The organism is Allobosea sp. 05T439, from assembly GCF_056396005.1.
In genome coordinates this window covers 111,299-316,672 of record NZ_JBFTKP010000005.1, presented here as the reverse complement: position 1 = coordinate 316,672, position 205,374 = coordinate 111,299, and the positions used below count along the sequence as shown (strand labels likewise).

Genomic DNA, 205,374 nt, shown 5'->3' with positions numbered 1-205,374 from the left:
CCGGCTGCTCTCTTTCGACCCTTGGAGCTCGGCTCGAACACGCGCCGTCGTGCGGGCGCTGCCATGAAGAACGCTTCCCATAATGCATCCTCCTCCTGACGACTCAGGATCGATGATGCACCATCAGATTTCGGGACTACACATCTAGAGCGCCTCGCCTCTGAGCAGGCGCGGCGGGTCCCCTGCCAGTCCCGCCGCCTCGCGGATGAAGAAGCGCTTCAGCCCTGGCATCCGATCGACCAGCCCGAGCCCGAAATCGCGAGCCAGGCGGAATGGCGTTACGTCATTTGAAAACAGCCGATTGAGCCCGTCCGTCACCGCGCCCATCGCAACCGTGTCGAAACGCCGGGCGCTTTCATAACCTTCGAGAACGTCGGCGCTGCCTGGATCGAGCCCAAGCCGCGCGGCATCGACGATGGCCTCAGCCAGGGCCGCGACATCCTTCAGCCCGAGATTGAGCCCCTGGCCGGCAATCGGATGGATCAGGTGAGCGGCGTCACCAAGCAGCGCCAGCCTGTCGCCGACGAAGCGACGCGCCACGCCAAAGCCGAGCGGCATCGCCGTGACCTTGCTCTCCAGTGCAAGCTCCCCAAGCTCCAGTCCGAAGCGCCGCTCGATCTCGTCGAGCATATCGGCCTCGTCGAGCGAGAGCAGCGCCGCGACATTCTCCTCGCGCTCCGTCCAGACGATCGAAGAGCGGTGGCCGAGCCTGCCGCCGTCGCTGAGCGGGAGGATCGCAAAGGGCCCGGATGGCAGGAAATGTTCGACGGCCCGCCCGTCATGCGGCCGCTCATGGCTCAGCGTCGCAACCAGCCCGGACTGGTGGTAGGACCAGCCGACCCAACCGATGCCGGCGCGTTCGCGGAGCCGCGACCGCGCGCCATCCGCAGCCACGAGCAGCAACGCCCCAATGCGCTCGCCGCCCGCATAGGTGATCTCGATGGTATCGTCCTGCGCATCGAAACCGCGAACGCCTTCCGGCCGCATCTCGACATTCGCTTCACGGCAGGCGCTCAACAGCGCCGTCATCAGCGCCATGTTCTCGACCATATGGGCGAAGGATTGTCCGGGCTCGATCTCGCCGTCAAAGGTCAGGAAGACCGGACGCACCACGTCTGGATTGCGGCTGTCGGTCACCACCATTTCGGTCATCGCGGCAGAACTGCCTGCAACGGCCTCCCAGACGCCCAGCACCTCCAGCATGTTGCGTGCAGCCGCCGCCACGGCGTAGGCGCGGTTGTCCTGACGCGGCGGTGCCGCAAGCGCCGGGTCCGCCAGGACGATTGCATAAGCCTCGCCGAGCGCCCGTTTCAGCGCCAGCGCCAGCGAAAGCCCGGCGATGCCGCCACCCGCGATCACGATCCGCCTTCCGGAATGGCCGGTCTGCTGCCCCATCGTCCTGCTCCTGCGCCTCATGCCGACCACGCCTGGACCAGCGCTTGACGACGCCCGGTGCGTCGGTGCTGATGCGGAGGATACGGCGGAACCGTCTTCGGCTCAGCCGGCCCGCCCGTCAATCCGCCCGCCAGTCGAGCCTGAAGAACCATGTCCCAGATCAGCGACTCCCTGATGTCGATCCTCGACCTCGAGCGGCTCGAGCGCAATCTGTTCCGCGGTCGCAGCCCCAAGATCGGCTGGCAGCGGGTCTTCGGCGGGCAGGTCATCGGGCAGGCCCTCTACGCCGCCTGCCAGACAGTGGAAGGCCGCCAGCCGCACTCGCTGCACGCCTACTTCCTGCTGCCGGGCGACCCCGAGACTCCGATCATTTACGAGGTCGAAAGGCTCCGCGACGGCCGCTCGTTTACGACGCGGCGCGTGCTGGCGATCCAGCATGGCGAGGCGATCTTCTCGATGTCCGCCTCGTTCCAGGCTGAAGAACCCGGCTATGAGCATCAGATGCCGATGCCGGACGTGCCGATGCCGGAGGAACTGCCGAACCGGGAGGAGATGCAGCGCAGCGTGCTGCCGCATATGCCCGAAGCCGTGCGCGCCTATTACCAGCGCGAGCGGCCGATCGAGATTCGGCCCGTCGAGCTCCAGCGCTACGTCACAGGCGAGAAGATGGAGCCGAAGTTCAATGTCTGGATCCGCTCGATGCAGCCTTTGCCCGACGATCCGGCGGTTCATCAAAGCGTGCTTGCCTATGCTTCGGATCTGATGCTGCTCGATTCGAGCCTCATCGCGCATGGCAAGACCGTGTTCGACAAGCAGATCCAGGGCGCGAGCCTCGATCATGCGCTCTGGTTTCATCGCCCCTTCCGCGCCGATGACTGGCTGCTCTATGCTCAGGACAGCCCCTCGACCTCGGGCGCGCGCGGGTTCTCCCGCGGCCTTGTTTTCGATCGCCATGGCAAGCTCGTCGCGTCCGTGGCGCAGGAAGGCCTGATCCGGCCGCGTCCGGACCGCGAATGAGCGCTTTCTAAGCAGAAGCACAGCAACCAAGCATTTGCCTGTTTATTAGGCAATCACCCCGCACCGAGTGGTGCGACGGGGCGTTTTTCCTTGCGTCATCCCCTCATGATCCCCCTCCGGCAGTTGGCACGGGCCTTGAATTGACCGGCCGTGACGTGTGTCGGGCTCCCGGCGCGCGCGGAGCGCAACGCGATCGCCGGGGCTGACATCCGGGCGGCGGAAACGGGGAAACCCAAGCATGAAAATCGTGATGGCTGTCATCAAGCCGTTCAAGCTGGAGGAGGTGCGCGACGGGCTCACCGCCATCGGCGTGCATGGCCTGACCGTGACCGAGGTGAAGGGATATGGCCGGCAGAAGGGCCATACCGAGATTTATCGCGGTGCCGAATATGCCGTGAGCTTCCTGCCGAAGATCAAGATCGAAGTCGCCGTCTCGGACGAACTCGTCGGCAAGGTGATCGAGGCGATCACCGCCGCAGCCCGTACCGGCCAGATCGGCGACGGCAAGATCTTCGTATCGTCGATCGAGAAGGCCGTCCGCATCCGCACAGGCGAGACCGACGGCGACGCCCTCTGATCCTCTCGATCCTTCAGTCCAGGAGTTTCAACCGATGAATTTCAAGACCCCATTGCGGGCCGGGCTGGTCGGAGCGGTGCTCGCCGCGACCACGGCGGTCGCGCTGGCCCAGACAGCGGCGGCTCCCGCCGCGCCGGTGCCGAACAAGGGCGATACCGCCTTCATGATGAGCTCGACCGTGCTCGTGCTGCTGATGACGATTCCCGGCCTCGCCCTGTTCTATGGCGGCCTGGTGCGCAGCAAGAACATGCTCTCGGTGCTGACCCAGGTCTTCGCCATCGTCTGCATGGTCAGCCTGCTCTGGGTGATCTACGGCTACTCCCTCGCCTTCACCCACGGCGGCGGCCTGAACGATTTCGTCGGCGGCTTCTCGAAAGCCTTCCTGCGCGGCGTCGACGGCAACTCGGTCGCGGCGACCTTCTCGAACGGCGTCGTCATCCCCGAATACGTCTACATCTGCTTTCAGATGACCTTCGCCTGCATCACGCCGGCCCTGATCGTTGGCGCCTTCGCCGAGCGCATCAAGTTCTCGGCGCTGATGCTGTTCACCGCCCTCTGGGTGACCTTCATCTATTTCCCGATGGCCCATATGGTCTGGTACTGGGGCGGTCCCGATGCCGTCGGCAATGCGGCCAAGGCTGTCGCTGAGGCGGGCCCCGATGCCAAGGCGGCCGCAACCGCGGCGCTCGACGCGGTCAACGCCGATGCCGGCATGCTCTTCAAATGGGGTGCGCTCGACTTCGCCGGCGGCACCGTCGTCCACATCAACGCGGGCATCGCCGGCCTCGTCGGCTGCATGCTGCTCGGCAAGCGCGTCGGCTACGGTAAGGAATTGATGGCCCCGCACTCGCTGACCATGACGCTGATCGGCGCAGCCCTGCTCTGGGTCGGCTGGTTCGGCTTCAATGCCGGCTCGAATCTCGAGGCCAACGGCACCGCCGCGCTTGCCATGATGAACACCTTCGTCGCCACGGCGGCAGCCGCGCTCGGCTGGCTCTTCGTCGAATGGGCGGCCAAGGGCAAACCCTCGCTGCTCGGTATGGTCTCGGGCGCGGTTGCCGGTCTCGTCGCCGTCACGCCGGCCGCTGGCTTCGCAGGCCCGATGGGCTCGATCGTGCTCGGCCTCGTCGCTGGCGCCGTCTGCTTCGTCTTCTGCTCCACCGTCAAGAATGCGCTCGGCTACGACGATTCGCTCGACGTGTTCGGCATCCACTGCGTCGGCGGCATCATCGGCGCCCTGGCCACCGGCATCCTGGTCAATCAGGCGCTCGGCGGCGGCGGCATCCCGGACTATGTCTCCAAGCCGGGCGAGCTCGTCACCGCGGCCTATGAATTCGGGCCGGCATTCGTGGCTCAGGCCAAGGCCGTTCTGTTCACGCTCGTCTTCAGCGGCGTCGGCTCACTGATCCTCTACAAGATCGTCGACGTCGTCGTCGGTCTGCGCGTCACCACGGATCAGGAGCGCGAAGGCCTCGACATCGCCGAGCACGGCGAGCGCGCCTACAGCATGTAAGCGTCTCCGGCCGCTTCACGTGAAACAGGCCTCGGCGGTCTCCCGCCGGGGCCTTTCTCACGGTAACTCCGCCCGCAGAAGCAGGCCGATCGATCCGCCGGCGAGGCGCTCCCCTTCAAGGTTAAGCGGGTCTTAACCTGACCTTCATACCCTGATCGCTGGAGGCCGGTATGATGCGGCCTGTAGTCCTGTGGAAGGCGGCCCGGCCGGCATGCGAACAATCCGACGCTCCTCATCCCTGATCGATCGCCTGCCCGATCCCGCGCGGGAATTCCTGTCGCGACGGACGTCGGAGATGGTCGGGCTCGGGCTGCTGGCGCTGACAGCGGCCATCGCACTCGCGCTTGCGACCTGGGCCGCTGAAGACCCCAGCCTCAACAACGCCACCGGCGGCGCCGTCAACAACCTGCTCGGGCGCCCGGGTGCGATGATCGCCGATCTGACCATGCAGATGATCGGGCTCGGCGTCATCGCCATGCTCTTCCCGCCGCTGATCTGGGCGCTGCGCCTGATGCGCTTCCACCTGTTCGATCGCGGCGCGCTCAAGCTCGGTCTCTGGGTTGTCGGTATCGTCGCGACGGCGGCCGTCGCGAGCGCCCTTCCGGCGACGCCGCGCTGGCCCTTGCCCACCGGGATGGGCGGCGTGATCGGCGACGGCCTGCTGTTTGGGACGCGCAATCTCGTCGGCATCGCAGGCAGCGCCCTCGGCGGCCTTGTCGCTTTTCTCTATGCCGGTATAGCAATTCTCGCCGTGACCGCCGCCGCGGGCTTCGGCTTCGTCACCGACGAAGATCCGGTCAATGACAGCGACGACGAAGACGAGTCCTGGGCCGAGACCGAGGAGCGTCGCGACGACGAGCCCGGTTTCGCCGTCATCCTTGTCGGCTGGCTTGCCCATGGCGCAATGGCGCTCAAGGGCGCGATCCTGCGTCGCCTGCCGCACCCGCCGGAACCGGCCGTCAGCGCCACTGGCTCCGCTGGCAACCAGCCCGTCAGCCGCGTACGCCGCGAACCGCAGTTCAACGAAGCTGCGGCCCGCGCTGCCCCTCCAGTCTTCGCCCCCGAGCCGTTGCCCAGCCCGCGTCCGGCCAGTCGCGTMGTCGACTTTCCCGATGGCGATATCGACGATGATGATGAACCGCAGGACCTGCGCGATCTCAATGCTCCGCGCGTCACCGCCCGGCCCGCTGCTCCCAAGCCTGGCAAGCGTCTGTCGCGCGAGGCCCAGCCGTCCCTGCTCGATCGCGATCATTTCGAGCTGCCGCCGCTGACCTATCTTGCCGAACCGAAGAAGGTCCCCTCGACAGCCATCTCGACGGATGCGCTGGAGCAGAATGCGACCCTGCTCGAAGGGGTGCTCGAGGACTTTGGCGTGCGCGGCGAGATCAGCCAGGTTCGCCCGGGCCCTGTCGTGACGCTCTACGAGCTCGAGCCGGCGCCGGGGACCAAGTCGTCGCGGGTGATCTCGCTGGCCGACGACATCGCGCGCTCGATGAGCGCGATCTCGGCGCGTGTCGCCGTTGTCCAGGGCAAGAACGCGATCGGCATCGAACTGCCCAATGCCAAGCGCGAGACCGTCTTCCTGCGCGAGCTGCTCGCCAGCCAGGATTTCGAATCGACCAAGCACAAGCTGGCGCTYTGCCTCGGCAAGACCATCGGCGGCGAGCCGGTGATCGCCGATCTTGCCCGCATGCCGCATCTGCTCGTCGCCGGCACCACCGGCTCGGGCAAGTCGGTCGCGATCAACACCATGATCCTGTCGATCCTCTACCGGCTSAMSCCCGMRCAGTGCCGGCTGATCATGGTCGAYCCCAAGATGCTCGAGCTCTCCGTCTATGACGGCATCCCGCATCTGCTCACCCCCGTCGTCACCGACCCGAAGAAGGCGGTGGTCGCGCTGAAATGGGCGGTGCGCGAGATGGAGGAGCGCTACAAGAAGATGTCGARGCTCGGYGTGCGCAACATCGACGGCTTCAATGTCCGGGTCGGCGAGGCGCTGGCTGCCGGCGAGATCATCACRCGCACCGTGCAGACCGGCTTCGACAAGCATTCCGGCGAGGCGATCTACGAAGAAGAGGTGATGGATCTGGGGCCCCTGCCCTATATCGTCGTCATCGTCGACGAGATGGCCGACCTGATGATGGTCGCCGGCAAGGAAATCGAGGGCACGATCCAGCGCCTGGCGCAGATGGCGCGCGCCGCCGGCATCCATGTCGTGCTGGCGACCCAGCGGCCCTCGGTCGACGTCATCACCGGCACGATCAARGCCAATTTCCCGACCCGCATCTCGTTCCAGGTCACCTCGAAGATCGACAGCCGCACCATTCTCGGCGAGATGGGCGCCGAGCAGCTGCTCGGCCAGGGCGACATGCTCTACATGGCCGGYGGCGGCCGCATCACCCGCGTGCACGGGCCGTTCGTCTCGGATGCCGAGGTCGAGAAGGTCGTGGCGCATCTGAAGACGCAAGGCCGGCCGGACTATCTCGACGCGGTCACGCGGTCGCGGTCGTGCTGCGCGACAAGAAGGCCTCGACCTCGTATATCCAGCGCCGCCTGCAGATCGGCTACAACCGCGCCGCCTCGATCATGGAGCGCATGGAGAACGAGGGCATCGTCGGCCCCGCCAACCACGCCGGCAAGCGAGAGATCCTCGTCGAGGCCAGCCGCGCCAGGGAAGACGAGGATTGAGCGGACGGCAGAGAGACGGCAGGTCCTCAAATTGCCACGCTGAAGTGCAACTCATACGGTGGTTGATGCGTTTACCTGAGGCGGCGGGCCATTTCGCCCGCCTCCAGTCATTGCCCGCATCAGGCAATGACGCGAACATCCAGGCCGATATGGCCCCAGCATCGGAGCAGCTTTGCTCATGACACGCGTTTCGCCAATGCAGGCTTCGCTCGGCGCCTTTGTCGCGCTTGGGCTCGCCATTGCGTCTGGCCCGCTCGCGGCCCAGCCGCTTGATCTTCAGGCCAAACCCGCAGCGCCGGCCGCAAAGCCGGCAGCTCCCCGCGCGATCCCGCTGCCGCCCATGCGACCGCCGGGGCTTGGCCTGCCGCGGACCGCGGAGGCAACCTCCGCTCCGGTCATCACCACGGTCGCCGCCGAACAGCCCCGTCCGGCTGCCGTCCCGGTCAAGTCGACCACCAGCAAGCATTCAGCCCCGCTCACACAGCAGGAAGCTGTCGAGCGTCTCAATGCCTATTTCAATGGCTTTGCGACCTTGCAGGGCGACTTCATCCAGTTCGCCTCTGACGGCCGCCGCTTCGAAGGCAAGCTCTATATCCAGCGCCCAGGCAAGATGCGCTTCGAGTATCGGCCGCCCGTGACCATGGAAGTCATCGCCGACGGCACCTCGGTGGCGATCCGCGACAAGAAGCTCGCGACCCAGGATCTCTACTCGATCGGCCAGACGCCACTGAAGTTCCTGGTCAAGGAGCGCATGGACCTTGCCCGAGATTCGACCATCACCAAGGTCAGCACCAAGGGCGACATCCTGTCGGTCAGCGTCGAGGATCGTTCGACCCTTGGCGGCACGTCGAAGATCACCCTGAACTACGACATGGCGGCCAATGAACTCAGGCAGTGGGTGGTCATCGATCCCCAGGGCTACGAGACATCGGTCTCGCTCTACAACCTCGATACGCAGCGGCGTCCCGATCCGAAGAATTTCGTGATCAACTACGAGCGCATGCTCTGAGCACGCGCTGAAGGGGCCGCCCTCCAAGCGATTTCGAGCGCCGGGCTTGCTTGCGAGACGAGGCGGCGGCTGCAACGCCGTCAGGCTTCGGAGCGGCTTGCTTTTTCCGCTGCCAAGACCCAGTTTCCGGCTCCCTTTCGATCCGGAACCACTGCGTGAATCTGACCGTTACGAGCTGGAACATCAATTCGGTGCGCCTGCGCATCGGCATGGTGACGGAATTCCTGACCACCACCGCGCCGGACGTACTGTGCCTGCAGGAGACCAAGACTCCTGACGAGCAGTTTCCCGCCAAGGCCTTCGAGAAGATCGGCTATGTCCATCAGGCCTTCATCGGCCAGAAGGGCTATAACGGCGTCGCGATCGTCTCACGCCTGCCCTTCAGCGAGAAGGACGCCATGGCGATGTGCGGACGCAATGATGCCCGCCATATGACGGTCGTACTCGACAAGGGAGCTGGCGCTGCCGCGGGCGTCGCCATCCATAATTTCTACATTCCGGCCGGAGGCGACATCCCGGATCCGAACCTGAACGACAAGTTCGCCCACAAGCTCGCCTTTCTCGACGAACTCGGCGCCTGGGGAATCGCCAAACGACCAACCGACCGGCCAAGCATCCTGCTCGGCGACCTCAATATCGCGCCCTATGAGCACGATGTCTGGAGCCATAAGCAGCTTCTCGACGTGGTCAGCCATACACCCATCGAAACCACGACGCTCGAAACGCTGCGCACCGAGCTTGGCTGGAGCGATGCCGCGCGCACGCTGCGGCCCGAACCCGAGAAGCTCTATAGCTGGTGGAGTTACCGTGCCGCCGACTGGGCTGCCTCGAACAAGGGTCGCCGGCTCGACCATATCTGGCTCTCTGACGGATTGAAGCCGACCCTGCGCGACGTCACCTTCCTGCGTGAAGCACGCGGTTGGGAGCGGCCCTCGGACCACGTTCCCGTCACGGTGACATTGGAGCTCTGATCGAGCGCTCTAGCTTCGATCGATCGCGATCAGCGCATCGCGAACCTGTGACAATTCGCCCATGAAGCCATGCAGCCTCTCTCCGATCGCAGCCGCGATCGCCTGAGCCGATTGCGGGGATTCGCCGAGCACCCGGCGCATCACGCTGCGCGAGAGCTTCATCAGTTGCGTGGGCTCGCGCGCAACGGCCGTCACCGGCCGCTTGATCGAGGCGAACAGCGCCAGCTCCCCGATCAACCCGCCTGGACCCACCACCTCGTCGGCGGGTTGGCCGTCATCCCGGCTCATGAGCGCAATCGCACCCGAGACGACGAGATAGGCACCATCCGAACCGTCGTTGCGGCGGAAGAGCACATCACCGGCGCGCAGGATGCGGTTCTCGGCGGCAAAGGCCACGAGCCGCAAGGCGTCATGGTCCATGAGACCCAGCAGCGGCTGTTTGGCCAGGAATGCGATGTCGTCGTTAAGCGCCATGGAATCTCAAGGATTCAGGCGATAGCCGCCCGCATCCGTCACCAATAGTCGCGCATTGGCCGGATCGGGCTCGATCTTCTGGCGCAGACGATAGATATGGGTCTCCAGCGTGTGGGTGGTGACCTGTGAATTATAGCCCCAGACCTCCTGAAGCAGGATCTCGCGGGCAATCGGCTTGCGGCCGGCACGATAGAGAAAGCGCAGGATCGCGGTCTCTTTCTCGGTGAGCTTGGTCTTCGAGCCCTTCTCGCTGACAAGCAGCTTCGATCCTGGGTGAAAGGTATAGGGGCCGACCTGGAAGACGGCATCCTCGCTCGCTTCGTACTGCCGCAAATGGGCGCGGATACGCGCCAGCAGCACCGCGAACTTGAACGGCTTCACCACATAATCATTGGCGCCGGCTTCCAGTCCGAGCACGGTATCGGCGTCCGAGCCCTGCCCGGTCAGCATGATCACCGGGCTCTTGAAGCCGTTGCGGCGCATCACCTTCACCGCCTCGCGACCATCCATGTCGGGAAGCCCGACATCCATGACGGCGAGATCGACCCGTTCGGCCTGAACGGCCTTCACGCCGGCGGATGCCGTCGCAGCCGTCGAGATCCGGAACTCGTCATAAAGCGCGAGCTGCTCCGCGAGCGCGTCACGCAACGTCTGGTCGTCGTCAACCAGAAGAATATGATGGACGGCGGGCATGGCAATCATTTGAACGGTTTGCGATTCCGGCACCATGAGCCCGCTGAATCGCGACTGCAAGTCAGGTGGGGTGGAATATCCGTGAGAAAATGTGATCAAGCCGGCGGTGCCGGTCCAGGCGAGGTGCGGCGCGGCCTAACCCGGTTGCAAATCGTCCGCTCCGTGCATGATCGCCGCAAGGGTTTTCTGATCGCTGGCGGCGCCTGTTTTCCCTGTGCCCTTGGCCGCTCCGGCATCATTGTCGCCAAGCGGGAAGGCGATGGCGGCACTCCCCGCGCCACATTGCCGCTGCGGCGCATCTTCTATCGCGCCGACCGCTTGCCCCGCCCCCAGACCAGCTTGCCGTTGCGCAGGATCGCACCTCGCGATGCCTGGTGCGACGATAGGAGCGACCGGCGCTACAATCGACTGATCGACCGCCCGCCCGGCGAAGCCGAGGAGCGTCTTACACGCGAGGACCATCTCTACGACGTCATCGTCGAAATGGGCTGGAACGACGCCCCGGTGATTCGCGGCCGCGGAAGTGCGATTTTCTGGCACCTGGCCCGGCCTGGCTTCACTCCGACGGCGGGTTGCGTCGCTGTCGAGCGGCATGTTTTTGAGAAGCTGCTGCCGCGCCTCGCCCGGCGCTGCGTCATGGAAATCCGGTAGGATCCGCATTCAGCGCGATCAGTAGGCCTTGGGGTCGACTCGGCACTACCGCCGGGTCGACCCGCTGCCGGCGTGCAAACAGGGAGCTCCCTACGCCCTGGCCCCAAAGATCGCGCTACCGACACGAACATGGGTAGCACCGAGCTGGATCGCGGCCTCGTAGTCGGCGCTCATTCCCATCGAGAGTCCGCCAATCCCGTTGCGCAGAGCGATCTTGGCCAGCAGCGCGAAATGCGGCGAGGGCGGCTCCTCGGCTGGCGGAATGCACATCAACCCCTCGATCACTAAACCGTGATGCGTGCGGCAGAGCGCGATGAACGCGTCGGCCTCGCCCGGATTGATGCCTCCCTTCTGCGGTTCCTCGCCAGTATTCACCTGCACGAAGAGTTTCGGTGCCCGGCCGGCCCTCGCGATCTCGCGGGCAAGTTCCTTCGCCAGGCCCTCCCGGTCGAGCGTATGGATCGCATCGAACAGGGCGACCGCGTCCCGTGCCTTGTTCGACTGCAGCGGGCCGATCATGTGCAGTTCGACATCGGGAAAGCGCTCGCGCAGGCCCGGCCATTTCGCCTTGGCCTCCTGGACGTAGTTCTCGCCGAAGACGCGCTGTCCTGCTTCCAGGGCAGGAAGGATCGCCTCCTCCGGCATGGTCTTCGAAACGGCGATCAGCGTCACATCTGCTGGGCGGCGCTCGAAATCACGCGCGGCGCGTGCAATCGCCGCTTGCGTGGCGGCCAGCCGCGTAACCGTATCGTTCATCGTGAAACCCTTCCATCTCGCGCGCAACGTTGACCGCGTGCGTGCAATGGTGTCCTAGAACATGATGTGGAAAAGCCGGAACCGGTTTTCCGCCCGAATCCCGCTCTAACTGCGGAAACGGCCTTCTGTTTCCTCTGAAAGCGCCCAGCGATTTCCTAGGGAGCGGCCGGCAGGCTCCGCTTATCCAAGAATTGCCCGCGCATCATGGCCGTCGAACGTTACAATCCCAAGGAATCCGAGCCGAAATGGCGTCAGGTCTGGAATGAGCGCAAGCTCTTCGAGACACGCAATGACGATACGCGCCCGAGCTACTACGTGCTCGAGATGTTCCCCTATCCGTCGGGGCGCATCCATATGGGCCATGTTCGCAACTATGCGATGGGCGACGTCGTTGCGCGCTACAAGCGAGCCAAGGGCTTTTCCGTTCTCCACCCGATGGGCTGGGATGCGTTCGGCCTGCCGGCCGAGAACGCTGCCAAGGCCAACAAGATCCATCCGCGCGAATGGACCTACGCCAACATCGCGACGATGCGCACGCAGCTCCAGTCGATGGGGCTGTCGCTGGATTGGAGCCGCGAACTCGCTACCTGCGACCCGAGCTATTATCGCCACCAGCAGAAGATGTTCCTGGACTTCCTCAAGTCCGGGCTGGTCGATCGCAAGACCGCCAAGGTCAACTGGGATCCAGTCGACGAGACCGTGCTCGCCAATGAGCAGGTCATCGACGGCCGTGGCTGGCGCTCCGGCGCTCTCGTCGAGATTCGCGAGCTGACCCAGTGGTTCTTCAAGATCACCGATTACGGTCAGGAGCTGCATGACGCCCTGGAAGGGCTGACGCGCTGGCCGGAGAAGGTGCGGCTGATGCAGAAGAACTGGATCGGCCGCTCGGAAGGGCTGCTGATTCGTTTCGCACTCGAATCGAATGCCTTCGGCCAATCCGACTTGGAGATCTATACGACACGCCCGGACACGCTGTTCGGCGCGAAGTTCATGGCGATCGCGCCCGATCACCCGCTGGCCAAGGCCGCCGCAGCCAGGAACCCGGAACTGCAGGCCTTCATCGAGGAGTGCAAGCGCACCGGCACGGCGCAGGAAGCGATCGACAAGGCCGAGAAGCTCGGCTTCGATACCGGCCTGCGCGCGGTCCATCCCTTTGATCCATCATGGACTTTGCCGGTCTATGTCGCGAACTTCATCCTCATGGAATACGGCACCGGTGCCATTTTCGGCTGCCCGGCCCATGACCAGCGCGACCTCGACTTCGTCAACAAATACGGGCTCGGCAACACCCCGGTCGTCTGCCCCGAGGGTGTCGACCCCGAAAGCTTCGTCATCACGGACACGGCCTATGTCGAGGATGGCCGCATGATCAATTCGCGTTTCCTGGATGGCATGACCATTCCGGAAGCGAAAGAAGAGGTGGCCCGCCGGCTGGAGAGCGAGACACGCGGCAATCAGCCCGTTGGCACGCGCAAGGTGAATTTCCGTCTGCGCGATTGGGGCATCTCGCGCCAGCGCTACTGGGGCTGCCCGATCCCGATCATCCACTGTGCCGATTGCGGTACCGTGCCGGTCCCGGATGCCGACCTGCCGGTCAAGCTGCCGGATGACGTCTCCTTCGAGAAGCCCGGCAACCCGCTCGACCATCATCCGAGCTGGAAGCATGTCGCCTGCCCCAATTGCGGCAAGCCGGCCCGTCGTGAAACCGACACGATGGATACCTTCGTCGATTCCTCGTGGTATTTTGCCCGTTTCACCGATCCCTGGCGCACCGAGAGCCCGACCGATCGCAAGGTCGTCGACCGCTTCCTTCCCGTTGACCAGTATATCGGCGGCGTCGAGCATGCGATCCTGCACCTGCTCTATTCGCGCTTCTTCACCCGCGCGATGAAGGCAACCGGCCATGCCGGGTTGGACGAGCCTTTTGCTGGCCTCTTCACCCAGGGCATGGTGGTCCATGAGACCTACCGAGCCGAGGATGGAACCTGGGTCGAGCCCGGCGATGTCCGTATCGAGGCCAATGGCAGCGAGCGTCGTGGCTTCCATGTCGAGACCGGGGCGCCAATCGAGATCGGCTCCATCGAGAAGATGTCGAAGTCGAAGAAGAATGTGGTCGACCCCGACGACATCATCGCCTCCTACGGCGCCGACACCGCCCGCTGGTTCATGCTTTCGGACTCGCCACCGGATCGCGATGTGATCTGGACGGACGAAGGCGTTCAGGGCGCAGCCCGCTTCGTGCAGCGCCTATGGCGGCTGATCGGCGAGATCGCCGAGCGGACCGGCAATTCAGCGGGTGCTGCCGCGGAATTCGGTGAGGCGGCCCTCACCTTGCGCAAGGCCAGCCATCGTGCCCTGCACGCCGTCGGCGCCGATATCGAGCGCCTCGGCTTCAACCGGTGCGTCGCTCATATCTACACGCTGACAAACGCCATCGCGAAGGCGCTCGACGGAGCTGCCGAGGATCCCGCGCTTGCCAGCGATATGGCGTTTGCGCTGCACGAGGCGGCCGCCATCGTCACGCAGCTTGTCGCGCCGATGATGCCGCATCTTGCCGAGGAGTGCTGGCACGCGCTCGGCCAACCCGGCCTCGTTGGCGAAGCCTCCTGGCCGGTGGCTGACGCCGAACTGCTCCGTGACGACAGCGTCACGCTGCCGGTCCAGATCAACGGCAAGAAGCGCGCAGAGGTGACCGTGCCGGCCGATGCGGATACGGTCTCCGTCGAAGCCATCGTTCGGTCATCCCAGGCCGTCATCAAAGCCCTGGACGATCGCCCGATCCGGAAGATCATCGTGGTGCCGGGGAGAATTGTGAATGTCGTCGTCTGATTCGCACCGCTGCCGACCTGGTMGCGGTGTGCCTACCCGCCGCCTCATGCTGGCCGCCGCACTCGGCGCCGCCGCGCTTGCTGGTGGGTGCCTGCGCCCGCTCTATGCCGAGAATACCACCAGCACCGTCGGCGGCAGCGTCAAGGCGGCGCTCAGGAATATCGAGGTCCCCGAGATCAAGGGCCTGGTCGGGCATTACCTGCGGAACGAACTCGTCTTCGAACTCGACGGCGGCGGAGCCGGAGAGGCCACTGGTCCGAAGCGCCTGAAGCTCCAGGCCTCGATCCGGGAATCGATCGAAGTMGTCACCGTCGACTACGTCAGTGGCCGCGCCGACTCCGCCGTTCTCGTCGCGACAGCCACCTGGTCGCTCGTCCGGGAAGGTACAGGAGAGGTCGTATCCTCCGGCACGACCATAACGCGCGCGCCCTATGAACGCTCCCAGCAGCGTTTTTCCACGGTCCGCGCAGCACGAGATGCCCAGATTCGAGCCGGCAAGTCGCTGGCAACCCTGATCCAAGGGCAGATCGCCGCCGATCTCGTCGGCGGCTGAGCCGGACGACAGGCAATGGTCGCCATCAAGGCGCATGAGGCCGACCGGGCCCTGACCAAGCTGGACCCGGCCTGGCGCCTCATCCTGATCTATGGACCCGATTCCGGCCTTGTCTCCGAGCGGGCGACAGCGCTCGCACGCGCCAGCGTCGACGATATCAACGATGCCTTCCAGCTCATTCGCATGGATGGCGATGATGTCGCTGCCGATCCCCTCAAGCTGGTAGACGAAGCCAATACGATCGGCCTGTTCGGCGGCCGGCGTGCCATTCGCGTGTCACCGACATCGAAGCTGCTGCTCGCGGCGGTCGAGCCGCTGCTGTCAACGCCATCGCAGGACGCGATCGTCATCGTCGAAGCGGGTGATCTCCAACGCACCAATCCCCTGCGCCAGGCCTGTGAGAAGGCACGAACGGCCCTCGCCGTGCCCTGCTACGGCGATGCGGCGCGCGATCTTGGTAGTATCATCGATGAAATGGTCCGGGCTGCCGGCAAATCGATCGACCGCACCACGCGCGAACAGCTGTCCGGGCTATTGGGCGGCGATCGCCAGACATCGCGCCGCGAGATCGAAAAGCTTCTGCTCTATGTTGGCGCAGATCCAGCCGTCACCGAAGCGCATATCGAGGCGGTCGTCGGCGATACGGCACAACGCGAGCAGGCTGCGCTCGTCGATGCGGTCTTCGCCGGCCGTCTGGCCGTGCTCGATCTGGCGCTCGCGAAGCTGTCGAGCGAAGGCCTCGATTCCGGGGTGATGCTTGGCGGCTTGCTACGCCACGCCCTGACGCTGCTGAAAGCCCGTCAGAGCGTCGATGGCGGCCGCAGCGCCCGGGACGCGGTCTCCAGCATGCGGCTGCCCTTTCCCCGCATGGCGGCCGCTGAAGCGGCGTTGAACGTATGGTCCGTGCAGAAGCTCACCGAAGCGGTCGGCATTCTGGGAACCGCAACTCTTGCGGTCAGGCGCGATGGCGAACTCGCCCGTCCAACCGCTGCACGCACCCTTTGGACCCTCGCCCGGCTGGCACAGAGCGGCGGGCGCGGTTCCTAGCGAGTAAGCGCAAGGGGCCTGATCAGGCTTTCAGGCGCCGACACAGGGCATCGAGCTGATCGAGCGTCTTGTAGCCGATCTTCATGTCGCCTCCGCCGCTCGGACGGTGCTGGATCGACACTGATAGCCCGAGAACCTCCTCGAGCGCCTTTTCCAACGCGCGGGTGTCCGGATCCTTGTCGAGTTTCGGCTTGCCAGGGGAGCTCCTGCTCTCACCCCGCGCCTCTTCCTGCACCAACCGTTCGATGTCGCGGACGCTGAGGCCCTCATCGACGATCTTGCGCGCCATCAGCTCAGGATCCGCGACCGAGAGCAGCGCGCGCGCGTGGCCCGCCGAAACGGCGCCCTCAGCCACCATCCGCCGGACAGGCTCCGGCAGTTTTGAAAGGCGCAGCGTATTCGCGACATGGCTTCGGCTCTTGCCGATGACGCGGGCCAGATCGTTCTGGGTATAGCTGAATTCGGCAATCAGGCGCTCGTACCCGGCGGCCTCTTCGATCGCGTTCAGGTCGCTGCGCTGGACGTTCTCGACGATGGCGATTTCCAGCGCCTCGCGGTCGTCAGCCTCGACCTGGATGACGGGAACCTCATGCAGGCCGGCGCGCTGCGCGGCACGCCAACGCCGTTCGCCGGCGATGATCTCATAGGCGTMGGCCATGCCCTTGAGCGGGCGCACGATGATCGGCTGCAGGATCCCGCGCTCGCGCACGGAAGCCGTCAGATCCTCGAGCTCGTCATCCGCGAAACTGCGCCGCGGATTCCGCGCGCTCGGCCGCAGGAACTCGACTGGAACCCGACGCTGGCCTCTGGCACGCTCGAGCGCTCCGATCTCGTCGCCGACATCTCCAATCAGAGCGGCGAGACCCCGGCCAAGACGTGAACGTCCCTGTTCCTCGGCCATAATTCAACCTCTTGATACTAAATACGAAATGAGTTCAGGCAGCGGCGCGCAGCGCACGCTCCCGCCTGATGACTTCGGATGCCAGCCGCAAATAGGCCTGCGAGCCGGCACAGCGGAGATCGTAGAGCAGGGCGGGCTTGCCGTAGGACGGGGCTTCCGAAACCCGGACATTGCGCGGGATCACGGTCTCATAGACCTTGTCGCCCAAAAACTCGCGAACGTCGGCCATGACCTGACCGGAGAGATTGTTGCGCGGGTCGAACATGGTCAGGACCACGCCCTGAATGATCAGGCGCGGATTGAGCCCATTGCGAACCTGCTCGACCGTCTTGAGCAGCTGGCTGAGGCCCTCCAGCGCGAAGAACTCGCATTGCAGCGGCACAAGCACGGCGTCGGCTGCCGTCATCGCATTGATGGTGATCAGGCTGAGCGAAGGCGGGCAGTCGATCAGAATATAGGTCAGGTCCGCACAGCGCTGATCGTCGGAAATTTCGTCGATCGCCTTCTTGAGGCGCTGGGTGCGATCCTTGGCACTGGCGATCTCGAGCTCGACACCAAGCAGATCGAGCGTCGACGGCGCGATGAACAAACCAGGTACAGCGGTTTCCTGCAGCGCCTGACCAAGGCCGATATCGCCGCAGAGCACATCATAGGTCGAGGATTGCCGGCTCTTCCGGTCAACGCCGAGCCCGGTCGAGGCATTCCCCTGCGGATCGAGATCGACGATCATCACCTTCTCACCGATCGCGGCGAGCGCCGTGCCGAGATTGATGGCCGTCGTCGTCTTGCCGACGCCGCCCTTCTGATTGGCGAGCACCAGCACACGTGGCCGGCGGGGGGGAAGGGTAATGGGAGTCAGATCGGTCATGTATCAGCCCGCTGCTCGGCCTCGCGAATCAACAGAATGCGAGCTGCCGGATCTGTCACGGAGACAACTGTCGAGGCCTGAATCTTCCAATATTTAGACGCTTCGGTCAATTCAGCATCTAGATATTGTCCCTTGGGAAAGAGCCCAAGTGTCCCGGTTCTCAACAACTCCTTGCACCATCCTAGCAGAATCGGGAGCGGTGCGAGCGCCCGGGCCGTCACGACGTCGACTTTTTCTGTGAACTCCCCAACGATATCCTCGATCCGCGAGGCATGAACCGTCACAGGCGCACCGGTCACCCGGGCCGCGTGGCGCAAAAAGGCGCATTTGCGCGCATTGCTCTCGACCAGATGGATTCGGCCTTGCCCCTGTTCGGCAAGACAGATCCCGATCACAAGTCCGGGAAATCCACCGCCTGAGCCGAGATCGAGCCAGGTTCTGGCGTCAGGCGCCAATGCGAAGAGCTGGAGCGAATCAGCGACGTGCCGCGTCCAGACATCCGAAAGCGTCGTCGAAGAGACCAGGTTCTTCGCATTTTGCCACTTGACCAGCTCTGCGACCAGCAGCGCGAGCCGCTCCTGTGTTTCACGTGAAACAGGAGTCAAGCGCAGAGCGCGGGCGCGGTCATCATTGTCAACAGCCACGACTCAGGCCGCCGTTTGCGTCGCGCGCTTGCGATCCCGCCGCGCATGGGCCGCCAGTAAGGTCAGTGCAGCAGGAGTCATGCCTTCGATCCGTGATGCTTGCGCGAGATTGGCCGGGCGCTGCTGCGACAGCTTCGCTCTCAATTCATTCGAGAGCCCGGAAATACCATCAAGGTCGAGATCGGCCGGGACCTCCAGAGCTTGGTCACGCTGATAGGCCCCGATCTCGGCAGCCTGTCGGTCGAGATAGACAGCATAAGTCGCATCCGCAGTAACGCGCGACGCAACGGAGGCCGGGTGGGCGTTGAGCTCCGGCCAAATCGCTGCCAGCTGCTCGAAGCTGATGTCTGGATAAGAGAGGAGTTGATAAACGCTCCGACGCACGCCATCGCGGTTCAATTGCAGGCCGACCTGGTCGGCCTGTTGCGGTGTCAGCCGGAGGTTCTTCAATTGCACCCGCAAACCGTCGATTTGCGCGGCCTTGGCCTGAAACCGGCGTTCACGCTCGCCTCCGACCAAGCCGAGCTCGATACCCAACGGGGTCAGCCGCTCGTCGGCGTTATCGACACGCAATGACAGCCGGAACTCTGCACGCGACGTGAACATCCGATATGGCTCTGTCACCCCACGCGTCACGAGGTCATCAACCAGTACGCCGATATAGGAGGTCGTCCGATCCATCGCGATCGGCTCTGCACCACCGGCACGCCGCGCCGCATTGAGGCCCGCAAAGAGCCCCTGGGCAGCCGCCTCCTCATAACCGGTCGTTCCGTTGATCTGGCCCGCGAGAAACAGACCGGCGATCGCGCGCGTTTCGAGCGAGTTCTTCAAGGCGCGCGGATCGACGAAATCATACTCGATCGCATAGCCAGGACGCAGCATGGCTGCATCTTCAAGCCCAGGAATCGTCTTCAGCAAGCCGAGCTGCACATCTTCCGGCAAGGAGGTCGAGATACCGTTGGGATAGACGGTGGGATCATCGAGCCCCTCCGGCTCCAGAAAGATCTGGTGGCCGTCGCGATCCCCGAACCGGCCGACCTTATCCTCGATCGATGGGCAGTAGCGTGGTCCTCGGCCCTCGATCTGGCCCGAAAACATCGGCGCCCGATGGAGGTTGGCGCGGATCAGTTCGTGCGAAGCCAGCGTAGTGCGGGTAATGCCGCAGGAAATCTGAGGCGTCGTGATCGCATCGGTCAGCGCGGAGAACGGCTCCGGCGGCTCGTCGCCGGCTTGCATCTCCAGCGTGGACCAGGCGATCGTGCGCCCATCCAGCCGTGGTGGCGTACCCGTCTTGAGGCGACCAAGCGGAAGCGCGTGACGCTCCAGCGTGGCCGATAGACCAAGCGACGGGGCTTCCCCAACGCGTCCTGCCGGAATTGTCTTCTCGCCGATATGGATCAATCCACGCAGAAAGGTACCAGTCGTCAGGACAACCGTTCCGCAAGCGAATCGACGCCCGTCGGACAGAATGACGCCTTGAACCGCGCCATTCACTATATCGAGGTCAAAGGCCTCACCGACCACGATCTCGAGATGCTCAAGCTCGGCGAGCAAATCCTGAACCGCACTCCGATAGAGTTTCCGGTCTGCCTGCGCGCGCGGGCCGCGAACGGCCGGGCCCTTGCGGCGGTTCAGCATCCGGAACTGGATGCCAGCACGGTCAGCTGCGCGGGCCATGATACCGTCGAGCGCATCGATCTCACGCACCAGATGGCCCTTGCCCAATCCGCCGATCGCAGGATTGCAGGACATCACACCAATCGTCTCGCGCTGATGGGTCAACAGCGCCGTGCGCGCGCCAAGACGCGCAGCAGCGGCCGCCGCCTCGGCGCCGGCATGGCCGCCACCTACGACGATGACGTCATAGCGATCTGTGGCAATGGAATGGGACATGCGCATGTCGCTAGCCAACCCCGTGCCGAGGGTCAAGATTCTTGTGATCTCTCAGCTGAAGGTTTCACGTGAAACGCCGCGCAGCGGGTTCTCTACTTTCCGATGCAGAAGCCTGCAAACAGCCGGTCCAGCACATCCTCGACGTCGATCCGCCCCACGAGCCGTTCGAGCGCGCGCACGGCGATCCTGATGTCTTCAGCCAGCAGCTCGACCTGTCCGTGCCCGGAACCCGCTGCCCGCTGCAGAGCCGCCACCGCGTCCGTAACCGCTACGCGCTGTCGCTCGCGGGTCAGCAATGCGGGCTCTGGATTGGTCAGCGCACCGAGCCGCTCCGAAACGCTCCTCAACAGCGTATCGAGTCCGACACCGCTTTGCACGGAGACCGCCAGTTCACCGGCGCCAACTTGCCCGGGCAAGTCGCACTTGGTGGCAACCATCAGATCCTGCGGTTCAACGGACGCTCGGTTCGGAGACGAATCGACTGCACGAAGTCTCAGCACCAGATCCGCCTTCTCGGCCAGAGCCGTCGCCCGGCGGACACCCTCTGCCTCGATCGGATCGACACTCTCGCGCAAACCCGCCGTATCGATCAACGTCACCGGGAAACCGGCGAGATCAAGCCGGACCTCAATCATGTCGCGGGTCGTACCAGGTTGCGGCGAGACGATCGCCACGTCGCGGCGGGCGAGGGCGTTCAGCAGACTCGACTTTCCCGCATTGGGCGGTCCCGCCAGCACGACGACAAATCCCTCACGAACGCGCTCGCCCATCCGAAACGATCCAAGGGCATCGCGCAGGCTCGTCAGCACGTCCGTGACGGACACAATGGCGTTCTCCACAAGCGCTCCGGAAACATCGCCTTCATCCGAGAAATCGATCTCGGCCTCCAACAGCGACATGGCGCCGATCAACTGATCTCGCCACAGCCCGGCCGCATGACCAAGCGCTCCCTCCATCTGCCGGAGCGCCTGTCGACGCTGCCATTCCGTCTCCGAATCGATCAGGTCAGCCAGGCCCTCGACCGCTGCAAGATCCAGCTTTCCMGCCTCAAAGGCCCGCCGGGTGAATTCGCCGGCCTCCGCCAATCGAAGCCCTGGTAGCCCGGTCAATGCCGAGAGCAGGGCCGCCATCACCGCACGCGAACCATGGACATGGAACTCGGCGACATCCTCGCCGGTGAAGCTCGMTGGTCCCGGGAAGAACAGGACCAGAGCCGAATCGATCACCTCGTGGGAGACGGGGTGGCGCAGGTGTCGAAGCACCGCATGCCGCGGGTTGGGGATAACGCCCGAAATTGTTTCGAGGACGAATCGAACTTGCGGCCCGGACACCCGCAGGACAGCCACCCCGGCGCGGCCATTGGCCGACGATAGCGCCACAATCGTTGGGTAATCCTGTCCGGTCGTCATAGGCAGCACATCTTTCCGTTGCGACGCTGATCCGCCTGGGAGATCCGTCGATGAATCGTCTCGGGGCCGCCGCCAGCCCCTATCTCCTGCAGCACAAGGACAACCCCGTCCATTGGTGGGAATGGAGCGAGGAAGCCTTTGCCGAGGCAAAGTCAAGCGGTCGCCCGGTCCTGCTCTCGGTCGGCTATGCCGCCTGCCACTGGTGCCATGTCATGGCCCATGAGAGCTTTGAGGACTTGGCAACCGCGGCGCTGATGAACGCGCGCTTCGTCAACATCAAGGTCGACCGGGAGGAGCGACCCGATATCGATCAGGTCTACATGAACGCGCTGCACAGCCTGGGCGAACAGGGGGGCTGGCCGCTGACCATGTTCCTCACCGCCGACCGTCAGCCATTCTGGGGCGGCACCTATTTTCCGCCAACGGCGCGCTATGGACGGCCCTCCTTCAGCCAGGTGCTGCAGCAGATCGCGGCCGTCCACGCAAAAGAGCCCGAGCGGGTCGCGCGCAATGCCGCCGCGATCAAGGCTGCACTCGAGCAGAGTGAGGCTGCAGCAAGCCCGGAAGCCCGATACAAACCTGACCTCGACCAGATCGCCAGCGAGATCGCCCAATCCTTCGATCCGCAGCATGGCGGGCTGCGCGGCGCACCAAAATTCCCCAATCCTGGCCTGATCGAGCTGCTCTGGCGTCACGGCAGCCGCACTGGGAACGCGACCACACTCCTGCCGGCGACCCGCACCCTGGAACGCATGGCGCGTGGCGGCATTCACGATCACCTCGGCGGCGGCTTCGCCCGATACTCGGTCGACGAGCGCTGGCTCGTGCCGCATTTCGAGAAGATGCTTTATGACAATGCCCAGCTACTCGGGCTCTATGCGCTCGAGGCGAAGCGCAGCGGCAATCCACTGGCGCACAGCGCGGCCCAGGGCATCGTCACCTGGCTTGAGCGGGACATGCTGCTACAGGAGGGCGCTTTCGCCTCCAGCCTCGATGCCGATTCCGAGGGGGTCGAAGGCAAATTCTATGTCTGGACTGCATCGGAGCTGGCCAGCCATCTCACGCCAGCCGACGCAGAACTCTTCGCCCGGCACTATGACGTCACCGCCCATGGCAACTGGGAAGGCGTCACAATCCTCAACCGGCTCGACACGCCCGATCCGGATCCGGCATTCGAGCAGCAATTGGCCAACATCCGGCGGGATCTCCTGGCGTTGCGCGCTCGCCGGGTTCCTCCGGCCCGCGACGACAAAATCCTGGCCGACTGGAATGGGCTGATGATCGCGGCGCTCGTGCGAGCCTCCGGTCTACTCGCGGAGCCCGCCTGGCTGGCCCTTGCTCGGCGAGCCTACCATTTCGTCGCCGAATCAATGAAGCATGGCGACGGCCTCGCTCACTCCTACCGCGCGGGCCGGTTGATCACCCCGGGCTTTGCCCTCGATCACGCGGCGATGATCGAAGCGGCCCTGGCACTCCACGACGCCACATCGGAACGGCATTTCCTTGACCACGCCCTGCGCTGGTCCGCCCATCTCTGGCGGTACTACCGCCACGTCGATACGAGTCTACTTGGTATGACTCAACGCGATAGCGCCGTTCTTCCGGTCGTACCGAGGCCGACTCACGACGACGCAGTCCCGAACGCTAATGGCGTGCATGCAGGGAACCTGCTTCGTCTGGCGGCCAAGAGCGGAGCCCCGACCGATAGGGCCCAGGCCGAACGGTTTCTCGCAGCAGCATTGGCCGCTGCCGAGCGCGCGCCGGTCGCCCATGGCTCCGTACTCAATGCTTATCATCTGGCGCGGCACGGCATCGAGATCATCCTGGCTGGACCCGAACGCGAACGTCTTCGCGCGGCTGCGCTGGCATTGCCCTACACGACGACGATGATCGTCGACTGCCCCGATCCCAGCGCGCTACCATCGGACCACCCAGCCGCTTCCATGGCGCGTCTTGCAGGCAGCGGTGTCGCCTTCATCTGTTTCGCCGGGCGTTGCCTGCCTCCCGTAACGGATCCGAATCAATTGCAGGATGCCGTTTCTGCTGGCCGGTGACCCCGGATCCAAACAAGAAAGGCGGGTCGGCATGACTGCCGATCCGCCTCGCTGAAAGTATTGGATCTCCGACGCTGCAGCTTCGTGCGGCGTCGCGATTCCCGATCCGATCAGGTGTTCATCGAGTCGAAGAACTCGGAGTTCTGCTTGGTCTGCCGCAGCTTGTCGATCAGGAACTCGATCGCATCCTGCGGTCCCATTGGATTCAGGATGCGGCGCAGCACATAGGTCTTCTGCAGCACATCCTTCGGCGTGATCAGCTCTTCCTTGCGGGTGCCCGACTTCAGGATGTCGATCGCCGGGAAGATGCGCTTGTCGGCCACCTTGCGGTCAAGCACGATTTCCGAGTTACCGGTGCCCTTGAACTCTTCGAAGATGACTTCGTCCATGCGGCTGCCGGTATCGATCAACGCAGTCGCGACGATGGTCAGCGAGCCGCCTTCCTCGATATTGCGGGCCGCGCCGAAGAAGCGCTTCGGCCGCTGCAGCGCGTTGGCATCGACACCACCGGTCAGCACCTTGCCGGAAGAGGGGACCACGGTGTTGTAGGCACGGCCGAGGCGCGTAATCGAGTCGAGCAGGATCACGACATCGCGGCCATGCTCCACCAGGCGCTTGGCCTTCTCGATGACCATCTCCGCGACCTGGACGTGGCGCGTGGCCGGCTCGTCGAAGGTCGAGGACACAACCTCACCCTTCACCGAACGCTGCATGTCGGTGACTTCCTCGGGCCGCTCGTCGATCAGCAGCACGATCAGATAGCACTCGGGATGATTGTTGGTGATCGACTGCGCGATGTTCTGCAGCAGAACCGTCTTACCGGTGCGCGGCGGCGCCACGATCAGGGCGCGCTGGCCTTTGCCGATCGGAGCGACGATGTCGATGACGCGGGGCGAGAAGTCCTTCTTGGTCGGATCCTGAACTTCCAGCCGCAGACGCTCGTCCGGATACAGCGGCGTCAGGTTGTCGAAATGGATCTTGTGCCGGATCTTCTCCGGGTCCTCAAAATTGATCGTGTTGACCTTGAGCAGCGCAAAATAGCGCTCGCCATCCTTGGGTCCACGGATTGGCCCTTCAACCGTATCACCCGTGCGCAGGCCGAACTTGCGGATCTGCGACGGCGAAACGTAGATGTCGTCGGGACCCGGCAGATAGTTCGAGTCGGAGGAGCGCAGGAAGCCGAACCCGTCCTGCAGCACCTCGACCACGCCCTCGCCGAGAATCTCGGTTTCCTTGGCGGCCAACTGCTTGAGGATGGCGAACATCAGCTCCTGCTTGCGCATCGTGCTGGCGTTCTCGACCTCCATGCCTTCGGCGAAGGCAAGAAGCTCGGTCGGCGATTTGACCTTGAGTTCGTGAAGCTTGATTTCCCGCATGGGGCACCCGGATCGTAAACGCCCCCACACGAATGGCGGAGGTCAGGGACTCAGTGGAGGGCTCGACAGGGCCTGGAAGGACCAGTGCGCAGGGGATGCGCACCATGAGCGTCTGCACCGGCAGCCAGCTCACGAACCATCGACAACAGGGAGGACGCAAAAAGTCGCGTTGCGCTTGATAGCTGGTTTCCCGTGGACTCTCAAGCCGGAAACGTCGGCGTCGCTCAGAACGGTTTGACGACGACCAGGATCACGATTCCGACCATCAGCAGTGCCGGCACTTCGTTGATGATCCGGTAATAGCGCGCCGACTTGTCGTTGCGATCTTCGGCAAAGGCCCTGACCCGTCCGACCAGGATGCCATGGATGGCGGAGAGGATGACCACGAGCAGAATCTTGCCGTGCAGCCAGCCACCCTTGAAGCCATAGATCGCCCAGGCGAGGTACAGACCCAGCACCCAGGTCACGATCATCGCCGGATTGATGATGCCCTTGAGGAGCCGGCGTTCCATGATCTTGAAGGTTTCGGACTGCACCGAGCCGGTCTGCGCCTCCGCGTGATAAACCATCAGCCTGGGCAAATAGAGCATGCCGGCCATCCAGGAGATGACCGCCATCACGTGAAAAGCCTTGATCCAGTCGATCAGCATCACTGCATCCTCATCATGACCTGACGGCCGCAATCAAGCGTTCGACATGAGCGATCGGCGTATCCGGCAGGATGCCATGCCCGAGATTGAAGACGAAGGGACCGGCGCCGAAGGAGGTACGGATCGCGGCGACCTCCCGTTCCAGCTCGGTACCACCTGCCCGGAGAAGTTGCGGGTCAAGGTGACCCTGGATCGGCGCCAGCGACTGGATCTGCGTCCGCGCAAATTCGCGATCGATGTCCGTCTCGAGCCCGACAGCATCAACCCCGGTCGCTTTGACATAGCTCGGAATCAGGCGGCCGGCCCCCCGGGGAAAGCCGATGACCTTTGCCTTGGGATGACGCGCCCGCACTCCGTCGACGATCCGCTTGGTCGGCGCAATGCACCAACGCATGAAATCATCTTCGCCAAGCGAGCCAGCCCAGCTGTCGAAAATCTGCACCGCATCGACGCCGCCATCGAGCTGAGCGTTGAGATGAGCGATGGACGCCATCACGATCCGGTCGATCAGCCGGGCGAACAGCTCCGGGTCTCGTGTGAAGAGTTCCTTCGCGGGACCCTGATCCGGCGTGCCCCGCCCAGCCACCATGTAGGTCGCGACCGTCCAAGGCGCCCCGCAGAAGCCGATGAAGGCGGTGTTGCCTGGCAGGGCAGCCTTGACCTTGCCAACCGTTTCGTAGACCGGCGCCAGCACGTCCTGGTCGATCTCCTCGTKGATCTCGCCTAGCCTCTTCGCATCGCCCACGGGCTCCAACCGCGGACCTTCGCCCTGGACGAACCAGAGCTTCTGGCCAAGCGCATGCGGCACGACGAGGATGTCGCAGAACAGGATCGCTGCATCGAAACCGAAACGGCGGATTGGCTGAAGGGTCACTTCGGTAGCAAAGGCCGGATTGTAGCAGAGCTCGAGAAAGCCACCTGCCTTGGCCCGGACCTCGCGGTACTCCGGCAGATAGCGTCCGGCCTGGCGCATCAGCCAGATCGGCGGCCTTGCCATCACCTCGCCCGAAAGGCTCCGCAGGAAAACCGGATCTTCGTTCGCCATGCCCACTCCGGTCAGCCGTTCAGGTCTGAATCTTAAAAGAATCTTAGAGAGATATTCTTTTGTTTTGACTCTTGGTCAGGGGCAAATAGCCCGGCCCAACTTTGTCCACAACCGGTCCACAGGGCGAGCCGATGTCGCAGGGTGGAATCGCCCGGGGGGTGGGGCGTCTTAACTGATTAGTAAGAAATCAGAATCGCGGCCGGGGCTGCCGATCGTTAAAATGATTCACGTGAAACATCGCTCCACGTGTCCCCAGGGGCCAGCCTGTTGATGGAAAGAGGGAGTTATACAGTCGCGGTCCCGCGCTCCGCTCGGATGTACGGTTGTCCACAGCAGTCCCCATGACCAGCGTGACCCCTCATCGCGGTCAGCGCTGGGGGTCCCGGTCCAGGACGACAATTTGCATTGCCGATATGGCGCGCTAGAGGTTGCAACTTCGTTAAGCCCCGGGAGCCCACGTGGCGCGCAACTATTTTCATTTGCATCTGGTGTCCGATGCCACCGGCGAGACCCTGATTGCGGTCAGCCGGGCCGCCGCCGCCCAATATGAATCGGTCTCGGCCATCGAGCATGTCTATCCGCTGGTCCGCTCCGAGGCGCAGCTTGCCCGGGTCCTGGCGGAGATCGAATCCTCGCCCGGGGTCGTGCTCTACACGCTCGTCGAAGCGGAATGGGCCGAGCGGCTCGAGAAATTCTGCCAGGAGCTCGGCTGCCCCTGTCTGTCGGTGCTGAACCCGGTGCTGTCCCTGTTCCAGTCCTATCTCGGCCAGGCGGGGTCGCCGCGGCCGGGCGCGCAGCATGTCCTCAACGCCGAATATTTCCGCCGCATCGACGCGATGAACTACACGCTGATGCATGATGACGGGCAGCTTGGAGGCGATCTGGAAAGCGCGGATATCATCCTCGTCGGCATCAGCCGAACCTCGAAGACACCGACCAGCATCTATCTCGCCAATCGCGGTATCAAGACCGCCAACGTACCGCTGGTCCCCCATGTGCCTTTGCCGGTCGAACTTGAACGGCTGAGAAAGCCGTTGATCGTCGGGCTGGTCGCCAGCGCTGAGCGCATCGTCCAGATTCGACAGAACCGGTTGCTCTCGATGAAGGCGGATGATGAGACGCCCTATGTCGACCCTACAGCCGTGGCCGACGAGATCGCGCAGTCGCGCAAGCTTTGCGCCCGCAGGGGTTGGCCGGTGATCGATGTCACCCGGCGCTCGATCGAGGAGACGGCGGCAGCGATCCTCGACCTGCTGCGCGACCATCGCATGAAGTTCATCGCGACATGACGAAGAGGCCCTCTCTCTGGCGTGCAGCGGCGCCGCTGCTGCTTGCTTCCGGCAGTACGACCCGGGCTGGGATGCTGCGCGCAGCCGGGATCCCGGTGGACACCCTGAAGCCCGACATCGACGAGCGAGCCGCCGAGGCGCCGCTCCTCGCACAGGGTGTCGAAGGCGAGGCGATCGCGACCGCGCTTGCCTGCGCGAAGGCGCTGCATGTCTCCGTGATGAAGCCCGGCCGCTTCGTGCTCGGCGCCGACCAGACGTTGACCTGCGAGGGCCAGATCTTTCACAAGCCCGAGAATCTCCCTGGCGCCGCCGCGCAGATCGCGACATTGGCTGGGCGCACGCATGAGCTTCATTCCGCCTTTGTGCTGGCGCGCGACGGCGAGATCCTGGCTGAAGGCGGGCAGACCGCACGACTGACGATGCGGCGGCTCGAGCTCGATTTCATCGCGACCTATGTCGAACTTGCTGGCCCGGCGATCCTGACCAGCGTTGGCGGCTACCAGCTCGAGGGCCTTGGTTCCCAGCTCTTCGCTGCCGTCGAGGGCGACCATTTCACCATTCTCGGCCTCCCGCTCCTTGCCGTACTCGAGGCCCTGCGCGAGCAGGGCGCTCTCGTCGATTGATCCGGACATCTGAATTCCATGACCCGTCGCTGTTTCGTCATCGGTCACCCGATCGCCCATTCACGCTCGCCGCTCATTCACGGCAGCTGGATCGCCGAGCATGGGCTCGATGGATCCTATGAACGCATCGATGTCGCACCGGCTGCACTCTCGTCGTTCATGGCCCGGGTGCGGAGCGGCGAATTCGTGGGCGGCAACGTCACAGTTCCCCACAAGGAGGCGTCGCTGCTGCTGGTCGATGAACTCAGCCCCGTCGCCCGCGCGATGGGTGCGGTGAATACGATCTGGCGTGACGATGGTCGCCTGTTCGGCGACAACACCGATGCTGCCGGCTTCCTCGCCCATCTCGACGCCAGCGTTCCCGGCTGGAGCGAGCGGGTCGCAACGGCTCTCATTCTTGGCTCGGGCGGCGCGGCGCGGGCGATCGGTTTTGGACTGAAGGCGCGCGGCCTCGAGCGGATCATCCTCGTCAACCGCAGCGCGGACCGAGCCATGGAACTTGCCCGGGCACTTGGAGCTCCGGTCGAGGCGCGAGACTGGTCAAGGCGTCATGAGCTGGTCGAATCGGCCGATCTGATCGTCAACACGACGGCGCTTGGGATGAACGGCAAGCCGCCGCTCGATCTCGATCTCACCAGGCTCCGCCCCGGCACGATCGTTGACGACATCGTGTACGTGCCGTTGCGGACGCCCCTGCTCGAAGAGGCGGAACGTCGCGGCGGTGTTCCGGTCGATGGCCTCGGCATGCTGCTGCATCAGGCCGCCCCCGGTTTCGCGCGCTGGTTCGGTGTGACCCCGAAGGTCACGCCGGCGCTGCGGGCCCGGCTCGAAGCCGATATCCTGGGCGCCTGATTCGCTGGGTGCCGCATGACCTTCATCCTGGGACTGACCGGCTCGATCGGCATGGGAAAGTCGACCACCTCGGAGATGTTCCGGGCCCACGGCGTGCCTGTCCATGATGCCGATGCCACCGTCCATGCGCTCTACCGGGGCAGGGCGGTCGCACCGATCGCGGCAGCCTTTCCGGAGACTGTAGTAAATGGGGCCGTGGATCGTGCCCGACTCTCCTCGATGGTTGTGGGCAAGCCCGAAGCCCTGCGCGCGCTGGAGGCGATCATTCATCCTCTGGTGCGGGAGGAGGAGATCGCTTTCATCAAGAACTGCATTGCAGCGGGGAGCGATATCGGGGTCCTCGATGTGCCGCTCCTGCTTGAGGTTGGAGGAGGGTATCGCTGTGACGCCGTCGTCGTGATCACGGCATCAGCCGAAGTGCAGCGCGCCCGCGTTTTGGCGCGTCCGGAGATGACGGCGGAGAAGCTGGACGCGATCCTTGCGCGCCAGATGCCGGATGCCGAGAAGCGCCGGCACGCTCACTTCCTTGTGGACACCTCGCATGGCTTGCTGGTGGCACAGAGGCAGGTCCGCTCTATCCTCCAGGCATTGGCCGGCCGTCCTGGCCGGAGCCGGCAAGAAAAGGCGTCCAGGCATGCGTGAGATCGTTCTCGATACCGAGACGACCGGCGTCGAAGCCAATGGCGGCGATCGCGTCGTTGAAATCGGCTGCGTCGAACTGGTCAATCACTGCCCATCCGGCCGTACCTTCCATCAATACATCAACCCCGAGCGGGCGATGGCGGAAGGCGCCTTCAAGGTCCACGGACTGTCCGATGCCTTCCTGGCGGACAAGCCCGTCTTCGCGGCCATTGCCGAGGAGTTTGCAGCCTTCATCGATGGCGCGCGGCTCGTCATCCACAACGCGTCCTTCGACGTCGGCTTCCTGAACATGGAGATGAAGCGTGTCGGCCGTGGCCCGATCGATCCATCGCTGGTCGTCGATACGCTGGCGATGGCGCGACGCAAGCATCCCGGAGCCTCGAACAGTCTCGATGCGCTCTGCCAGCGCTACGGCATCGACAATACGAGGCGCACCCAGCACGGCGCGCTGCTCGATTCGGAGATTCTCGCCGAGGTCTATATCGAGCTGATCGGCGGCAAACAGGCCGATCTCGGACTTGGCGTGGTCAGCGCTTCCGGTCCCGGCAACGGTCTCGCCGATCTTTCCGAGCGGCCGCAGCGCCAGCGCCCGCTCGCCCCCTGCCTCGACGAGGCGGCAATGGCCGCTCATGAGAGCTTCATCCTGACCCTGAAGACACCGCTCTGGAGCGGCTATCTCGGTCTGGCCAAGGAAAGCTGAGCCGCTTGTGGCGGCTCAGCTTCGGGTCGGTCAGCCGCGGCTACGATCGGCGCGCCGGGACATCATGTTGAGACCCTCGATCAGCGCCGAGAAGGCCATGGCGGCGTAGATGTAGCCCTTCGGGATATGGGCGCCGAAACCCTCGCCGATCAGCGTGGCGCCGATCATCAGCAGGAAGCCGAGGGCCAGCATCACGATCGTCGGGTTCTTTTCGATGAACTTCGCCAGCGGGTCGGCGGCCAGCAGCATCACCAGCACGGCGACGATCACCGCAATCATCATCACCGGGACATGCTCGGTCATGCCGACGGCCGTGATGATGCTGTCGATCGAGAAGACCAGATCGAGCAGCAGGATCTGGAAGATCGCAGCGCCGAAGGTCACGGTTGCCGCACGGCCGCCGTCGAACACATCGGGCCCGTGATTGACGTCGACCTTGTGATGGATTTCGGTCGTCGCCTTCCAGACCAGAAAAAGGCCGCCGGCGATCAGGATGAAATCGCGCCAGGAGAAGGCCTTGCCGAAGAGCGAGACGATCGGCTCCGTCAATTGCACGATGAAGGCGACGGTACCGAGCAGCGCGAGCCGCATGAACAGGGCAAGCCCGATGCCGATCTTGCGGCCGAGCGAACGTTGCTCCTCAGGCAGCTTGTTGGTCAGGATCGAGATGAAGATCAGATTGTCGATGCCGAGGACAACCTCCATGGCGATCAGTGCCCCGAGAGCCGCCCATACGGCGGGGTCGGCAGCAAGCGTCATCAGATGGTCCATCGGGTCTCCACATAACAAAATGCGGACGCCGGATTGGCGCCCGCTTCAATGAATGTGGGAGATGGAGTTTGCCTTGCCGATGCGCAAGGCGTTGCGAAATGCGCGCGATTATTGATTGAAATGCAAGAAAGGGCCCGCGAGGGCCCTTTCGATATCGTCGGCTTGCGGAGGCGGCAGGCTCGCTCAGGCGTTAGGCGCCTGCGGCTGCTGGGCCTGAAGCTCCTGCATGCGCTGTTGATACAGCATCGCGAAATCGATCTGCGGAACATAGAAAGGCGGGAAGCCGCCGGTCTGGACCGCGTCCGCGATGATCTGGCGGGCGAACGGGAACAGCAGCCGCGCGCAGTCGATCACCAGAACGGGGTGAATATGCTCCTGCGGGATGTTCAGCAGCCGGAACACGCCAGCATAGCTGAGATCGAACGCAAACAGCGTCTCGTTGTTCAGGACGGCCTTGCCCTCGAGCTGGAGCACGGTCTCGTAATCGGTCTCCGACAGCGCGGTGGTCGAGACGTTGACCTGCAGGGACATCTGCGGGCCCTGCTCGTTCTGCTGGCCGAGGGCGCGGGGCGCCTTCGGATTCTCGAAGGAGAAGTCCTTGGTGTACTGGATCAGGGCATTCATGCTCGGCTGAGCGTTCGCCTCGCTCGCGCCGTTGCCGTTGGGGATGTCGTTGGCCATCGGTCCCATCATCGTCTGGCAGGCTTTAATCGGGAAATCCCACGCCTTGCCGGCGCCCGGGACTGCGCACCGCTCCCCGGTGCAATGCTTGCGTCGGCTATCATGGAGCTTCCTCAGGCACAAGAAGCCGCCTTCACAAGCTCGGGGGTGGATGTTACGAGCCTTGATCACCATATCGCATGCGGCGGCCGGCCGACCGCCGCCGTTGATGCGAGGCGGTCACTGGGGTTCCGGATCAGCGTTCGATGCAAAATTCCTTCGACATGACGACTTTGGTCTTCCTGGCTCTGGCCGTTTTCGTCGCCTGGAAGCTTCGCTCCGTGCTTGGCCAGAAGACCGGCAGCGAGCAGCCGCCAAAGGATCCCTTCGCGCGGCGTGAGACGCCGCCGATGCGACCTGATCAGGCCGGCGCTCCCGAGGCCAAGCGCGACAATGTCATTCGCCTGCCGGGCGCAGCCAATGATCCCGCTGCGACAGCCGTTCCTGCGGCCGAGCGCTGGAAGGACATTGCGCCTGCGGATTCGCCGATCCTTGCCGGCATCGAGGCCATCGTTCGCCAGGAGCAGGATTTCGACCCGAAGGGTTTCCTGCAGGGTGCGAAATCCGCTTACGAGACCATCGTCACCGCCTTCGCCCGCGGCGACCGCAAGGTCCTGAAGGGCCTCCTCGCCAAGGAAGTCTATGATGGCTTCGAGCAGGCGATTACCGACCGCGAGAAGCGCGGCGAGAAGGCGGAATCCTCCTTCGTCTCGATCGACAAGGCCGAGATCACCGCCGTCGACGTCAAGGGCAAGACCGCTCAGGTGACGATCGCATTCGTTTCGCAGCTGATCAGTGTTGTCCGTGATGCACAGGGCGTCGTGGTCGACGGCAGCGCCGAGGCGGTTTCGGAGGTCAACGATATCTGGACCTTCTCGCGTCAGCTCGGCAGCCGCGACCCGAATTGGCTTTTGGTCGCGACCGAAGCCGGCGCGTGACCCGTGGCCTCGGGCGCATTGCGCTGGTGGCCGCCATGTTGTCCGCTGCAATGACACAAGCGCCCGCCGGTCCGAGCTTGCCGCCCGGCGCCCGCGCAGAGGTCATCTCTCCCGGCGCAATAGCGGGATGGCCGGATGACGATCACCGCATTGCGCTGACGATTTTCGCAGCTGGCTGCGCTGCCAACCCCCCGCTTCGGCAAGGCGCCCCGATCCCCCCTGCGCTCACCGCTGTCTGCGCCGAAGCCGGCAGGCTGACGGCTCGCGGGCCGGTCGATCGGACGGCGGCGCGTCGCTTCTTCGAGGAGCGTTTCAGTTTCTGGCGCATCCGGCCGAGCGGCGCCGAGGGCGGCTTCATGACCGGCTATTTCGAGCCGGAGTTCGAAGGCTCGCTCACCCCCTCCGTCCAGTTCCCAACGCCGCTCTATGCCCGCCCTGCCGATCTGGTGACGCGCCTTGCAGGCGACGCTTGGCCAGGGCTGGAACCTGCCTTGTCCGCCGCCCGCCGCACTCCCCGGGGCCTAGAGCCCTATCCCGATCGGACGGCGATCGAGAGTGGCGCACTCGACGGGCAGGGCCTGGAAATCGCCTGGCTGCGCGATCCGGTCGACCGCTTCGTGTTGCAGGTGCAGGGCTCCGGCCGGGTTCGGTTGCAGGACGGCAGGGTCGTCCGGCTGGTCTATTCCGGCCGCAACGGCCACGCCTATACCTCACTCGGCCGGGTGCTCAGCGAGCGCGAGAACATCCCGCCGGCCGAGATGACTATGGACAAGCTGGTCGCTCGGTTGAAGGCCGATGCCGGTTTTGCCCGGGACCTGATCCGCCTGAACCGCTCCTTCGTCTTCTTCGCCCGCAAGGACGACTTGCCGGCCGAGTCGGGGCCGATCGGTGGTGCGGGTTTGCCCCTGACGCCGCTGCGTAGCATCGCCGTCGACCGCGCCATCTGGCCCTACGGACTGCCGGCCTGGATCGATGCGACAATTCCCACCGGCAGCGGCGACATGGAGCGGCTGTCGCGCTTGATGATTGCGCAGGATACGGGATCCGCCATCGTCGGACCGTCGCGGGTCGACCTGTTCGTCGGTTCCGGCCAGGCGGCGGGTCATCGCGCCGGGCTGGTCCGCCATTCCTTTGACTTCACGGTGCTCTGGCCGCGGGCGGAGGCGCGCTGAGGAATGCGCCGCCGTCGCGAGAAGACCCTGTCGGAGGCCGAGATTGCCCTGTGGCGGCAGGTTGCACGTTCGGTGACGCCACTGCGGGGGCGCGCCGCACCGCCGCCTGAGGAGCCTGCAGCGGCCCCGGCGCCACCTCCAACTGAGGCTGCCGCCCCTGTTCTGGTGGTTGCCGTCAAACCGGCCAGGATCACCCCGCCGCCGCTGGCGCCGCTCGAGCGCCGCCTGCGCACCCAGTTGCGTCGCGGAACCCAATCCGTCGAGGCGGTGATCGACCTGCACGGCCTGCGGCAGGATGCCGCTCATGCGGCGCTATGTGCCTTTCTGCGCCGCGAGCAGGCGCGCGGCACCAGGCTGGCGCTGGTCGTGACGGGCAAGGGCGCCGCGGGCGATGCGATTTTCGGCGAAGAGCGTGGCGTCCTGCGCCGCAGCGTGCCGCACTGGCTGCGGCTACCTGATCTGCGCCCTTTCGTCGTCGGCTTCGAGGAGGCCGAGCAGCGCCATGGCGGCGCCGGCGCGCTCTATATCCGTCTGCGCCGGCACCGTGAGAGCGGCGCGTGACACCCTTTGGCCAGCGCGTTCGGGAGCTGCGCGCAGCTCGCGGCGTGACGCTGGCCGGAATGGCCGCGGCGCTGGGCGTCACGCCGGCCTATCTCTCGGCCCTTGAGCATGGCAAGCGCGGCCAGCCGACCTTTGCGCTGATCCAGGGCGTGATCCATTTGCTCGGCGTGATCTGGGACGAGGCTGACGAACTCGTTCGTCTCGCCGAGCTCTCCCACCCCCGCATCACGGTCGATACTGCGGGACTGGCACCGGAGGCGACGCTGGTCGCCAACCGGCTTGCCCTTGAGATCGCCGAACTCGGCCCCGACGAACTCGCCGCGCTGCGCGCCGTGCTTGACCAGGCCAGTCGCCGGCGCGGCCGTGCTTGACCGCATCGGGTCCTGATGCGAAACGCCCATCATTCGTCCCATCCTCGCCAACCCACGGAACTCCTTCATGAAAAATGCCCGTTATGATGTCCTGGCGCTCGGCAACGCCATCGTCGATGTCATCGCTCGCGCGGAAGAGGATTTTCTGGTCGCGCATGAGCTGACCAAGGGCGCGATGATGCTGATCGACGAGCCCCGTGCCGAGACGCTCTACGCGGCGATGGGCCCGGCCAAGGTCATCTCGGGTGGTTCCGCCGCCAACACCATCGCGGGCCTTGCCTCCTTTGGCGGCAAGGGCGCCTTCATCGGCAAGGTGAAGCAGGACGAGCTCGGCAAGCTCTACCGGCATGACCTGACCTCGCAGGGCGTCAGCTTCGATACGGCTTTCGCGGCCGATGGTCCGGCGACCGCCCGTTCCTTCATCTTCGTCACGCCTGATGGCGAGCGCACGATGAACACCTATCTCGGCGCCTGCCAGGGCCTCACTGTCGCGGATGTCGACAAGGATACGGTCCAGAACGCCGACATCATCTATCTCGAGGGCTATCTCTGGGATCCGCCGGCGGCCAAGGAAGCCTTCCGCAAGGCCTCGGAGTTTGCCCATGCAGCTGGCGGCCGTGTCGCGATCACCCTGTCGGATTCCTTCTGCGTGGATCGTTATCGCGACGAGTTCCTCGGGCTGATCCGCAACCGGCTGGTCGATATCGTCTTCGCCAATGAGCACGAGCTGAAGAGCCTCTACCAGACCGGCGATTTCGACAGCGCGCTCGCTGCGTTGCGCGCGGAGAATATCATTGCGGCGGTGACGCGCTCGGAGAAGGGCGCTCTGGCGGTGACGCCTGACGGCATCGTCGCCGAACCGGTCTTCCCGGTGGAGCGCATCGTCGATTCAACCGGCGCGGGCGACCTCTTCGCCGCGGGCTTCCTCTTCGGCCTGACCTCGGGCCGCGAGGTGCGGGACTCGCTGCGGCTCGGCGCGCTGGCCGCCGCCGAGATCATCAGCCATGTCGGTGCAAGGCCGGATGTGAACCTGAAGGTGCTGGCGGGCGATAACGGCTTGCTGTGACCTGATCGGGTTTCAGGTTCGGCGTGTCATGGTCGGGCGGGTCTCGATCATGGCACGCCTTTTCACGAGCCGCGTCGCAAGACGCGGCGGCCCGGCAGTGCAGCCGCGCACGACGATTCAGTACAGCGTCGCCTTCACGCGCTCCGGCAGCGCCTTGTCATAGGCAGCACCGTCAAAGGTCTCGATCGCCTCGTTCCGCGCAGTGATGTCACGCAGGATCTGTCCGGCGCTTGGCAACTCACGCCTGTCGGCATGTTTGGCCGGGTTCCAAAGGTCGGCCCGGACCACGGCGCGCGAGCACTGGAAGTAGACTTGTTCCACATCGACCACGATCACGCAGGCCGGCAGCTTTCCCGCCATCTCGAAGCGCGCGCAGAGCTCGGGGTCGGTCGAAAGCGTCGCTGTGCCGTTCACCCGCAGGGTTTCGCTGTATCCGGGGACCAGGAAGAGCATTCCGATTCTCGGATCGAACAGAATATTTCTTAATGAATCCAGACGGTTATTGCCTTTTCTGTCTGGAATCAGGAGCGTTTTCGCGTCCCGGACCGTGACAAAGCCCGGCAGATCCCCGCGCGGCGAACAATCCAGGCCCTCCGGACCGTTGGTCGCGAGCACCATGAAGGGCGAGGCGGCGATCAGCGCAGCATAGTTCTCGTCGACATGGTCGATCTCCTTGGCGACCGAGGCGGGCGCGACGGGGTTCGGATACCGGGCGGCGAGCGTCTCGAGCGAAGTGATGCTGTGGTCGGTCATGCCGATCTCCAAGAACCAATAAGTCTAGACTATTGGGAGACAGGCGTGAGCGCCAGCCCCTTCGCACCGCAAAAAAGAAAACGCCCCGCATCGTGAGATGCGGGGCGCCTGTGGTCTGGCGATGAAGCCGGAGCTTACTCGCTGGCGGGCTGCTTCTCGCGGGCCTTCTCGGCGTCGCGGGCAGCCTTGAGCTTCTCGGTCAGATCCTCGCCCGTCTCCTGGTCGACGACCTTCATCGAGAGGCGGATCTTGCCCCGCTCATCCTGGCCGAGGAACTTGACCTTGACCTTGTCGCCTTCCTTGACGACGTCCGAGACCTTCTGGACACGCTGGGCGGCCAGTTCGGAAATGTGAACGAGGCCGTCCTTGGCGCCGAAGAAGTTCACGAAGGCGCCGAACTCCATGATCTTCACCACGGTGCCGTCATAGATCATGCCCGGCTCGGCTTCCGAGACGATCGACTTGATCCACTTGATCGCGGCTTCGATCGACTTGCCGTCGGCCGAGGCGATCTTGATGGTGCCGTCGTCCTCGATGTTCACCTTGGCGCCGGTCTTCTCGACGATCTCGCGGATGACCTTGCCGCCCGAACCGATGACTTCGCGGATCTTGTCGACCGGGATCTTCATCGTCTCGATGCGCGGGGCATATTCGCCGAGCTGGGCGCGCGAGGTGGAGAGCGCCTTGGACATCTCGCCGAGGATGTGGTCACGACCGCCCTTGGCCTGGCCAAGCGCGACCTGCATGATCTCCTCGGTGATGCCGGCGATCTTGATGTCCATCTGCAGCGAGGTGATGCCCGCAGCGGTACCGGCCACTTTGAAGTCCATGTCGCCGAGATGATCCTCGTCGCCGAGGATGTCGGAGAGCACCGCGAAGCGCTCACCTTCCAGGATCAGGCCCATGGCGATGCCCGCAACCGGAGCCTTCAGCGGCACGCCGGCATCCATCAGCGCCAGCGAGGTGCCGCAGACGGTGGCCATCGAGGAGGAGCCGTTCGACTCGGTGATCTCCGAGACGACGCGGATCGTGTAGGGGAACTMGCCCTTGGCCGGCAGCATCGGACGGATCGCGCGCCAGGCGAGCTTGCCATGGCCGATCTCGCGGCGGCCGGGCGAACCCATCCGGCCGGTCTCGCCGACGGAGTAGGGAGGGAAGTTGTAGTGCAGCAGGAAGGTTTCCTTGTAGGTGCCTTCCAGCGAGTCGATGAACTGCTCGTCGTCGCCGGTGCCGAGCGTGGTCACGACCAGCGCCTGGGTTTCGCCGCGGGTGAACAGCGACGAGCCGTGGGTGCGCGGCAGGATGCCAGCTTCCGCCACGATCTTGCGGACCGTCTTGACGTCGCGACCGTCGATGCGGATGCCGTCGTCGAGGATGTTCCAGCGCACGATCTTGGCCTGGGCTTCCTTGAACTGGCCGGCGACCTGTTCCTTGGTGAAGGTCTTCACGCCATCCGGCTCGGCCGAGACCAGCGCCTCGACGACCTTCGCCTTGACGGCGTCGACAGCCTTATAGCGCTCGGCCTTGGCGGTGATCTTGTAGGCGACGCGGAGCTCGGCTTCGCCAACCTTGAGCACGGCGTCGAGGATCGCCGACTGGTCGGCCGGCTGGTAGTCGCGCGGCTCCTTGGCGGCCTTTTCAGCCAGACGGATGATGGCGTCGATCACCGGCTGGAAATGCTTGTGGCCGAACATCACGGCGCCGAGCATGATCTCTTCGGAGAGTTCCTTGGCTTCCGACTCGACCATCAGGACGGCGTCCTGGGTACCGGCGACGACGAGGTCGAGGCCCGATTCCTTGATCTCGTCGACCAGCGGGTTGAGCTTGTAGGCACCGTCGAAATAACCGACGCGGGCGGCGCCGACCGGGCCCATGAAGGGCACGCCGGACAGGGTCAGTGCGGCCGAAGCTGCGACCATCGCAACGATGTCGGGGTCGTTCTCCAGGTCATGCTGGAGCACGGTGCAGACCACCTGGGTGTCGTTCTTGTAGCCGTCGGCGAAAAGCGGGCGGATCGGCCGGTCGATCAGGCGGGAGACCAGGGTCTCCTTCTCGCTCGGGCGGCCTTCGCGCTTGAAGTAGCCGCCCGGGATGCGGCCGGCCGCGAAGGTCTTTTCCTGGTAGTTCACGGTCAGCGGGAAGAAGTCGAAGCCCGGCTTCGGCTCCTTGGCCGAGACGACGGTGGCGAGCACGACGGTCTCACCATAGGTGGCGAGCACGGCGCCGTCGGCCTGGCGGGCGACCTTGCCGGTTTCGAGCACGAGCTTGCGCCCGCCCCAGATCAGCTCTTCGGTTTGGATGTCGAACATGGTTCTCTTTCGGATCGGATGTGGCACACGTCCGGACGTCTCAAGCCCATGGGCAAGACGGCGGAAAGCTCGGGAGACGGTGAGCATTGCGCCCGAGCGCTCGGCGATCCTGCCATGGACGTCGGGGCGTCCGGCGGAGGCCTGCGGCTAAGCCACCCATGCGGCCGCCGCGTTGGAGTCAGGGCGCCGCACCATTGCGGCCAGACCCTGGAGTAGGAGCATCATGTCGCCCGAAAGATGGTTCCCACCTTTCGGCATCATGCTCTGGAAAAACCGCCCGGAACCGATCGGTGCCGGGCGGGAAGCTCTTGCGATCGATCAGCGGCGGATGCCGAGCTTCTCGATCAGCGTCCTGTAGCGCGCTTCGCTCTTGCCCTTGAGATAGTCGAGCAACGAACGGCGCTGCGAAACCAGCTTCAGCAGGCCGCGACGCGAATGGTTGTCCTTGACATGCGACTTGAAGTGACCGGTCAGGTTGTTGATGCGCTCCGTCAGGATCGCGACCTGGACCTCCGGCGAACCGGTGTCATTCGGCTTGGTGGCATGTTCCTTCACGAGCGCGGTCTTGCGCTCCGGCGTAATCGACATCGTGTGATCCTTCAGTTGAATGTTGATCTGGCGGGCCAGGCCGGGATGTCGTCCAGCAAGGTCCGGAACCCGCAATCCACCTCATCACGGAGGAGATGCGCAGCCAGCCGCAAGGCCGGTTGGCGCGGGATATACACGAATCTGGGTAAAACGCTAGCGCGGCGACGAGGCAGGCCGGGGCAGACCGTGGTCGTAGCGCCTCTGCGCTTCCTCGACCTCGCCGATATGGGTCTCGGCCCAGCGCGTCAATCCGTGCACGGTTGCTGCAAGCGTGCGGCCGAGTTCGGTCAGCGAATACTCGACAGTTACGGGCACGGTGGGGAACGCCTCGCGGCTGATCAACCCATCGCGCTCCAGGCTCCGCAATGTCTGCGACAGCATCTTCTGCGAGATGTTGTCGATGCGTCGGCGCAGCTCGTTGAAGCGCAACGTCCCCTCTCCGAGCAGAATCAGGATCAGCACCGCCCATTTATCGCCGATGCGGTCGAGGACCTGGCGGGTCGGGCATTGGGCGTTGAAGGCGTCCGGGCGTTGCAGCATCGTGGTTTCCCTCAGGTGACCATGTCGCGTGAAAGTGCCTTCTTTACGAGGCTCCACGCTGCCTCCATCTAGTATCGCACAGGATGTTGGTTCCTGAAAGATACTAGCCAAAGGCAGATCTCATGAAAATCGCTCTCATCGGCGCTACCGGCTTCATCGGCTCGCGCCTGCTGGCCGAGCTGTCCGCCCGCGAACACGCGGTTTCGGCGATCACCCGCAACCCCGGAAAGGTCGCAGCGGCGACTGGTGTGACGCCGTTGAAAGGCGACGTCTTCGATCGCGACGGGCTGGCCAGCGTGCTCGCTGGCCATGACGCGGTGATCAGTGCCGTGCATTTCACCGCGAGCGACCCGGCGGTTCTGCTGGCCGCCGTCAAGCAATCCGGCGTGAAGCGCTATCTCGTCGTCGGTGGCGCGGGCAGTCTCGAGGTCGCGCCAGGCAAGCAGCTGTTCGACACGCCGGAGTTCCCGGCGATCTATCTGGCAGAGGCGAAGAAGGGCGGCGCCTTCCTCGAGCTGCTCAAGGGTGAGAGCCAACTGGACTGGACGTTCCTGTCACCCTCGGCGCTGATCCAGCCCGGCCAGCGCACCGGCAAGTTCCGCCTCGGCAGGGATCAGCTTCTGGTCGATGCGCAGGGCAAGAGCGCGATTTCGGCCGAGGACTACGCGATCGCATTGGTCGACGAACTGGAGAAGCCTGCCCACTCGCGCCAGCGCTTCACGGTCGGTTACTGAACCATCGCGAGCAATTCAGGCTTTCTGGTAGTGGCGGCGGCCTGCATCTCGGCCGCCGCCTGGCTCCGGCATGATGCCGGACCCGGCTAGGCCGGAGTTGTTCGATGCCGCCTCGGCGGGCTTCAGGGCGGGCTTCAGGGCGGGCTATGAAAGCCCGTCGCAGTTCAGCTGGAAGTACAAGTCGCCTGTTCGGAGCACCGCCCCTGCGTGACGCTGCACGCTTGCGCGCCACGCAGTTCAGTCTCGTCCCGGCCTGAAGCATCGGCCCGAAAAGTGGATTGCGGCTTTCGGAAAGGCCGACGCAAACCCAGGGGGTTGAATCATGGGATTGGATACGGGATCCGACCGCATGGATTAGAGATTGAAGACCCGGTGCGGCACCAGCTCGCCATTGCTGATCGAGCCAGTGGCGATGAGCACGCCGCCGCTGGTCGCATAGACAGCCTCGGCTTCGATCGGCGCATCGCGACCGCGCAATAGTGCGCTCTGGCCACGCTTCAGCCGCAGGGCCGCATCGCGATGGACCACGATCTCCGGAATGAGCTCAAGCGCTGCTGCGACCGGCCGGAGTGCGCCCTCGGCCTCTTCCTGGCTGCTGCGCAACGTCTCGACGGTCGTCGCCTCGGTCACCGTGAAGGGGCCGACGCGGGTGCGCCTGAGATGGGCGACATGCCCGAGGCAGCCGAGCGCAACGCCGAGATCGCGGGCGATGGCGCGTACATAGGTGCCCTTGCCACATTCGGCCTCGAACGTCGTCGTCGCGCCGTCATGGCTGACGATCGACAGCGCATCGATCTCGACCGGGCGGGGCTGCAGCACCACCTCTTCGCCATCCCGGGCGAGGTCATAGGCGCGCTCGCCGGCGATCTTGATGGCTGAGTATTTGGGGGGCGTTTGCAGGATCGTGCCCGTGAAGCGCGGCAGCAGGGCCGCGATGGCGTATTCCTGCGGGCGTAGCTCCGAGGTCGCAATCACACGGCCTTCGGTATCGTCGGTCTCGGTCTGCGAGCCCCAGGCGACGGTAAACTGATAGGCCTTCCGGCCATCCATGACGAAGGGGACTGTCTTGGTCGCCTCGCCCAGCGCGATCGGCAGCAGGCCTGAAGCGAGGGGGTCGAGCGTGCCGGCATGGCCGGCCTTCTTGGCGCTGAAGGCGCGCTTCACCACGCTGACCGCATGGGTCGAGGTCATGCCGACGGGCTTGTCGAGCACCACCCAACCATGCACGTCGCGCTTCTTCGGGCGGGGCTGCTGCGCGTGCGGAGGCGCCACTGTCTCGCTATTCGTCGTCATGATGGTCGTCTTGGTCGATCTTCAGGGGCTGGCGCAGCGTGTCGCGGCGCACCGAATCGGAATCGAGCAGCGCATCGATGCGTTCGGCCTCCGAGAAGCTCTCATCCTGGCGGAAGCGGATATCGGGCGCGTATTTCAGGTTCACCCGATGGGCGATCTCGCCCCGGATATAGCGCTTGTGGCCATCGAGCGCCTTCAGGACCGGCGCGATGTCATTGCCGCCGAGCGGCATGATGTAGGCCGTCGCGAGCTTGAGATCGGGCGAGAGGCGCACCTCCGGCACGGTGATGACATGCTTCGCCAGCACGTCGTCGTGAATGTCGCCGCGGGCGAGCATCTCGGCCAGTGCGTGACGGATGAGTTCGCCGACGCGCAATTGTCGCTGCGAGGGGCCGCTGGGTTTTGCTGGTCTTGCCATGGTTCTCGATCTCCGGACTCGGACCGGATGAGCGTGGATCGTAGAAACGTCATGGCCGGGCTTGGCCCGGCCATGACGTCAAGGTTCTGCGAAGGAGCGGGCGCTCGTGATCGTCAGGCGGTCGGGACAAGCCCGGCCGCGACGGATCACAGCGTCCGCTTGATCTCCTCGACGCGATAGCACTCGATCACGTCGCCAGCGCGCATGTCCTGATAATTCTCGAAGGACATGCCGCATTCCTGGCCGGCAACCACTTCCTTGGCGTCGTCCTTGAAGCGCTTGAGCTGCGAGAGCTTGCCCTCGTGGACCACGACATTGTCGCGGATCAGGCGGACATTGGCGCCGCGTTCGATCGTGCCGTCGGTGACGCGGCAGCCGGCGATCTTGCCGACCTTCGAGACGTTGAAGATCTCGAGGATCTGGGCATTGCCGAGCATCGTCTCGCGCAGGGTCGGAGCCAGCAGGCCCGACATCGCCGCCTTCACGTCATCCACGAGGTTGTAGATGATGTTGTAGTAGCGGATTTCGACGCCGGCCCGTTCGGCCGCCTCGCGCGCTTCCTTGTGGGCACGCACGTTGAAGCCGATCACAGCCGCGCCGGAAGCCTGGGCGAGCGTGATATCGGATTCGGTGATGCCGCCGACACCCGACTGCAGCACGCGTGCGCGCACCTCGTCGTTGCCGACCTTCTCGAGCGTGCCGACGATGGCCTCGACCGAACCCTGCACGTCGCCCTTGACGACGAGCGGGAATTCCTTGCGGCCAGCGCCTTCCTTGAGGTCGCGCATCATCTCCGCGAGCGAGCGGCCCGCTGCCGATCCACCGCCACGAGCTGCGATCCGGTCGCGCTTCTGACGCTCACGGTAATCGGTGACCTCGCGGGCACGCGCTTCGGATTCGACAACCGCGACGCGGTCGCCGGCCTCAGGCGTGCCGTTGAATCCGAGAACCTCGACCGGCAGCGACGGGGGCGCCTCCTTGATCTGGGCACCGGTGTCGCCGATCAGGGCGCGCACCCGGCCCCATTCCGAGCCCGCCACGACGATGTCGCCGGTGCGCAGCGTGCCGCGCTGGACGAGCACGGTCGCGACCGGGCCGCGGCCGCGATCGAGCTTCGCCTCGATCACGGTGCCTTCGGCAGCGCGATCGGGATTGGCCTTGAGATCGAGCAGTTCTGCCTGCAGGGAGATAGCCTCGAGAAGCTTGTCGAGGTTCTGGCCGGTCTTGGCCGAAACCTCGATTTCCAGCGTCTCGCCGCCCAGCGTCTCGACCTGGATCTCGTATTGCAGCAGCTCGGACCGCACGCGGTCCGGGTTGGCGTCGGGCTTGTCGATCTTGTTGATCGCCACGATCAGCGGGACCTTGGCCGCCTTGGCGTGGTTGATGGCCTCGACCGTCTGCGGCATCACGCCGTCGTCGGCTGCCACCACGAGAACGACGATATCCGTCACCTTGGCACCACGGGCACGCATCGCCGTGAAGGCGGCGTGGCCCGGGGTATCGATGAAGGTCACCTTCGAGCCGGTCGGCGTCGTCACCTGATAGGCGCCGATATGCTGGGTGATGCCACCGGCCTCGCCGGTCACGACATGGGTCTGGCGGATCGCATCGAGCAGCGAGGTCTTGCCGTGGTCGACATGGCCCATGATGGTCACGACCGGGGGACGCTGGATCAGCATCTCATCGGTGTCGGRCGTATCGAACAGGCCTTCTTCGACGTCGGATTCGGCGACGCGCTTGACGGTGTGGCCCATTTCCTCGGCCACGAGCTGAGCAGTGTCGGCGTCGATCACGTCGGTGATCTTGTGCATCGCGCCCTGCTTCATCAGCAGGCGGATGACGTCGACGCCACGCTCGGTCATGCGGTTGGCGAGTTCCTGGATGGTGATCGTCTCGGGGATGATCACCTCGCGCATCACGCGTTCCTTGGCGACGTCCGAGGCACGGTGCCCGGTCATGCGCTGGACGCGACGGCGGAAGGCTGCAACCGACCGTGTCCGCTCGTCATCACCGCCGGTAGCGGTCGAGAGCGTCAGGCGGCCACGCGGCTTCTCACCGGCCTTGGGCGTCTTCGGGGCGGGAGTCGGCGCGCCGCGATTGGCAGCGCCGGGAGCGCCGCCGGGGCGACGGAACGCGGGCCTGGCCTCACCATCATCGGGGCGGCTGCGCGGGGCGCCGGCCGAAGGGGCCTGACGGGCCGGGCGGACGACGGCCGGCTCTGCGGGAGCGCTCGGATCACCGGCACGGGGGGGACGCGGTGCGTCGACCCGGGCAGGACGCGAGTCGAGCCGCGGCGGACGTGCACCGACGTCGCGCATCTGCGGACGTGCGCCACCGAACTCGCGCGGACCGGATGCGGGCCGTGCGGCGGGAGCATAGGTTGAAGGCTGGGACGGCTGCGCCTGCTGCTGCGGCGGAGCGGATGGAGCCGGGGCCGAGACCTGCTCACGCGGCTGCTGGGGGGCTGCCGGACGGGCGGCCTGGGCATCATCGCGCTGACGAGCGGCGACTTCGGCGCGACGCTTCTGCTCGTCTTCTTGACGACGGCGCTCTTCTTCCTCGCGCTGGCGAGCAAGAGCTGCCTCGCGCTCGGCCCGTTCGCGTTCTGCAACAAGCGCACGCTGGCGGGCTTCCTCTTCGGCCTGACGGCGCTCGTCGAGCTCACGGGCTCGCGAGTCGGACAGGGCGCGCTGACGCGCATCCTTCTCGTCGTCCGAGAGGGTGCGCAGCAGCATGCCGCCTGGCTTCGGAGCTGCGGGAGCCGGCTGGGGTACGACCGGACGCGGGGCAGCGGGCTGCACCGCGGGCTGCGGCGCACGAGCCACCGGCGCTTCCTTGACTTCGGGCCCACCGACGCGGCGCTTGACCTCGACGACGACCTGCTTCGAGCGCCCATGCGAGAAGCTTTGCCGAACCGTGCTCTGCTCGATCGGCCGCTTCAGCGTTAGGGTCTTCGGAGGGCTGACCGTCAAAGTCTTGTCGCCCGGGTTTTTGGTATCGCTCATTCCGCTTTCGGTCCTGCCGGTTCGGTCGTGTGTTCGTCTGTCTCGTCGAAATCCGTCGGGCTTTCCGGGCCCAACGCACCGGCATCGCCCATCCGGTAACGGACGAGCCGACGCCAGCGGGAGAGGAAACCCTCGGCCGCCGGTCCCGGAGCAAGGGCCGCATGTATCACATGTGACCGCCCCAACGCCAATTCCAAATCAGCCGCCGCGAATTCCGCGACGACAGGTGTGTTTCGGACCTTCAGCCCATCCTCGGCTCGCGCTGCCGCAACCCGCTTGAGAGCCTGTCCTATCTTGCGTCGGCCATCCTCGGCGCCATCGCTGGCTTCGATCACCGCGGCGAGACGCCCCGATCCGATAGAAGCCTCGACCTTGGCAAAGCCGGACGAAACCAGTCCCGCCTTGTTGGCCATGGCCAGCGCCTGGACTGCATCGCGATGCATCAAGCCATCGATCATAGCCGCAAGATCAGGCGGTATCATGACCTTGGTCTTGAGCGAGCGCTCGAAGGCCTTGCGCTTGATCGCCTCGGCGACCGTGGCCGCGCTGAGGCTCGTCCAGACGCCGCGGCCCGGAAGCTTGCGGCGCAAATCCGGCGTGAGAACCCCGTCGGGGCTGACCACGAACCGGATCAGATCCTCCGGCGCCTTGACCATGCGGGTCACGACGCAGCTGCGCTCAGGGCCGTCCTTGTGCGCGGGCCGCGCCGATTCCGGCCTTTTCATCACGCGCGCCTGACTCAGGCCTCGGCCGCTTCGCTGTCGGCCTCGGGCTCCTCAGCGGGAGCTTCGACCCAGCCCGCCTTGATGCGCGCGGCCATGATGATGGCCTCTGCATCCTGGCGCGACAGGTCGAACCCGTCGAGATAGCCGGAATGGCGTGTGCTCTCGCCATCCTTGCGTTCGGTCCAGCCGACGAGATCGTCAGTCGCGCAGCCCGCCAGATCCTCGACGGACTTCACATCGTTCTCGCCGAGCGCGACCATCATCGATGTGGTGATGCCCTCGACTTCGCGCAATGCGTCCTCGACACCCAGAGCACGACGCTTGTCGTCGAGCTCGGCTTCGACCGTCGCTAGGTATTCCTGAGCGCGCGACTGGATCTCGCCCGCCGTTTCCTCGTCGAAGCCTTCGATCGTGGCCAGTTCGGCGAGGTCGACGTAAGCGACCTCCTCGACCGAACGGAAGCCTTCCGAGGCCAGCAGCTGGCCGACGGTCTCGTCGACATTCAGCGCGTTCATGAAGGTCTCGGTGCGCTGCAGGAATTCCTTCTGGCGGCGCTCCGATTCCTCGGCCTCGGTCAGGATGTCGATATCCCAGCCGGTCAGCTGCGAGGCGAGGCGAACATTCTGACCGCGGCGGCCGATGGCGAGCGAGAGCTGCTCGTCGGGAACCACGACCTCGATCTTGTCGGCCTCTTCGTCGAGCACGACCTTCGCGACTTCAGCCGGCTGCAGTGCATTGACGACAAATGTCGCGACATCCGGCGACCACGGAATGATGTCGATCTTCTCGCCCTGCAGCTCGCCGACGACGGCCTGCACGCGCGAGCCCCTCATGCCGACGCAGGCGCCGACGGGATCGATCGAGGAATCGCGGCTKATCACGGCGATCTTGGCACGCGAGCCTGGGTCGCGGGCGACAGCCTTCACCTCGACGATGCCGTCATAGATCTCCGGCACTTCCTGGCCGAACAGCTTGGCCATGAACTGCGGATGCGTGCGCGACAGGAAGATCTGCGGGCCACGCGGCTCGCGGCGCACGTCGTAGACATAGGCGCGTGCGCGGTCGCCGACCTTGAAGGTCTCGCGCGGGATCATCTCGTCGCGACGGATGATGGCTTCACCGCGGCCGAGATCGACGAAGACATTGCCGTACTCGACGCGCTTCACTGCGCCGTTGACGATCTCGCCGATGCGATCCTTGTACTCGTCATACTGGCGATCGCGCTCGGCCTCGCGCACCTTCTGCACGATGACCTGCTTGGCCGATTGAGCGGCGATGCGGCCGAAATCGAAGGGCGGCAGCGGATCGGAGATGACGTCGCCGACCTGGGCTGCCGGATTGTGGCGCTTGGCTTCGGCGAGCGTGATCTCGGTCGAGGTGTTCTCGACCTGCTCAACGACCTGCAGGTGGCGCGCCAGGCGAAGTTCGCCCGACTTGGTGTTGATCTCGGCATGAACGTCGGTCTCGGCGCCGTAGCGCGAGCGAGCGGCCTTGGCGATGGCGTCCTGCATCGCGTCGACGACGATCTGCCGATCGATCGATTTCTCGCGGGCGACGGCATCCGCGATCTGCAGCAGTTCGAGCCTGTTGGCGCTAACAGCCATGACGCTCACTCCTCTTCGTTGTCGTTCTGCGGAGCCGGCTTGGGCTGTGTGCCCGGGCGCGGTCCCAGTGATTTGCCCCTGCCCTTCTTCGGGCTGGCGATCTCGTCCGCCGGCGGCATCTCGGGCGGCAGGCCAGACTTGCCCCGCCGCAGTGATTCGGTGACCAGGGCGTCGGTCAGAACAAGCCGCGCTTCGCCAATGGCGTTCATCGGAATCGCGACGTCGCGCTCTTCCTCGGTCTTCGCATCGTCGCGCGAGAGCAGGGCCGTATCGCCCTCGACGCCGCGCAGGATGCCGCGGAAGCGCTTGCGGCCGCCGACCAGCTCGTGCGTGTCGATCTTGGCAAGGTGACCGGACCAGCGCGCAAAATCGCTCGGGCGCACCAGCGGCCGGTCGATCCCCGGCGACGACACCTCGAGATGATACGCGGCCTGGATGGGATCGTCGACGTCGAGCGCCGGCGAAACCGCCTGGCTCACCGCCTCGCAACCCTCGACGGTCATCGTGCCGTCCGGGAGTTCGGCCATGATCTGCACGGTGCAACCGTTCTGGCCGGAGACGCGCACGCGCACCAGCCTGTAGCCGAGATCGATGATCGCCGGCTCGATGATGGCAGCGACACGCGCGGCCACACCGCTTTCGGTCACTACGCGCCTGTCCTGATCTGCTGCTGTCGGCTCGTTCATGTTCGGACTGCCTGCCTTCGCTCCGGCAGGGCTTGCGGCCAACAAAAAAGAGCGGGCCGGCCGGCCCGCTCTTGATCATCGGCTTACACCGAAACCAGAGCTGTTGCGTCGCTATTTAGTCCGCAACGGCCGGGCATGCAAGATCAAAGCTGCCCTGGCAGGGAGCAGGGTGTCGAAAGGAACGCCATGTAACGGCAATGGTGCTTCCATTCCGCGCCCGGCTTTATGCAATTGCGCTAACCGGCTGGTCATTCTTCTCGTCTAGCGTCGGCCAATGGTGCGTAAAGAGGTTGCGTAATGAGTTCGGTCAGCGCGCTGTTGCGTGATCTTGAAGCGACGATGTCGCGAGGCTCGGGCGATGAGCGCGTCCAGATCCTGATGCGTCTGACCGATCTCTTCGTCAGCACGGCCGCGACGATGGGCGATGACCAGATCAGCGTCTTCGACGTGGTGATCGGCAGGCTTGCCCGCGCCATTGAAACCCGCGCGCGGGTCGAATTGTCCGAGCGGCTGTCCATCGTGCCGAATGCGCCAGGCGGCGTGGTGCGCCAGCTTGCGCTCGACGAGATCGCGGTTGCGCGGCCGGTTCTGGTGGGCTCACCCGTGCTGTCCGATCAGGATCTGGTTGCGATCTCCGCCGCAAAGGGGCGCGACCATATGCTCGCGATCACCGAGCGTCCGTATCTCGCCGAGCCGGTGACTGATTTCCTGATCCTGCGGGGCGGTCGTGTCGTGACCCACGCGGTTGCGGCCAACCAATCCGCCCGCTTCTCGCGGCATGGCATGGGCGTGCTGGTGATGCGTGCGGTCCAGGATGACGGCTTGCAGGCGACGCTGGGAACCCGGAGCGACATCCCGGCAGAGCTGGTCGAGCAATTGACGTTGGCTGCGAAGAATTCGGCGCGTCGCAGGCTCGCTGCGACGTTCGAGCCGGCAATGGGCGGAGCCGTCGACCGCGCGGTGGAGCGCAGCGCCGATGCGGTCGCCGCACAAGACCAGCTTCAGGACGATCTCGGCAAGTTCAGCGCTGCGCTGGCCGATATCAAGGCCTTCCATGATGAGGGCAGACTCGACGAGGCCAAGGTCGCCGAGCTCGCCGCTTCGGGCGCAATCGAACACGCCATCTGCGGCGTCGCCATCCTGGCGAGGCTCGGCCTGCAGGCGACGGAGCAGATCATCCTCGGCCCGGATCGCGACGCGGTGCTGCTCGTCGGCCGGGGGCTTGGCTGGTCCTGGGAGACTACTCGCGCCCTGATCACCCTGCGCAAGGGCGATGGCAAATCGGCACCTGCGGTCGAGCGGGCCCGCCAGAACTTCCGCAACCTGACGCCGGTGACGGCGCAGCGGGTGCTCGGCTTCCTCAGGATGCGCGACGGCGTGCAGTGAGATAGCTCGGTACGCGCCCGGCAGCGATGGCCTTGGCCTCGTAACGCGTGCGGATCCAGCCCGGATAGGGTTGGCGCCAGTCGTCGGCGCGCTCATCGGCCCAGTCGAAATCCGGTGAGTGCAGCAGCCGCGACAAGGTCCAGCCGACATAGTCGTCGATATCGCTGGCGAAGCGGAAACGCCCACCCTTCCTCAGCGCCCGCGCGAACAGGGCGAGCGTCCGCTCCGAGACGAAACGGCGCTTGCGTTGCCTGCGCTTCGGCCAGGGATCGGGATAGAGCAGGTCGATCGCATCGAGGCCGCCTTCCGGCAGGCGCGGCAGCATCAGCGCGGCATCGCCATCCCAGAGCCGGACGTTGGTGAGGCCTTCCCGCTCGATCACCGCCAGGAACTTCGCCATGCCATTGACGAAGGGCTCGCAGCCGATGAAGCCGATCTCCGGACTCTCTCGCATGCGGGAGAGCAGATGCTCGCCGCCGCCAAAGCCGATCTCCAGCCGCACCGCCTCGACCGGCTTGGGAAACAATGCCTTCAGATCCAGGATCGCGCCTTCGGGCAGGCGCAGCCGTGGCAGGGTGCCCTCGATCAGCACGCTCTGACCTTCGCGTAGAGGCTTGCCCTTGCGCCGGCCGAAGAAGGCTCGTTCGAGATCTCTCTCCAGGTCTCGTTCTTCGCTCATGATCCCAAAACCCCGTCGTCACCGGCGAAAGCAAAAGGCCGGAGCGAGATCGCTCCGGCCTCTCCGGGATCCGGTAGACCGAACCCCGTCATAACATCCGCGCTGGATCAGGCTACGGCCTTCTTCAGCGTGTCGATCAGGTCGGTCTTCTCCCAGGAGAAGCTGCCGTCGCGACCGGCCTTCCGGCCGAAATGGCCATAGGAGGCAGACTTCGCGTAGATCGGCTTGTTGAGGTTGAGATGGGTCCGGATGCCGCGCGGGCTGAGATCCATCACCTCGCCCAGAGCCTTTTCGAGCTTGGCCTCGTCGACCTTGCCAGTGCCATGCAGGTCGACATAGATCGAGAGCGGCTTGGCAACGCCGATGGCGTAGGAGAGCTGGATCGTGCAGCGCTCGGCGAGCTTGGCGGCAACCACGTTCTTGGCGAGGTAGCGCGCAGCATAGGCAGCCGAACGATCGACCTTGGTCGGGTCCTTGCCGGAGAACGCGCCGCCGCCATGCGGGGCAGCGCCGCCATAGGTGTCGACGATGATCTTGCGGCCGGTCAGGCCGGCATCGCCATCAGGACCGCCGATCACGAACTTGCCGGTCGGATTGACGTGCCAGACGGTGTCCTTCGAGATCCAGCCCTCAGGCAGCGTCTCGCGGATATGCGGCTCGACGATCTTGCGGACATCCGCAGAGCTCAGCGAGTCGTCGAGATGCTGGGTCGAGAGCACGATCTGCGTGACGCCGACCGGCTTGCCGTTCTCGTATTTGACGGTGACCTGGCTCTTGGCATCGGGGCCGAGCTTGGCGGCCGGTCCTTCACCCGCATGGCGGGCCTTGGCCAGGACTTCGAGGATCTTGTGGGCGTAGTAGATCGGCGCCGGCATCAGCTCGGGCGTCTCGCGGCAGGCGTAGCCGAACATGATGCCCTGATCGCCCGCGCCTTCTTCCTTGTTGCCGGCGGCGTCGACGCCCTGGGCAATGTCGGCCGATTGCGAGTGCAGCAGCACGTCGATCTTGCACTTCTTCCAGTGGAAGCCGTCCTGCTCGTAGCCGATCGCGCGGATCGCCTTGCGGGCCGCCGACTTGACCTTGCTCTTCAGCGCCTTCTCGTCGAGCGAGGTGCGGACCTCACCGGCGATGACGACGCGGTTCGTCGTGGCCAGGGTCTCGCAAGCGACGCGCACCTGGGCCGGATCCATCCCTGCCTTGACGGCCTCCTTGAAGAACAGATCGACGACCTCGTCGGAAATCCGGTCGCAAACCTTGTCAGGATGACCTTCGGAAACGGACTCGCTGGTGAAGAGATAGTTCTGGCGTGACACGGACGAAGGATCCTTCATGCACGGACAAGCTGGTGGCCGCCAGCACGGACCCTGCCGGTGCGGGGCGCAGCGTTCTTGCAGCGAACGTGTTCGCCGTCAAGCGCTCAAATCCGTTTATCGGGAGAAACGTTCGTCAAGACGAACGCCGAGACGCTTCAATCAGGGCTTTTCAGCGTGTTCCTCGGCAATGGCCTCAACCAGATCGATAACCCGGCGTCGAACCTGCCCATTTTTAATGCGCACGAAGGCCTTGGTGAGTTGCACGCCTTCGCTGGTCGCCAGGAAATCCGAAATATAGGTCGTGGAGGCGGCGTCCGAGAAGCCTCCCGACGGCATGTCGCCGGACGGGGCGCCCTCGAAGAAAAAGGAGACCGGCACATCCAGCATCTTGGCGATTTGCTGCAAGCGGCTGGCGCTGATGCGGTTTGCGCCCTTCTCGTATTTCTGAACCTGCTGGAAGGTCAGCCCAAGTGCTTCACCAAGCTTTTCCTGGCTGACGCCGGCAAGCATGCGGCGCATCCGGACGCGGCTGCCAACATGGCGATCGATCGGATTGGGGATTTTCTTCAGCATGGATCGACGGGCCTCGGATCAGGGGCATTCTGCCGAAGCCGCAATCCGGCAGTGTCCTATGGTCAAACACAATACACTAGTTTCAACTAAATTGCTTCTTAAACGACATCTTCTGCGCTGGGAATAGTTCCAGTTGGAATTATTTTGAAAGTCGCAACCGCGAGATGAGCAAGAATATTACAACAAGGCCTGCAAAAATGACATCCCCGAGCTGCGCGTAAGGCGTAACAGAGGCGTGACTGGGCAGGGCCGAGTCGAGCACCCCCTCGCTCCCCAGCGGCAGGCTGCCGGTGATCCGGCCATAGGCGTCGATCACGGCGGATATGCCGGTATTGGCGACGCGCACCAGGGGCAATCCCTGCTCGACGGCCCGCAACCGGGCCTGGGCGAGATGCTGGTAAGGACCGCTCGTCTGACCGAACCAGCCGTCATTCGTGAGATTGAGCATGAAGCCGGGTCTGGGGCCCTGCGGCATCACCTCGCCGGGAAACACGGCCTCATAGCAGATCAGCGATGCGACCGGCGGCAAGCCGCGCACGGTGAGCGGTGTCCGGCGTGCGCCGGCCGTGAAACCGCCGGGAACGGCGACGAATTCGGACAGTCCGACACTGCGGATCAGCGTCTCGAGGAACGCGGGCAAGTACTCCCCGAACGGCACGAGATGGACCTTGTCATAGCTCGCGACGATCACGCCCTGATCGTCGACAACCTGGACCGAATTGAAGATCGGCGGCCGACTTTCGCCCGGCAGCGTTTCGCCGGCGCGGGCTGCGCCGGTGATCAAGGTTGTGTTCGGCGGCAGCAGGGCCGCGATCCGCGACAGCGCGCCCGGGGTTCGTCCGAGCAGGAAAGGGAAGGCCGATTCCGGCCAGATCAGATGGGTGACGTCCTGGACGCCCAGAGTCGTGGGACTTGTCGCCCGGTCGCTGAGCGCAAGATAGCGGTTGAGGATCGCTTCGCCGTTGCGCGGATTGAACTTGGCGTCCTGCGGCAGATTGGGCTGCATCAGGCGAAGTTTCACGCCGGGGACGGTGGGCGATGGCGCGGCGGGAATGCGCCAAGCACCAAAGCCGAGCAGCCCGCACAGGACCGCGAGCGCCAGAACTGGCGCCTGCCAGCGCTCCGGGCCCGGCTTGCCGGTGCCGAGCATCGCCGGCGCTGCGCCGAGCGCGACCGCCACCAAGGTCAGGCCGTAAAGGCCGGCGACTGAGGCGAACTGCGCAATCCATGGTTGACCGGCCAGCATCATGCCGTAGACGTTCCAGGGAAAGCCCGTCAGCACATGCCCGCGCAGCCACTCGCTCAAGGCGAGCGCGACAGCAAGGATGAGGATGCGGCCGCCGCCATGTGGCCAGACCAGGCGGGCGGCACCGAAGGCCAGGGCGGGAAAGACGGCGAGGAAGGCGGGCAGGGCAATGACGCCGAGCGGCATGGCCCAGGCGAATTTGTCGGCCTCGACAAGAAAGGCAGCACCAAGCCACCACAGTCCTGCGAGAAAGAAGCCAAAACCCCACCACCAGCCGGCAGCCATGGCGGCGCGGAAGCGCGCCCCGCGACTTGTGCCGACTGCGCCGTCGATCAGCCAGACCGCAATGGTCATCGGCACGACGATCAGTGGCCAGAGATCGAGGGGCGGCAGGGCGAGGGCGCCGCTGGCGCCGGCGACGAGCGCGATCAGGCGCTTCGGCCAGCCCCAGGCGAGGATGACCCTGTCGGCCAGGGCGGCAAGGCGCATCAGCCGGGATCCGTCGTCGCAGGAGCCTCGGAGACGGTGGGAACATTCCGATGGATGCGCAGCCGCTTGATGCGGCGCGGGTCGGCGTCGAGAATCTCGAAGGCCAGCCCCTCGGGCCCCTGGATCAGCTCGCCCCGTGCCGGGACGTGCCCGGCGAGCGTGACGATGAGCCCGCCGAGCGTGTCGACGTCCTCGGCGACGTCAGTCTCGGAAAGGTCGATCCCGGTTGCGTCCTTCAGGTCTTCGAGTGTCGCGCGGGCATCGGCGGTGAAACGGTTCTCGCCAGCCACCGCGATCGTCGGCGCGGTGTCGAGATCATGCTCGTCCTCGATATCGCCGACCACGATCTCGACCAGGTCCTCGATCGAGACCAGGCCATCGGTGCCGCCATATTCATCGATGACGAGGGCGATATGTGTGCGGGTGGCCTGCATCCTGACCAGCAGATCGACGGCAGGCATCGACGGCGGCACATAGAGCACGGGCCGCAGGATCTTGGCCGAAGCCAGAGTGACGGAAAGATCGATCGCGCCGAGATTGGGGCCGGCCGTTCCGGGCTGCGCGCCGCGGCGACCGGGTTTGGCCCGGGCTGCGATGAAATCGAGAAAATCGCGGATATGGACCATGCCGCGGGGGTCATCGAGCGTCTCGCCATAGACCGGGAGGCGCGAATGGCCGGCGGTGCGGAACAGGGCCAGCAATTCGCCGAGTGTTGCCTCGGACTGGACCGCGATGATGTCGGCGCGCGGGACCATGACATCGGCGATGCGGCGCTCGCGCAGGCTCAGAACATTGGAGAGCATGGCCCGCTCCTGCGGGCTCAGATCGGCGAGCTGCCCGCTCCCCTGGGCGAGCGCTTCGGTGATGTCCTCGCGAATCGTTGCCCCGTTCCGCAGGCCCAGCCGGTCGAGGAAATGGCTCAGCCATTGTGCCAGGCCGCGACTGGGAGGTTCACTTGGGGAGGGTCTACTGTCGTCGCTCATGGTACGGGGTGATCTGCCTTGGTCTGTGCCGCTGGAGCGGCTTCTGGTTCGGTGCCGGCATAGGGATTGGCGATGCCGAGGCTCGCGAGCGCGGCGATCTCGAGCCCTTCCATCCGCGTCGCTTCGGCTTCGGTCTCGTGATCCTCGCCCAGCACGTGCAGGAGGCCGTGGATGACGAGATGGCTGAGATGGTCGCCCATGCTCTTGCCTTCGCTCTCGGCTTCGCGCGCAACGGTTTCATAGGCCAGCACGATATCGCCGAGGACGGGGCTCGAGCCTATGCGCTCCGGCGTGGCGGCTGGAAAGGAGAGCACATTCGTCGCCTTGTCGAAGCCACGCCAGTCGCGATTGACGATGCGGATGCGCTTGTCGTCGGTGAAGAGAAGGCTCAGCTCTGCTTCGGCCAGCGGCTTGATGGCGGCGACGGTGAGCGCCGCTTCCGTTGCCCGGGCGACGCGCTCGCGCAGATCCGCGAGCTCGCGCCAGCGGCGCGACTGCAGGCGGATGTCGATCGCGAGGCTTTGCGTTCGCGGCGCTGCGCGCCGCGAACGAGGTCGATCGTTCATCGCGGCCTCTCCCGCGACAATGTGCGCCGCAGACCCTCGCTGTGGTCTTCAGGCGCCGCCTCGGCGACGACGGACCGGGCACGCTCCTCGCGCTCATCCCGCTCTCGGCGGGAAGCATCCTCGTAAGCCATCACGATGCGGCGCACGAGATCGTGCCGGACCACGTCGCCTTCCTCGAAGCGGGCATGGCCGACGCCCTCCACATCGGCCAAGAGCCTCACGGCCTCGACCAATCCCGAGCGCTGTCCCGACGGCAGATCGATCTGGCTCGGATCGCCCGTGATGATCATGCGCGAGCCCTCGCCGAGCCGGGTGAGGAACATCTTCATCTGCACGGAGGTCGCATTCTGAGCCTCGTCGAGCAGCACGACCGCATTGGTCAGGGTCCGTCCGCGCATGAAAGCGAGCGGAGCGATCTCGATCATGCCGGTCTGCAGGGCGCGCTCGACATGCCGCGCCTCCATGAAGTCGTTCAGCGCGTCATAGATCGGGCGCAGATAGGGATCGACCTTCTCGCGCATGTCGCCGGGCAGGAAGCCGAGGCGTTCGCCAGCCTCGACGGCCGGACGTGACAGCACCATGCGCTCGACCACGCCCTGCTCGATCAGCGAGACGGCATGCCCGACCGCGAGCCAGGTCTTGCCGGTGCCGGCCGGCCCCTCCGCGAGCACGAGCTCGTGGCGCTTGAGCTGGCGCAGATATGCATCCTGCGCCGCATTCCGGGCCCGCACCGGCCCACGCTTGCGGGTGACGATCGCCTCGAACGAGGCCTTGCCGGTATTTTCCGCCGGGAACAGCGAACGCTGGATGTTGCTTTCCTCGATGGCTCCGTCGACCTCGCCGAGATTGAGCGGAGCGCCCGCCTTGGCGCGGGTATAGAGCGTCTTCAGCACGCGCCCGGCCTGCTCGGCCGTCTCGCGCGGGCCCTTGACGGTGACATGGTTGCCGTTCGGGCTGATCACGACACCGAGCCGGCGCTCAAGATGAGCCAGATTCTGGTCGTATTGACCGAAGACCAGACTGGCCAGCCGGTTATCCTCGAAGGACAACACGACTTCCGTGGCGGGGACCCCGTCGCGTGTCAGGCTCTCGACACGTGGCGATGCGCCCTCGCGGCGCGGCTCTCGATCGGATCTCGGGGTCACCTGGTCAGTCTGTGCCAATAGAGTCGTCTCCCTGGCGCGCGTGCCCGGCCGAACAGGGGCGTGAGGCCGGGTAGTCCTTCGGCATATCCGGACGCGTCGATCTCATCCTGATGACAGGCATTGAGAGCTGGCTCGAAAGCTGGACCTGGTGATCTGGCGGTCACGCGGCGAGCCCCTCTGGCCCGGCCTCGCGGCCGAACAGCGAATTGGAGCCAGCCCGTTCGATCAGCACCTTCACCATGTCGCCAATCTGATTCGCCTTGGTGTCGATCTGCACAGCCTGAAGGTATGGCGATTTCCCTGCAAGCTGTCCGGGGTGACGTCCGGCACGTTCCAACAGGACATCGACGGTGCGGCCGACCATGGCGTGGTTGAAGGCCTGCCGGTGATGCTCGACGCGCTCCTGCAGGCGCTGCAGCCGTTCGCTCATCTCTTCCGGGGCGATCTGGTGCTCCAGCTCGGCCGCGGGCGTGCCCGGACGGGGCGAGTATTTGAAGGTGTAGCTCGAAGCGAAGCCGATATCCTCGACCAGCCGCAGCGTCTCGGAGAAATCCGCCTCGGTCTCGCCGGGGAAGCCGACGATGAAGTCGGAGGACAACGCGATATCGGGCCGCGCCTTGCGCACGCGCTCGATCAACAGGCGATACTCGTCCGCCGTGTGCTTGCGATTCATGGCTGCCAGGATGCGGTCCGAGCCCGCCTGCACCGGCAGGTGCAGGAACGGCATGACCTGCGGCAGGTCGCGATGGGCGGCGATCAAATCGTCGTCCATGTCGCGCGGGTGGCTCGTCGTATAGCGAATGCGGGCAATGCCAGCGATCTCGGCGACGCGGTGCATCAGCCGCGCCAGGCCCCAGATCTGCCCGTCGGGGCCTTCGCCATGATAGGCATTGACGTTCTGGCCGATCAGCGTGACGTCGCGCACGCCGGCATCCGCCAGTCGCTCGATCTCACTGACGAGTGCCGTGACCGGCCGCGAGAATTCGGCGCCCCGCGTATAGGGGACGACGCAGAAGGCGCAGAACTTGTCGCAGCCTTCCTGGATGGTGACGAAAGCCGAGATGCCGCGGCCCCGGATGGCCGCAGGTTTCGGCGCTGGCAGAAAGCCAAACTTGTCGTCGATCGGCAGGTCCGTGTCGACGACGCGCTTGCGCTTCGCCTCCGCCAGCAGCTCCGGCAGCCGGTGATAGGCTTGCGGGCCGACGACGAGGTCCACGGCAGGCTGCCGGCGCTGGATTTCCGCGCCTTCAGCCTGGGCAACGCAGCCGGCGACGACGATTCTCGTCTCCTGGCCGGCCGCGTTCTGGCCGTTCTTCAGGTCGCGCAGCTTGCCGAGCTCGGTATAGACCTTCTGCACCGCGCGGTCGCGGATATGACAGGTGTTGAGCAGGATGAGGTCCGCGCCTTCCGGCGCCGCCGTCTCCTCGTAGCCTTGCGCGGCAAGGATGTCGGCCATGCGCTGCCCGTCATAGACGTTCATCTGGCAGCCGAAGGACTTGATGTGGACTTTCTTCATCGTTTCGGATCGGGTCTCCAAACCGTCTCCTTACTCTGGATCGCGCGCCGTGAAAATGACCTCGCGCTATGCGTCCTTCACAAAGCAACATCCGCGCCAATACGCGCAATGACCTTCACGAGACCGGCCGTCCTGTCACCGCCTCGCGACGAGCGCGGCGGATCGCCTGCTCCGCCCGCCGGGTCGCGACCTTCCGCGAGGTCTCGTGGCCCATGCGGATCGGCTCGCCCCATGCGAGCTCAACGTCGATCGCACCGGAGTTGAGCATCGCTTTAAGATGGGGTGCGAGCTCCGTATCGCCATACCACGCCAGCGACGAACGCTCGACGCGTCCGCCCGCCATCCCGTGAAAGCCGGTATAGGTGATCGAGAGCGGATAGACGGTGATGTCGCCGTTATTGTCATTGCGGCCGAGCGCTTCGTGAACGGCGCCGAGCAGGGAAGACCGCAGCGGCAATGTTCTCGTGCCGTCGCCCGTGGTGCCTTCGGCAAAGAGCACCACGGCCTGCCCGTCGGAAATTCGCTTGCCCATCTCGGCGGTGATGCCGGCGGTTGCGGTCTTGCGCGTTCGGTCGATGAACAGCGTGCGCTGCACTGCGGCCAGGAAGCCGATCACCGGCCAGGTCGCAACCTCGGCCTTGGCAACAAAGGAAAGCGGCTGCGCGGCGCCGATCACCGGAATGTCGAGCCAGGAGACATGGTTAGCGACGATCAGTCCGCCTGCGCCCTTCGGCGGCGGGGTGCCGCGGACATGACGCCGGACACCGAGGCAGGTGCAGGCCAGCCGATGAAACCACAGCGGCACGGTCCAGCCATGGCGTGGCCCAAGGCGCAATGCGACGAGCTGCACCGGGACAAGCGCGGCAGTGCCGAGACCGAGCAGGACGAGCCGCAGGATCGCGCCGGGGCGTAGACCATTCATGCGGGGCGTGGCTCCCGTCGCGCGGATCGCGAAAGTGTGAAGGACAGAAATCCGGTGCGCTTCATGGACGACGTGGCTGCCGCTGTCACGCGAGATCGAGCCGCATGGTGACGGCGGTGGCACGCGTGCCGTCGGCCTTGGGATAGTAGCCCTTGCGCCGCCCGACCTCGCGAAAGCCGAAATGCCGGTAGAGCCGGTCGGCAGCGGCGTTGCCGTCTTCCACCTCGAGATAGACATGGGCGACGCCCATGCCAGCGAGTTGGCTGAGATGGGCCGAGAGCAATGCACGACCAAGTCCGCTGCCGCGTTGGCGGGGCGAGACGACGATGCTCAGGATCTCGGCCTCGTCCACGGCCCGTCGAGACATCACGAAGCCGGCGGGGTTAGGCTCGTTGCCGGCGAACACGCCGTCGGCGACGACGGCGCTGTCCACCAGAAGCCCCGCGCATTCTCCGGGCTCCCAGCCGCGGGCGAAGCCGCCGAGATGATGAAGTGCCGCAACATGGCGTGCATGCCGCACGTCGAGGCGCGCTGTTCGCGCCGGCGCAGCGTGAGGGTGCAGAAGTTTACGCAGCCAATCCATGCCGCTTGATCGCATGTTCCCGGGAGCCGGCAAAACGTCGAAATGGACGCCGTCAGCGCCGCGGCAAGCGGGCGCGATCCTGCGGTGTCGTCTCCGGCTCCTTGAGGTAGAGCGGGCGCGGCGGCGCGGTGGCAGGATCGGCGAGAAGGCCTAGTCGTGCGACCCAGGTCACATCCGGAGCCTTGGCATCGTCGATGACCAGTGCATCGAGCCCGATCGCCCAGGCCTCATTCGCAACGGCGAGCGCCGAGGAGCCGACAAGGCTGACCGGACCGGCACCGATCGCGCGCGCAGCATCCCGATAATTGACCTGCCGAATCGAAACGAGCTGCTTGCCCTGCGAGCTCAGCGCCTGGAACCAGACCTGGCCATGCTTGGCGTCCAGCGCGGCGGCGACGACGCGGCCCGACTCCCTGCCAATGAGGGGCGCGGCGGTTGCCGCCAGCGTCGTCACGCCGACGGCGGGGATTCCCGCAGCCAGCGCGATGGCGCGTGCGGCACTGATTCCGACGCGCAGGCCGGTGTAGCTGCCCGGCCCGATGGTCACGGCGACGCGGTCTAGCGAGGCGAACCCGCCGTCGACGGTGTTCATCACCCGTTCGATCAGCGGCATCAACGCCTCGGCATGTCCGCGATCCATCGCAATCTGTTCGCGTGCGAGGGGCGTGGTTTCGCCCATGTCGAGGACACAGGCGGAACAGGCGCCAAGCGCGGTGTCGATGGCGAGAATGCGCATCAGGTCACGATCCTGAGGAATGCAGAACGGCGTTCGGACAAGATCATGCCCAGGCGAATAATATCAGACGGCCTCGACTTCGCGCACATCCGGAAGGAAGTGGCGCAGCAGATTCTGGATGCCGTGCTTCAGCGTCGCAGTCGAGGACGGGCAGCCCGAGCAGGATCCCTTCATCGCGAGATAGACGACGCCATCCTTGAACCCGCGGAAGGTGATGTCTCCGCCATCGCCGGCGACCGCAGGGCGGATGCGTGTCTCCAGCAGATCCTTGATCGTCTCGACGGTGGCGGCGTCCTCCGGCGCGAAGAATTCGCCTTCGTCGGTGACATCGGCCTTCGAGCCGTCCGAGAGGACCGGCGCGCCCGACATGAAGTGCTCCATGATGGCACCGAGGATCGCGGGCTTGAGATGCGGCCATTCGCCGCCCGACTTGGTGACCGTGATGAAGTCGGAACCGAGGAAGACGCCGGAGACGCCGGTGACGGCGAAGAGACGCAAGGCCAGCGGCGAACGGTCGGCCTGCTCGGCGTCGCGCAGCTCGAGGGTGCCGTCCGGCATGACGGTGCGCCCGGGCAGGAATTTCAATGTCGCCGGGTTCGGCGTGGCTTCAGTCTGGATGAACATGGTGGCCTCCGGTGCCGGCGGGTCAAGGCCGCCGTTCCTGAGCCCGATATAGGCGCGTTGCTGGAATCATTCCAGCGCCAACCCGGCCTTGCGGGTCAGGCCAGCGCGTCGATCTCCTCGTCCTCGAGATGGCCGGGCACGATTGCGACCGGGATCGGGAAGGTGCCGGCCGATTTGCCGGCAAGAGCGCTGACCAGTGGGCCTGGACCGTCGCGCCCGGTGCCGGCGGCGAGCACCAGCAGCGAGATGTCCTCGTCGGCCTCGATCAGTTTGACGAGTTCGTCCGACTTCACGCCGGTGCGGACAACCTTCTCGGGCTCGAGCCCGGCGAGCGCGCGCACGGTTGCCGCCGCATCGTCCAGTAGCCGTTCGGCTTCCGCTTCCGCCTCGGCCTGCATCACCTCACCGACACCGAGCCAGGTCTCGTGCTCGGGCGGAGTGATGACGCCGAGCAGCACGATCGAGGCGCCGATACGCGCGCACCGCCGCGCGGCGAAGCGCACGGCCTTGGCGCATTCTTCGCTATCGTCGACCACCGCGAGGAATTTCGGGCGATGGCCCGTTTCATAGGACCGCCGTCGCGTCACCATCGATTCAAACCTGCCGCCGCTTCGGGAGAGCCCATGGTGGCCTGCGCCGCAACGTCAGCGCAAGCCCACCTGCGTCACCGGCCGCGGACGAAGCCGACCACGTCCTTGACGTCGCGCATGATCGGAGCGGCAATCTCTGCTGCGCGCTCGGCGCCTTGCCCGAGAATACCATCGATATGGGAGGGATCAGCGAGCAGGTGGCGCATCTCGCCAGCGATCGGCGCCAGCTTCGTCACGGCGAGATCGACGAGCGCGGCCTTGAAGGCCGAGAACTGTCCGCCGCCAAACTGTCCGAGCACCTTTGCCCTGCTTTCGCCGCTCAGGCCGGCATAGATGCCGACGAGATTTTCGGCCTCGGGCCGGCCCTCAAGGCCCTTCTCCTCGGATGGCAAGGCCTCGGGATCGGTCTTCGCCTTACGCACCTTCTGCGCGATGGTTTCGGCGTCATCGGTCAGATTGATTCGGGAATAGTCGGATGCGTCCGACTTGGACATCTTCTTGGTGCCGTCGCGCAGGCTCATCACACGCGGCGCCGGGCCCTGGATCATCGGCTCGGGCAGCGGGAAGAAGCCGAGCTCGCCGGTGCCGAGGCCGCGAGCGGCGATCTGCTCGGCGAAGTCATTGTTGAACTTCTGCGCGATATCGCGCGCCAGTTCGAGATGCTGCTTCTGGTCCTCGCCGACCGGCACATGTGTTGCCTTGTAGAGCAGGATGTCGGCCGCCATCAGATTCGGATAGGCGTAGAGTCCGACCGAGGCGTTCTCGCGGTCCTTGCCGGCCTTTTCCTTGAACTGGGTCATGCGATTGAGCCATCCGAGGCGGGCAACGCAGTTGAACACCCAGGCAAGTTCGGCGTGCTGCGCGACCTGGCTCTGGTTGAAGATGATGCTCTTCTTCGGGTCGACGCCGGCGGCGAGATAGGCCGCTGTGACCTCGCGGATGGCACGCGTCAGCTCGGCAGGGTCCTGCCAGACGGTGATAGCGTGCATGTCGACCACGCAATACACGCAGTCATAGCTCTCCTGCATCGCGACCCAGTTCGTGAGCGCGCCGAGATAATTGCCGAGGTGAAGCGTCGAGGTCGGCTGCATGCCGGAAAAGACGCGTTGGGGAAATTCGGCCATCAGGCGCTCCATTGTCGCGAGCGGGTATCAGGAACGCGGCGTTCTGGCGGAAGCGCGGGCAAGGCGCAAGTGCGGGAGGCCGAAAGCGCCGAAGAGGGCGCCAGCAAGGCCATAGGCCGCGAGGCCGCCGAGACAGAGCGCGGCCAGGGACGCAATCCGCAACAGCAGGGGCTCGCCCGGGGCGAGCGAGGTCGTCAGCGCCGGCAGAAGCAGGAGGAGCGCGCCCAGCATGATGGCGCTGGCGCCCAGTATGGCGATGATCGGCCGCAGGCTTGCAAGGCTCGGCCGCCACAGGCCCTGGCGCCGCAGATGGAGCGACAGCAGAACGGCCTGGGCAACAAAGGCGAGGCTTGCTGCGAGGGCGGCGACGGTCGCGGCATCCTTGCCGGGCGCAGCGCCATAGCCGGAGAAAACGGCCACCAGGACGGCGGCTAGTCCAGCAAGCAGCGGGATACGTGGCATGCGCCGGACGAAATAGACCTGACCGAAGACCTTTGCCATCACCGCGAAGGGAAGACCGAGCGCGAAAGCTGCCAGGGCTCCTGCTGTGCGCACCCGATCTTCAGGGCCGAAACGGCCATGCTCGAACAGCACCGATACGATCGGCTCGGCCAGCGCGGCCAACGCGACGGCCGCCGGCACGGCAAGCGCCAATCCGAGCGCCAGCGCACGACCGAGCATGGCATCGTCCCGCGCACTCTCATGGCTCGCCATTTCGGAAAGCACGACGGTGCCCATCGCGACGCCGACGAAGCCGAGCGGCAGCTGGAAGATGCGGTCGGCGTAATAGAGCGCCGCGACCGCTCCGCCTTCTGTCGAGGCGATCTGCATCGCAACCAGCAGGACGAGTTGTGCGCTCGATGCCGCGAGCAGGGTCGCGCCGCCGGTGCGCATGAGGCGGCTCATGTCAGGCGACCAGCGCAGACTGAGGCGCGGCAGCCCGATCCTGTGCAATCGAAGCAGGATCAGGCCGAGATGGGCGAACCCGGTCAGGCTGACGAAGATGGCGAGCAGACTGGCGCTCACCATGGCCTCTGCGCCCCGCGAGAGCTGGACCAGCAGCACGCCGAGCAGGATGGCGTTCATCAATGCCGGCGCGAGAGCCGCCGTCGTGAACCGGCGCTCGGCGTTGAGCAGCGCAGCCAGCAACGCGGCGAGCGTCGTCAGCAGCAGGAAAGGCAGCATCAACCGGGTAAAATGGCTGGCCAGCGCAAGCGTTTCGGGCTCGTTCGCAAAGCCGCCGGCCAGCCCCAGCACCAGCCAGGGCGTGAACATTTCGCCGAATGCGATCAGCACCAGCAGCAGCAGACCGAGATGCGCCGTGGCTTCTCCGGCGAAGCCACGAGCCGCCGCTTCGCCGCGCGAAGCCTTGATGTCGAGATAGAGCGGTACGAAGGGCGCATTCAGTCCGCCTTCGCCGAGCACGCGCCGGACCAGATTGGGCAGGCGCAGGGCTGCCAGGAAGGCATCCGCGACCGGGCCGGCACCGAGCAGGCGCGCGATCAGCACATCTCTGGCGAAGCCGAGCAGGCGCGACAGCACCGTGGCAGCGCCGACCACCGCCGAATCGCGCGCAAGGCGCGACCCGGTAGGACTCGGCTCCGCCGGTGGCTGCATCACAGGATGAACCGGCTCAGATCCGCATTTTTGGCGAGGTCGCCGATCCGCACTTCGACATAGGGCGCGTCGATCGTGACGGTTTCGCCCGAGCGGTCTGTGGCCGTGAATGAAATCTCGTCGAGAATCCGTTCGATCACGGTCTGGAGCCGCCGCGCGCCAATATTCTCGACGGTGGAGTTTACCGCGACGGCGATGCGGGCAATGGCGTCGATCGCGTCCGGGGTGAAGTCGACCGTGACCTCCTCGGTCGCCATCAGTGCGACCGTCTGCTTGATCAGGCTCGCCTCGGTCTCGGTCAGGATGCGCTTGAAATCCTCGACATCGAGCGGCTGCAATTCGACGCGGATCGGCAGGCGTCCCTGCAACTCGGGCAGCAGGTCGGACGGGCGCGACACATGGAAGGCCCCCGACGCGATGAACAGGACGTGGTCGCTCTTCACCGGCCCGTGCTTGGTGGCAACCGTGGTGCCCTCGATCAGCGGCAGCAGGTCACGCTGTACGCCCTCACGCGAGACGTCTGCGCCGCCTCGGCCCTCGCGCGCGCAGATCTTGTCGATCTCGTCGAGGAAGACGATGCCGTTATTCTCGACCTCGCGGATGGCATCCTGGACGATCGCGTCCTGGTCGATCAGCTTGTCGCTCTCCTCGGCGATCAGCGGGCCATAGGCATCCTTGACGAGGATGCGCCGCGGCTTGCCCTTCTGGCCGAAAGCCTTGCCGAACATGTCGCCGAGCGAGATCGCGCCGATCGAGGCACCGGGCATGCCGGGCAATTCGAACATCGGGGTCGAGCTCGCGCCAGAGGCGATCTCGACCTCGATCTCCTTTTCGTCGAGTTCGTTTGCGCGCAGCTTGCGACGGAAGGAATCGCGCGTCGCCGGGCTGGCCGTCGACCCCACCAGCGCGTCGAGCACGCGCTCCTCGGCTGCAAGATGTGCCTTGGCCTGGACATCCTTGCGCCGGGCCTCGCGGACGAGGCTGATGCCGATCTCGAGGAGATCGCGAATGATCGATTCGACGTCGCGACCGACATAGCCGACCTCGGTGAACTTGGTCGCCTCGACCTTGAGGAAGGGCGCATTGGCGAGGCGCGCCAGCCGGCGCGCGATCTCGGTCTTGCCGCAGCCGGTCGGCCCGATCATCAGGATGTTCTTGGGAGCGACCTCTTCGCGCAGCGGCCCTTCGAGCTGCTGACGGCGCCAGCGGTTGCGCAGCGCGATGGCGACGGCACGCTTGGCATCCTTCTGGCCGACGATGAAGCGGTCGAGCTCGGAGACGATCTCACGGGGGGAAAAAGAGGTCATGGATACTTCCGATTGGGCGTCAGCGGACATCAGGCGATGTCGAGGCTCTCGATGACGAGGCTGTGGTTGGTGTAGACGCAGATGTCGCCGGCGATCTTCATCGCCTTGCGCACGATCGTCTCGGCGTCGGGCTCGACATCGACCAGCGCGCGCGCCGCTGCCAGGGCGAAGTTGCCGCCGGAGCCGATGGCCATCACCGAGCCATGTTCGCCCGCTTCCGGCTCCAGCACGTCGCCCGTGCCGGAGATCAGCAGGCTGACCTCCCTGTCGGCGACCAGCAGCATTGCTTCCAGCCGGCGCAGATAGCGGTCGGTGCGCCAATCCTTGGCGAGCTCGACGCAGGCGCGCAGCAATTGCGTCGGGTATTGCTCGAGCTTGGTCTCCAGCCGTTCGAACAGGGTGAAGGCATCGGCTGTTGCGCCCGCGAAGCCGGCGATCACCGCACCCTTGGCGAGGCGGCGCACCTTCTTGGCGTTACCCTTCATGATGGTCGGGCCGAGCGAGACCTGCCCGTCGCCGCCGATCACCACGCGCCCGCCCTTGCGCACCATCAGGATGGTGGTGGCGTGCATCACGGGGGCCTTGTTGTCGTTATCCATCAGAGCGTCTTCCAGTGTTTCCGGCCGTTCGCCAGATGTAGGGCTTTTCAGGCGCTGCACAATCGGCCGGGTGGCGTGAGCGTCAACGCGCTGCTAGAGCATGTCCCGCAAAAGTGGGATGCACTTTTGCGACGAGAACATGCTTCAGCAGCCACTTTGGCGCGAATTCTTGTCGCTCGGCTGATTTCAGTCGAGCGGAAAGCGCGCTAAAGCACCGGCCAGCAAGGTCACAAGGGCTTTTCAAATGCGTTCGGGCGAAGTGAAGCGCCGCACCAATGAAACCGATATCTCGGTCAAGCTCTCGCTCGACGGCACGGGCAAGGCCGAGATCGCGACAGGCGTCGGCTTCTTCGACCATATGCTCGATCTCTTTGCCCGCCATTCGCTGATCGATCTTGCGGTCACGGTGAAAGGCGACACCCATATCGATGATCACCACTCGGTCGAGGATGCGGGCATCGCGCTCGGCGAGGCGGTAAAGCAGGCGCTCGGCGACAAGAAGGGCATCCGCCGCTACGCCKACGTGCATCTGCCGATGGACGAGACGCTGACCCGCGTCGCCGTCGACGTCTCCGGCCGGCCCTTTCTGGTGTTCCGCACGAGCTTCAAGGCCGAGAAGATCGGCACGTTCGATACCGAGTTGGTGCGCGAGTTCTTCCAGGCCTTCGCGATCAATGCGGGCCTGACCCTGCATGTCGAGACACTCTACGGCGACAATGCCCATCATATCGCCGAGAGCTGCTTCAAGGGGTTGGCGCGGGCGTTGCGTCACGCGCTCGAGGTCGATCCGCGCGAAGGCGGCCGCGTGCCGTCCACCAAGGGCGCGCTATAAGGGGCCATGACATGGCGTTCTATACGGTCCTGATTCCGCCGCCCGGTTCCGGCAGCGAGCGCGACGATATCGAGCAGGCGCGGCTCCTGCCCGAGACATTCTCCTGGGCAGCCTTCCTCTTCACGGGCTTCTGGCTGCTGGCGAAGCGGCTCTGGCTGGCGACGCTCGTCTTCGCGCTGGTCTGGGCTGCCGTGTATTACGCGCAGAGCGATCTCGGGCTCGCGAGCGGTGCGGCGCTGCTGGCGCAATTCGTCATCGGGCTCTTCCTCGGGCTCGAAGGCCGGAACCTGATCGCGCGCAAGCTGCTGCGGAAAGGCTGGCGGCTTGCCGATGTGATCGAGGCTCCCGATCTCGCGAGCGCCGAACGACGCTATTTCGAGCGGGCTCTCGAAAGCCGGCCCGCGCCGGCTCCGCGCGAAGCCGCGCCGGTTCCTGCGCGTTTCCAGTCTTCAAGCGCAGTCCCGGTGATCGGACTCTTTCCTGAGGCGCAAGGCCGATGACCCAGTCCGTCGCCATCATCGATTACGGATCCGGCAATCTGCACTCTGCCGCCAAGGCCTTTGAGCGTGCGGCGGCCGAGTCCGGCATTGCCTCCACTATTCGCGTCACCAGTGATCCGGCGGTCGTGCGTGCGGCCGATCGCATCGTCCTGCCGGGCGTCGGCGCTTTCGCCGATTGTCGCCGCGGGCTCGATGCTGTCTCCGGCATGGTCGAGGTTCTGGAGGACGTCGTCCGCGGCAAGCAGCGCCCCTTTCTCGGCATCTGCGTCGGTATGCAGCTCCTCGCAAGCCGTGGGCTCGAATACACGGTGACGGACGGCCTCGGCTGGATTCCGGGCGATGTCGCCCTGATCAGGCCGACCGACGAGAGCCTCAAGATCCCGCATATGGGCTGGAACAATCTGCATGCGCAGGACGAGCATCCGTTGCTCGCCGGCATCGAGACCGGTCCGGGCGGCCTGCATGCCTATTTCGTGCATTCCTACGCGCTGACGCCGKAGCGGGCCGAGGATGTGCTGGCGCTGACCGAGTATGGCGGGCCCGTCACCGCCATGGTGGTGCGCGGCAACATCGCCGGCACGCAGTTCCACCCCGAGAAAAGCCAGAAGCTCGGACTGAAGCTGATTGCCAATTTCTTGGGATGGACACCGTGATTCTGTTCCCCGCCATCGATCTCAAGGACGGTCGCTGCGTTCGCCTGAAGCAAGGCGACATGGCCCAGGCGACCGTCTTCAATGATGATCCGGCTGCGCAAGCCGCGGAATTCGAGGCGCAGGGTTTCGAATGGCTCCATGTCGTCGATCTCGACGGCGCCTTTGCCGGTAAGCCGATGAATGCTGCAGCTGTCGAGGCCATCCTCGGCCGGGTCGCGTTTCCGGTGCAGCTCGGCGGCGGCATTCGCGACATCGCGACCGTCGAGGGCTGGCTCACCAAGGGCGTGCGCCGCGTCATCATCGGCACGGCCGCGGTGCGGGATCCGGCTTTCGTGCGCGAAGCGGCGAAGGCCTTTCCGGGCCAGGTCGCCGTCGGCATCGATGCGCGCGACGGCTTCGTCGCGGTCGAAGGCTGGGCCGAAACCTCTTCGCTTGCCGCGGTTGATCTTGGCCGCCGCTTCGAGGACGCGGGCGTCGCGGCGATCATCTACACCGACATCGCGCGCGACGGCATGCTCCAGGGCATCAACTGGGACGGCACGATCGCGCTCGCCGGGGCGCTGAGCATTCCGGTGATCGCGTCGGGCGGGCTCGCCTCGATGGCCGATATCGAGCGCCTCTGTGCCCCCGACGCCGCTATCCTGGAAGGCGCGATCACGGGCCGCGCGCTCTATGATGGGCGCATCGATCCGGCCGCAGCGCTGGCGCGGATCGCTCAGGCGGACAAGGGGAAGGCGGCATGAGCCTGAAGACCCGCATCATTCCCTGCCTCGACGTCAAGGACGGCCGTGTCGTCAAGGGCGTGAAATTCGTCGATCTCGTCGATGCCGGTGATCCGGTCGAGGCCGCCAAGGCCTATGACGCAGCCGGCGCGGACGAACTCTGCTTCCTCGACATCACGGCGAGCCATGAGGATCGCGGCATCCTGTTCGATGTGGTGACGCGCACCGCAGAGGCCTGCTTCATGCCGCTCACCGTGGGCGGCGGCGTCCGCACGGTCGACGATATCCGCAAGCTGCTCTTGGCCKGGGCCGACAAGGTCGCGATCATGACGGCGGCCGTGCAGCGGCGTGCCTTCGTCAAGGAAGCGGMGGAAAAGTTCGGCGATCAGTGCATCGTCGTCGCGATCGACGCCAAGAAGGTGGCGCCGGAGCGCTGGGAGATCTTCACCCATGGCGGCCGCAATGCGACCGGGCTCGATGCCGTCGCCTATGCCCGCGAGGTGGTCTCGCTCGGCGCCGGCGAGCTGCTGCTGACCTCGATGGACCGCGACGGCACCGGGGCAGGCTTCGATCTTGACCTGACCAGCCGGATTGCCGATGCGGTTTCCGTGCCCGTCATCGCGTCCGGCGGTGTCGGCACGCTCGACCATCTCGTCGACGGCGTGCGGGAGGGCCATGCCAGTGCCGTGCTGGCGGCCTCGATCTTCCACTTCGGGACTTTCACCATCCCCCAGGCCAAAGCCCATATGGCGGCGGCAGGGCTGGCGATGCGGCTGGATTGAGCGATGAGCGGCTTTACACTGTCCGATCTCGAAAAGATCGTCGCCGAGCGGGGAAGGGCCTCCCCCGAAGAGTCCTGGACCGCCAAGCTCCTGGCTGGCGGGCCGGAGCGCGCCGCCAAGAAGCTCGGCGAAGAGGCTGTCGAAACCGTGATTGCAGCTGTGCAAGGCGACAAGCAGGCTTTGATCGCCGAAAGTGCCGATTTGCTCTATCATCTGTTGGTCGTGCTTTCGTCGCGCGATGTTGCATTGCAAGATGTGTTGAGCCAGCTTGAGGCCCGTACCGCCCGGTCCGGTCTGGCTGAGAAGGCGGCGAGGAAACCCTGAGCCATGTTGCCGAAGGCCGGATCCGGCTTTCGAAAAGGCGGCGTGCTCAGAGTCCAGTCGAGGATATCCGAGCCTTGAATCTCGAAGTCTGGAATGCGGATCGCGGCAGCATGGACCAACGTCTGATCCCGGCCGCGGCCGATCCCGATCTGGTTTCACCCTATCGGACCTTCACGCGGGACGAGTGGGCGCATCTGCGCGCCGATACGCCGCTGACGCTCTCGGTCGACGACCTGACCAAGCTGCAATCGATCAATGATCCGATCTCGCTGGACGAGATCGTCGCGATCTACCTGCCGCTGTCGCGGCTGCTGTCGCTCTACGTTGCGGCCACGCAAGGCCTGTTCAAGGCGACGCAGCGTTTTCTGCTGGCAGAAGCCGAGGTCAAGGTTCCCTATATCATCGGCGTCGCCGGCTCGGTCGCAGTCGGCAAGTCGACCACGGCACGCGTATTGAAGGCGCTGCTCTCGCGCTGGCCGAATACGCCCAAGGTCGAACTCGTCACCACGGACGGCTTCCTGCTGCCCAATGCCGAACTCGAGCGGCGCGGGTTGATGCAGCGCAAGGGCTTTCCGGAAAGCTATGACAGTTCCGCGATCCTGCGTTTCCTCTCCGATGTGAAAGCCGGCAGGCCTGCGGTCTTGGCGCCGGTCTATTCGCATCTTGTCTACGATGTCGTTCCTGGTGAGCAGGTCACTGTCGAGCGGCCGGATATTCTGATCCTCGAAGGCCTCAACGTTCTGCAGCCGAGCCGGATGCCGAAGGACGGCAAGGTCATCCCCTTCGTCTCCGACTATTTCGATTTCTCGGTCTATCTCGACGCGCATGAGGACGATCTGCACCGCTGGTACGTCAACCGCTTCATGACGTTGCGCCAGACCGCCTTCCGCGATCCTCGCTCCTTCTTCCGCAAATATGCCGAGATCGGTGAGGAGGAGGCCCTGTCGATCGCCGAGAATCTATGGACCGGGATCAACATGCCGAACCTGCAGGAGAACATCCTGCCGACGCGCCAGCGCGCCAGCCTGATCCTGACCAAGGGCGCGAGTCATCGCATCCAGCAGGTCGCGCTGCGCCGCCTCTGAGAAACCGGCATGGAGGCTTTGTCCGCGCTCGCGGTGATGGCGGGCGCCGCCTTCGTTGCGGCCTCGATCCTTCCGGCGCAGTCGGAAGCCGTCTTTGTCGGCCTGCTCGCGGCAGGGAGTGCCGAACCGCTGACGCTGTTCCTGGTCGCGAGCCTCGCGAACACCGCGGGTTCGGTCCTCAACTGGTGGATCGGTCGATTGATCACGCAAGGCGGGCTGGAGAGATTGCCGGCCAGGCTGCGCCCGGACCCTGCGAAACTCGGCCGCGCCCAGGCCTGGTTCGGTCGTTTTGGCTGGCCGTCCTTGCTTCTTGCCTGGCTGCCGATTGTCGGCGACCCGCTGACGGTCGTCGCCGGCACTTTGAATTACCCACTCGGCCGCTTCACGCTACTCGTCTTCATCGGCAAGGCTGCACGCTACGCTGCGCTCTGGGCCGGCTGGGTCGCAGCGTCATAGCCTTGGGCTCAAGCAAGACGCGTATCGGTTTTATGTGCGAGCGCTGCCTCACCTTTTTGGATTTTGAGATTTGCGTGTGCGGATGTCTCGGGCTACCAGCAAGCCCCTTACTTCAGGAGATCTGATCATGAGCATCCAGCGCATCGGTATCGGCCCCCGCATGTCCAAGGCCGTCGTGCATGGCAACACCGTCTACCTCGCCGGCCAGGTCGCCGATAAGGCTGCCGGCAAGAGCGTTGCCGAGCAGACCGCCGACATCCTCGGCATCATTGACGGCCTCCTGGCCGAAGCCGGCACCGACAAGACCAAGCTGCTGATGGTCAATATCTGGCTCTCCGACATGTCGACCTTCGCCGAGATGAACGGCGTCTGGGACAAGTGGGTCGTCGCCGGCCAGACTCCCGGTCGCGCCACCGTCGAAGCCAAGCTTGCCGCGCCGCAGTTCACGGTCGAGATCGCGGTCATCGCCGCGAAGTGAGACGCCAGTGCTGATCTGGAACGGGAGGATGCCATCAGCGGGTCGGAGGAGATCGCGCCGCTCCTAGTGCGCGTCACCGTGCGCTACGGCCTGCCGGCAGTGGCGCTGCCGGCCATGGTCGCCGATTGGCTGCGCCGACCCGGCGCAGCGCTTCCCGTGGAAGCGCTGCTTGACCGCAAGGCGCAGGATTTCCTCGCAGTAGCAGGTCGACTCGGCGATCCACTTGGCGACGAGGCCACCCGGCATCTGCGAAGCGAGGCGGCGGCAGCGCTTGCCGCCGGCCGCTTCGCCGATGCGGACAAGGCGCTGGCTCAGGCCGAGCTCCAAGTGATCGGCGGCTCGACCGATCTCTCGGCGCTGACGGTCGCCCAGCGGCTCACGGCCGGCGGGAACCGCACCGACCGGGCGGCGATCAGCTTTCTGCGCATGACGTCGGAGGCCTATCGCGAGGCCGCTGCCCGCTATGGCGAAGCGTCTGCGCTCATCGGTCTGGCCGATCTCGATCGCAGTCGGGACCTGGCTCTCGCCCAGGCGAAAGCGCTGGCGCGGATCAGCGAGGATTTCGGTGGGCKAGACGGCTATGACGCGGCCATTGGCTTGCTGCGCCGTTTGCTCGAGGGCTTCGACAGCCTCGAGGATACGGTCGCCTTTGCCGGGGCCCAGGACGCTTTCGCTGCCGTGCTCGAGAGCCTTGCGGAGATGTCCGGCGATGGCAAACTACGCGTCGAGGCGCTCGGCCGTTGCCGGGCGGCATTAGAAGACCTCCGCCGGGATGAAGCGCCGGCCCTCTGGCATGGATTGAAGGTCCGCTTTGGCCGACTTGCCTCGATGCTGGGTGAGGCCAGCGCGGACGATGATCTGCTGGAGGAAGCGGTTGCAGCGTTCGCCGATGTCCTTGCTCGCTGGGATCGAAGTCGTGACGAGGCGCGTTGGCTCGAGGCCGAGCACTTGATTTCTCGCGCGCGCGCCGATCTCGGTTCGCGCCGGAAGGACCTCGCCCTGCTCGAGCGGGCTTTCAACGGCTTCAACAGGGTTGCCAAGACCGTCGACAGGGCGCGGGAGCCTCTGCGCTGGGCCGAGTTGCAGCATCAGATGGGTGGGGTGCTAGCGGCCATGGGCGAGCGCTATAGCGAGCCCGTCGTGCTCGAAGAGGCCCTCGCCTTGTTCTCTGCCGCGCTTGAGGAGCGCCGGCGCGAGACCGTACCCTCCCTTTGGGCGGCAACCACGGCCAGTCACGGACAGGCTTCCCTGCATCTCGCCGAACGCCGCCGTGATCGGGGCCTGGCCGAGCAGGCCCTCGCTCAGATCATGTCCGCGATCGAAGCCTTGCGGGCCAGTGGACACGCCGCGAATGCCAAGCGCCTCGAGGCGCCGTTGATCAAGGCCGGCAGGCTGGTCGAGACACTACGCAAGAGCTGAGAGCGGGGCTTCCGCGGCTCAGGCCGCTTTCCTCCAGTCCGCGAGCCGCTCAAGTGCCGCATCGAGCGTCGCGTCATGCTTGGCAAAGCAGAAGCGCACCACCGTCTTGACGGCGCCCTCCGCATAGAAGGCGCTGACCGGGATCGCGGCGACACCGTTCTCCGTGACAAGTCTCTGACAGAACGCGATGTCGTCGGTCTCGCCGAGCGGCGCGATGTCGACATTGAGGAAGTAGGTGCCGACGCTTGGCAGCACGCTGAAACCGAGACCCTGCAACCCGCTGGCGAAACGATCACGCGAGCGCTGGAAATCGGCGCGCATCCCGTCGAAATAGGAATCATCCTTGCCGAGCCCATAGGCGACTGCAACCTGCAGGTTCGGCGGGGTGGTAAACGTGATGTATTGATGCGCCTTGGCGAGCACGCGCATCAGATTGGGCGCCGCCATCACCATCCCGACCTTCCACCCGGTMAGCGAGAAGATCTTCCCAGCCGACGAGATCTTCACCGTGCGCTCGCGCATGCCCGGCCGCGCCATCAGCGGTACATGCCTGCGGCCGTCGAAGACGACATGCTCCCAGACCTCGTCGCAGATCGCGACGGCGTCATGCCGGATGCAGAAATCGGCGAGCAGATCGAGATCGGCAGCACTGAAGATCGTCGCGGTCGGATTCAGCGGGTTGTTGAACAGCACGACCCGGGTCTTTGGTGAAAAGGCCTTGGCCAGCGCCTCTTCGCTCAGGCCGAAAGCCGGCGGGGTTAGGGTCACGAATTTCGGGATGCCGCCGGCCCGGCGCACCAGCGGCACATAGGCGTCGTACATCGGCTCGAACAGCACGACCTCGTCACCGGGCGTGATCAACGCCATCAGGGCGCCGGCGATCGCCTCGGTTGCCCCCGAGGTGATCATCACCTCGCTGTCCGGATCGAGATCAAGGCCCTGCCAGTGCTTGTAATGCGTGGCGCAGGCCTGACGCAGCTCCGGCAGGCCCATCATCGGCGGGTACTGGTTCCAGCCGTTCATCACCGCCTCGGCGGCCTTTCGCCGCACATCCTCGGGCCCCGGGTCGTCGGGAAAGCCCTGGCCGAGATTCACGGCGCCGGTCTCGCGCGCGAGCCGCGACATCACTTCGAAGACGCTGGTCTGAAGGGCGGAGAAGATCGGGTTCATCGCAATCTTGTCGAGTTTGGGTGCGAGAGAGCTTGGGCCTCTACCATGTCCCGCTGCCCTGTGCACCGGCTCAAGCAAGCCCTCATGCTCCTGACAGAATATGGAATGATGAATGTTGACATTCATCAGCGGTCAATGCTTATCTCCGTTTCGCCGGTTCACGACGGGCGCCCGCGGTTTCTTCGCCCCTTTGGAGCTGCGGGATATTGGCGTGAACCGGTGACCCTCCCTCTCCATCGCCGCCTGCTTGCCCGCGCCCTGAGCGCCGCCTAAGCAAGCGCCATGGCCGCGCCCAAACCCACCCCCGCCCTGATGATTCTCGGCACCGGCTCGAATGTCGGAAAGTCGCTGCTCGTCGCTGGATTATGTCGGCTCTTTGCCGATCGCGGCCTCAGGGTGCGGCCGTTCAAGCCACAGAACATGTCGAACAATGCCGCAGCGACCGCTTCAGGCGAGATCGGTCGCGCCCAGGCTCTTCAGGCCCGCGCTGCCCGCGTGCCGCCGCATGTCGACATGAACCCGGTGCTGCTCAAGCCGGAGAGCGACACAGGCAGCCAGATCGTGCTGCAGGGCCGCGTCGCAGGCCACCTCGCGTCGGGCGATTTTGCGCGGCGCGGCGATTTCCTGCCGAAAGTGCTGGAGAGTTTTGAGCGGCTGAGCGCCGGGGCCGATCTCGTTCTCGTCGAGGGAGCCGGTTCACCGGCCGAGACCAATCTGCGCGCGCGAGATATCGCCAATCTCGGCTTTGCCCGCGCGGCCGGCGTTCCGGCGCTGCTGATCGGCGACATTGATCGCGGCGGCGTGATCGCCAGTCTCGTCGGCACCCATGCCGTGCTCGATGCCGCCGATCGCGAGATGATTAGGGCCTTTGCCATCAACCGCTTTCGTGGCGACGCAGCACTCTTCAAGGACGGCATCTCCACGATTTCGCAGGCGACTGGCTGGCCTTGCCTCGGTATTGTGCCCTGGTTCGCCGAAGCGTCCCGCCTGCCGGCCGAGGACGGGCTCGATCTGACCTCCGGCGTGCGCACGGCCGGCGCCGTGCTCAAGGTCGCGGTACCCGTACTGCCGGGAATCGCCAATTTTGACGATCTCGACCCGCTGAAACTGGAGGCCGCCGTCGAACTGGTCATGGTGACCCGTGGCGCGCCGCTGCCGGGCGACGCCGATCTCGTCATCCTGCCCGGCTCAAAGACGACGCTCCGCGATCTCGCGGCTTTGCGCGCCGAGGGCTGGGATATCGATCTCGCTGCCCACCGCCGACGCGGAGGTCATGTCATCGGCCTCTGCGGTGGCTACCAGATGCTCGGGCGTACCGTGCAGGATACTCATGGTCTGGAGGGACCGGCAGGTGAGGCTCCAGGCCTCGGCATGCTCGAGGTCGAGACGGTGCTGGAGCCTGGCAAGACCGTGCGTGAGGTCGATTTCACCCATGCGCCCAGCGCATCGTCAGGTCGGGCCTACGAGATTCATCTTGGCCGCACCGAGGGGGCCGACACGCAACGCGCGCCCTTCCGGGTTGGTGAGCGGCGGGAGGGAGCAGCCTCGACCGATGGGCGCGTGATCGGCACCTACCTGCATGGCGCCTTTGCCTCAGATGCCGTCCGTGCCGCCATTCTTGCGGGCATCGCGGGCCGAACGCTGTCTTCGACGCTGAATTACGAGGATGAGGTCGAATTGGCGCTCGACCGTCTGGCCGGACATCTGGCCCGGCATCTCGACATCGATGCGATCTGGACCCTCGCTCAGGAGCGGGTGCAATCCGGCTGATCGAGTTGCGCCGCCTCGGCGCGGCCTAGCCTGCGACACTTTCACCGCACCCCGGTCTACCCGCCCGGGGACGGATTGACAAACTGGTCAGTTTTGCCGTCTACCGGTCAGAGAGGCTAGGAAGATTTGGCTAAAGTCTTTATTCGTCATGGAGTTGACGAATGACGAAATTCATCATAATGAACAATTCCCACCCGAAATCGCTGAGCAACTGAACGAGAAACCGAGTTGAGTCATCTTGAGCGGGATACGAGGCAGTGCATCGTCGATACGGCGGAGCGCTTCTTTCGTGACATCGGCTACCAGAAGACCACGGTGGCGGACATCGCCAAGGCACTGCGGATGAGTCCCGCCAATGTCTATCGGTTCTTCGACTCCAAGAAATCCATCAATGAGGCCGTCGCCGAGCGCTACATGGGCGAGATGGAGGCGGCCGTTACGGCGATCGCGCGGGAAAAGCGTTCCGCTGCCGAGCGGCTTCGGGATATCCTGATCACCAACAACCGCATCAACTCGCTGCGTTATCTCGACCACCACAAGGTGCACGAGATGGTCGCCGCTGCGATGGAGGAGAGCTGGGAGGTCGTCCAGGCTCATATCGGGCGCTATGACGGCATCCTGCGCGGTGTCGTGGCGGAAGGCATCGCTTCGGGCGAATTCCGACCGATGGACCCGCAAGTCGCCACCGCCTGCGTGCGCTTTGCAATGACGCCCTTCTGCCATCCGATGCTGATCTCGCAATGCCTGAGCCTGCCGGGGCCGAGCATCGAGGAGATGGTCGATTTCATTCTCGCCGGTCTCGGCTATTCGCGCGCCAAGGTCTCGCACGCGGAGGCTTGATTTCGCGCGCAGCGCGCTCTTTGCCTGCCGCTTCGCGTTGACAAGGCGGCACGGGAGCGGGATACCCCGCCGGCCATGGCCCTATTCACCAAGCAGAATACCAAGAAGCTCGCCGTCATCGTCCATGATCTCGTGGTCACGGCGCTGGCAATCGTTTCCGTTTTCGTGGTGCGGTTCGAGGGCGGGCAGCTCGATGAGCATCTGCGCTATCTGCCGAGCTTCCTGCCGTTTTTCGTCGCCTATGCTGGCGCGGTCTACTGGTTTTTCTCGCTTTATCGCTCGAAATGGCGCTTCGCCTCGCTTCCGGACCTGTCGAACATCGTCAAGGCGGTCACCGTCCTGTCGCTGTCGCTGCTGGTGATTGACTATCTCCTGTTGTCACCGAGCCTCTACGGCGCCTTCTATTTCGGCAAGATCACCATCGCACTCTATTGGCTTGTGCAGAACGCGCTGCTCGGCGGCCCGCGCCTCGCCTATCGCTACCTCAAATATTCCCGTTCCAAACAGCATGCCGAGCGCGACGCGGCGCTCCCCGCGCTGCTGCTCGGCCGCGGCGTCGAGGTCGAGATGGTCATTCGCGCCATGGAAGCCGGGACCATGCGCAAATTGAAGCCTGCTGGCATTCTGTCACCGCGCGCCGATGATCTCGGCCAGTCGATCCGCGGCGTTCCCGTGCTTGGTCTGCTGTCTCAGATCGAGACGGTCGCTGGCGACGCGGCCGAACGCGGTGAGCCGTTCCGCCGTATCGTCGCCACTTCGAGCGCCTTGGCACCGGAAGCCGAGCCGGACAAATGGCTCGCCCGGACGCGCAGGCTCGCCTTGCCGATCTCGCGGCTCGATTCCTTCGGCGAAGGCGGGACCGAGACTGAGCTGGCACCGCTGGAGATCGAGGACCTGCTCGTCCGCCCTTCGGTCAAGATCGATCGCGATCGGTTGGGGTCCTTCCTGAAAGGCAAGCGCGTCATCGTCACCGGCGGAGGTGGCTCGATCGGCTCGGAGATCTGCCTGCGCTGCGCGGCCTTCGGTGCTTCGGAGCTCCTGGTGGTCGAGAGCTCGGAGCCGGCGCTGTTCCAGATCACCGAGGAACTCGCGGCTCATCGGCTGGAGACAAGGATCTCGGGAGCGCTTGCCGATGTGCGCGACCGCGCCCGGATCACGCCGCTCTTCACGGCGTTTGCCCCCGACATCGTGATCCACGCCGCAGCGCTGAAACATGTGCCTTATCTCGAGGCCGACTGGGCAGAGGGCATCAAGACCAATGTCTTCGGCTCGATGCATGTCATCGATGCCGCGATCGCTGCTGATGCCAAGATCTTCGTGATGATCTCGACCGACAAGGCGATCGAGCCCGTCTCGATGCTGGGAGCGACCAAGCGTTTCGCCGAGATGTATGCCCAGTCGCGCGATGCCGAGTTTGTCGCAGCAGCCTCCGGCATGCGCCTCGTTGCCGTGCGCTTCGGCAACGTGCTGGGCTCGGTCGGCTCGGTGGTTCCTAAGTTCAAGGCGCAGATCAAGCGCGGCGGCCCGCTGACCGTGACCAGCCCGGAGATGATCCGCTACTTCATGACGATCCGCGAAGCCTGCGATCTCGTCCTGACCGCCGCGTCGCATGCCCGCGCCGCAGGGCCAGAGACTGAGCGCGCGGCCGTCTATGTGCTCAAGATGGGCCAGCCGGTCAGGATCATGGATCTGGCCGAGCGCATGATTCGGCTCGCTGGCTACGAGCCGGGCGTCGATATCGAAATCGCGATCACCGGCGTCCGCCCTGGCGAGCGTCTGAACGAGATTCTCTTCGCGCACGATGAGCCGATGGCCGAGACCGGGCTCGACGGCGTCATGGCCGCGAAGCCGAGCTTCGCGGCGCGCGCCCGCATGCAGGGCTGGTTCTCGCGCCTGGAAGCCGCCATCAAGGCTGAGGATCGCCTTGCGGCTGAAGCGGTGCTGGAGGAGGCGATTCCGGATTTCAAGCTGCGTCAGCAGCCGCGGCCAGCTGCGCCAGTGCCGGAAGCGTCGCTGCCGGTGGCCGCCAACCGGCCCTGATCAGCCCCTCGGGGCGCGCGACGAGCCCGCCACTGAGCTTGGCGAAGGCCTGTTTCTTCCCGGACAGCCGCGCCGCCTGCCTCAGGAGGGCCGCTGGAATGGCCAGGAGGCCKGGCTTGCGCCCGAGGCCGGAGCGCATCGCCGCGATCATCTCGGCCACGCTGACGGGCTCGGGGTCGGCAACCGTATAGCTACGCCGTGCCGGACAGGCGGATGTCAGCGCGAAGAGGATCGCGTCGACGAGATTCTCGATGGCGAGCAGCGAGCGCGGGGCATCGAGACCGCCGAGGGGCAAGGGTATCGGCAAACGCGCCAGCTTCAGGAGCGACGCCATATTCGCTTTGACGCCGGGCCCATAGACCAAAACCGGCCTTAGCGAGATCCAGTCGAGACCGAGCGCGGCGAGTCCCTGCTCCGCTGCAAGCTTGGAGCGGCCATAGGCATCGTCCGGTGCTGGCGCGTCGCTCTCGCGAAAATGGCCGTCAAAGGCTCCCGTGAGAGCCTTGATTGAGGAGACATAGACAAATCGCGCAGCGCCTGCTTGCAGAGCAGCTTCCGCCAGCGCGAGCGTCGCCTCGGTGTTGATGCGCCGGTAGAGCGATTCATCGAGACCAGGCCCGGCATGGGCGAGGCCGGCGAGATGAACGACATGGCGGATGCCAGCGACAGCCGGGCGCCAATCCACCGGCTCGGAGAGATCGCCGATCACCACGCGCTCGATGCCCTCATCCGCGGGGCTCTCGCGCCGCTGGGCTACCCGGACGCCATATCCCCTCGCACGAAGGCCGGCGACGACATGCGGGCCGATGAAGCCGCTCGCTCCTGTAACGAGAACACGTTCGCTCACGGCCGGATCCGCTTGCTGGCGAAGCGCCGCAGCAGCAGCCCGGTCAGCATCGCTGCAAGGGCAAGACAGATGAGCTGTTGCCAAAGCGCGGGAACGGCGACGCTGAGTCCGGCAAGCGCGATCAGGGCAAGGTTGAGCAGCGCGACCTGCATCACGACCTCTCGAACGCTGAAGCCGTTGACGGTGGCCTGCTGGTAGAAATGGCTGCGATGCGCCTCCCAGACTTTCTCGCCGCGCGCCAGCCGCCTGAACAAAGTGATCGTCGAATCCGCGACATGGTAGAGCGGCAGGATCAGCGCGGCGGTCAGTGCGCCGGTTCCCGCCAGGCGGTAAAGCAGATAGGCGCTGAGCAGACCGAGCGGCAGCGAGCCGACATCGCCGAGAAAGAGCCGCGCCACGGGCTTGTTGAACGGCGCGAAGCCGATGATCCCGCCGAACAAGGCGGCGGCGAGCAGGCCACTGGCGGGATCGAGCACCCCGCTGGCGCCCGCCAGGGCAAGCGCACCGGCGAGCGGTGCGATGCCGGCCACGGTGATCCAGTCGATGCCGTCCATGAAATTGGCGAGATTGACGAACCAGAGCCCGGCGATGAGCGCGAGACCGCGCTCGAGCCCGAGCGGCATGAGGTCCGGGAACAGTCTGAGTTCGGGAGCGGCGCAGAACAGCACGATCCCGACGCAAAGCGCCTGCAGGACGAGCCGTGTCGCGGCCGGAAGCGGGCGGATGTCATCCCAGGMTCCGACGACCGCCAGTGCCGTTGCCGCCGCCATGACCCAGACCAGATCAGCGCGCGCCGCCGTTGGAAGGGGAAGGAGCAGCAGAGCCAGGATCAGCGCGAGAAAGGCCCCGGCAAGAACTGCGATGCCGCCGCCCTGTGGCGTCGGCTGCGTATGGCTGGAGCGGGCATTCGGYCGCGCCAACGCATAGCGGACCAGCAGGGGCCGCAACAGCACGCAGAGCGCCGCCGATGCCGCGGCAGCCGGAATGATGATCAGCAGGAGAGCAAGATGGGAGTTCAAAGCGCCGGGACCATAGCCGGACGGCGCGGGCCTGCAAGCGTCTTCAGCTTGCGTTGAGGCGCACAAAGAGTGAACATGTGGGTATGTTGCTTCCCGATTCCGTGCTCAACCCGCCGCCTGCCCGCCCAGACATCACCCGTGCCGTCTGCCGCGGCGCGGCCAGGCATCTGCGTGAGCGCGGCTATGCCATCGTCAAGGAAATGACCTTCGCCAATGGCCGTCGGGGCGATATCGTCGCCTTGTCTCCGACCGGCGAACTCCTGGTCATCGAGGTCAAGTCGGGCATCGAGGACTATCGCGTCGATGGCAAATGGCCGGATTATCGCGACTATTGCGATGGTTTTCTCTTCGCGGTCGCGCCGGAATTCCCGCGCGAAATCCTGCCCGACGATGTCGGGCTGATCATCGCCGATAGCTATGGCGGCGAACTCCTGCGCGATGCGCCGCGCCATCCGCTCGTGGCTGCACGACGCAAGGCGCTCACGATCGCCTTCGCCAGGCTGTCTGCCCAGCGCCTTGCCTTGATCGAGGACCCGCCGCTCTAGATCAGTGGGCCGGATATCCGGCCCGATAATCTGACCTTCAGCGCTTGCATAGGCTTTCCCGAAAACCGCAATCCACTTTTCGGGCCGATGCTTCAGCGCGGGGCGCGCTTTGCCAGGATGCGCTGCAGGGTGCGCCGGTGCATGCCGAGCCGCCGCGCCGTCTCAGAGACATTGCGGCTGCACAGCTCGTAGACACGTTGGATATGTTCCCAGCGGACCCTATCGGCCGACATCGGGTTTTCCGGCGGCATCGGCCGCGAATCGCGCGCGGCTGCCAGGGCCGAATGGATTTCGTCGGCGTCAGCGGGTTTTGCCAGGAAATCGAAGGCACCGAGCTTCACGGCACTGACGGCGGTCGCGATGTTGCCGTAGCCGGTCAGCACGATGCCGCGCGCGTCGGGGCGGCGCTCCTTCAGGCGGGCGATGACATCGAGCCCGTTGCCATCAGCAAGGCGCAGATCGATGACAGCAAAGGCCGGGGCCTCTTCTTCGACAGCAGCAAGACCAGCCGAGACACTTTCGGCGATGCGTACGGAGTAACCCCGCCCTTCCATGGCCCGCGCGAGTCGGGTCAGGAACGGCTTGTCGTCGTCGACGAGCAGCAGGGTCATGTCCGATTGGGCGGCGTCGTTCAGCGCCTGTTGCATCTCAACTCTCCTGCCACCGGTTCGGGCCGGCGAAATTGTAACGCGATCATGGGTTTCGCGCATCAGGACGGCGAGAAGGGGCCGTCACCCTCAGGTAGTGGCATTTCCCCCCGTTTTGAAGACCCGGAAGGTTTTGCGTCGGCCTCGAACACCGCCCTCGGCCAGACCATGCGGACGGACGCGCCGCTCGCCGGGGATGGCAGATTCGAAAATTCGAGCGCTGCACCGCCGCGTTCCAGCAGCGTTTTTGCAATGAAAAGTCCCAGGCCCAAACCGCCGCCGGCGCGACTTTCTGCCGCTGCGCGCGAGAGATAGGGCTCGCCGGCGCGCATCAGGACGTCGGGAGGAAACCCGGGGCCATCATCGGCGATGGTCAGCATGACATGTATATCGGTCCATTGTGCGATGATCGCCACTTCGGACCGGGCGAAGTCGACGGCATTGTCGACGATATTGCCGAGGCCGTAGATCATGCCCGGGTTGCGTCGGCAGACGGGTTCCGGCTTGTCTCCGATCATATCGATGCGGAACGGCACGCCGAATGGCCGCTGCGGGCCGGCCGTCTCTTCGATCAGCAGGCGCAGCGAGAGTTGGTCGAGCGGGCCGGCATCGTCGTCCTGAAGCGAGGTGAGCTTGCCGAGGATGCCGCGGCAGCGCTCGACCTGCTCGCGCAGCAGCGTGATATCCTCCGCCATCTCGCCTTCCGGAGGGGCCAGCCGCGACAATTCACGTGCCACCAGGGCGATCGTGGCGAGCGGCGTGCCGAGTTCATGGGCTGCTGCTGCGGCGAGGCCGTCGAGCTGCGAAAGGTGCTGTTCGCGTGCCAGGACCAACTCCGTCGCAGCGAGAGCCTCCGAGAGGTCGCGCGCTTCCTTGGCGACGCGCCAGGCATAAATGCCGGTGAAGCCGAGCCCGAGCACGAGCGCGATCCAGTTCCCGGCCTGGTAGAATGGCGGCAGGACCGGCCGGTTGGGCCCGGCCCAGGGCAGGGGCAGATGCGCGAAGTTCAGCACGCTCGCCAGCACGACGGCCAGTAGCCCGAGCAGCATGGTGCGCTGCGGCGGCAAGGCTGTCGCCGAAATCATCACCGGCGCGAGGAACAGAATTGCGAAGGGATTTTGCAGGCCGCCGGTCAGGTAGAGCAGGGCTGCGAGCTGGATGATGTCGAAGGCCAACAGCGCGGTCGCCGCATCCTCGCGCAGCCTGTGGCTGAGCGGAAAGCGAATGCGCAGCGCAATGTTCAGCCAGGCGGAGATTGCGATGGCGAGGAAACACCAGCCGAAGGGCAGGGTGAAGCCGAGGCCAAAATGCACGCCAGCGACTGCGAGGCTCTGGCCGGCGATAGCAAGCCAGCGCAACCGCACGAGGGTGTCGAGGCGCAAATGACGGCTGGATCGTGCCAGCGGCGGGAGATCCGCATCAGGGACCGTCATGACGCCCATGCATCCGATGACGGACCGGGGTTTTGCAGTGCAAAACTGTGGCATTTTGGCATTGAAGGAAAATCTTAGCCTTTTGCCGGATTGAATGAGAGCAGAAACAATCTAGGCTGCGCTGTTTGTTGCGGCGCATCATCAGGTGCATCCGGCACCCGGGAGACGTCGCTGCATGTATGGAGCTGCCATGTCGTTCGCTTATCACGCCTACGAAGCGGTTCATACGATGGTCGCGCCCGTTCGTGGCATGTCGGATGCGCTGCAGCTGGCGTTCAAGAACCCAGCCAATCCGCTGACCTACACGCCGCTCGGCCGCACGGTCGCTGCGTCCTGTGAACTGTTCGAACGGATGACGCGCCGCTATGGCAAGCCCGCCTTCGACCTGAACGAGACCACGATTGGCGGCGTCAAGGTCGCCGTCGAGGAACGCGTCGTCTGGGAGCGGCCCTTCTGCAAGCTGGTCTATTTCGACCGCAAAATCGCCGGGCGTCGCAAGCCGCAGCCGAAGGTGCTGCTGGTTGCGCCGATGTCGGGCCATTACGCCACTCTGCTAAGAGGCACGGTCGAGGCCTTCCTGCCTGGCCATGAGGTCTACATCACCGACTGGACGGATGCCCGCCTGGTGCCGCTCGCCGCCGGTCGCTTCGATCTCGACGATTATATCGACTACGTCGTCGGCATGCTCCAGACGCTCGGCCCCGACACCCATGTCATGGCCGTCTGCCAGCCTGCGGTTCCGGTGATTGCCGCGATCGCGCGGATGGAAGCGGAGAATGATCCCAATGCGCCGCGGTCGATGACCCTGATGGGTGGTCCGATCGATACCCGCCGCTCGCCGACCGCGGTCAACCAGCTAGCCATGGAGCGCGGTACCGAATGGTTCCGCCGCAATTGCATCACCATGGTGCCGTTCCCGCATATGGGCGCTTTCCGGGAGGTTTATCCCGGCTTCATGCAGCTATCGGGCTTCATGGCCATGAATATCGACCGGCATGTCTCGGCTCACTACGAGATGTACAAGCACCTCATCGCCGGGGATGGCGATTCGGCCGAGAAGCACCGCGATTTCTATGACGAGTATCTCGCGGTCATGGACCTGACGGCGGAGTTCTATCTCCAGACGGTCGATACCGTATTCGTTCAGCATGCCCTGCCCAAGGGCACGATGATGCATCGCGACAAGCTGGTTGATCTGAAGGCCATTCGTCGTGTTGCGCTGATGACGGTCGAGGGCGAGAACGACGATATCTCGGGCGTCGGCCAGACCCAGGCCGCCCATGATCTCTGCGCCAATATCCCGGCCGACAAGCGCGTGCATTACCTTCAGAAGGGCGTCGGCCATTACGGCGTCTTCAACGGTTCGCGCTTCCGCGCCGAAATCGCGCCCCGCATTTCCGACTTCATGGTCAGCCTCGACATGGAGGCAGCCAAGGTGCGCCGGGACGACAGCGCGGCCGTCGCGCGCAAGGCCTTGAAGATCGCGAACTGAAGCCCTTCCGCATCGCCCGCGAATCCAGCACAATTGCGGGCGATGCGGCTCTCCCTGTTCAAGCGCCAGCCTGATCCGGATCGGATCGAGGTCGCTCACGGCGGCACGCTGTTCTCCGTTGCGGTGAAGCGGCGCGCTGCCGCTCGGCGGATGACGCTGCGTGTCTCGCAGGCGACCGGCGAGATCACGCTGACGCTGCCGGAACGCGCAGACTTCCTCACCGGCAAGATCTTCGCCGAGAATCATGGTGGCTGGATCGCGGCAAAGCTCGCCAAACGTCCGCTTTCGGTGCCCTTTGAGCCGGGACAGGTCGTGCCCTTTCGCGGCGCACCCCACCGGATCGTGCATTGGTCGAAGGTGCGCGGCATCACCCACGCTACAATCGACAAGGATGGCACCGCCATCATCGCGGTCGCCGGCGAAGCCGCCCATGTCGCGCGTCGGGTCAAGGATTTCCTGCGCCGCGCCGCACTCGAGGATCTGGAGCGTGCGGTCAGGCACCACACGGCAACGCTCGGCATCCCCGCCCGCAAGATCACCATCCGCKACACCACGAGCCGGTGKGGCTCCTGTTCGTCGAGGGGGCACCTGAATTTCTCCTGGCGCCTGATCCTCGCCCCGCCACTGGTGCTGGACTATCTCGCGGCCCATGAAGTCGCGCATCTCAAGGAGATGAACCATTCCCATCGCTTCTGGGCGCTGACCCACAAGCTCTGCCCACGGACGGAAGAAGCGGAAGCCTGGCTGAAGCGCCATGGCGCAGGGCTGCACGGCTACGGCTGAGGCAGTCCTGGCCGCAGGCGTCCGGCTCGACTTGAGGCGCAACCTCCCCTAACCCGGCATCAGCCGAAACAGGGATGGTCTCGTGAAGCTGCGCCCCGACACGCTCGCAATGACCGCGGTCCTTGCCATGCTGACGGCCCTCGGGCCGCTCTCGACCGATTTCTATTTGCCGTCCCTGCCCGAGATCGTTCGTGTCATGGGCACCGACGTTGCAGGGGCGCAGGCGACGCTCTCCGCCTTTCTGTTCGGTTTCGCCGGAGGCCAGATCGTCTGGGGGCCGCTCTCGGATCGGTTGGGGCGCAAACCCGTGCTTCTCACCGGGCTGGCGCTTTTCCTCGTCGCGACCCTGCTCTGCGCACTTGCGCCTTCGATCGAGTGGCTGGTGGCGGGCCGGGTCTTGCAGGCATTGGGCGCGTCCGGGCCGATCGTGCTCGGCCGGGCCATGGTCAGGGATCTCTATGAGGGGCCCCGCGCCGGCCGGGAATTCGCCCGCATGGGCATGATCATGGGGTTGGTCCCGGCCATTGCGCCGGCGGTCGGCGGCATCCTGCAGGCGGCCTTTGGCTGGCGCTCGACCTTTGTTGCGACGCTGGCTCTCGCGCTGCTGCTGGCGGTCGTGATCATCCTGTTCCTGCCGGAAACCATCCGCGTGCGTTCATCGGAGCGGCTGTCGCTGCTGGCGATTTTCCGCAGCTTCGGCGTCTTGCTCAGGAACCGTCCCTATCGTGTCTATGTCGCGATCACGGCCTTGGCCTATGGCGGACTCTTCGCCTTCATCTCCGGCTCGTCCTTCGTGCTGATCAGCATCTATGGCCTGTCGCCGCGCGATTACGGCCTGTCCTTCGGGTTCGGGGTGCTTGGCTTCATCCTGGGCACCATCATCGCCCAGCGTCTCGTCGGCCGGCGTGGGCTCGACGGCGTCATTGCGATCGGCGTGGCCTTCCTGGCTGCGGGCGGGCTGAGCATGCTGCTATGCCTCACCGCCGGCTTTGGCGGCCCCCTCGGCGTCACGATACCCTGGGCGATCTATTCGATCGGGATCGGGCTCAGCATGCCCCAGGCGCAGGCCTCGGCGCTCATGCCGTTTCCGGATCGCGCTGGTGCTGCATCATCCTTCGTCGGGCTCTGCCAGATGCTGTTCTCGGCCTGTGTCGGTCTTGTGGTCGGCAAGCTGCTGACCGACTCCGCGCTGCCGCTGCCGGCGATGATGTCGCTGCTCGGCGTGTCGGCACTGGTCCTGTTTCACGCCTCGCGCAAGCTGCGAGCGGCCAAGGCCTGAAAAGGCTCAGCCGCCGAACAGCCGCTCGAGGAAGTTCTTCTCCTGCGGCGCAGGCGGCACCCAGGCGCGGTCCGAACCTGCGCCCGCTGTCTGGGTCTGTGCTGGCGGCTGCATGCCGGCCACTGGCGCGCCGCCATCGAAGATCGATTTCGGCCCCGCGCGCCACAACCCACCCGGCAGCGGCGATGGCTGCAGGCCGACATGGGCGGCCTTCATGTACCTGCCCCAGACTTCGAGTGGCAATCCGCTGCCATAGACCCGCTTCATGGCGCTGTTGTCGTCATTGCCGATCCAGACGGCGGTCACCAGCTTGGAGGTGAAACCGACGAACCAGGCATCGCGGAAATCCTGCGTGGTTCCCGACTTGCCGCCGACTTCCCAACCGGCGAGATTGCCCTTGCTGCCCGAGCCGCTGGCCATGGTTTCGTGGAACATGGCGTTGATCATCGGCAGCACCTGCGGCTGCACCACCGTCCCGAAACTCGTCGCCTTGCGGGCATAGATCACCTTGCCCGAGACCGACTTTACCTCGCGGATGACATAGGGCAGCACGGACTGCCCGCCATTCGCGAAGCTGGCATAGGCCGTGGTGAGCTCGATCGGCGTCACTTCCGAGGTACCGAGTGCCAGCGAGCCATTGGCCTGGAGGCCCGAGGAAATGCCGAGCCGCTGCGCGGTGCGCACGACTTCCTTCGGCGTCACCTCCTGGTTCAGCTTCACCGCGACGGTGTTGATCGAATGGGCGAAGGCGGTCTGCAGGGTCACCGGGCCGCGATAGGTGCGGCTGTTGTTCTCCGGCTGCCAGCCCTTGATCGAGACCGGGGAGTCGTCGCGGATCGTGTCCGGCGTCAGGCCATGCTCGATCGCAGTCAGATAGACGAAGGGCTTGAAGGATGAGCCTGGCTGGCGCTTGGCGGCGGTCGCGCGGTTGAATTGGCTCTTGGTGTAGTCGCGTCCGCCGATCAGCGCGCGCAGAGCCCCGTCCGGCGCCATGGAAACGACGGCGCCCTGGCTGGCATTCAGCTTCCCGCCCTGGGCGGCCAGAGACTCGACAAGGGTCGTTTCGGCCGCGGCCTGCAGCTTTGGATCGATTGTCGTCAGCACCGTGACGTCGCCCTCGACCGCACCGATGAAGTCGTCGAGCACGTCCATGACGTAGTCGGCCGCATAGTTCACCGAGCCGGCGCCGACACGTTCGGCCGCTTCTGCCGGGGCGACCAGTGCTGATTTCGCTGCGGCCTGCGAGACAAAGCCCTKCTCGGCCATCGCGGCGATCACGAGCTGCGCCCGTTTCTCGGCCGCATCCGGATTGCGGTTGGGCGCCAGCCGCGACGGTGCCTGTACCAGGCCCGCCAGCATGGCGGCTTCGGGGACGGTGACCGAGCGGGCGGACTTGTTGAAATAGCGCTGCGCGGCCGCCTCGACGCCATAGGCGCCGGAGCCGAAATAGACGCGGTTGAGATAGAGCTCGAGGATCTGGTCCTTGCTGTAGGTCTGCTCCAGCCACAGCGCCAGGATCGCTTCCTGGATCTTGCGCGCGGCGGTGCGGTCCTGGGTCAGGAACAGGTTCTTGGCAAGCTGCTGCGTCAGGGTGGAGCCGCCCTGGACGCCGCCACCCCGGTTGGTGACGTTGCGCACCATGGCGCGGGCGATGCCGATCGGGTCGATGCCGAAATGCTCGTAGAAGCGTCGATCCTCGATCGCGACGAAGGCCTTGGGCAGATAGGGCGGAATCTCGCCAAGCGTCACGGTACGCCCGCCGGTCTCGCCGCGATTGGCGAGCAGCGAGCCGTCGGCGGCGAGKATCGCGACGTTCGGCGGACGCTTTGGCACGGTGAGCTGATTGATCGGCGGCAATTGCGCCGCGTGATAGGCCACCAGCCCGCCGACACCGATGACGCACCAGAGTCCGAGGACCAGCGTCCAGTACATCATCCGGCCGAGGAAGGAGCGGCGCTTGCGTCCACGCCGCCGGCCCCCGCCATTTCCGCCCCCACCCTTGCGGATCTTCGGCATCTCTTCTCTCGGCTCCTGACGTGCGGCGCCGCGATGGCTGCGGCTCGAGCGATCATCGGCGGAGAGGCGCATGTCGAAGGCGTCGGAACTCTCGCTCCGCCCACCCTCGAAGGACGGCTCGCGCCGCTCGCCGCCTCGTCTCGCCCGATCGTTCATTCTGCCCCGTTCAGCCCCGTGAAACCGCGCCCTTTGCACCGAAAACGCGCGAGCTTCACACAGGAGTCAAACATGGCGCTTTTAAGGGCCGGTTAAGGGAAACCAGATTCCAGCACGGGCCCGGAGCAGCGATCACTCGGATTTGTGGCAAATGCGCCAGCCATGGCACTTCGCCGGGGAATGTTGCAGTGCAAACGTTCTTGTGAATTGAAAATCGCGTGAAACCCGACAACTTCGCCGCGCAGTCCAGATGCAATGCCGCAATTCGGCACGAATCCAGCCTGTTCCGACGTACTCGAGCCTCCGCGACCTAGAAGGTTATGTCCGAATGCAAGCCTCCAACCCCCTGAGCCGCTTTGCCCCGCAGGCTCTCGCCGTTTTGCGCATCGTGACCGCGCTGATCTTCATCATCCATGGCACTCAGAAGCTCTTTGGTTTCCCGGCCGCGCCAGCCAGCGGCCTGCCGGCCGCCTTCACTCTGTTCTGGTTCGGCGCCATTCTGGAGGCTGTTGGCGGTTTCCTGATCCTGATCGGCCTGTGGACCCGTCCTGTCGCCTTCGTGCTGGCTGGCGAAATGGCCTATGCTTACTGGATGTTCCACGCACCGCGCAGCATCTACCCGCTGCTTAATGGCGGCGATGCGGCGATCCTCTACTGCTTCATCTTCCTTTACCTGGTCTTCGCCGGTGCTGGCGCCTGGAGCGTCGATTCCCGCTCGAAGCGCTGATTCTTCGACGGAACGGCGCCATTCGCCCAAAGAAAAGCCCGCCTCCCCCGGGGAAGGCGGGCTGATTTTTTTGGCCCGACAGGCCGGCAGAACTCAGACCGAGGCCGAAATCCAGCGTGAAAGGTCGCTCTTAGGGGCCGCGCCGACCTTCTGCGAGGCCAGCTTGCCGTCCTTGAACAGCATCAGGGTCGGGATCGAGCGAATGCCGAACTGGGCGGGAATGGCCTGGTTCTCATCGACATTCATTTTCACGATCTTGACCTTGCCGGCCATCTCACCGGCGATCTCCTCGAGCGCTGGGCCGATCATCCGGCAGGGGCCGCACCACTCGGCCCAGAAATCGACCACGACCGGCTCGCTCGACTTGAGGACATCCGCCTCGAAGCTCGCATCGGTTACCTTGTTCGTCGCCATGGCTTCTTCGCCTTTCAAAAGCAGTTCGCAGCACTGCTGCATTCGACACCGAAGCTATGAACGCCGGCAGCCCGGGTCAAGTTTCGTCGGCCTTGCATTGAAGCAGGGCTACCCTGCCAAATTCGCCAGAACGGCATCGAGCGCAGCGGCTTGTGGCTCCAGTGTCGCGAGCGTCGCAGTGTAGATCACCAGGGTCCGCACCTGCCGCCCCGGATAGATTTGCCCGATCAGGGCGCGATAGACGGCGAGCTGGGCTTGCGTCGCGGGCGGGATCGCCGATTCATCGGCCGGCGGGCGCGACGCCGTCTTGAAGTCGGCGATCAGTACCTCGTTCTCCGTGACGGCGAGCCGGTCGATCTGGCCCGAGACGGCGCGCACTGCACCATTCGCAAGCGTGATCTCGCCGGCAATCGGAACCTCAGCCAGAGATCCGGATGAAAACAGGGCGGAAAGCGCAGGGGCGCGAAGCAAAGCCAGGGTCTGGCCGATGACCTCCTGGCGTCGTGCGCCAGGCAAACCGGCTCCGCGCAGGGCGGCGAGTGCCTGTGCCGTCGCGTTGCGGGCCGGCGCGTCGACATCCGGCAGGATCTGCAGGAGCAGATGCGCCAGCCGGCCGGCTTGCGCTGCCTCGGCAAGGAATGGGCCGTCGCCCGGCCGCTCGGCCGCATCGGCGGCGCTGATCGCATTCGACGGCTTGAGCGGTGGCAACGGTTCCTGTTCGGCGGGCGCGGAGGCGCGGAGCCAGCCGGGTTCGGCGAGCACCGGCTTGGACTGCGCCTCCTCCACAGGACCGGTGGGCTTTGGTGCCGAGACCATGAAGCGCCGGATCGTGCCGACACCGTCCGGTGCGGCGACCTCCTGCAGGCCCGATGTCGCGAGCGAAAGTCCGCTTTCGATCATCGCATACCAGCTTCCGGGCGGCGCCTCGCCTTTGGCTTGCGCTCCGCAGACGATCAGCCGGTCCTCGGCCCGGGTCATCGCGACATAGAGGAGGCGATGATGCTCCTCGGCAAGCTGGTCGACGACCTGCGCCTTCGCCCTGCGGGTCGCCTCCGCATCGTCTGCCCTGGCCGGGGGCCAGATCGGCACGAGTTTGCCCCTGGGAGGTTCCACCGCGAGAATCTTCGGCAAGCGGTTGGCGCCCGGCTCGGGGGCGAGATCGGCGAGGATCACGATCTTCGCCTCCAATCCCTTCGAGCCGTGCACCGTCATGACGCGCACTTCGCCTGCGCTGCTGGAGAGGTCGCGCTTAACCTCGGTTCCGGCCTGGGTAATGTGGTGCAGGAAGCCGGCAAGCGATGGGCCGTGCCGTCGCTCATAGTCCAGCGCCGCGTTGAGAAAGGCGTCGAGCGCGTCGCCGGCCTCGGCCCCAAGCCGAGCCAGAGCGAGATTGCGCCCGCCTTCCGGCCCGAGCAGCTGCGCAAAGAAGCGAAATGGCCCGATGCGCCGTGCGTCGTCACCGAGTTGGGAGAGGCGTGCTTCGGTGGCGGCAAAGCGCGGCTCGCTTTCGCCGATGCCGTGCAGGGCGACGCGCAGCGAGCCCTTTCGCTCCGGCGCGAAGCGCATCAGATCGTCGTCGTCGAGGCCAAGCAGCGGCGTCTTCAGCGCGATGGCCAGCGACAGGTCGTCATCGGGCAGGAGCAGCGCCCGGCCGAGTGCCACGAGGTCTTCGACAGCGGGATGTGTCGCGAGGCTCAAGCGATCGCGACCGGTCACCGGCACGCCCGCATCCTTCAGGGCTTTGACGATCGCCTCGAACAGCGGCCCGCGCTGGCGCAGCAGGATCATGACGTCGCCGGGCTTGAAGCCGTGTCCGAGATCATCCTGCCCGCTGCGCGTCCAGCGTGCCAGCACGCCGGCGATGCGCGTTGCGAGCTTCACGGTCCCGCTACGCTGCTCGGGCGCGTCGACCGGAGTCGTCCAGGCATCCGGCGGCTCGCTCTGGTCGTCGGCCGATAGCGGCCAGAGATCGACTGCGCCGGGGTCGCCCTGGCGCACCGTGTCATGCACCTCCGGCCGGGCGCTGCCGTCGAAGACCAGCCCGCGGGCGTGCTCCGCCACCGCGAAGACGATGTCCACCGCCCGCATGATGTCGGGCGCCGAGCGGAAGGAGGTGTTGAGGCTCACCGCCTCGAATGCGAGCTGCGCCTGCCGGATATTCAGCCCGAGCCGGGTCCGCTGCTCGCCGAAGGCGCTCGGCGCGGCACCCTGGAAGCCGTAGATCGACTGCTTCTCATCGCCGACGACGAAGATCGTCCGGGGCTTTGGGCTCTCTGCGCGCGTGTCCCGTCCGCCCGTGAACTCGTCGGCGAGCGCGCCCAGGATCGCCCATTGCGCCTCGCTGGTGTCCTGCGCCTCGTCGAGCAGGATGTGATCGATGCCGGCATCGAGCTTGTAGAGCACCCAGGCGGCCTCGACCCGCGAGAGGAGGGAGCGCGTCTTGGCGATCAGGTCGTCATAGTCCAGCAGCGAGCGCTCGCTCTTCAACCGCTGATAAGAGGCGAGCATCCGTGTCACCAGCAGCGCGAGCGCGTGGCTGCGGTCGCGGATGGCAATGGCGTTGAGCTGGTCGACTGCGCCGAGCAGGAGATCGGCAAGAGTGTCGAGCACGGCCATCAGCGCCGACTCGAGTTCGGATTTGCCCTTGCCCCTGATATGCGCGTTGACCGTGCCTTCGGCCGTGATGAAGCCGGAGCGGCAGGTTGCGATCGGGTCGCCCTCGAACTGCTGCGCCGTCAGGCTCCGCAGCGCAGCCGCAAATTTCTGCCGGGTCGCGCTACCGGCATCCAGCGCCGAGACGAGAGCGGCAAGTCCTGGAACGGAGGCAAGATCGCGCCGGAAATCGGCCAGCACCTCGTCATTCGTCAGGTCCGGTGCAATTCCCAGGAAACCCGAAATGCCCGCGCGCATCTCCTGCGCCGAGCGCGCGCGGCCGTCTGCGTCGCTGAACAGGGTGCGCTGGCGCAAGGCCTCCTGCATCATCGCGTCAAAGGTGTCCTGCGCCGCCTGCCTGGCCAGCAGGTCGAGCGCCTGCGCCTCCGCGCCGGCAGGATCGGCGGCAATGGCCGCGAGCAATTCGCGCCTTGCGTCGTGCAGCAGCTCAGCCTGCGCGAGATCATCGGCAACCTCGAAGCGCGGCGGTACGTTCGCCTCGAAGGGCGCAGATTGCAGAACGCGCGTGCAGAAGGCGTGGATGGTCTCGATTCTGAGCCCACCCGGCGTCTCCAGCGCCTCCGCGAACAGCCGGCGAGCGCTTGCCTGCTGCCGCGCCGTCGCGCGCTCGCCGGTCAGGCCTTGGAGCGCCGCGGAAAGGGCCTCATCCGGCATGGTCGCCCAGGCGCCGAGCGCCTTGAACACKCGGTTCGCCATATTGGCGGCCGCCGCCTTGGTGTAGGTGATGCAGAGCATCCGGGCCGGCGCGACGCCATCGAGCAGCAGTCGCAGCACGCGGTTGACCAGCACATGCGTCTTGCCTGAACCGGCATTGGCCGAAACCCAGGCGCTGAGATCGGGCCGGGCGGCAAGCGCCTGGCGTTGGTTGGTCTGCGGGGGAACGATCCAGCCGGGCTTCATGTTTCGCCTCCGGGCTCGTCGCCACCCGGTGCCGCGGACCACTCCTTGACCCGCGCGAGCTGGTCGTAGGGGCTGGTATATTTGATGTAGTCGGGCGCGCGCCGCGAGACATAGGCTTCGCGCCCGCTTCGAAGCGCATGGAGATGCTCGATCAGCCGTTCGAGATGGCGCGCGGCGACATCGGCCAGAGGCTCGCCATCGAACTCGAGCGGCTTGTCCTTGGCCCAGCCCTTCGGATCGTGATGGAGCTTGAGATAGAGCAGCGCGTCGACCGGTGCAGGAGCGATATCCTCGCGAAATCCGGATCGCGCCGCGAGCTCGGCTTCCAGTGTCAATTGCGGCGCAAAACCCTTCTCGACCTGCGCCTTGCTTGGTGGAGCTCCGGTCTTGAAGTCGATGATGCGCAGCGAGGGCTGCCGCGTGATCTCGATTCGGTCGGCCCGCCCGCTCAGTCTGAATTCCGCGCCGTCCGGCAGCTTGAACGTCGCCGCGGTACCGCGTTCGACTGCAACCCGTGCCAGCTCGCCGCGCCGGCGCTCCTCCCAGCCGATGAAATGACTGGCGGTCAGGAGGAAGCGCGGCCACCAAAAGGCGCGGACCTCGGGTGTATCGTCAAACGCCTGGAACAGGCGCTTGCCGATCGCGATCAGGTGATTGAGTGAGTCGGCCGGCAATTGCTCCGGATAGGTCTCCGCGAAAGTCCCGACAATATCATGCATCAGGTTGCCGCGATCGCTGGCGCCGGGGTCGCCAACGAGCTCGGGAAGGGCGTCGAGCTTCAGGATCTTGCKGGCAAAGATCTGGTAGGGGTCGCGGTAGAGCGTCTCGACCTCGGTGACGCTGAGCGCGACGGGCTGGAGCTGGCGCGCGGGCCGCGGAGCAGGGCGGCCGATTGGTTTGGCGTCGGCGGGTTTGCTCAGGAGTGAAGCAAGCCCGGTCAGGCGGGCTCCCCTGGCCGCGGCCCCGTTCCAGACATCCTGAGGGGTCACGGCCTTGAGCCTTTGCCAGAAGCGCGAGGCGATGGTCTCGGCCTCGCCGGCCTTGCGCGCGCGGGTCAGGGTCACCCGCTGCGCCATCGCGCCCTGGATGAAATCATGCGCGGTCTGGCCGATGCGCCGCTCGGGAGCGCTCAAGCCCAGTTCGGCCCGCATCGGCCGGTTCAGGAAGGAATCGGTCTTGGCCTCCGGAGGCCAGACGGACTCGACGAGGCCGCCCAGCACGACATGGTCGGCTTCCAGCAGGCGCGCTTCCAGCAAGCCCCAGATCTTGACGCGAGGATGGCCCGTCCCGCTGCGTCGGACCGATGTCTCGGCCAGCAGGCTGTCGAGGATCGCAATGACATCGCGGGGATGGCCGGCCTCGGGAGCATCGGGGAGGGCGCCGTCGATCTGGTCGAACAGCCCTGCAAGGGCCTCGCCGTCCGGCCCGACGAAGGCGAGCGTGGCGCCACTCTCCGCCCGACTGAGTGCGACCAGGGCATCGCGACTTGCCGTCACCACAGTAGCGAAGGCAGGCAGCGGGGCGGCCAGTGCTGCGAGCAGCGGCGCCATGGCGGCCTCGAGGGCGTCGAGAACCAGGCCCGCGGCGGCGAGATCCGCGCTGTTCAGGCGCCTGCGCGGCGCAGGCGCATGCCGGTCCTGCATCAGTCCCGGAACCGCCGCAAAACTGTTGCGCAGGCCCGCAAATCCCTTTGTGACAGCCTCGCCCCGCCAGGCGCCGATCTCGAGCGCCGCCGCGCCCTGCGCCACGGTCTGTCGCGACAGTCCGAGCCGGCAAAGCGGGTGGGCGAGCAAGGGAACGAGGCTCGCCGGCATCATCTGGGCTCGCGCAGCCTCCAGGAAGAGGCGCAGCAGGGCGCCGGCCGGCCAGCGCGCGAGCGGCAGGCCAGCGGAATCATCGGCTTCGATGCCCCAGCGCCGGAGTTCCACGACGACTCGTTCGGCGAGGCCGCGATCGGGAGTGATCAGTGCGGCGTGCTTGCCGTCCTGCTCCAGTGTTTCACGGAGCGCGATGGCGACTGCCAGCGCCTCCTCGCGCTCGTCGGCGGTCTCCACGATGCTGATCCCATCGAAGGCTGCTTCAGCCTCGCCCGGGGAAACGCGGGTCGCGAGATCGGCCCAGAATTCCGTGACCGATGCCGGAAGCATCGCCTCGCGCAGCAACGCCGCCCGGGCCGCGAGGCCCGGTTCCGGCCTCGCCAGCGGCTGGGCGTCGTCACGGCCGGCCTTCAATGTCTGGAGCAGCCGATACAATGCCGCCTGCGGGTGGGACGGTGCAGGCTCCTTCTCGATCGCCTCCCAGGCAAGCTGAGCCAGGTCGAGGTCGAGATCGGGCAGTACGACCGCGCCATTGGGCATCCGTGCGATCGCTGCGAGAAGCCGGGCGGTGGCCGGGATCGTGCCCGTGGAGCCCGCAGCAATGATAGGCCCGGTCACGCTGCCGGAAAGCAGGCGTTGGCGTTCGGCTTCGAGCATGCGGTTGCGAAAATCGGCAGGATCGCAGGCATCGCGGCTTTCGAGGATCTTCGGCCAGGCCTCGCCCAGGATGGCCAGGAAGCTCGCATTGAGCTGCCAGACCTTGTCGAAACGAGCGGCGTCAAGGGTCGCCAGCCGCTCGACCGGCACGCCTTCGGTCTGCATCTGGTCGAGCAGGGCGGCGAGGTCGCCAGCCAGCCCCCAGGCCTCGGCCAGCGTCGAAGGCACGAGCGAGGGCTCTGACGGGTCGAGCTTCAGGTGGCTGCGGTTCGCCGTGCGTCCCCAGCTATCGACCAGCCGCGCCAGCAGCATCCGCCGCACCAGCGGGTCGATCGGCCCGACGCGCGCGCCATCCCAGCCGCCCGCGCCGATCAGCGCCGTCTCGGCCTCGTCGACATCGCCGAGCGGCACGATGCGCGGCAGCAGCAGCGGCTTGCCGCCAAGCCTCGCGGACAGGCCGGCGACCAGGGCCCGCGCTGCACGGCGCGTCGKGAGATAGAGCGTCGCACGAGCCATCGCTGCCGGATCATCCGGCGCGTAGACCTGACCGAATCGTCCATCCAGCACCGCCTGCGCCAGCACGTCGAGAAACGCTGTGCCGGCGGGGATGGTGAACAGGTTGAGCTCAGCCATGGAAGCTCTGAGCGGCCGCGAACGCGGCTTCTGCCGGTGCGATCGCTTCCGGCGTGCCGACATGCAGCCACTGGCCCTGCAGAACATGTCCGAACAGGCGCTTTCGCGCGATGAGCCGGTCGAAGAGCAGGTTGAGCGAGAACGAGCCCTCGGGGGTGTCGGCAAAGATCTCGGGTTTCATGATGATCACCCCGGCATAGACGACGGGGGCCGTTGGCGCCTGTCCGCGCCGTGTCAGCCGGCCGTCCGCATCCTGGAAGAAGTCGCCGGCGCCGTCGAAGCCGACACTGTCCTCGCGCCGGGCCAGCAGCATCAGCATGTCCATCTCCGCCGGCGTCCAGGCCTCGGCCATGGCCGCAATGTTGGAGATGCCGGTCTCGCTCCAGAGCGAGTCGGAGTTGACGTGGAAGAAGGGTTCGCCGCCGAGCAGCGGGAGGGCCTTCTTCACGCCGCCGCCGGTTTCGAGCAGCTCGTCGCGCTCGTCCGAGATGACGATCCGGGGATGCGTGCGCCCGGCGAGGTGAGCCTCGATCTGTTCGGCGAGATGGTGGACATTGACGACCGCCTCGGTGGCGCCGGCTTCTGCGAGCCGGTCGAGCGCGTGATCGAGCATCGCCTTGCCGCCGATCCGGACCAAGGGCTTCGGCAGGCTGTCGGTGATTGGGCGCATGCGCTGGCCAATGCCTGCCGCCAGAACCATGGCCCGGCGGATCGGCCGCGAACCCGTCTCAGTCACGCGAATCTCCCGATTGTGATGAACCTGCGCGATCCATAGCGCGTCGCGGTCGCGCTTGTCGCGAACGACCTCTCAGGGGCTCTCGGCTGTCTCGAACAGCTTCGGCAGATAGGCCTGATACCAGGCCTTCAGCTCTTCGAGCGCTGGGTGCTCGAGATTGCGGCGCAAGTAGGTTTCGATTCGCGGCAGGTGCTTGAGATAGGCAGGCTTGCCGTCGCGCTTGTCGAGGCGTGCGAAGATCCCGGCAATCTTGGTGTTGCGCTGTGCGCCCAGGATCGCATAGGCGCGAGCGAAGCCGGCGAGATCGAAGCTCTCGTCCGCCGCCCGCCGCGCCGAGCCATAGGCGGCAAGCAGCTTGAGTTCCAGCGCCGCCGGCACGTCGACACGCGCGTCCTGTCCCAGCGAGACCAGATCATAGGCGGGGTGGCCGAGCACGGCGTCCTGGAAATCGATCAGACCGAGCTTGGCGTATCCTTCACGCTTCGGCAGCCAGATCAGGTTGGGGGAGTGGAAGTCGCGAAGCGTCCAGGTCGATGGTGCGGCGAGGATTTCGTCGAACAGCTTGCTCCAGATGCGGCTGAATTCGGCATGAGTCACCGCCGGCAAGGTCACGCCGGCAATATGTGGGGCGTACCATTCGAGCACGAGTTCGGTCTCGATCGAGAGCGCACCCCGATMATAGTCCGGCACGATGTAGTCGCGTCCGTCGGCGACCGGCAGGATCGCCGGCAAGGTGTGGCGATGCATGTCGGCCAACAGGCGTGCGGCGGCCTCATAGCGTTCGGGAATCGGTCCGTTCTCGTCGAGCACGCCTTCGTCACCGAGGTCCTCGATCAGCAGGAGGCCGGTCTCGAGGTCCTGGGCAAAGATGTCGGGGGCCGAATAGGTCAGCGAGCGCAGGCCGCGATCCATGCCGACGAAGGCATCGACCGATTCCGCCAGGTGCGCGATGGCGCTGTAAGGCTTGCCGAGGCGGATCGCGGGGCCGTCCGCGCGCGGCGGCGAAATCATCAGGATGGCGGTTTGTCCATCCGGACGCGTCAGCCGCTCATAGGCGCGGGTCGAGGCGTCGCCGAGCATGAAGTCGCGCTTGGCCTCACCCCATCCGGCAGAGTCGATCAATCGCCGCGCTGCGATCGCGATGGCAAGGCGCGAGCGCCAGAGCACACCGCCCGCGAGACTGGCGATCCGCCCGGTCTCGGGCGCCTTTGGGTCGACGTCGAGCACGATGTCGAGCCGCCGACCGGCAGGCAGCCGCGTACCGGCCCGGTCCGGCCACTCGACCAGCGTGATGATGCGGTCGAGATCCTCGATCAGCCCGATATCATCGAGCTCGTCGGGGGATCGCACCCGGTAGAGATCGGCATGGATCACGCTGCCGCGCAGCGTGTCGTAGCTCTGCACCAGGGTGAAGGTCGGGCTCGGAGCCTCCAGGTCCGGGTTGTCGGCAAGCTCGCGCAGGATAGCGCGCGCCAGCAACGACTTGCCGGCGCCGAGATGGCCGGAGATCGCCACGATATCGCCGGGCTTGAGGATCGCGGCGAGATCGCGGCCGAGCCGCACAGTGGCGGCTTCACCGGCCAGCGTCAGCCGATGCCCGCCTGTCTTCACGGTATCCTCTGTCATTCAGCGGCATCCGAGAGCGGCATGCCTTCCGAGGGAAACACCGCGGTGACCCGCGTGCCCTGCCCTGGCGCAGAATCGAGCTCGACATGGCCACCATGCAGCTCGACGATCGAACGCACGATGGAGAGGCCAAGTCCGACGCCGCGATGCTTGGAGCCGAGAGAATGGCTCTCGAAGCGGTCGAACACCTTGTCCTTGACCTCGGCCGGGATGCCGCGGCCTTCGTCGGCGACGGTGATGCGGACATCGCCGCCGAGGCGTCCGGCCGTGACCCCGATGGTCTGGCCGGGAGCGGAGAAGCCGATCGCGTTCGAGATCAGGTTGAACAGCACCTGCCGCAACCTGCGGCCATCTGCCCTCAAGGGGCCGGTCTGGGGCGCGATATCGACCTTGAGGGTCAGCTTGCTGTCGATCAGGCGGTCGTGCAGGCCGGCCGTCGCCTGGGCAATGGTCTCGGCGACATCGACTTCCTGGAATTCGAGCGCCAAAGCGCCGTTGTCGATCGAGGCGAGGTCGAGAATGTCATTGATGATCGCGAGCAGTGCGCCGGACGAGCGCACGATATGGCCGGTATAGTCGCGTTGTTTCTCGTTGAGCGCACCGATCGTCTCGGCGCCGAGCAATTGCGCGAAGCCGATGATGTTGGTCAGCGGCGAGCGCAGCTCGTAGGAGACGTGGTGGACGAAATCCTCGCGCAGCCGCGAGACCTTCTCCAGGGCTTCGTTCTTTTCGGTCAGGGCACGTTCGACATTCACGCTTGCGGTGACGTCGGCGAAGGTGATCAGCGTCGCTCCGTCCGGCAACGGCGCGGCGGCGCAATCGAGCACGGTGCCGTCACGACGCTCCATCCGGCAGCCATAGTCCTCACGCGCATCGCGCACGCCGGTGATGACGCTCTGCAGCTCCGTCCAGACATCGTCATGCGGATAGAGCGGCCGGCAGAGCCGGACCACCTCGTCGATATGCGGCGTGGCTCCGGCCAGGTCGCCGTGGATCTTCCAGGCCTGGGCGAAGGCGGGGTTGGAGAGCTTGAGCCGGCCGTCCGAACCGAACACCGCGACGCCCTCGCGCAGCGAGTCCAGCGTTTCCCGTTGCGTGCGTGACAGCGCATTGAATCGGGATTCGAGCGTGAAGCGTTCGGTCACGTCATCGAAGAGATAGGTGACGCCGCCTTGCGGGTTGGGGCTCGAGACGACATGGATCGTCCGCCCGTCCGGCAGATACCACCAGTCCTCGCTGGCACGCGGGCTTGTATAGGTGGCCTGCACCGCAGCCTTCCAGCTGCGGTAGTCGCCGAGTTCAGGCAGGCGGCGCTCGGCTCTCAGCCGGTCGAGGATTTCGCTATCGCTGGGCTTGCCTTCGAGGAAGGCGGAGTCGAGCGACCAGAGCGTCTCGAACCCGGAATTGCTGTAGACCAGCCGTTGTGAGGCATCGAACACGGCAACGGCCGTCTTCAGCCGGTCGAGCGTGCGCACATGCGCATCCATCTGGCGCTGCAGGTCGGCGCGAACGGCCTCAAGCTCGCTCATGTCGGTCGCGATGCCGGCAAAGCCGGCCGGCGTCGGCATTTCCAGGATGTCGAGCGTATGCCGCTGGCCGGCTACCACGGCCGGAGCGCGTGTTGCGAACGGGCGCCCTTCGCTGCGCGCCTTGGCTGCGTTCTCCCGTTCATTGCGGTCGAGCAGCTCGAGGCCGCCCTTCACCGCCTCGCTGCCGCCGGCAGCTTCGACCGCGCGGGCATAGGCGGCATTGGCCCAGCTCAGGCGACCGTCGGCATTGCGGGTCCAGACCGGTTGCGGCAGGCCAGCCAGCAAGGTGGAGAGCGCTGCATGATCGGCGGTGACATGCTCAAGTTCGCTTTGCAGCGCCATGACCCGGGCCCGCTCGCCGCTGACCTGGCGGAAACGGATCACCGCACGCCCTGCGACGGGGCGGCCTTCGACATCGATGAACGGGCCGGAGCGACTCCTGAGCGTGAAGCCGAAGGCTTCGCCGCGCTCCTTCAATGCGTCGGTGGCGAGTTCCAGGCGCTTGGCGTCGGCGGGAGGGGCCCAGCTGCCATAGGCAAGGGCCAGCGCAGCGCCGGGCGCGCCGAGAAAGCCGCTGTCGCCCTCGAAGATCGGCTCGGCGTTCTTTCCGTTCCAGCTCACCACGACCTGGGCATCGGAGGCGAGCAGCGCACCCAGGCGTTCCTGGTGGCTGCGGGCCGCTTCCAGTTCGCTCGCGAGCTCTCCTTCACGGCGCTGCCAGCGTCCCCGCTCGCGCACATAGATGATCGAGGTTGTTGCCGCGAAGACCACAAGCCCGGCCAGGACGATCGAAAGGCTGCCGGCACCAAGCGCACCTGCCGGGAGCGGAGCCATGATCTCGGTTTGTGCGAGCGCCGGAAGCGGAATGCTGCCGACGGCGAGGCCTGGGAGCAGTGCGCTGTGGCGCCCCGCATCTCCGTTCCGTCTCTTTCGCCCCGCTCGTCTCATTCTGCTTCCGTCACTTAGTCTGAACCCGACCCTGGCGTTGAACGGCCAAGGTGGAAAGCCGATCGAGGCGCCGCAGCCCGAACCGGACGCACGCACACCACCACACCAACCCGTTTGAGCTTGCTCGACCTCGCGCGAACGCAGCGGGCCCGAATCAGCTCCACTCTAATCACCGGTGGAGTCCGGCAGGAAGTGCTTAATGGCAGGTAAATGCGTGGAAAATCGCGACCGAGTGCCGCCCCAGGCCAAGAAATCAACAAATTGAGCCTGGCTGTAGGGCACTGTCTATTAGTGGTGTCTTCTTGCAATAATGAGAGGTCAGTCAGATGCAAAAAAGCCCGGCGCGAACGCCGGGCTTCTTCAACTTTACGCCTGTTGGCGTGTCAGTAGCGGTAGAGCTCGGGCTTGAACGGGCCGGTCGGGGCCAGGCCCAGATACTTCGCCTGCGCATCGTTGAGCACAGTCAGCTTGGCCCCGACCTTGGCGAGGTGGAGCGCCGCGACCTTCTCGTCGAGATGCTTCGGCAGCGTGTAGACCTTGTTCTCGTACTTGGCGTGGTGGTTCCAGAGCTCGATCTGGGCCAGCGTCTGGTTCGAGAACGAGCAGGACATCACGAAGGACGGGTGGCCGGTGGCGTTGCCGAGATTCACCAGGCGACCTTCCGAGAGCAGGATGATGCGCTTGCCGTTGGGGAACTCGACCTCGTCGACCTGCGGCTTGACGTTGTCCCACTTGAAGTTCTTCAGGCCGGCGACCTGAATCTCCGAGTCGAAATGGCCGATATTGCAGACAATGGCGCGGTGCTTCATGGCGCGCATGTGCTCGACGGTGATGACGTCGAGATTGCCGGTGGCGGTCACGAAGATGTCGGCGCGGGGCGCAGCATCTTCCATGGTCACGACCTCGTAGCCTTCCATCGCCGCCTGCAGCGCGCAGATAGGGTCGATCTCGGTGACGAGCACGCGGCAGCCGGCCTGGCGCAGCGAAGCGGCCGAGCCCTTGCCGACGTCGCCATAGCCGGCGACGACCGCGACCTTGCCCGACATCATCACGTCGGTGCCGCGGCGGATGGCGTCGACCAGCGATTCACGGCAGCCATAGAGGTTGTCGAACTTCGACTTGGTGACGGAGTCGTTGACGTTGATCGCCGGGAAGGGCATGCGGCCGGCCTTGGCCAGCTCGTAGAGGCGGTGCACGCCGGTGGTGGTCTCTTCCGAGACGCCCTTGATCGCGGCGCGGGTCTTGGTGAACCAGCCTGGATTGGCCTTGAGCTCCCGCTTGATCAGCTTGAAGAAGATCGTCTCTTCCTCGTTGCCCGGCTTGTCCAGGAATTCGGCCTTGCCGGCCTCGGCCTCGGCACCGAGGATGATCAGCATGGTCAGGTCGCCGCCATCGTCGAGGATCATGTTCGGCGTGCCGCCGTCACCCCATGTCGCGGTGCGCAGGACGTATTCCCAATACTCCTCCAGCGTCTCGCCCTTGATGGCGAAGACCGGGGTGCCGGTCGCGGCGATCGCGGCGGCGGCATGGTCCTGGGTCGAGAAGATGTTGCAGGACGACCAGCGCACGTCGGCGCCGAGTTCCTTCAGCGTCTCGATCAGCACGGCGGTCTGAATGGTCATGTGCAGGCAGCCGGCGATGCGGGCGCCCTTGAGCGGGGCCTTGCCCTTATGCTCGGCGCGGATCGCCATCAGGCCCGGCATCTCGTCCTGGGCCATGTTGATTTCCTTGCGGCCGTAATCCGCGAGGCTGATGTCCTTGACGACGTAATCGTGCTTCGACACGGGGCTGCTCCAATGGCTTGATCTTGAATGACGCGCGGCTCTCTAGCAGCGACGGCGTCAGAAGGCAATCAAAGATATAAAGATGTCTTTATATGCGCCGGGAATGAGCGCGGCGCGACATGCGCGAACCTCGCCCGTCAGATGCCCGCATCGGGCATTGTCGCGTGCTTGCCATCAGAAGTCAGCAGTCCGGGAAGGGAGGGGACGGTTTGCCACCAGCGCATCTCAGGCCGAGCGCAGCAAAATCCGACCTCAGGCGACCTGGAAGGGAGCGCGGTCGGCGCCTCAGTCTATTCGCCTTCGCCGAACTTGTCGGCGACCAGCGCTTCGAGCGCCTTCAGCGCCTCCTGGGCGTCACGGCCCTTGGCGACGACGGTGATGGTCGAGCCGATGCCGGCGCCGAGCGTCAGGATACCCATGATCGAGGTCGCGCCGACGGTCTCGCCGCAGCGGGTCACGGTAATGTCGGCGTCGAAATTCGAGGCGCACTGCACGAATTTCGCCGTGGCGCGGGCGTGCAGCCCCTTCTTGTTGACGATCGGCAGTTCGCAATAAAGCGCGCCGTTCGGGATCGCCGTTTCCGGGCAATCACAATCGTCTTCGCTGCTGCTCACCTGGCCGCTCATCCTATTTTCCCGCCAGAACCCGGCTGGCTACGGTGATGTATTTTCGGCCGGCATCCTGCGCGCTGGTTACGGCCTCGTCGAGGGTCTTCTCCTCGCGCACGCTGGCGAGCTTGATCAACATCGGCAGGTTGATCCCGGCCACGACGTCGATCCGCCCGGGTTCCATCACCGAGATGGCCAGATTCGAGGGCGTGCCACCGAACATGTCGGTGAGAACGATCACGCCCTTGCCGTTCTCGACGGCTTCGACCGCCGCGATGATGTCGCGTCGACGGGCCTCCATGTCGTCATCGGGGGCGATGGCGATGGTGGCGAGGTTTTGCTGGGGGCCGACGACATGTTCGAGCGCTGAGCGGAACTCGGTCGCCAGATGCCCATGCGTCACAAGGACGAGTCCGATCATTCACTATCGCACCGGAGAGCGCTTGCAGGCGCCCGGACAAGGTCGCGGTTTATGCGGCAGGCGCGCGGGTTAGGCAAGACAGCTGGATTGAATCTTGTCGAAAACAAGGCTCACGCATCTCCCATGAACAGGCGCAGGGCGGTGAGGACAAGCCGCTCGTCACCGGCCCGACCCTTCACGGTCAGCCGCGGCAGGTCGATACCTGCCAGGCGTTCCACCAGCGCTTCCGGCTCAGGCATGCGTTCCGGCTCCTCGCCACTGCAATCGACAATCAGCCGGATCACGACGCCGGGCAAGTAGGGCTCKGGCGTGAGGCCGAGACCGCGTCGCTCGATCAGTCCCTCCAGCGGGGAGACGGGGTAGCCGACCAACCTGCCGCCAGTCGCATTCAGTTCGGTCCGGTCGTCGGCGACCAGGCGCGCAAACAGGCCGTCCTGCCTGGCGAGCGCGATGAGGGCCAGCGCCAGAACCGATTTTCCGGCGCCGGATGGGCCGCGGATGATGATTCCGGCCTCTCCAATCGCAATCGTGCTGGCATGCACGCGTTCGCCGGTTGCGGCCGTGTTGGCATTGTCCATGGCGGCAACTCAGGCGATGTGCTGAACGGCAGGCAGCCGTACGACGAAGCGGGCACCGAGCCGTGGCGGGTCTTCAGCTCCGGTCGAGCGGTCGAGCCGGTTCTCGGCCCGAATGCTGCCGCGATGGGCTTCGACGATCTGGCGTGAGATCGAAAGGCCGAGCCCGGAATTCTGCCCGAAGCCCTCGTCCGGTCGGTCGGTATAGAAGCGCTCGAAGATGCGCTCGATGGCGTGGGGCGGGATGCCCGGCCCGTCATCCTCGACGCTGATCAGCACATCGGGCCCGACGCGCGACAGTATGACGCGCACGGGCTTGTCGGGCTGCGAGAAGGAACGGGCGTTGTCGATGAGATTGACCATGACCTGGCCGAGCCGGGAATCATGGCCCATCACCAGGAAGTCCTGACGTCCGCCAGGGCGCTGCCCGCGCCGCTCGACCGAAAGCTCGATGCCGGGCTGGCCATCCCGACGCGTCTGGTTCTGCAAGCTGACCACGGCTTCCAAGACCTGGGCCATGTCGACGGGGGCGGCATCGTTGCGTGCCAGCTCCGCGTCGAGCCGCGACGCATCCGAAATATCCGAGATCAGGCGGTCGAGGCGCCGGACATCATGCTGGATCACGGCGAGCAGCCGGCCGCGGGAATCGTCGTTTTTCACGCGCGGCAGCGTTTCCACGGCACTGCGCAGTGAGGTGAGCGGGTTCTTGAGCTCATGGGCGACATCGGCGGCGAAGCTCTCGATCGCCTCGATGCGGTTGTAGAGCGCCTTTGTCATGTCGCGCAGCGAGCCTGACAGGTGTCCGATCTCGTCGTGGCGATTGGTGAAATCGGGAATTTCCTCGCGCGACTTCACGCCCTTGCGCACGCGCTGCGCAGCGTCGGCGAGCTTGCGGATCGGCTCGGCGATCGTGCCGGCCAGCAGCACCGACAGCACGATCATCACGCCCGCAGCAACGGCAAAGACCTGGATGATGGCGTAGCGTTCGCCAGCGATGATGCCGTCGATGTCGCCGCCTTGGGTCGAGAGCAGAAGCGCTCCGCGTACGGTCCGGAAGCGCTGGACCGGCACGGCGACGGAGACGATGGTMTGCCCGCGCGTATTGACGCGCACGACACTGGCTGGAACGCCGCTCAAGGCGCGTGCCACCTCCGGATAGGACTTGCCATTGGCATTGGCGAAATCGTCATAGGCCGGCACGTCGGCACGCCCGAGCCGGCTGCGCAGCATGTTCCATGTGCGCTCGAGCAAGGGCGCCTCGTCCTGCTCGCCGAGGCGCGGCAAGTCGAGCCGGAGCACGTCGCCGCGCGAATAGAGATTGCGCGAATCGAGCGTCAGCATCCCGTCCTTGTCATAGACGCGGGCACGGGTCTTGGTCGGCGTCACCAGGCGCCTGAGCAGCGGCGCCACTTTCTCGGGATTGATCGAGAAATCGAGCGGATCGTCGGCAATGCCGGCGCTCTCACCTGCTTGCAGCTGCAGCAACTTATCGGCGTCGATGGTGATCGTGTCGGTCTCGACCGTCGCGGAGGCCGCGATCGAGGCGGCAATGATCTCGCCCTGCGTCAGCAGGCTTTGCACCCGGGACTCGATCAATCCTTCGCGGAACTGATTGAGGTAGAGAAAGCCGAGCAGCAGTGCCACGAGCCCGGCGAGATTGAGGACGACGATGCGACGCGTCAGGCTGGAGGCCGCGCGCGACGAGATGGCGCGCCAGGCATGCCGTCCCGCAAGCGCTACGCGCCGCCGCAGCGCCGGACGGCTGCGGCGGCCTTCGGCGCGGGGTCTGTCCTGTTCAATCGTCGCCATGCGTGATGCGTTCCAATTCCACGAAGGCCGTTAAGTGTCCCTCGGAGCAGGTCAAGGCATCGATCGCGATTCTCACATCTCCTTGAAGCGGTAACCGACACCGTACAGCGTCTCGATCATGTCGAACTCGGCATCGACCTGATTGAACTTCTTGCGCAGCCGCTTGATATGGCTGTCGATGGTGCGGTCGTCGACATAGACCTCGTCGTCATAGGCGGCGTCCATCAGGGCGTTGCGGCTTTTCACCACGCCGGGACGCTGTGCCAGCGACTGCAGGATCAGGAATTCGGTGACGGTCAGCGTGACCGGCTCGCCCTTCCAGGTGCAGGTATGACGCTCCGGGTCCATGCGCAACTGGCCGCGCTCCAGGGCCTTGGCGTCTTCCGGTCGCGCTGGCGCGCTGACATCCTTGGCGCCTGAGCGGCGCAGGATCGCCTTGACGCGCTCGACCAGCAGTCGCTGCGAGAACGGCTTCCGGATGAAGTCATCCGCGCCMATCTTCAGGCCAAAGAGCTCGTCGATCTCCTCGTCCTTCGACGTCAGGAAGATCACCGGCAGGTCGGATTTCTGCCTGAGCCGCCGAAGCAGCTCCATCCCGTCCATGCGTGGCATCTTGATATCGAAGATCGCCAGATCCGGCGGGTTCTGCTTCAGCCCATCAAGCGCCGATGCCCCGTCCGTATAGGTCATGATCCGGTATCCTTCGGCCTCGAGGGCGATGGAGACCGAGGTCAGGATGTTGCGGTCGTCATCGACCAGCGCAATGGTTGGCATGGGCTTTACGTCTCTGGGCCGCGTTGCAATGACGGGTCCACTCTCGCGAGAGAGCGGCCAAACCGTGGCTGCAATCTAGCGGTGCCGTGACGGTTTCGCTACAGCCTAACGCGTTGTTATGCCGAAAGGGTCCGGAGCGGCTGTCGGCGGCTTCGGCTGGTGCGGCTCACCAAGGCCGATTTTTGAGGGTGAGGAGCGTGCGATGTCTGAGGTTCAGGGACAGGCGATCACGCCGCGCGGCGTCGAACTCGGGGGCACGGCGCCGGATTCCTTCGATGCGGTCGCGATGGCGCGCGAGCTGCTGCGCATTGCTCGCACGGCGCCGCTGGCGACCCTTGACCCGGCAAGCGGATTTCCGTTGTCGACTCTCGTGAATGTCGCGACCGATGTCGATGGAACGCCGCTTCTTCTGCTCTCGAAGCTCGCATTGCATACGCGCAATCTCGATGCCGATCCGCGCTGCTCGATCCTGTGCTTTGCGTTGGGGAAGGGCGACCCCATGGCCAACTCGAAGCGCGTCAGCGTGGCCGGGCGTGCCCTGCGCACCGACGATCCGCGGGCGCGGCGCCGGTTCCTGGCGCGTCACCCCAAGTCGAAGCTCTACATTGATTTCCCCGATTTTTCGCTCTTCCGGCTCGAGGTCTCCGGGCTCCATCCCAATGGCGGGTTTGCCCGCGCAGCCGAGATCGCGACAGGTGACGTCCTGCTCGACCTGACGGGGTGCGATGCGCTGATCGAGGCCGAGGACGGCGCCGTCGCACATATGAACGAGGACCATGCGGACGCGCTCGCGCTGTATGCGACGCGGCTGCTGGGTGAGGCGGAGGGGCGCTGGCGGGCGACGGGACTCGACCCCGAAGGGCTTGATCTTGTCTGCGGCGATGCTGCGGCGCGCCTTGTCTTTCCCGAGCGTGTCACCAGCCCGGGGGCGTTGCGTGCCGCGCTGGTGGCGCTGGCCCAGAAGGCCCGAGCTGCGGCCTGATGACGCTGTGCTGGAGGGCTCGGATTATTCAATCGATTTAGGGAAGCTTGTGCCTGCTCAAGTTTCGTCGGTGACTTGAGCCGGCGCCGCCATGCGCTTAAAGAGCGCCGCACTTGATCTCGCCCACGGTGGCGGAAGCACAGTCCGCCATGTCGAAACAAGGCGTCGAAGGGCGCCGTTTGGGAGAATGCCTGTGGAGACCATCGGTCACTTCAACACCGCCTGCGGCGCCGACACATTCGGCTTCCGCAAGCTCAAGGCGGTGCGCTGGAACTTCGAAGCGGCGCGCCTTTACGAGGAGTCGCTGCGGCGCGGCGAGTCCGAGATCGCCCATGGCGGTGCGCTCTGCGCCGATACCGGCAGCCATACCGGCCGGTCTCCGAAGGACAAGTTCGTCGTCAAGGATGCGCTGACGGAAGGAACCGTCTGGTGGGAGAACAACGGCGCGATCACGCCGGCGCAGTTCGAGACCTTGCTCGCTGATTTCATCAGCCACGCCGAAGGCAAGGAACTCTTTGCCCAGGATCTCTATGGCGGCGCCGACCCGGTGCATCGTGTCAAGGCTCGCGTCTTCACGGAGTTCGCCTGGCACTCGCTCTTCATCCGCAACCTGCTCATCCGCCCGGCTCCGGAAGAGATTCCGACCTATGTGCCGGAGATGACGATTGTCGATCTCCCCAGCTTCAAGGCCGATCCCAAGCGCCATGGCTGCCGCAGCGAGACCGTCGTTGCCATCGATTTCACCCGCAAGATCGTGCTGATCGGCGGCTCCGCCTATGCCGGCGAGATGAAGAAATCGGTCTTCACATATCTGAACTACATCCTGCCCACCAAGGGTGTCGTGCCGATGCATTGCTCGGCGAATGTCGGCCGCAATGAAGACCCGGCGATCTTCTTCGGGCTCTCCGGCACCGGCAAGACCACGCTGTCGGCAGACCCTGACCGCACGCTCATCGGCGATGACGAGCATGGCTGGTCGAAGGACGGCATCTTCAATTTCGAGGGTGGCTGCTACGCCAAGACGATCAAGCTCTCGGCCGAGGCCGAGCCGCAGATCTATGCTGCTTCGCAGCGTTTCGGCACCGTGCTCGAAAATGTCGTGCTCGACCCGATCAGCCGCGTTGTGGATTTCGACGACCAGAGCAAGACCGAGAACACCCGCTCGGCCTATCCGCTCGATTTCATCCCGAATGCGTCGCGCACCGGCCGGGCCGGCACGCCCAAGAACATCGTGATGCTGACGGCCGACGCGTTCGGCGTGATGCCGCCGATCGCCAAGCTGACCCCGGCCGAGGCGATGTACCATTTCCTCTCCGGCTACACCGCCAAGGTCGCCGGCACGGAGCGCGGCCTTGTCGGCGTCGAGCCGGAGTTCTCGACCTGCTTCGGCTCGCCCTTCCTGCCGMGTCACCCGTCGGAATACGCCAATCTGCTGCGCGACTTCATCGCCAAGCACCATGTCGATTGCTGGCTGGTGAACACCGGCTGGACCGGCGGCAAGTACGGTACCGGCCGGCGCATGCCGATCCGCGTCACCCGCCGCCTGCTGTCGGCGGCGCTGGACGGCTCGCTCAACCGCGCCGATTTCCGCCGCGATCCTTATTTCGGCTTCGCGGTGCCGACCTCGGTGCCCGGCGTCGAGCCGCACATCCTCTATCCCGTCAAGACCTGGCAGGATAAGGCCGAGTTCGCCGAAACCGCCAAGACGCTCGTCGGCATGTTCCGCGAGAACTTCAAGCGTTTCKAGAGCCATGTCGATGATGCCGTGAAGGCGGCAGCGCCGACCAGTTCGCTCGCGGCGTGACGCCCGAATCGGATTGATGTGTTACGAGAGGCGGCGATGAGCCGCCTCTTTTTGATTCTGCTGAAGCTTCTCACCACCCTCGTCATCGTCGGGGCGGGTCTTTGGGGCGTCGGCCTCCTGCTGTTCCGCCTCAACGGCGCGCTGGCCATCATGGGCGCCATCGGCTTCGGCTTCGCCGCGCTGGCCGGGCTGATCGGGATCTGGACCGGCGCCCTGCGATTGCCGCTGGGCTTCGCGGTCGTGTTCCTCGGCCTGCTCGGCTGGTGGAACAGCATGCTGCCATCCCATGATCGCGACTGGATCCCCGAGCTTGCGCGCCTGCCGGAGATCGCGCGCGAGGGCGACCGCATCACCGTCAGCAATTTGCGTCATTTCCGCTGGCGCACCGAAACCGACTACGATCAGCACTGGGAAACGCGCAGCTTCGACCTGTCGAAGATCGAGGGCGCCGATCTCTTCCTGTCCTACTGGTCCGGCGAAGCGATTGCGCATCTGCTCGTCAGCTTCACCTTCTCAGATTCCCCGCCGCTGACCTTCTCGATCGAGGTTCGGCGCGAGAAGGGCGAGGAATGGTCGTCGCTGGCCGGCTTCTTCCGGACCTATGAGATGGCCTATGTCGCCGCCGACGAGCGCGACATCGTTGGCCTGCGCACCCATGCGCGTGGCGAGGATGTCAGGCTGTTCCGGCTCGCCGCGACCCCGACCCAGGCCCGCGACGTGCTGCTCGCCTATGCCGCCGACATCAACCGGCTGGCGAAGAAGCCGCGCTGGTACAACACGCTGACGACCAATTGCACGACGGTGGTCTACCATCTCGTCGGTTCGGTTGCCCCCGGCTGGACCTTCTCGCTGCCGCTCGATCCGCGCGTGCTGCTCTCCGGCTACCTGCCGGGCTACCTCGCCCGCATCGGTGCGATCCGCTCCGACATGCCGCTCGACGAGTTGATTCGACGCGGGCGCATCAGTGAGCGGGCACGCACACTGTCCCTCGACGATCCCGCGTTTTCGCAGAGGATTCGCGAAGGCGTGCCGACGGGCCGGCCCTAGCGCCTCGCAAGCCATGGGGTGGACGCGCCCGGAGCGCCCCCGACCTCGTCCGTCCGTGAACGGGGGATGGCGGGCGCCCGGCACGGGGCCGAGCTGCCGCACAAGGCTGCCGCTACCTGAAGAAGATCACCGTCTGCAGCAGGAAGAGCGGGATCAGGATCGCGCCTGACCACATCATGTAGCCGAAGAAGCTCGGCATATTGACCTTCCGATCCTTGGCGATGGCGTAGACCATGAAGTTCGGCGCGTTGCCAATATAACTGTTGGCGCCCATGAAGACCGCGCCGGCCGAGATCGCGGTCAGCGTCAGTGCACCGGTTGTCATCAGGGCTTTCGCGTCGCCGCCGGCGAGTTCGAAGAAGACCAGATAGGTCGGGGCATTGTCGAGGAAGGACGAGAGGATGCCGGTCAGCCAGAAATAGGCGACGTTGTTCGGCGTTCCGTCCGCATGCGTCACCAGCGCGACGAGCGGTGCGAACGCCCCGTCCTTGCCGGCCTGCAGCATCGCCAGCACCGGGATGATGCAGACGAAGATGCCGGCAAAGAGCTTGGCGACCTCCTTGATCGGCCCCCAGCTGAATTCATTGCCGGCCCGCACCGGCTTCGGCGTCAGTACCAGCGAGAGACCCGCGAGGCTGAGCAGGATCGCGTCGCGCACCACATTCTGCAGCTCGACATGAACGCCATGGATGTCGAAGACAGTGCCGGGCTTCCAGTTCGCCGACATCAGGATGGCGAGGATGACGCCGCCGAGCAGAGCGATATTGACCTTGCCGAAGAGCTTGATGGCACGGTCCGGCGTCGGATCCTTGAGGGCTGGAGCCCCCTTTTCCTTGCTGAAGAAATAGCTGTCGAGCGCGAAGAACAGCGCGAGCAGCACAGCGACCGCAAAGCTGGTTTCCGGCAGGAGGTGCTGGGTCGTCCAGAAGAAGCTGACGCCGCGCAGGAAGCCGAGAAAGAGTGGCGGATCTCCGAGCGGGGTCAGCGAGCCGCCGATATTCGAGACCAGGAAGATGAAGAACACGACGACATGGACGTTGTGGCGGCGGTCGTCGTTGGCGCGCAGCAGCGGCCGGATCATGATGATCGAGGCGCCCGTCGTGCCGACCACGCTCGCCATCGTGGTCCCGATCGCCAGCAGAGCCGTATTGGTCGCTGGCGTACCGCGCAGATTCCCGGTGATCAGGATGCCGCCGGCAATGGTGAAGAGCGCGAAGAGCAGGATGATGAAGGGGATATATTCGAGCAGCGCGGTGTGAAGCAGTGATCCGAGCGCCGGATCGAAGCCACGGAAGAGGACCAGAGGCACCAGCACGAGCGCTGCCCAGAAGGCTGCGAACTTGCCGTAATTGAGCTCCCAGACATGCGGAAACAGGATCGGTCCGAGGGCGATCGAGAGCAGCATGCCGGCAAAGGGAAGAGCCCAGGCCGCACCGAGCGTCGCCCCGCCGATATCGCCCGCCGCGAATGTGAGGCTGGGAACCAGGCACAGCGCCAAGGCTGCACCCGCAAGCGAAATCACTGACTTCAAGGACCCGCTCCCCAATCCCGATATCGAGCGGTTTCCGTCATCGCCCGGTTGGGTTGTCGCGTAAAGCCTGATCGGAGGGCTAGCAACCTCACGGCGAAATGGCATAGCTGCGCAATCCTGCCGATAGGGCGTGATTCAGATGGGGCCTCGACGATGCAACCGGCTTTCTCCGCACTGTTCGGCCTGGGCCTTCTGGCGGCGTCTTCAGCTTCAGCCTTCGCCCAGGTCGCGGTCGAGGAGATCAAGGCCCAGCTCTTCCTCGAGCGCACCGGCAGGCTCTCGGAGAATCTGGTCGGTACGAAGAAGGCGCTCCACAATGCAGTGATCGGCGAGGGCGAAGCCGGCGAGCCGGCCGATGCGCTGCTGGTGACGCTTTCCTTCACCGGCGCGAAGAACACCAAATCCTCGGACAAGATCGCGCGCGACCTCGCCTCGCTCACCGTCAGGCAGAAGGCGAAGACCGGCGAGAGGATCCTGCTCAGGCGCGTCTATGGCGGGTTCCTCTTTGGCGAAGAGGGGCGCATCCACAAGGCCTTCCTGCTCGACAGCGCCACCTGCGCTCCGCTCGAGATCGAGGTGAAGGTCGGTCGGAGCCGCAAGGAAGCGAAGCTGGATTTCTCCTGCAGCGAGTAGGGTGCGGGGAAGATTTGTTATGTCACGGTTCATTCTCGTGGAATAATCTCCTCAATGCGGCGTCCCGCCCGCAGCCTGATTCGGGACCGACCATGTGCCGTTTCCTCGCCTATTCCGGCGTTCCGGTCTTTCTTGAGGATTTCGTCGCCTCGCCCTGCCATTCGCTGATTCACCAGTCGCTCCATGCCGAGGAGAGCAAGACCGGCACGAATGGCGACGGGTTTGGCGTCGGTTGGTATGGCGAGAAGCCGGAGCCCGGGCAGTATCGCGAGGTCCGTCCGGCCTGGTCCGACGAGAACCTGCTCTCGATCGCCCGTCAGGTGCGCTCGCATCTCTTCTTCGCCCATGTGCGCGCTGCGACCGGTACGGCGACGACGCGGGCCAATTGCCATCCCTTCGTCCATGGCCGGCATCTCTTCATGCATAACGGCCAGATCGGCGGCTACGCCCTGATCCGCCGCAAGCTCGAGAGCCTGATTCCCGATTCGCTCTATGCCGCCCGTGTCGGCACGACGGATTCGGAGGCGATCTTCCTGCTGGCGCTCGCCCGCATGGCGGACGGCTATTCGCCCGGCGAAGCGCTGGCCTGGACCTTGGGCGAGGCGCTGGCCCTGATGCAGGCGGCCGGCATTCGCGAGCCCTTGCGCTGCGCCGCCGCGCTCGCCGATGGCGAGACGATCCACGCCGTGCGCTGGTCTTCCGATACGCGGCCGCCGACGCTCTATATCTGCAACCGCAGCGACAGCATCGTCGTCGCGTCCGAGCCGGTCGATGCCGCGCGCGACTGCTGGCAGGCGCTCGGATGCAATTCGATGGTGTCTGTAAAATCAGGCGCGATCACGGTCAGCCCCTTCGAGGTCGGGCTTCGGCAGGCAGCCTGAGTCCGCCATCGCTTGCGTCCGCGCGCCGGCTGCGTCACATCGCGCCATGCGCGATTTCGATACCCCGCTTCCGATCGATGCCGTCCTGGGCGATCTCGCCGCGGCGCTCCGTGCCGGCCCGAATGTGGTGCTGGTCGCTCCTCCCGGCGCCGGCAAGACCACGCGTGTCCCGCTCGCCCTGCTCGACGAGCCCTGGGCGACCGGCGGTAAGCTGATCATCCTCGAACCGCGCCGGCTCGCGGCTCGCGGTGCTGCCGGCCGCATGGCGCAGACGCTGGGGGAGCGCGTTGGCGACACGGTTGGCCTGCGTGTCCGGCTCGGATCGAAGATCGGGCCGAAGACGCGGATCGAGGTCGTCACCGAGGGGGTCTTCGCCCGGATGATCCTCGACGATCCGGCGCTCGACGGCATCGCCGCCGTGCTCTTTGACGAATTCCACGAACGCTCCCTCGATGCCGATTTCGGTCTCGCCCTGGCGCTCGACGCGCAAGGCGGATTGCGCGAGGACCTGCGCATCCTGGTGATGTCGGCCACCCTGGACGGCGCGCGGGTCGCAAAGCTGCTCGGCGCCGCGCCGGTCATCGAATCGCAGGGCCGGGCCTATCCTGTCGAGACGCGCTATCGCGGCCGGGATCCGCTGAAGCGGATCGAGGACCAGGTCACCGAGGCCGTGCAGCAGGCCCTGAACGAGCAATCGGGTTCGCTCCTCGTCTTCCTGCCGGGACAGGGCGAGATCAGGCGGGTCGAGGAGCGGCTGCGCGAACGGGTGCGCGATCCCGCGGTCGAGATCGCGCCGCTCTATGGCGCGCTCGATCAGGCCGAGCAGGATCGCGCCGTGCTGCCGACGCCGGCCGGACGTCGCAAGATCGTGCTGGCGACCTCGATCGCCGAGACCTCGCTCACCATCGAGGGGGTGCGCGTGGTGGTCGATTCGGGCCTCGCGCGCGTCCCCGTCTACGAGCCCGATATCGGCGTGACCCGGCTCGAGACCCGCCGGGTCAGCCGCGCTGCGGCCGACCAGCGCCGCGGCCGCGCCGGCCGCACCGAACCGGGCGTGTGCTACCGCCTCTGGGAGGAGGCTGGCACTGGCGCCCTGGAAGCCTTCGCCCGGCCTGAAATCCTCTCTGCGGATCTCGCGCCGCTGCTGCTTGATTGCGCCGCCTGGGGCGTCGCCGATCCGACATCGCTCGCCTTTCTCGACCAGCCGCCGGCGCCTGCCCTGAAGGAGGCGCGGGCGCTGCTGCTCAATCTTGGCGCACTCGCCGATGACGGCCGCATCACCGCCGATGGCCGGGCCTTGCAGGCATTGCCGCTGCCGCCACGCCTCGCGCGCATGGTCGTCGTTGCCGCGCGCTTCGGTCAGGCCAGGGCGGCGGCGGAACTGGCGGCGCTGCTGGTCGAGCGGGGGCTCGGCGGAGATGCGACGGATCTCGCCGAGCGGGCCGAGCGCTTCGGGCGGGAGCGCGGTGGTCGTGCCGCCGATATGCGCCGCCTCGCGGAGGGCTGGGCCCGGTTGGCGGAGAAGGCGAGCCCGCCCGGGTGCGACGCGACGGGCTCCATCGGCTTCCTGCTCGCGCTCGCCTATCCCGATCGAATCGCCAGGCTACGCGCAGCGGGCTCGGGCCAGTATCTCCTGGCCAATGGCCGCGGTGCGGCGCTTGAGCCGACGCAGCGCCTCGCCCGCGAGCCCTGGATCGTCGTGGCCGACATGACGGGCACAGCGCAACAGGCCCGAATCCTTGGGGGTGCCGCAATCGGTGAAGACGAAGTCCTTCGTCAGGCCGCCGAAGGCCTGGCGTCCTTCGGCCTGGAGGAGCGGACGGAAACGATCTTCGACCGCAATGCCCGCGCTCTGCGTGCGCGTGCGGTCAGGCGCTATGGCGCCATCAGCCTGTCGGAGCGCCCGCTTGCAGTGGAGGCAACGTCGGAGAACGCTGCGACCCTGGCGATTGGTGTGGCGACGTTGGGCATTGGGTTGCTGCCATGGACGAAGGCACAGCAGCAATTGCGGGAGCGGACCGCCTTCCTGCGTCAGGCCGCAATCGGCACAGAAGGCGAGAATCCCTGGCCCGACCTGTCCGATGCCGGGCTCGCAGCCGAGCCGGAACTCTGGCTTGCGCCCCATATCGAGGGGCGAACCTCGCTCGCCGCGATTGCGCCGGCCGACCTCGATGCGGCGCTGGCCAGCCTGCTGCCCTGGGATCTGAAACGCCGGCTCGATGCCGAGGCGCCGACGCATTTCGTTGCACCGACCGGTTCCCATCTCGCCGTGGATTATGCGGCCGAGGCGGGACCGACGATCTCGGTGCGCGTGCAGGAGCTTTACGGGCTTGCCCAGCACCCCTCGCTCGCGGCCGGCCGCGTGCCGCTCGTCCTGGAGCTGCTGTCGCCGGCGCATCGACCGATCCAGGTGACCCGCGACCTGCCGGGTTTCTGGCGCGGCTCCTGGGCCGCGGTGAAGGCCGACATGAAGGGCCGCTATCCCCGCCATCTCTGGCCGGACGATCCAGCCGCAGCGCTGCCGACGACGCGAGCGAAGCCGCGCGGCACCTGAGGCCGCCTCAATTCCCCATCCGGTCGCGCCACTGCCTCTCGCCCGAGAGGCAGGACACGCGCGGCTCCTTCGCCTGCGCCTTCTGGATGGTGGCCTCGGCAGCCGGGACCTCGGCAATCTCGCGCACAAGCTTGGTCCGGGTCGCATCGACGAACTGGTGACGTTCGCGGATCGGGATCACGAAGGCGCCGACGCCGGTGACGACACAGTCTTCGTAATAGACGTCGAGATTGTCGATATCGAAATAGCTCGCCTGCTTCAGCATCACCGGCAGGCCGTTGATGCTGATGCCCTTGTCGCGGGCATCGTCGCGCGCCGCGGTAACGGGGCGCCCGTCATTGTTGGCGCCGTCGCCCGAGATGTCGATCACGCGGCGCATCGCTGTGACATTGGCCTGATCGAGCAACTGCATGCCGAGATCGATCGCGCCCGAAATCGACGTCCGCCGGCCGCGCCGTGTCTGAGCCTCGCCCAGCTCCTCGGCAAAGGCGATGGCCGATTGTGGCGTGTCGATGACCGTCCAGGGCTTGACGATATGCTGGAAATTGCCGCCGGCCCATTCGAAATAGGTCACGGCGATCTTGCCGAGCGCGCCTTTGGCGATGGCGTCGTGCAGCTGTTTCGAGCGAAAGGCCTCGATATAGCCGCCGCGCTGCAGCGCGAGCTCGTCGAGATCCATCGAATAGGAAATGTCGACCGCCAGCACGAGGGCGAGATCGACCTCGTCGGGCGGGGCGGCCGCCGGCTGGGCATTCGGCGCCGTGCCCGTCCAGAAGCCGGCCGCCGCAAGACTCAAGAGACCGAACAGCCCATGCCGCATCGCCACCTCCGCCATCAGGGCGCGGCGGAAGTGTGCACCTCGTTTCGGCTCTCGCCAAGAATGATTTATCGGCAGGCTCAGCCCGCGCGGCGGGCATCCACGATGGCGATCGCGGCCGCGACCGCCTCCTCGACCGTGAGCGCCGAGGTGTCGAGGATATCCGCGTCCTCAGCTGCCTTCAGCGGGGCATCGCTGCGGCCGGAATCGCGGGCATCGCGACGCCTGATATCGGCCAGGATGCCCTCGAAGGAGGCAAGCTCGCCGCGTCCGGCCAATTCCTTGTGGCGCCGGGCCGCCCGCACCTCCGGCGTCGCGGTGACGAAGAGCTTGGCCGGAGCCTCGGGGCAGATCACCGTGCCGATATCGCGCCCGTCGAGAACGGCCCCGCCCGGCTGCCCGGCGAAGCGGCGCTGACGGTCGATCAGCCCCTTGCGGACCGCCGGCATCGCCGCAACGACCGATGCGGCCTCGCCGATCTCGCGGCCACGCAGGCTGTCCTCGGCGAAGGCCTTTTCATCGAATGTCGAGACGATCGCTGCAGCGGCCTCGTCATCGTGGATATCCTTGCCCACGTCCCGCATCGCGCGGGCCACCATGCGATAGAGCAGGCCGGTATCGAGATAGGGCAGGCCGTAATGGGCCGCGAGCCGCCGCGCCAGCGTACCCTTGCCCGAGGCGGCAGGACCATCCACGGCGATGACCAGGCGCTTGCGCATCGCGGCAGGGCTCATGCGATCTCAGCGCCCAGCCCGTTCATCAGGCTGATGAAGGTCGGGAAACTGGTCGCGATCATCGCACCGTCATCGACCTGCATCGGTTTCTGCGTCGCCAGCCCCATGACGAGGAAGCTCATGGCGATGCGGTGATCGAGATGGGTTGCGGCCGTGCCGCCCCCCGTGACCTTGCCGTTTCCGCCCTCGACGACGAGGTCGTCGCCTTCGATCCGGCAGGTCACGCCCGCGGCCTTCAGCCCGGCCTCGACAGCGGCGAGCCGGTCCGATTCCTTGACGCGCAGCTCCTGAAGCCCCCGCATCCGGGTCGTGCCGCTGGCAAAGGACGCGGCGACCGCGAGGACCGGATACTCGTCGATCATCGATGGCGCGCGCTCCGGCGGCACCTCGACGCCCGTGAGGGCGCCGGAGCGGACGCGCAGCGTCGCTACCGTCTCGCCGCCCTCATTGGCTTCGCTCTCGACCGTGATGTCGGCCCCCATCTCGCGCAGCGTGGTCAGCAGCCCGCTGCGGAGCGGATTGGTCATGACGCTCTCGATCAGGATGTCGGAGCCCGGCACGATCAGCGCTGCGACCAGCGGGAAGGCGGCGGAGGACGGGTCGGCGGGCACCACGATCGGCGCCGCCTGCAATTCGGGCTGGCCCGTCAGCACGATACGGCGGCCATGGGCCCCCTCGGGGGTCACCCGCACCTCGGCACCGAAATGCGCCAGCATCTTTTCGGTATGGTCGCGCGTCGCTTCGGTCTCGATCACCGTGGTCTCGCCCGGGGCGGCGAGGCCGGCGAGCAGCACGGCCGACTTGATCTGCGCCGAGGCGACGGGTGTGCGATAGGTGATCGGCAGCGCCTCCTTCGGCCCGCGGATCGTCAACGGCACGCGCCCGCCCTCTTCCTGCGACAGGATGGTGGCGCCCATCAGTTCGAGCGGATCGAGGATACGCCGCATCGGCCGCTTCCTGAGCGAGGCGTCGCCGTCGAAGGTGGTGGTGATCGGGTGCGCGCCGCAAACGCCCATCATCAGGCGAGAGCCGGTGCCGGCATTGCCGAAATCGAGCAGGCCGGCCGGCTCCCTCAGCCCGCCGACGCCGACGCCCTGGACGCGCCAGGCGCCGGGGCCGTCATGATGCACGATGGCGCCCAGCGCCCGGGCCGCGTCGGCTGTGCGCAGCACGTCCTCGCCTTCGAGCAGGCCGGTGACCTTGGTCTCGCCGATGGCGAGCAAGCCGAAGATCATCGCGCGATGCGAGATCGACTTGTCGCCGGGAACCCGGACACGGCCGGAGAGCGGGCCGGAGGCCCGGGCGGTGACGGGAGTTGGGTGCTGCGCGTGGGCCACGTCGATCGTCTCTGGCTGCTTGATCTTGGACGCTGGCTGCCTAGCATGGCCACCCGTCGCGCGCCACGCGCGAGACGCGAATCAAATCAGCATTTGACAGGGCCGGCCGGCACGACTAACGGACGCGCCTGCTTTTCAAAACATGAATGAATGAAGGTCCGACGCAGTGGCGAAACCGGAACTTGGTACCAAGCGCGTTTGCCCGACCACGGGACGCAAATTCTACGACCTGAACAAGGACCCGATCGTCTCGCCCTATACGGGGCAGGCTTTCCCGCGTTCGATGTTCGAGCCGCAGGCCAAAGCGGCGGCGGTTGTCGCCAAGGAAGCGGATGACGAGGACGAGACCGAGGCCGCTGACGGCGCGGTCGAGCTTGTCTCTCTCGATGAGGCCGATGCCGAAACGAGCGAGAAGGACGCGGTTGTCACCAGCGAGGACGACATCGAGGTCGAGGACGACATCGCTGCCGAGGAAGACGACACGTTCCTGGAAGAGGACGAGGAAGGCGACGATGACGTCTCCGATCTGATCGATGGCGACATCGAGGGTGACGAGGACGTCTGAGGACAAAAAATATTTCTGCGATATAGGTGCTTGTGTCTTCTGCCGAGCCCGCCTATAGAGCCCTCCGTCGCGACAGTGACGACGCGGACATCGCCGGGCTTCGAAGTTGAAGCCACTCCTGCGGTGTCCGGGAATTTGCCGGTTGACCCCCAAATCAATCGGCCAGCGTGGGGCCATAGCTCAGTTGGGAGAGCGCTTGAATGGCATTCAAGAGGTCGGCGGTTCGATTCCGCCTGGCTCCACCAAATTTTCCGATCCGGATCACGAACTCACCGAGAGTGGACGTGTCGCATCTGCGGTCTTGATCGCCGGCCGCCGCGCTCGGCCCCCAGGCTTTCTCAGAGTCCGCCGAACAGATCGTTCCTGAGAATCAGCTTCGCGGTCGCCCGACCATGCCGGCAATCTCAGCCCGAAGGCCCGACTCTCCGAAGAACCATCGATTCGCTGGTATGCGTCGGTGAGATCATTGATTCCCCCAATTTGTCATTGCCCCCTCAGTAGGGCAAAGGGCTTGCCTGCAATGGGGAGAGGCAGGCCATGCGATCGCAGATCAATGCGCGCCTGAAGCTGCGGCAGATCGAGATCGTCATTGCCGTAGCCGAGCAGGGCAGTTTCCTGGCCGCGGCCCACGCGCTCAGCATCACGCAGCCCGCAGTGTCGAAGGCGGTGCAGGATGTCGAGCTGATCGTCGGCCATCCCATCTTCGACCGGATGGCCCGCGGCGTGATGATCAACCCCTTCGGCCGTGCCGTTGTCGAGCGTGGCCGGGCCATGCTGTCGCTGGTCGAACGACTCACGGACGATATCGGGCTGATCGAGCAGGGGCAGGCCGGCACGCTGGTCATCGGCGCCCTGCCGACTGCGGCGACGAGCGTGCTGCCGCCGACGCTCGGCCGGCTGCGCGCCTCCAATCCCGAGTTGAACATCAGGCTGGTGCAGGGGCGCACGGCGGAGCTGATGCCGCAGCTGGAGAGTGGCAAGCTCGATCTGATCGTCGGGCGGCTCTACGAGCTCGAAACCGCCCATGATGTTCACCGCGAGACGATCTATCACGAGCCGATCTCGGTCCTGGCACGGGCCGGTCATCCCTTGCTCGACCGCCCCGGCAGCGCGGGAGCGGAGCTCGGGAGGTTCGGCTTGGTGCTGCCCTCGCTGGAACAGCGCCTCGGCCAGGAGATCGATGCGGTGATCGCTTATTCCGGATTGGAGATGCTGGCCGCGCCGCTGCGTTCGACCTCGATTTCCTTCATCCGCGAGCTCGTTCTGTCGAACGACTATGTCACTATCCTTCCGCGGTTGATGCTCGCCGGCGATCTCGGCCGCGGTGCCGTCAGGATATTGCCCGTTCCCATGGTCTCAGGCAGCCGGCCGGCCGGAATCATCACATTGCGCCATCGTCGACGGTCGCCGAGCGTCGGGGCCCTGCTGGCGGCGCTGCGCGACCATCTGCGTGAATTGCGGGCGACCGGGCTGCTCGACGAGGACGGCGCCTCGCCGGATACGCTCACCGGCATGTGATATTCCCGGCACTTATAGCTCTTGTGAACCAGCACACGAAGACGCGACGGGCATCCTGCGGATAGCGTTCCGGCGTCTCATCCGCAGGTTCGCAGCTCATGCTTCAACAGACGACAAGACAATGCGTATCCGAGCATTGCCTGGACATTCTCTTCCGCGAGGCGCGAACCTATTACGGCTGGCTGCCGAAGGCGGTGAGCGACGCGCAACTGCGCGAGCTCTACGAACTCGCGCGGATGCCGCCGACGAGCAGCAATATCAGCCCCCAGCGCATCGTCTTCGTCGTCTCGCAGGAGGCCAAGGAGCGGCTGCGGCCCGGGTTGAAACCCGGCAATGTAGACAAGACCATGGCGGCGCCGGTAACCGCGATCCTCGGCATCGACAGCCGCTTCTTCGATCATCTGGAGCGCTTGGCGCCGCATGCGGTCGACAAGCGCGCGGGCTATCTCTCGGATCCCGACCTTGCTGCCCGGGCTGCCTTTCGCAACGCGACCCTGCAGGGCGCCTACCTGCTGATGGCGGCGCGTGCGCTGGGGCTCGATTGCGGCCCGATGTCCGGGGTCCTGCATGATGTCGTGGACGCCGAATTCTTCCCAGGCGGTGAGGTCAGGTCCAATTTCCTGATCAATATCGGTCATGGCGATCCGGCGAGCGTCAGGCCGCGCGCCGCGCGGTTCGACTTCGACGATATCTGCCAGATTCTCTGATCGCGGAGGGCATCATGCTGCAAACCGTTTCTTCGCGCACCAACCCGCCGCGACTCTGCTTCATCGGCTTCGGCGAGGCCGGACTGGCCTTCGCCGGCGGCCTGCTCGAAGCCGGCATCGTCGAGATCGCCGCCTTCGACACCGCGGGTACGCAGGAGCGCGTCCGCAAGCCGGCAGAGCACCTGGGCGTCCGCCTCGCCGACAGCCTCGAGGCCGCCCTGGCCGGCGCCGATTTCGTATTCTCGGCCGTCACCGCAGCCGACAGTCTCGACGCCGCCCGCCAGGTTGCGCCGCATTTTGTATCCGGCCAGGTCTTCGTCGACGTCAATTCGGTCTCGCCCGGCCGCAAGCGCGAGGCGGCCGCGGCCTTTGCTTCGCCTGGTGCCTATCTCGATCTCGCGATCATGGCGCCGGTTCACCCCAAGCGCCACGCCACACCTTGCCTGGTCGCCGGCGAGGCGGCCGAGCGCTTCATCGCGATCTTCGCGGGCTTCGGCATGGAGCTCGGGCCGGCGGGTCCGCAGATCGGGTCGGCAACGATCATCAAGATGATCCGCAGCGTCATGGTCAAGGGGCTGGAGGCGTTGACCTATGAGTGTTTCATGGCGGCGCGTGTCGCCGGAATCGACCCGGTGATCCTCGACTCCCTCGGGCGCAGCTATCCTGGCCTCGATTGGCCAAAAGTCGTTCCCTACAATGTCAGCCGTATGCTGCAGCATGGCGTCCGGCGTGCCGCCGAAATGCGCGAGGTCGCGCTGACGCTTCGCGAGCTTGGCATCGACCCGGCCGTCACAGAGGGCGTCGTCCTCCAGCAGGAACGACTCGGGCGCCTGCCGTTGCAGGCCGAGCCCGAAGACGGTTTCGCGATGCTCGATGCCGTACGCGCCGCACTCTCCGGGCAGAAGCCGGAGCCCTCATAGTCGCGAAAGTTATAGCTGAAGCCCGAAACACCGCGAAGACCGCTCCGGGCGAAGCCGATACCCAATAAGCAAGCAAGAAAATGCGCCGGCGCAGCAAGCCGGCGCGACCGGCCTCGCCGGAAGGGGAGACAGACGATGGACCAGGACATGCGCGACCCGATCGCGCCAGCAACTGCAAGCGCATCGCCCGATGTCTTGCCGCGGAACCGGAACCTCTACATCAACGGCAGCTGGCGCGAGGCGGCCGAGACCGGCGGTCTCGAACTGACCAGCCCGGCGACGGGCGCGTCGCTCGGCTTCGTCGCGCAGGCTGGAAGCAGTGATGTCGATGCCGCGGTCCGGGCCGCTGGCGCCGCCTATCGCGGCTGGCGGAACGTCGCCCCGGCCGAGCGCGCCAAGATCCTCAGGCGAATCGCCCAGATCGTCCGCGACAACGCGCGGGAACTCGCGCTCATCGACGCAATCGACGGCGGCAATCCGGTCCACGAGATGCTCGGGGACGTTGCCAACGCCGCCTCTCAGCTTGATTTCTTCGCCGGCCTCGTCACCGAGATGAAGGGCCAATCGGTGCCGCTCGGCCGGGAATCGGTCAATTTCTCGGTGCGCGAGCCGCGCGGCGTCATCGGCCGCATCATCCCGTTCAACCACCCGTTCATGTTCTGTGCCGCCAAGTCGGCTGCGCCGCTCGCGGCTGGCAACACCGTCATCGTCAAGCCGCCGGACCAGGCGCCGCTGAGCTCGCTGCGCTTTGCCGAGCTGATCGACGGAGTGCTGCCTCCAGGCGTCTTCAACGTACTCCCAGGCGGTCGCGAGGCCGGAGCGGCGCTTGCCGCCCATCCCGGCGTCGCGATGATCTCGCTCATCGGCAGCGTCCAGGCCGGGCGCGCCGTCATGAAGGCCGGCGCCGATACCATCAAGCCGGTCCTGCTCGAGCTCGGCGGCAAGAATGCGCTGATTGCGCTTGCCGATGCCGATCCCAACGAGGTCGCGGCCGCCGTGGTCGCCGGCATGAACTTCATCTGGTGCGGCCAGTCCTGCGGCTCGACCAGCCGGGCCTTCATCCACGAGGCGATCCATGACGCGGTCGTGGCGCGTATTGCCGAGCGCGTGAAGCAATTCCGCCCGGGCGACCCGACCGATCCGGCGACCACGATGGGCGCCATCATCAGCCGCGCCCAGCTGGACAAGGTGATGGGCTTCATCGCGGACACCAAGGCGGAGGGCGCGAACCTGCTCTGTGGTGGCGGCCGCCCGCTCGATCCGGCGCTCGCCAACGGCAATTTCGTCGAGCCCACCGTGTTTACCGAGGTGACGCCTGCGATGCGGCTGGCGCGCGAGGAGGTCTTCGGACCGGTTCTTGCGGTCTTCCGCTGGTCGGACGAGGCAAGCATGCTCGAGACCGTCAACAGCGTCGAATACGGGCTGACCTGCTCGATCTGGACCAATGACGTCCGCAACGCGCACCGTCTCGCCGGCGAGGTCGAGGCCGGCTTTGTCTGGATCAACGAGGTCTCGCGGCATTTCCTCGGCACACCCTTCGGGGGCTACAAGCAATCAGGTCTGGGTCGCGAGGAATGCCTCGAAGAACTGCTCAGCTACACCCAAGAAAAGCACATCCACGTCAACCTGAAGCGGCCGGCAAGAAGCTGACAGGAGCGATCGGAAAGACCGCGTGACTGCTCGCGGGTCATAAAAATACATAAACGGAGGGAGAAACATGCGTAGTCTCACTGGCGCTGCCGCCCGTCTCGTCGGAGCCGGCATCGCGCTCTCGGCTTCTGCCGGCCTCGCCTCGGCGCAGGCGCCGGCCTACCCGTCCGACCGCATCAACATGACGGTCGCCTTTGCCGCCGGTGGCTTCGTCGATACCTTCGCACGCATTGTCGGCCAGAAGCTCAACGAGAAATGGGGCAAGGCGGTCACCGTCGAGAACAAGGCCGGCGCCGGCGGCAATACGGCCGCTGCAATCGTCGCGCATGCAAAGCCCGACGGGCTGACGCTGCTCGTCACCTCGACGGCGATCGCCATCAACGAGACGCTCTACAAGAAGCGCGACTACGCGCTCGATCAGCTCATCCCGGTCGCCATTGCGGTTTCGTCGCCGGAGACGATMGCGACGCATCCATCGAAGCCCGGCAATCTGAAGGACTATCTCGCCTGGGCCAAGAAGGAGGAGATCACCTTCGCCAGCGCCGGTGTCGGCTCGGGCTCGCATCTGGCGACCGAGTACTTCCTGAAACGCCTCGCCATGCAGCCGGCCTCGCATATTCCCTTCCGCGGCGGCGCGCTCTCGGTGCAGGCGGCACTCGGCAACCAGGTCGACATGGTTGCATCGTCCTTCGGCATCATCCCGCAGGTCGCGGAGGGTAAGCTCAAGGGACTGGCCGTTGCGAGCGAGACGCGTGTCGCGGCGATGCCCGATGTTCCGACCTACACCGAGTCCGGATTCCCCTTCGTCGCCGAATCCTGGGTCGCCGTGCTCGCCCCGGCCAAGACGCCGCCGGCCATTGTCGAGCAGCTCAACGCCGCGATCAACGAGATCGTCAGCGAGCCGCAGACGCGGGAGAAGCTCCTGGGCATGGGCTACCAACTCCATGTCCGCTCGGCTCCCCAGGTCGCGACCTATCTGAAGGCTGAGGTCGCCAAATGGGGCGAGATGGTGCGCACCGTCGGCGTGACCGTCGAATGACGCCGAGCCGGCCGCAACGCGCCGCCTCCCAAGCCAGGGCGAAACTGTCATGAGCCAGTCCGAGCCTCTCCCCCGGTGGAAACGCGCCGTGCGTTCTCCGCAGAATCTGGTCTCCGGCCTGATCCTCATCGCAGCGGCGACCGTCGTCGTGTTGATGCTCGGCAATCTCGCGCAGGGCACGCTGCGCGTCATCGGCCCGGCCATGGTGCCGCGCTGGACGGCGATCGCGATCGGCATCGGCGGTGCTGTCCTCGTCGTGCTGGGTTTCATCGAGGATGGCGACGCGCTCGAACGCTGGCATCTGCGCGGGCCGGCCTTCGTACTGGCCGGAATCGTGCTCTTCGCCGCGACGATCCGTGAGCCCGGCTTCATCGTCGCGGCGCCGCTTGCCATGCTCGTCGCCGGCTTCGGCTCGCGTGAGGTCAGGCCGCGCGAGCTCATTGTCTTTGCGCTGGCGATGACGGTCGCCTGTGCCCTTCTGTTCCGCTTCGCGCTTAACCAGCCGATCCCGATGCTGGTGCTCCCGTCGTTCTCGATCAACTTCTGAGGCGCGCATGGAACTCCTGCAGAATCTCGGCCACGGCCTCGGCATCGCGCTGTCGCCGACCAATATCCTGCTCTGCTTTGCCGGCTGCATGCTGGGGACGCTGATCGGCGTCCTGCCTGGGATCGGGCCGATCGCGACCATCGCTATCCTGCTCCCGCTGACCTTCGGGCTCGATCCTACCGCCGCGCTGATCATGCTGGCCGGCATCTATTACGGCGCCCAGTATGGCGGCTCCACCGCCTCGATCCTGCTCAATATCCCCGGCGAGTCGAGCGCTGTCGTCACCGCAATCGACGGCCATGAGATGGCGCGCCAAGGCCGAGCGGGCATTGCGCTTGGGATCTCGGCGATAGGCTCCTTCGTCGCCGGCACGATTGCGACACTGGTGATTGCCGCCCTCGCCGCGCCGTTGGCCAGCATCGCGCTGATCTTCGGGCCAGCGGAGTATTTTGCGCTCATGCTGATGGGGCTCGCATTCGCAGTCCTGCTGGCGCGCGGATCCGTGCTCAAGGCCGTGGTGATGATCCTGGTGGGCGTGCTGCTCTCGACTGTCGGGCCAGACCTGACAACCGGCCAGCTGCGCCTCACCTTCGGAGCGACCTGGCTCGCCGACGGTATCGAGATCGCCCTGCTCGGCATGGGGCTGTTCGGCATCGCCGAGGTTTTTCGCAGCCTCGAGCATGGCGAGTCACGGCAGGTACGCCAGACCCATATCGGCCGGCTGCTGCCTGGCCCCGAGGAATTGCGCGCTTCGGCCAAGCCGATCCTGCGCGGAACCCTGCTCGGCTCGATCCTCGGCATCCTGCCGGGCAACGGTGCCGTGCTCGCGCCCTACGCCTCCTACACGCTCGAGAAGAAGCTGGCCCGCGATCCGCGCCGGTTCGGCCGCGGCGCGATCGAGGGCGTCGCCGGGCCGGAATCGGCCAATAATGCCGGAGCTCAGACCTCCTTCATTCCGCTGCTGACGCTCGGTATCCCGCCCAATGCGGTGATGGCCCTGATGGTCGGCGCAATGACGATCCACGGCATCGTGCCTGGCCCGCAGATCATGACCAAGATGCCCGACCTGTTCTGGGGGCTGATCGCCTCGATGTGGGTCGGCAACCTGATGCTGCTGGTCATCAATCTGCCGGCGGTCGGGCTCTKGGTGAAACTGCTGAAAGTGCCGTATCGCCTGATGTTCGTCGGCATCGTCATTTTCTGCTGCATCGGCGTCTACTCGATCAACAACGAGCCGGCCGACATCCTGATCATGGGAGCGCTGGCCGTGTTCGGCTACGGCCTCACCAAGTTCGGCTTCGAGCCGGCGCCGCTGACCCTCGGCTTCGTGCTCGGACGCATGATGGAGGAAAACCTCCGTCAGGCACTGATGATCTCGCGCGGCAACCCCATGACCTTCGTCGAGCGGCCGATCGCCGCCATCCTCATCCTGATCGCGTTCGCCATGCTCACCGTCGCCATCCTACCGGCGATCCGTAAGGGCCGCGACGAGGTCTTCAGCGAATAAGCGCGACAGCCAGATGGACATGACCATGCAGACCGAGGGGGGCGCCGTGGCGCCGGCGACCGAAAGATGGGGCAGCGACGTCGTTGCCGAGACGATCAGGGCGCTGGGCTACAGATATGTCGCACTGGTTCCAGGCGCGAGCTTCCGGGGCCTGCATGACAGCCTGGTGAACCACCTCGGCAACCATGACCCGGCGATGATCGTCTGCCTGCACGAGGAACACGCGGTGGCGATCGCCGACGGATTCTCGCGGGTGGCGCAGGAGCCGATGGCCGTCATCCTGCATTCCAATGTCGGGCTGATGCATGCGACGATGACGATCTTCAACGCCTGGTGCGATCGCCGGCCGATGCTGATCCTCGGCGCGACGGGCCCGGTCGACGCGCATCGCCGCCGGCCCTGGATCGACTGGATCCACACTGCGCGCGACCAGGGCGCGCTGGTCCGGCATTACACCAAATGGGACGACCAGCCGGCCTCGGCCGAGGCCGCGGTCGAATCCGTGCTGCGCGCCGACCAGATCGCGCGGACCGCTCCGACCGGCCCGGTCTATGTCTGCCTCGACGCCGAGATGCAGGAAAGCCGGCTCGACCGCGCGGTAAGGGTTCCCGATATCCGCCGCTTTGCGCCGCCGCGGCCGGCCGCGGCTCCCGCCGAGGACATCGCTCGGACCCTGGACATCCTGCGCAATGCGCGTGCGCCCCTGCTCCTGATCGGCCGGGTCTCGCGCCATGCCGGCGATTGGCAACGCCGTATCGCATTGGCCGAGCGGCTGGGGGCGACGGTTTTGACGACCACGCATAATGCGTCAGGCTTTCCGACCGAGCACCGGCTTCATGCGCTGGCCCCGGTCGGCGAGCGCCCGAACGACGCCGAGCAGCACTTGCTGCGCGAGGCCGATGCCATCGTCAGCCTCGACTGGCACGATCTGGCCGGCTTCCTCAGCGCCCGTTGCGGTGCCTCGCAGACGCAGGAGCCGCTGACGGCCGCGATCGTCCACTGCTCGCTCGACGGCCATGTCGCCAATGGCTGGAGCATGGACCATCAGGCATTGCCGGCCTGCGATGTCAGGATCGCGGCCGATCCGGATCGCTTCGTCAGCCAGTTGCTGGAGGCTGTCGGCACGGATTGGCAACCGGCGCCGTCACTGGTGTCCGAAGGCAGCCACTGGACGCAGACAGCCTCGGAGGGCCCGGACCGTACCGCGCCCTTCAACGCCGAACAGATGGCCTTCACGATCTCTGCCTTCGCGCGCGATCGGGAGGTGACGTTCGCCCGTCTCTCCTTCGGCTGGCCGCGCAGCGCCTGCCGGTTCCGCACGCCACTGGATTTTCTCGGCAAGGATGGCGGCGGCGCCGTCGGCACAGGGCCTGGCCACACGATCGGCGCCGCGATTGCGCTGAAGGGCAGCGGCCGGATGACGATTGGAGTCATCGGCGACGGCGATTACCTGATGGGCGTGAACGCACTCTGGACAGCCGCGCATCAGCGCGTGCCGATGCTGCTCGTCGTCGCCAATAACCGGTCCTATTTCAACGACGAGGTCCATCAGGAGCGCATGGCACGCCAGCGCGGCCGGCCGGTCGAGAACAAGTGGATCGGCCAGCGGCTGGATGACCCGGCGCCCGACATCATCGGGCTGGCGCGCGCGCAGGGTTTCGAAGGGGCTGTTTCGGTCCGTAGCGTCGACGAGCTGCTCGCCGAGCTGGAGCGGGGCGCTGCCGTTGTCGCGGCCGGCGGTCGCTACATCATCGATGCGCTGATCATCCCCGGCTATTCCGACCGATGAACGGGCCCCTGGGAGTGGACACGCGGCTCACCGTCGGCTGCGGCGCCTATGACCGGACCTGGCCGCTGATCGCGGGCATGTTCCGGCCGAAGGGCTATACGCTCAATTGGTCGGTGCTCCCGCCGGAGGAGGTCTTCCTGCGCGGCATGCTTGGAGGCGAGTTCGACATAACCGAGATGTCGCTCTCGACCTACCTCCTGCTGCGCTCGCGCGGCACCTGTCGCTATCTGGGGCTGCCGCTGTTCGTTTCGCGCAAATTTCGCCACAGCGCGCTCTATGTCCGCAGCGATTCCGGGATCGAGCGGCCGGAGGATTTCGCCGGCCGGCGCGTCGGCGTCCCGGAATATCAGCTCACGGCCAATGTCTGGGTGCGCGGCCTCCTCGCCGACGAATATGGCGTGCGGCCGGAAGCAGTCCATTGGATCATCGGCGGCATCGATGCGCCCGGTCGCGAGGAGAAGGTGCCGGTCACCCTGCCCGCCCGGTTCGAGACGACGCGGCTGCCCGCCGGCGAGACGCTCTGGCAGTGGCTGCTCGAGGGCAAGCTCGATGCCATCATCGCGCCGCGCGCGCCGAAGGCCTTCGCCGACGGGCATCCGGCGATCCGGCGGTTGTTTCCGGATGTTCCGGCGGCTGAGAGGGCCTATTTCCGAAAGACCGGCCTGTTCCCGCCGATGCATCTGATCGGCATCCGTTCCGACATCGCCGATCGCCATCCCGACCTGGCTGCGTCGCTGACCGTGGCCTTCGAGCAGGCCAAGGCCTTCGCCGCCAACGAGCTGCATCAGTTTGCCTATGACACGGCGATGCTGCCCTGGCAGGAGGCGGCGCTGCGCCAGACCGAAGAGGTCATGGGCAAGGATTACTGGCCCTATGGGATCGAGCCCAACCGCACGGCGATCGAGGCCATGGCCCGCTATTCCCGGGAACAGGGGCTTACCGACAGATGTCTCTCGATCCCGGAGATCTTTCCGAATCACTGCTGAGGGGACCCTCAGTGGCGCCAAGCACCAACGCCGCTCCGTCTGGCCGACAGGCGCAGTGAGCGAAGGCCAGTGCCGGGCAGATTGCCGCGCGCAGCTCAAGGACGGGATTCAGCGGCTGCTGAGTCCGACGCCAACGCGCGGATATTCGCCCGCGAAGGCTTGCTTCGCCTTGGCCATGACCACCCGCACCGCCTAGTATCGGGCAAATCGGCTCATGAAATGCTGGCGGCGGGTGCATGAATCGCTATCCGATGTTCAACCCGCAGCTGCTGCTCAGCTTCGTCGCGGTCTGCGAGAGCCAAAGCTTCACCCGCGCCGCCGACCGCGTGTCCCTGTCGCAGTCCACCGTCAGCCAGCAGGTCAGGCGCCTGGAGGAGATGCTGGGCAAGCCGCTCTTCGAGCGCTCCTCGCATCAGGTCGAGCTGACCGAGGAGGGTGGGCGGCTGCTGAGCTATGCACGGCGCATCATCGCCCTGAACGAGGAGGCGCATGACGCCTTGACCGGCTTCTGGCGCGACGGCGTGCTGCGGCTGGGCATGCCGGAGGATTTTACGGTCCCCACCGTCGACCTGCTGGCGGCATTCAGCCGTGAGCAGCCGCATCTGAGGCTGGACGTCACCAGCGGCCTCAGCGCCGATCTGCGCAGCGCCTATGAGCGCGAAGAGCTGGACCTGATCCTGGTCAAGCAGCGCCGCCGTCAGCCGCCGCGCGCGGCCAGGCTCGAACCGCTGCTATGGCTGGACAGCCAGGCGCACCCGGCCATCGAACGCTCGCCGGTGCCGCTGGCGGTGTTCCCGCTCAACGGTCTCTATCGCGAGGAGCTCTGCCAGGCGCTGGACAGCCTCGGCATTCGCTGGCGTGTAAGCTACAGCAGCGCCAGCCTGGCTGCCCTCGCTGCCGCCTCCGCCGCCGGGCTGGGCGTGACGCTGCTGCCGGCCGGCTGCCGGCTGCCCGACCACCGAACGCTGGGCGCGGCAGAAGGACTGCCGGAGGTGAACGATTTCGAGCTGGCGTTGTATTACCGCGACAACGCGCCTGCTGCGGCCATCGTACTGGCGGAAAGACTGGCCGAATTCTGCCGGCTGGAGCGATGAGTGGCCGGATTGCGCTGATGCGTGATCCCGACCGGCTTCATTGCCAAATCGAATAGTCAGCATTGGCAAATATCGCTGCCAACCCGGGCGGCCCATTCGTAATCTAGGGGCTGAAAAGACCAACCCCTGGGTTAAGGAAACGAACGTGGAAAGTGTCCATCAACACAGCCGCAGGAGCTTTCTCAGTCAGACTGGAAAACTCACCACCGCCTGCGCGGTCATCGGCTTGGCCAGCGGTGCTGCAAAGGCAGCACCGGCCAGCGCCGGCCGCCCGTCCGAGGCCGGCGCGAGCACGCTGACCGATCGGCATTACTACCTGAGCGACGTGCGGCTTGAAGAAGGCTTCGCGTATGATGGCGACACGGTCATCGGCACCCGCACCGCGCTCCACACGCTTGAGATCAAGGACGGCAAGATCGCCGCGCTGCACCCGGCAAACACCGCTCCGCCCGCCGGCGTGCCGCGCTATCAGGCGCATGGCCAGCTCATGCTGCCGGCGATGCGCGACATGCACATTCACCTGGACAAGACCTTCTACGGTGGCCCGTGGCAGGCGCCGCGACCGCGCCAGGGCAAGACCATCATGGACATGATCGCGCTGGAACAGACTCTGCTCCCCAAGCTGTTGCCGACCTCGCAACAGCGCGCCGAGCAGCTGATTGCCCTGCTGCAGTCCAAGGGCACGACCGTGGCGCGCAGCCATTGCAACATCGACCCGGTCAGCGGGCTGAAGAGCCTGGAGCACCTGCAGCGCGCGCTGGAGAATCACCGCAGCGATTTCAGCTGCGAGATCGTCGCCTTCCCGCAGCACGGCCTGCTGCATTCCCAGGTCGACGGCCTGATGCGCGAAGCCATGCAGATGGGCGTGCACTATGTCGGCGGCCTGGACCCGACCAATGTCGACGGTTCGATGCAGAAATCGCTCGACGCGATGTTCCAGATCGCTCTCGATACCGGCAAAGGCGTCGATATCCACCTGCATGAGACCAATCCGGCCGGTGTGGCCGCGATCAACCACATGATCGATACGGTGGAGAAGAATCCGGCACTGCGCGGCAAGGTGACCATCAGCCACGCCTTCGCGCTCACCACGCTCCCTCCGGACGCTCTGGCCGAAACCGCCTCCCGTCTGGCGGCGCAGCAGATGACCATCGCCTCGACGGTACCGATCGGCGGCCTGATGATGCCGCTGCCTCGGTTGAGCGAAGCAGGCGTCTTCGTGATGACCGGGACCGACAGCGTGATCGATCACTGGTCGCCGTTCGGTTGCGCCGACATGCTGGAAAAAGCCAACCTGTATGCTCAGCTCTACCGGGGCAGCGATGAGTTCCGGTTGTCGCGTGCCATGGCGATTGCCACCGGCGGGGTGCTGCCCTTGGATAATGGCGGCAATCGCGTCTGGCCAAGGGCCGGCGATGACGCAGCCTTCACGCTGGTCGGCGCCAGTTGCTCCGCCGAGGCGGTCGCCCGCCTGCCCGCACGCAGCGCCACGTTCCATCGCGGGCGCATGGTCTATGGCAGCGTCGGCAACGCCTGATAGCGGTGCGTCCTCGCCCTCCTGACCGCCTGCCCCGGGGCCGTCGGGAGGGGAGGCCGCTTGCTTGGTCGTGGCGTAGCGCGCCGGGCGGTCGGGCACGTCATCCCGTCGCGAAGAATGCCAGCCGGTTGAAGAGCGTGTAGTGCGCTTCGAAGACCATGATCGCGACGAAGACCATCAACGCCGCAGGCGGCAGCAGGATCGCGTAGGCGAGCGCAAGGCGCTCCCAGGCCATGTGCATGAAGACTGCGACGATCAACCCTGCTTTCAGCGCCATGAAGAGCAGGATCAGCGACCAGCGCAGATAGCCCACGAGGCCGAAGTAATCGACCATGTAGGAGCAGGCACTGAGGATGAAGAGCCAGGCCCAGACGACGAGATAGAGCCGGATGGGGTGCTGCTGCGTATCGCCGTGCGGAGTGTTTGATTGAGCCATGGCGACCTCACCAGAGATAGAACAGCGCGAAGATGAAGACCCAGACGAGATCGACGAAGTGCCAGTACAGGCCGGTGATCTCGACGATCTCGTAGCGGCCCTTCCGGCTCGTGAAGAACCCGCGGCGCTCCTGGTCGAAATCGCCGCGCCAGACCTTGCGCGCGATGATCAGCAGGAAGATCACGCCGATCGTGACATGGGTGCCGTGGAAGCCGGTGATCATGAAGAAACTCGATCCGAACTGCTCGGCGCCCCAGGGATTGCCCCAGGGACGGACCCCTTCCGCGATCAGCTTCGACCATTCGAAGGCCTGCATGCCGACGAAGGTTGCGCCGAGCAGTGCGGTCAGCAGCATCAGGATCGCCGTCTTCCGGCGGTCGCGCCGGTAGCCGAAATTGACGGCCATCGCCATGGTGCCGCTGCTGCTGATCAGCACGAAGGTCATGATGGCGATCAGGATCAGCGGCAGGCGGTGGCCGCCGATCTCAAGCGCGAAGACCTCGCTCGGATTGGGCCAGGGCACGACTGTCGACATCCTGACCGTCATGTAGGAGATCAGGAAGGTGCCGAAGATGAAGGTGTCGCTGAGCAGGAAGATCCACATCATGGCCTTCCCCCAGGAGGCCGTCCTGAACGCTCGCTGATCCGCGGACCAGTCCGCCTCGACACCGCTCCAGCCGGTGAGACCTATGCTTTCGGGCTTCAGGGCGGTTGGCGATAGCTCGTTCATCGGTCGCGCCTCCTAGCTCAGCAATCCGCGACAAATCTCGATCAGGTCGTCGGTCCAGCGCATCAGCAGGCTGAAGAGAATGAGCCAGACCAGCAGCAGGAAATGCCAGTAGATCGCGCAGAGCTCGACGCTGAGGCGCAAGGCGCCCGATGCCTGGGGGGTACTCTCGGTCGGCGCGAAAGACCGGGCCGTCGTCCGCCCCAGCGCCACGAGACCTCCAAGCATGTGCAGGCCGTGGATTGCGGTGACCAGATAGAAGAAGGCGCTCGCCKGGTTCGCCGCGCTGAAATAGCCGGCAGCCGCGAGTTCGCGCCAGGCCAGCACCTGTCCGGCGAGGAAGGCCAGCGAGCAGACCCCTGCAGCCAGCAGTCCGGAGCGGATGCTCGACGGTTCGTCGCACCGCGCGGCGATCACCGCCGAATGCAGGGCGACACTCGCAAGCATGAGCAGCCCGGTGTTGAACCAGAGCACGATCGGCATCGGCAGAGAGCGCCAGTCCGTCATGCTCATGCGCATTGAATAGGCGCTGATCAGGAGCGCGAAGAGCGAGCCGGCGAGGGCGAGGAAGGCGCCGAGGCCGAGCTTCGCGATCAGGAGGGATCGCGTCCCCGCATCTCCGGCCTCGTCGATGACCCCGACTTCGAGCCAGGGCTTGGCTGTCAGCCGCTGATGCGACAGCCACCATCCGGCGAGCGTTGCCATCAGGACCATGAACAGGAGGATGACGACCACGATGCTGCCCTCCTCACGCCGTTTGCGGATCGGGAGGCTGGTTCTGCGGCAGGAAATCCTCTGCGGCGCCGGGCACGCTGTAGTCATAGGCCCAGCGATAGACCACGGGCAGCGTCTTGCCCCAGTTGCCATGGGCCGGCGGTGTCTCGGGCGTCTGCCATTCCAGCGTGGTCGCGCGCCAGGGGTTGCCGCCAGCTGGCCGGCCTCGCTTCAGGCTCCAGGCGAGATTGAAGACGAAGACGAGCTGGGCGGCGCCGACGATCAGGGCGACGATGGTGATGAAGCCGTTCAGCGTCGCCGTCGATGCCGGAACGAAGGCCATGTCGCCGATCTCGTGATAGCGGCGCGGCACGCCCATCAGGCCGATATAGTGCATCGGGAAGAAGATCAGGTAGGCGCCGAGGAAGGTGACCCAGAAATGCAGTTTTCCGAGGGTGGTATCGAGCATCCGCCCGGTGACCTTGGGATACCAGTGATAGATCGCGCCGAAGATGACGAGGATCGGAGCGACACCCATCACCATGTGGAAATGCGCGACGACGAACATCGTGTCCGAGAGCGGCACGTCGACGACGACATTGCCGAGGAACAGCCCGGTCAAACCGCCATTGACGAAAGTGACGATGAAGCCGAGCGCGAACAGCATGGGTAAGGTGAAATGGATGTCGCCGCGCCAGAGCGTCAGCACCCAGTTATAGACCTTGATGGCGGTCGGGATGGCGATGATCAGCGTCGTGGTCGCGAAGAAGAACCCGAAACTGGGATGCATGCCGCTGACATACATGTGGTGCGCCCAGACGACGAAGCTGAGCGCGCCGATCCCCACCAGCGCCCAGACCATCATGCGATAGCCGAAGATGTTCTTGCGCGCATGGGTGCTGATCAGGTCGGAGACGATCCCGAAGGCCGGCAATGCGACGATGTAGACTTCAGGGTGCCCGAAGAACCAGAACAGATGCTGGAACAGGATCGGGCTGCCGCCGCGATAGGGGAGCTGTTCTCCCAGAGCCACGATGGACGGCATGAAGAAGCTCGTTCCGATCAGCCGGTCGAGCAGCATCATCACCGCCCCGACGAAGAGAGCCGGGAAGGCCAGAAGCGCCATCACGGTCGCGGTGAAGATGCCCCAGATGGTGAGTGGCATGCGCATCAGCGTCATGCCCTTCGCCCGGCCTTGCAGCACGGTCACGACATAGTTCAGCCCACCCATGGTGAAGCCGATGATGAAGAGGATCAGCGAGACCAGCATCACGATGATGCCCCAGGGCTGCCCGGGCGTGTTGGGGAGGATCGCCTGCGGCGGATAGAGGGTCCAGCCGGCTCCGGTCGCTCCGCCCGGCACGAAGAAACCGGCGACGAGCACCAGCACGGCAAGCAGATAGATCCAGTAGCTCAGCATGTTGACATAGGGAAAGACCATGTCGCGCGCGCCGAGCATCAGCGGGATCAGGTAGTTGCCGAAGCCGCCGAGGAACAGCGCGGTCAGCAGGTAGATCACCATGATCATGCCGTGCATGGTGATGAGCTGGTAGTAGCGCTCCGGGTCGATGAAGGAGACGAGGCCAGGGAAGCCGAGCTGCAGCCGCATCAGCCAGGACAGGACGAGGGCGACGAGGCCGATCGCCAGCGCCGTCAACGAGTACTGGATCGCGATGATCTTGGCGTCCTGGGAGAAGACATATTTCGTGACCCAGCTTCTCGGATGATAGAGTTCGACATCCTCGACCTCGGCGGTCGAGAGAGGTCCGGCAGCGTCACTCGGCACATCGACCATCAAACCGCCTCCCGCTCTCCATCAGATGGCACGCCTCGTCGGAGGCTCAGCCGTCTTCCATCCCCTAGTTTCTCGCCTGCGCCCGCGCCGCTGCGGTGAGCTGTGCGAAGGTCTTCTGTTGCTGCAGCCATGCGCGGTATTCGCTTTCCGGCTCGACGACGACGCCACCGCGCATGAAGGTATGGCCGGTGCTGCAGAGTTCGGCGCACAGCGCCTCGAACGTGCCGGTACGGGTCGGCGTGAACCAGTAATATGTGACGTTGCCCGGGATCATGTCCATCTTGGCGCGGAACTCGGGCACGTAGAAATCATGGACGACGTCGAGTGAGCGCAGCAGCACCTTCACCGGCTTGTCGAGCAGGAGGTGAAGCTGGTCTCCCTGGATGATGATGTCGTCCTGGCCGCGCGCATCCTTTGGATCGAGGCCAAGCGGGTTCTCGGGGCTGACAAGGGTTACGTCGGTCGCTCCGAGCCGGCCATCGGCGCCGGGCAGGCGATAGCTCCATTGCCATTGCTGGCCCACGATCTCGACCGTTGCGGCATCGGCCGGCACCGTCACGAACTGCTTCCAGACGACGAGGCCAGGCGCCAGCATGGCGGCGACACCGATGCCGGTCCCGATCGCGAGCCACCATTCCAGCCGCTTGTTCTCCGGCTCATAAGCTGCCCGATGTCCTTCGCGATGGCGGAAGCGGAACAGGCAATAGGCCATGAACAGCACCACGGCAGCGAAGACGGTGCCGGTGATCCAGAAGGTGATGATGATGGTGTTGTCGATATAGTGCCAGTTGGAGGCGATCGGGGTCCACCACCATGGGCTTAGCAGGTGGAACGCCACCGAGCCGACCACGACCAGCGCAAGTACGACGGCAACACCMATGGTCAGTCACCCTTGCCTATGGCGGCGATGAACGGGGTCCGGTCGGCGCCGCGACGCGATAGGAGCGTGACGACGTCGTGAAAGCGGGCTTCTCGTCGGCCCGAGAACGATACCGCCTGCTCATGGTGGTGCCGGGGAGCGGCGAGAACGGGGCAGGGAGAAAGACTGGAGGGATGGCGCAGAGGGATCGCGTGGCGCGGGCTCGGACGAGCGCGTCAACCGGTTTCAAGCGTCGCTTCCTGCTCGCCATCGCCGAACCTCCCGGTTCGTCAGACGATTGCGCGTCACATGTGACGCAAAGCTCCCGCCCAGGCTGCAAAGCGCTCCGCTTCTCAGCCTATGGTCGCTGAATATTGTCCGGCCGCGTTCGCTGGTTGTCAATCGAGGCCGGCGTTGAGCCAGCCGCGCTATCGCCGCACCTGCGCGTCGAAGGCGGCTACTTCTTCTTTCCGTCGGCGTCGAATTGCTTGAGGAAGGCGACGATATCGTCGATCTCCTGATCGGATTTCAGGCCGGGGAACACCATCTTCGTACCGGGGATCTTGGCCTGAGGCGCCTTGATGTAATCGCGGAACGTCGGCTCGTCCCAGGTGATGCCGGAGTTCTTGTTGGCAGCCGAGTAGCTGTAGCCCTCGACGGACCCTGCCGGGCGCCCAATCAGGCCGTTGAGCTTCGGGCCGACCGCATTCCTCGCGGTCTCGCCGATCTGGTGGCAGGCACGACATCGCAGGAAGATCTTCTCGCCGGAGGTGGCGTCTGCTGCGGCAATGACTGGATGGGAAAGGAGGGGGAGAAGCAGGACGGTCGTCAAGGCCAAGCGTATCATCGAAGGGCCTCCTTCGGGTTCGGTTCGCCCCACCACACGCAGCAGGCCGGCCGGCGCATCCGTAGCCACAAATCCTACACTATCATTGGTGCAGCTCCAATCTGCCTGCGCTGGAAACGGTCGGTCACAGTCATCGACATGGTCGTGCCCGCCGATGCAGGCTCGTCCACCGGCCTCATGCGGTATGGTGGCGTGAACGCCCGCCGGGCTTGGTGCCGGGCAACCGACCGACATGAGGTCCGCTTGGAGAAGGCTGCTCAGGACATGCGCGAGCCGTGGCCGTGAGGTCCTCGCCCTTGCTCCGGCTGGGGCTGGATGGTGCGGGCCTCCGGCAAGCAGCGCTGCTGGCTCTTGCCGCCTGGCTCGCATTTGCTCTCGCATCGTCGCTTCAGATCACCAACGCCTATTGGGCCGCAATGCCGGTCTGGGTTGTGGCGCAAGCCTCGCGCGGGCTCTTGTTCGCCCGTGGCTCTCTCAGGATTCTCGGAACGTTGATTGGTGCAGCCGTCGGCTTCGGCCTGCTGCATCTGATTCCCAACCACTATTTTCTGTTGCTCGCGCTTGGTCTTTGGGTCGGCTTCAACACTGCGCTGACGCATGTGCTGCGCGGCGTCACCGCCTATGGCGCCTTGATGAGCGGCATGACCGCGGCCATCGTCATCCTGCCAACGGTGTTCTCTCCGGAACGATCCTGGGACATCGCCATTGCACGGGTTGAGTGCACGTTGATCGGCGTGGCGGTGGTGACGCTGGTCACGGCGCTATTCACGCCGTCAGCATCGCGTTCTGCTCTCATGTCCCGGGCGCGGCTGATGGCCCGGCAAGCGGTGCGGTTCGCAGCCTTGGCGCTCCAGGGCGTTCCGCAGGATCGGGTTGCCGTAGCCGAACGGCAGCTTCTCGCCGAGATGAGCAGCGTCACCCAGGCGGCGGATCAGATGACGGCAGGCTCGCTGCGGGGCTCGCGGCGTCGCAAGCGCGTCGATGCACTGGTCGCGGCCGCCTTGTTGGTGATGTCGGCAGGGCGCGCGGCTGCGTCGCGCGAGGCGTCGGAGGAGACCAACGCCAGGGCTCTGGCAGAACTTGACCGGTTGGCGCAACGTTTCGAACGGGAGACAGAGGCGCAAGGGGAGGTGCCCCGTGCCGAAGGGCTGGATCCCCGCCTGTCGGACAGTCTGCGGCGGCTGGTCGCAGCAGAAGCCGCGCTCAGTGCGGACCGCCCGGCCGGAGATGAGCTCTCCGGCCTGGTGCCTGTCTTCCTGCACAATCCCCATGGCGACTGGTCGCTGGGCACCACCGCCGGCGCGGTGTCGGGGTTGGCCACCTGGCTGGCTGCCTCTGCGGCCTATGCTGCAAACTGGCCGGTGGCGGAGCTCGCAGCGCTGGGAGTCTGCATCTTCTCGATGGTCCTGGGCTCGCTGGCGCAGCCGCAGGCCATTGCGCCGCATATGCTGAAGGGGGTGCTGGCTGGGGTGGTGGCTGCCCTGATCTATCGCTTCGGCGTGCAGCCGCATGTCCAGACCGTGCCCGAGCTGTTGGTTTCTGTGGCCCCGTTCCTCCTGCTTGGAGGGTTGGCGCGCGCGAGCCGCAGGACGGCAATCGCGGCGATCGACGCCAATATGTGTTTTCTCCTGGCCAGCCAGGCGGTGTTGCCGGCCGTCACCAGACCCGCCGCAATCCTGAGCGAGGCCGGCGCGCTTGTCGCCGCTGCGGTGCTGGTGACAAGCAGCTTCATTCTGCTGCCGCGCAGGCATGACCGGCACGCGGCAAGGACCCGCGAGGATATCCGGCGAGACCTCGAGCGGCTCCTCGCCAATCCGCAGGCCAGGCGCGGGGCAAGCTGGGATCAGGGCATGACCCGGCAGATCATGCGCCTCACTCTGCACCTCGCCCGAGCCGGAGAGGGCGATGGCGGCGCTACGCATGGCCTGCTTGGCGTGCTCAATCTCGGCATCGCGGCGACGGCGCTGCAGCGGTTGATGTCTGAGGGAGGGCTCGGGGACGAGGATCGGCGGCTGATTGCGCAGGGGCTCGCGGCTCTGGGGCGGTTCAGGACGGAATCGCCCAGGCCGGAATTGTTCGACGAGGCCGCGCGAACAATCGCGAATGCCGACGCCGCACGCGCCGTGAAGGAGGCCGCAGCGGCATTTCGGCAGGCGGAGGCCTTTCTCGCCGGGGCGTAATGGCGTGCGCAGGAGGCCGGCGCAAGCTCGGCGCTCATCCCGGTCAGGCCGCTTCAACGGCACAGAGCCGGGATGTCGTCGTTAGATTTTCCCAGAAAGGGCGCCTCAGGCTGAGTGCTTCTTCACCCAGGCGACATAGGCATCCATCCAGCCTTGCAGGAAAGCCCGGCTGGAATCACCGATCTCGCCGCTCTCGGTGAACAACCCATCCTTGGCCTGGATGAAGACTTCCGGCTGTCCGAGCGTCGGCATGTCGAGATAGGCGAGGACATTGCGCAGATGCTGCTGCGCAATCGCTGTTCCGATAGCGCCGACCGACACGCCGAGAACACCGGCCGGCTTGCCGACCCAGGCACTCTGCCCATAGGGCCGCGAGGCTTGATCGATCGCGTTCTTCAGCACGCCGGGGATGGAGCGGTTATACTCGGCAGTGACGAAGATGACGCCCTGGGAGCCGGTGATTTCAGCCTTCAGTCGCTTCACGACCGGGGCCTGGTTCGCGTCGTCATCCTGATTGTAGAGCGGCAGATCGCCGATCGCGACCTGATGAAACCTGAATTCGGGCGGGGCGAGTTTGGCGATGGCCGTGGCAAGCTTGCGATTGAAGGAATCGCGACGAAGGCTGCCGATCACGACGGCAATTCTGAATTCGCTCATGGTGTGTCCCATCACATCGTGCTGGTTGCGGCGTCGAGCCTAGTGCCCGACACCCGATTTGTCGCGCGCGATCATCCCGGCCGCGCGCCACGTGAGCGAGGTGGATACGAGACCGGTCCGAGGTTCAGATCGAGCTTCCCGCCTTCTCCGCCGTCACCCCGACTTTCGCCGCCGACCCTGCATCCTTGGCCGGGCGAGGGTCGCGCCAGTCGATGAGCCGGTAGAACATCGGGATGAAGAAGGTGGCGATGAAGGTCGCCGCCAACATGCCGCCGATCACGCCCGTGCCGATCGAGTGCCGGCTCGCGGAGCCCGCTCCGCTGCTGATCGCGAGCGGAACGACGCCGAGAATGAAGGCGAGCGAGGTCATCACGATCGGCCGGAAGCGCAGCCGCGCTGCTTCGAGCGCGGCCTCGGCGGCACTCATGCCCTCCTGCCGCACCAGAACGGCGAATTCGACGATCAGGATGGCATTCTTGGCGGCCAGACCGATCAGCGTGACAAGGCCGATCTGGAAGTAGACGTCGTTGGTCAGGCCGCGGAGCCAGACCGCGAGCAGCGCCCCGAACAGCGCGAATGGAACCGCGAGAATGACCGCCAGCGGCAGGGTCCATTTCTCGTACTGCGCGGCGAGGATCAGGAACACCATGATGATGCCGAAGATCATGGCCTGCGAGCCGGTCCCGCTGGTGGCGAGCTCTTGATAGGCCGAGCCCGTCCAGGCGATCTGGAAGCCCTGCGGCAACTCGCGCGCCACCTCCTGCATCGCAGCGATCGCCGCGCCCGATGTGTATCCGGGCGCCGGATTGCCCATCACCTTGGCCGCGGCAAAGGCGTTGAAGCGCTCGAACTGGTCGGGGCCGGCGACGCGCACGGCTTTCACCAGCGTATCGAGCGGCACCATCTTGTTGTTGCTCGAGCGCACGAAAACCTGCTTGAGATCCTTCGGTGCCTGACGGAAAGCGGCCTCCGACTGCAGGTTGACGCGGTAGTTGCGCCCATAGAGCGTGAAGTCATTGACGTAGAGGCTGCCGAACGTGCTTTGCATCGTCTCGAAGACGGAGCTGATCGGCACGCCGAGCGCCTTGGCCATGTCGCGGTCCAGGTCGAGCCGGTACTGCGGAACGCCGGTGTCGAAGGTCGTGCGCACGCCGGCCAGCTCGGGACGTTTCGAGGCGGCTTCGACCAGTTGTGCGGTGGCGGCGGAGAGCGACTGGACGCCGCCTCCGGTGCGATCCTGCACATAGAGTTCGAACCCGCCCGTGGTGCTCAACCCGCTGATCGGCGGCGGATTGAAGAACAGGACCATGGCGTCCTTGATCCCGATATTCATGCCGGTGAACGTCTTGACCAGGTTGCGCGCATCGAGGTCCGGGGTTCGGCGCTCGCTCCAGTCCTTCAGCGTCACGAAGGTCGTGGCGGCGCTGGTCCGCTCGCTTCCGGAGAGAAGGTCGAACCCCGAAATGGCGAAGACGTTTTCGACAGCCGGGTGCTTGCCGATATTGGTCGCAGCCTCATCCATCACCGCCACGGTGCGGTTCAGCGAGGCGGCCGGAGGCAGGATGGCCACCCCGAGCAGCACGCCCTGGTCTTCGTCTGGAACCAGCGAGCCCGGAATGGTCCGGAACAGGATGCCGGTGCCGGCGATGAGCACGGCGAAGAGCACAAGGCCGATGGCGAAGCGTTTGACCAGGAAGCCGACGCCGGAGACGTAGCCGTTCGTCAGCTTGTCGAAGAAGCGGTTGAACAGCCGGAACGGCAATGCCGGCTCCTGATGGCCCGGTTTCAGGATCAGCGCGCACAAAGCCGGAGTCAGGGTCAGCGCGACGATGCCCGAGATCGTGACCGACAGTGCGATCGTGACCGCGAACTGCTTGTACATCGCGCCGGCCAACCCGCCCATGAACGACACGGGGATGAAGACCGCGCACAGCACCAGGACGATCGCGATGACCGGCCCGGTGACTTCGCTCATCGCCTTGATCGAAGCCTCTCGCGGCGACAGGTGCTCGGTCGCCATGATGCGCTCGACATTCTCCAGAACCACGATCGCGTCGTCGACGACGATGCCGATGGCGAGGACGAGGCCGAACAGGGTGAGCAGGTTGATCGAGAAGCCGAACATGTACATGCCGGCAAAGGTGCCGATGATCGAGATCGGCACCGCGATGACCGGGATGAGCGTGGCCCGGAAGTTCTGCAGGAAGAGGAAGACGACGAGGATGACCAGGACGATGGCCTCGACGAAGGTCTTGACCACCTCCTCGATCGAGACCTGGATGAACTTCGTCGTGTCGTAGGGAATGCTGTAGGCCATGCCCTCCGGGAAGGACTGCTTCAGCTCGTCCATGCGGCTCTTGAGCGCCTCCATGGTCGAGAGCGCGTTCGCTCCCGTCTGAAGATAGACCGCAAGGGGCACCGCAGGCTTGCCGTTGAGCTTGCTGTCGACGGTATAGCTGGCCGAGCCGAGCTCGACCCGCGCCACATCCCTGAGCCTGAGCGTCGCCGCGTTGATGTCGGAGCGCAGGATGATGTTGCCGAACGCCTCGGCATCCGGGAGACGCCCCTGGGTCGTGGCGGAATAGGTGAAGGGGGTCGATGGGTCGTTCGGCTCATCGCCGAAGCGGCCGGCTGCAAACTGGGCATTCTGTTCGCGAATGGCTGCCGCGACATCGGTGGTCGTCAGGCCGTAGCGGGCGAGCTTGTCGGGGCTCAGCCAGATCCGCATCGAGTAGTCGCGTTGGCCGAGCAATGCCGCGTCACCGACGCCAGGAATGCGCTTCAGATCGTCAATGACGTTCAGCAGGGCATAGTTGCCGACATAGGTCGTGTCGAAGCGGTCGTTCTCCGAATACATCGCCACGAGGCCGAGGATGGAGGTCGAGCGCTGGCTGACCGTCACGCCGAGCCGGGTGACCTCTTGCGGCAAGGTCGGCGTCGCGCGCTGGACGCGATTATTGACGTTGATCGTGGCCTGATCGGGATCGGTGCCCTGAGCGAATGTCACCGTCAGCGACATCTGGCCGCTGCTGGAGTTCGAGGACTGCATGTAGAGCATGCCCTCGACGCCGTTGATCTGCTGCTCGAGCGGCGCTGCCACCGTCTGCGCGATCGTCTCGGCGCTGGCGCCGGGATAGGTGGCGCTGACGACGATCTGCGGCGGCGTCAGCTCGGGATATTGCGCGATCGGAAGCGCCCGGATCGCGACGAGGCCGGCAAGCACGATGACGATCGAGATAACGGCGGCTAAGACGGGCCTGTCGATGAAGAAGCGATTCATGGCTTGGCAGCTCCGGGCGCCGCGGCGGCAATACTGACCGGCGCGCCGGGACGAACCTTGATGATCCCCTCCGTGATCAGCTTGTCGCCGGGCTTGAGGCCCGAGGTGACGATCCAGCCGTCGGCGACCTGACGTCCGAGTACGACGGGGCGGGCTTCGGCCTTCCCCTGGCTGTCGACCGTGTAGACGAACTGTCCGCGCGGTCCCTGCGAGACGGCCGCCTGCGGAACGACGATGGCGTCGTTGAGCACGACCCCCATCACGATCGCGCGCAGGAACTGGCCGGGCAGCAGGCGATGCTCGGGATTGGGGACAACGGCACGCAGCCGCAGCGTCCCGGTTTCCGGATCAAGGCCGGAGGAGGCGAAATCGATGACGCCGGGCTGCGCATAGACGCGGCCATCGCCGTAGGTGAGCTTGACCGAGAGGACCTCCCCGGCACGCTCCCAGATGCCCTGTGCCTCGAGCAGGGCCCTGACCTCGGCCACTTCGCTCTCGCTGGAGTTGAAGATGACGTAGACAGGGTCGAGCTGGGTGATCTTGGTGAGCAGGCTGCTGTCACCCGTGGTGCCGATCAGGCTGCCCTCGGGCAACTCCTCGCGGCTCGTGACCCCACTGATCGGCGCCCTCACATTGGTGTAGCCGAGATTGAGTTCCGCGACGTTCAGGTCGGCGTGAGCGACGGCGACCGAAGCCGTTGCGAGTTCCTTGGCGGAGAGGGCGTCATCGCGCGCCTTTTCCGTGCCGGAGCCGGTCAGGGCCAGCCGCGTATAGCGCTCGGCATCACGCGTCGCCTGGGCGAGCTGTGCCTCCGCCTGCTGGAGCTGTGCCTTGGCCTTGGCGACGTCCGCTTCGTAGCGCCTCGGGTCGATTTCGAAGAGGATGTCGCCAGCCTTGACCTCGGCGCCCTCGACGAAGTTCCGCTTCAGCAGAATCCCACCAACCTGGGCCCGGACCTGAACCTCCCGCGAGGCCTCGACGCGTGCGGCATACTCGAATGTCAGCGGCACCTTGCCGGCCTTGACCTCGACCACGGTCACTTGAGGCGGGGGCGCGGCCCCCTGCGCCTGGGCCAGGGTTGCTGCGCCAAGCAGCGGCCAGATGAAGGCAAGGCTGAAGAGCGCGAAACGGCGCCGCGGCGTGTAGGTGGTCATCCGTCGCATCCTTCCAGTGGTGCAGGTCGCGGCGCGGTCGCCGTCGGGGCATCGCGCAGTCTTCCATGAGCAAGGCCCGTATCCAACCACGAGCATTGCCCACCGGAAGCGCGGGCAGCCTTCATCGTCTTTGCGGGGGCATGAGGCAGGGGTGTCCTCCCTCTAGTCAGGCTTGGACAGGAATACGGCGACGAGATTCTCAAGGAAATGCTCCTGAAACTGTCCGCGATCCATCGGGCTCGCGGACAGGGATTGAACGAGGTCGGGCGCGGTCGAGGGCCAGAAGAATGCGCCGGCGAGAATCGAGAAGGCGATGAAGGGGTCGCTCGCATGCGTGACACCTTCGCGAACCGCCTGATCGAGAAGCGGTAAGAAGGCATCGAGCGCGGGACGAAGCAGGAGTTCCTTCAATGCGGCCAGTCGCGCCCCGCTCTCCCTCGCCTGCTGCGCGATGAAGAGGCCGAGTTCCGGGTGGCTGAAATGGAAAAGCACCGTCAGGCGGATGGCATCGGTCACTCGGTCCCTGAGCGGGCGTGTCTCGGCCGTCAGGCGTCGGATCTCGGCGTGCAGCTGCGTCGTATACGAGGCGACATGGTCGATGCTCGCGAGCCAGAGCCCCTCCTTGCCGCCAAAATGCACACGCACCAGCCCGGGGTCGACCTTGGCGGCCGCGGCCAGGCTGCGCAGATCGACGCTGTCATAGCCATGACGCGCAAAGGCGCTCGTCGCAGCGAGAAGCAAAGCCTCGCGGCCCGACATCTGGTCCTTGAGCCGCCGACCGCGAGGGCGCGGAGCCGGGCTGGGGGAAGTGGATCGCTCGGATCGGGGCATTGCTCGGGTGATAGTTATAAAATCTACAAGTGAGGATATTTCAACGTGACGCGGGACGCAAGGGCGCTCGCGATCGCCTGGTGATGGTCTTCCTCACGAGATCGTTACGCAAGGGAGATGCTGGACTGGCCAAGGGTCATGCCGGCCATGGCGTAATGTCGGCGGCCGCGCGCGACGACCCTCTCAGGCGAGTGCAAGTCGTGTTGGCCCGTAGCTTCCGCCGAAGGGCGGGAGTATCTGAAAAGAGACCCCAAGCCATCTTCAGCGATCCAGTCAGATGATCCTCTGGTATTTTACCGATGTTATGATTTATTTGTACTGTGAAAATCGTTCTCGGGGTCTTTGGGTCGTATATTTTGGAAGGGTCCCGACTTGCGGCGGATCTGTGATTGCCGATGGGGCCGGTCGCGGAATTCAGGGTTTCGGAATATCAAGTATTATTGAGAAATATCACGTCAGACTCTCTGAGAGAGGAGCAACGCAAGAATTAGAATGGCCAAAATACTAGGTGATTGGAACAAACATCAGGTAACGCTGTTCTGAATATCCAGCGGGGGGCTGGGCATGACCAAGGATAATGGCGGCGGGGAACGCATGATCTGGTCTGATCTGGCCGGGCAGATGGTCGCGATTTCTTCGCCGGAATGGTGCCACGAGCGGGATGTCGATTATCTGCTGTGGCTACCCTCGCTGGAACGGGGCCGGGTGCTGCGTGGATATCCCCCGGAGATCGCCGAGCGTCTCTGCGCCGATATCGAACGCTTGCGGGAAATCCGGAAACGCCGCTGAGCGCCGGGGCATCGCAAAGCGGCGGATTGCACTCGCGCGACCCGCCGCGCCTGACCGTTCAGGGCTTGACGATCCACTCATGGGCCGGATCGTTGGCGAACTTCCAAACCCGCTTCGGACCCGCCATCACGTTGAGATAATAGAGCTCGTAGCCGTGCGGTGCTGCGACCGGATGATAGCCCCTTGGCACCAGCACGACATCGCCGTCCTCGGCGCAGAGCGTCTCATCGAGCGAACGGTCGTCGGTATAGACGCGCTGCAGCGCAAAGCCCTGGGGCGGCGAGAGCCGGTGGTAATAGGTCTCCTCCAGCAGCGATTCCTGCGGCAGCCTGTCCTGGTCGTGCTTGTGCGGCGGATAGCTCGACCAGTTGCCTGACGGGGTGATCACCTCGACGACGAGCAGCCCTTCGGCGGGCTCGGTCTCCGGCAGGATATTGCGGACATGGCGGGTGTTCGTACCGCTGCCGCGCGTCATGCAGCCGACATCCCCTGGCGCGATCACCCGGGGTTTTGAACCCGGTTTTCCCGGCGCCGAGCAGATCGCCAGCTCGCAGGGGCCCTGCGCCGTCGCGGCAAAGCACAATCCGGCCGGTACATAGAGCGACCAGGGGTCGGGTTCGAACGGGGAGGACCGACCGCCAATGATGCCGAAATCGGTGCCCCCGGCCATGGCTGCGGCCTTTCCGGACAGCAGGACGACGCAGACCTCCCGGTCTCCGGTCTCCCGGTCAAGCACTTGGCCGTCGGCGAGCCGGTAGACTTCGAAGCCGACATGGCCCCAGCCGGCCGATTCCGGGGTGACATGATGGATGCGGCCGTCCTGATCTGGGGCGGATGGTTTGACGAGCAGCTTCGACATGGCGCATCCGGGCCTCAGACGAGCCCGGCCTCCTTCAGGCTGTGCTTGAGATGGGCGACGCCCTTCTTCGCATAGGTCAGCGGATGGGCCTTTTCCGGATCCTGCTCGGCTTCGACCACGACCCAGCCGGAATAGCCCGGCAATGCGCGGAACACGGCGGGGTAATCGACCATCCCGTCGCCCGGCACGGTATAGATGCCGAGATCGCTGCCCTTGCCGAGCACGGCATCAAGGAAGCTCCAGCCTTCCGCCGCGGCCTGCGCCATGACATGCGCGCGCACGTCCTTGGCGTGGACATGGCTGATCCGCTCGCGATAGCGCGCGGCGAGCGCGGCTGGGTCCGAGCCACCCCAGGTGGCATGGCCGGTGTCGAGCAGGAGATGCACGGCAGGGCCCGTCGCCGCCATGAAGGCGTCGATATCGGCTTCGCTCTGCACGATCGTGCCCATGTGGTGATGATAGACCAGCCGGACGCCTTCGCTCAGCGTGCGCTCGGCAACCTGCGTGATCCGGCGGCCGAACTCGGCCCAGTCCTGCGCGCTCATCACGGGGCGCTGCGAGAGCGGCTTCGAGCGGTCGCCATGGATCGCATTCGAGGTCTCGGCGAAGACCAGCACGGTCGAGCCCATGGCCTTGAGCAGATCGAGATGCGGCCGCAGATGGCGCATCTCCTCGTCGGCGTCGCGCTGAAGCAGTTCAGCTGAATACCAGCCCGAGATGCAGTCCATGCCGAAGGGGGCGAGAGCCGCCTTCAGGGCTGCCGGCTGCCGTGGGAACTTGTGACCAAGCTCCATGCCGGTGAAGCCGGCTTCACGCGCCTCGGCGAGGCAGGTTTCGAGCGATGTCGCGCCGCCGATCTCCTGGAGATCGTCATTCGACCAGCCAATCGGGTTGGCACCAATTCGGATGGGCATGGATAAGTGTCCTTCGGGATCAGGGGCGTGACTTCAGCGCGGTCTCATAACGCTCACGCGCCTGCCGGACTTCGGCGCGCGCGGAGGTTGCCGGCACCGCGACATCCCACCAGTGGCCGCCGGCATCGGTCGAGGCGAGCGGGTCGGTATCGATCACCACGACGGTGGTGCACGCATGCGCGCGGGCTGCACGCAGCGCTTCGTCCAGTTCGGCGAGGCTGCCGACCTTCGCGGCGACGGCACCGAGTGAAGCGGCATGCGCGGCAAAATCGATTGCGGGCAGCGTCTCGTGGCGGGTGTCGCGCAGCAGGTTGTTGAAGGAGGCGCCGCCCGTCGCATTCTGTAGCCGGTTGATGCAACCGTAGCCGCGATTATCGAGCAGGACGATCGTCAGCTTCAGGCCGAGCATCACCGAGGTTGCGATCTCGGAGTTCATCATCAGATAGGAGCCGTCGCCGACCATGACGACGACCTCGCGGCTCGGATCGGCCATCTTGACGCCGAGCCCGCCGGCGATTTCGTAGCCCATGCAGGAATAGCCGTATTCCATGTGGTAGCCGCCGGGCGCGCCGGCCTGCCAGAGCTTGTGCAACTCGCCGGGCAGTCCGCCGGCGGCGCAGAGCACGACATCGGACGGCTCGCTCCAGCGCTGCACGGCGCCGATCACCTGCGCATCGCTCGGCAGGGGCTGGTTGCCGGGATCGGTGTAGCGCGCGGCGAGGCCAAGCCAGGTCTTGCCCTCGGATTCCGCCCGCTCCGTCCATGCCGCCGGAGCGCGATGTCCCGCCAGTGCGGTAGCCAGCTCGGAGAGGCCGGCCAGGGCATCGCAGACCAGCGGAAGCGCGCGGTGCTTGCCGGCATCGAAGGCCTGCGTGTTCAGCCCGACGATCCGGCAGGCCGGGTTGGCGAAGAGTGCCCAGGAGCCGGTGGTGAAATCCTGCAGCCTCGTGCCGACGGCCAGGACCAGATCGGCCTCGCGCGCCAGCGCATTGGCGGCGGCCGTGCCGGTGACGCCGATGGCGCCGAGATTGAGCCTGTGGGTTGCCCCGAGGCTGCTCTTGCCGGCCTGCGTCTCAGCGGCGGGAATGCCGTGCGCCTCGCAGAATTCGGCGAGCGCGGCTTCGGCCTCGCTATAGAGTACGCCGCCGCCGGCAATGACGAGTGGTTTCTTCGCCGCCTTGAGCAGTCTGACGGCCTCGACCAGCTCCTGCTCGTCCGGGCGTGGGCGGCGTGGCGTCCAGAGCCGCTCGGCAAAGAAACTCTCGGGATAGTCATAGGCTTCGGCCTGCACGTCCTGGCAGAGCGCCAGCGTCACCGGCCCGCATTCGGCCGGATCGGTCAGGACGGCCATGGCCCGCTCGAAGGCCGGCATCAGCTGCTCCGGCCGTGTCAGCCGGTCGAAATAGCGCGAGACCGGGCGAAAGCAGTCATTGGCGGAGACCGTGCCGTCGCCGAAATCCTCGATCTGCTGCAGCACCGGGTCCGGCAGGCGCCCGGCAAAGACATCGCCCGGCAACAGCAGCAGCGGCAGGCGGTTGACATGCGCGACGGCGGCGGCCGTGACCATGTTGGTGGCACCGGGTCCGATCGAGCTCGTCACCGCCATCATCTGGCGCCGGCGCGAAGCTTTGGCGAAGGCGATAGCAGCATGCGCCATGGCCTGCTCGTTATGGGCGCGATAGGTCGGCAGCGTGTCGCGAGCGGCATGCAGCGCCTCTCCGAGCCCGGCGACATTACCGTGCCCGAAGATGGCCCAGACGCCCGCGAAGATCGGCACGGTCTTGCCGTCGATCACCGTCTTCTGTGCCTGCATGGCGCGTGTCAGCGCCTGCGCCATGGTGAGGCGGATCGTACCCATTGGGAGTTCCTCAGCGTTCCTGCCAGGCTGCGACCAGCCTGGCGAAGCGTTCTGCCATCATCGTCGTTGCGGCCTCATCGTCGAGTCCGCCGGCAAGCCAGCCGCGCGCCGCTTCACCGAAAATCGTGCGGCCGACGGCGAATCCCTTGACCGATGCCGAGCCCTGCGCTGCCCGGAAGGCCTGCGCGACCGTCTCTTCCGGCGCGTCGAGCCCGAGCAGCAACACGCCGCGGCAATAGGGGTCATGGCCCGCGATGACCGCATCGATCTCGCGCCATGCAGCCGGGGAGGGCTGGCCCTCGAGCTTCCACCAGTCGGGCTTGATGCCGATGGCGTAGAGTCGCGTCATCACCCGAGCAACCGTGTCGTCAGCAACCGGTCCGTGCTTCGAGGCAATGATCTCGACCAGCAATTCCCGCCCGACCTGTCGACAGGCGAGGGCGACGCGCTTCAGTACCTGCTCCTGCGCACTCCTGAGAGCCTCGGGGTCATCCGGATGGTAGAAGCACAGGCATTTGGCGACATGGCTGACCGGCCACTCGGCCAGGGTGGCGCCGAGAGACCCTGTCGCGTCGGTCTCCAGCGCGAGTGGGCGCGAGCCGGGGAGTTCGAGGGGGCGGGCGATCCAGAAGCCGTGATCCTCCGCCCGGAACAGGGCTTCGCGGCCATGGATGCCGTCGACCAGCATGCCAAAGCCAGGGCGTCCTTCGGCGACCCGGGCGGCCGCCTTCACCGCAAGCGTCTTGAAATGGGTGATCCGCTCCTGCGGCACGCCTGCCGCGTCGGCCATCTCCTCGAGCTGCGCCCGATGATCGATGGCGAGCGCCATCACGCCCGCGGGCTGCGGCAGGCGCGTCGTCGCCCAATGCACATGGTTGATCTCGGCGTCCCGGCGCAGCGCCCGGTGCGGCGAACCATGAGCAAGGAAATATTGCAGCTCGGGGAAGGTCGGGCTTTCCGGCGAGCACAGCAGCCTGGAGACGGCGAAGGCGCCGCAGGCATTGGCAAAGGCGCAGCAGGTCGCAAGCGGCTCGTCGCGCAGCCAGCCGCGCAGGAAGCCGGACATGAAGGCGTCGCCGGCGCCGAGCACGTTGTAGACCTCGACCGGAAAGCCGGGGCCCTTGATTCCGTCTTCGAGCGAGGCGGGGATCGCGCCGGGAAATACCACGCAGCCCATCGGCCCGCGCTTGCAAACGATCGTCGCGGCGCTCAGGGACCGGATCGTGCGGATGGCCTGAAGCGTATCCTCCGAGCCGCCGGCGGCGTGGAGCTCTTCCTCCGTGCCGACGATCAGGTCGCAATCGGGCAGGATCGCCTGGAGATGCTCGGTCACCGTCTCGGAGCGGATATAGCGCTCCTCACCGGCCTGGTGCCCGGCAAGTCCCCAGAGATTGGGCCGATAGTCGACATCGAACACGACCTTGCGGCCATGCTTGCGGGCGAGCGCGATCGCCTTCTTCTGAGCCGCGGCGGCGTTGGGAATGGCGAAATGCGTGCCGGTGACGACGATCGCCCTGGCGGAGGAAATGAAGGCCTCGTCGATCTCGCTTTCCTGCAATGCGGCGTCGGCACAGTCGGTGCGGTAGAAGATCAGCGGGAAGGTCTTCTCGTCGCGGACGCCGAGGATGACGAGTGCGGTCAGCCGCTTGGGGTCGGTGATCACGCCGCTCGTCTCGACGCCCTCCCGCTCCAGCTGTTCGCGGATGAAGCGGCCCATCTGCTCGTCGCCGACACGGGTGATCACGGCCGATTTGAGGCCCAGGCGGGCGGTGCCGATTGCGATATTGGTCGGGCAGCCACCGACCGCCTTGAGGAAGCTGCCCATGTCTTCAAGCCGGCCGCCGATTTGCTGGCCGTAGAGATCGACCGAGGAGCGGCCAATCGTGATGACGTCGAGCTGAGGGGCGACGGGCATGGAGCTTCGGCCTTCCGCACTAACCTGCGAGATCGGGATCGGCGCTGACGCCGGCGTGTTCGGCAGTAGCGACCGCGAGCGCCATCGCCAGGGTGAAGCTGGCCGCCATCGAGCGGAATGCGCCGAAATCCGCCTCCGCGACATCGAGCCAGAGATCACAGTTTTCGGCGAGCGGGCTGAGCGGGCTGTCGGTCAGGGCCAACACCGGGATGCCGCGCTGATGGGCGGCGGCAGCGATCTCGACCGTGGCAGTGGTGTAGGGCGCGCAACTGATCGCCAGAATGGCGTCGGCTGGGCCGGCCAAGGCGGCCTGCTCCTGGCCGAGGCCGCCGACATGGTCGACCAGCACCGCCCTGATGCCGAGCTTGCCGAAGGCATAGGCGAGGTAGGACACCACCGGGAACATGCGTCGCACGCCGACGAGGACGATGGTTTGCGCCCTGGCCAGCAAGGCAGCCGCCTCTTCCAGCTGGTCGGGCCTGACAGCCGCCCTGAGCTGGGCAAGCGACGCTTCGCTCGCCTGAATGAAGCCGTCGAGCAGGGCTGCGCCGCCCCCCGAGCCTGTTCCTGCCGTTCGCAGGGCTGCCAGGCGCGCGCGGTGATCGGCGGCATGCCGGCGCAGTCGCGAGCGAAACACCTCCTGGAGTTCGCTAAAGCCGGAATAGTCGAGCGCCTGTGCGAAACGCACCAGCGTCGAGGCCTGCACGCCGGCCTTTTCCGCGATCTGCGCGGTGGAGCCGAAGGCCATGTCGTCGAGATGGGCAAGCGCATGATCCGCGACTTGCTTCAGTCGCTTCGGCAGGGATGGCCGCCGTTCCCGCAGCAAAGCGACGAAACGGTCGAATTCCGGCCTGTCCGTGGGCTGAGGCTGTGATCCTGATGACATGCCGGTTCCGTTAAAGCGCCTTGACTTCAAGCGCTGATCGGCGGAATGTTTATTCCAAAATCAGACAAAGACAATCCATTCATATCAAAATTTCGCTGGGGAGCGTGGCGTCAGGTGTCAGGGAAGAACGAATTCGGTCGGGATCTGACCGGCAAGGCCGCCATCGTGACCGGAGGCAGCCAGGGGCTTGGCGAAGCCGTCGCCCGCGAGTTCCAGGCGCGCGGGATTGCTTCCCTGCTGCTGACCGGCCGCAATCGCGAGCGCGGCGAGGCCGTTGCCCGCGATCTTCGCAATGCTGGCTGCGATGTTCGTTTCCACGCCGCCGATCTTTCCGATCTCGATCAGGTCAAGTCAATCGTTCCGGCCGCCGAGGCGGCGTTCGGTCGTCTCGACATCCTGGTGAACGCCGCCGGCGACACGGAGCGCGGCTCCATCCTGGAGACGACGCCCGAGCTCTATGAGCGCATCATGGCGGTCAATCTGCGTGCGCCGTTCTTTCTGATCCAGGGCGCCGCCGAGCTGATGTGCCGGCTCGGGATCGCGGGCGCCATCGTCAACATCCAGTCGATGTCAGCGCATGGCGGCCAGCCATTCCTGAGCGCCTACAGCGTCTCCAAGGGGGCGCTGGCGACGCTGACCCGCAACGCCGCCTTCGGGCTCCTGCCGCACCGTATCCGGGTCAATGGACTGAATATCGGCTGGATGGCGACGCCGGGCGAAGACGCGATCATGCGGTTGCGCCATGACGCGCAGGATGGCTGGCTCGATCAGGCTGCCGCGAGCCAGCCCTTCGGCCGCCTGCTCGACCCGCAAGAGGTCGCCCGCGCCGTCGCCTATCTGGCCTCGGCCGAATCTGGTCTGATGACTGGCTCGAACATCGATTTCGACCAGACGATTCTTGGAGCGCGGCAGTAACCCTGCCGCAGCCACAGCCTTGACGACAGGACATATGACGATGCGCATGGGATTGCTGGGTGCGGGCCGGATCGGACGCATTCATGGGTTGAACCTTGCGGCGCGCAAGGACGCGACGCTGGTTTCGGTTGCGGACGCCTTTGCGGATGCGGCGGCCTCGCTGGCAGCCGAGACCGGCGCGACAGTTGCCAGTCTCGACGCGATTCTCGCCGACACGACGCTCGATGCGGTCCTGATCTGCACGCCGACCGACACCCATGCCGATCTGATCGAGGCCGCCGTCGCCTCCGGCAAGGCGGTGTTCTGCGAAAAGCCGGTCGATCTCGACGCCGAGCGCATCAGGGCATGCCTCAAGACCGTCGCCAAGACCGGCAGGCCGCTGATGATCGGCTTCAACCGGCGCTTCGACCCGAGTTTCGCTGCGCTCCAGAACCGCCTGCGGGCCGGAGAGGCGGGCGCGATCGAGATCGTCAGCGTGATCTCGCGCGACCCCTCGCCGCCGCCGGTCGACTATGTCAAGCGCTCGGGCGGCCTGTTCCGCGACATGATGATCCATGATTTCGACATGGCCCGCTTCCTCCTCGCCGAAGAGCCCGTCGAGGTCTTCGCGCTCGGTTCGGCGCTGGTCGATCCGGCGATCGGGCAGGCCGGCGATGTCGATACGGCTGCGGTTCTGATGCGCACGGCGTCAGGCAAGATCGCGCAGATCTCGAATTCGCGCCGCGCCAGCTATGGCTACGACCAACGCATCGAAGTCCATGGCTCGAAGGGCATGCTGCGGGCCGGCAATATCCACGAGACCACGGTCGAGATCGCAACCGGCGCCGGCTTCCGGGCTGACCCGGTGCAGAATTTCTTCCTCGAGCGTTATGCCGCCGCCTATCGCGCCGAACTCGATGCCTTCGTCGCCGCCCTGAAGGGCAAGACGGCGCCCCTGCCCTCCGGAGAAGATGGCCTGAAGGCACAGATCCTGGCCGATGCGGCGACCGAATCCGCTCGCAGCGGCAAGCCGGTCGCTGTCGATCTCGGGGCGATCTGAACATGACGCCCGCTGAACTCGATCTGCGCCAATATGCCGTGCTGGGCCTCGTCCAGCAGGCCGGCTTCATGGCGCTCGACTATTTCAACAAGAGCGAAAGCCTTGGCGTCACCATGAAGGGCGCCCAGGACTGGCTCACCGTCGCCGATGGTGCTGTCGAGGATTTCCTGCGGCAGCGCCTTGCCGTGATGTTCCCGCAGGATGCGATCATCGGCGAAGAGGGTGGCGGCGAAGCCTCGGACGCGGTCTGGATCATCGACCCGATCGACGGCACCTCGAATTTCGCCCGCGGCGACCGCAACTGGTGCATCTCGATCGGTTTTCTGCTGAACGGCGTTCCCGAAATCGGCATTCTCTCTGCGCCGGCGCTGGGCGAGATCTATGTCGGACGCAAGGGGCAAGGCGCGACCCTGAATGGCGAGGCGATCAAGGTGTCGGGGCAGACCGATATCAAGCGCGCCTATGTCGAACTGGGCTGGTCGACGCGCATCCCGGCCGAACGCTATGTCGCGATGATCGGGCGTGGCTACGCCGCAGGCGCCTCGGTGAAGCGCGGTGGCTCCGGCGCGCTCGGCCTGGCCCATGTCGCGAATGGCCGGACGGAGGCCTATGCCGAACTCCACATCAACGCATGGGATGTTGCGGCCGGTGTCGTGATCGCAGCCGAAGCCGGCGCCTATGTCAGCGATTTCTTCAGCGGGGACGGTATTGCCAAAGGCAACCCGATCCTGTGCTGCACGCCGGGGCTTCGCCGCGAACTCGAACAGGTCACGCAGATCGGGAGCCGGCAGGCGAACGATTGATCTTTGCCGGCAACACGTCACTATCAAGCCAATAACAAGACCAAGAACGACACGTAACGGGAGGATGACATGCAGGGATTTCAATGGCTCCGGACCGGGGTCCTGGCAGCGCTGGCCAGCGGGGCTGCTTTTGCGGCGGCCCCCGCACAGGCCCAGGGTGCACTCGTCATGTATTGCGGCGTCCAGGAGGAATGGTGCCGCGCCATGTCGACCGCGTTCGAGCGCGATACGGGGATCAAGGTCGCGATGACCCGCAAATCGGCGGGCGAGATCTATGCCCAGCTCAAGGCGGAATCGGCCAATCCGCGCGGCGATATCTGGTGGGGTGGCACGGGTGACCCCCATCTCCAGGCTGCCGAGGAAGGGCTGACCCTCGAATATGAATCGCCGGTCAACAAGGACCTTCACGACTGGGCGCTGTCGCAGTGGAAGGCGGCTCAGAAGCGCTCCGTCGGCATTTACGCCGGCGCTCTCGGCTTCGGCTTCAACACCCAGCAGATCAAGCAGAAGGGCCTGAACGAGCCGAAATGCTGGGCTGACCTGCTTGATCCGAAGCTCAAGGACGACGTCCAGGTCGCCGATCCGAACTCCTCGGGAACGGCCTATAACCTGCTTGCGACCGTGGTCCAGCTGATGGGCGAGGAGAAGGGCTTCGACTATCTCAAGAAGCTGCACAAGAACGTCAGCCAGTACACCAAGTCGGGCGCCGCCCCCGCCAAGGCCGCGAGCCTCGGCGAAACCGCCGTCGGCATCGTCTTCATCCACGACGCGGTCGTCTTCGCGGTCCAGGGAGATCCGATCAAGGCGGTCGCGCCTTGCGAGGGCACCGGCTACGAAATCGGCTCGATGTCGATCATCAAGGGCGCGCGCAATCTCGACAACGCCAAGAAGTTCTATGACTGGGCGCTGACCCCGGCGGCTCAGGCGCTGGCGGCTCCCGCCAAGTCCTATCAGGTCCCCTCCAACAAGAACTCGACGGTGCCTCCGCAGGCGCCGAAGATGTCCGAGATGAAGATGATCGACTACGACTTCGTCAAATACGGCTCGTCCGCGGAGCGGACGCGGCTGCTGACGAAGTGGGACAAGGAGGTCAAGGCGCTGCCGAAGTAATTTTCCGTCCAGCGCTCTGAAGAGATCCCCTGCGATGCGTCCTGCGACACGGCTCGTCCTGCTGCTCGGCTGGCTCGGCTATGCGGTCATTCCCTGGTACCTGCCTGACGGCGTCAGTCTCAGCCAGTTCGGCTGGCTCGCGGGGTATCCGTTCGGCAAGGTCGGCACGGCGCTCGCGCTGGCCCTGTCCGGAACGGCCCCCTGGCTGCTGCCGGTTGGCGTGGCGCTGCTGGCCGTGACGCTGCTGCTCGGCCGCAGCGAGAGTGCTGCGGTCGGCAGGACGCTGATCTGGGCGGGGCTGACCGGCATGGTCCTGTTCTTCGCGCAGGGCTTTGCCATCACGCTGCAGGGCCAGGGTATCCCCTGGCTCGCAGCGTTGCTCGGCGGCAACGGCGCGGCTCAGGGCGGCATGGGCTTCGGCGCCTTCCTGACGGTGCTTTCGCTCCTGCTGCTGCTCTGTCATGGGCTCGCCTATCGCGGCTTCTGCCGGGGCGACATCTTCACCACCAGCTCGATCGGCATCATCGTCCTGCTGATCGGGCTCTTCATCTTCTTCCCGGTGGCGACGATCCTGCAAAGCGCGCTTGTCGATCAGGCCGGCGCCTTCGCGCCGGGCATCTTCGTCGCGCGCCTGTTCGATTCCTCGATCTGGGGACTTGGCTGCGTCACCGCGAACACCAATTGCGGCGTCGCCTGGAACACGCTGATCCTTGCCGTGCTGACCGGCGTCATCACGACGCTGCTCGGGCTTGCCTGCGCGCTGCTCGTGCTGCGGACGCGCATGCCCGGCAAACGTGTGATGCGCGCGCTCACCGTGTTGCCGATCATCACGCCGCCCTTCGTCATCGGTCTCGCGCTGATTTTGCTCTTCGGCCGCTCCGGCGTGGTCTCCGGGCTGCTCTATGACTGGTTTTCGATTCCGCGCTCGCGCTGGATCTACGGGCTGCCCGGCGTGCTGCTGGCGCAGGTCCTGGCCTTCGCGCCGATCGCATTCCTCGTCCTGATCGGGGTCGTGCAGGGCATCAGCCCCAGCCTGGAGGAGGCCTCGCAGACGCTGGGCGCCAAGCGCTGGGCGACCTTCCGAACGGTGACCTGGCCGCTGCTCAAGCCCGGCCTCGCCAATGCCTTCCTGCTCGGCTTCGTCGAGAGCATGGCCGATTTCGGCAATCCGCTGGTGCTCGGCGGCAATTTCGAGGTGCTGTCGACCAAGATCTTCTTCGCCGTGGTCGGCGCCGCTCATAATCAGGGGCAGGCGGCGGTGCTCGCGATGGTGCTCCTCGTCTTCACGCTCGGCGCCTTCTGGGTCCAGCAGCGCTGGCTCGGCGGCAAATCCTATACGACCGTCACCGGCAAGGGTGATTCCGGCCTGCCGGCAAAACTGCCGAAGCCGGTCACCTTCGTCTCCGCACTGGTGATCGTGCCCTGGGTGGCGCTGACCTTCGTGATCTACGTGATCATCCTGATGGGTGGTTTCGTGAAGACCATGGGCCGCGACCACACGCCGACGCTGGAGCATTACCGCACCGGTTTCGCCATCGATTTCAGCCGTGGAATATTCTTCGAGGGTGCGGCGTGGGATTCGCTGTTCACGACGCTGAAGGTCGCGGCGATCTCGGCCCCGCTGACGGCGGTGCTCGGCCTGCTCACCGCCTATCTGTTGATGCGGCAGCAGTTCCGCGGCCGCCACGTGCTCGAATTCACCACCATGCTGAGCTTCGCCATCCCCGGCACGGTGCTCGGCGTCGCCTATATCCTCGCCTTCAACGTGCCGCCGGTCGAGATCACTGGGACCGGGCTGATCCTGATCATCGCCTTCGTCTTCCGGAACATGCCCGTCGGCGTCCGTTCCGGCATCGCCGGCTTGTCGCAGATCGACAAGAGCCTGGACGAGGCTTCGATCACCTTGCGGGCACGCAGCTTCACCACGCTCTGGCGCGTGGTGCTGCCCTTGCTGCGCCCTGCGCTCGTCTCCGCGTTGGTCTATAGCTTCGTGCGCAGCATCACCTCGGTCAGCGCGGTGATCTTCCTGGTCTCCGCCGAGTACAACCTGGCGACGGCCTATATCGTCGGGCGCGTCGAGGCCGGCGAGTTCGGGCTCGCCATTGCCTATTCCTCGGTGCTGATCGTGGTCATGGCCGTTGGTATCGCCCTGATCCAGCTCGGCGTCGGCGAGCGCAAGCTCGGACGGCGCAGCGCGATCCCGCTCGCCACATCCGCCGCACAGCCCGTCAAGTAAGGAGCAGCACCTCTCATGGCCAAGGCGGGACCTGCCTCAGTCGAATTCCGCAATGTCAGCATGCGCTATGGCGCGGTGACTGCCGTCGACAATATCAGCTTCACGATCGAGCCGGGAAAGCTGGTGACCCTGCTCGGCCCCTCCGGCTGCGGCAAGACCACGACCTTGCGCATGATCGCCGGACTTGAGATCGCGAGCGAAGGCCAGGTCCTGATCGGCGGCAAGGATGTCACGCGGCTCTCGGCTGCCGACCGTGACGTCAGCATGGTCTTCCAGTCCTATGCGCTGTTTCCGCATATGAGCGTGCTGGAGAATGCCGCCTACGGGCCGCTGGTGAAGGGGCTCCCGAAGGCCGAGGCGCAGGACATGGCGCTGACCAAGCTCGCCCTCGTCGGCCTCAAGGGTTTTGAGAAGCGCTACCCGTCCGAGCTCTCGGGCGGACAGCAGCAACGCGTCGCCGTGGCGCGCGCGCTGGTGCTCGAGCCGCAGGTGCTGCTCTTCGACGAACCATTGTCGAATCTCGACGCCAAGCTGCGCCGCAAGGTGCGGGAGGAGATCCGCGAGCTGCAGCAGAGCCTCAATCTGACGGTTGCCTATGTCACCCATGACCAGGAGGAGGCGCTCGCCGTCTCCGACCGCATCATCGTGATGTCGAATGCCCGGATCGCGCAGGAGGGCTCGCCCCGCGAACTCTATGAGGAGCCGGCCAACCCCTTCGTCGCCGACTTCATCGGCGATGCCAACATGGTCGCAGTCACGATCGCGGAGGTGTCCGAAGGCATCGCCGATGTGATGATCGGCTCCGCAAAGGTGACATTGCCGGCGCGTGGCCTCGTGGCCGGGCCGGCCCGGGCGGCGATCCGGCCCGAAAGCCTGTTGATGGGACCTGCCTCCGGGCCGGGTCTGCGCGGCACCGTCCGCAAATGCGCCTATCTCGGCAACCACCTTGATCTGATGATCGAGACCGAGGTCGGCGAGCTCTTCGTCGTCCAGCCGGGTGGGCGCGATCTGCTGCCCTATGGCAGCGAGGTCGGGCTCTCCTTTGCAAATTCGGGCGTCACGCTCATTCCCCAGAGCTGAGCGGAAAGCGCGCCGCTCCTGTCGATTCAGCGGAGCAGAGGCCCCGCGCGGCTTGCCCGCCGGCTTCCTGCTCGCTTCGGCCTCACCCGTGGTCCGTGGGGGCGCCGGTGCTATCCCCTCGGGGCGCGAGCAAGACGAACCAAAGGCGCGCGGATTGCGCGCTATCGCAGCCTCACAGATGCCTGAGCCATTCCGCCGCCGCTTCCGCCGGCGGCCGCTCGATATTGAAGGCGCCGACGAAACCGCCCTTCTTGTCCATGAGATAGACGAGCGCGGTGTGATCCATTGTGTAATCGCCTTCCTTGAGCGGCACCTTCTTGGAGTAGGCACGATAGGCCTTGATCGTGGCGTCGATCGCGGCGCGGTCGCCGGTCAGGCCGACGATGCGCGGGTCGAAGCTGCCAAGATAGCTCTTCAGCACCTCCRGCGTGTCACGCTCAGGGTCGACGCTGATGAACAGCGCGCGCAGCTTTTCGCCCTTGGGGCCGGCGGCGCGCAGGGTCTCGGAAATCTCGAAGAGCTTGGTCGGGCAGATATCGGGGCAATGGGTGAAGCCGAAGAAGACGAGGAAGGGTGCGCCGCGCAGATCGACGTCGGTCAGCGGCTTGCCTTCAGCCGTCGTCAGCGTGAAGGGGCCGCCGACACTCGAGGTCGCGCTCTGGCCCTGACGCACCGGGCTGAAAGTCAGGATCGCGGCAGCCGCCAGGGCGACTGCGCCGGCCAGGAAGACCACGAGAGGCAGGATGAGGCGACGGTTCACAGGGATCCTCGAAAAAACTCGGACGGCGCAGGGGCGCCTCAGAAACAGGCAACGATGGCGGCGATGAGGCCGTCGGTGAAGAGCCGGTCGCCCTCGCGCCACCAGAGCAGCAGTCCGGTCAGCAGCAGCGCAAAAGCGCCGCCGCCGAGCAGCCATAGCCCGGTCCGCGAGGCCTCGGCCTCATGCTCGGCGGCTGTCTGGTCCGATTGCGTCATGACCGGGAGCATAGCCGTGCCAGGCTGAGGCCGGAAGCGGCAACCGTGACGCAGGGGGAGTGCAAGGAGACGAGAGCGGGCGATCGGGATCGAACGGGCGGTATTGGGCTTGGGGAGCAGTTCTATGACGTCGAATCTCTCTTCCTCGCTCCCAGGCGGATAGGCCGACAGGATTGCCGGGCCGCGATAGAACGCTCGTTTCCCGTCGCATCTGTTGATGGACGGTCCTGGATCATCTACCCGAAGCCGAGTGTAGCGCGATGTCATCCGAAATGCCGCGCAATGCCCGTCAGGGCTGGTCTGGGGCTAGCAGCATTCGATGCCAATTGAGCGTTTCGACACTGTCATCCTGGGCGCGGGTGCCGCTGGAATGATGTGCGCGATCCATGCCGCATCACGCGGCGGGCGTGTTCTCATCGTCGATCAGGCCAAAGCACCCGGCGAAAAAATCCGCATTTCAGGCGGGGGTCGCTGCAACTTCACCAATATCGGCACGAGCGCGCGGAATTTTCTGTCGAACAACCCACATTTCGCAAAATCTGCGCTTGGCCGATACACGCAGCATGATTTCGTTGCGTTGGTCGAAAAACACGGCATTGCCTATCACGAAAAGACGCTCGGGCAGCTCTTCTGCGATGATTCCGCCAAGGATATCATCGCAATGCTGATGGATGAGATGGCGCGCGCGGTATGCGAATTGCGCCTCAGAACCACACTGGAAAGCCTTGAGCGGGCAGATGACGGCTTTGCGATCACGCTTGCCGGCGATGGGGCTGCAAAAATTCGGTGCCGGCATTTTGTCGTCGCATCCGGAGGAAAATCCATCMCGAAAATGGGGGCATCCAGCCTTGGCTATCAGATTGCCGGCCGGTTTGGTTTGGCGGTGACGGAAACGCGCCCGGCCCTGGTGCCGCTGACTTTCGGTGAAGATGTCCTTGCCGGGTTTCGCGAGATTGCCGGCGTCGCCGCGGATGCGCGGGTCTCGTGCGGCAAGACCACATTCGATGAGGCGATGCTGTTCACGCATCGCGGGCTGTCCGGCCCCGCGATTCTGCAGATCTCGTCGTACTGGCGCGAGAAGGAGCCGATCAGGATCGCGTTCCTGCCCACGCAGGACGTGTTCGCCGACTTGCGCGCTTCCAAACAGGAAAACGGCCGCAGAAGCATCGCAAATACGCTTGGTGATATTCTGCCGAAGCGATTGGCCGCCTATCTCGCAGATGCCCATGGTTGGACGGGACCCATCGGCGACGCAAGCGACAAGAAGCTGGCCGCGATCGCTTCGACCATTCAGGGCTGGGACGTCATGCCCATCGGATCGGAAGGATACCGGACCGCGGAGGTGACGCTCGGTGGTGTCGATACGTCCGGACTGAAGTCACGGACGATGGAGGCAAGGGCAGTCGAGGGCCTGTACTTCATCGGTGAAGTGGTTGACGTCACGGGCTGGCTTGGCGGCTACAACTTCCAATGGGCGTGGTCATCAGGCTGGGCCGCAGGGACCGCTATCGCCGAACGCACCGGCTGAGATGCCTGCGCGGCGCGATTTAAGATGCTCGCCAGCGTTCCCAGCCAGGCCATGCCGGAGGGTTCGAACGACCGGCTCTGCTCGAAAAACAGCGCGCTAACAAATTGTCGTAAAAAGGGTTTGGAGCGGGCGATCGGGATCGAACCGACGACATTCAGCTTGGGAAGCTGACGTTCTACCACTGAACTACGCCCGCATGCGCTCGCAGCGACCGCAGATCAACGGCGAGGACACGAATCTCATAGCGGCTTCCTGCGCGGGTGTCATCCGGCAATCGTGCGGGATGGGAGCCTGCGATCCACTCAGTCGCGAAAATGCTTCGAGAGCTTGAGCGCCTGACCCTGATAGTTCGATTTCAGGTCGGCGCCATAGAGGGCGTCCGGGCGTGCTGCCATGTGCTCGTAGACCAGCCGACCGACGATCTGGCCGTCCTCGATGATGAAGGGCACGTCGCGCGAGCGGACCTCGAGAACGGCGCGCGCGCCCTTGCCCCCGGCGCCGCCATGGCCGAAGCCGGGGTCGAAGAAGCCAGCATAGTGGACGCGGAACTCGCCGACGAGCGCATCGAACGGCGTCATCTCGACGGCATAGTCCGGGGGCACATGCACCGCCTCCTTCGAAGCCAGGATATAGAACTGGTCCGGATCGAGGATCAGGGAGCGCGAGGCGTCCGCCTGGATCGGCTCCCAGAAATCGGCGACGCGATAGGCGCCGACGCGGTCGACATCGACGAGCGCGGTATGGCGCTTGCCGCGATAGCCGACGAGGCCGTCGAAGCCGGCGAGATCGACGCTGACGGCAACGCCGCTCTGGAAGGAGGGAGTGGCCGCGCTGACCAGGGTCTCGCGCTCGTGCAATTCGCCCAACGTCCGGTCGTCGAGCCGGGCATCGCCGGCGCGGAAGCGGATCTGCGAGAGCCGCGAGCCGGAGCGCACCAGGACGGGGAAGGTGCGCGGCGAGATCTCGATGAAGAGCGGGCCCTCATAGCCTTCCTCGACCAGATCGAACTCGCGCGCCCGGTCGGTGATGACGCGGGTGAAGACATCGAGCCGTCCTGTCGAGCTCTTCGGGTTCGCCGCGGCGCGCAGGCCCTGGGGCAGCGCCAGCCCTTCCATCAGCTCGGCGACATAGACGCAGCCGGTCTCGAGCACAGCACCCCTGGTCAGGTCGATCTCATGCAGGGCGAGCTGGTCGAGCCGCCGTGCGACGGTCGATCCCGGGCCGGGCAGAAAACTGGCGCGGACGCGATAGGCCTTGTCGCCCAGCCTGAGGTCGAGGCTGGCCGGCTGGATCTGGCCCTCTGCGGGCGGCCGCGCGAGCTTGATCACACCTTCTTCGATGAAGGCACGGATGCGGCTGTCGGGCTGGATGCCGGGCAGGAAGGGCAGCATGAGCGTCGGACCTGTTCAGCCTGAGCTAGCGAAGCCTGGCATKAGGGCCAGGCGGGCCAGTCCTATCGCCCGTTTTCGGGGCGGTTGTCCATGCGGGAATCATTCTGCCCGCCGCCGCGCCGGGCCGGACGCAGGACTGGCCAGCGCGGCTTCGGGATTGACGCTGCCGCCGGCCGGTTCATAACAGGGACGTCGTTCCCGGCCCAATTCCGCCCGCCGGCGAACCGCAACGGCACGGAGCCGCTGAGCATGTATCAGGCGCAAACCCGAGGCGTGCGCGTGACCGCCGTTCCCGAGTTCATGGAACGGGAATCCGCCCATGAGCAGGGTCGCTATTTCTGGGCCTATACGATCGAGATCGTGAACCAGTCGCGACAGACCGTGCAGTTGATGACCCGCCACTGGTTCATCACCGATGGCCGTGGTGAGGTCCATGAAGTGCGCGGCGATGGCGTCGTCGGCAAGCAGCCGGTGCTGCGGCCGGGCGAGAGCTTCAGCTACACCTCGGGCTGCCCGCTGATGACGCCCGACGGCTCGATGCGTGGCTATTACGCCATGCTGGGCGAGGATGGTGTGGTCTTCGATGTCGAGGTGCCGCTGTTTCCGCTCGATTCCCCCTATGTGAAGAAGGTTCTGCATTGACCATTCCGACCACGGCCGCGCGGCGCTACACGCCGCTCGAAATGCTGTCGCGCCTCGTCGCCTTCGACACGGTGAGCGCCAAGTCCAATCTCGATCTCATCGCCTTCGTTGCGGACTATCTCGAGAGTTGGGGTGTGTCCTCGATCCGGATTCCCAATGCCGAGGGCGACAAGGCTGCGCTTTTCGCCACAATTGGCCCGGCCGATCGTGGCGGCATCGTCCTGTCCGGCCACACCGATGTCGTGCCCGTCGCGGGGCAGGCCTGGTCGAGCGACCCCTTCACCCTGCGCATTGCCGATGGCAGGGCCTATGGTCGAGGCGCCGTCGACATGAAGGGTTTTGTGGCGCTGGGACTGGCCCTCGTGCCGGAATTCCTGGCCGCCAGGCTGACGACGCCGATCCATCTCTTCCTGTCCTATGACGAGGAACTTACCTGCCTCGGCGTGGTGGACGGCATTGCCCGCATGGGGCGCGACCTGCCGCTGCCGCGCGCTGTCATCGTCGGCGAGCCGACCTCGCTCGAAATTGCCGACGCCCATAAGGGCATCCGCACCTTCAACACGATCGTCACCGGCTTCGCCGCCCATTCCTCTAAGCCGCATCTCGGCGCCAGCGCCGTCCATGCCGGGGCGTTGCTCGCCGCCGAGCTTGACCGGATGGCGCAGGAGCTGATGGAACGGGCCGACCCGGCAGATCGCTTCGATCCGCCCTACGACACGGTCCATGTCGGCAAGCTCCATGGCGGAATCGCCCGCAACATCCTGGCCGATCGCTGCGAGCTTGGCTGGGAGGTGCGTACGTTGCCGGGTTCGGACCCCGACGAGGTGCCGCATCGCTTCGCCGCCTATGCCGAGACGGTGCTCGCGCGCATGCACCGGACCGCGCCGTCCTCGACGATCACGACCGTGATGACATCGGATGTGCCGGGTCTTGCGCCCGATGCCGGCTCGACCGCCGAGACCCTCGCCATGCGGCTTGCCGGCCGCAACAGCACGATTGCCGTGCCCTATGCGACCGAGGCCGGACATTTTCAGCGCGCCGGCCTGCCGACGGTCGTCTGCGGCCCCGGCTCGATCGATCAGGCGCATCAGCCTGACGAGTTCATCACGCTCGAGCAGCTCGCCGCCGGCGAGACATTCATGCGCGATCTGATGGAGAGCTGCCGGAGCTGAGAGGCTCTGAGCCCCCGCATCGGTGACGGCAGGCAGCCGGGGCGAGCGTCGCCTCGGTGCGTTGGGGGTGAGGTCTGCCCAGCCAGCCGCGCAGCCCGATGTTCTGCCGTTCGGCGCGCCCCGGGCGCACCATCCGGGCGAGGTGCGTCGTCTTGCCCGTGCTGAACTTGCTCGCATAACGCCGTACACGTCGCAGCGCAGTCGCCCGTGCAGGGACGCCTGCGCTGTCTTGCCTCGCTTGCGCGCGGCACGCTTCACTGGAAAATGCATACGCTTAGGAATAATGTATGCAGACATTGATTGGATGTAGCGAGCGATAATCCATTGCTCGCCKAACTCTGGTGAAGCGATGGAAAACGCGTCAATCTCGGCGCTCGCCTGCGGGAAACCTGCCTCGGCAGCGGCATGGGTGAGGAGCTGAGATGTTCGGTCTGACCGCACTCGAGCTGGCCCGCATCCAGTTCGGCTTCACCATCTCGTTCCACATCGTCTTCCCGGCGATCACGATCGGGCTCGCGAGCTATCTCGCCGTGCTGGAAGGCCTGTKGCTGTGGAAGCGCGACACCGTCTATCGCGACCTCTACCATTTCTGGTCGACGATCTTTGCCGTGAACTTTGCCATGGGCGTCGTCTCCGGGCTGGTCATGGCCTACCAGTTCGGCACGAACTGGAGCTATTTCTCCTCCTTTGCCGGCAGCGTCACCGGGCCGCTCCTCACCTATGAGGTGCTGACCGCGTTCTTCCTCGAGGCCGGCTTCCTCGGCGTCATGCTGTTCGGCTGGAACAAGGTCGGACCTGGCCTGCATTTCTTCGCGACGATCATGGTCGCGCTGGGCACGCTCGTCTCTGCGACCTGGATTCTTGCCTCCAACAGCTGGATGCAGACGCCGCAGGGCTTCGAGATCATCGACGGTCGGGTCATCCCGGTCGACTGGCTGAAGGTCATCTTCAACCCGTCCTTCCCCTATCGTCTCGTGCATATGACCATCGCCGCCTTTCTCGCGACGGCGCTGTTCGTCGCCGCCTCCGGCGCCTGGCATCTGCTGCGCGGCCGCAACACGCCGGCGATCAGGACGATGCTGTCGATGGCGATGTGGATGCTGCTGGTCGTCGCGCCGCTGCAGGTTGCCGTTGGCGATGCGCATGGCCTGAACACGCTCAAATATCAGCCGGCCAAGATCGCCGCGATGGAAGGACACTGGGAGAACAAACCCGGCGAGGGCGTGCCGCTGGTGCTGTTCGGTTGGCCCGACATGGCGGCCGAGACAACGCGCTACAAGCTCGAAATCCCCCGCCTGGGAAGCCTGATCCTGACCCATGACTGGAATGGCCAGATTCAGGGCCTGAAGGAGTTCGCTCCCGAGGACCGGCCCAATTCGACCATCGTGTTCTGGAGCTTCCGCATCATGGTCGGCCTCGGCTTCCTCATGCTGGCGCTCGGCCTCTGGAGCGTCTGGCTGCGCTGGCGCGGAGGATTGTACGAGTCGAAGCTGTTCCTGCGCTTTGCCTTGCTGATGGGGCCGTCGGGGCTGGTCGCCATCCTCGCAGGCTGGTTCACGACGGAGATCGGTCGTCAGCCCTGGATCGTCTATGGCGTGATGCGAACGAAGGACGCAGTCTCCAACCACTCGGCACTGGCGCTGTCGGCGACGCTGATCGTCTTCATCGTCATGTACATCGCGGTCTTCGGAACCGGTGTCAGCTACATGCTGAAGCTGGTGGGACATGGTCCAGAGAGCCACGGCCCGGAGCCGGAAGCCCATGGCGATGAGCTCTTGAATCAACGCCCGGCCCGGCCGCTCTCGGCCGCGCCGGATCACCTCGATGCCCCCAGCGGCGCCGGCAAGGGAGCGTGAGCGAGATGGGTATCGATCTTCCGATCATCTGGGCGGTGATCATCGGCTTCGGCCTGATGATGTATGTGATCATGGACGGTTTCGACCTCGGCATCGGGATCCTGTTTCCCTTCGTGAAGGGGCKGGAGGATCGCGACACCATGGTCAACACGGTGGCGCCGGTCTGGGATGGCAATGAAACCTGGCTGGTGCTGGGTGGCGCAGCGCTGATGGCCGCTTTCCCGCTCGCCTATGCCGTGATCCTCAGCGCGCTTTATCTTCCGCTCGTCCTGATGCTGGCCGGGCTGATCTGGCGCGGCGTCGCCTTCGAGTTCCGCTTCAAGGCCGATGAGGCGCACAAGCCGTTCTGGGACAAGGCCTTTGCCTGGGGCTCCTACATCGCCACCTATTTCCAGGGCGTGTCGCTCGGCGCCTTCATCAATGGCTTTGTGGTGCGCGACGGCGCCTTTGCCGGCGGCGCGCTCGACTGGCTGACACCGTTCAGCCTGTTCACCGGCCTTGGTCTTCTCGTGGCCTATGCGTTGCTGGGCAGCACCTGGCTGATCATGAAGACGGAGGAACAGCTGCAGCAGCGCATGATCGCGCTCGCCCGCCCGATCGTCATCGCCCTGCTCGTCGCCATCGTGCTTGTCAGCCTGTGGACGCCATGGCTGCATCAGCGCGTGGCGGAACGCTGGTTCACGCTGCCGAACCTGTTCTTCTTCGCGCCCGTCCCCATCCTTGTCTTCGCGACGGCCGCGCTGATCCTGTCGGTGCTGAAGCGGTCGCCGCATGCAGCGCCCTTCCTGCTGTCGCTGGTGCTGCTCTTCCTCGGCTATAGCGGCCTTGCGATCAGCCTCTGGCCCAACATCATCCCGCCCGACATCTCGATCCGCGCGGCAGCGGCTCCGCCGCAGAGCCTGGGCTTCACCCTGGTCGGGGCGCTCTTTATCATCCCGATCATCCTCGCCTACACCGCGTGGTCCTATTACGTGTTTCGCGGCAAGGTGAAGGCGGGGGAGGGCTACCACTGATGGAGCCGGTCACTGCCCCTCGCAAGTCCTGGCTCAGCCGCTTCGGCTGGCTCGTCCTGATCTGGGGCGCAAGCGTGCTCTCGCTCGGCGTCGTTGCCCTCGGCTTCCGTCTTCTGATGAAGGCCGCCGGGCTGTCGCTCTGAGAGAACAGCGCCGGAGCGAGAATCGCGGCAGCGTCAGGGCGAGGTGTTCAGCCCCGCCTCGACCTCGGTCGGGTCGAAATCATAGCGCCGCGAGCAGAATTCGCAGGTGACGGCGAGCGTGCCGTCATCGGCGACCATGGCCCGGCGGTCCTCGGCGGAAAAGCCGCGCAGCATGCCGAGCACGCGCTCACGCGAGCAGCGGCAGGATTCATGCACGATCACCGGCTCGAAGACGCGTGCGCCACGCTCGTGGAACAGGCGATAGAGCAGCCGCTCGCTTTCCAGCATCGGGTCGAGCAGTTCGTGGTCCTCGACCGTCTCGACCAGCGAGCGGGCCTCGGCCCAGGCATCGTCGGCGATCCCGTCGGGGTGGTCGCTGGCCAGGATCTCGTGCCCCTGCGGGGCATCGCCCGGATGGATGTCGGCGGCGCGTAGCCGGTCGGGCGAGGTCGGCATGAACTGCACGATCAGCCCGCCAGCTCGCCATTGCCGTCCCGCGCCTGTGACGACGCTGCCGACGCCGAGCCGCACCCGGCTCGGAATCTGTTCGGACTGCTTGAAGTACTGGTGCGCCGCGTCTTCGAGGCTCTGATGTTCGAGCGCGACCACGCCCTGATAGCGCGTCGACTGCGAGCCCTGATCGACCGTCAGGCCGAGATGGCCCTTGCCGAGCAGATCGCCCGTGCTCAACGTGCCCTCAGCGACCGCCTGCTGTAGCCGCGCCTCGTCGTAATGCGCGACGGCGCGATAATTGTCGGGCGCGTTGAAATCGACCACCAGCATGGAGATCGGCCCGTCGCTCTTGGTCTGGAGCTGGAAACGGCCTTCGAATTTAAGTGCGGTGCCGAGCAGAACGGTAAGCGCGGCTGCTTCGCCAAGGACGCGCGAGACCGGCTCCGGATAGTTGTGACGCTCGAGGACTGTGTCGATCGAGGCGCCGAGCCGTACGACCCGGCCGCGAATGTCGAGGTCCGGGACCGTGAACGGCACGACCCGATCGTCTAGCGCCGCCGTCTCCGAGGGGGTGTCAGCGACGGCCATCAGGCTGCGACGCCGCCAAAGCACCAGGCCAGGATGCCCTTTTGCGCATGCAGCCGGTTCTCGGCTTCGTCGAAGACGGCCGATTGCGGGCCGTCCATGACCGCATCGGTGACTTCCTCGCCGCGGCTCGCCGGCAGGCAGTGCATGAAGATCGCATCCTTTTCGGCGCGACCGAGCAGGCGCTCGTCGACCTGGTAGGGGCGCAGCAGATTGTGGCGCGTGCCTTCCTCGTCCCCCATCGAGACCCAGCAATCGGTGATGACGCAATCTGCGCCCTCGACCGCGGCTTCGGGCCGGCTGGTCAGCCGGATCTTGGCGCCCTGCTTGCGAGCCCAGTCGATCAGGGCCGGCGGGGGCGACAGCTCTTCCGGCGTCGCGATCGCAAGCTCGAAATCGAGCCGCCCGGCCGCGTGCACCCAGGAGGTCAGGACATTGTTCGTGTCGCCTGTCCAGGCGATGCGCTTGCCGGTGATCGGCCCCCTGCGCTCCTCGAAGGTCATGACGTCGGCCATGACCTGGCAGGGATGCTGGCGCTTGGTCAGCCCGTTGATGACCGGCACGGTGGCATATTTCGCCATCTCGACCACGGAATCATGGTCGAGCATGCGGATCATGATGGCGTCGACATAGCGCGACAGCACGCGGGCGGTATCGGCAATGGTCTCGCGCTCGCCGAGCTCGATCTCCTGCCCCGTCACCATCATCGGCGAGCCGCCAAGTTCGCGGATGCCGACGTCGAAGGAGACGCGGGTCCGCAGGGAAGGCTGTTCGAAGATCATGGCGATGACCTTGCCTTCGAGCAGGCGGTCGGAGGCTGCCGCCGGCGTGCGGCGGCGGGCCTTCATCTCCTCGCCCGCGCGCAGGATGGCGCGGAGCTGGTCGCTGGAGAAATCGGAAAGATCGAGGAAATGGCGCATCGTCGGCGCTTCCTTCAAAAAAAACGTGCCGTGGGCGGAGGGTTCGTTATTCGGCCGCCGGTCGCTTCAGGGTGGCCTCGACCGCTTGCGCAGCCCTTTCGAGCCGCACGATCGCCTCCGCGGCATCGGCCTCGGTGATGACCAGCGGCGGCAGCAGGCGCACGACATTGTCGCCGGCTGCGACGACCAGCAGCCCGGCCGCACGCGCCTCGACCACGAAATCGGTGTTCGGCGTGTTGAGCTTCAGGCCGATCATCAGCCCCTCGCCGCGGATCTCCGAGATCACGTCGGGATGGTGATCCCTGAGCTGGGCCAGCGACTGTCGCAGGCGCAGACTCATCTGCTGGACGTGATCGAGGAAGCCCGGCGCCAGCACGACATCGAGCACGGCATTGCCGACCGCCATGGCGAGCGGATTGCCGCCGAACGTCGTGCCATGCGTGCCGAGCGTCATGCCCGAAGCCGCTTCCTCGGTGGCGAGGCAGGCGCCCATCGGGAACCCGCCGCCAATGCCCTTGGCGATCGCCATGATGTCGGGCTCGACGCCCGAGAGCTCATAGGAGAAGAACTTGCCGGTGCGCCCCACGCCGGTCTGGATCTCGTCGAAGATCAGCATCAGGCCATGCGTGTCGCAGAGCTCGCGGAGCAGCTTGAGGAAGCGCACGGGCGCGGAGCGCAGGCCACCCTCGCCCTGGATCGGCTCGATCATCAGCGCAGCCGTCTCGGGCCCGATCGCGGCCTTCAGCGCGGCCTCGTCGTCGAAGGGCACCTGGTCGAAGCCGTCGACCTTCGGGCCGAAGCCGTCGATATATTTCTGCTGGCCGCCGGCAGCGATGGTCGCAAGCGTACGACCGTGGAAGGCGCCCTCGAAGGTGATGATGCGATAGCGCTCGGGATGGCCTTTCGCAGCATGGTACTTGCGCGCCATCTTGATGGCGCACTCATTGGCCTCGGCGCCGGAATTGGTGAAGAACGCCCGTTCCGCGAAGGTCGCCTCGCAGAGCCGCCGGGCCAGCCGTTCTCCTTCCGGCATGCTGTAGAGGTTTGAGGTGTGCCAGATGCGCGAGGCCTGCTCGGTCAGCGCCTGGACCAGATGCGGATGCGCATGGCCGAGCGCATTGACGGCGATGCCTGCGCCGAAATCGAGATAGCGCTGGCCGTCCGAGGCGACCACCCAGGCGCCTTCGCCGCGCTCAAGCGCGATCGGCGCGCGAGCATAGGTCGGCAACAGCACGGACTGGGAGGGATTAAAGGGAGCAGGGGTCATGACAGGCGATCCTCACGGAAGGGCGAATGAGAACGGGTGGGCGCTGGATGGAAGAACGGAGTCGCGGGGCAAGAATTGGCAGCCCTCTGCGACCCGCCGGCGACATTATCGTCGCAGCCAGTTCCCGACGTCTCGTCGCGCCGTCATCCGCATCACCAAGAAGACCTTGATCCGTCAAAAACATAAGCGCCGCCCGTGGAAGGGCGGCTAGGTCGGCGAGACTATGCAAAACCGGTCCCCCGCTGTCAATTCCGCGCCGTAAGGTCAGTTGCTCCGCAGGTGGGGGCTTGACCCGCGATCCGCGAATGGCTGGGGAAAAACCAATTTCCGATTCGGGGACTCTTGTGGCCGAGTCCCGGCATCTTGTATGGTCCGGTTTGTCAGATACGACATCTCGTGCGGCGTCTCCTGTACCGTCAATTCCGGGTGTAACGGCCTCCGTTTAACAGCGGGAGCTGCCGGTTTCGGATTCCGCCCACGATCGGCCCATAGGCCGGTTCCGTGAAGGAGCTGGCCCGATGAGACAGGTGAAGCCATGAACGACGTCGGAGCATGGACGGACGAACGCGTCGAGCTTCTCAAGAAGCTCTGGAGCGACGGACTGAGCGCCAGCCAGATTGCGGGCGAACTCGGCAACGTCACGCGTAATGCCGTGATCGGCAAGGTGCACCGGCTTGGTCTTTCCGGGCGAGCCAAGAGCCCGGCCGCTTCGTCGACGCCGCGCCCCCGCAAGGCGCCGACCCGCGCGCCGAGCCATCCTGTCGGCGGCAATGCCGGCATGACCCGTGGCGCCAATGCGCTCGCGCCGCAATATGAGCCCGAGGTCGAGGTCGAGGCACAACAGGCGCCGGCTTTGCCTGAGGACGTCGTGGTGCCGTTCTCCGATCGGGTCACCATCATGGACCTGCGCGAATATATGTGCCGCTGGCCGATGGGCGACCCGACCACGGCGGAATTCCGCTTCTGCGGCGGCCGTTCGCAGACCGGCATGCCCTATTGCAGCTACCACGCCCGGATTGCCTATCAGCCCGCGGCCGATCGCCGTCGCGACCGCAAGGTCGTGCGCGCCTGAGCCAAGGCTCCTTGGATCTGAAATCGAAGCCGGCCCCGCAAGGCCGGCTTTTTCATTGGGGCCCGCGGGAGCGGAGCGGGTGATCCCGACTTTACGGTCGCTTAACCCAGTTTGCGTCGCTCGAGGCGCTTGCTCCAGCGCGATAGCGCGTAGCAGATCAGCCAATAGATCGCCCCGGCAAAGGCATAGGCCTCCATGTTCATCCCGACCCAGTTGGGGTCGGCAAGCGAGGCCTGGGCGATGCCGAGCAGGTCGAGGATCGAGACGACGAGCACGAGCGTCGTGTTCTTGATCAGCGCGATGAATTCGTTGGTCATCGCCGGCAGCGAAATCCGCAAGGCCTGCGGCAGAACGATCAGCCCGGTTGCCTTCCAATAGGTCAGTCCCAGCGCGGTTGCGGCCTCGCGCTGGCCGGAGGGAAGCGCCTGCAATCCGCCGCGGACGGCTTCGGCCATATAGGCGGCGATGACGAGGCCGAGCCCGATCACGGCGCGCGCCAGGCGGTCGATGCCCGTGCCGCTCGGCAGGATCAGCGGCAGCAGCAGCGAGGCGAGGAAGATGACCGCGATGATCGGCACGCCGCGCCAGAACTCGATGAACAGCACGCTGATCAGCCGCACCACCTTGAGCTGCGACTGGCGTCCAAGCGCGAGCAGGATGCCGAGCGGGATCGCGATCAGGCTGGAATAGACCGAGATGAAGAGCGTCAGCATCAGCCCGCCCCACTCGCGCGTCTCGACCGGGCGCAGACCGAACCCGCCGGCAAGCAGCCAGACGCCGAGCGGTGGCAGGATGATCAGCGCCAGGATCGCGAGCCGGATCCGCATGGATTTCGGCGAGAGATAGAGGCCGAGCCCAGAGAGTGCGAAGATTGCTCCGGTGAGATCGGCCCGCCAGCGCTCGTCGACGGGATAGAGCCCATACATGAACTGGCCGAAGCGGGCCCGAATGAAGACCCAGCAGGCACCGCTGCCGGTGCAATCATTGCGCGTGGTGCCGGACCAGGTCGCGTCGATCAGCGCCCAGCGGATCAGCGGGACCGCGACCCAGGCGATGCCGAGTGCGAGGACCACTGTGAGGGCGGCGGTTGCCGGCGTGCCGAACAGCCTCTGGCGCCAGAGCGGAAAGGTCGCTGCGCTCATCGGGTCACCAGCGCGATCCTGGCATTGTACCAGTTCATGAAGGCGGAGACGGCAAGCCCGATCACCAGATAGACCGCTAGCGTCATGGCGATGATCTCGATCGCCTGCCCGGTATTGTTCAGCGCCGAGCCCATGAACAGGCTGACGACGTCGGGATAGGCGATGGCCGCACCGAAGGACGAGTTCTTCAGCACGTTGAGATATTGGTTGGTCATCGGCGGCACGATCACGCGCAGCGCCTGCGGGATGACGACGAGCCGCAGGATCTGGCCGGGACGCAGCCCGAGCGCTGCAGACGCCTCGCTCTGGCCATGCGGCACGGCCTGGATGCCGCCGCGCACGATCTCGGCGATGAAGCCCGCCGTATAGGTGACGAGGGCCGCCAGCAGCGCGACGAATTCGGGGATCACGACGAAGCCGCCGCGGTAATTGAAGCCGCGCAGCACCGGCACGTCCCAGCGCACGGCGAGTCCGGCCCAGGTGACGGCCAGAGCGGGCACGATCAGGACGAACAGGATGCCCAGCATGAGCACGGGCGCATCGCGGCCGGTCTCCTCCTTGCGCCGGCGTGCCCAGCGCATCACCAGCCACTGTATGAGCCAGGACAGGAGCATGATCGCCAATGCCCAGCGGAAGGGCGCCGGCGAGTCGGGCAGCGGCATCGTCAGGCCGCGATTATTGAGGAAGGCGACGCCGAATAGGCTCAGCGAGGCGCGTGGCGCCGGCAGGGCCGCGATCACGCCGAAATACCAGAACAGGACGAAGAACAGCAGCGGGATATTGCGGACGAACTCGATATAGGCACCGGCAATCGTCGAGAGCAGCCAGTGCGAGGACAACCGCGCGATGCCGATGATGAAGCCGAGCACGGTGGCGAGCGCGATCGCGATCACCGTGACGAGCATCGTGTTGGCGATGCCGACCCAGAACAGCGCGAGGATGTTGTCCTGCTGGGTGTAGCCGGTCAGGACGAAGGGAACCTCGATCCCCGAAGTGCGCCAGAGAAAGTCGAAGCCCGACGCGATGCCGGCCTTGACCATGTTCTCCGAGGCGTTGCGCACGAACCAGACGATCGCGCCGACGAGCCCAAGCACGAGCGCGACCTGATAGAACAGGTCGCGCACCCGCTTGTCGTTGATGAAGGACAGAACGCTGGCCACGGTTGCCGCCTCTTAGACAAGTGGCGAAGGAGGGGCCCCATTCCTTGCGGAGCGTAGCGCAGGCCCGGAAACCATCGAAAGGCGCTGCGCGCTGCGATGGCTTCCGGAGCTGTACGGCTTCGCCGCCTGCCCGGAATGACGCCCGGTTTCTCGAAGCACCGTCAGGCGCCTGATGCCGTGGTTCTCACTGGAAAGGCGGCGTGAACAGCAAGCCGCCCTTGGTCCAGAGCTGGTTCTGGCCACGCTCGAGCTTCAGCGGCGAGCCCATGCCGACCGAGCGCTCATAGCTCTCGCCATAATTGCCGACCTGCTTGATGGCCTTGTACATCCAGTCGTCCGGCAGGCCCATCATCGCGCCGAAACCGCCTTCGACGCCAAGCAGGCGGCGGACTTCCGAGTTCTTCGAATTGGCCTTCATCTCATCGACATTGGCCGAGGTGACACCGAGCGCCTCGGCGGCGATGGTGCCATTCAGCACCCAGCGCACGATCAGCTGCCAGCGCTCGTCGCCGTAGCGCGTTACCGGCCCCTGGGGATCGTTCGAGATCGGCTGGGTCAGGATGATGTGCTCGTCGGGGACCTTGAGCTTGGCGCGTTGGCCGGCGAGCGCGCCGACGCCGGCGGTATAGGCGTCGCAGCGGCCGGCATCATAGGCGGCGATGGCGTCGTCGTTCTTCTGGAAATTGGTGATCGTGACCTTGAGGTTGCGCTCGCGGAACCAGTCAGCCGCGTTCTTCTCTTCGGTCGAGCCGGCTGCGACGCAGACCGAGGCGCCGTCGAGATCGGCCGCCGTCTTGGCATTGGTCGACTTGCGGACGATGAAGGTCTGGCCTTCGTAGAAATTGATGCCCTGGAAGTTCAGGCCCAAGGTCGCGTTGCGCGAGAAGGTGATGGTCGAGTTGCGCGAGAGCAGGTCGACCTGGCCCGATTGCAGGATCGGCCAGCGCTGCTGAACCGAGGTCGGCGTGAACTTCACCTTGGTGGCATCGCCCAGCACGGCCGCAGCCAGTGCCTTGCAGTAATCGACATCGAGCCCCGTCCACTCGCCCTTGTCATTGGCGAAGGAGAAGCCGGGCAGGCCGAGATGCACGCCGCATTCGAGATGCCCGCGAGCCTTTATGGCATCCAGCGTCGGGCTCGGCGCCAGCTGTTGCGCATGGGCGGAGGTCGCCGCGACTGCGAGGGCGGCTGCGGCCCCCAGGATCATCATCTTCGTCATTGTCATTCCCCCGAAGCCTGGGCGGCTTTCTGCATGGTGGCGCGACTATGCAACAGCTGAGCGGCGAAGGGGAGTGGGTGGAATTCGAATCCCGGATGCGATGTCGAGTGGAAGACGGCTGGCGGCACCGTCATCGGTGCATCACTGCGCGGTCATGATGGCCTGCACGAATCCGTCTTCGACATAGGTGACGCTGCCGTCCGGCAGTCCGAGGATGCGGTCAATGGCGATGCCCTGGAAACGCAGCTGCTGATCGAGCGCATCGATCGCCGCCGGAGCGTCCGGGGTTCCCGATGCCGAGATCGCCCGGGCCATGGCGTCGTGACTGGTGGCGCTGAGATGCAGCACGATCTCGGCTGCGATTCCGGCATCGGGCACCTTGAACACGCCTTCGGCCTTCCCCGCCGCGATGATGCGGGTGAGCACCGGGACCGCGAGCGGGATCACGGTTGCGTTGATGCGGTGATAGAGCACGATGTTCTCGGGCTTGAAGAGGACATCGAATGTCGCTCTGAGCCGGGGTGCATCCTCGAGCTTGATTTGCCGGGCGCGCGCCAGAAAGCCGTTCAATCGCGCAAGCGGTGGGAGATCGGGCGCCTCCGTCAAATCCGTGAGGCGTTCGACCGAGGTCAGGGCGAGCCGAGACGCCAAAGCGGCAAGCAGGTCCTCCTTRGCGGTGAAGTGGTGATAGAAACCGCCCTTCGAGATGCCGGCACGTGCAATCACATCGTTGATCGTMGTGCGCTCGTAGCCGCGTTCGAAGAACAGCGCCTGGGCGCAGTCGAGCAGCTCGTTCCTGCGATCATCGGGGTGTTTCACCACGCGGGGCATGCCGGTTCGGTCTCTCCAACTTGACGACCGACCGTCGGTCTGTAAAATGACCGACGGTCGGTCTGTAACTTTAGCGCCTGGATCGATGCGGGGGCAATGAATAATCGCGTCGCGCCATGCTGCTGCTGCCGCCGCCTCCTCCTGGGAGGGATGCCTTGAAGCTCGTTCGTCGTCTGCTCGTCCTAGCCGCGCTCGCCGTCGCGACTGCGGCCTACTGGTCCGCCACCCGGCCGGCGCAGGTCTCCAGCGTGCTGGCGAAGCGTGGCGACGCGGCGGCCATCGTCTATGCGACGGGCGTCGTCGAGCCTCGGACCTGGGCCAAGGTGACCCCGCTCATCCGCGAACGCATCGTCGAACTCTGCAACTGCGAAGGCACCCGGGTCGAGGAGGGGCAGATTCTGGCCAGGCTGGACAGGGCCCAGGCCGAGGCGACGCTGGCCGAAATGAAGGCGCGCCATGCCCTTGCCTCGACGGAGCTTGAGCGGCTTTCGACGCTTGTCGAGCGCAAGGTCGTCACCCAGCAGGCGCTTGATCGCGCCCGCAGCGAAATCGGCCAGGCCGCGGCGCTTGTCGCAGGCCAGACTGCCCGGCTGGAGAACTATCTGCTCCGCGCGCCGATGCGTGGCACCGTCCTGCGCCGCGACGGCGAGGTTGGCGAGATCGCCGAGCCCGGCACGGTGCTGTTCTGGATTGGCGAGGCGAAGCCGCTGCGCGTCGTCGCCGAGGTGAACGAGGAGGACATTCCCCAGGTCAAGGTCGGCCAGAATGTCTTGCTGACGGCCGATGCCTTCCCGGGCCGGAAGCTTGAAGCCACGGTCGACAGTATCACGCCCAAGGGCGATCCGATCGCGAAGAATTATCGTGTCTATCTGTCTTTGCCGGATGAGACGCCCGTGATGATCGGCATGACAGTCGAGATCAATGTCATCGTGCGGGTGTCGCAGAATGCCCTGCTGCTGCCGAACAACGCCGTGCACGACAATGCGGTATTCGTCGTCGAGGGCGATGTCGTGCGCCGCCGCGAACTGACGATCGGTATCCGCGGCACGAGCGAGGTGGAGGTTCTCTCGGGGGTGCCGGACACGGCGCGCGTCGTTGCGCCCTATCCCGACCGTCTCAGTGACGGCGCGCACGTCAGGGCTCAGGGAGGGTGAGGCCATGCGGCTGATCCTCGATCTTGCCTTGACGCATATCCTCGGGCGCGGTCGGCAGACGCTCGTCGCCGTGCTCGGCGTGGCGCTCGGGGTCGGCTTCTCCATCGCCATGGCGGCCCTGATGCAGGGGGGCGAGGACGATTTCGTCGCGAGGCTCGTCGACACCATGCCGCATGTCGCCATCACCGACGAACGGCGCGCCGCACGCCGGCAACCCGCGCAGGACCAGTTCGCATCGGTTCAGATCGCCGGGCTGAGACCCAAGGACGATCGTCGCGGTATCCTCAACCCGACCGAAGCGACGGCACTGCTGAGAGCCTGGGTTCCCGGCCGGATGGCATCGGGCCTGAAGACGCAAGGGGTGGTGCGCTATGCCGGGCGCGATGTCGGCATCGGCATCATCGGCATCGAGCCGCAGGCCGAAATGCGCGTCTCGTCGATCGCCAGGGATTTCCGCCAGGGGAGCTTCACCTCGCTGATCGCCGGGGGCAACAACATCGTCGTCGGCGACCGCCTGGCCCAGCGTCTTGGTGCCGAACTCGGAACAACCGTGACGGTGGTCTCCTCCACCGGCCAGACCCGTGCCTTCAAGATCGTCGGCCTGTTCCATACCGGAACGACCGCCCGTGACGAGGGAGAGGGCTATGTTCTGCTCAAGAACGCTCAGATCCTGAGCGAGCGGCCGAACGCGATCAACGAGATCCGCCTGAAGCTCGACGATCCCGCTTCCGCTCCCCAGGTGGCACGGCGCGCGGAGGCGCTGATCGGCTACAAGGCGGTCGCCTGGCAGGAGGCGAACGAGTCGCTGCTCGAGGCTTTGGTGATCCGCAATGTCATCATGTACACCGTCGTCGGCGCCATCCTGCTGGTCGCCGGCTTCGGCATCTTCAACATCATCTCGACCATCACCCATGAGAAGGCGCGCGACATCGCCATCCTGAAGTCGCTTGGCTTCACGGAAACCGACATGCGCCGTCTGTTCCTCCTGGAGGGGCTTGTGCTCGGGGCTGGAGGTTCGCTGATCGGCTGGGCGGTCGGCCTTGCCCTGTGCTTCGCGCTCTCGCTCGTCCGCTTCGAACTCTCGGGGGCCTCAGTGGTGCAGGAGATCACGCGGCTGCCGCTGGCCTGGAGCCCCTGGCATTACCTGATTGCGGCCGGGTTCGCCCTGGTTTCGGCCGGGATAGCCGGCTATCTGCCGGCGCGGCAGGCGGCGCGGCTCAACCCGGTCGATATTATCCGGGGGGCGACATGACGGCGCTGATCGAAGCAGCCGGCCTGACGCGCGTGCTCCCGGCCGCCGTGCCCGTGACCCTGGTGCAGGACGTGACGCTGACGATCGGCGAGGGCGAATTCGTCGCCATCACCGGCCCGTCCGGCTCGGGCAAATCCTCGTTGCTCTATCTGCTTGGCCTGCTCKACCGGCCGACAACCGGCCTGCTCCGCATCGGCGGCCGCGACACCGATGGGCTCGGCGAACGGGAGAAGGCGCGGATCAGGCTGGAGACTCTCGGTTTCGTCTTCCAGTTCCATTTCCTGCTGCCGGAATTCACCGTGCGCGAGAATGTCGAGATCCCGATGCGCCGGCTCGGGCGCCTGACGTCTGGAGCGATGCGCGAGCGCTCGACGCAACTGCTCGAGGCGCTCGGCCTCGTCGACCATCTCCACAAGCGGCCGGACCAGCTTTCGGGCGGGCAGCGCCAGCGTGTCGCGGTCGCCCGTGCTCTCGCCAACGACCCGCCTCTCGTGCTCGCCGATGAGCCGACCGGCAGCCTCGACAGCAAGAACTCCGAGCAGGTCTTCGCGATTCTCGACGCGCTGGTGCGTGAGCGCGGCAAGACCGTGATCGCGGTGACGCATGACCTGGAGATGGCGGCGCGGATCGGACGGCGCATCCATCTCGTCGATGGCCGGGTGACCGAGGACGAAACCCCGACGGAGGGCTGAGCCGCCGCCCGCGCGAGCGCCTCAGGTGCCGAACACCGTGTTCAGCTGGCTGCCGACCATGATGAAGGTGGTGCGCTTGGGCATCTCCTTCAGCCGCACGGCGCCGATATAGGTCATCGCCGAGCGCACGCCGCCCATCAGTTCCTGCATCGTGCCCTCGACCGGGCCGCGATAGGGCACCTCGACGGTCTTGCCTTCCGAGGCGCGGTATTTGGCGACGCCGCCGGAATAGCGCTTCATCGCCGTGTCCGAGGACATGCCGTAGAAGGTCATCGCGACCGGAACCTTCTTGCCGTCGTGCTCCTCGTACCGGATCTTGCCCTCGCATTCGTCATGGCCGGCGAGCATGCCGCCGAGCATGACGAAATCGGCACCGCCGCCATAGGCCTTGGCGAGATCGCCCGGCACAGTGCAGCCGCCATCTCCGCAGACCAGACCCTTCAGGCCATGGGCCGCATCGGAGCATTCGATGATGGCGGAGAGCTGCGGATAGCCGACGCCGGTCATCTTGCGGGTGGTGCAGACCGAGCCGGGGCCGATGCCGACCTTGACGATGTCGGCGCCGGCAAGAAGCAGCGCTTCCGTCATGTCGCCGGTCACGACATTGCCGGCCATGATCGCCGCATGCGGGAAGGCTTCGCGGGTCGCCTTGACGGTGTCGACGAATTTTTCGGTGTAGCCATTGGCGACATCGAGGCAGATCTTGCTGATCGGCGCCTTGGAATGGACGTGCTTCAGCTTCTCGTGATCGGTCTCGGTGGTGCCGAGCGAATAGAAGGCGTTGGCCGACTCCTTCTCCTTGAAGAAGGCGATCAGATCGTCGGCATCGTAATGCTTGTGCAGGGCCACCATCGCGCCGTGCTTCAGCAAGGCGCGCGCCATGCCCATGGTGCCGACCACATCCATGTTGGCGGCGATCAACGGGAAGCCGGTCCAGTCCTTGCCTGTATGGGCGAAGCGGAACGTGCGGTTGACGTCGACATGGGCGCGGCTGCCCAGTGTCGACCGCTTGGGCCGGATCAGGACGTCTCGGAAGTCGAGCTTGGGATCGTTCTCGATACGCATGATGGAAGCCTCGGCTGCTTTGGCGCGGAATTCGGGCGCACGCTGAGGAGGCGTGCCGGGACTCATAGCCGGTCCGGGGCCTTGGACGCAAATGGCGTGCAGCGGCCGTTCGCGGCAACACTTTAGCAGTTGCTAAAATAATTCTGGACGGACTCGCTGCCTCAAGATACTTAAGCGTATGCTTCACCAACCGGCGCAACTCGACTTGATGTTCCAGGCCCTGGCGGACCCGACCCGCCGGCTGATGGTGGAACGCCTGTGCGATGGGCCGGCGTCCGTGAGCGAGCTTGCCGCCCCGCTGGCGATGACATTGTCGGCCGTTGTGCAGCATCTCGCCGTGCTCGAGGAAAGCGGCCTCGTCCGCTCGCAGAAGCAGGGCCGCGTCCGGACCTGCCATATCGAGACCCAGGCCCTGCGCGCCGCCGAACGCTGGATCAACGAGCGCCGGATGCTGTGGGAGCGGCGCTTCGATCGCCTGGGCGCCTATCTCGCAGAAAATCCGGACGAGCCGGATGACGGAAGCCCGGCATCGAGCAGAGGAGCACGGGATGACAGATCATAGTGTCACGCACGCCACCTTCACCATCGAGCGCGTCTATGACGCCTCCGCTGCCCGCGTTTTCGCGGCCTGGGCCAATCCGGCGATCAAGCGGCGCTGGTTCGCCTGCCATGACGACTGGGCGGCCGGCGCACATACGCTCGACTTCTCGGTCGGCGGCCAGGAGCATTCGACGACCMGGGATTCCGACGGCGTCGACCATGTCTATGACGCGGTCTACCAGGATATCGTGCCCGGCACCCGTATCGTCTACGCCTATGCGATGCGCTTGGCCGAGCGGCGTATATCGGTGTCGCTGGCGACCGTTCTGTTCAGGTCTGAAGGCGCGCAAACGCGGCTTGTCTTTACCGAGCAGGCTGCCTTCCTCGACGGTTACGACCGCCCGGAGGAACGGGAACACGGCACCCGCATCGGCCTCGACAATCTCGCCCACGAATTGCAGCGCCAGTCCGCCGCTGCCTGATGTCTCACGGAGGCTCGACCATGTCCCTGACGCTGCATTTCCACCCGCTGTCCTCGTTCTGCCAGAAGGTGGTGATCGCGCTCTATGAGAACGGCACACCCTTCACGCCAAAGCTTGTCGACCTGGGTGATCCGGAACAGCGCATGGCTCTGCTGCAGCTCTGGCCGATGGGTCGATTCCCGCTGCTGCAGGATGAAGCGCGGGGCCGCATCGTGCCTGAGTCCAGCATCATCATCGACTATCTCGACCAGACCTATCCGGGGGCGCTCAGGCTGATCCCTGACGATGCCGGACACGCGCTCGAAACCCGGCTGCAGGACCGCTTCTTCGACATTTATCTCAATGAGACCATGCAGAAGATCGTCGGTGACCGCATCAGGCCGGCCGACGGCAAGGATCCGACCGGCGTGGAACAGGCAAGGAAACGGCTCCAGACGGCCTATGACGTGCTCGAGCATACGCTGGCCGGACGGCGCTGGGCCGCAGGGGATGCTTTCACCATGGCTGACTGCGCTGCCGCGCCGGCGCTCTATTATTCCGAGCTCGTGCTCCCGTTCCGCGACACGCACAAGGCCGTCGCAGCCTATTTCGACCGGCTGCTGGAGCGCCCGTCCTATATGCGCGTGCTGCGAGAGGCCGCGCCCTACCTGCATATGTTTCCACGCGGCTAGCGGCTATCGCGAACATCCCTTGCATCATGACTGCACATTGTGCCGCTCGCGATGACGCATGCCTTCAGCTTGCGTCGGCGAGCGCCTCGGCCGCCTTGCGCGCGACCACGGCGTCATAGGCGGCCCGCAGGCGCGTGCCGACGCTGAGCCAGCCGGGATTTGAGCGTCGCGGATTGGGCTGGCCGAGATGGCTTTCGCGCAGTTCGTCCATGAACTCTTCCCAGAGGGCGGGTCCGCCCTCGGCGAGCAGTTCGGCGCGGATCGAGAGTTCCTCGCTGACCGGCAGGAATTTCAGCCCCCAGCACGACATTTGGGCCAGCGCCGGCAGGAGCCCGATGCCCTTCTCCGTCAGGCTGTAGGTCACCTTCTGCTTGTGGCTCGGGTCGTCGCTCCTGGTGATGATGCCCTGGTCGAGCAGCGTTTTCAGCCGGTCGGCCAGGATGTTGGACGAGATGCCCTCCTTGGAATGCAGCAGCAATTCCCGGAAGTGCCGACGGTTGCCGAACATCATGTCGCGAATGATGAGCAAGCTCCATTTGTCACCGACCACCTCGAGGGTGAGGTTGATCGGACAGCCCGAGCGAGGATCGTCGGTCATGCGCAGTCTCCCGAAAGCCGGCTTTCAAATACCGCTTGCATTATGAGATCAGTCTCCCTAGCTTGCAACCAGTTGCAAAAAGCAACTGGTTCTGATTTGGAGAAAAATATGTCTGACCGCACCGTCACTCACGCCAGCTTCGTCATTGCACGCGATTATGCCGCTTCCCCCTCCCGGGTCTTCGCAGCCTTTGCCGATCCGGCGCAGAAGCGCCGCTGGTTTGCCGAGGGCGAAGGCTGGAGCATCGAGCGCTTCGATGTCGATTTCCGGATCGGGGGCTCCGAGCGCAGCAGCTTCCGCTATCAGGGCGGCCCGCCGATCAGCAACGACACGACCTTTCAGGATATCGTGCCCGATCGCCGTATCGTCTCCGCCTACACCATGACGATCGCAGGCGAGCCGATTTCCGCGTCGCTGGCGACGGTCGAGCTCATTCCGGTCGGATCGGGCACCCGCCTCGTCTATACCGAACAGGCTGCCTTCCTCGACGGCAAGGATGAGGTACCCACGCGCGAGGCCGGCTCCCGCGAGTTGCTTGAGAGTTTGGCTCAGGAGCTCGAGCGTACCGCGGCGGCGGTCTGATCCTCGTGCCCGCCATAGGGGTCGAAAGCCTGGAGAGGAGGCGCAATTCCTCCTCCCAGTGCCTTGCCGGGAGTCAGGCCACCAGGCTCTTCGCCAGCATGCAGTGCACGCCCTTGGAGCCGTTGACCGTCTGGGTCACACGCAGGTCAGCCGCGAGGCTGCACAGCATATAGGCCTCCTCCCGCGTCAGTTTGGTGCGTGCGCAGATCAGGACGATCATCTCGCGCAGCGCCTTCTGAGCACAGATGTCGAGATCCGGGTCGATGCCCAGGGTGATGTGATGCGTCGGCGTCTCGGCGCGCGGCGTAGTGAAGCTCAAGTCCTCGCGCAGGATGAACTCGAAGGTGCCTTCCAGGGCGGTCTCGATCGCGGTGACGCAAACCTCGCCGTCGCCCTGGGCGCCATGGCCATCGCCGCAGGAGAATAGCCCACCTTCGACGAAGATGGGGAGATAGAGCGTCGACCCCGGTCCCAGTTCCTTGTTGTCGAGATTGCCGCCGAAGGCGCGCGGCACCAGCGAGCTCTGCCGGCCCCAATGCGCGGGCGGAGCCACGCCCATCACGCCGAAGAACGGCGCGAGCGGCAGCTCCATGCCCCAGGGCAGATGCGCCAGATTCCTTTCGGCATCGAGCCCGATATGGACAAGCTTATAGGTGTCGAACTCTTCCGGCAGGGTGCCGGCGAGAGGCCTGATGAACGTGTAGCCCCAATCGGTGCGGAGTTTGACCTCGCGGATGCGCACTTCGAGGACATGGCCGGGCCTTGCTCCCCTCACCGCGACCGGGCCGGTGAGGATATGGCCCGGCATCGGGCGCTCGACCTTCGCGTGAATCTCGTGAGTTTCGGGCAGAACATGGAAACCCGATTTCGGCTGCTCTCCCGTGCCGCCGTTGATCGTGCGGATGGTGACGCTGTCGCCGCTCGCGATCGTCAGAACGGGCGGCAAGGCAGCGTCGAAGAAACCCCAGTGGCAGGTCTTCGGTCCGGCATCGAGCTGGTGATGGATCACGAGGGCATCCTGTAGCGAGCGCGAAGATCAGGCGGGAGGGGCAAGCGGCCGGGCGTTCTTGCGCATCGTGTAGAGCGTTGCCCCGATCACGAAGGTGGCGCCGATCCAAGTGGTGAGCGCCGGAATCTCGGAGAAGAAGACGAAGCCGGTGAAGCTCGCCAGCAGCAGGCGCGTGAAATCCAGCGGAGCGAGCGCGGCTGCCTCCCCGACCTGATAGGCGCGCGTGATCAGCCATTGCCCTGCCGTGCCGAACAGGCTGAGCAGGATCAGCGAGAGCCATTGCTCGGCGGTCGGCTGGACCCAGAAGATCCAGGTCGGCACGGCGAGCACGATGATCAGCACGATGCCCTGGTAGATCAGGATCGTGTCGGTCCGTTCCGTCGCCGCCAGCTTGCGCACGCTGATGGTGATGCCCGCCCCGAGAAACGCGCCCGCGACAGACATCAGCGCGTAGATGTTCAGCCCCTGCGCCGATGGATTGAGCATGATGATGACGCCGATGAAACCGATGATGGTCGCGACCCAGCGGCGGCCATCGACCTTCTCCTTCAGCAGCAGCACCGCGGCGATGGTGACGAACAGAACCTGGCTGAATCCGATCGCGGTCGCCTGAGCCAGCGGAATGTAGATGATGGCGCTGAAGCCGCAGAGCATCGAAGCGAGCGTGATCAACCCACGGAAGACCTGCAGCCCCAGGCGCGAGGTCCGCATCATGGCTGGCAGCTGGTTGGCCGCGAAGGCGATGACGATGACGCTCATGATCACCTGTCGGATCAGCAGTGTCTGGACCAGCGGAATGGCTGAGCCGATATGCTTGATCAGCCCGACCATCACCGCATAGACCAGCATCGACGACAGCATGTAGACCGAACCGCGCAGGTTCGGTGTCGAGCCGCGCCACCAATGCCTCAGCCGGTGCCGGCGGCCGGCGAACCAGCCGGAAGGGCCGGGTTCGATCACGCCGGGAATGGCGGCCAGCACGATAGGCGGAGCCTCGTCGCCTCTTGATTCTGGAGGTTCGGAATCCTCCGGCGATGCGTGCCGTAACGGCGTCGACAGCTCGCCGACACCATCGTCAGAACCCGAGCCGCGCCGCTGCTCGGAAAGCCGGTCTTCGCTCATCGCCCGAACCATTGGCCGAGCGCGATCGCGCCCCCGGCTCTTCACATCGCAAATACCCTGAAACCATTGATGATCTTCGACGTCCTGACCAGATGGTCAGTGGGCATGGCGGGGTTGTGATGGAAGGTGGCCGTCATGCGCCGACCCGTTCGGGTCGCGGAGCCGACATTCCATCGGCGGACTGTATGCGTCGGCCGAAGCGGTGTAGGAGCCGTGCCACCATCGACGCATTTCCGGCCGTCGGCGGGTTGAAGGGCACGACAGACGCATGCGGGAATTGCTGTCCGATTTTGTGAGCGGTCTGCGTTCGCTCTCTCCCCGGCGCTTCCCCTATCGCCGTTTTGGCCTCGCCCTTGCGCTCGGCGGCTTCGGCGGCTGGCTCTTCGTGCAGGCGAAGTTGCCACTGCCCTGGATGCTGGGTTCCATGGTGTTCTGCACGGTCGCCGCGCTGCTCAAGGCGCCGGTCTCCGCGCCCGGCGTCATTCGCCCCCCGATGAGCGCTGTGATTGGCGTGATGCTCGGTGCGGGCTTTCGCCCCGATCTCGTGGCGCAATTGCCGAACTGGCTGCCGACGCTGATTGGCCTCGTTCTGTTCATGACCGCCTGCGGCCTGTGCTGCGTCACCTATTTCCGCCGCGTCGCCGGCTTCGACCGGGTGACCGCCTTTTTCGCCGGCATGCCGGGCGGGTTGATGGAGATGGTTCTCCTCGGCGAGGAGAAGGGCGGCGATGCCCGCATCATCGCGCTGATCCACTCGGCGCGCGTTCTGCTTGTGGTGATGACCCTGCCGTTCATCGTTCAGTCGATCGAGGGTGTCTCGCTGTCGGCAACGCGCAATGCCGGCCCCTCGCTGGCGCAGACACCGCTTTTCGCCGAGCTCTGGCTTATCGGCTGTGGCGTCTTCGGGGTCATTCTCGGACATCTGCTGCGGCTGCCGGCCAAGCACCTGCTCGGCCCGATGGTGGTCAGTGCGCTGGTCCATTTCCTCGGCTGGAGCGATTCCGCCCCGCCCTTCCAGGTCGTCAACGCAGCCCAGCTCGTGCTCGGCGTCACGGTCGGCTGCCGCTTTGTCGGCACCTCGCCGAGCGTCATCCTGCGCGTCCTGCTGCTTTCGGTCGGCTCGACGGCGGTGCTGCTCGCCCTGACGATTGCCTTCGCCTGGGGCGTCTCGAAGGTTTCGATCTATGGTCACGTGCCGCTGATCCTGGCCTATTCACCGGGCGGGTTGGCTGAAATGAGCCTGATTGCGCTGGCGCTCCACACAGAAGTCGCCTTCGTCGCGGCCCATCACATCATTCGCGTCTTCCTGGTCATGGTCGGCGCCGGGCCGGTCTTCGGCCTGATCCTCGGCGACAAGCGCAAGACCGAGACCGCGCCGGCCGAGTAGCGCCCAAGGCATCGGCCGGGAAAGTGGACTGCGATTCCCGGGAAAGCCGACGCTAACGCAGACGATGAGGTCGTCGGGTCTGATACGATATCCGGCCCCGTGATCTAGCGGCGCGCGGCCTCGAGCCCGGCGGCCAGTGCGCTCGCCAGGGCGGCCCTCTGGATGGCCATGAACGCCGCTCCATCGATGCGCTGCGGGTTTCCCCCGCGCGCGCTTCGCACCCGTTCGGTCAGGGCCTGGGCAAAAGCCACCGGCTCGTCCGCGAGCGAGAAATTCGCCGGCAGGGCTGTAAAGCCGCGACAGGAGAGTGTCGTCGCCACGGCTGGCATGCCAAGCTGCATCGCCTCGATCGTCTTCAGCTGCACGCCGGTTCCGGCTCGGCTCGACAAGGCCAGCACATGGCAGGATTGGAGGAAGGTATTCGCGTCAGCGACGCGCCCGATCAGTCGCACCTGGGCCGGGACCGGTGGCATCTCCGCCGGAAGGCGTCCGGCGACGGCAACCGAGATATCGGTCGGAAGGAGCGGAGCGACCTCGCGCAAGAACCAGTCGAGACCGATGAAGTTCGGCTGCCAGGTCCAGGTTCCGATCATGCCGATGTCGAAGGCCGGTGCGACCGGCTCCGCCATGGCGGCCGGCTGCGGGCCACTGCCCGAGACGAGTGGCAGGACCGCCGCCTTCCCTGCGGCAGAGCCGAGTGCGCGTCGGTCCTCCTCGGCCAGCGTCCAGATATAGCTCACCTCGTTCCAGAGGCGCGTCTCGACGGCTTCCAGCAACCTGGCCTCGCGGGCATAGAGCCAACTCATCAGCCCGGTGCCGGCATGCGCTGCATTCTGCCGGGCGGAGACATGCTCGATATTATGTTCCACCAGCACGCAGGGCCCGAGCGTGGTCAGCTCCGGAAAGGCGCCAGGCAGCATCACCGAGTTGAGAATCAGCGCGTCGAACGGGCCGCGCGCCCTTACTGCCTCGACCAGTTTGCCGGCGCCGGCGAGCCGCAGCTTGGCGCAGGCGACAGGCAGGCCGTGGCTGAGCGCATATCCGAGCCATTGCAGCTTGCGGCTGGCGGGCGCGACCGCATTCTCGATATCGACGGCGCCGATCACCATGGCCTGAGAGGGGTCGGCCGGCACTTCGCCCGGACGCAGGAAACCGAAGGCGGTGACCTCGTGCCCTGCGGAGCGCAGCGCATCGAGGATTGCGGCATTGGCGATCTCGAAGCCGGTATTGGGCCTTGCAACCGGGATCAGCGAGGTGATGAAGGCAAGACGCAACGGGGCCGATCCTGACGATAGGGATGGCCGTGAGAGAGGCGTCAGATGTTCGGTCGGGTCAAGTTCGGCGACGAACTATCCTGAACATCAGGTGTGGGAGTGTGCGCGCCGGCGCAGGATCGCCGACACCGAACCTTAAGCGGAGATGTGGCATGCTGGKGCACCATGGCTGACCCCCTCCATCATTCCGCCGGCAATTTGGAAGGCGCCTCGCGACGCCCCGCCATTCCCGGCTTCGATGCACCCGAGACCTTCGAGATCGTCGCAGCTTCGCCAGAGGCGGCGCTGCAAGGCGTCGAAAGCGTGATTTGCGTGCCGACCTTCAAGCGGCCGGAGCTGCTGGAGCGCACTTTGCGCTCTCTGGCCGCGCAGCAGGGCGGGCATGATTTTGCGATCATCGTCGTCGAGAACGAAGGCGTCGAACGCGCCGGTGCGGAGCGGGCGAGTGCCCTTCACGCTGCAGGGCTGTTMAAGGGATATGTCATCGTCGAGCCGCGACAGGGCAACTGCAAGGCCTATAATGCCGCCTGGCGCTGCGGGCTGACCCGCCTTCCCGCGCTGAAGCAGGTCCTCGGCATCGATGACGACGAGGAGGCGCTGCCGCTGTGGCTCGACGCTTTTCTGCGTGCTGCGGCAACTGCGCCGGCCCAGCTCTTCGGCGGCTCGGTGACCCCGGTCTTCGAGGATCAATCGCGAGCCTGGCTGAGCGCACACCCGGTCTTTCGATCGCATTATGCTGTCTCGGGCGAAGTGCCGATCCTGTTCTCGAGCGCCAACTACCTGATCCGGCGCGAGGTGCTGGAGGCACTTGGCTTCCCCTTTCTCGACGAGAGCTTCGATTTCACCGGCGGCGGCGACAGTGACTTCTTCCGACGCAGCAAGGAAGCCGGCTTCCGTTTCTGGTGGGTCCAGGACGCCGCGATGCGCGAGACCATGCCGAGGCGCCGCACGGAATTCAGCTGGATCGCGGCCCGCAGCCTGCGCAACGGCGCGATCTCGGCCACGATCGAGCGTCGACTCGATCCATCGGCGCGGGGGCGGCTCAGGGTTCTGGCGAAGAGTCTAGCGCTGCTCGCAGCCTCACCCTTTCGCGGGCTCGCGCTCGGCTTGCGCACCGGCTCGGCGACGATCGGGCTCTATCACGCGCAGGTGGCGCTCGGTCGCCTGATATCGGAGCTCGGCGTCAGCAACGAGCAGTACCGCAAGCCGGACAAGAACTAGGACGTGCGGMATGGCGAGCGGTGATGCAGCTCCGATCGGAGCGGAGCGCTTTTGCTGGGGCATTATCGGAACCGGCGTGATCGCGCGGCAGTTTGCGGCCGATCTCGCGTTGCTGCCGGACGCGCGGATCGGCGCGGTCCAGTCCCGTGCGTTGGAGAAGGCGCAAGCCTTTGCGGCCGAGTTCGGCGCTACCGTCGCCTATGGCGATGCCGAGACCCTTCTCGCCGATCCGGCCATCGATGCGCTCTACATCGCGACGCCGAACGCCTTGCATGTCGCACAGGGCCTCCGGGGTATTGCTGCCGGCAAGCCGGTCTTGATCGAAAAGCCGATCGCCCTCACCGCGGCCGATGTTCACAGCGTGATCGAGGCGAGCCGGGCGCATCGCGTCTTCGCGATGGAGGCGATGTGGACGCGCTTCCTGCCGGCCGTGGTGGCGGCGCGCGAGCAGGTGGCGGCGGGGCGGATCGGCAAGGTTCGGCGCATTCGGGCGGATCTCTCCTATGTCCGCGAGGACATCCCCGGCAGCCGCTTCTTCGACCCCGCGCTGGGCGGAGGCTCGGCATTCGACCTTGGAGTCTATCCGGTCTCGCTTGCCTTGCATTGGCTTGGCAGTCCCGAGCGCGTCACAGGTCGGTGGTTGGAGGCGCGCAGTGGCGTCGACCGGCGTTGCGAGATCGTCCTGCACTATCGGGAGGCGTTGGCGGAGCTCTCCTGCGGCTTTGATCGCAATGGAGGAAACCAGTTCGTGATCGAGGGGGCCGCAGGCGCGATCCGTCTGGATACGCCCTTCCTCAAGGCGCAGCGGCTGACCCATTATACCACCGCGGCACTTGGGAGCTCGTGGCGAGGGCCACGGCTCCGGAATGGACCGGCCGGAAAGCTGCTCGACCGCCTGCCGATGCCGGGACGCACCCGAGAGATCTACAGCTTTGCCGGCAATGGACTGCAGTTCCAGGCCCGTGCCGTGATGGATGCCGTTCGGAGCGGCGAGACTGGCTGCGCAATCATGCCGCTCACCGAAAGCGCGGCCGTACTGAATATCATCGAGACGGTCCTGGCGCAGCCGCCAGTCAAAACCTTCTGATCAGAAACGGCTCTGCATCCGATAGGGCTGCGGCAGGTCGCGGGCATTGTTCAACGCGAGCGCAAGCTCGGTGATGTGGAGTGCGAGCGCGCCCGAGAAGACGGGCTTCTGCTTCGCCGCAATCGCGTTTGCCTGGTCGGCGATGCCGCGCGCGAAATCGATTTGCGAGGGGAAAGCCGGCAGCGCGGACCGGCCCGTGGCGGCGGGGTAGGCGAGTTTGCGGCCGGGCTCCGGCTTCCAGGTCAGGAAGCGGCCGAGCCGCGCCTCGACGCGGTTCGCCAGCAGACGGGGGAGGCTGCGCGTTGCATCCGTGCGCTCGAGATGGATTGCGGATCGGTTGTCCCAGAGGTCGCGGACCGTGATCGTTCCCTTGTCTCCGAGAATCTGCAGCGAGCGGTCCTTGGGTGCGGCCAGGCCACAACTCAACCGGGCGACGGGACCGGAGCGAAAGGTGAGGCAGCCGACCGAGAAATCTGGGGCCATGGTGATGGTCTCGGTGCCGGGCCCCTTGTCCGGGAATGTCACCGCGGAGAACGCGGTCAGGGCTTCGACCGCGCCGAAGAGCGACACGAGCCAGGACAGTGCGTAGCCCGCATGCTCCAGCGTGCAGCCGATCTCGAACTCATGCAGGCCAGGCCATGGTGCGCCGGAACGCGACCGCCAGGTCGCCCAATTGCCCCGGAAGACCGGGCCGTCCTCCATGGCGGCATAGATCAGCCGCGGCGTTCCGATGGCCCCCTGCGAGAGCGCATCTCTCACCAGCCGATGAGCATCGCTGAGGCCGTTCGCCGGTGCGGTGGCCAACGTCAATCCAGCGGCATCCGCAAGGGCGACGAGTTCGCTGGCCTGCTCGAGCTGCATGGCCAGCGGCTTTTCACAATAGACATGCTTGCCTGCGGCGAGCGCCTGCCTGGTGATCTCGTAATGGCTTTCGGGCGTCGTCAGGTTGACGATGATGTCGACCTGCGGCTCGGCGAGCACGGCCTCCAGGCTTTCATAAGGCCTCGCGCCGTGAAAGGCGCAGAACGCACGGAGGCGGTCCGGCGAGCGATCATAGACGCCGGCAAGCTGAAGCCCGGGATGGTTGGCCAGCGTGGTCATGTAGTAATCGGCCACGAATCCTGTGCCGATAAGCGCGATCTTCATCACGGTGTCCTGTCTGGCGATCGATGGCGACGGCGGCGCTCAGGCTTCGTTTCTGACGAAGCCGCGGATCTTGGCTGCGTTCCGGCCCAGCGCCGTACTTGCCTGCTGGAGTTCGCCCGCGCCGACCTCACCCTCGCGAACGACCAGCACGATGTCGTCGACCGCATCTGCAAAACGCTCCGTGAAAGCGTCGGAACCCAGCGAGGCACCATCGATGAAGACCGGCCCGAAGCGGCGGGCCGCGCCGAAGAAGTCGTGGCTGATCTGTTCGGCTGTGACGAGTTCCGGATGCCCTTTGCGCGGCACGAAGAACAGGCCGGTGCCCTCGTCCTGCAGCGCCGCACGGATCAGGCTGGCGCTGCCGGAGACGATCTCGTGCACACCTGCCTGCGCGTCCGGCGCGAAGACCGATGTCAGGCTGTTTCCGCCGAGGCCGGCATCGACCAGCATGGCCGGCAACCCCGCTTGCGCGGCATCGAGCGCGAGGTTGAGCGCCAGCGTCGAGGCGCCGGCATTGCGGCGCAATCCGACGACGAGAATCCGCCGACTGGGACTGCCCTGGCTGGCGAGTTCGGTTCGGATGCCGCGGATCGCCCGGGCGAAGGAGGCATTCGGCTTGTCGATGACGTCGACGAGATGAGCCTTGGCCTGAAAGACCGAGCGCACTTCGCCATCCCGCCGCCAGCGTCGATGCCTCACGGCAGGCAGTTTTGCCAGCAAGGCCAAGGGGGGAGCTGCGGGGGCTCGCACGACCTCCGGAGTACGGGCTGGTTGACCGCCTTGAATCGCCATGAAACGCCGCCATCCGGTCCTGGCGGGGGCCGCGACCGCATCAGGGGAAGGCGGCTCCGTGGCCGCAGCGACCACAGGGACGGGATCGGCAGGAGCGGGCGGGGGCGATGCCTGAGCGGCAACAGGCTCGTGGCGATTGCGGAATGGCCAGCGGCGCAGCCCGGCAGGCGGTGCAGGCAGGGAGCCGCCAAACAGCGCCAATCCGAGTGCGGCGATCGCGCCCAGACCGCCCCCGGCGATGCCTCCGAGCATGACGACGGTGCGCCTGCTGACGCCGCTCTTCTCGAGCGCCGGCATGGCCATGCTGATGACGCGCGCATTGGTCGTGTCGATACCGGACAGTTCCCCGGTCTCACGTGCCCGCCGCAGGAAGGCGTCATAGACGGCGCGCGAGGATTCGATCTCGCGTTCGAGCTCGCGCAACTGCACCGAAGCGCGGCCGGCGCTGTATTGCTGCCTGGTCAGCTCCTCGACGCGCCGCGCGATCTGCCTCTCGGCATCGACGGCGCGGTCGTATTCGATCTTGGCGGCGCGCGCGATCCGGGCAAGTTCCTCGTTGATCTGCCGGCGCGCATCGCGCACCTGAGCCTGCGCCGCGGCGAGCGCGGGGTGACGCGAGCCGAGCGAGGCCAGCAGATCGGCTTCCTTGCTGAGCGCCGCGCCCAACTGGGACCGGAGTGCAGTCATGGTGTTCGAGGCGACCGCCTCGGGTATGGCGCCGGCCTCGATGCTCGAGGCGCGCGTCGCAAGCGTCTGGTCGTATTTCGCCTTGGCTTCGCTGACCCTGGTGCGCAAGGCGACGAGCTGGGCATTGTTCAGCGCAAGCTGTTCTTCGCCGATCGACTTGCCGCCTGCACCGACGAGGCTGTTGGCTTCCTTGTATTTCTCTGCCTTCTCCTCGGCGATGCGCAGGCGGTTGCGCAATTCCTCCAGGCGCCCGGTCAGCGCGCCGGTGGCGCGTTGCGCAGCCTCGGCACGGACGGAAGCCTGGTCGTCGAGATAGGCGGTGGCAAGCGCATTGGCGATCCGCGCTGCCTTATCGGGATCGCGCGAGGTCACCGAGATGTCGATGACGAAGGTCCGCTCGCCACGCCGGACCGTGACGTTCTTGTCGAGGGCCGCGAGCGCATAGAGCAATCCATCGCGGGAAGAGGTGCTGTTGCTGCCAGAGAGGAGTCGACCCAGCCCGCTCTTGGCGGCCTCGCCCCCGAATTCCGGATCCTTGTCGAGGCCCTCGCTCTTGACGACGCGCGCCTTGATGCTGTCCGAGGCGATGATGCGCGCCTGGCTTTCGAGATAGGCCGTAAGCGAGGTCGGGTCGCTGCCGACCGCATTGGGCGAGACTTCGTTCTGCAGCACGCGCAGATCGCGCGGATCGATGAAAAGCTGGGCGGTCGAGACGTATTTCGGCGGAATGAACAGGCTTGCCAGGGCGGCAAGGAGGGCGCCCGCCAGCGCTGCCGCGATGATCAGTCCCTTTCGGCTCCACAGCGTCTGAAAGAGCCAGGCCGGGTTGGTCAGGCGCGCCAATGCTGACGGCACAGCTCCGCCGGCCGCCGGCTCCGTGCGGCTGCCGGCCTGTTCGGTTCTGCTGAGCTCGCCATCGGCGGTCTCGGTCGTGAACATGACGCTACGCTTCACTCAAACCTGCCCGGCCCGGGATGATGATGGTCGTCACCCCGGCGGACATCGAACTCACCAACACCGCTCAGCTCGTCCCCAGCCGATAACGGTCAAGTACCTTCATCATCGGCTTCGGCCTGTAGTCCTCATCGAGGGGGAGTGGCCGGGCCTTGGCAGAATCCTTACGCGCGAAGGTCTCTCCGATCCATGAATAGCGGTCGCTGAGGCCCCAGGTGACGATCGCCTTGGGCTGGCGCGCGGGGACCACCGCATTCAGGAAGGTCGAAACGAGGTTTGCCGCGGTGCTGTCGCGCTCCCGCGCTACAGCCGGCAGCTTCCAATCGATCACGTCGAGTTCGGTAATCTCGACATCGACGCCGAGCGTGCCGAGATCCTGCATGAAATGCTGCAAGCCGGGCGTATCGATGGCGCGTTCGCCGTACAGATGGGCCTGCATACCGAGCCCATGGACCGGGATGCCCTTGTCGCGCAGGTCCCGGATGATCGAGAGAGCCGCGGCGCGGCGCCTCACGATGCGCGGATCGGTATCCTCGAAATCATAGTCGTTGATCACCAGCCGCGCCTCTGGATCGATCTGGGCCGCGGTCCGGAAAGCGATCTCGATATGTTCGGGGCCGAGCAGGCGCTGCCAGATCGTGTCGCGATAGGGCTCCTCGAGGGTCGGATCGTGAGCGATCACCTCATTGACCACATCCCAGGTCGGTATGACGCCCTTGTAGCGGTCCACGACGGTCTCGATATGGCTGATTAGCTCGCGCTCGGCTTCCGCCTTCGTGCTCATCTCCTTGGCCCAGGGCGGCAAGGCCATGCCCCAGAGCAAGGCGTGGCCGCGCAGGGCCTGCTTGTTGCCGCGTGCGAAGGCKACCAGCTCGTCGGCTCCGGAGAAGTCGAACCGGGAGCGGTCATGCCGGAGCGCTTCCCATTTGAGGTCGTTCATCGGGACGATGACGTTGCAATAGGTCTTCAAAGCCTCGCGATAGCGCGGGTCGGCGCGGAAGGGCTCGATCTGCGCGGCCGAGCCGAATGGAATGGCGGGTCGGCCGACCTGCGCGAGACCGGCGCTCGGCCACGCCAGGGCGAGGCTGGCAGTTCCGGCCAGGGCGTCGCGCCTGGTGATGCGGCTCATGTTCCGTTCCGATTCAGGCAGCTGCGCGGGGCAGCGCTTCCCGGGCTTCGTTTAGGGTCGCTCAATGCCTTTGCGTTAAGCGAGGTTCGGGCTCAATTTTGGCGTGAGCAGGGCCCGAGCCAGCTCTCGCCGCCGCCGCAATGGACTCCATGTCGCCAGATCGTGCCACCATATCCGCCTACCTTACGATCCTGAGCGGCTCAGCCGGTCGTCTCATTATCTCTCTTGTATATTTCCTCATCGTTGCGAATACGTTGACCCTTGGTGAGTTTGGCCTGTTCGCGACGGCCTCCTCGACAGGACTCATTCTCTCGCGGTTGCTGGCTTTCGGCTTCGTCTCGCCGGTCTATCGCGTCGCCACGGTCAAGCCGCGTCTCCTCGGCGCCTATCTCGCCGGCTTCGGCGGGCTTGCCGTCCTGTCGCTGCCGCTGATCGCTGCAGTTGCCGCCCTGGCCTATGTCGCCTTGTTTAGGGAGCGGCTGGATCTTCTTCCCTTCGCCCTGATCATCGTCGCCGAGGTGCTCGGCTGGCGCCTCGTCGAGGTCGTCGCCATCATCAATAACGGCCTGAGGCGTTTCAGGCAGTCCGCCCTGCTCGTCATCATCGGCTCCTMGCTGCGCACGCTTGCTGCGGTTGCCTTCTATGGTCTGGGCCATGCGAGCCTGGAAACCTGGGTCTGGGCCTATCTCGGCACTACGATCCTGTCCGCGGTGATCGCGCTGACGCTGTTTCTGCCGCCGCTGCGCCTGCGTTTCGTTAGGGCGCTCTATCCCCGCCGCATGGCCGATGCCGTATTCGCGGGCGCGGCCGACATCGTGTTCTACGTCCAATCCGAACTCGACAAGCTGCTGATGCTGGCGCTCGCGGGAGAACGCACCGCGGGGCTCTATGCCATCGCCATGCGCGTCATCGATCTTACCGCGATGCCGGTGCGCAGCTTCAACCAGATGCTGGTCCAGAAGATCATGAAGGATCGCGGCCTCGGCGGCGGCTGGCGACGCAAGATGCTGGTCGAACTCGCGATCGCGTTGGTCTCGATCGGCGGACTGGTCGCCATCGTCATTCTGCTGATGCCGTTTCCCGGCGCGCTCGGCCGCAACGTCTCCGAGGCCGCCTATCTCTTCCTGCCGATGTTCGCGGTGCCTGCCTTCCGCAACCTCGTCGAGTATCACGCCGAGTTGCTCTATGCGCGGGAGCGCACCGGCTCGCGTATCGCGCTGCTCTGCGCCATCACCGCGCTCAAGGCGGCACTGATCGCCTGGGTGATGATTCGCTTCGGCCAGGAAGAGGCCTGGGCCCCCTGGTTTAACGCCGTCTTCGGCGCAGTCTATCTGCTCTCCGTCACGGTCACCTATCGGTTGCTTGGCCGGGCCCGCTGAACCGGGACTATTGTGCTTCGAACAGCGCCTTCAGGCGCTCGACGGGCTGCCCGATGAAGGATTGCACGCCGACCGCGACCTGTCCCGGTTCCAGGATGTCCTCGAAGCTGCGCAACGTCGCCAGCTCGCCGACATCTTCGGGAAACCAGTAAACCTTGCAGAGCTCGTGCTCGTCCGGCCAGTGGCCGGCGGCTTCGAGCCCGAGCACGCGTTCGACGAAATAGCCGTAGATCATGTATTCCGAGAATTGCCGGTGCGTGGCGATCGCTTCGACCCAGCTGCGCCCGGCTATCTCCTCGATGCGCGTCATCATCGCCAGCACGGCGTCCCGTCGCCAGCTGACGAGATTGTTGATGTAGTCGGGACTGGGAAATGCTGGTTCCGGCAGTCCGAGCAGGCGGGCCGCCATCATGCACCAGTCGGTATGCTGGGCCATGGCGCCGGTGATGCCGTCGGGCTTGCGGTAGAGGCGGACCGTCCCGTCCCGGCCGAGGCGCGTGACGTCGAAGGGCCGCAGGAACATCATGTCGGAATCGGCGAAGATCACCACGTCCTCGTGGCTCTTCATCGGAAAGGCGAACTTGCGCAGCTGTTGTGCGTGCCAGCCGCGCAGCGGCGGCAGACCGCGCCGCAGGGCACCGAGGCCCGTCCAGACCCGGCGACGTCCGAGGCTCAGGAGATCGGGCCGGGGTTTCAGCCAGGAGGGCAGAAGCTCCGCCTCCGCGATCACCCGCCGGTGCGGACCTTCCAGCTGCTTGAACAGCGCGACGTCCCGATCCTCGACCAGAAGGTAATGGGCCGTGTGGCCGGTGACGAAACGGTCGATGCTGGCGCAGAGCAGCCGGCAGCGTTCGAAGTCCCCGGCATAGCTCGGCGTCGCAATGGCGTAGCTGAGGCTCATTGCGTCGGACCGCGGGGCTGGAACCTGATGCGCAGCATCCGCAGCAGGAACGCGGGGTTGCCGAGCACATAGCGCCGCCACAGCCGGCGGGGCTCCAGCAGGAGGCGGTAGAGCCATTCCAGCCGCAGACGCCGCAGGACGTCTGGCGCGCGCTCGACCTCGCCTGCCAGAAAATCGAACAGCGCACCGATACCGGCAGCGATCGTCGCGTGCTGGAGCGTGATCTTCTCTGCAATCCAGCGTTCCTGAAGCGGATTTCCGAAGGCCACGAGCAGGAGATCGGGCGGGCTTTCGGCCAGCTGCGCCAGAAGCCCGGCCTCTTCGCTCTGAGCAAAATAGCCGTGGCTCAGCACGGTGAAGCCGTGCCGTGGGTAATCCTGAGTCAGGCGCGCCGCAGCGCGCTCGGCCACACCTGGCTGTCCGCCCAGCAACGTCACGCGGAGCGAACGGTTCTGCGCGGCGAGCAGGGCCGGAATGAAGTCGGTGCCATTGAGATTTGCGGGGAAGGACGCGCCATAGAGAAGCCGGGAGCCGATATCGACGCCGATTCCGTCCGCAAGCACCAGGAAGTCCTTGAGCTGCGCCTGCAGCCTTGCGTCCACGGCGGCCAGGTTGACGAGGTTCGCATTGCAGAAGGCGAGCTTCACGTGGCGGTGACGGGCAAGTGCCGTGTCGAGCACCGCGAGCGCCTGCGCGCGATCGAGCACAGCCACACCAATGCCGCCGATATCGCGGCGGGCATGGTCGGGATGGTCGGCTGGCTGCGTGTGCGATGACATGTCGAAGAATGAAATGGCAGTCACGATCTCGTTCATTTCGAGGCGTTTTCGGTTCCTGTCTTGGCCGCTCACGGCGGTGGATCACGCCAAGCCCGATGGACGGTGAACAGCCCTTGACCCTGACTACCATCAGACCGGCTGCCGAGGAGTTGCGGAACGGGATTGGCGCTGTCTCATAACGGGACGCCGTCATGTCGGTCGTTGCAGCCGGATTCCCTGACCCCTTCGTGTCGCGGCCGAACTCCGCTCTCGGCGTCTCATTCCGGCGCGTGACCGGGCGGCATGGCGCTTGCCGCTCGCAGCCGTGAGAGCAGTTGGAAGGGAGCGTCCTGTTCCGTTCCGGAGCGCTCGCCGCCGGCCGTCAGGCCGTTGTGGCTCCGGAGAGCCTGCCGCGATGATGAGCGTCAACGATCTGAACTATGCGGCGGCGGCTGCCGACGAACGCGCCAATGCCTGGCGGCACTGGATCGGTCTCGTCACGGCGCTGACAGACGCGGTCGTGGTGCTGACGATCGTGTCCCTCGCCTCCGTGGTCTACCACCTCCTGGCCTACGGCCATTTCGGCGATGTCAGGATCACGCGCGAGCTGGCGATGATGATCGCGGCGATCTTCGTCTTCACCAATGTGATGCGCGGTCGCTACCAGCTCAGCCATTATCTCTCTGCGAAGGGGCAGATGGCCTCGGCCTTTACGGTCTGGAACATTACGATGGTGGCCTTCATCGCCGTCGCGTTCCTCGCCAAGATCGTCGATCATTATTCACGCGCCGTCGTGCTCGTGACCTATCTGGCCGGCATTCCGCTGATCACTCTGGCGCGTGCCGGCATTGCCCGCATCATTTCAGTGGCCAGCAAGACCGGCCGCATCACCACGGAGCGGGTGTTCCTGATCGGCCGTGAACCCGACGTGATGTCCTTCGTCTCGCGCCATCAACCCTGGAACATGGGCTTCGCCATCGTCGACGTCGCTTTCCTGCACAGCAACGACGCGCGCCGCATCAATGATCCGATGGCCGCGCTCAAGGCCGATCTGGTCACCGCTGCAGGGCGCTGCCGGCAGATGCGGCCGGACGCGGTCTTCATCGCCTTGCCCTGGTCGGATCAGGAGACGATCGATGCCTGCATCGATGCCTTCATGAACCTGCCGGTCGCGATCCACCTCGCGCCCGAGCGGATCATGGATCGGTTCGACAGTCCCCATATCGTGCGCATCGGCTCGTTCGCCAGCCTGCGGCTGACGCGCCCGGCGCTGTCCACCGCTGCGATCGTCGCGAAGCGCGGCTTTGACATCGTCGCCGCTTCGACCATCCTGCTTCTGGCGTTGCCGGTTCTGCTGATCATTGCGGGGTTGATCAAGCTCGACACGCGCGGACCGGTGTTCTTCCTGCAGCGACGCTACGGCTTCAACCAGCAGCCCTTCCGGATCTTCAAGTTCCGCACGATGACGGCGACCGATGACGGCGACGTCATTCGTCAGGCGACGCGTAACGACCCGCGCATCACGCGCATCGGCCGCTTGCTGCGCCGCTTCAATCTCGATGAGCTGCCGCAACTCATGAATGTCATCGCCGGTCAGATGTCGCTGGTTGGGCCGCGCCCGCATGCGCTCGCCCATGATCACGCGTTCCAACGCAAGATCGCCCTCTATGCCCGGCGTCACAATGTGAAGCCGGGCATCACCGGCTGGGCTCAGGTCAACGGCCTGCGCGGTGAGACCGACACGGACGAGAAAATGGCCAAGCGGGTCGCATTCGATCACTGGTACATCGACAATTGGTCGTTCTGGCTTGATCTCGGCATTCTCCTGCGCACTGTGTTCAGCGCGCGGGCCTATCTCAACGCCCAATAGTCGACGCGCTGATCTGCCCCGATTTGCGCAGACCGGCATGGCACCGAGCGCGCTGGCCTAGCGGAAATCAGGCCGCTACCGTGCAGTCCGACTTCTCAGCCGGGGGCTTGCCATGAACCAAATCGATTTAGACGGTCGCGTCGCCATTGTGACCGGTGGAGCGCAGGGGATTGGCCGTGCGGTTGCCGAGCGCTTCGCGGCGAGTGGCGCCAAGGTCGAGATCTGGGACCTCGATGGCGCGCTCGCAGCAAAGGCGGCGGGCGAGATCGGCAAGGGGGCGACCGGGATCGCCATCGATGTCACCGATGCCGCCGCCGTGAAGCGGGCGGCCGACGCGCTCGAGGCTCGCCTCGGCAGCGTCGATATCCTCGTGACCAGCGCCGGCATCGCGGGCCCCAACCTGAAGACCTGGGAATACCCGCTCGACGAATGGGCGAAGATCATGCGCCTGAATGTCGATGGCACGCTGCATTGCTGCCAGGCGGTGATACCCGGAATGCTGAAGCGCAATTACGGCCGGCTGGTGCTGGTCGCGTCGATCGCCGGCAAGGAAGGCAACCCCAACGCCTCGGCCTATTCCGCCTCGAAGGCGGCGGTGATCGCCTTGACCAAATCGCTCGGCAAGGAACTCGCCGACAAGGATATCGCGGTCAACTGCATCACGCCCGCAGCGGCGCGGACCCGCATCTTCGACCAGATGAGCGAAGAGCATATCGGCTACATGCTGGCCAAGATCCCGCGCGGCCGTTTCCTGCAGCCTGACGAGGTCGCCTCGATGGTCGGTTTCCTGGCTTCCGCCGAGAACAGCTTCACCACAGGCGCGGTGTTCGATCTGTCGGGTGGGCGCGCGACTTACTGATCCCGATCCGCGCCGCGCGGTTCTGCGGGGCGCGGTTTGCC

At 65.5% G+C, this 205,374-nt stretch carries 184 protein-coding genes, 2 tRNA genes and 1 pseudogene; 88 read left to right on the top strand and 99 right to left on the bottom strand.

Going from position 1 to position 205,374, the window contains the following annotated elements; translation table 11 throughout:
- Positions 1 to 144: 144 nt before the first annotated feature.
- Positions 145 to 1,395 carry a ubiquinone biosynthesis hydroxylase gene (locus AC1DIO_RS08535; RefSeq protein WP_441509089.1) on the bottom strand — a complete coding sequence of 417 codons (1,251 nt, stop codon included), beginning with the start codon at positions 1,393 to 1,395 and terminating at the stop codon, positions 145 to 147.
- A 150-nt stretch (positions 1,396 to 1,545) separates the two neighbouring features.
- Here AC1DIO_RS08535 and tesB point away from each other — a divergent pair, with 150 nt between their 5' ends.
- The 6 genes and pseudogenes from tesB (at position 1,546) to xth (ending at position 9,170) form a co-directional block, all read left to right on the top strand.
- Positions 1,546 to 2,412, top strand: a complete 867-nt coding sequence (gene tesB, locus AC1DIO_RS08530) for an acyl-CoA thioesterase II (protein WP_441509090.1) — start codon at positions 1,546 to 1,548, stop codon at positions 2,410 to 2,412.
- Between the two features lie 238 nt (positions 2,413 to 2,650).
- Complete coding sequence (locus tag AC1DIO_RS08525) at positions 2,651 to 2,989, top strand: P-II family nitrogen regulator (RefSeq protein ID WP_043236992.1); 339 nt, start codon at positions 2,651 to 2,653, stop codon at positions 2,987 to 2,989.
- 34 nt (positions 2,990 to 3,023) lie between these two features.
- Positions 3,024 to 4,502 (top strand): ammonium transporter, encoded by a 1,479-nt coding sequence (locus AC1DIO_RS08520; protein ID WP_441493289.1) that lies wholly within the window; start codon positions 3,024 to 3,026, stop codon positions 4,500 to 4,502.
- A 211-nt stretch (positions 4,503 to 4,713) separates the two neighbouring features.
- A pseudogene (locus tag AC1DIO_RS08515) lies at positions 4,714 to 7,190 on the top strand (FtsK/SpoIIIE family DNA translocase).
- Positions 7,191 to 7,368: 178 nt separating this feature from the next.
- Positions 7,369 to 8,199: a LolA family protein gene (locus tag AC1DIO_RS08510; RefSeq protein WP_441492053.1), complete on the top strand. Its 831-nt coding sequence runs from the start codon at positions 7,369 to 7,371 to the stop codon at positions 8,197 to 8,199.
- Between the two features lie 155 nt (positions 8,200 to 8,354).
- Positions 8,355 to 9,170, top strand: coding sequence for an exodeoxyribonuclease III (xth, locus tag AC1DIO_RS08505; RefSeq protein ID WP_441492052.1), 816 nt, complete (start codon positions 8,355 to 8,357; stop codon positions 9,168 to 9,170).
- Positions 9,171 to 9,179: 9 nt separating this feature from the next.
- On the opposite strand, the gene AC1DIO_RS08500 is transcribed toward xth, so the two are convergent.
- Complete coding sequence (locus tag AC1DIO_RS08500) at positions 9,180 to 9,644, bottom strand: cyclic nucleotide-binding domain-containing protein (RefSeq protein WP_476775125.1); 465 nt, start codon at positions 9,642 to 9,644, stop codon at positions 9,180 to 9,182.
- A 6-nt stretch (positions 9,645 to 9,650) separates the two neighbouring features.
- Positions 9,651 to 10,337, bottom strand: a complete 687-nt coding sequence (locus tag AC1DIO_RS08495; protein WP_069882335.1) for a response regulator transcription factor — start codon at positions 10,335 to 10,337, stop codon at positions 9,651 to 9,653.
- Between the two features lie 81 nt (positions 10,338 to 10,418).
- On the opposite strand from AC1DIO_RS08495, the gene AC1DIO_RS08490 reads away from it, so the two are divergent.
- The gene (locus tag AC1DIO_RS08490; protein WP_476775124.1) at positions 10,419 to 10,988 is read left to right on the top strand and encodes a L,D-transpeptidase family protein; all 570 of its coding nucleotides are present in this window, start codon (positions 10,419 to 10,421) and stop codon (positions 10,986 to 10,988) included.
- Positions 10,989 to 11,078: 90 nt separating this feature from the next.
- On the opposite strand, the gene AC1DIO_RS08485 is transcribed toward AC1DIO_RS08490, so the two are convergent.
- Entirely contained in the window at positions 11,079 to 11,744 is a 666-nt protein-coding gene (locus tag AC1DIO_RS08485) for a YggS family pyridoxal phosphate-dependent enzyme (protein ID WP_441492049.1), read from the bottom strand.
- A 204-nt stretch (positions 11,745 to 11,948) separates the two neighbouring features.
- On the opposite strand from AC1DIO_RS08485, the gene leuS reads away from it, so the two are divergent.
- Genes leuS through holA form a run of 3 tightly spaced genes read left to right on the top strand, consistent with a single transcriptional unit; the run spans position 11,949 to position 16,173 of the window.
- The gene (leuS, locus tag AC1DIO_RS08480) at positions 11,949 to 14,573 is read left to right on the top strand and encodes a leucine--tRNA ligase (protein WP_441492048.1); all 2,625 of its coding nucleotides are present in this window, start codon (positions 11,949 to 11,951) and stop codon (positions 14,571 to 14,573) included.
- Positions 14,574 to 14,601: 28 nt separating this feature from the next.
- Entirely contained in the window at positions 14,602 to 15,126 is a 525-nt protein-coding gene (locus AC1DIO_RS08475) for a hypothetical protein (RefSeq protein ID WP_476853322.1), read from the top strand.
- A gap of 15 nt (positions 15,127 to 15,141) precedes the next feature.
- Positions 15,142 to 16,173 carry a DNA polymerase III subunit delta gene (gene holA / locus AC1DIO_RS08470; protein WP_441505112.1) on the top strand — a complete coding sequence of 344 codons (1,032 nt, stop codon included), beginning with the start codon at positions 15,142 to 15,144 and terminating at the stop codon, positions 16,171 to 16,173.
- Positions 16,174 to 16,195: 22 nt separating this feature from the next.
- On the opposite strand, the gene AC1DIO_RS08465 is transcribed toward holA, so the two are convergent.
- From AC1DIO_RS08465 to mnmE, 5 genes are all read right to left on the bottom strand, one after another.
- On the bottom strand, positions 16,196 to 17,074 hold the full coding sequence (locus AC1DIO_RS08465) for a ParB/RepB/Spo0J family partition protein (protein WP_476853321.1): 879 nt from the start codon (positions 17,072 to 17,074) through the stop codon (positions 16,196 to 16,198).
- Between the two features lie 34 nt (positions 17,075 to 17,108).
- Positions 17,109 to 17,942 (bottom strand): ParA family protein, encoded by an 834-nt coding sequence (locus AC1DIO_RS08460; protein ID WP_441505111.1) that lies wholly within the window; start codon positions 17,940 to 17,942, stop codon positions 17,109 to 17,111.
- Positions 17,939 to 18,586 carry a 16S rRNA (guanine(527)-N(7))-methyltransferase RsmG gene (gene rsmG, locus AC1DIO_RS08455; RefSeq protein WP_441492044.1) on the bottom strand — a complete coding sequence of 216 codons (648 nt, stop codon included), beginning with the start codon at positions 18,584 to 18,586 and terminating at the stop codon, positions 17,939 to 17,941. The genes AC1DIO_RS08460 and rsmG overlap by 4 nt, the downstream gene beginning before the upstream one ends.
- A 3-nt stretch (positions 18,587 to 18,589) precedes the next feature.
- Positions 18,590 to 20,479: a tRNA uridine-5-carboxymethylaminomethyl(34) synthesis enzyme MnmG gene (gene mnmG, locus AC1DIO_RS08450; protein WP_476853320.1), complete on the bottom strand. Its 1,890-nt coding sequence runs from the start codon at positions 20,477 to 20,479 to the stop codon at positions 18,590 to 18,592.
- A gap of 92 nt (positions 20,480 to 20,571) precedes the next feature.
- Positions 20,572 to 21,888: a tRNA uridine-5-carboxymethylaminomethyl(34) synthesis GTPase MnmE gene (mnmE, locus tag AC1DIO_RS08445; RefSeq protein WP_476853319.1), complete on the bottom strand. Its 1,317-nt coding sequence runs from the start codon at positions 21,886 to 21,888 to the stop codon at positions 20,572 to 20,574.
- Between the two features lie 50 nt (positions 21,889 to 21,938).
- Here mnmE and AC1DIO_RS08440 point away from each other — a divergent pair, with 50 nt between their 5' ends.
- Positions 21,939 to 23,942, top strand: a complete 2,004-nt coding sequence (locus AC1DIO_RS08440; protein WP_476853318.1) for a thioredoxin domain-containing protein — start codon at positions 21,939 to 21,941, stop codon at positions 23,940 to 23,942.
- 110 nt (positions 23,943 to 24,052) lie between these two features.
- On the opposite strand, the gene rho is transcribed toward AC1DIO_RS08440, so the two are convergent.
- The 3 genes from rho to hemE all read right to left on the bottom strand — a co-directional run bounded on the left by rho (position 24,053) and on the right by hemE (position 27,013).
- Complete coding sequence (gene rho, locus AC1DIO_RS08435) at positions 24,053 to 25,318, bottom strand: transcription termination factor Rho (protein ID WP_069878589.1); 1,266 nt, start codon at positions 25,316 to 25,318, stop codon at positions 24,053 to 24,055.
- A 224-nt stretch (positions 25,319 to 25,542) separates the two neighbouring features.
- Positions 25,543 to 25,968, bottom strand: a complete 426-nt coding sequence (gene hemJ, locus AC1DIO_RS08430) for a protoporphyrinogen oxidase HemJ (protein WP_441492040.1) — start codon at positions 25,966 to 25,968, stop codon at positions 25,543 to 25,545.
- A gap of 13 nt (positions 25,969 to 25,981) precedes the next feature.
- A complete protein-coding gene (gene hemE, locus AC1DIO_RS08425; RefSeq protein WP_476853317.1) occupies positions 25,982 to 27,013 on the bottom strand; it encodes a uroporphyrinogen decarboxylase in 1,032 nt (343 codons plus the stop codon).
- A 458-nt stretch (positions 27,014 to 27,471) separates the two neighbouring features.
- On the opposite strand from hemE, the gene AC1DIO_RS08420 reads away from it, so the two are divergent.
- Genes AC1DIO_RS08420 through dnaQ form a run of 5 tightly spaced genes read left to right on the top strand, consistent with a single transcriptional unit; the run spans position 27,472 to position 31,119 of the window.
- The gene (locus AC1DIO_RS08420) at positions 27,472 to 28,302 is read left to right on the top strand and encodes a pyruvate, water dikinase regulatory protein (RefSeq protein WP_441492038.1); all 831 of its coding nucleotides are present in this window, start codon (positions 27,472 to 27,474) and stop codon (positions 28,300 to 28,302) included.
- Positions 28,299 to 28,925, top strand: a complete 627-nt coding sequence (locus AC1DIO_RS08415; protein ID WP_441505107.1) for a Maf family protein — start codon at positions 28,299 to 28,301, stop codon at positions 28,923 to 28,925. The genes AC1DIO_RS08420 and AC1DIO_RS08415 overlap by 4 nt, the downstream gene beginning before the upstream one ends.
- An 18-nt stretch (positions 28,926 to 28,943) precedes the next feature.
- Positions 28,944 to 29,777 carry a shikimate dehydrogenase gene (locus AC1DIO_RS08410; RefSeq protein WP_476767847.1) on the top strand — a complete coding sequence of 278 codons (834 nt, stop codon included), beginning with the start codon at positions 28,944 to 28,946 and terminating at the stop codon, positions 29,775 to 29,777.
- A gap of 15 nt (positions 29,778 to 29,792) precedes the next feature.
- Positions 29,793 to 30,419, top strand: a complete 627-nt coding sequence (gene coaE / locus AC1DIO_RS08405) for a dephospho-CoA kinase (RefSeq protein ID WP_476767846.1) — start codon at positions 29,793 to 29,795, stop codon at positions 30,417 to 30,419.
- Complete coding sequence (gene dnaQ / locus AC1DIO_RS08400; RefSeq protein WP_476775123.1) at positions 30,412 to 31,119, top strand: DNA polymerase III subunit epsilon; 708 nt, start codon at positions 30,412 to 30,414, stop codon at positions 31,117 to 31,119. Before coaE ends, dnaQ begins: the two co-directional genes overlap by 8 nt.
- A 30-nt stretch (positions 31,120 to 31,149) precedes the next feature.
- On the opposite strand, the gene AC1DIO_RS08395 is transcribed toward dnaQ, so the two are convergent.
- The gene (locus tag AC1DIO_RS08395) at positions 31,150 to 31,890 is read right to left on the bottom strand and encodes a TerC family protein (RefSeq protein ID WP_476767844.1); all 741 of its coding nucleotides are present in this window, start codon (positions 31,888 to 31,890) and stop codon (positions 31,150 to 31,152) included.
- Positions 31,891 to 32,073: 183 nt separating this feature from the next.
- Positions 32,074 to 32,571: a protein-export chaperone SecB gene (gene secB / locus AC1DIO_RS08390; protein ID WP_069878580.1), complete on the bottom strand. Its 498-nt coding sequence runs from the start codon at positions 32,569 to 32,571 to the stop codon at positions 32,074 to 32,076.
- Positions 32,572 to 32,816: 245 nt separating this feature from the next.
- Between secB and AC1DIO_RS08385 the strand changes: the two genes are divergently transcribed.
- From AC1DIO_RS08385 to AC1DIO_RS08365, 5 genes are all read left to right on the top strand, one after another.
- The gene (locus tag AC1DIO_RS08385; protein WP_441505102.1) at positions 32,817 to 33,548 is read left to right on the top strand and encodes a Tim44/TimA family putative adaptor protein; all 732 of its coding nucleotides are present in this window, start codon (positions 32,817 to 32,819) and stop codon (positions 33,546 to 33,548) included.
- Positions 33,545 to 34,720, top strand: a complete 1,176-nt coding sequence (gene mltA / locus AC1DIO_RS08380) for a murein transglycosylase A (RefSeq protein ID WP_476767843.1) — start codon at positions 33,545 to 33,547, stop codon at positions 34,718 to 34,720. Before AC1DIO_RS08385 ends, mltA begins: the two co-directional genes overlap by 4 nt.
- A gap of 3 nt (positions 34,721 to 34,723) precedes the next feature.
- Positions 34,724 to 35,281: a Smr/MutS family protein gene (locus AC1DIO_RS08375; protein WP_441492031.1), complete on the top strand. Its 558-nt coding sequence runs from the start codon at positions 34,724 to 34,726 to the stop codon at positions 35,279 to 35,281.
- Entirely contained in the window at positions 35,278 to 35,652 is a 375-nt protein-coding gene (locus tag AC1DIO_RS08370) for a helix-turn-helix domain-containing protein (protein ID WP_113515708.1), read from the top strand. The genes AC1DIO_RS08375 and AC1DIO_RS08370 overlap by 4 nt, the downstream gene beginning before the upstream one ends.
- 67 nt (positions 35,653 to 35,719) lie before the next feature.
- Complete coding sequence (locus tag AC1DIO_RS08365; RefSeq protein ID WP_441492030.1) at positions 35,720 to 36,718, top strand: adenosine kinase; 999 nt, start codon at positions 35,720 to 35,722, stop codon at positions 36,716 to 36,718.
- A gap of 117 nt (positions 36,719 to 36,835) precedes the next feature.
- Here AC1DIO_RS08365 and AC1DIO_RS08360 read toward each other — a convergent pair whose 3' ends face one another.
- The 4 genes from AC1DIO_RS08360 to AC1DIO_RS08345 all read right to left on the bottom strand — a co-directional run bounded on the left by AC1DIO_RS08360 (position 36,836) and on the right by AC1DIO_RS08345 (position 40,908).
- Positions 36,836 to 37,471 (bottom strand): pyridoxamine 5'-phosphate oxidase family protein, encoded by a 636-nt coding sequence (locus AC1DIO_RS08360; RefSeq protein WP_476775122.1) that lies wholly within the window; start codon positions 37,469 to 37,471, stop codon positions 36,836 to 36,838.
- A gap of 134 nt (positions 37,472 to 37,605) precedes the next feature.
- A complete protein-coding gene (gene pnp / locus AC1DIO_RS08355; RefSeq protein WP_476853316.1) occupies positions 37,606 to 39,780 on the bottom strand; it encodes a polyribonucleotide nucleotidyltransferase in 2,175 nt (724 codons plus the stop codon).
- Between the two features lie 318 nt (positions 39,781 to 40,098).
- Positions 40,099 to 40,368 (bottom strand): 30S ribosomal protein S15, encoded by a 270-nt coding sequence (rpsO, locus tag AC1DIO_RS08350; protein WP_043239192.1) that lies wholly within the window; start codon positions 40,366 to 40,368, stop codon positions 40,099 to 40,101.
- A gap of 153 nt (positions 40,369 to 40,521) precedes the next feature.
- Complete coding sequence (locus tag AC1DIO_RS08345; RefSeq protein WP_441492028.1) at positions 40,522 to 40,908, bottom strand: winged helix-turn-helix transcriptional regulator; 387 nt, start codon at positions 40,906 to 40,908, stop codon at positions 40,522 to 40,524.
- A 122-nt stretch (positions 40,909 to 41,030) separates the two neighbouring features.
- On the opposite strand from AC1DIO_RS08345, the gene AC1DIO_RS08340 reads away from it, so the two are divergent.
- Positions 41,031 to 41,642 carry an NAD(P)-dependent oxidoreductase gene (locus AC1DIO_RS08340; RefSeq protein ID WP_441505096.1) on the top strand — a complete coding sequence of 204 codons (612 nt, stop codon included), beginning with the start codon at positions 41,031 to 41,033 and terminating at the stop codon, positions 41,640 to 41,642.
- Positions 41,643 to 41,996: 354 nt separating this feature from the next.
- On the opposite strand, the gene truB is transcribed toward AC1DIO_RS08340, so the two are convergent.
- The 6 genes from truB to rimP form a co-directional block, all read right to left on the bottom strand.
- A complete protein-coding gene (gene truB, locus AC1DIO_RS08335; protein WP_476767842.1) occupies positions 41,997 to 42,935 on the bottom strand; it encodes a tRNA pseudouridine(55) synthase TruB in 939 nt (312 codons plus the stop codon).
- Entirely contained in the window at positions 42,922 to 43,353 is a 432-nt protein-coding gene (gene rbfA / locus AC1DIO_RS08330; RefSeq protein ID WP_441492025.1) for a 30S ribosome-binding factor RbfA, read from the bottom strand. The genes truB and rbfA overlap by 14 nt, the downstream gene beginning before the upstream one ends.
- Before the next feature lie 146 nt (positions 43,354 to 43,499).
- A complete protein-coding gene (infB, locus tag AC1DIO_RS08325; RefSeq protein WP_476853315.1) occupies positions 43,500 to 46,358 on the bottom strand; it encodes a translation initiation factor IF-2 in 2,859 nt (952 codons plus the stop codon).
- Positions 46,355 to 47,083 (bottom strand): RNA-binding protein, encoded by a 729-nt coding sequence (locus AC1DIO_RS08320; RefSeq protein ID WP_441492023.1) that lies wholly within the window; start codon positions 47,081 to 47,083, stop codon positions 46,355 to 46,357. Before AC1DIO_RS08320 ends, infB begins: the two co-directional genes overlap by 4 nt.
- A gap of 14 nt (positions 47,084 to 47,097) precedes the next feature.
- A complete protein-coding gene (gene nusA, locus AC1DIO_RS08315; RefSeq protein ID WP_069878570.1) occupies positions 47,098 to 48,687 on the bottom strand; it encodes a transcription termination factor NusA in 1,590 nt (529 codons plus the stop codon).
- 5 nt (positions 48,688 to 48,692) lie between these two features.
- Entirely contained in the window at positions 48,693 to 49,373 is a 681-nt protein-coding gene (gene rimP, locus AC1DIO_RS08310; RefSeq protein ID WP_441492022.1) for a ribosome maturation factor RimP, read from the bottom strand.
- 297 nt (positions 49,374 to 49,670) lie between these two features.
- Here rimP and AC1DIO_RS08305 point away from each other — a divergent pair, with 297 nt between their 5' ends.
- The gene (locus AC1DIO_RS08305) at positions 49,671 to 50,759 is read left to right on the top strand and encodes a DUF2336 domain-containing protein (protein WP_441492021.1); all 1,089 of its coding nucleotides are present in this window, start codon (positions 49,671 to 49,673) and stop codon (positions 50,757 to 50,759) included.
- Here the strand turns inward: AC1DIO_RS08305 and trmB are convergent.
- The 17 genes from trmB to hslV form a co-directional block, all read right to left on the bottom strand.
- Positions 50,734 to 51,438 carry a tRNA (guanine(46)-N(7))-methyltransferase TrmB gene (gene trmB / locus AC1DIO_RS08300; protein ID WP_476767838.1) on the bottom strand — a complete coding sequence of 235 codons (705 nt, stop codon included), beginning with the start codon at positions 51,436 to 51,438 and terminating at the stop codon, positions 50,734 to 50,736. The genes AC1DIO_RS08305 and trmB overlap by 26 nt on opposite strands.
- Before the next feature lie 107 nt (positions 51,439 to 51,545).
- A complete protein-coding gene (gene metK, locus AC1DIO_RS08295) occupies positions 51,546 to 52,751 on the bottom strand; it encodes a methionine adenosyltransferase (protein ID WP_441492019.1) in 1,206 nt (401 codons plus the stop codon).
- Positions 52,752 to 52,910: 159 nt separating this feature from the next.
- On the bottom strand, positions 52,911 to 53,324 hold the full coding sequence (locus AC1DIO_RS08290; RefSeq protein WP_069878567.1) for a helix-turn-helix domain-containing protein: 414 nt from the start codon (positions 53,322 to 53,324) through the stop codon (positions 52,911 to 52,913).
- Between the two features lie 139 nt (positions 53,325 to 53,463).
- Entirely contained in the window at positions 53,464 to 55,059 is a 1,596-nt protein-coding gene (gene lnt, locus AC1DIO_RS08285; protein ID WP_476770852.1) for an apolipoprotein N-acyltransferase, read from the bottom strand.
- On the bottom strand, positions 55,059 to 56,042 hold the full coding sequence (locus AC1DIO_RS08280; RefSeq protein ID WP_441492017.1) for a hemolysin family protein: 984 nt from the start codon (positions 56,040 to 56,042) through the stop codon (positions 55,059 to 55,061). The genes lnt and AC1DIO_RS08280 overlap by 1 nt, the downstream gene beginning before the upstream one ends.
- Positions 56,039 to 56,608 (bottom strand): rRNA maturation RNase YbeY, encoded by a 570-nt coding sequence (ybeY, locus tag AC1DIO_RS08275; protein WP_441492016.1) that lies wholly within the window; start codon positions 56,606 to 56,608, stop codon positions 56,039 to 56,041. Before ybeY ends, AC1DIO_RS08280 begins: the two co-directional genes overlap by 4 nt.
- Entirely contained in the window at positions 56,605 to 57,693 is a 1,089-nt protein-coding gene (locus AC1DIO_RS08270; RefSeq protein WP_476775131.1) for a PhoH family protein, read from the bottom strand. Before AC1DIO_RS08270 ends, ybeY begins: the two co-directional genes overlap by 4 nt.
- A gap of 220 nt (positions 57,694 to 57,913) precedes the next feature.
- Positions 57,914 to 59,269, bottom strand: coding sequence for a tRNA (N6-isopentenyl adenosine(37)-C2)-methylthiotransferase MiaB (gene miaB, locus AC1DIO_RS08265; protein ID WP_476775118.1), 1,356 nt, complete (start codon positions 59,267 to 59,269; stop codon positions 57,914 to 57,916).
- A gap of 115 nt (positions 59,270 to 59,384) precedes the next feature.
- Positions 59,385 to 60,191, bottom strand: coding sequence for a lysophospholipid acyltransferase family protein (locus AC1DIO_RS08260; protein ID WP_476775117.1), 807 nt, complete (start codon positions 60,189 to 60,191; stop codon positions 59,385 to 59,387).
- Positions 60,192 to 60,276: 85 nt separating this feature from the next.
- On the bottom strand, positions 60,277 to 60,774 hold the full coding sequence (locus tag AC1DIO_RS08255) for a GNAT family N-acetyltransferase (protein ID WP_476775116.1): 498 nt from the start codon (positions 60,772 to 60,774) through the stop codon (positions 60,277 to 60,279).
- Positions 60,775 to 60,826: 52 nt separating this feature from the next.
- Positions 60,827 to 61,510, bottom strand: coding sequence for a tRNA (adenosine(37)-N6)-threonylcarbamoyltransferase complex dimerization subunit type 1 TsaB (gene tsaB, locus AC1DIO_RS08250; RefSeq protein WP_476853314.1), 684 nt, complete (start codon positions 61,508 to 61,510; stop codon positions 60,827 to 60,829).
- Between the two features lie 63 nt (positions 61,511 to 61,573).
- Positions 61,574 to 62,134, bottom strand: a complete 561-nt coding sequence (locus AC1DIO_RS08245) for a NifU family protein (RefSeq protein ID WP_441492011.1) — start codon at positions 62,132 to 62,134, stop codon at positions 61,574 to 61,576.
- A gap of 95 nt (positions 62,135 to 62,229) precedes the next feature.
- Positions 62,230 to 62,724 carry a universal stress protein gene (locus AC1DIO_RS08240; protein WP_069878559.1) on the bottom strand — a complete coding sequence of 165 codons (495 nt, stop codon included), beginning with the start codon at positions 62,722 to 62,724 and terminating at the stop codon, positions 62,230 to 62,232.
- 74 nt (positions 62,725 to 62,798) lie between these two features.
- Positions 62,799 to 63,848 carry a tryptophan--tRNA ligase gene (gene trpS, locus AC1DIO_RS08235; RefSeq protein ID WP_441492010.1) on the bottom strand — a complete coding sequence of 350 codons (1,050 nt, stop codon included), beginning with the start codon at positions 63,846 to 63,848 and terminating at the stop codon, positions 62,799 to 62,801.
- A gap of 27 nt (positions 63,849 to 63,875) precedes the next feature.
- Entirely contained in the window at positions 63,876 to 65,465 is a 1,590-nt protein-coding gene (gene murJ, locus AC1DIO_RS08230; protein ID WP_441505122.1) for a murein biosynthesis integral membrane protein MurJ, read from the bottom strand.
- Positions 65,465 to 66,772, bottom strand: coding sequence for an ATP-dependent protease ATPase subunit HslU (gene hslU, locus AC1DIO_RS08225; protein ID WP_441505084.1), 1,308 nt, complete (start codon positions 66,770 to 66,772; stop codon positions 65,465 to 65,467). The genes murJ and hslU overlap by 1 nt, the downstream gene beginning before the upstream one ends.
- A 29-nt stretch (positions 66,773 to 66,801) precedes the next feature.
- Positions 66,802 to 67,371: an ATP-dependent protease subunit HslV gene (hslV, locus tag AC1DIO_RS08220; protein ID WP_441505083.1), complete on the bottom strand. Its 570-nt coding sequence runs from the start codon at positions 67,369 to 67,371 to the stop codon at positions 66,802 to 66,804.
- 244 nt (positions 67,372 to 67,615) lie between these two features.
- On the opposite strand from hslV, the gene hisB reads away from it, so the two are divergent.
- The 10 genes from hisB to AC1DIO_RS08170 all read left to right on the top strand — a co-directional run bounded on the left by hisB (position 67,616) and on the right by AC1DIO_RS08170 (position 74,622).
- The gene (gene hisB / locus AC1DIO_RS08215) at positions 67,616 to 68,203 is read left to right on the top strand and encodes an imidazoleglycerol-phosphate dehydratase HisB (protein ID WP_476853313.1); all 588 of its coding nucleotides are present in this window, start codon (positions 67,616 to 67,618) and stop codon (positions 68,201 to 68,203) included.
- Positions 68,204 to 68,214: 11 nt separating this feature from the next.
- Positions 68,215 to 68,703: a DUF2628 domain-containing protein gene (locus tag AC1DIO_RS08210; RefSeq protein WP_441492008.1), complete on the top strand. Its 489-nt coding sequence runs from the start codon at positions 68,215 to 68,217 to the stop codon at positions 68,701 to 68,703.
- Positions 68,700 to 69,356, top strand: coding sequence for an imidazole glycerol phosphate synthase subunit HisH (hisH, locus tag AC1DIO_RS08205; protein ID WP_476853312.1), 657 nt, complete (start codon positions 68,700 to 68,702; stop codon positions 69,354 to 69,356). Before AC1DIO_RS08210 ends, hisH begins: the two co-directional genes overlap by 4 nt.
- A complete protein-coding gene (gene hisA, locus AC1DIO_RS08200) occupies positions 69,344 to 70,099 on the top strand; it encodes a 1-(5-phosphoribosyl)-5-[(5-phosphoribosylamino)methylideneamino]imidazole-4-carboxamide isomerase (protein ID WP_441505082.1) in 756 nt (251 codons plus the stop codon). The genes hisH and hisA overlap by 13 nt, the downstream gene beginning before the upstream one ends.
- Entirely contained in the window at positions 70,096 to 70,860 is a 765-nt protein-coding gene (gene hisF / locus AC1DIO_RS08195; RefSeq protein ID WP_476853311.1) for an imidazole glycerol phosphate synthase subunit HisF, read from the top strand. The genes hisA and hisF overlap by 4 nt, the downstream gene beginning before the upstream one ends.
- A 3-nt stretch (positions 70,861 to 70,863) precedes the next feature.
- Positions 70,864 to 71,184 carry a phosphoribosyl-ATP diphosphatase gene (locus tag AC1DIO_RS08190; protein WP_441492005.1) on the top strand — a complete coding sequence of 107 codons (321 nt, stop codon included), beginning with the start codon at positions 70,864 to 70,866 and terminating at the stop codon, positions 71,182 to 71,184.
- 110 nt (positions 71,185 to 71,294) lie between these two features.
- A complete protein-coding gene (gene coaA / locus AC1DIO_RS08185) occupies positions 71,295 to 72,269 on the top strand; it encodes a type I pantothenate kinase (RefSeq protein WP_441492004.1) in 975 nt (324 codons plus the stop codon).
- 9 nt (positions 72,270 to 72,278) lie between these two features.
- Complete coding sequence (locus AC1DIO_RS08180) at positions 72,279 to 72,725, top strand: YqaA family protein (RefSeq protein WP_441505081.1); 447 nt, start codon at positions 72,279 to 72,281, stop codon at positions 72,723 to 72,725.
- A 127-nt stretch (positions 72,726 to 72,852) separates the two neighbouring features.
- A complete protein-coding gene (locus AC1DIO_RS08175; RefSeq protein ID WP_069878549.1) occupies positions 72,853 to 73,203 on the top strand; it encodes a RidA family protein in 351 nt (116 codons plus the stop codon).
- A 66-nt stretch (positions 73,204 to 73,269) separates the two neighbouring features.
- Positions 73,270 to 74,622 carry a hypothetical protein gene (locus tag AC1DIO_RS08170; protein ID WP_476853310.1) on the top strand — a complete coding sequence of 451 codons (1,353 nt, stop codon included), beginning with the start codon at positions 73,270 to 73,272 and terminating at the stop codon, positions 74,620 to 74,622.
- Between the two features lie 18 nt (positions 74,623 to 74,640).
- Here the strand turns inward: AC1DIO_RS08170 and AC1DIO_RS08165 are convergent, their stop codons facing one another.
- A complete protein-coding gene (locus AC1DIO_RS08165; protein ID WP_441492001.1) occupies positions 74,641 to 75,792 on the bottom strand; it encodes an aminotransferase in 1,152 nt (383 codons plus the stop codon).
- Positions 75,793 to 76,074: 282 nt separating this feature from the next.
- Between AC1DIO_RS08165 and AC1DIO_RS08160 the strand changes: the two genes are divergently transcribed.
- The 3 genes from AC1DIO_RS08160 to AC1DIO_RS08150 all read left to right on the top strand — a co-directional run bounded on the left by AC1DIO_RS08160 (position 76,075) and on the right by AC1DIO_RS08150 (position 80,442).
- Positions 76,075 to 77,562 (top strand): cobyric acid synthase, encoded by a 1,488-nt coding sequence (locus tag AC1DIO_RS08160; RefSeq protein ID WP_441505079.1) that lies wholly within the window; start codon positions 76,075 to 76,077, stop codon positions 77,560 to 77,562.
- A 228-nt stretch (positions 77,563 to 77,790) separates the two neighbouring features.
- Positions 77,791 to 78,402, top strand: coding sequence for a TetR/AcrR family transcriptional regulator (locus AC1DIO_RS08155; protein ID WP_441505078.1), 612 nt, complete (start codon positions 77,791 to 77,793; stop codon positions 78,400 to 78,402).
- A gap of 75 nt (positions 78,403 to 78,477) precedes the next feature.
- Positions 78,478 to 80,442: an SDR family NAD(P)-dependent oxidoreductase gene (locus tag AC1DIO_RS08150; RefSeq protein WP_441505077.1), complete on the top strand. Its 1,965-nt coding sequence runs from the start codon at positions 78,478 to 78,480 to the stop codon at positions 80,440 to 80,442.
- On the opposite strand, the gene AC1DIO_RS08145 is transcribed toward AC1DIO_RS08150, so the two are convergent.
- Positions 80,366 to 81,289 carry an NAD-dependent epimerase/dehydratase family protein gene (locus AC1DIO_RS08145; RefSeq protein WP_441505076.1) on the bottom strand — a complete coding sequence of 308 codons (924 nt, stop codon included), beginning with the start codon at positions 81,287 to 81,289 and terminating at the stop codon, positions 80,366 to 80,368. The two genes, AC1DIO_RS08150 and AC1DIO_RS08145, sit on opposite strands and share 77 nt — an antisense overlap.
- Positions 81,286 to 82,308 (bottom strand): MraY family glycosyltransferase, encoded by a 1,023-nt coding sequence (locus tag AC1DIO_RS08140; protein ID WP_476853309.1) that lies wholly within the window; start codon positions 82,306 to 82,308, stop codon positions 81,286 to 81,288. The genes AC1DIO_RS08145 and AC1DIO_RS08140 overlap by 4 nt, the downstream gene beginning before the upstream one ends.
- Before the next feature lie 83 nt (positions 82,309 to 82,391).
- Here AC1DIO_RS08140 and AC1DIO_RS08135 point away from each other — a divergent pair, with 83 nt between their 5' ends.
- The gene (locus AC1DIO_RS08135; protein WP_441492060.1) at positions 82,392 to 82,853 is read left to right on the top strand and encodes an MmcB family DNA repair protein; all 462 of its coding nucleotides are present in this window, start codon (positions 82,392 to 82,394) and stop codon (positions 82,851 to 82,853) included.
- Positions 82,854 to 82,945: 92 nt separating this feature from the next.
- Here the strand turns inward: AC1DIO_RS08135 and AC1DIO_RS08130 are convergent, their stop codons facing one another.
- Both AC1DIO_RS08130 and AC1DIO_RS08125 read right to left on the bottom strand, forming a co-directional pair.
- Positions 82,946 to 83,500, bottom strand: a complete 555-nt coding sequence (locus AC1DIO_RS08130; RefSeq protein ID WP_043234810.1) for an ActR/PrrA/RegA family redox response regulator transcription factor — start codon at positions 83,498 to 83,500, stop codon at positions 82,946 to 82,948.
- Between the two features lie 62 nt (positions 83,501 to 83,562).
- Positions 83,563 to 84,933 (bottom strand): ActS/PrrB/RegB family redox-sensitive histidine kinase, encoded by a 1,371-nt coding sequence (locus AC1DIO_RS08125; protein ID WP_441505074.1) that lies wholly within the window; start codon positions 84,931 to 84,933, stop codon positions 83,563 to 83,565.
- Between the two features lie 190 nt (positions 84,934 to 85,123).
- Between AC1DIO_RS08125 and AC1DIO_RS08120 the strand changes: the two genes are divergently transcribed.
- The 3 genes from AC1DIO_RS08120 (at position 85,124) to AC1DIO_RS08110 (ending at position 88,487) form a co-directional block, all read left to right on the top strand.
- Positions 85,124 to 86,425 (top strand): polyhydroxyalkanoate depolymerase, encoded by a 1,302-nt coding sequence (locus tag AC1DIO_RS08120; RefSeq protein ID WP_441505073.1) that lies wholly within the window; start codon positions 85,124 to 85,126, stop codon positions 86,423 to 86,425.
- A 42-nt stretch (positions 86,426 to 86,467) separates the two neighbouring features.
- Positions 86,468 to 87,208 carry a M48 family metallopeptidase gene (locus AC1DIO_RS08115; RefSeq protein WP_476853308.1) on the top strand — a complete coding sequence of 247 codons (741 nt, stop codon included), beginning with the start codon at positions 86,468 to 86,470 and terminating at the stop codon, positions 87,206 to 87,208.
- Between the two features lie 82 nt (positions 87,209 to 87,290).
- Positions 87,291 to 88,487 (top strand): multidrug effflux MFS transporter, encoded by a 1,197-nt coding sequence (locus AC1DIO_RS08110; RefSeq protein ID WP_441505071.1) that lies wholly within the window; start codon positions 87,291 to 87,293, stop codon positions 88,485 to 88,487.
- 6 nt (positions 88,488 to 88,493) lie between these two features.
- Here the strand turns inward: AC1DIO_RS08110 and AC1DIO_RS08105 are convergent, their stop codons facing one another.
- Entirely contained in the window at positions 88,494 to 90,659 is a 2,166-nt protein-coding gene (locus AC1DIO_RS08105) for a transglycosylase domain-containing protein (protein WP_476853307.1), read from the bottom strand.
- A gap of 328 nt (positions 90,660 to 90,987) precedes the next feature.
- On the opposite strand from AC1DIO_RS08105, the gene AC1DIO_RS08100 reads away from it, so the two are divergent.
- On the top strand, positions 90,988 to 91,386 hold the full coding sequence (locus AC1DIO_RS08100; protein ID WP_441505069.1) for a DoxX family protein: 399 nt from the start codon (positions 90,988 to 90,990) through the stop codon (positions 91,384 to 91,386).
- A 93-nt stretch (positions 91,387 to 91,479) separates the two neighbouring features.
- Here the strand turns inward: AC1DIO_RS08100 and trxA are convergent, their stop codons facing one another.
- The 12 genes from trxA to AC1DIO_RS08040 form a co-directional block, all read right to left on the bottom strand.
- Positions 91,480 to 91,800 carry a thioredoxin gene (gene trxA / locus AC1DIO_RS08095; protein ID WP_043235061.1) on the bottom strand — a complete coding sequence of 107 codons (321 nt, stop codon included), beginning with the start codon at positions 91,798 to 91,800 and terminating at the stop codon, positions 91,480 to 91,482.
- 108 nt (positions 91,801 to 91,908) lie between these two features.
- Positions 91,909 to 95,373, bottom strand: a complete 3,465-nt coding sequence (gene addA / locus AC1DIO_RS08090; RefSeq protein ID WP_476775112.1) for a double-strand break repair helicase AddA — start codon at positions 95,371 to 95,373, stop codon at positions 91,909 to 91,911.
- Positions 95,370 to 98,480 carry a double-strand break repair protein AddB gene (gene addB / locus AC1DIO_RS08085; protein ID WP_476853306.1) on the bottom strand — a complete coding sequence of 1,037 codons (3,111 nt, stop codon included), beginning with the start codon at positions 98,478 to 98,480 and terminating at the stop codon, positions 95,370 to 95,372. Before addB ends, addA begins: the two co-directional genes overlap by 4 nt.
- A complete protein-coding gene (locus AC1DIO_RS08080) occupies positions 98,473 to 99,180 on the bottom strand; it encodes a nucleotidyltransferase family protein (RefSeq protein ID WP_441492059.1) in 708 nt (235 codons plus the stop codon). The genes addB and AC1DIO_RS08080 overlap by 8 nt, the downstream gene beginning before the upstream one ends.
- 108 nt (positions 99,181 to 99,288) lie before the next feature.
- Positions 99,289 to 100,842 carry a tRNA (adenosine(37)-N6)-threonylcarbamoyltransferase complex ATPase subunit type 1 TsaE gene (tsaE, locus tag AC1DIO_RS08075; protein WP_476853305.1) on the bottom strand — a complete coding sequence of 518 codons (1,554 nt, stop codon included), beginning with the start codon at positions 100,840 to 100,842 and terminating at the stop codon, positions 99,289 to 99,291.
- On the bottom strand, positions 100,839 to 103,205 hold the full coding sequence (locus AC1DIO_RS08070) for a sensor histidine kinase (protein ID WP_441491986.1): 2,367 nt from the start codon (positions 103,203 to 103,205) through the stop codon (positions 100,839 to 100,841). Before AC1DIO_RS08070 ends, tsaE begins: the two co-directional genes overlap by 4 nt.
- Positions 103,206 to 103,702: 497 nt before the next feature.
- Positions 103,703 to 105,103, bottom strand: a complete 1,401-nt coding sequence (gene ahcY / locus AC1DIO_RS08065; RefSeq protein ID WP_476775109.1) for an adenosylhomocysteinase — start codon at positions 105,101 to 105,103, stop codon at positions 103,703 to 103,705.
- Between the two features lie 290 nt (positions 105,104 to 105,393).
- Positions 105,394 to 105,729, bottom strand: a complete 336-nt coding sequence (locus tag AC1DIO_RS08060; protein WP_069878534.1) for an HPr family phosphocarrier protein — start codon at positions 105,727 to 105,729, stop codon at positions 105,394 to 105,396.
- A 1-nt stretch (position 105,730) separates the two neighbouring features.
- Positions 105,731 to 106,132 carry a PTS sugar transporter subunit IIA gene (locus tag AC1DIO_RS08055; RefSeq protein WP_043234821.1) on the bottom strand — a complete coding sequence of 134 codons (402 nt, stop codon included), beginning with the start codon at positions 106,130 to 106,132 and terminating at the stop codon, positions 105,731 to 105,733.
- Positions 106,133 to 106,242: 110 nt separating this feature from the next.
- Positions 106,243 to 106,710, bottom strand: a complete 468-nt coding sequence (locus AC1DIO_RS08050; RefSeq protein WP_441491985.1) for a hypothetical protein — start codon at positions 106,708 to 106,710, stop codon at positions 106,243 to 106,245.
- A gap of 9 nt (positions 106,711 to 106,719) precedes the next feature.
- Positions 106,720 to 108,516: a stimulus-sensing domain-containing protein gene (locus tag AC1DIO_RS08045; protein WP_476853304.1), complete on the bottom strand. Its 1,797-nt coding sequence runs from the start codon at positions 108,514 to 108,516 to the stop codon at positions 106,720 to 106,722.
- A 72-nt stretch (positions 108,517 to 108,588) separates the two neighbouring features.
- The gene (locus AC1DIO_RS08040) at positions 108,589 to 109,290 is read right to left on the bottom strand and encodes a response regulator transcription factor (RefSeq protein ID WP_476853303.1); all 702 of its coding nucleotides are present in this window, start codon (positions 109,288 to 109,290) and stop codon (positions 108,589 to 108,591) included.
- 202 nt (positions 109,291 to 109,492) lie between these two features.
- Between AC1DIO_RS08040 and AC1DIO_RS08035 the strand changes: the two genes are divergently transcribed.
- From AC1DIO_RS08035 to AC1DIO_RS08025, 3 genes are all read left to right on the top strand, one after another.
- Positions 109,493 to 110,272 (top strand): HugZ family pyridoxamine 5'-phosphate oxidase, encoded by a 780-nt coding sequence (locus tag AC1DIO_RS08035; protein WP_141740036.1) that lies wholly within the window; start codon positions 109,493 to 109,495, stop codon positions 110,270 to 110,272.
- A 193-nt stretch (positions 110,273 to 110,465) separates the two neighbouring features.
- Positions 110,466 to 112,076: a phosphoenolpyruvate carboxykinase gene (locus AC1DIO_RS08030; RefSeq protein ID WP_476853302.1), complete on the top strand. Its 1,611-nt coding sequence runs from the start codon at positions 110,466 to 110,468 to the stop codon at positions 112,074 to 112,076.
- Between the two features lie 36 nt (positions 112,077 to 112,112).
- Positions 112,113 to 113,123, top strand: coding sequence for an Lnb N-terminal periplasmic domain-containing protein (locus AC1DIO_RS08025; RefSeq protein ID WP_476767756.1), 1,011 nt, complete (start codon positions 112,113 to 112,115; stop codon positions 113,121 to 113,123).
- Between the two features lie 112 nt (positions 113,124 to 113,235).
- Here the strand turns inward: AC1DIO_RS08025 and AC1DIO_RS08020 are convergent, their stop codons facing one another.
- Entirely contained in the window at positions 113,236 to 114,654 is a 1,419-nt protein-coding gene (locus tag AC1DIO_RS08020) for a sodium:proton antiporter (RefSeq protein ID WP_476775108.1), read from the bottom strand.
- A 153-nt stretch (positions 114,655 to 114,807) separates the two neighbouring features.
- Here AC1DIO_RS08020 and AC1DIO_RS08015 point away from each other — a divergent pair, with 153 nt between their 5' ends.
- The 3 genes from AC1DIO_RS08015 (at position 114,808) to hrpB (ending at position 118,722) form a co-directional block, all read left to right on the top strand.
- Entirely contained in the window at positions 114,808 to 115,287 is a 480-nt protein-coding gene (locus AC1DIO_RS08015) for a hypothetical protein (protein ID WP_441491981.1), read from the top strand.
- Positions 115,288 to 115,379: 92 nt separating this feature from the next.
- Complete coding sequence (locus AC1DIO_RS08010) at positions 115,380 to 116,168, top strand: class II glutamine amidotransferase (RefSeq protein WP_441491980.1); 789 nt, start codon at positions 115,380 to 115,382, stop codon at positions 116,166 to 116,168.
- A 46-nt stretch (positions 116,169 to 116,214) separates the two neighbouring features.
- Positions 116,215 to 118,722 (top strand): ATP-dependent helicase HrpB, encoded by a 2,508-nt coding sequence (hrpB, locus tag AC1DIO_RS08005; RefSeq protein ID WP_476775107.1) that lies wholly within the window; start codon positions 116,215 to 116,217, stop codon positions 118,720 to 118,722.
- Between the two features lie 7 nt (positions 118,723 to 118,729).
- On the opposite strand, the gene AC1DIO_RS08000 is transcribed toward hrpB, so the two are convergent.
- From AC1DIO_RS08000 to aroA, 3 genes are all read right to left on the bottom strand, one after another.
- Positions 118,730 to 119,542 carry a DUF1194 domain-containing protein gene (locus AC1DIO_RS08000; protein ID WP_476853301.1) on the bottom strand — a complete coding sequence of 271 codons (813 nt, stop codon included), beginning with the start codon at positions 119,540 to 119,542 and terminating at the stop codon, positions 118,730 to 118,732.
- Between the two features lie 77 nt (positions 119,543 to 119,619).
- Positions 119,620 to 120,246 (bottom strand): (d)CMP kinase, encoded by a 627-nt coding sequence (gene cmk / locus AC1DIO_RS07995; protein WP_441505121.1) that lies wholly within the window; start codon positions 120,244 to 120,246, stop codon positions 119,620 to 119,622.
- Positions 120,247 to 120,269: 23 nt separating this feature from the next.
- On the bottom strand, positions 120,270 to 121,610 hold the full coding sequence (gene aroA / locus AC1DIO_RS07990) for a 3-phosphoshikimate 1-carboxyvinyltransferase (protein ID WP_441491977.1): 1,341 nt from the start codon (positions 121,608 to 121,610) through the stop codon (positions 120,270 to 120,272).
- Between the two features lie 166 nt (positions 121,611 to 121,776).
- Here aroA and AC1DIO_RS07985 point away from each other — a divergent pair, with 166 nt between their 5' ends.
- The 13 genes from AC1DIO_RS07985 (at position 121,777) to AC1DIO_RS07925 (ending at position 135,469) form a co-directional block, all read left to right on the top strand.
- Entirely contained in the window at positions 121,777 to 122,175 is a 399-nt protein-coding gene (locus tag AC1DIO_RS07985; RefSeq protein WP_113515648.1) for a TIGR02300 family protein, read from the top strand.
- A 169-nt stretch (positions 122,176 to 122,344) separates the two neighbouring features.
- Positions 122,345 to 122,420, top strand: a tRNA-Ala gene (locus AC1DIO_RS07980).
- Between the two features lie 292 nt (positions 122,421 to 122,712).
- Complete coding sequence (locus AC1DIO_RS07975; RefSeq protein ID WP_476775105.1) at positions 122,713 to 123,693, top strand: LysR substrate-binding domain-containing protein; 981 nt, start codon at positions 122,713 to 122,715, stop codon at positions 123,691 to 123,693.
- Positions 123,694 to 123,791: 98 nt separating this feature from the next.
- Entirely contained in the window at positions 123,792 to 124,400 is a 609-nt protein-coding gene (locus tag AC1DIO_RS07970; protein ID WP_441505057.1) for a malonic semialdehyde reductase, read from the top strand.
- Positions 124,401 to 124,414: 14 nt separating this feature from the next.
- Positions 124,415 to 125,320: an NAD(P)-dependent oxidoreductase gene (locus AC1DIO_RS07965; protein WP_476775104.1), complete on the top strand. Its 906-nt coding sequence runs from the start codon at positions 124,415 to 124,417 to the stop codon at positions 125,318 to 125,320.
- Between the two features lie 135 nt (positions 125,321 to 125,455).
- Entirely contained in the window at positions 125,456 to 126,970 is a 1,515-nt protein-coding gene (locus tag AC1DIO_RS07960) for an aldehyde dehydrogenase family protein (RefSeq protein ID WP_441505055.1), read from the top strand.
- A gap of 67 nt (positions 126,971 to 127,037) precedes the next feature.
- Entirely contained in the window at positions 127,038 to 128,009 is a 972-nt protein-coding gene (locus tag AC1DIO_RS07955; protein ID WP_441505054.1) for a Bug family tripartite tricarboxylate transporter substrate binding protein, read from the top strand.
- 88 nt (positions 128,010 to 128,097) lie between these two features.
- Positions 128,098 to 128,556 carry a tripartite tricarboxylate transporter TctB family protein gene (locus AC1DIO_RS07950; RefSeq protein ID WP_476775103.1) on the top strand — a complete coding sequence of 153 codons (459 nt, stop codon included), beginning with the start codon at positions 128,098 to 128,100 and terminating at the stop codon, positions 128,554 to 128,556.
- Positions 128,557 to 128,563: 7 nt separating this feature from the next.
- Positions 128,564 to 130,063 (top strand): tripartite tricarboxylate transporter permease, encoded by a 1,500-nt coding sequence (locus AC1DIO_RS07945; RefSeq protein WP_476853300.1) that lies wholly within the window; start codon positions 128,564 to 128,566, stop codon positions 130,061 to 130,063.
- Positions 130,064 to 130,082: 19 nt separating this feature from the next.
- Positions 130,083 to 131,852, top strand: a complete 1,770-nt coding sequence (locus AC1DIO_RS07940; RefSeq protein WP_441505052.1) for a thiamine pyrophosphate-binding protein — start codon at positions 130,083 to 130,085, stop codon at positions 131,850 to 131,852.
- Positions 131,849 to 132,838, top strand: coding sequence for an ABC transporter substrate-binding protein (locus AC1DIO_RS07935; protein WP_441505051.1), 990 nt, complete (start codon positions 131,849 to 131,851; stop codon positions 132,836 to 132,838). The genes AC1DIO_RS07940 and AC1DIO_RS07935 overlap by 4 nt, the downstream gene beginning before the upstream one ends.
- Positions 132,839 to 133,074: 236 nt before the next feature.
- Entirely contained in the window at positions 133,075 to 133,932 is an 858-nt protein-coding gene (locus tag AC1DIO_RS07930; protein WP_441505050.1) for a LysR family transcriptional regulator, read from the top strand.
- Positions 133,933 to 134,077: 145 nt separating this feature from the next.
- Positions 134,078 to 135,469: an amidohydrolase family protein gene (locus tag AC1DIO_RS07925; RefSeq protein ID WP_476853299.1), complete on the top strand. Its 1,392-nt coding sequence runs from the start codon at positions 134,078 to 134,080 to the stop codon at positions 135,467 to 135,469.
- A gap of 100 nt (positions 135,470 to 135,569) precedes the next feature.
- Here the strand turns inward: AC1DIO_RS07925 and AC1DIO_RS07920 are convergent, their stop codons facing one another.
- From AC1DIO_RS07920 to AC1DIO_RS07895, 6 genes are all read right to left on the bottom strand, one after another.
- Positions 135,570 to 135,905, bottom strand: a complete 336-nt coding sequence (locus AC1DIO_RS07920; RefSeq protein ID WP_113515643.1) for a cytochrome C oxidase subunit IV family protein — start codon at positions 135,903 to 135,905, stop codon at positions 135,570 to 135,572.
- Positions 135,906 to 135,912: 7 nt separating this feature from the next.
- A complete protein-coding gene (locus AC1DIO_RS07915; protein WP_476775100.1) occupies positions 135,913 to 136,635 on the bottom strand; it encodes a heme-copper oxidase subunit III family protein in 723 nt (240 codons plus the stop codon).
- A gap of 12 nt (positions 136,636 to 136,647) precedes the next feature.
- Complete coding sequence (locus AC1DIO_RS07910) at positions 136,648 to 137,367, bottom strand: cytochrome c oxidase subunit 3 (protein ID WP_476853298.1); 720 nt, start codon at positions 137,365 to 137,367, stop codon at positions 136,648 to 136,650.
- Positions 137,368 to 137,380: 13 nt separating this feature from the next.
- Entirely contained in the window at positions 137,381 to 139,141 is a 1,761-nt protein-coding gene (locus AC1DIO_RS07905) for a cytochrome c oxidase subunit I (protein ID WP_476775099.1), read from the bottom strand.
- 64 nt (positions 139,142 to 139,205) lie between these two features.
- Positions 139,206 to 140,021 (bottom strand): cytochrome c oxidase subunit II, encoded by an 816-nt coding sequence (locus AC1DIO_RS07900; RefSeq protein ID WP_441491961.1) that lies wholly within the window; start codon positions 140,019 to 140,021, stop codon positions 139,206 to 139,208.
- Between the two features lie 436 nt (positions 140,022 to 140,457).
- Positions 140,458 to 140,847, bottom strand: coding sequence for a c-type cytochrome (locus AC1DIO_RS07895; protein WP_441505046.1), 390 nt, complete (start codon positions 140,845 to 140,847; stop codon positions 140,458 to 140,460).
- 281 nt (positions 140,848 to 141,128) lie between these two features.
- On the opposite strand from AC1DIO_RS07895, the gene AC1DIO_RS07890 reads away from it, so the two are divergent.
- Positions 141,129 to 143,027 carry an FUSC family protein gene (locus tag AC1DIO_RS07890; RefSeq protein WP_476767768.1) on the top strand — a complete coding sequence of 633 codons (1,899 nt, stop codon included), beginning with the start codon at positions 141,129 to 141,131 and terminating at the stop codon, positions 143,025 to 143,027.
- 105 nt (positions 143,028 to 143,132) lie between these two features.
- On the opposite strand, the gene AC1DIO_RS07885 is transcribed toward AC1DIO_RS07890, so the two are convergent.
- The 4 genes from AC1DIO_RS07885 to AC1DIO_RS07870 all read right to left on the bottom strand — a co-directional run bounded on the left by AC1DIO_RS07885 (position 143,133) and on the right by AC1DIO_RS07870 (position 148,877).
- A complete protein-coding gene (locus tag AC1DIO_RS07885; protein ID WP_441505044.1) occupies positions 143,133 to 143,684 on the bottom strand; it encodes an NADPH-dependent FMN reductase in 552 nt (183 codons plus the stop codon).
- 124 nt (positions 143,685 to 143,808) lie between these two features.
- Positions 143,809 to 146,964, bottom strand: coding sequence for an efflux RND transporter permease subunit (locus AC1DIO_RS07880; RefSeq protein WP_476853297.1), 3,156 nt, complete (start codon positions 146,962 to 146,964; stop codon positions 143,809 to 143,811).
- Positions 146,961 to 148,118, bottom strand: a complete 1,158-nt coding sequence (locus AC1DIO_RS07875) for an efflux RND transporter periplasmic adaptor subunit (RefSeq protein WP_441491955.1) — start codon at positions 148,116 to 148,118, stop codon at positions 146,961 to 146,963. Before AC1DIO_RS07875 ends, AC1DIO_RS07880 begins: the two co-directional genes overlap by 4 nt.
- 162 nt (positions 148,119 to 148,280) lie before the next feature.
- Positions 148,281 to 148,877 carry a TetR/AcrR family transcriptional regulator gene (locus AC1DIO_RS07870; RefSeq protein WP_441505042.1) on the bottom strand — a complete coding sequence of 199 codons (597 nt, stop codon included), beginning with the start codon at positions 148,875 to 148,877 and terminating at the stop codon, positions 148,281 to 148,283.
- Positions 148,878 to 149,513: 636 nt separating this feature from the next.
- On the opposite strand from AC1DIO_RS07870, the gene AC1DIO_RS07865 reads away from it, so the two are divergent.
- Positions 149,514 to 149,738, top strand: a complete 225-nt coding sequence (locus tag AC1DIO_RS07865) for a hypothetical protein (RefSeq protein ID WP_441491953.1) — start codon at positions 149,514 to 149,516, stop codon at positions 149,736 to 149,738.
- A 58-nt stretch (positions 149,739 to 149,796) separates the two neighbouring features.
- On the opposite strand, the gene iolB is transcribed toward AC1DIO_RS07865, so the two are convergent.
- From iolB to AC1DIO_RS07840, 5 genes are read right to left on the bottom strand one after another with little or no spacing between them, the layout of a single operon-like run.
- Positions 149,797 to 150,597 carry a 5-deoxy-glucuronate isomerase gene (gene iolB / locus AC1DIO_RS07860; RefSeq protein WP_441505041.1) on the bottom strand — a complete coding sequence of 267 codons (801 nt, stop codon included), beginning with the start codon at positions 150,595 to 150,597 and terminating at the stop codon, positions 149,797 to 149,799.
- Positions 150,598 to 150,611: 14 nt separating this feature from the next.
- A complete protein-coding gene (gene iolE, locus AC1DIO_RS07855) occupies positions 150,612 to 151,511 on the bottom strand; it encodes a myo-inosose-2 dehydratase (protein WP_441505040.1) in 900 nt (299 codons plus the stop codon).
- A 19-nt stretch (positions 151,512 to 151,530) separates the two neighbouring features.
- Complete coding sequence (iolD, locus tag AC1DIO_RS07850; protein WP_441505039.1) at positions 151,531 to 153,369, bottom strand: 3D-(3,5/4)-trihydroxycyclohexane-1,2-dione acylhydrolase (decyclizing); 1,839 nt, start codon at positions 153,367 to 153,369, stop codon at positions 151,531 to 151,533.
- 10 nt (positions 153,370 to 153,379) lie between these two features.
- The gene (locus AC1DIO_RS07845; RefSeq protein ID WP_476775097.1) at positions 153,380 to 155,284 is read right to left on the bottom strand and encodes a bifunctional 5-dehydro-2-deoxygluconokinase/5-dehydro-2-deoxyphosphogluconate aldolase; all 1,905 of its coding nucleotides are present in this window, start codon (positions 155,282 to 155,284) and stop codon (positions 153,380 to 153,382) included.
- 19 nt (positions 155,285 to 155,303) lie between these two features.
- On the bottom strand, positions 155,304 to 156,170 hold the full coding sequence (locus AC1DIO_RS07840) for a MurR/RpiR family transcriptional regulator (RefSeq protein ID WP_476775096.1): 867 nt from the start codon (positions 156,168 to 156,170) through the stop codon (positions 155,304 to 155,306).
- A gap of 114 nt (positions 156,171 to 156,284) precedes the next feature.
- On the opposite strand from AC1DIO_RS07840, the gene AC1DIO_RS07835 reads away from it, so the two are divergent.
- The 6 genes from AC1DIO_RS07835 to AC1DIO_RS07810 all read left to right on the top strand — a co-directional run bounded on the left by AC1DIO_RS07835 (position 156,285) and on the right by AC1DIO_RS07810 (position 163,353).
- Positions 156,285 to 157,085 carry an SDR family oxidoreductase gene (locus AC1DIO_RS07835; RefSeq protein WP_476775095.1) on the top strand — a complete coding sequence of 267 codons (801 nt, stop codon included), beginning with the start codon at positions 156,285 to 156,287 and terminating at the stop codon, positions 157,083 to 157,085.
- A 40-nt stretch (positions 157,086 to 157,125) separates the two neighbouring features.
- Positions 157,126 to 158,124: an inositol 2-dehydrogenase gene (iolG, locus tag AC1DIO_RS07830; RefSeq protein WP_476775094.1), complete on the top strand. Its 999-nt coding sequence runs from the start codon at positions 157,126 to 157,128 to the stop codon at positions 158,122 to 158,124.
- A gap of 2 nt (positions 158,125 to 158,126) precedes the next feature.
- Positions 158,127 to 158,927: an inositol monophosphatase family protein gene (locus AC1DIO_RS07825; RefSeq protein ID WP_441491945.1), complete on the top strand. Its 801-nt coding sequence runs from the start codon at positions 158,127 to 158,129 to the stop codon at positions 158,925 to 158,927.
- A 69-nt stretch (positions 158,928 to 158,996) separates the two neighbouring features.
- Positions 158,997 to 160,037, top strand: a complete 1,041-nt coding sequence (locus AC1DIO_RS07820) for an ABC transporter substrate-binding protein (RefSeq protein WP_441491944.1) — start codon at positions 158,997 to 158,999, stop codon at positions 160,035 to 160,037.
- A 34-nt stretch (positions 160,038 to 160,071) separates the two neighbouring features.
- Positions 160,072 to 162,273 (top strand): ABC transporter permease, encoded by a 2,202-nt coding sequence (locus AC1DIO_RS07815; protein ID WP_476775092.1) that lies wholly within the window; start codon positions 160,072 to 160,074, stop codon positions 162,271 to 162,273.
- A 15-nt stretch (positions 162,274 to 162,288) separates the two neighbouring features.
- Positions 162,289 to 163,353, top strand: coding sequence for an ABC transporter ATP-binding protein (locus AC1DIO_RS07810; protein WP_476853296.1), 1,065 nt, complete (start codon positions 162,289 to 162,291; stop codon positions 163,351 to 163,353).
- A gap of 172 nt (positions 163,354 to 163,525) precedes the next feature.
- On the opposite strand, the gene AC1DIO_RS07805 is transcribed toward AC1DIO_RS07810, so the two are convergent.
- Both AC1DIO_RS07805 and AC1DIO_RS07800 read right to left on the bottom strand, forming a co-directional pair.
- Positions 163,526 to 164,119: an SCO family protein gene (locus tag AC1DIO_RS07805; RefSeq protein ID WP_476853324.1), complete on the bottom strand. Its 594-nt coding sequence runs from the start codon at positions 164,117 to 164,119 to the stop codon at positions 163,526 to 163,528.
- Between the two features lie 32 nt (positions 164,120 to 164,151).
- Positions 164,152 to 164,328 carry a hypothetical protein gene (locus AC1DIO_RS07800; protein WP_441491941.1) on the bottom strand — a complete coding sequence of 59 codons (177 nt, stop codon included), beginning with the start codon at positions 164,326 to 164,328 and terminating at the stop codon, positions 164,152 to 164,154.
- A gap of 325 nt (positions 164,329 to 164,653) precedes the next feature.
- Here AC1DIO_RS07800 and AC1DIO_RS07795 point away from each other — a divergent pair, with 325 nt between their 5' ends.
- Positions 164,654 to 165,856 carry a BaiN/RdsA family NAD(P)/FAD-dependent oxidoreductase gene (locus AC1DIO_RS07795; protein ID WP_476853323.1) on the top strand — a complete coding sequence of 401 codons (1,203 nt, stop codon included), beginning with the start codon at positions 164,654 to 164,656 and terminating at the stop codon, positions 165,854 to 165,856.
- Positions 165,857 to 165,977: 121 nt separating this feature from the next.
- On the opposite strand, the gene AC1DIO_RS07790 is transcribed toward AC1DIO_RS07795, so the two are convergent.
- Positions 165,978 to 166,052, bottom strand: a tRNA-Gly gene (locus tag AC1DIO_RS07790).
- A gap of 106 nt (positions 166,053 to 166,158) precedes the next feature.
- Positions 166,159 to 167,247 carry a 2'-deoxycytidine 5'-triphosphate deaminase gene (locus AC1DIO_RS07785; RefSeq protein ID WP_441478534.1) on the bottom strand — a complete coding sequence of 363 codons (1,089 nt, stop codon included), beginning with the start codon at positions 167,245 to 167,247 and terminating at the stop codon, positions 166,159 to 166,161.
- A 249-nt stretch (positions 167,248 to 167,496) separates the two neighbouring features.
- Here AC1DIO_RS07785 and apaG point away from each other — a divergent pair, with 249 nt between their 5' ends.
- The 5 genes from apaG to AC1DIO_RS07760 all read left to right on the top strand — a co-directional run bounded on the left by apaG (position 167,497) and on the right by AC1DIO_RS07760 (position 172,073).
- On the top strand, positions 167,497 to 167,889 hold the full coding sequence (gene apaG / locus AC1DIO_RS07780) for a Co2+/Mg2+ efflux protein ApaG (protein ID WP_069878462.1): 393 nt from the start codon (positions 167,497 to 167,499) through the stop codon (positions 167,887 to 167,889).
- Positions 167,886 to 169,061 carry an acetylornithine deacetylase gene (gene argE / locus AC1DIO_RS07775; protein ID WP_476775090.1) on the top strand — a complete coding sequence of 392 codons (1,176 nt, stop codon included), beginning with the start codon at positions 167,886 to 167,888 and terminating at the stop codon, positions 169,059 to 169,061. The genes apaG and argE overlap by 4 nt, the downstream gene beginning before the upstream one ends.
- 422 nt (positions 169,062 to 169,483) lie before the next feature.
- The gene (locus tag AC1DIO_RS07770; RefSeq protein WP_476853295.1) at positions 169,484 to 170,917 is read left to right on the top strand and encodes a cytochrome ubiquinol oxidase subunit I; all 1,434 of its coding nucleotides are present in this window, start codon (positions 169,484 to 169,486) and stop codon (positions 170,915 to 170,917) included.
- A gap of 5 nt (positions 170,918 to 170,922) precedes the next feature.
- Positions 170,923 to 171,930 (top strand): cytochrome d ubiquinol oxidase subunit II, encoded by a 1,008-nt coding sequence (gene cydB / locus AC1DIO_RS07765; RefSeq protein ID WP_476853294.1) that lies wholly within the window; start codon positions 170,923 to 170,925, stop codon positions 171,928 to 171,930.
- The gene (locus AC1DIO_RS07760; RefSeq protein ID WP_113516794.1) at positions 171,930 to 172,073 is read left to right on the top strand and encodes a DUF2474 domain-containing protein; all 144 of its coding nucleotides are present in this window, start codon (positions 171,930 to 171,932) and stop codon (positions 172,071 to 172,073) included. The genes cydB and AC1DIO_RS07760 overlap by 1 nt, the downstream gene beginning before the upstream one ends.
- A gap of 33 nt (positions 172,074 to 172,106) precedes the next feature.
- Here AC1DIO_RS07760 and AC1DIO_RS07755 read toward each other — a convergent pair whose 3' ends face one another.
- From AC1DIO_RS07755 to AC1DIO_RS07745, 3 genes are read right to left on the bottom strand one after another with little or no spacing between them, the layout of a single operon-like run.
- Positions 172,107 to 173,114: an Hsp33 family molecular chaperone gene (locus AC1DIO_RS07755; RefSeq protein WP_441491936.1), complete on the bottom strand. Its 1,008-nt coding sequence runs from the start codon at positions 173,112 to 173,114 to the stop codon at positions 172,107 to 172,109.
- A complete protein-coding gene (argF, locus tag AC1DIO_RS07750; protein ID WP_113516795.1) occupies positions 173,114 to 174,031 on the bottom strand; it encodes an ornithine carbamoyltransferase in 918 nt (305 codons plus the stop codon). The genes AC1DIO_RS07755 and argF overlap by 1 nt, the downstream gene beginning before the upstream one ends.
- Before the next feature lie 46 nt (positions 174,032 to 174,077).
- Positions 174,078 to 175,298 carry an acetylornithine transaminase gene (locus tag AC1DIO_RS07745; RefSeq protein ID WP_476853293.1) on the bottom strand — a complete coding sequence of 407 codons (1,221 nt, stop codon included), beginning with the start codon at positions 175,296 to 175,298 and terminating at the stop codon, positions 174,078 to 174,080.
- Between the two features lie 535 nt (positions 175,299 to 175,833).
- On the opposite strand from AC1DIO_RS07745, the gene AC1DIO_RS07740 reads away from it, so the two are divergent.
- Positions 175,834 to 176,370, top strand: a complete 537-nt coding sequence (locus AC1DIO_RS07740) for a GcrA family cell cycle regulator (protein WP_113516797.1) — start codon at positions 175,834 to 175,836, stop codon at positions 176,368 to 176,370.
- Between the two features lie 101 nt (positions 176,371 to 176,471).
- On the opposite strand, the gene AC1DIO_RS07735 is transcribed toward AC1DIO_RS07740, so the two are convergent.
- The 4 genes from AC1DIO_RS07735 to AC1DIO_RS07720 all read right to left on the bottom strand — a co-directional run bounded on the left by AC1DIO_RS07735 (position 176,472) and on the right by AC1DIO_RS07720 (position 180,722).
- Positions 176,472 to 177,512, bottom strand: coding sequence for an amino acid ABC transporter permease (locus AC1DIO_RS07735; RefSeq protein ID WP_441491934.1), 1,041 nt, complete (start codon positions 177,510 to 177,512; stop codon positions 176,472 to 176,474).
- Positions 177,509 to 178,672: an amino acid ABC transporter permease gene (locus AC1DIO_RS07730; protein ID WP_441491933.1), complete on the bottom strand. Its 1,164-nt coding sequence runs from the start codon at positions 178,670 to 178,672 to the stop codon at positions 177,509 to 177,511. Before AC1DIO_RS07730 ends, AC1DIO_RS07735 begins: the two co-directional genes overlap by 4 nt.
- A 184-nt stretch (positions 178,673 to 178,856) precedes the next feature.
- Positions 178,857 to 179,897, bottom strand: a complete 1,041-nt coding sequence (locus tag AC1DIO_RS07725; RefSeq protein ID WP_476853292.1) for an amino acid ABC transporter substrate-binding protein — start codon at positions 179,895 to 179,897, stop codon at positions 178,857 to 178,859.
- Positions 179,898 to 180,032: 135 nt separating this feature from the next.
- On the bottom strand, positions 180,033 to 180,722 hold the full coding sequence (locus tag AC1DIO_RS07720) for a TetR/AcrR family transcriptional regulator (RefSeq protein ID WP_441491932.1): 690 nt from the start codon (positions 180,720 to 180,722) through the stop codon (positions 180,033 to 180,035).
- A 155-nt stretch (positions 180,723 to 180,877) separates the two neighbouring features.
- On the opposite strand from AC1DIO_RS07720, the gene AC1DIO_RS07715 reads away from it, so the two are divergent.
- From AC1DIO_RS07715 to AC1DIO_RS07705, 3 genes are read left to right on the top strand one after another with little or no spacing between them, the layout of a single operon-like run.
- Positions 180,878 to 181,876 (top strand): efflux RND transporter periplasmic adaptor subunit, encoded by a 999-nt coding sequence (locus AC1DIO_RS07715; RefSeq protein ID WP_441505024.1) that lies wholly within the window; start codon positions 180,878 to 180,880, stop codon positions 181,874 to 181,876.
- A gap of 4 nt (positions 181,877 to 181,880) precedes the next feature.
- A complete protein-coding gene (locus AC1DIO_RS07710; protein ID WP_441491930.1) occupies positions 181,881 to 183,128 on the top strand; it encodes an ABC transporter permease in 1,248 nt (415 codons plus the stop codon).
- On the top strand, positions 183,125 to 183,820 hold the full coding sequence (locus AC1DIO_RS07705) for an ABC transporter ATP-binding protein (protein WP_476853291.1): 696 nt from the start codon (positions 183,125 to 183,127) through the stop codon (positions 183,818 to 183,820). The genes AC1DIO_RS07710 and AC1DIO_RS07705 overlap by 4 nt, the downstream gene beginning before the upstream one ends.
- A gap of 21 nt (positions 183,821 to 183,841) precedes the next feature.
- Here AC1DIO_RS07705 and AC1DIO_RS07700 read toward each other — a convergent pair whose 3' ends face one another.
- A complete protein-coding gene (locus AC1DIO_RS07700; protein ID WP_441478548.1) occupies positions 183,842 to 184,885 on the bottom strand; it encodes a GMP reductase in 1,044 nt (347 codons plus the stop codon).
- Positions 184,886 to 185,063: 178 nt separating this feature from the next.
- On the opposite strand from AC1DIO_RS07700, the gene AC1DIO_RS07695 reads away from it, so the two are divergent.
- From AC1DIO_RS07695 to AC1DIO_RS07685, 3 genes are read left to right on the top strand one after another with little or no spacing between them, the layout of a single operon-like run.
- Complete coding sequence (locus AC1DIO_RS07695) at positions 185,064 to 185,447, top strand: ArsR/SmtB family transcription factor (RefSeq protein ID WP_441491928.1); 384 nt, start codon at positions 185,064 to 185,066, stop codon at positions 185,445 to 185,447.
- Positions 185,434 to 185,907 (top strand): SRPBCC family protein, encoded by a 474-nt coding sequence (locus AC1DIO_RS07690; RefSeq protein WP_441491927.1) that lies wholly within the window; start codon positions 185,434 to 185,436, stop codon positions 185,905 to 185,907. Before AC1DIO_RS07695 ends, AC1DIO_RS07690 begins: the two co-directional genes overlap by 14 nt.
- A gap of 20 nt (positions 185,908 to 185,927) precedes the next feature.
- Positions 185,928 to 186,578, top strand: coding sequence for a glutathione S-transferase family protein (locus AC1DIO_RS07685; RefSeq protein WP_441491926.1), 651 nt, complete (start codon positions 185,928 to 185,930; stop codon positions 186,576 to 186,578).
- A 64-nt stretch (positions 186,579 to 186,642) separates the two neighbouring features.
- On the opposite strand, the gene AC1DIO_RS07680 is transcribed toward AC1DIO_RS07685, so the two are convergent.
- Positions 186,643 to 187,176: a winged helix-turn-helix transcriptional regulator gene (locus tag AC1DIO_RS07680; RefSeq protein WP_441505022.1), complete on the bottom strand. Its 534-nt coding sequence runs from the start codon at positions 187,174 to 187,176 to the stop codon at positions 186,643 to 186,645.
- A gap of 108 nt (positions 187,177 to 187,284) precedes the next feature.
- On the opposite strand from AC1DIO_RS07680, the gene AC1DIO_RS07675 reads away from it, so the two are divergent.
- The gene (locus tag AC1DIO_RS07675) at positions 187,285 to 187,758 is read left to right on the top strand and encodes an SRPBCC family protein (RefSeq protein WP_441505021.1); all 474 of its coding nucleotides are present in this window, start codon (positions 187,285 to 187,287) and stop codon (positions 187,756 to 187,758) included.
- Between the two features lie 73 nt (positions 187,759 to 187,831).
- Here AC1DIO_RS07675 and AC1DIO_RS07670 read toward each other — a convergent pair whose 3' ends face one another.
- Both AC1DIO_RS07670 and AC1DIO_RS07665 read right to left on the bottom strand, forming a co-directional pair.
- Positions 187,832 to 188,767, bottom strand: a complete 936-nt coding sequence (locus AC1DIO_RS07670; RefSeq protein WP_441505020.1) for an acetamidase/formamidase family protein — start codon at positions 188,765 to 188,767, stop codon at positions 187,832 to 187,834.
- 27 nt (positions 188,768 to 188,794) lie between these two features.
- The gene (locus AC1DIO_RS07665; RefSeq protein ID WP_441505019.1) at positions 188,795 to 189,889 is read right to left on the bottom strand and encodes a DMT family transporter; all 1,095 of its coding nucleotides are present in this window, start codon (positions 189,887 to 189,889) and stop codon (positions 188,795 to 188,797) included.
- Between the two features lie 268 nt (positions 189,890 to 190,157).
- On the opposite strand from AC1DIO_RS07665, the gene AC1DIO_RS07660 reads away from it, so the two are divergent.
- The gene (locus AC1DIO_RS07660) at positions 190,158 to 191,276 is read left to right on the top strand and encodes an AbrB family transcriptional regulator (protein WP_441491921.1); all 1,119 of its coding nucleotides are present in this window, start codon (positions 190,158 to 190,160) and stop codon (positions 191,274 to 191,276) included.
- A gap of 104 nt (positions 191,277 to 191,380) precedes the next feature.
- Here the strand turns inward: AC1DIO_RS07660 and AC1DIO_RS07655 are convergent, their stop codons facing one another.
- Positions 191,381 to 192,550, bottom strand: a complete 1,170-nt coding sequence (locus AC1DIO_RS07655) for a glycosyltransferase (protein ID WP_441505018.1) — start codon at positions 192,548 to 192,550, stop codon at positions 191,381 to 191,383.
- Positions 192,551 to 192,715: 165 nt separating this feature from the next.
- Here AC1DIO_RS07655 and AC1DIO_RS07650 point away from each other — a divergent pair, with 165 nt between their 5' ends.
- Together AC1DIO_RS07650 and AC1DIO_RS07645 are read left to right on the top strand one after the other, a co-directional pair.
- Entirely contained in the window at positions 192,716 to 193,771 is a 1,056-nt protein-coding gene (locus tag AC1DIO_RS07650; RefSeq protein WP_476853290.1) for a glycosyltransferase family 2 protein, read from the top strand.
- 10 nt (positions 193,772 to 193,781) lie between these two features.
- Positions 193,782 to 194,858 (top strand): Gfo/Idh/MocA family protein, encoded by a 1,077-nt coding sequence (locus tag AC1DIO_RS07645; protein WP_476775086.1) that lies wholly within the window; start codon positions 193,782 to 193,784, stop codon positions 194,856 to 194,858.
- On the opposite strand, the gene AC1DIO_RS07640 is transcribed toward AC1DIO_RS07645, so the two are convergent.
- From AC1DIO_RS07640 to AC1DIO_RS07630, 3 genes are all read right to left on the bottom strand, one after another.
- Positions 194,859 to 196,004: a Gfo/Idh/MocA family protein gene (locus AC1DIO_RS07640; protein ID WP_441505015.1), complete on the bottom strand. Its 1,146-nt coding sequence runs from the start codon at positions 196,002 to 196,004 to the stop codon at positions 194,859 to 194,861.
- Between the two features lie 39 nt (positions 196,005 to 196,043).
- Positions 196,044 to 198,437 (bottom strand): Wzz/FepE/Etk N-terminal domain-containing protein, encoded by a 2,394-nt coding sequence (locus AC1DIO_RS07635; RefSeq protein ID WP_476767483.1) that lies wholly within the window; start codon positions 198,435 to 198,437, stop codon positions 196,044 to 196,046.
- Between the two features lie 67 nt (positions 198,438 to 198,504).
- Positions 198,505 to 199,566: an endo-1,4-beta-xylanase gene (locus tag AC1DIO_RS07630; RefSeq protein ID WP_441505013.1), complete on the bottom strand. Its 1,062-nt coding sequence runs from the start codon at positions 199,564 to 199,566 to the stop codon at positions 198,505 to 198,507.
- A 254-nt stretch (positions 199,567 to 199,820) separates the two neighbouring features.
- Between AC1DIO_RS07630 and AC1DIO_RS07625 the strand changes: the two genes are divergently transcribed.
- Positions 199,821 to 200,945: a lipopolysaccharide biosynthesis protein gene (locus AC1DIO_RS07625; protein WP_476853289.1), complete on the top strand. Its 1,125-nt coding sequence runs from the start codon at positions 199,821 to 199,823 to the stop codon at positions 200,943 to 200,945.
- Positions 200,946 to 200,952: 7 nt separating this feature from the next.
- Here AC1DIO_RS07625 and AC1DIO_RS07620 read toward each other — a convergent pair whose 3' ends face one another.
- Entirely contained in the window at positions 200,953 to 201,846 is an 894-nt protein-coding gene (locus AC1DIO_RS07620; protein WP_441505011.1) for a DUF6492 family protein, read from the bottom strand.
- Positions 201,843 to 202,649 carry a WecB/TagA/CpsF family glycosyltransferase gene (locus AC1DIO_RS07615; protein WP_476767485.1) on the bottom strand — a complete coding sequence of 269 codons (807 nt, stop codon included), beginning with the start codon at positions 202,647 to 202,649 and terminating at the stop codon, positions 201,843 to 201,845. The genes AC1DIO_RS07620 and AC1DIO_RS07615 overlap by 4 nt, the downstream gene beginning before the upstream one ends.
- 370 nt (positions 202,650 to 203,019) lie before the next feature.
- Between AC1DIO_RS07615 and AC1DIO_RS07610 the strand changes: the two genes are divergently transcribed.
- On the top strand, positions 203,020 to 204,474 hold the full coding sequence (locus AC1DIO_RS07610; RefSeq protein WP_441505009.1) for an undecaprenyl-phosphate glucose phosphotransferase: 1,455 nt from the start codon (positions 203,020 to 203,022) through the stop codon (positions 204,472 to 204,474).
- A 112-nt stretch (positions 204,475 to 204,586) separates the two neighbouring features.
- Positions 204,587 to 205,333, top strand: coding sequence for an SDR family NAD(P)-dependent oxidoreductase (locus AC1DIO_RS07605; protein ID WP_069878438.1), 747 nt, complete (start codon positions 204,587 to 204,589; stop codon positions 205,331 to 205,333).
- The last annotated feature ends 41 nt before the right edge of the window (positions 205,334 to 205,374 follow it).

What these genes read in the sequence shown, in the direction of transcription:
- AC1DIO_RS08260 (WP_476775117.1), bottom strand. Translation starts at nt 60,191, where the DNA reads ATGAATGGTCTACGCCCCGGCGCGATCCTGCGGCTCGTCCTGCTCGGT.
- AC1DIO_RS08415 (WP_441505107.1), top strand. Translation starts at nt 28,299, where the DNA reads ATGACGAAGAGGCCCTCTCTCTGGCGTGCAGCGGCGCCGCTGCTGCTT.
- AC1DIO_RS07975 (WP_476775105.1), top strand. Translation starts at nt 122,713, where the DNA reads ATGCGATCGCAGATCAATGCGCGCCTGAAGCTGCGGCAGATCGAGATC.
- AC1DIO_RS08395 (WP_476767844.1), bottom strand. Translation starts at nt 31,890, where the DNA reads ATGGACCATCTGATGACGCTTGCTGCCGACCCCGCCGTATGGGCGGCT.
- AC1DIO_RS08345 (WP_441492028.1), bottom strand. Translation starts at nt 40,908, where the DNA reads ATGCTGCAACGCCCGGACGCCTTCAACGCCCAATGCCCGACCCGCCAG.
- AC1DIO_RS08360 (WP_476775122.1), bottom strand. Translation starts at nt 37,471, where the DNA reads ATGACCGACCACAGCATCACTTCGCTCGAGACGCTCGCCGCCCGGTAT.
- rpsO (WP_043239192.1), bottom strand. Translation starts at nt 40,368, where the DNA reads ATGTCGATTACGCCGGAGCGCAAGACCGCGCTCGTGAAGGAACATGCC.
- rbfA (WP_441492025.1), bottom strand. Translation starts at nt 43,353, where the DNA reads ATGGCAAGACCAGCAAAACCCAGCGGCCCCTCGCAGCGACAATTGCGC.
- AC1DIO_RS07800 (WP_441491941.1), bottom strand. Translation starts at nt 164,328, where the DNA reads ATGACGCAATCGGACCAGACAGCCGCCGAGCATGAGGCCGAGGCCTCG.
- AC1DIO_RS08460 (WP_441505111.1), bottom strand. Translation starts at nt 17,942, where the DNA reads ATGACCGATCTGACTCCCATTACCCTTCCCCCCCGCCGGCCACGTGTG.
- truB (WP_476767842.1), bottom strand. Translation starts at nt 42,935, where the DNA reads ATGACGACGAATAGCGAGACAGTGGCGCCTCCGCACGCGCAGCAGCCC.
- argF (WP_113516795.1), bottom strand. Translation starts at nt 174,031, where the DNA reads ATGCGCCATTTCCTCGATCTTTCCGATTTCTCCAGCGACCAGCTCCGC.
- AC1DIO_RS08280 (WP_441492017.1), bottom strand. Translation starts at nt 56,042, where the DNA reads ATGAGCGACGACAGTAGACCCTCCCCAAGTGAACCTCCCAGTCGCGGC.
- tesB (WP_441509090.1), top strand. Translation starts at nt 1,546, where the DNA reads ATGTCCCAGATCAGCGACTCCCTGATGTCGATCCTCGACCTCGAGCGG.
- AC1DIO_RS07920 (WP_113515643.1), bottom strand. Translation starts at nt 135,905, where the DNA reads ATGGCTCAATCAAACACTCCGCACGGCGATACGCAGCAGCACCCCATC.
- AC1DIO_RS08375 (WP_441492031.1), top strand. Translation starts at nt 34,724, where the DNA reads ATGCGCCGCCGTCGCGAGAAGACCCTGTCGGAGGCCGAGATTGCCCTG.
- AC1DIO_RS07840 (WP_476775096.1), bottom strand. Translation starts at nt 156,170, where the DNA reads ATGTCATCAGGATCACAGCCTCAGCCCACGGACAGGCCGGAATTCGAC.
- AC1DIO_RS07605 (WP_069878438.1), top strand. Translation starts at nt 204,587, where the DNA reads ATGAACCAAATCGATTTAGACGGTCGCGTCGCCATTGTGACCGGTGGA.
- tsaB (WP_476853314.1), bottom strand. Translation starts at nt 61,510, where the DNA reads ATGCGCATTCTCGCCATCGACACCGCGCTTGGCGCCTGTTCCGCCTGT.
- AC1DIO_RS08125 (WP_441505074.1), bottom strand. Translation starts at nt 84,933, where the DNA reads ATGACGGTCCCTGATGCGGATCTCCCGCCGCTGGCACGATCCAGCCGT.
- AC1DIO_RS07640 (WP_441505015.1), bottom strand. Translation starts at nt 196,004, where the DNA reads ATGAAGATCGCGCTTATCGGCACAGGATTCGTGGCCGATTACTACATG.
- AC1DIO_RS07725 (WP_476853292.1), bottom strand. Translation starts at nt 179,897, where the DNA reads ATGACAATGACGAAGATGATGATCCTGGGGGCCGCAGCCGCCCTCGCA.
- AC1DIO_RS07905 (WP_476775099.1), bottom strand. Translation starts at nt 139,141, where the DNA reads ATGGTCGATGTGCCGAGTGACGCTGCCGGACCTCTCTCGACCGCCGAG.
- AC1DIO_RS08240 (WP_069878559.1), bottom strand. Translation starts at nt 62,724, where the DNA reads ATGGTGACGCGACGGCGGTCCTATGAAACGGGCCATCGCCCGAAATTC.
- AC1DIO_RS07810 (WP_476853296.1), top strand. Translation starts at nt 162,289, where the DNA reads ATGGCCAAGGCGGGACCTGCCTCAGTCGAATTCCGCAATGTCAGCATG.
- AC1DIO_RS08150 (WP_441505077.1), top strand. Translation starts at nt 78,478, where the DNA reads ATGGCCCTATTCACCAAGCAGAATACCAAGAAGCTCGCCGTCATCGTC.
- AC1DIO_RS08255 (WP_476775116.1), bottom strand. Translation starts at nt 60,774, where the DNA reads ATGGATTGGCTGCGTAAACTTCTGCACCCTCACGCTGCGCCGGCGCGA.
- hslV (WP_441505083.1), bottom strand. Translation starts at nt 67,371, where the DNA reads ATGGATAACGACAACAAGGCCCCCGTGATGCACGCCACCACCATCCTG.
- AC1DIO_RS08190 (WP_441492005.1), top strand. Translation starts at nt 70,864, where the DNA reads ATGAGCGGCTTTACACTGTCCGATCTCGAAAAGATCGTCGCCGAGCGG.
- AC1DIO_RS08135 (WP_441492060.1), top strand. Translation starts at nt 82,392, where the DNA reads ATGTTGCTTCCCGATTCCGTGCTCAACCCGCCGCCTGCCCGCCCAGAC.
- AC1DIO_RS08035 (WP_141740036.1), top strand. Translation starts at nt 109,493, where the DNA reads ATGTCTGAGGTTCAGGGACAGGCGATCACGCCGCGCGGCGTCGAACTC.
- iolE (WP_441505040.1), bottom strand. Translation starts at nt 151,511, where the DNA reads ATGCCCATCCGAATTGGTGCCAACCCGATTGGCTGGTCGAATGACGAT.
- AC1DIO_RS07865 (WP_441491953.1), top strand. Translation starts at nt 149,514, where the DNA reads ATGACCAAGGATAATGGCGGCGGGGAACGCATGATCTGGTCTGATCTG.
- mnmG (WP_476853320.1), bottom strand. Translation starts at nt 20,479, where the DNA reads ATGTCCCATTCCATTGCCACAGATCGCTATGACGTCATCGTCGTAGGT.
- hemJ (WP_441492040.1), bottom strand. Translation starts at nt 25,968, where the DNA reads ATGCTGATCGACTGGATCAAGGCTTTTCACGTGATGGCGGTCATCTCC.
- AC1DIO_RS07915 (WP_476775100.1), bottom strand. Translation starts at nt 136,635, where the DNA reads ATGAACGAGCTATCGCCAACCGCCCTGAAGCCCGAAAGCATAGGTCTC.
- AC1DIO_RS08130 (WP_043234810.1), bottom strand. Translation starts at nt 83,500, where the DNA reads ATGCAACAGGCGCTGAACGACGCCGCCCAATCGGACATGACCCTGCTG.
- iolD (WP_441505039.1), bottom strand. Translation starts at nt 153,369, where the DNA reads ATGGGTACGATCCGCCTCACCATGGCGCAGGCGCTGACACGCGCCATG.
- AC1DIO_RS08340 (WP_441505096.1), top strand. Translation starts at nt 41,031, where the DNA reads ATGAAAATCGCTCTCATCGGCGCTACCGGCTTCATCGGCTCGCGCCTG.
- AC1DIO_RS07845 (WP_476775097.1), bottom strand. Translation starts at nt 155,284, where the DNA reads ATGCCCGTCGCCCCTCAGCTCGACGTCATCACGATTGGCCGCTCCTCG.
- dnaQ (WP_476775123.1), top strand. Translation starts at nt 30,412, where the DNA reads ATGCGTGAGATCGTTCTCGATACCGAGACGACCGGCGTCGAAGCCAAT.
- AC1DIO_RS08535 (WP_441509089.1), bottom strand. Translation starts at nt 1,395, where the DNA reads ATGGGGCAGCAGACCGGCCATTCCGGAAGGCGGATCGTGATCGCGGGT.
- AC1DIO_RS07665 (WP_441505019.1), bottom strand. Translation starts at nt 189,889, where the DNA reads ATGAGCGAAGACCGGCTTTCCGAGCAGCGGCGCGGCTCGGGTTCTGAC.
- AC1DIO_RS07960 (WP_441505055.1), top strand. Translation starts at nt 125,456, where the DNA reads ATGGACCAGGACATGCGCGACCCGATCGCGCCAGCAACTGCAAGCGCA.
- AC1DIO_RS07875 (WP_441491955.1), bottom strand. Translation starts at nt 148,118, where the DNA reads ATGACCACCTACACGCCGCGGCGCCGTTTCGCGCTCTTCAGCCTTGCC.
- AC1DIO_RS08060 (WP_069878534.1), bottom strand. Translation starts at nt 105,729, where the DNA reads ATGAGCGGCCAGGTGAGCAGCAGCGAAGACGATTGTGATTGCCCGGAA.
- AC1DIO_RS08070 (WP_441491986.1), bottom strand. Translation starts at nt 103,205, where the DNA reads ATGGCTCCGCTCCCGGCAGGTGCGCTTGGTGCCGGCAGCCTTTCGATC.
- AC1DIO_RS07735 (WP_441491934.1), bottom strand. Translation starts at nt 177,512, where the DNA reads ATGAGCGCAGCGACCTTTCCGCTCTGGCGCCAGAGGCTGTTCGGCACG.
- AC1DIO_RS08180 (WP_441505081.1), top strand. Translation starts at nt 72,279, where the DNA reads ATGGAGGCTTTGTCCGCGCTCGCGGTGATGGCGGGCGCCGCCTTCGTT.
- AC1DIO_RS07820 (WP_441491944.1), top strand. Translation starts at nt 158,997, where the DNA reads ATGCAGGGATTTCAATGGCTCCGGACCGGGGTCCTGGCAGCGCTGGCC.
- AC1DIO_RS08305 (WP_441492021.1), top strand. Translation starts at nt 49,671, where the DNA reads ATGAGTTCGGTCAGCGCGCTGTTGCGTGATCTTGAAGCGACGATGTCG.
- trpS (WP_441492010.1), bottom strand. Translation starts at nt 63,848, where the DNA reads ATGGCCGAATTTCCCCAACGCGTCTTTTCCGGCATGCAGCCGACCTCG.
- AC1DIO_RS08015 (WP_441491981.1), top strand. Translation starts at nt 114,808, where the DNA reads ATGCAACCGGCTTTCTCCGCACTGTTCGGCCTGGGCCTTCTGGCGGCG.
- AC1DIO_RS08055 (WP_043234821.1), bottom strand. Translation starts at nt 106,132, where the DNA reads ATGATCGGACTCGTCCTTGTGACGCATGGGCATCTGGCGACCGAGTTC.
- AC1DIO_RS08365 (WP_441492030.1), top strand. Translation starts at nt 35,720, where the DNA reads ATGAAAAATGCCCGTTATGATGTCCTGGCGCTCGGCAACGCCATCGTC.
- AC1DIO_RS08495 (WP_069882335.1), bottom strand. Translation starts at nt 10,337, where the DNA reads ATGCCCGCCGTCCATCATATTCTTCTGGTTGACGACGACCAGACGTTG.
- AC1DIO_RS08245 (WP_441492011.1), bottom strand. Translation starts at nt 62,134, where the DNA reads ATGTTCATCCAGACTGAAGCCACGCCGAACCCGGCGACATTGAAATTC.
- trxA (WP_043235061.1), bottom strand. Translation starts at nt 91,800, where the DNA reads ATGGCGACGAACAAGGTAACCGATGCGAGCTTCGAGGCGGATGTCCTC.
- AC1DIO_RS07785 (WP_441478534.1), bottom strand. Translation starts at nt 167,247, where the DNA reads ATGCTGCCCTTCCTGCCCGGCATCCAGCCCGACAGCCGCATCCGTGCC.
- AC1DIO_RS07935 (WP_441505051.1), top strand. Translation starts at nt 131,849, where the DNA reads ATGAACGGGCCCCTGGGAGTGGACACGCGGCTCACCGTCGGCTGCGGC.
- coaE (WP_476767846.1), top strand. Translation starts at nt 29,793, where the DNA reads ATGACCTTCATCCTGGGACTGACCGGCTCGATCGGCATGGGAAAGTCG.
- AC1DIO_RS08410 (WP_476767847.1), top strand. Translation starts at nt 28,944, where the DNA reads ATGACCCGTCGCTGTTTCGTCATCGGTCACCCGATCGCCCATTCACGC.
- AC1DIO_RS07815 (WP_476775092.1), top strand. Translation starts at nt 160,072, where the DNA reads ATGCGTCCTGCGACACGGCTCGTCCTGCTGCTCGGCTGGCTCGGCTAT.
- AC1DIO_RS08000 (WP_476853301.1), bottom strand. Translation starts at nt 119,542, where the DNA reads ATGCGGCATGGGCTGTTCGGTCTCTTGAGTCTTGCGGCGGCCGGCTTC.
- AC1DIO_RS08210 (WP_441492008.1), top strand. Translation starts at nt 68,215, where the DNA reads ATGGCGTTCTATACGGTCCTGATTCCGCCGCCCGGTTCCGGCAGCGAG.
- AC1DIO_RS07660 (WP_441491921.1), top strand. Translation starts at nt 190,158, where the DNA reads ATGCGGGAATTGCTGTCCGATTTTGTGAGCGGTCTGCGTTCGCTCTCT.
- rimP (WP_441492022.1), bottom strand. Translation starts at nt 49,373, where the DNA reads ATGAACGAGCCGACAGCAGCAGATCAGGACAGGCGCGTAGTGACCGAA.
- AC1DIO_RS07680 (WP_441505022.1), bottom strand. Translation starts at nt 187,176, where the DNA reads ATGACCGACGATCCTCGCTCGGGCTGTCCGATCAACCTCACCCTCGAG.
- lnt (WP_476770852.1), bottom strand. Translation starts at nt 55,059, where the DNA reads ATGCGCCTTGCCGCCCTGGCCGACAGGGTCATCCTCGCCTGGGGCTGG.
- AC1DIO_RS07710 (WP_441491930.1), top strand. Translation starts at nt 181,881, where the DNA reads ATGCGGCTGATCCTCGATCTTGCCTTGACGCATATCCTCGGGCGCGGT.
- AC1DIO_RS08385 (WP_441505102.1), top strand. Translation starts at nt 32,817, where the DNA reads ATGCAAAATTCCTTCGACATGACGACTTTGGTCTTCCTGGCTCTGGCC.
- AC1DIO_RS08175 (WP_069878549.1), top strand. Translation starts at nt 72,853, where the DNA reads ATGAGCATCCAGCGCATCGGTATCGGCCCCCGCATGTCCAAGGCCGTC.
- AC1DIO_RS07745 (WP_476853293.1), bottom strand. Translation starts at nt 175,298, where the DNA reads ATGACCCCTGCTCCCTTTAATCCCTCCCAGTCCGTGCTGTTGCCGACC.
- murJ (WP_441505122.1), bottom strand. Translation starts at nt 65,465, where the DNA reads ATGCAGCCACCGGCGGAGCCGAGTCCTACCGGGTCGCGCCTTGCGCGC.
- AC1DIO_RS07685 (WP_441491926.1), top strand. Translation starts at nt 185,928, where the DNA reads ATGTCCCTGACGCTGCATTTCCACCCGCTGTCCTCGTTCTGCCAGAAG.
- AC1DIO_RS07695 (WP_441491928.1), top strand. Translation starts at nt 185,064, where the DNA reads ATGCTTCACCAACCGGCGCAACTCGACTTGATGTTCCAGGCCCTGGCG.
- AC1DIO_RS07970 (WP_441505057.1), top strand. Translation starts at nt 123,792, where the DNA reads ATGCTTCAACAGACGACAAGACAATGCGTATCCGAGCATTGCCTGGAC.
- iolG (WP_476775094.1), top strand. Translation starts at nt 157,126, where the DNA reads ATGCGCATGGGATTGCTGGGTGCGGGCCGGATCGGACGCATTCATGGG.
- hrpB (WP_476775107.1), top strand. Translation starts at nt 116,215, where the DNA reads ATGCGCGATTTCGATACCCCGCTTCCGATCGATGCCGTCCTGGGCGAT.
- AC1DIO_RS07895 (WP_441505046.1), bottom strand. Translation starts at nt 140,847, where the DNA reads ATGATACGCTTGGCCTTGACGACCGTCCTGCTTCTCCCCCTCCTTTCC.
- apaG (WP_069878462.1), top strand. Translation starts at nt 167,497, where the DNA reads ATGTATCAGGCGCAAACCCGAGGCGTGCGCGTGACCGCCGTTCCCGAG.
- AC1DIO_RS08120 (WP_441505073.1), top strand. Translation starts at nt 85,124, where the DNA reads ATGTCGTTCGCTTATCACGCCTACGAAGCGGTTCATACGATGGTCGCG.
- trmB (WP_476767838.1), bottom strand. Translation starts at nt 51,438, where the DNA reads ATGAGCGAAGAACGAGACCTGGAGAGAGATCTCGAACGAGCCTTCTTC.
- AC1DIO_RS07610 (WP_441505009.1), top strand. Translation starts at nt 203,020, where the DNA reads ATGATGAGCGTCAACGATCTGAACTATGCGGCGGCGGCTGCCGACGAA.
- AC1DIO_RS08440 (WP_476853318.1), top strand. Translation starts at nt 21,939, where the DNA reads ATGAATCGTCTCGGGGCCGCCGCCAGCCCCTATCTCCTGCAGCACAAG.
- AC1DIO_RS08100 (WP_441505069.1), top strand. Translation starts at nt 90,988, where the DNA reads ATGCAAGCCTCCAACCCCCTGAGCCGCTTTGCCCCGCAGGCTCTCGCC.
- AC1DIO_RS07885 (WP_441505044.1), bottom strand. Translation starts at nt 143,684, where the DNA reads ATGAGCGAATTCAGAATTGCCGTCGTGATCGGCAGCCTTCGTCGCGAT.
- iolB (WP_441505041.1), bottom strand. Translation starts at nt 150,597, where the DNA reads ATGTCGAAGCTGCTCGTCAAACCATCCGCCCCAGATCAGGACGGCCGC.
- AC1DIO_RS07755 (WP_441491936.1), bottom strand. Translation starts at nt 173,114, where the DNA reads ATGGCCGTCGCTGACACCCCCTCGGAGACGGCGGCGCTAGACGATCGG.
- AC1DIO_RS08025 (WP_476767756.1), top strand. Translation starts at nt 112,113, where the DNA reads ATGAGCCGCCTCTTTTTGATTCTGCTGAAGCTTCTCACCACCCTCGTC.
- AC1DIO_RS07880 (WP_476853297.1), bottom strand. Translation starts at nt 146,964, where the DNA reads ATGAATCGCTTCTTCATCGACAGGCCCGTCTTAGCCGCCGTTATCTCG.
- ybeY (WP_441492016.1), bottom strand. Translation starts at nt 56,608, where the DNA reads ATGAACGATCGACCTCGTTCGCGGCGCGCAGCGCCGCGAACGCAAAGC.
- secB (WP_069878580.1), bottom strand. Translation starts at nt 32,571, where the DNA reads ATGGCCAACGACATCCCCAACGGCAACGGCGCGAGCGAGGCGAACGCT.
- AC1DIO_RS08520 (WP_441493289.1), top strand. Translation starts at nt 3,024, where the DNA reads ATGAATTTCAAGACCCCATTGCGGGCCGGGCTGGTCGGAGCGGTGCTC.
- AC1DIO_RS08525 (WP_043236992.1), top strand. Translation starts at nt 2,651, where the DNA reads ATGAAAATCGTGATGGCTGTCATCAAGCCGTTCAAGCTGGAGGAGGTG.
- holA (WP_441505112.1), top strand. Translation starts at nt 15,142, where the DNA reads ATGGTCGCCATCAAGGCGCATGAGGCCGACCGGGCCCTGACCAAGCTG.
- AC1DIO_RS07825 (WP_441491945.1), top strand. Translation starts at nt 158,127, where the DNA reads ATGACGCCCGCTGAACTCGATCTGCGCCAATATGCCGTGCTGGGCCTC.
- AC1DIO_RS08080 (WP_441492059.1), bottom strand. Translation starts at nt 99,180, where the DNA reads ATGGTTCTGGCGGCAGGCATTGGCCAGCGCATGCGCCCAATCACCGAC.
- AC1DIO_RS07740 (WP_113516797.1), top strand. Translation starts at nt 175,834, where the DNA reads ATGAACGACGTCGGAGCATGGACGGACGAACGCGTCGAGCTTCTCAAG.
- hisA (WP_441505082.1), top strand. Translation starts at nt 69,344, where the DNA reads ATGGACACCGTGATTCTGTTCCCCGCCATCGATCTCAAGGACGGTCGC.
- leuS (WP_441492048.1), top strand. Translation starts at nt 11,949, where the DNA reads ATGGCCGTCGAACGTTACAATCCCAAGGAATCCGAGCCGAAATGGCGT.
- AC1DIO_RS07645 (WP_476775086.1), top strand. Translation starts at nt 193,782, where the DNA reads ATGGCGAGCGGTGATGCAGCTCCGATCGGAGCGGAGCGCTTTTGCTGG.
- AC1DIO_RS07940 (WP_441505052.1), top strand. Translation starts at nt 130,083, where the DNA reads ATGACCATGCAGACCGAGGGGGGCGCCGTGGCGCCGGCGACCGAAAGA.
- AC1DIO_RS08290 (WP_069878567.1), bottom strand. Translation starts at nt 53,324, where the DNA reads ATGCTGAAGAAAATCCCCAATCCGATCGATCGCCATGTTGGCAGCCGC.
- miaB (WP_476775118.1), bottom strand. Translation starts at nt 59,269, where the DNA reads ATGAAGAAAGTCCACATCAAGTCCTTCGGCTGCCAGATGAACGTCTAT.
- AC1DIO_RS07965 (WP_476775104.1), top strand. Translation starts at nt 124,415, where the DNA reads ATGCTGCAAACCGTTTCTTCGCGCACCAACCCGCCGCGACTCTGCTTC.
- rho (WP_069878589.1), bottom strand. Translation starts at nt 25,318, where the DNA reads ATGCGGGAAATCAAGCTTCACGAACTCAAGGTCAAATCGCCGACCGAG.
- AC1DIO_RS07930 (WP_441505050.1), top strand. Translation starts at nt 133,075, where the DNA reads ATGAATCGCTATCCGATGTTCAACCCGCAGCTGCTGCTCAGCTTCGTC.
- AC1DIO_RS07870 (WP_441505042.1), bottom strand. Translation starts at nt 148,877, where the DNA reads ATGTCGGGCCGCGAGGCTTTGCTTCTCGCTGCGACGAGCGCCTTTGCG.
- AC1DIO_RS08010 (WP_441491980.1), top strand. Translation starts at nt 115,380, where the DNA reads ATGTGCCGTTTCCTCGCCTATTCCGGCGTTCCGGTCTTTCTTGAGGAT.
- AC1DIO_RS07700 (WP_441478548.1), bottom strand. Translation starts at nt 184,885, where the DNA reads ATGCGTATCGAGAACGATCCCAAGCTCGACTTCCGAGACGTCCTGATC.
- AC1DIO_RS07760 (WP_113516794.1), top strand. Translation starts at nt 171,930, where the DNA reads ATGGAGCCGGTCACTGCCCCTCGCAAGTCCTGGCTCAGCCGCTTCGGC.
- AC1DIO_RS08160 (WP_441505079.1), top strand. Translation starts at nt 76,075, where the DNA reads ATGGCCGCGCCCAAACCCACCCCCGCCCTGATGATTCTCGGCACCGGC.
- AC1DIO_RS08510 (WP_441492053.1), top strand. Translation starts at nt 7,369, where the DNA reads ATGACACGCGTTTCGCCAATGCAGGCTTCGCTCGGCGCCTTTGTCGCG.
- AC1DIO_RS08500 (WP_476775125.1), bottom strand. Translation starts at nt 9,644, where the DNA reads ATGGCGCTTAACGACGACATCGCATTCCTGGCCAAACAGCCGCTGCTG.
- hslU (WP_441505084.1), bottom strand. Translation starts at nt 66,772, where the DNA reads ATGACCTCTTTTTCCCCCCGTGAGATCGTCTCCGAGCTCGACCGCTTC.
- AC1DIO_RS07675 (WP_441505021.1), top strand. Translation starts at nt 187,285, where the DNA reads ATGTCTGACCGCACCGTCACTCACGCCAGCTTCGTCATTGCACGCGAT.
- AC1DIO_RS08485 (WP_441492049.1), bottom strand. Translation starts at nt 11,744, where the DNA reads ATGAACGATACGGTTACGCGGCTGGCCGCCACGCAAGCGGCGATTGCA.
- AC1DIO_RS08320 (WP_441492023.1), bottom strand. Translation starts at nt 47,083, where the DNA reads ATGAAAAGGCCGGAATCGGCGCGGCCCGCGCACAAGGACGGCCCTGAG.
- AC1DIO_RS07620 (WP_441505011.1), bottom strand. Translation starts at nt 201,846, where the DNA reads ATGAGCCTCAGCTACGCCATTGCGACGCCGAGCTATGCCGGGGACTTC.
- coaA (WP_441492004.1), top strand. Translation starts at nt 71,295, where the DNA reads ATGGACCAACGTCTGATCCCGGCCGCGGCCGATCCCGATCTGGTTTCA.